This window comes from Paenibacillus terricola, from assembly GCF_014779765.1.
GTDB classification, from domain to species: domain Bacteria; phylum Bacillota; class Bacilli; order Paenibacillales; family Paenibacillaceae; genus Paenibacillus_T; species Paenibacillus_T terricola.
On sequence record NZ_JACXZA010000005.1, the window covers coordinates 486,356 to 674,469 of the forward strand.

141 protein-coding genes and 3 pseudogenes (1 of these 144 cut by a window edge) are annotated in these 188,114 nt (G+C 51.8%); 34 read left to right on the top strand and 110 right to left on the bottom strand.

The genetic code is table 11. From position 1 onward, the window contains the following. A protein-coding gene (locus tag H8B09_RS21030) for a glycoside hydrolase family 43 protein (protein ID WP_191205517.1) crosses the window boundary here: on the bottom strand, positions 1-159 show its 5' portion. Its footprint begins 816 nt before the window's first position; 159 of the gene's 975 nt are visible here — the first part of the coding sequence; it begins with the start codon at positions 157-159; its stop codon lies beyond the left edge, outside the window. A gap of 424 nt (positions 160-583) precedes the next feature. Between H8B09_RS21030 and H8B09_RS21035 the strand changes: the two genes are divergently transcribed. Further along, a complete protein-coding gene (locus tag H8B09_RS21035; RefSeq protein ID WP_191205518.1) occupies positions 584-2,809 on the top strand; it encodes an ATP-dependent helicase in 2,226 nt (741 codons plus the stop codon). A 467-nt stretch (positions 2,810-3,276) separates the two neighbouring features. Here the strand turns inward: H8B09_RS21035 and H8B09_RS21040 are convergent, their stop codons facing one another. The 5 genes from H8B09_RS21040 to gcvH form a co-directional block, all read right to left on the bottom strand. After that, complete coding sequence (locus H8B09_RS21040) at positions 3,277-4,758, bottom strand: metallophosphoesterase (protein WP_318152676.1); 1,482 nt, start codon at positions 4,756-4,758, stop codon at positions 3,277-3,279. 82 nt (positions 4,759-4,840) lie between these two features. Further along, positions 4,841-6,733 (bottom strand): ABC transporter ATP-binding protein, encoded by a 1,893-nt coding sequence (locus H8B09_RS21045; protein ID WP_397376089.1) that lies wholly within the window; start codon positions 6,731-6,733, stop codon positions 4,841-4,843. Continuing rightward, a complete protein-coding gene (locus H8B09_RS21050; protein ID WP_318152677.1) occupies positions 6,678-8,516 on the bottom strand; it encodes an ABC transporter ATP-binding protein in 1,839 nt (612 codons plus the stop codon). Before H8B09_RS21050 ends, H8B09_RS21045 begins: the two co-directional genes overlap by 56 nt. 200 nt (positions 8,517-8,716) lie before the next feature. Further along, positions 8,717-10,795, bottom strand: coding sequence for a putative bifunctional diguanylate cyclase/phosphodiesterase (locus H8B09_RS21055; protein ID WP_191205520.1), 2,079 nt, complete (start codon positions 10,793-10,795; stop codon positions 8,717-8,719). Positions 10,796-11,016: 221 nt separating this feature from the next. Further along, a complete protein-coding gene (gcvH, locus tag H8B09_RS21060; RefSeq protein ID WP_191205521.1) occupies positions 11,017-11,415 on the bottom strand; it encodes a glycine cleavage system protein GcvH in 399 nt (132 codons plus the stop codon). A gap of 154 nt (positions 11,416-11,569) precedes the next feature. Here gcvH and gcvT point away from each other — a divergent pair, with 154 nt between their 5' ends. The 5 genes from gcvT (at position 11,570) to H8B09_RS21085 (ending at position 18,419) form a co-directional block, all read left to right on the top strand. After that, positions 11,570-12,709, top strand: coding sequence for a glycine cleavage system aminomethyltransferase GcvT (gene gcvT, locus H8B09_RS21065; protein WP_191205522.1), 1,140 nt, complete (start codon positions 11,570-11,572; stop codon positions 12,707-12,709). Between the two features lie 5 nt (positions 12,710-12,714). After that, complete coding sequence (gene gcvPA, locus H8B09_RS21070) at positions 12,715-14,082, top strand: aminomethyl-transferring glycine dehydrogenase subunit GcvPA (protein WP_191205523.1); 1,368 nt, start codon at positions 12,715-12,717, stop codon at positions 14,080-14,082. Next, positions 14,079-15,560 (top strand): aminomethyl-transferring glycine dehydrogenase subunit GcvPB, encoded by a 1,482-nt coding sequence (gene gcvPB / locus H8B09_RS21075; RefSeq protein WP_191205524.1) that lies wholly within the window; start codon positions 14,079-14,081, stop codon positions 15,558-15,560. The genes gcvPA and gcvPB overlap by 4 nt, the downstream gene beginning before the upstream one ends. A 274-nt stretch (positions 15,561-15,834) precedes the next feature. Then, complete coding sequence (locus tag H8B09_RS21080) at positions 15,835-17,736, top strand: LTA synthase family protein (RefSeq protein ID WP_318152678.1); 1,902 nt, start codon at positions 15,835-15,837, stop codon at positions 17,734-17,736. 14 nt (positions 17,737-17,750) lie between these two features. After that, positions 17,751-18,419 (top strand): phosphatase PAP2 family protein, encoded by a 669-nt coding sequence (locus H8B09_RS21085; RefSeq protein WP_191205525.1) that lies wholly within the window; start codon positions 17,751-17,753, stop codon positions 18,417-18,419. A 967-nt stretch (positions 18,420-19,386) separates the two neighbouring features. On the opposite strand, the gene H8B09_RS21090 is transcribed toward H8B09_RS21085, so the two are convergent. From H8B09_RS21090 to H8B09_RS21115, 6 genes are all read right to left on the bottom strand, one after another. Then, a complete protein-coding gene (locus H8B09_RS21090; RefSeq protein WP_191205526.1) occupies positions 19,387-19,860 on the bottom strand; it encodes a cupin domain-containing protein in 474 nt (157 codons plus the stop codon). Between the two features lie 162 nt (positions 19,861-20,022). Next, the gene (locus H8B09_RS21095) at positions 20,023-21,267 is read right to left on the bottom strand and encodes an ABC transporter substrate-binding protein (protein WP_191205527.1); all 1,245 of its coding nucleotides are present in this window, start codon (positions 21,265-21,267) and stop codon (positions 20,023-20,025) included. After that, entirely contained in the window at positions 21,267-23,852 is a 2,586-nt protein-coding gene (locus tag H8B09_RS21100; protein WP_191205528.1) for a putative bifunctional diguanylate cyclase/phosphodiesterase, read from the bottom strand. Before H8B09_RS21100 ends, H8B09_RS21095 begins: the two co-directional genes overlap by 1 nt. A 275-nt stretch (positions 23,853-24,127) precedes the next feature. Beyond that, positions 24,128-26,221 carry an assimilatory nitrate reductase catalytic subunit NasC gene (gene nasC, locus H8B09_RS21105; protein ID WP_191205691.1) on the bottom strand — a complete coding sequence of 698 codons (2,094 nt, stop codon included), beginning with the start codon at positions 26,219-26,221 and terminating at the stop codon, positions 24,128-24,130. A 68-nt stretch (positions 26,222-26,289) separates the two neighbouring features. After that, the gene (nirB, locus tag H8B09_RS21110; protein WP_191205529.1) at positions 26,290-28,707 is read right to left on the bottom strand and encodes a nitrite reductase large subunit NirB; all 2,418 of its coding nucleotides are present in this window, start codon (positions 28,705-28,707) and stop codon (positions 26,290-26,292) included. A gap of 387 nt (positions 28,708-29,094) precedes the next feature. Beyond that, entirely contained in the window at positions 29,095-29,946 is an 852-nt protein-coding gene (locus H8B09_RS21115) for a hypothetical protein (protein ID WP_191205530.1), read from the bottom strand. A 297-nt stretch (positions 29,947-30,243) separates the two neighbouring features. Here H8B09_RS21115 and H8B09_RS21120 point away from each other — a divergent pair, with 297 nt between their 5' ends. The 4 genes and pseudogenes from H8B09_RS21120 to H8B09_RS31450 all read left to right on the top strand — a co-directional run. Beyond that, the gene (locus tag H8B09_RS21120) at positions 30,244-31,167 is read left to right on the top strand and encodes a prohibitin family protein (RefSeq protein WP_191205531.1); all 924 of its coding nucleotides are present in this window, start codon (positions 30,244-30,246) and stop codon (positions 31,165-31,167) included. A gap of 211 nt (positions 31,168-31,378) precedes the next feature. Then, positions 31,379-32,929, top strand: a complete 1,551-nt coding sequence (gene abnB / locus H8B09_RS21125) for an arabinan endo-1,5-alpha-L-arabinosidase AbnB (RefSeq protein ID WP_191205532.1) — start codon at positions 31,379-31,381, stop codon at positions 32,927-32,929. Between the two features lie 554 nt (positions 32,930-33,483). Further along, positions 33,484-36,309, top strand: a pseudogene (locus H8B09_RS21130) (X2-like carbohydrate binding domain-containing protein); the annotation flags it as partial. Positions 36,310-36,321: 12 nt separating this feature from the next. Beyond that, a pseudogene (locus H8B09_RS31450) lies at positions 36,322-37,329 on the top strand (X2-like carbohydrate binding domain-containing protein); the annotation flags it as partial. 104 nt (positions 37,330-37,433) lie between these two features. On the opposite strand, the gene H8B09_RS21135 reads toward H8B09_RS31450, so the two are convergent. After that, positions 37,434-37,847 (bottom strand): MerR family transcriptional regulator, encoded by a 414-nt coding sequence (locus tag H8B09_RS21135; RefSeq protein WP_191205534.1) that lies wholly within the window; start codon positions 37,845-37,847, stop codon positions 37,434-37,436. A 188-nt stretch (positions 37,848-38,035) separates the two neighbouring features. Between H8B09_RS21135 and H8B09_RS21140 the strand changes: the two genes are divergently transcribed. After that, positions 38,036-38,650, top strand: a complete 615-nt coding sequence (locus H8B09_RS21140; RefSeq protein WP_191205535.1) for a flavin reductase family protein — start codon at positions 38,036-38,038, stop codon at positions 38,648-38,650. A 68-nt stretch (positions 38,651-38,718) separates the two neighbouring features. Here the strand turns inward: H8B09_RS21140 and map are convergent, their stop codons facing one another. The 3 genes from map to H8B09_RS21155 all read right to left on the bottom strand — a co-directional run bounded on the left by map (position 38,719) and on the right by H8B09_RS21155 (position 41,130). Continuing rightward, the gene (gene map, locus H8B09_RS21145) at positions 38,719-39,465 is read right to left on the bottom strand and encodes a type I methionyl aminopeptidase (RefSeq protein WP_191205536.1); all 747 of its coding nucleotides are present in this window, start codon (positions 39,463-39,465) and stop codon (positions 38,719-38,721) included. Between the two features lie 7 nt (positions 39,466-39,472). Then, positions 39,473-40,054, bottom strand: coding sequence for a TetR/AcrR family transcriptional regulator (locus H8B09_RS21150; protein ID WP_191205537.1), 582 nt, complete (start codon positions 40,052-40,054; stop codon positions 39,473-39,475). A gap of 191 nt (positions 40,055-40,245) precedes the next feature. Then, positions 40,246-41,130, bottom strand: a complete 885-nt coding sequence (locus H8B09_RS21155; protein WP_191205538.1) for a DMT family transporter — start codon at positions 41,128-41,130, stop codon at positions 40,246-40,248. A 97-nt stretch (positions 41,131-41,227) separates the two neighbouring features. Here H8B09_RS21155 and H8B09_RS21160 point away from each other — a divergent pair, with 97 nt between their 5' ends. Then, positions 41,228-42,130 carry a LysR family transcriptional regulator gene (locus tag H8B09_RS21160; RefSeq protein WP_191205692.1) on the top strand — a complete coding sequence of 301 codons (903 nt, stop codon included), beginning with the start codon at positions 41,228-41,230 and terminating at the stop codon, positions 42,128-42,130. 198 nt (positions 42,131-42,328) lie between these two features. Here H8B09_RS21160 and H8B09_RS21165 read toward each other — a convergent pair whose 3' ends face one another. From H8B09_RS21165 to H8B09_RS21190, 6 genes are all read right to left on the bottom strand, one after another. Next, positions 42,329-43,222: a carbohydrate ABC transporter permease gene (locus tag H8B09_RS21165; RefSeq protein ID WP_191205539.1), complete on the bottom strand. Its 894-nt coding sequence runs from the start codon at positions 43,220-43,222 to the stop codon at positions 42,329-42,331. 18 nt (positions 43,223-43,240) lie between these two features. Further along, positions 43,241-44,131 carry an ABC transporter permease gene (locus H8B09_RS21170; RefSeq protein ID WP_191205540.1) on the bottom strand — a complete coding sequence of 297 codons (891 nt, stop codon included), beginning with the start codon at positions 44,129-44,131 and terminating at the stop codon, positions 43,241-43,243. A 125-nt stretch (positions 44,132-44,256) separates the two neighbouring features. Further along, positions 44,257-45,978 carry an extracellular solute-binding protein gene (locus tag H8B09_RS21175; RefSeq protein WP_191205541.1) on the bottom strand — a complete coding sequence of 574 codons (1,722 nt, stop codon included), beginning with the start codon at positions 45,976-45,978 and terminating at the stop codon, positions 44,257-44,259. 263 nt (positions 45,979-46,241) lie between these two features. Next, the gene (locus H8B09_RS21180; RefSeq protein ID WP_191205542.1) at positions 46,242-47,645 is read right to left on the bottom strand and encodes a response regulator; all 1,404 of its coding nucleotides are present in this window, start codon (positions 47,643-47,645) and stop codon (positions 46,242-46,244) included. Beyond that, positions 47,638-49,431, bottom strand: coding sequence for a cache domain-containing sensor histidine kinase (locus H8B09_RS21185; protein WP_224753826.1), 1,794 nt, complete (start codon positions 49,429-49,431; stop codon positions 47,638-47,640). Before H8B09_RS21185 ends, H8B09_RS21180 begins: the two co-directional genes overlap by 8 nt. A gap of 180 nt (positions 49,432-49,611) precedes the next feature. Next, entirely contained in the window at positions 49,612-49,758 is a 147-nt protein-coding gene (locus tag H8B09_RS21190; RefSeq protein WP_191205544.1) for a DUF4023 domain-containing protein, read from the bottom strand. A 168-nt stretch (positions 49,759-49,926) separates the two neighbouring features. On the opposite strand from H8B09_RS21190, the gene H8B09_RS21195 reads away from it, so the two are divergent. Then, the gene (locus H8B09_RS21195; RefSeq protein ID WP_191205545.1) at positions 49,927-50,700 is read left to right on the top strand and encodes a Cof-type HAD-IIB family hydrolase; all 774 of its coding nucleotides are present in this window, start codon (positions 49,927-49,929) and stop codon (positions 50,698-50,700) included. A gap of 137 nt (positions 50,701-50,837) precedes the next feature. Here the strand turns inward: H8B09_RS21195 and H8B09_RS21200 are convergent, their stop codons facing one another. Continuing rightward, positions 50,838-51,983: an RDD family protein gene (locus H8B09_RS21200; RefSeq protein ID WP_191205546.1), complete on the bottom strand. Its 1,146-nt coding sequence runs from the start codon at positions 51,981-51,983 to the stop codon at positions 50,838-50,840. A gap of 168 nt (positions 51,984-52,151) precedes the next feature. Between H8B09_RS21200 and H8B09_RS21205 the strand changes: the two genes are divergently transcribed. The 4 genes from H8B09_RS21205 (at position 52,152) to H8B09_RS21220 (ending at position 57,821) form a co-directional block, all read left to right on the top strand. Next, positions 52,152-53,222, top strand: coding sequence for a substrate-binding domain-containing protein (locus H8B09_RS21205; protein ID WP_191205547.1), 1,071 nt, complete (start codon positions 52,152-52,154; stop codon positions 53,220-53,222). Continuing rightward, the gene (locus H8B09_RS21210; protein ID WP_191205548.1) at positions 53,219-54,694 is read left to right on the top strand and encodes a sensor histidine kinase; all 1,476 of its coding nucleotides are present in this window, start codon (positions 53,219-53,221) and stop codon (positions 54,692-54,694) included. Before H8B09_RS21205 ends, H8B09_RS21210 begins: the two co-directional genes overlap by 4 nt. A gap of 94 nt (positions 54,695-54,788) precedes the next feature. Beyond that, positions 54,789-56,171, top strand: a complete 1,383-nt coding sequence (locus tag H8B09_RS21215; protein WP_191205549.1) for an AraC family transcriptional regulator — start codon at positions 54,789-54,791, stop codon at positions 56,169-56,171. Between the two features lie 234 nt (positions 56,172-56,405). Then, the gene (locus tag H8B09_RS21220; protein ID WP_191205550.1) at positions 56,406-57,821 is read left to right on the top strand and encodes a sugar porter family MFS transporter; all 1,416 of its coding nucleotides are present in this window, start codon (positions 56,406-56,408) and stop codon (positions 57,819-57,821) included. 86 nt (positions 57,822-57,907) lie between these two features. Here the strand turns inward: H8B09_RS21220 and H8B09_RS21225 are convergent, their stop codons facing one another. The 7 genes from H8B09_RS21225 to H8B09_RS21255 form a co-directional block, all read right to left on the bottom strand. Beyond that, complete coding sequence (locus tag H8B09_RS21225) at positions 57,908-58,513, bottom strand: adenylyltransferase/cytidyltransferase family protein (protein WP_191205551.1); 606 nt, start codon at positions 58,511-58,513, stop codon at positions 57,908-57,910. A 44-nt stretch (positions 58,514-58,557) separates the two neighbouring features. Then, entirely contained in the window at positions 58,558-59,967 is a 1,410-nt protein-coding gene (locus tag H8B09_RS21230; RefSeq protein ID WP_191205552.1) for a nicotinamide phosphoribosyltransferase domain-containing protein, read from the bottom strand. A gap of 80 nt (positions 59,968-60,047) precedes the next feature. Continuing rightward, positions 60,048-60,824, bottom strand: a complete 777-nt coding sequence (locus H8B09_RS21235) for an NUDIX domain-containing protein (RefSeq protein ID WP_191205553.1) — start codon at positions 60,822-60,824, stop codon at positions 60,048-60,050. A gap of 425 nt (positions 60,825-61,249) precedes the next feature. Beyond that, positions 61,250-65,404, bottom strand: a complete 4,155-nt coding sequence (locus H8B09_RS21240; RefSeq protein ID WP_191205554.1) for a choice-of-anchor I family protein — start codon at positions 65,402-65,404, stop codon at positions 61,250-61,252. 282 nt (positions 65,405-65,686) lie between these two features. After that, a complete protein-coding gene (locus H8B09_RS21245; RefSeq protein WP_191205555.1) occupies positions 65,687-66,610 on the bottom strand; it encodes an L-lactate dehydrogenase in 924 nt (307 codons plus the stop codon). Continuing rightward, a complete protein-coding gene (locus tag H8B09_RS21250; RefSeq protein ID WP_191205556.1) occupies positions 66,607-67,398 on the bottom strand; it encodes a formate/nitrite transporter family protein in 792 nt (263 codons plus the stop codon). Before H8B09_RS21250 ends, H8B09_RS21245 begins: the two co-directional genes overlap by 4 nt. Positions 67,399-67,651: 253 nt before the next feature. Continuing rightward, entirely contained in the window at positions 67,652-67,999 is a 348-nt protein-coding gene (locus H8B09_RS21255; protein ID WP_224753828.1) for a thioredoxin family protein, read from the bottom strand. Between the two features lie 149 nt (positions 68,000-68,148). On the opposite strand from H8B09_RS21255, the gene H8B09_RS21260 reads away from it, so the two are divergent. The 3 genes from H8B09_RS21260 to H8B09_RS21270 all read left to right on the top strand — a co-directional run bounded on the left by H8B09_RS21260 (position 68,149) and on the right by H8B09_RS21270 (position 69,360). Then, positions 68,149-68,625: a DUF2975 domain-containing protein gene (locus H8B09_RS21260; protein WP_191205557.1), complete on the top strand. Its 477-nt coding sequence runs from the start codon at positions 68,149-68,151 to the stop codon at positions 68,623-68,625. A gap of 11 nt (positions 68,626-68,636) precedes the next feature. Then, the gene (locus tag H8B09_RS21265; protein WP_191205558.1) at positions 68,637-68,852 is read left to right on the top strand and encodes a helix-turn-helix domain-containing protein; all 216 of its coding nucleotides are present in this window, start codon (positions 68,637-68,639) and stop codon (positions 68,850-68,852) included. A 112-nt stretch (positions 68,853-68,964) separates the two neighbouring features. After that, positions 68,965-69,360: a hypothetical protein gene (locus tag H8B09_RS21270; protein WP_191205559.1), complete on the top strand. Its 396-nt coding sequence runs from the start codon at positions 68,965-68,967 to the stop codon at positions 69,358-69,360. 87 nt (positions 69,361-69,447) lie between these two features. On the opposite strand, the gene H8B09_RS21275 is transcribed toward H8B09_RS21270, so the two are convergent. From H8B09_RS21275 to H8B09_RS21320, 10 genes are all read right to left on the bottom strand, one after another. Then, on the bottom strand, positions 69,448-70,305 hold the full coding sequence (locus H8B09_RS21275; protein ID WP_318152679.1) for a copper amine oxidase N-terminal domain-containing protein: 858 nt from the start codon (positions 70,303-70,305) through the stop codon (positions 69,448-69,450). A gap of 204 nt (positions 70,306-70,509) precedes the next feature. Next, on the bottom strand, positions 70,510-71,205 hold the full coding sequence (rnhA, locus tag H8B09_RS21280) for a ribonuclease H (RefSeq protein ID WP_191205560.1): 696 nt from the start codon (positions 71,203-71,205) through the stop codon (positions 70,510-70,512). A 387-nt stretch (positions 71,206-71,592) separates the two neighbouring features. After that, positions 71,593-72,558, bottom strand: a complete 966-nt coding sequence (locus H8B09_RS21285; RefSeq protein ID WP_191205561.1) for a C40 family peptidase — start codon at positions 72,556-72,558, stop codon at positions 71,593-71,595. Positions 72,559-72,609: 51 nt separating this feature from the next. Next, positions 72,610-73,539 (bottom strand): ArsR/SmtB family transcription factor, encoded by a 930-nt coding sequence (locus tag H8B09_RS21290; RefSeq protein ID WP_191205562.1) that lies wholly within the window; start codon positions 73,537-73,539, stop codon positions 72,610-72,612. Positions 73,540-73,674: 135 nt separating this feature from the next. Continuing rightward, a complete protein-coding gene (locus H8B09_RS21295; RefSeq protein WP_191205563.1) occupies positions 73,675-74,292 on the bottom strand; it encodes a TVP38/TMEM64 family protein in 618 nt (205 codons plus the stop codon). Positions 74,293-75,061: 769 nt separating this feature from the next. After that, positions 75,062-75,547, bottom strand: a complete 486-nt coding sequence (locus H8B09_RS21300; protein WP_191205564.1) for a cytochrome c biogenesis protein CcdC — start codon at positions 75,545-75,547, stop codon at positions 75,062-75,064. 123 nt (positions 75,548-75,670) lie between these two features. Then, positions 75,671-77,839, bottom strand: a complete 2,169-nt coding sequence (locus H8B09_RS21305; RefSeq protein WP_191205565.1) for a methyl-accepting chemotaxis protein — start codon at positions 77,837-77,839, stop codon at positions 75,671-75,673. A 264-nt stretch (positions 77,840-78,103) separates the two neighbouring features. Then, positions 78,104-78,265, bottom strand: a complete 162-nt coding sequence (locus tag H8B09_RS21310; RefSeq protein WP_191205566.1) for a hypothetical protein — start codon at positions 78,263-78,265, stop codon at positions 78,104-78,106. Positions 78,266-78,371: 106 nt separating this feature from the next. Then, a complete protein-coding gene (gene pdaA, locus H8B09_RS21315; protein WP_224753871.1) occupies positions 78,372-79,172 on the bottom strand; it encodes a delta-lactam-biosynthetic de-N-acetylase in 801 nt (266 codons plus the stop codon). Positions 79,173-79,411: 239 nt separating this feature from the next. Then, on the bottom strand, positions 79,412-82,915 hold the full coding sequence (locus tag H8B09_RS21320; RefSeq protein WP_224753829.1) for a glycosyl hydrolase: 3,504 nt from the start codon (positions 82,913-82,915) through the stop codon (positions 79,412-79,414). 297 nt (positions 82,916-83,212) lie between these two features. On the opposite strand from H8B09_RS21320, the gene H8B09_RS21325 reads away from it, so the two are divergent. Both H8B09_RS21325 and H8B09_RS21330 read left to right on the top strand, forming a co-directional pair. Next, entirely contained in the window at positions 83,213-83,566 is a 354-nt protein-coding gene (locus H8B09_RS21325) for a DUF3243 domain-containing protein (RefSeq protein WP_191205569.1), read from the top strand. A gap of 158 nt (positions 83,567-83,724) precedes the next feature. Next, a complete protein-coding gene (locus H8B09_RS21330; protein WP_191205570.1) occupies positions 83,725-84,732 on the top strand; it encodes a helix-turn-helix transcriptional regulator in 1,008 nt (335 codons plus the stop codon). 90 nt (positions 84,733-84,822) lie between these two features. Here the strand turns inward: H8B09_RS21330 and H8B09_RS21335 are convergent, their stop codons facing one another. Then, positions 84,823-85,035 carry a cold-shock protein gene (locus tag H8B09_RS21335; RefSeq protein ID WP_191205571.1) on the bottom strand — a complete coding sequence of 71 codons (213 nt, stop codon included), beginning with the start codon at positions 85,033-85,035 and terminating at the stop codon, positions 84,823-84,825. A gap of 221 nt (positions 85,036-85,256) precedes the next feature. Here H8B09_RS21335 and H8B09_RS21340 point away from each other — a divergent pair, with 221 nt between their 5' ends. After that, positions 85,257-86,174 (top strand): aldo/keto reductase, encoded by a 918-nt coding sequence (locus tag H8B09_RS21340; protein WP_191205572.1) that lies wholly within the window; start codon positions 85,257-85,259, stop codon positions 86,172-86,174. A gap of 178 nt (positions 86,175-86,352) precedes the next feature. On the opposite strand, the gene H8B09_RS21345 is transcribed toward H8B09_RS21340, so the two are convergent. The 9 genes from H8B09_RS21345 to H8B09_RS21390 all read right to left on the bottom strand — a co-directional run bounded on the left by H8B09_RS21345 (position 86,353) and on the right by H8B09_RS21390 (position 98,738). Next, on the bottom strand, positions 86,353-87,162 hold the full coding sequence (locus H8B09_RS21345; protein WP_191205573.1) for a hypothetical protein: 810 nt from the start codon (positions 87,160-87,162) through the stop codon (positions 86,353-86,355). A 16-nt stretch (positions 87,163-87,178) separates the two neighbouring features. Beyond that, positions 87,179-87,937 (bottom strand): DUF8837 domain-containing protein, encoded by a 759-nt coding sequence (locus H8B09_RS21350; RefSeq protein WP_191205574.1) that lies wholly within the window; start codon positions 87,935-87,937, stop codon positions 87,179-87,181. A 420-nt stretch (positions 87,938-88,357) separates the two neighbouring features. Then, positions 88,358-88,729 (bottom strand): sigma-70 RNA polymerase sigma factor region 4 domain-containing protein, encoded by a 372-nt coding sequence (locus H8B09_RS21360; RefSeq protein ID WP_224753830.1) that lies wholly within the window; start codon positions 88,727-88,729, stop codon positions 88,358-88,360. 979 nt (positions 88,730-89,708) lie between these two features. Continuing rightward, the gene (locus H8B09_RS21365; RefSeq protein ID WP_224753831.1) at positions 89,709-91,697 is read right to left on the bottom strand and encodes a hypothetical protein; all 1,989 of its coding nucleotides are present in this window, start codon (positions 91,695-91,697) and stop codon (positions 89,709-89,711) included. 1,247 nt (positions 91,698-92,944) lie between these two features. Then, a complete protein-coding gene (locus H8B09_RS21370; protein ID WP_318152681.1) occupies positions 92,945-93,778 on the bottom strand; it encodes a MurR/RpiR family transcriptional regulator in 834 nt (277 codons plus the stop codon). A gap of 21 nt (positions 93,779-93,799) precedes the next feature. Then, positions 93,800-94,558 (bottom strand): PHP-associated domain-containing protein, encoded by a 759-nt coding sequence (locus tag H8B09_RS21375; protein WP_191205579.1) that lies wholly within the window; start codon positions 94,556-94,558, stop codon positions 93,800-93,802. Further along, the gene (locus tag H8B09_RS21380; RefSeq protein WP_191205580.1) at positions 94,530-95,714 is read right to left on the bottom strand and encodes an ABC transporter ATP-binding protein; all 1,185 of its coding nucleotides are present in this window, start codon (positions 95,712-95,714) and stop codon (positions 94,530-94,532) included. Before H8B09_RS21380 ends, H8B09_RS21375 begins: the two co-directional genes overlap by 29 nt. Position 95,715: 1 nt before the next feature. Next, on the bottom strand, positions 95,716-97,503 hold the full coding sequence (locus H8B09_RS21385) for an ABC transporter permease (protein WP_191205581.1): 1,788 nt from the start codon (positions 97,501-97,503) through the stop codon (positions 95,716-95,718). Continuing rightward, positions 97,500-98,738 (bottom strand): ABC transporter substrate-binding protein, encoded by a 1,239-nt coding sequence (locus tag H8B09_RS21390; protein WP_224753832.1) that lies wholly within the window; start codon positions 98,736-98,738, stop codon positions 97,500-97,502. Before H8B09_RS21390 ends, H8B09_RS21385 begins: the two co-directional genes overlap by 4 nt. Positions 98,739-99,016: 278 nt before the next feature. Here H8B09_RS21390 and H8B09_RS21395 point away from each other — a divergent pair, with 278 nt between their 5' ends. Together H8B09_RS21395 and H8B09_RS21400 are read left to right on the top strand one after the other, a co-directional pair. After that, a complete protein-coding gene (locus tag H8B09_RS21395) occupies positions 99,017-100,552 on the top strand; it encodes an FAD-dependent oxidoreductase (RefSeq protein WP_224753833.1) in 1,536 nt (511 codons plus the stop codon). Between the two features lie 89 nt (positions 100,553-100,641). Beyond that, positions 100,642-101,556: an AraC family transcriptional regulator gene (locus H8B09_RS21400; RefSeq protein WP_224753834.1), complete on the top strand. Its 915-nt coding sequence runs from the start codon at positions 100,642-100,644 to the stop codon at positions 101,554-101,556. Positions 101,557-101,646: 90 nt separating this feature from the next. Here the strand turns inward: H8B09_RS21400 and H8B09_RS21405 are convergent, their stop codons facing one another. The 10 genes from H8B09_RS21405 to H8B09_RS21450 all read right to left on the bottom strand — a co-directional run bounded on the left by H8B09_RS21405 (position 101,647) and on the right by H8B09_RS21450 (position 113,252). Further along, positions 101,647-102,411 carry a GDSL-type esterase/lipase family protein gene (locus tag H8B09_RS21405; RefSeq protein ID WP_191205582.1) on the bottom strand — a complete coding sequence of 255 codons (765 nt, stop codon included), beginning with the start codon at positions 102,409-102,411 and terminating at the stop codon, positions 101,647-101,649. Between the two features lie 219 nt (positions 102,412-102,630). Further along, a complete protein-coding gene (locus H8B09_RS21410; RefSeq protein WP_191205583.1) occupies positions 102,631-103,245 on the bottom strand; it encodes a flavin reductase family protein in 615 nt (204 codons plus the stop codon). Between the two features lie 17 nt (positions 103,246-103,262). Further along, positions 103,263-103,874 carry an alpha/beta hydrolase gene (locus tag H8B09_RS21415; protein ID WP_191205584.1) on the bottom strand — a complete coding sequence of 204 codons (612 nt, stop codon included), beginning with the start codon at positions 103,872-103,874 and terminating at the stop codon, positions 103,263-103,265. Further along, on the bottom strand, positions 103,874-104,824 hold the full coding sequence (locus tag H8B09_RS21420) for a ring-cleaving dioxygenase (protein WP_191205585.1): 951 nt from the start codon (positions 104,822-104,824) through the stop codon (positions 103,874-103,876). The genes H8B09_RS21415 and H8B09_RS21420 overlap by 1 nt, the downstream gene beginning before the upstream one ends. A 168-nt stretch (positions 104,825-104,992) precedes the next feature. Next, on the bottom strand, positions 104,993-105,445 hold the full coding sequence (locus H8B09_RS21425) for a MarR family winged helix-turn-helix transcriptional regulator (protein WP_224753835.1): 453 nt from the start codon (positions 105,443-105,445) through the stop codon (positions 104,993-104,995). Between the two features lie 707 nt (positions 105,446-106,152). Next, positions 106,153-106,794, bottom strand: a complete 642-nt coding sequence (locus tag H8B09_RS21430) for a glycerol-3-phosphate acyltransferase (RefSeq protein WP_224753836.1) — start codon at positions 106,792-106,794, stop codon at positions 106,153-106,155. Beyond that, positions 106,791-107,891, bottom strand: a complete 1,101-nt coding sequence (locus tag H8B09_RS21435; protein WP_191205587.1) for a glycosyltransferase — start codon at positions 107,889-107,891, stop codon at positions 106,791-106,793. Before H8B09_RS21435 ends, H8B09_RS21430 begins: the two co-directional genes overlap by 4 nt. Positions 107,892-108,460: 569 nt before the next feature. Then, positions 108,461-110,215: a methyl-accepting chemotaxis protein gene (locus H8B09_RS21440; protein WP_191205588.1), complete on the bottom strand. Its 1,755-nt coding sequence runs from the start codon at positions 110,213-110,215 to the stop codon at positions 108,461-108,463. Between the two features lie 261 nt (positions 110,216-110,476). Continuing rightward, positions 110,477-112,429, bottom strand: a complete 1,953-nt coding sequence (locus tag H8B09_RS21445) for a cellulase family glycosylhydrolase (RefSeq protein ID WP_191205589.1) — start codon at positions 112,427-112,429, stop codon at positions 110,477-110,479. A 355-nt stretch (positions 112,430-112,784) separates the two neighbouring features. Further along, the gene (locus H8B09_RS21450) at positions 112,785-113,252 is read right to left on the bottom strand and encodes a DIP1984 family protein (RefSeq protein WP_224753837.1); all 468 of its coding nucleotides are present in this window, start codon (positions 113,250-113,252) and stop codon (positions 112,785-112,787) included. A gap of 115 nt (positions 113,253-113,367) precedes the next feature. On the opposite strand from H8B09_RS21450, the gene H8B09_RS21455 reads away from it, so the two are divergent. Both H8B09_RS21455 and H8B09_RS21460 read left to right on the top strand, forming a co-directional pair. Continuing rightward, positions 113,368-113,868 (top strand): DinB family protein, encoded by a 501-nt coding sequence (locus H8B09_RS21455; protein WP_191205590.1) that lies wholly within the window; start codon positions 113,368-113,370, stop codon positions 113,866-113,868. Between the two features lie 134 nt (positions 113,869-114,002). Then, positions 114,003-114,578 (top strand): histidine phosphatase family protein, encoded by a 576-nt coding sequence (locus H8B09_RS21460; RefSeq protein ID WP_191205591.1) that lies wholly within the window; start codon positions 114,003-114,005, stop codon positions 114,576-114,578. A gap of 65 nt (positions 114,579-114,643) precedes the next feature. On the opposite strand, the gene H8B09_RS21465 is transcribed toward H8B09_RS21460, so the two are convergent. Together H8B09_RS21465 and H8B09_RS21470 are read right to left on the bottom strand one after the other, a co-directional pair. Then, the gene (locus H8B09_RS21465; protein WP_191205592.1) at positions 114,644-115,444 is read right to left on the bottom strand and encodes a nucleotidyltransferase domain-containing protein; all 801 of its coding nucleotides are present in this window, start codon (positions 115,442-115,444) and stop codon (positions 114,644-114,646) included. Beyond that, a complete protein-coding gene (locus tag H8B09_RS21470; RefSeq protein ID WP_191205593.1) occupies positions 115,419-116,954 on the bottom strand; it encodes a TROVE domain-containing protein in 1,536 nt (511 codons plus the stop codon). The genes H8B09_RS21465 and H8B09_RS21470 overlap by 26 nt, the downstream gene beginning before the upstream one ends. 568 nt (positions 116,955-117,522) lie before the next feature. On the opposite strand from H8B09_RS21470, the gene H8B09_RS21475 reads away from it, so the two are divergent. Continuing rightward, positions 117,523-118,842, top strand: coding sequence for a helix-turn-helix transcriptional regulator (locus tag H8B09_RS21475; protein ID WP_191205594.1), 1,320 nt, complete (start codon positions 117,523-117,525; stop codon positions 118,840-118,842). After that, a complete protein-coding gene (locus tag H8B09_RS21480) occupies positions 118,817-119,656 on the top strand; it encodes a WYL domain-containing protein (protein ID WP_191205595.1) in 840 nt (279 codons plus the stop codon). The genes H8B09_RS21475 and H8B09_RS21480 overlap by 26 nt, the downstream gene beginning before the upstream one ends. 11 nt (positions 119,657-119,667) lie before the next feature. On the opposite strand, the gene H8B09_RS21485 is transcribed toward H8B09_RS21480, so the two are convergent. The 10 genes from H8B09_RS21485 to H8B09_RS21530 form a co-directional block, all read right to left on the bottom strand. Continuing rightward, the gene (locus tag H8B09_RS21485) at positions 119,668-119,868 is read right to left on the bottom strand and encodes a hypothetical protein (protein ID WP_191205596.1); all 201 of its coding nucleotides are present in this window, start codon (positions 119,866-119,868) and stop codon (positions 119,668-119,670) included. A 230-nt stretch (positions 119,869-120,098) separates the two neighbouring features. Further along, positions 120,099-121,223, bottom strand: a complete 1,125-nt coding sequence (locus H8B09_RS21490) for a TFIIB-type zinc ribbon-containing protein (protein ID WP_191205597.1) — start codon at positions 121,221-121,223, stop codon at positions 120,099-120,101. A 12-nt stretch (positions 121,224-121,235) separates the two neighbouring features. Beyond that, complete coding sequence (locus tag H8B09_RS21495; protein WP_191205598.1) at positions 121,236-122,345, bottom strand: SPFH domain-containing protein; 1,110 nt, start codon at positions 122,343-122,345, stop codon at positions 121,236-121,238. 139 nt (positions 122,346-122,484) lie between these two features. Then, on the bottom strand, positions 122,485-124,341 hold the full coding sequence (locus H8B09_RS21500) for an acyltransferase family protein (protein ID WP_191205599.1): 1,857 nt from the start codon (positions 124,339-124,341) through the stop codon (positions 122,485-122,487). 240 nt (positions 124,342-124,581) lie between these two features. Further along, the gene (locus H8B09_RS21505; RefSeq protein WP_191205600.1) at positions 124,582-125,028 is read right to left on the bottom strand and encodes an SRPBCC family protein; all 447 of its coding nucleotides are present in this window, start codon (positions 125,026-125,028) and stop codon (positions 124,582-124,584) included. A gap of 18 nt (positions 125,029-125,046) precedes the next feature. After that, a complete protein-coding gene (locus H8B09_RS21510) occupies positions 125,047-126,366 on the bottom strand; it encodes a CapA family protein (RefSeq protein ID WP_224753839.1) in 1,320 nt (439 codons plus the stop codon). Positions 126,367-126,573: 207 nt separating this feature from the next. Continuing rightward, complete coding sequence (locus H8B09_RS21515; RefSeq protein ID WP_191205602.1) at positions 126,574-128,043, bottom strand: copper amine oxidase N-terminal domain-containing protein; 1,470 nt, start codon at positions 128,041-128,043, stop codon at positions 126,574-126,576. 215 nt (positions 128,044-128,258) lie between these two features. Then, positions 128,259-129,701 carry an S-layer homology domain-containing protein gene (locus H8B09_RS21520; protein ID WP_191205603.1) on the bottom strand — a complete coding sequence of 481 codons (1,443 nt, stop codon included), beginning with the start codon at positions 129,699-129,701 and terminating at the stop codon, positions 128,259-128,261. Between the two features lie 179 nt (positions 129,702-129,880). Beyond that, positions 129,881-130,156, bottom strand: coding sequence for a hypothetical protein (locus tag H8B09_RS21525; protein WP_191205604.1), 276 nt, complete (start codon positions 130,154-130,156; stop codon positions 129,881-129,883). 86 nt (positions 130,157-130,242) lie between these two features. After that, on the bottom strand, positions 130,243-131,106 hold the full coding sequence (locus H8B09_RS21530) for a serine/threonine protein kinase (protein WP_191205605.1): 864 nt from the start codon (positions 131,104-131,106) through the stop codon (positions 130,243-130,245). Positions 131,107-131,277: 171 nt separating this feature from the next. On the opposite strand from H8B09_RS21530, the gene H8B09_RS21535 reads away from it, so the two are divergent. Next, positions 131,278-131,487, top strand: coding sequence for a hypothetical protein (locus H8B09_RS21535; RefSeq protein WP_191205606.1), 210 nt, complete (start codon positions 131,278-131,280; stop codon positions 131,485-131,487). Between the two features lie 122 nt (positions 131,488-131,609). Here H8B09_RS21535 and nagZ read toward each other — a convergent pair whose 3' ends face one another. The 7 genes from nagZ to H8B09_RS21570 form a co-directional block, all read right to left on the bottom strand. Beyond that, entirely contained in the window at positions 131,610-133,223 is a 1,614-nt protein-coding gene (nagZ, locus tag H8B09_RS21540; RefSeq protein WP_191205607.1) for a beta-N-acetylhexosaminidase, read from the bottom strand. Positions 133,224-133,225: 2 nt separating this feature from the next. Continuing rightward, a complete protein-coding gene (locus H8B09_RS21545) occupies positions 133,226-134,842 on the bottom strand; it encodes a response regulator (RefSeq protein WP_191205608.1) in 1,617 nt (538 codons plus the stop codon). After that, positions 134,817-136,652 carry a cache domain-containing sensor histidine kinase gene (locus tag H8B09_RS21550; protein WP_191205609.1) on the bottom strand — a complete coding sequence of 612 codons (1,836 nt, stop codon included), beginning with the start codon at positions 136,650-136,652 and terminating at the stop codon, positions 134,817-134,819. The genes H8B09_RS21545 and H8B09_RS21550 overlap by 26 nt, the downstream gene beginning before the upstream one ends. Before the next feature lie 66 nt (positions 136,653-136,718). Then, complete coding sequence (locus H8B09_RS21555; RefSeq protein WP_191205610.1) at positions 136,719-137,600, bottom strand: carbohydrate ABC transporter permease; 882 nt, start codon at positions 137,598-137,600, stop codon at positions 136,719-136,721. 2 nt (positions 137,601-137,602) lie between these two features. Next, a complete protein-coding gene (locus H8B09_RS21560; RefSeq protein ID WP_191205611.1) occupies positions 137,603-138,484 on the bottom strand; it encodes a carbohydrate ABC transporter permease in 882 nt (293 codons plus the stop codon). Positions 138,485-138,569: 85 nt separating this feature from the next. Continuing rightward, entirely contained in the window at positions 138,570-139,988 is a 1,419-nt protein-coding gene (locus tag H8B09_RS21565) for an extracellular solute-binding protein (protein ID WP_191205612.1), read from the bottom strand. 181 nt (positions 139,989-140,169) lie between these two features. Then, the gene (locus H8B09_RS21570) at positions 140,170-141,297 is read right to left on the bottom strand and encodes an SEC-C metal-binding domain-containing protein (protein ID WP_191205613.1); all 1,128 of its coding nucleotides are present in this window, start codon (positions 141,295-141,297) and stop codon (positions 140,170-140,172) included. 499 nt (positions 141,298-141,796) lie between these two features. Between H8B09_RS21570 and H8B09_RS21580 the strand changes: the two genes are divergently transcribed. Then, complete coding sequence (locus tag H8B09_RS21580; RefSeq protein WP_191205615.1) at positions 141,797-142,294, top strand: hypothetical protein; 498 nt, start codon at positions 141,797-141,799, stop codon at positions 142,292-142,294. 138 nt (positions 142,295-142,432) lie between these two features. Here H8B09_RS21580 and H8B09_RS21585 read toward each other — a convergent pair whose 3' ends face one another. Further along, the gene (locus tag H8B09_RS21585; RefSeq protein ID WP_502572614.1) at positions 142,433-142,714 is read right to left on the bottom strand and encodes an alpha-glucosidase C-terminal domain-containing protein; all 282 of its coding nucleotides are present in this window, start codon (positions 142,712-142,714) and stop codon (positions 142,433-142,435) included. Positions 142,715-143,067: 353 nt separating this feature from the next. Next, positions 143,068-144,396: an MFS transporter gene (locus H8B09_RS21590; RefSeq protein WP_318152684.1), complete on the bottom strand. Its 1,329-nt coding sequence runs from the start codon at positions 144,394-144,396 to the stop codon at positions 143,068-143,070. A gap of 64 nt (positions 144,397-144,460) precedes the next feature. Here H8B09_RS21590 and H8B09_RS21595 point away from each other — a divergent pair, with 64 nt between their 5' ends. After that, entirely contained in the window at positions 144,461-145,360 is a 900-nt protein-coding gene (locus H8B09_RS21595) for a LysR family transcriptional regulator (protein WP_191205618.1), read from the top strand. Positions 145,361-145,419: 59 nt separating this feature from the next. On the opposite strand, the gene H8B09_RS21600 is transcribed toward H8B09_RS21595, so the two are convergent. The 26 genes from H8B09_RS21600 to H8B09_RS21725 all read right to left on the bottom strand — a co-directional run bounded on the left by H8B09_RS21600 (position 145,420) and on the right by H8B09_RS21725 (position 179,169). Then, complete coding sequence (locus tag H8B09_RS21600; RefSeq protein ID WP_191205619.1) at positions 145,420-154,056, bottom strand: Ig-like domain-containing protein; 8,637 nt, start codon at positions 154,054-154,056, stop codon at positions 145,420-145,422. Positions 154,057-154,283: 227 nt separating this feature from the next. Beyond that, complete coding sequence (locus tag H8B09_RS21605; protein WP_191205620.1) at positions 154,284-155,528, bottom strand: hypothetical protein; 1,245 nt, start codon at positions 155,526-155,528, stop codon at positions 154,284-154,286. A gap of 43 nt (positions 155,529-155,571) precedes the next feature. Then, positions 155,572-156,492, bottom strand: coding sequence for a phosphoribosyltransferase (locus H8B09_RS21610; protein WP_191205621.1), 921 nt, complete (start codon positions 156,490-156,492; stop codon positions 155,572-155,574). Positions 156,493-156,669: 177 nt separating this feature from the next. Beyond that, the gene (locus tag H8B09_RS21615) at positions 156,670-157,956 is read right to left on the bottom strand and encodes a LysM peptidoglycan-binding domain-containing protein (protein ID WP_191205622.1); all 1,287 of its coding nucleotides are present in this window, start codon (positions 157,954-157,956) and stop codon (positions 156,670-156,672) included. A gap of 261 nt (positions 157,957-158,217) precedes the next feature. Then, complete coding sequence (locus H8B09_RS21620) at positions 158,218-159,480, bottom strand: PQQ-binding-like beta-propeller repeat protein (RefSeq protein ID WP_191205623.1); 1,263 nt, start codon at positions 159,478-159,480, stop codon at positions 158,218-158,220. 132 nt (positions 159,481-159,612) lie between these two features. Further along, positions 159,613-161,010 (bottom strand): DUF5808 domain-containing protein, encoded by a 1,398-nt coding sequence (locus tag H8B09_RS21625; RefSeq protein ID WP_318152685.1) that lies wholly within the window; start codon positions 161,008-161,010, stop codon positions 159,613-159,615. Between the two features lie 35 nt (positions 161,011-161,045). Further along, on the bottom strand, positions 161,046-161,426 hold the full coding sequence (locus tag H8B09_RS21630) for a GntR family transcriptional regulator (protein WP_191205624.1): 381 nt from the start codon (positions 161,424-161,426) through the stop codon (positions 161,046-161,048). Positions 161,427-161,582: 156 nt separating this feature from the next. Then, on the bottom strand, positions 161,583-163,688 hold the full coding sequence (locus tag H8B09_RS21635; protein ID WP_191205625.1) for an RICIN domain-containing protein: 2,106 nt from the start codon (positions 163,686-163,688) through the stop codon (positions 161,583-161,585). Between the two features lie 483 nt (positions 163,689-164,171). Next, positions 164,172-165,617 (bottom strand): methyl-accepting chemotaxis protein, encoded by a 1,446-nt coding sequence (locus H8B09_RS21640; RefSeq protein ID WP_191205626.1) that lies wholly within the window; start codon positions 165,615-165,617, stop codon positions 164,172-164,174. A gap of 245 nt (positions 165,618-165,862) precedes the next feature. After that, positions 165,863-166,129, bottom strand: coding sequence for a metal-sensitive transcriptional regulator (locus H8B09_RS21645; RefSeq protein WP_191205627.1), 267 nt, complete (start codon positions 166,127-166,129; stop codon positions 165,863-165,865). A 90-nt stretch (positions 166,130-166,219) separates the two neighbouring features. After that, a complete protein-coding gene (locus H8B09_RS21650) occupies positions 166,220-166,699 on the bottom strand; it encodes a DsrE/DsrF/DrsH-like family protein (RefSeq protein ID WP_191205628.1) in 480 nt (159 codons plus the stop codon). A 34-nt stretch (positions 166,700-166,733) separates the two neighbouring features. Continuing rightward, positions 166,734-166,961 (bottom strand): sulfurtransferase TusA family protein, encoded by a 228-nt coding sequence (locus H8B09_RS21655; RefSeq protein WP_191205629.1) that lies wholly within the window; start codon positions 166,959-166,961, stop codon positions 166,734-166,736. Positions 166,962-167,027: 66 nt separating this feature from the next. After that, the gene (locus tag H8B09_RS21660) at positions 167,028-167,612 is read right to left on the bottom strand and encodes a sulfurtransferase TusA family protein (protein ID WP_224753840.1); all 585 of its coding nucleotides are present in this window, start codon (positions 167,610-167,612) and stop codon (positions 167,028-167,030) included. Between the two features lie 37 nt (positions 167,613-167,649). Beyond that, on the bottom strand, positions 167,650-168,798 hold the full coding sequence (locus H8B09_RS21665; protein WP_191205631.1) for an MBL fold metallo-hydrolase: 1,149 nt from the start codon (positions 168,796-168,798) through the stop codon (positions 167,650-167,652). Positions 168,799-168,913: 115 nt separating this feature from the next. Then, complete coding sequence (locus H8B09_RS21670; RefSeq protein WP_191205632.1) at positions 168,914-169,228, bottom strand: rhodanese-like domain-containing protein; 315 nt, start codon at positions 169,226-169,228, stop codon at positions 168,914-168,916. Between the two features lie 113 nt (positions 169,229-169,341). After that, positions 169,342-169,728 carry a rhodanese-like domain-containing protein gene (locus tag H8B09_RS21675; protein WP_191205633.1) on the bottom strand — a complete coding sequence of 129 codons (387 nt, stop codon included), beginning with the start codon at positions 169,726-169,728 and terminating at the stop codon, positions 169,342-169,344. 158 nt (positions 169,729-169,886) lie between these two features. Next, positions 169,887-170,441 carry a TlpA family protein disulfide reductase gene (locus tag H8B09_RS21680; protein ID WP_191205634.1) on the bottom strand — a complete coding sequence of 185 codons (555 nt, stop codon included), beginning with the start codon at positions 170,439-170,441 and terminating at the stop codon, positions 169,887-169,889. Positions 170,442-170,461: 20 nt separating this feature from the next. Further along, entirely contained in the window at positions 170,462-171,193 is a 732-nt protein-coding gene (locus tag H8B09_RS21685) for a cytochrome c biogenesis CcdA family protein (RefSeq protein WP_191205635.1), read from the bottom strand. Further along, the gene (locus H8B09_RS21690) at positions 171,194-171,880 is read right to left on the bottom strand and encodes a hypothetical protein (protein ID WP_191205636.1); all 687 of its coding nucleotides are present in this window, start codon (positions 171,878-171,880) and stop codon (positions 171,194-171,196) included. It lies immediately after the preceding gene. A 160-nt stretch (positions 171,881-172,040) separates the two neighbouring features. After that, positions 172,041-172,823 (bottom strand): sulfite exporter TauE/SafE family protein, encoded by a 783-nt coding sequence (locus H8B09_RS21695; protein WP_191205637.1) that lies wholly within the window; start codon positions 172,821-172,823, stop codon positions 172,041-172,043. A gap of 356 nt (positions 172,824-173,179) precedes the next feature. Then, a complete protein-coding gene (locus H8B09_RS21700; protein ID WP_191205638.1) occupies positions 173,180-173,419 on the bottom strand; it encodes a cold-shock protein in 240 nt (79 codons plus the stop codon). 101 nt (positions 173,420-173,520) lie between these two features. Further along, positions 173,521-173,721, bottom strand: coding sequence for a cold-shock protein CspD (gene cspD, locus H8B09_RS21705; RefSeq protein WP_110044167.1), 201 nt, complete (start codon positions 173,719-173,721; stop codon positions 173,521-173,523). A gap of 237 nt (positions 173,722-173,958) precedes the next feature. Beyond that, entirely contained in the window at positions 173,959-176,307 is a 2,349-nt protein-coding gene (locus H8B09_RS21710; RefSeq protein ID WP_191205639.1) for an ABC transporter permease, read from the bottom strand. A 1-nt stretch (position 176,308) separates the two neighbouring features. Beyond that, a complete protein-coding gene (locus H8B09_RS21715; protein WP_191205640.1) occupies positions 176,309-177,070 on the bottom strand; it encodes an ABC transporter ATP-binding protein in 762 nt (253 codons plus the stop codon). 135 nt (positions 177,071-177,205) lie between these two features. Further along, on the bottom strand, positions 177,206-178,468 hold the full coding sequence (locus H8B09_RS21720) for a sensor histidine kinase (RefSeq protein ID WP_191205641.1): 1,263 nt from the start codon (positions 178,466-178,468) through the stop codon (positions 177,206-177,208). Beyond that, the gene (locus H8B09_RS21725) at positions 178,465-179,169 is read right to left on the bottom strand and encodes a response regulator transcription factor (protein ID WP_191205642.1); all 705 of its coding nucleotides are present in this window, start codon (positions 179,167-179,169) and stop codon (positions 178,465-178,467) included. Before H8B09_RS21725 ends, H8B09_RS21720 begins: the two co-directional genes overlap by 4 nt. 184 nt (positions 179,170-179,353) lie before the next feature. Between H8B09_RS21725 and H8B09_RS21730 the strand changes: the two genes are divergently transcribed. After that, positions 179,354-179,749 (top strand): VOC family protein, encoded by a 396-nt coding sequence (locus tag H8B09_RS21730; protein ID WP_191205643.1) that lies wholly within the window; start codon positions 179,354-179,356, stop codon positions 179,747-179,749. Positions 179,750-179,885: 136 nt separating this feature from the next. On the opposite strand, the gene H8B09_RS21735 is transcribed toward H8B09_RS21730, so the two are convergent. After that, positions 179,886-180,185 carry a hypothetical protein gene (locus H8B09_RS21735; protein ID WP_191205644.1) on the bottom strand — a complete coding sequence of 100 codons (300 nt, stop codon included), beginning with the start codon at positions 180,183-180,185 and terminating at the stop codon, positions 179,886-179,888. A 69-nt stretch (positions 180,186-180,254) separates the two neighbouring features. Here H8B09_RS21735 and H8B09_RS21740 point away from each other — a divergent pair, with 69 nt between their 5' ends. Then, positions 180,255-180,473 carry a hypothetical protein gene (locus tag H8B09_RS21740; RefSeq protein ID WP_224753842.1) on the top strand — a complete coding sequence of 73 codons (219 nt, stop codon included), beginning with the start codon at positions 180,255-180,257 and terminating at the stop codon, positions 180,471-180,473. A 22-nt stretch (positions 180,474-180,495) separates the two neighbouring features. On the opposite strand, the gene H8B09_RS21745 is transcribed toward H8B09_RS21740, so the two are convergent. Both H8B09_RS21745 and H8B09_RS21750 read right to left on the bottom strand, forming a co-directional pair. Next, on the bottom strand, positions 180,496-187,479 hold the full coding sequence (locus H8B09_RS21745) for an S-layer homology domain-containing protein (protein WP_191205646.1): 6,984 nt from the start codon (positions 187,477-187,479) through the stop codon (positions 180,496-180,498). Positions 187,480-187,506: 27 nt separating this feature from the next. Further along, positions 187,507-188,114, bottom strand: a pseudogene (locus H8B09_RS21750) (lamin tail domain-containing protein); the annotation flags it as partial.

Here is a 188,114-nt window from a genome sequence, read left to right on the forward strand (position 1 = left end):
GCCTTGCGCAAGACCTTGAATCGTCTGCGAGCGACGAACTTCGATGCGATCGTATTCTGGCACAGATGCTGTAAAATAGTAATAGCCGTCCGTATGTTTATACACCCATGGATCGGCTCGTTGAAGCAATACCGGATTTTGATATTCTGGAATGAACAAGCGGATCACCCTTTTATATTTATATAATAGCTATTAACATTTATATTACTATATTAACACCCTAATTACAATTAGAAGTGCAATATTTCGCGCCACAGTTGGATGCGCTTACTCCCAACAGCAGAAAGGCACGGGACTCTCTGACGGAAACTGGATTGTGTTTGGTTATATCTAACATCGTTTATATTCATGCTCATCACTAGTGAAAATCATTCGCTCCGAAACAGTTCCGATCCTTACCAGATCAGCGTTCTAAGGTCCACATGTTATACTATTAGTTAGCGAAAATTTTTGAAACGCCGAGATGAACCCACTGCCTCCTGCCACTGAGCGGAGCAGCATACCTTCTTACATGTTCATCCTTGCGACAATATATAGCCTAATAGTCCGTGTTCTTATATTGAAACGAAAGGGTTGTCACCAGATGCAGCAATACCGTCTTACGATTCCCGGGGCGCCCCGCCCTGTCGAGCCCGCTTCGATTCGCGACGCGATCGGGCAATATACCGCTCTCCCAGCAGAGGCCAATACGGAGCGCACGCGCGCAACTGCCAGCCTGGCTGAACGCGATGAACAGTTCTTCCAAGGGCTTGCACAACAACAAATCCAGCTAAACGACGATCAAGTGCAGGCTGTCCGGCATGGCGACGGTCCACTGCTTACCATCGCCGGTGCAGGCTCCGGCAAAACAACGACGCTCGCCTGCCGCGCCGCTTACCTCATGCAGGTGCGCCGCGTCTCGCCGCGCCAGCTGCTGCTGGTCACCTTCTCCCGCAAGGCAGCCGATGAGATGAAGCAGCGCCTGGCAGAGATACCTGGCGTACCGATGCGGTCCGCACAATCGGTCGAGGCGCGGACGTTCCACTCGTTCTGCCTGCAGCTGCTGCGGCGCAACGGCGTGCGGTCAGCCGTACTCGGCGATGACGGACAGCAGCGCATGACGATCAAGCGGCTGCTTCGAGAGTCGGGCACGTCATTCGATTTTGAACCGGAATCGCTGCTTGCGCTTCTCTCCTCATACAAGTGCCGCATGCTGACGGCCAACGATCTGCCGGAAGCATCGCCTGCGGAGCGCGAAATCAAGCGCGTTCTTCTCCGCTATGAGCAGTGGAAGCAGAATGGCGGCATGATCGACTTCGATGATCTGCTGCTGTTAACGTACCGTATGCTGAACACGGAGTCGGATCTACTGCCTGCGCTGCAGGAACGATTCCGTTATATTATGGTCGACGAATTTCAAGATACGAATACGGTCCAGTACGAAATTGTTCGCCAGATCGCGGGCGCTAGCCGCAATCTGATGGTCGTGGGCGATGATGATCAGACGATCTATTCCTTTAATGGGGCGAGCAGCGAGGCGATTCTGTCATTTGATCAAGTGTATCCCGATGCACAGGTGGTGGCGCTGCGTGTTAATTACCGGTCCAGTGCCGAGATCGTTGGTCTCGGCAACGCGATCATTCGCGGCAACAAGCATCGCCGGGAGAAGACGCTGACCGTGCCATCGTCAACGTCCTCAGATCGTCAGGACCAAGCGACAGAAAACAGCGAAGACACCACCATCGAAGCTGTCATTGGCGCAGAAGGCAAGCCGATGTTCGCGCGTCCTGCTACTGCAGAGGAGGAAGCGGCGCTCATTACCGCGTCCATCCGCAAGCTGATCGAGCCAGGCGGCTACTCGTACGGCGACATCGCCGTGTTGTACCGTTCGGCAGGCAGCGGTCGTGCGACGATCGAGCATTTGCTGCAGGCGGGCATTCCGATCGAGGAGCATGGCGATCTGCTTTCCTTCTACGAATCGCCGCTTATCCGGCCTGTCATGGCTCATCTGAAGCTGGCGCTTCATCATCGGGACAAGCAGGCCATCGAGACGATGCTGCCAACGCTGTATGTGAATCGGGAGTCGGCCATGAGGTGGATTCGTGAGAAGGACGCCCAGCAGGCGAAGAAATGGCCGCTTATCCACCTCACCTCATTCCCGAGTCTTCAACAGTTCCAGAAGGACGCCGTTCTGGAGCGCCTGCGGCTTATTAAGGCAGCAGCCACACAGAAGCCTGCTGTTGCAATCCGGCGCATCCGCGATGCGTTCTTCGACAAGTTTGCGGAGACGAATCGCGGCGGGACGCCGCATAAGGAATTGATGAAAGAGCTGCTGGACGAGCTGGAGTCGTCGGCGGGACGGTTTGAGACCGTCGAGTCTTTCGTTGCTTTTGCAGAGGATATGGCGAAGCGCCAAGCCGAGGCTAAAGGGGATATCAAGCCGGCAAGCAATGAAGGTTCGGATGACGCGGGCCGCGTTCAAGTGATGACCATTCACCGTTCGAAGGGTCTCGAGTTCCCTGCGGTATTCGTCATCGGCGCGTCTGAAGGTATCATGCCGCATCGCAGCGCGATTCAGCCGCAGCAGCCGAAGCAGACGTCTTCCCAGGATGAGAGCGAGCGGGAAAAAGAAGAGGCGCTCGAAGAGGAGCGCCGACTAATGTATGTTGCCGTTACGCGCGCGCGTGAACGGCTGTATGTAAGCTCGCCTGCCTTCTATCATGGCCAGAAGGCGGAGCTGTCTCGGTTTCTCGCGGAAGCGGGCGGTGTCCGACAGACGGCATCCGCCGGTGCCGGTACTTCGCGTGGTACGCGACAACGGCAGCGGTAATCCTGATCCTTGATCGCTGGATCGCGTTCTTGGTCGGCATCTCTGATTGGCATCCTTGCCTACCGCCCACCGCCTACCGCCCTACCACCTGACTTAGCGCCGCGGCCATAGGTGAGCTAGCGGTTGCGATAGAGCTTATTTGGCTCGAAAGACACCAGTTCGCTCGTTAAAGGTTGCCATTGTGCTTATTGGCCTGGTAGCAGCTTGAAATAAGCGGTTTGCACGCCGATAAGCTCTCCTGTAACCGTTAGAGCTTCGACAGTCCCATTTCTCGAAGAATAGCCACTATGACAACCGTTGCACTAAGGAGCCAGACAACTGACAACTGCAGACTAGCGAAGCGAGGTAGGACTGCCTTCTGAAGACTCTCAGTCGGGCGATTTCAACGCAAAAAACGCGCAGCCCTACACTACGGTTCAAAGCAAAGACAACGATTGGACAGCATCTATAAACGCAAACAAAGGCGGCTACATGCCGCCCTTGAACCAGCTGCGGATGGACAGGCTGAACAGCTTCGAGATATTGGAGGCTTGCAGTGGTGCAAGCTCTCCTGTACGGAAGGCGGCAGTCAGCGGTTTGTCGCTCCGGTTGCCGAACGCATCCACTGCGTATACGCGCGCAATGTATGCCGTATTCGGAGTCAGTCCTTTAAGCTCAATGGACAGCTCCTCCGGCATCGGATGTTTATAAAACTCAGAGAATGCGTGCAGCATCAGCGCATTGCGGCGGCTGCCCTCCCGCTTCACTTCGATATCATAGGCATGAACGAACAAATTGTCTGCCGCTTGGCTGAATCGAAGCTCCATCTGTGCAGCATGGACGGAGCTCGATATGACAGCGGCTTGTGCCGAAGGTTCAAAGTACGGTTTCACACGGTCGCGATCGTCCGTGTAGCGGAAACCCGCTCGCGAAGCCGGATAGGTAATGACCCAGTCCTCCCCCGTCCAATCATTGCGATGAAAGTCGCGCCGCTTCACGATGACCCGATCATCCTTCACCATCACCAGATACCCCTGCGAGATGTCATCCGGCGGATGGCTGCCCTGCACCATGCCCGGTTCAAGCTCCGGGTAGCGGATGGAGGACGTGCCAAGCGACGTAAAATCCCGCTGATGTATCGTCCGCGGATTCTCCAGCATGTAATGCGAATGGCCGGAGAACGTAATCACTTGCGGATACTTCGACAGAATCGCGTAAAGTTTTTTATGATTTTGCGTATGCCCCCAACGATCACTGCCATACACCGTACCGCTGATATGCTGATGGAACAACACGAAGATCGGCTTATCCGCACTCGCGTGATCAGCCAGCTTCCCGTTCAACCACGCCAGTTGATCGTCCGACAACTTGCCTCCAGTCGACTTATTCTCGCTCCCCATTACGATAAAATGATAGCCGTTAATCCAACGATCGTAATAAATGCCCGGCATGCCCGTCTTCTCCAGAAACAACCTCTGCCCTTTCGTTGCGCCCGATGAACCATAGTAGTCATGGTTGCCAATCGTCAGCAAACTTTGCGCAGCCGGCTGTTTGAGCCGATCATAGATCGCCATGAACGCATCGTATTGCTCAGGCTTTCCGTTATCCGTCAGATCCCCCACGCTTGCAATCGCATCATAATGCGGCGCCAGTTGATTCAACTGCGTAAGCGCACTGGCGAACTTCGCTTCCGCCTTCTCGCCGGAACCAATATGAATATCGCTGATCACTGGAAAAATAAGATTGTAGCCGTCATCCCGCTTCACTGTCGTATACCGGTCCTTCTGCACCCCGGGATGCGCGGCCATATCCGCCGCTGTTCCCAACGTATCCAGCCCTGCAACAGCAGTCGAAGCCCCCGAAGCCCCAGCCGCTGCCGCAGACGGGGCTCCCAGTCCGAAGAGTAAACTCTGCGTCGCCAACAGTCCTGCCGTCATTCGCGAAATTCCTCGCTGCAATCGGTTGATCACGTCACCAGCACCCCATTCTGAAGGCATTCCCGCAATCGGCATACCGATCGCGAACGTAGCGTTAGTATGGATCGTTACTGCCTTAAAAATCCATCTGCACGCTCAACCGGCCCTCTGCGATCGACATGGTGCCGCCGCGGCGTGAATGTGCGTGAAGCTCTGAATAATAACCCTGCTCTGCCAGCAGCGCCTCGTGCGTGCCCTGCTCTTCAATGACACCGCTGCGCATAACGATGATGCGGTCCGCATGCTGAATCGTCGACAGCCGGTGAGCGATAACGAGCGTCGTCCGCCCTTCCGACACGACTTGCAGCGCCTGTTGAATGAGACGCTCCGTGTGCGAATCGAGATTCGCTGTCGCTTCATCGAGAATAAGGATGCGGGGCCGATGCACAACAATCCGGGCAAAAGAAAGCAGCTGCCGCTCGCCGGCGGACAACCCGCTCCCCCGCTCTGACAGCCGTGTATCATAGCCGTCCTTCAGCCGCATGATCATCGGATGCGCTCCGACGAGTCGGCACGCTTCAATCGCCTGCTCGCGCGTAATCTCCTCGCGGAATAGCCGTACATTGTCGATGATCGAGCCCGAGTACAGGAATGGCTCCTGTTGAACCAGCCCCACGAGCCGGTGCAGATCGTCCTGCGGCATCTGCTTCACATCCGTGCCGTCAATCATGATATTCCCCTTGCGCACATCATAGAAGCGGGCAAGCAGGTTAACGAGCGAACTCTTGCCTGCCCCCGTTGTACCAACGATGCCAACGAATTCACCCGGCTTAATATGCAGATCGAGCTCGCGCAGCACATCGCGTCCTTCAATATAAGCAAACGATACGCCATTGAATTCAATTGCGCCGCGCACAGCCGTTGGTACAGGACGTATCGCTTGATCGGCGGCCGGCTCCTTCACCTCTGGCTCTTGACTGAAGATACGCCACAGCCGCTCAACGGATACGAAGGTCGATTGAAGCGTATTCCACTGCTGCGTCATCTGGTTGATCGGCTGGAAGAATTGGCGGATATAGTTGATGAATGCGTACAGCACGCCAAAAGCAATCGCATGATCGAGTACCGCAAGTCCGCCAAGCCAGACAACAAGAGCAACCGCGACATTGCCAAGCGTATCGTAGGTCCGGTTAAACATAACCGAAGTCCGTATTTCTCTTAAGTTCGCGCGAAGATAATTATTGTTCTTCTCGGAGAATCGCCGGCGCTGTTCCTTCTCCTGTCGGAATGCCTGCGTGAGACTCATGCCGGACAAATTCTCCGCAACGAATGCAATGACTCGGGACAGCTGCGAACGCGCCTGTTGATACGACTGCCGAAGTGCCCGCCGGAACGCAATCGCAATAACGATAATGACCGGAAACAGCAGCAGACAGAGCGCTGCCAGCCGCGCGTCAAGCGAGAACATGAAGGCAACGACAAGGATAAGCATAAGCCCATCGCGCACGAGACTGACTAACACTTGCGTGAAGAACTGGCTGATCGTCTCCGTATCGCTTGATTCGTTCGTCACGAGACTGCCGATCGGGTGACGGTCGAAGAACGACATCGATTGGCTAGTAATATGCCGGAATAGATCCTCGCGAAGCCTAGCGACAATGCTCTGCCCGATTCGCTGCACGAACACGGATTGCAGATAGCCGAATGCGAAGCTGACAACTGCCATCAGCAGGTAAACTGCGCCCAATATGAGCAGCTTGCGCATCTCATGCTCGCCAGTGAGCAGCTCGTCGTCGATGGCTATTTTGACGAGGTATGGCTGAAGCAGGTCGGCTGAGATGGCGAGCAGCGCCGAGCCGAATACAGCAGCGAACATCCAGCGGTGCGGCTTCGCATAGCTGAGCAGCGCACGGAACGCTGCCATCCGGTTTACCGGACGGTTGCCGGCTGTCGCACTGCTGTCAGAACTTTTGTTATCGCCGCTGGACGGTTTGGCGTTCATCGGCAACTGCTTCTTCTGTTCGCTCATACGCCGCACCTCCTTCCAGGCCGTCTGGCAGTGGCTGATCCATACTGTCCGTTCCTTCTTCCTGTATGGCGCGAAGCGAGGCATAATGACCGCCAAGCGCTACTAACTCCTCATGCGTCCCACGTTCTATAATTCGACCTTCCTCCAGAACGAGGATCAAGTCCGCATGTTTCACCGCACTAATCCGATGCGCAATAATTATCGTCGTCCGCTTGCTTCGCTCACGCTGCAGCTGCTCGATAATTCGCGACTCCGTCACCGCATCAACTGCACTTACGCTGTCATCCAGAATAAGAACAGGTGCAGCCTTATATAAACCGCGCGCCAGACTTGTTCGTTGACGCTGCCCACCGGACAGCGTTAGGCCGCGCTCGCCTAGCTTCGTATCGTAGCCATCCGGAAACGTCTCGATGTTGCCGCTGATAGCTGCTGATTGGGCCGCTTCATGAACGCGCTCCCTCGCCCCGCTGCGATCAGCGAATGCGATATTATCTCTTATCGTCTCGCTGAATAGGAAGCCATCCTGCGGCACATAAGCGATGCCGCCCCGCAAGCTTCCGAGCGTTGCTTCCCGAATATCGATGCCGCCGATGCGGATCGTATTCTGCGGCGGCTCGTATACGCGAAGCAGCAGCTTTGCCAACGTTGTTTTCCCACTTCCTGTCCGCCCTACAATGCCAAGCGTTTGTCCCGCCTGCAAGGTGAACGACAGCTCCTGAAGCGCTGGCCGTCGTGCTTCTGGATATGCGAACGTCAGTCCTTCAACCGTTAGGCCGGCATCTGCTGTTGCAATATCAACAGCCCCTTCCGCATCCCGTACCTCGGGCGTTTCCGTCAACAAAGAGTTAAGCCGATCGAGCGAGGCGCGCGCCTGCTGCAGACGGTTAATGACGTTGCCGAATTGTTGAAGCGGTGTCATGATAACTCGCAAGTAGAGCGTCAAAGCAACGAAGCCGCCCAGCGAGAACTTACCCTGCCCTGCAAAATAACCGCCATAAGTAATGGCAACAACGAGCGATAGCGCACCTGCAAGCGGTATGGCCGATTGGAACAGCGACGAAGTGCGCACAAGCCGAAGCTGGCGCTCCTGAACCCGACTGACCGACTCGCCGAATCGGCGCCGCGCAATCTCTTCTACAGCGAACGTCTTCGTTACCCGCACGCCGCCGAACTGCTCTTCAGCCGACGCCGTCATGCCAGCGATCGATTCCTGTACCTCATGCGAGCGCCGCCTAATGACAGGACCGAAATAAATGACGAGAAACGGAATCGTCAACAGCGGCGCAATGCACGCCAGCAGCAGCTGGAACGGGATATCGGTCGAGGCCATCATAATGACCGACGTAATGAATAGGAATGTCGCGTTCGTCAACTGATTAATGCCGCCGCAGATCGTCTCGCGTATGCTCGTCACATCGCTGAGGACATAGCTGAGCCATTTGCCAACACCATGTTTGGCGAAATACGCTTCACTTAGTCTCGTAAACTGCGTGAACAACCTTTCCCGGATTTCGGCCTCGAATCGGCGTCCGAGACGATGGTTAAGCAGCTGGCCGACGCCAAACATAACGCCATACGCTACACCGATCACTAGCAGTTGGACGCTGCAGCTGATGACAATACTCTTCGTCAGGCCGCCCTGCTTCATCGTGTCCGTGAAGTCGCCCAGCACTCTCGGATAGAACGCATAGATCATATTGCCTGCCGCCATTACCGCAACCGCCACCATGTACATCCATTTGTTCCGTTTGAAATAAGCAGCCAGAAGTGCAGTTCCTCTCACATGCGTTCCTCCGTTCTGTTGCATCCATGATGATATTGGATGGTGATAATCATCCATTCCGATATATCGTTAACTCACACAACCTCCATTATAAGGACGTCGCCCAGAAAATCCCACTCCACTCCAAGCTGAAAAAGCGTTCCCTCGTACGCTCTATCGGCGTATGAGCCGATTATGCCGTACAATGAAACGCTTCTCTCTTAAATGCTCCATTTGCCGCCTATATCGATGTCGTAATCCGCGCCAGCCGCTACTTCCAGCTCTGCGCAGCCGAGTTCCTTCAAATACGCCACAATTTGCGGAGCGCTCATCGGCCTGCCGAAATAATAGCCTTGTATAATAAAGCAGCCCGCTTCAGTGAGCAGTTCAACCTGCTCTTCCTCTTCGACGCCTTCAGCCACAATCTCTAGATTGAGCTGCTGCGCAAGCGTAATGATCGTTCGAATAATGGCGCGTCTTGCCGGGATATGACTCTGACTAATGAACAGTCTATCGATCTTAACGGTATCAATCGGGATAAGGTCCAGCGATCCGAGCGACGAATAGCCTGCTCCGAAATCGTCCATCGACGCCTTCACCCCAATCTCACGCAGCTGATTCAACTGCCGGATCACTTCGTTCATGTCATGAATGACGATCGACTCTGTAATCTCGAGCTCGAGCCGATCCGAAGGTAGCCTAGACTCCTGCAAACATTCCTTCACCATCTCGAACAAAATCTGACTGTCGAACAGCCGCACCGACGTGTTCACCGATACGGTGTACATGCCTAGTCCACTCCGTTCCCAGCCTATACAGTCGCGGCAGGCCTGCCGAAGAACGAAGCGGGACAAGCCAACGATCATGCCGGTCTCCTCCGCAATCGGGATAAATTCGGACGGCGCTACGATGCCAAGCTCCGGATGATTCCAACGCACCAGCGCCTCGAAGCCAATCGGCCTGCCTAGTCTTGTATCCCACTTGGGCTGATAATGGACAATGAATTGACCACCGTATTCCATCGCTTTGCGAAGATCGTTCTCAAGCTGCATCCGGCGCAGCAACCGCTCTTGGATATCCGGATTGAATAACTCGCTGCGATTCTTGCCCGCTGCCTTCGCCTCATACATCGCTGCATCCGCTGAACGCATCAGCGATGAACGATCGCTTCCATGCTCGGGATATAGCGCGATCCCGATACTGCACGAGACGAACAATTCATTACCTTCAATATAGAAGGGTTGATTAATGCGGGACAGAAGACGCTGCGCGAGCCGCTGTGCCTGTGTCTGGTCGGCCCCTTCCGCGATGAGCAGAAACTCGTCGCCGCCAATGCGGAACACCATTAGCTGCTTGTTCGCCAGCGCCTCGAACCGACGGCTTGCATCCAATACGAGCAAGTCGCCGATATCATGTCCAAGCGTATCGTTAATCGATTTGAATTGGTCAATGTCAATGAACAGAATCGCGCCGCGGCTTGACTGCGATAGGAATGACTCGAATCGACGGCTCAGCTCATACCGATTCGGCAGACCTGTCAACTGATCCTTATATGCCATCCGTTCCAAGAAAGCACGGTCGATAAACATGGCCCCCCACGAGACGAGTAGGAGGGTTGCTATCGATAGCGTGACGATTCCCAGCAGATAAATGTTATTGTCTTCGGCTGCATCGGCTATTGAAGGCACGCTGCACCAGAACGTAACAGATGCCATCCCCGTATAGTGCATCCCGCACACGGCAAGTCCCATGAGCACCGCCGCGACCATTTTGGATAGGAACAAGCCTTGAAGCCCGCTGCGGAACCGGTTCATGATGAAGAGCGCCGCATAGGATACCGCGATCGCAACAAGAACAGATAACGTCCAATAGAATGGGTCATAGTTCATCGTTACGCCAGGAATGCTGACAGCCGCCATTCCTATATAATGCATAGCGGATATGCCTGCGCCCATAACTAAGCCGCCGATTGCAATTCGTCCCAATCGGATCTGCTCACGCTGCGTAATATAGAACGCAATGAACGAGGCGAATATGCTGGCTAACATCGACAGGGCCGTTGGCTCCGCATCGAACGTTATAGGCAAATTCAAATGGAAGGCCAGCATACCGACAAAATGCATCGACCATATGCCGCTGCCCATTACGATAGCTCCCGATGCAATCCAGCCCCATCTTGACCGCCCGCGCGACCGCCAGACCCGTCCGATCATATTAAGTGCCGAGAAAGAAGACAATGTGGCGATGAGGAACGATAATAGTACAATTCCAATGTTGTAAGTTCCATGAAGCATGACCATAGAATGTCCTCCGATGCCGTATCCGTTACAAACATAAGTCTTATGTCTTGATTATACACGGACTATCGTCGGTGGACATCTACTTTTATCCTATAATGGTCACATATTCCCCCTATTAGAGGTTGTCAAAAAAAGTCGTCTTTTGATCGCGAAGCAACTCCAGGCGCTCATTCGACATCGAATCTTACGTTCACCTTCGAATTAGAGGTCGTGTGCACGCACTATGGAGCCGATGACAGCAGTTGCTCATATTGTTCGGCTGTAAGCAACCTCCGCAGCGCATCCAATGCGTCTCCCGACGGTGCGACTTCAACCAGCCAGCCTTCCTCGTAAGGCTGTTCATTGACGAGCTCCGGCGACGCGTGGAGCTGCCCATTAACTCGTACAATGACGCCATCCAGCGGACTGAACAAGTCCGATACCGTCTTCACCGATTCAATCGTCCCCATCGGCTGCAAAGCAGCCACGGGCGTGCCGACGGGCGGCACATCCACATAAACGATGTCGCCAAGCAAACACTGTGCATGATCAGTAATGCCGACCCGAATCGCACCATCCTTCGACAACGCTGCCCATTCGTGCTCTTCGGTATATCGAAGCCCTTGCCGAATGTCGCTCATGTTCAACAACCTCCCCGCGTATGCATATAGAACAGCTATCCCTCTGCAGCCGCTTTTACCCCTATGTCTATGTTGAGAACGAGTCGGATAGCCCTTCATAAGCTCGCCCAAACACTGTAGGTTCACCCTAACCCTTACATGATGAGGTGATTCGATGACGATGCGCAGACGAACGTCTCTCTATCCGCTCTATCAAGGGCAGCCAAGCGTGCGCTGCATCGATTTCGCGGGCTGGGAACTGCCCGTGCAGTTCGCCGGCATTGTGAAGGAACATGAAGCTGTGCGTCAGGCCGCGGGTCTGTTTGATGTGTCGCACATGGGCAGATTTGTTGTAACAGGATTATTCGCGGAAGCTTACCTCCAGCGACTAACGACGAATGACGTCGCGCAGCTGAAGGATGGCTTCGCGCAATATTCGCTTCTATGCAGCCCCTCCGGCGGCATACTCGATGATTTGCTCGTCTATCGGCTGTCAGCCGATCAGTATATGCTCGTCGTGAATGCCGCGAATACCGCCGCCGATCTCGAGTGGCTTCGCGAGCATCTGATCGGCGATGTGTCGATACAAGATCGCACCGAGTCGACCGCTCTTCTTGCCCTTCAAGGTCCTAGTGCTGAAGAAATTCTAATCGAAGCTTCGGGGCCCTATGCCAATGACCATTTACCGATTACATCGCTCGCTCCATTCCAATTCAAAGCCGACGTGACGATCGCCGGAGCTTCGGTGCTTGTCTCTCGCACTGGCTATACAGGCGAAGACGGCTTCGAGCTCTATGCGCGCGCGGAGGATGCCACTGAATTGTGGCGCGCTCTGCTGCAGGCGGGTGCAAGCGCAGGTTTGCAGCCGGCAGGACTCGGCGCGCGGGATACTTTGCGATTGGAGGCAAAGCTGCCGCTGCACGGCCATGAGCTATCCGCTTCGATCACGCCGCTGGAGGCCGGACTTCGCGCATTCGTGAAGTTTGATAAGGGCAGCTTCATCGGTCGCCGTGCGCTGCTGACGCAGCTTGCAGATGGCGGACCATTCCGGAGAGTTGTCGGCATTGAAGTGCTTGAGCGCGGCATTCCGCGCAGCGGCTGCGATGTCTATACGAGCAGCGGCGTTCGGGCCGGACATGTTACATCCGGTACCCATTCCCCTACGTTGAAACGCAATATCGGCCTTGCCCTGCTCAGCGCGGAGTATGCCGAGACCGGTACGCCGCTTCTTGTTGATATACGCGGAACCCAACATAAAGCGGCCGTAGTGCCAACACCGTTCTATCGCCGCACCCCGTTCTTGCCAGGGAGGTGACGGTTATGTCTTCTTATCGTCACCGTTACTTGCCGATGACCGACCAAGATGAAGCTGACATGCTGCAGACGGTCGGAGCAGCATCCATAGACGAATTATTCCGCGATATTCCAGACGCCGTTCGCTATCGCGGGACGCTTCCGGTCTCAGCGCAGCTCGATGAACCCGCGTTGTGGGCACATCTGCGCGAGCTGGCGGAGCGCAATACGGATGTTTCCCGCTGCATCAGCTTTCTCGGAGCGGGGTTGTACGACCACCATATTCCCGCCGTCATCGGCCATCTCATATCCCGCTCGGAATTTTATACCGCTTATACGCCCTACCAGCCGGAGATCAGCCAAGGCGAGCTGCAAGCGATATTCGAATTCCAATCCTATATATGCGAGCTCACCGCAATGCCGGTCGCCAACGCGAGTATGTACGACGGTGCGACCGCGCTCGCGGAAGCGGGCCTTCTGGCTGCTGGAGCCGTACGCCGCAAGCGCCTTGTCGTATCAAGAGGCGTTCACCCCGAAGCTCGGCAGTTGCTGGCGACTACAGCCCGAGGAATTGGCCTCGAGATCATAGAGGTCGATTACATCGCTGCCAATGGATCAACCAATCTAGAGCTGCTGGAGCAGACACTGAACGATCAGACCGCAGCGGTCATCATACAGTCGCCGAACTTCTTCGGCTGCATTGAGCGTATCGCTGATATCGCAACGCTTGCCCAAGCGCAAGGCGCACTGCTAGCTGTCAGCGTCAATCCGCTGTCACTGGGGCTGTTAGAGCCGCCTGGCCGCCTCGGCGCCGACATTGTTGTCGGCGACGCACAGCCGCTTGGCATCCCGCAGTCGTTCGGCGGGCCGACCTGCGGCTTCTTCGCCGTCGCCGAGCCGCTCATGCGCCGCATGCCCGGCCGAATTGTCGGCCAGACGGTCGACCGCAGCGGCAAACGCGGCTTCGTGCTTACGCTTCAGGCACGCGAGCAGCATATCCGTCGCGAGAAAGCGACGTCCAATATCTGCTCGAATCAGGCGCTGCTCGCCTTGTGCGCCGCCGTGTACTTGTCCGTTATGGGCAAGCAAGGCATCCAAGAGGCTGCTCTGCTCAATGCGCGCAAGGCGCATTTTGCGGCTTCTGCTGCCGCTTCGGTTCCAGGCTATTCCATGCCGATGGCCGCCCCTTTCTTCAATGAATTCGTCCTCCGTCTCCCAGACAAACTCTCTTATGCAGCACTAAGCGAACGTTTATGGAGCGACGGCATTCTGGCCGGCTATGACCTGGAACAGTCCTATCCCGAACTGGCAGGCCATATGCTCCTTGCAGTGACGGAGAAACGAACGCGCGCAGACATCGATCGTCTGCTGGCGCGATTGGAGGAATACGCATGAACGGTAACCAGCCTGTATCGGGTAGCGGCGGACAGCCGTTTATTTTCGACCGGAGCAAACCAGGCCGCATCGCCTACTCCCTGCCCGACTGCGATGTGCGCGAGCTGCCTGCCGAACAGCTTATCCCCGCCGAACTGCTACGGACAGTCCCGGCTTCGCTGCCCGAGGTGTACGAGGTCGATGTGGTCCGTCATTATACGGCGTTGTCTCGGCGTAACTTCGGCGTCGATAACGGCTTCTATCCGCTTGGCTCCTGCACGATGAAATATAACCCGAAGCTGAACGAAGATGCAGCCAAGCTGCCAGGCTTCGCAAGCATTCATCCCTATCAGCCAGCAACCACTGTGCAAGGCGCACTCGAACTGCTATTTACGCTTCAAAATGATCTCGCCGCCATTACCGGCATGGACAGCGTAACGTTACAACCCGCAGCAGGCGCACATGGCGAATGGACCGGCCTCATGATTATTCGCGCTTACCATGAGAGCCGCGGCGAGCAGCGGACGAAGGTGCTCGTTCCCGATTCGTCGCACGGCACGAACCCCGCCAGCGCAGCTGCTGCTGGCTATACAACCGTAACGATCAAATCGGACGCGCGCGGTCTGGTTGATCTCGATGCTCTTCGCGCCGCGGCGGGTCCGGATACAGCAGCGCTGATGCTGACGAATCCGAACACGCTTGGCTTGTTCGAGTCCCATATTGAAGAGATCGCAGCGATCGTCCATCGAGCCGGCGGCTTGCTCTATTACGATGGCGCGAATGCGAATGCGATCATGGGGATCGCTCGTCCCGGCGACATGGGGTTCGACGTCGTCCATCTGAATTTGCACAAAACCATGAGCACCCCGCACGGCGGCGGCGGTCCCGGCGCTGGACCCGTTGGCGTGAAACAGTTGCTGGAACCTTTTCTGCCGAAGCCTCTTATTGTCTGTCATCCAGTTGGGACTTATGGCTATGACGATAATCGCCCGCACTCGATTGGCCGGATCAAGCCGTTCCACGGCAATTTCGGCATTCTGGTGCGGGCGTACGCATATATTCGTTCTTATGGCCCGATCGGGCTTCGACGCGTGTCGGAATGCGCGGTACTGAACGCGAACTATCTATTGAGCCGGCTGAGCACTGCATATGATGTGCCGTATCCGGGTTTGTGCAAGCACGAGTTCGTCCTATCGGGCGCAAGACAGAAGGCGCTTGGCATACGCACGCTCGACATGGCGAAGCGGCTGCTCGACTTCGGCATTCATCCGCCGACGATTTATTTTCCGCTTATCGTAGAAGAAACCATGATGATTGAGCCAACGGAAACCGAGAGCAAGGAAACGCTCGATGCGTTCGTCGATGCAATGCTGCAGGTCGCATGGGAAGCGGAGCATTCCCCCGAGACGATTCTGCAAGCGCCGAGCACGACGGTCGTGAGCCGGCTGGATGAGGCTCTCGCCGCACGTCGGCCGATCCTGCACTGCGACTGCGATTAACCGGCGATCTTGTCGAATCGGACCGCTTGGTCGAATAAGAAGGCCAGTTCAAATCCTAGACCTTGATCGCATTGAACCGACGTCCAAACAGACGTATAATCAACCTATCTAATTGGAAATTACAGGTGGTTTAGCTATTACATTCTTCGATCAGCGTTGCACTGTCAGCCGCGACAAATAATTCGAGTTGTAAATGACCGTCCAAATCGCTAAACTTAGTACTTGGTTGTTACTTGATTGTTAACGTTGACGTAAGATCGGAGAGTGTCAGAAAGTGAATCGCACTTGGAAGACGTGGCTGTGGAGTCCGTTCGTAGTTTTTACCGTAATTATGACCTTGAAGTTCTATATGTCCTGGAATGTCATCTATGACATCGGATTCAGCTGGAAGCCACTGCTCACCGAGCTGCCGATCATTTGGGCCATCTTCGCTGTCATTGAACTGCTGGCGTCCAAACGCAAGCTTGGCATTTATTTATTCGTGAACTTATTGCTGACAGCAGTTTATTTTGCCGTCATTATGTACTACAAATATTTTGGCATCATCGTTACGTATCATGCGCTTGCACAAGTCGGGCAGGTAGGCGAAGTGAAGGGCAGCGTATTCCAGCTCATGCATGCATCGTTCCTGCTTATCTTTATCGACATCGTACTCATCGGACTTGCGCTGACCTTCTATCGCCGCTTCCGCGGTTGGGCCAAGCTGTCTGCTGTACGAGTGCCAATCATCGCACCGGCTGTACTGTTGGTTATCGCTATCGCCTGTTCCGTCCTTACGATCTGGAAACACGACAGCGTGCTGAATGAAGTGCGTCAGACGGAAGAGATGGGCATTATCAATTATGAGTTGTACAAAATTGTTCGAACGAGCGACGCGGAACGCACCCTTCCGGTTGCAGAAGTTACTCGTTCGGCTATTGATGAGCTGAAAGGCTGGACACCAACGACAGCCACCCCTGCCCACTGGGCGGAGGCGAAAGGCCGTAACGTTATCGTCATTCAGCTTGAAGCATTCCAGAACTTCTTGATTGGTTTGAATGTGGAAGGCCAAGAGGTAACGCCCGTGTTGAACCAATTGAAGGCGGAAGGCGTATACTTCAATCATATGTTCCAGATGGCTGGACAAGGCAATACATCCGACGCCGAGTTTATTACGAACACTTCGTTCTACGTGCCGCCTGTCGGCGCTGCGACGGATGAATATATCAATTATTCGCTTCCTTCCCTGCCGAAACGGTTCAAGGATGCGGGTTATTTGACTGCAACGTTCCATACGAACGATGTGAAGTTCTGGCATCGGGATGAAATGTATCCGGCGCTTGGCTTCGACTATTACTACGATAAGTCGTGGTACGGCGAGGACGATACGATTGCGTTCGGCTCGTCCGATAAGATTCTGTATGACAAGGCGATTGGCGAAATTGCTGACATTAATAAGTCCGGCAAGTCTGTGTATGCGAACATTATCTCGATGTCTTCGCATCATCCGTTCAACTTCCTGCCGGAATCGATGCCGAAGCTGAAGCTGCCTGAGAAGTACGAAGGCTCTTTCGCTGGCAACTACATTCAATCCGAGCATTATGCGGATGAAGCGCTGGGCGTTCTGATTAACAAGATGAAAGAGTCCGGCATTTGGGACAACAGCGTACTCGTCATCTATGGCGACCACATGGGATTGCCGGTTTACTCGCTTGATGATACCGACCGCGAGCTGCTTGATTCGGTGCTCGGCAAGCCATATAGCTATTCAAACATGCTGAATATTCCACTGCTCGTCGTTGCGCCTGGCCTGCTCGAGTCTGAGGTTCGTACGCAGACAGCTGGTCAGATCGACATTATGCCGACGATTGCCAACTTGGCGGGATTGTCGCTCAAGGATGATATTTATTTTGGCCAAGACTTGTTGAATCATACGAGTAACCTGCTGCCTGAACGTTATTACCTGCCTTCTGGCTCGCTTATTGGCGATAAGAGTATTTTCGTTCCTGGCGAACAGTACAAAGACGGTGTCGTTTATCCGCTGCCGGCTGACCCGGATGCACCTGAATATCCGACTGCCGATGAGTTCAATCGTGCGCTTCGCCTGCTGAAGATGTCTAACAGCTATATCAAGTCCCTCCCGCCTGTGGATGGACATACAGAACCAGGCGCAACGCGTACGACATCACAGAAATAAAGGAGATTTCTTATATGCACGCAATTCGAAAGTGGTTCGACCGCGATCGTCTGACGTTCCTGGCTCCGTTGCTGCTGATGCTTGTATTCCCTGTTCTCGGTTACTTGTATAAGGCTTTCAACCAGCCGACCGATCAGGTGTACAACTTGGTCACGCCGTTCGATCAGTCGACGCCTTTCCTTAAAGGATTCGCCCTGCCGTACTCGGTCTGGATCGTTTATATTTACATCTGCCTTATTTATTTCTTCTTCAAAGATCGGACATCGTATTATCGCGGTATCGTTCTCTATACGCTGTGCGCGCTGTCCTGCTATATGATTTATTCGGTGTTTCAAACGACCGTGCCGCGTCCAGTTGTGGTCGGAGACGATGTTTTCTCGCAACTCATGCGATATATCTATAAGCGGGATCAACCGTTCAACTGCTTCCCGAGCATTCACTGCTTCTCCAGCTATCTGATGATCCGCCTGCTGAGCGTTAGTCCGGCTCGGAACAAAGTAAACCGGATTCTGATCTACGGCATGTCGACGACGATCATTGCATCGACGCTGTTCGTGAAGCAGCACGTGCTGTGGGACGTTATCGGTGCTGTGACGCTGGTTGAAGTAATGTACCTGCTTGTGGTGGTGGTTCTGCCGCGCACTGTCGGAGCGAGAGCACGGCAGCGTGGTCTTGATGCTTAAGGGTGAAAGCCTGAGCTTAAACTACTGTTACAAAAGGCCTGGTTCACTCCGTGAGCGAATGTTTCTTACGATCGCTGTTGTCCTCGGATTGTTCTGATTGTATAAATTCAGAAGTGGTAACAATCCGAGTGACAAAGGCGATCTAAAAGCTTTCCGGAGGAAAGCTACATCGTAAGCATAAGCTGCGCTTCTCCAGAAATCATTCGTTCCCTGCGTTCACTTAGCCTTAATGATGAAGCCTGCAGCGGTCGTCCGCTGCAGGCTTTTTGGTGTAACTTGGCTCGCGGGATCGGTATCTGGATCCCGCGTCGCTTAGTTTATTTAGTTGGTTCGTTCGTGCGCGTCAGACTGGTTTATTTAGCCTACCTAGTGCAATGGCAAACTGTACTTTAGAGTGTGCGAGTAACCAATATTACTCATTACTCCAACTACGAGTCCGAGATATGCTAACAGTTGTGGTGGTGCTTATTCGGCTTTGGAAGAGCTGTTTTCTGCGCTAACGGTTGCCGACAGGCTTATGTGGTGATTTTGCGCCTATAGAGGGCAGTTTTCGCATCAATAAGTACTCGTGCAACCGTTAGAGTTTGAAAAGGCGTGTTTTTGGCGCAATAGCACTTTTGGCAACCGTTACAGTTACGGGCATGTCAATGATGGGTGGCACGGCAGCCACGATAAGGAGAGATGGCCAGTGAATCGGCTGCTGTGCGCTTGCAGACCGCGAGCGACATTCACGGCGATAGCGAGGCGATAGTCAGGTGGAGCGGAGACACAACGCGGGCGGAAGCCAATAGGCGTGATGGCGAATGACGCGTCAGAAAGGCATTCAGACTTGGGTGTTATAGCAATCGGATGAATGAACGATCAGATCTCGGGGAATAACAAAAAGGCAGCCAGCCAATTAAGGCGACTGCCTGATAAGCGACGCCTTCGTTATGCTGCGAAGGCGTTGTTTTTGATACATAGGGACTTACTTCTTGTCGACGAGTTTGAAGTCGTCGTAGTGGAAGCCTGGTGCGACTACGCACGAGACGAGTACAGGCTCGTTGCCGAGCGGGCGGGCTTTCTGCCATACGCGCGAAGGGACAAGCGCCTGCGGGTGCTGACCTGCTGCTACATCGCCGCCGACGATAATTTCCGTCTCTTCGCCTGGCGTGTCTCCGTCGCCGCCAAGCGTCAGCAGCAGTGGGCTGCCCGAGTGCCACAGCCATAGTTCATCCGATAGAACAGTATGCCAAGCCGATTGCTCGTCCGGATGCAGGACGAAGTAAATCGACGATGCTGAGAAACGCGGTCCGGAATAATCGCCGCCTAACGTTTCGTGCGGAATCGTGAAGGATGCTTTCCAAATCTCTTTGTACCAACCGCCCTCAACGTGCGGCTGAAGTCCAAGCTTCTCCACAAGCTCGGAACGTTCCAACGTTGCTGTTGTCGTGTTAGTCATCTCGATGCTCCTATCCAATCTAGTCTATAGTCTATTCATACAATAGCTACTAGTGTAGACGGATTGCATAGGAATGTAAATGGAGGAATGTGAGAGCCCCTCTATCGGTGCAAGTAGGAGATGAACGAACTTGTATAGCAGCAAGCCCCACATTTCCATCCCTTATCGACGAGCATTAAGCGGTGATAACAGATCTAATCGATCCGCAAGCTGTGACATCATATTGGACTCAATCGTTGATACAATCTGATCCGACGATACTTCAGTTGAAATGCGCCAGCCGATCTCCCGATCCCAAATGGCACTAGCCGCAGCATCGAGCGGCGTACGACGAACCTCATTCAATTTGTCATACCACTTCGAGATTTTCAGCGATTTCAGATAACCCTCTCTCTGATGGAGCTGGAATGTCGAGAACTTCCACGCAAGATCCTTGTTATTGCTCTGCTTCGGAATCGCGGTCACCCAGCCGGTAATAATCGCATATTGATTGAGCGGAAGCCGAGTCGTCCTCCATAGATTGTAGGTATCCGGCGCCCAGCCCTGCAAGTGTGTATCGCCCCATTCTCCATTCGTAAACATCACGAGCTCGCCATTGCGAATGGCCTCCTGCCCGGATGCCTCCCAGATCGTTGCCCCAAGCGGCAGATTGAGCTTATTCGATTCCTTCGCAATTGCAATCGCAGAGACAAACTCCGTCGTATTGCGCGTAAACGAACCATCGTTGTTGAAGAACCCGTTCGACAAGTCCAACACCTGCAGCAAATCGGTCGGCTTCTGCATGATCCGTTTACCCTTTAATGCCAACCTCTTCGCCATCGACAGCCAGCGCTCGGGACTTTCCATATATTCCCCCAACTCTTCCGGATCATCCGGATAGCCATACTCTTTCATGACGTCGGCCCGATAGTACGTGATCCCTGCGTGCAATATCTCCGGCATAAAAACGATGTGTTGACGATCCAATGATCGGAAATAGGACAACTCCAGGCCTGGAAAATAGCTGTTGATTACGGACTTTCCATCGTATGGCGCCAGATCCAAAGGCTCGAAGATATCATAGTCAATCAGTTCACGAATATGTGAATAATCGAACTCAATGAGATCTGGAGGACTCGGGCTATCAAGCGCCGCTAAAATATCTTGCACAGTGCTGTTGTTCGCTGAAGTCCATTCAATGTCAACTCCATAATTCTGCTCAAATCTATCGACATTGCCTTGATCGATTGCATTGCCTGACAAGATACGCAGAACCGGCTTGCTGTCCTGCTTCGTCTCGATATTGTCACTGATAACAGTAGGTTCCTCAACCACAGTCGACGCATTGCTGCAGCCAGCGAGAAGAAGCGCGAAGGCAGCAACAGTCGGCCATACACGGAGGCCCGCTCGCCGTAATATCCGATTCATCACACTTCCCTCCCCTTACTCTCGTGATCCCATGCGAACCAGCTCATAATCTGAGCGGCAGGAACCGCCCGCCCATAATAATAGCCCTGATGCAGCCAGCAGCCTGCTTCACCTAGCGCATCCGACTCTTCGATGGTCTCCACGCCTTCTGCGACAACCAGCCAGTTGCGCGACCGCGACAGCAGCATCATTGTCTCGATAATGGAACGCTTATCCGAATCTTCGTGAAGGTCCTTCACGAAAGTTCGGTCGATTTTGAAGCCGTCTATCGGCATTCGATTAAGCATACCCAACGAGGAATATCCGGTGCCAAAATCATCGATCCATACCTTCACGCCCCGTCGCTTCAAGCGATGAAGCTCTGCAATAACGCGTTCTGGATACTTGGCGAACACTTCCTCCGTAATCTCTACCTCGAACAGATCCGGCGGCATGCCGGTTTCCTCAAGCAACTGCTCTAGATATCCGACAATGCCATGCATCTGGATCTGCGTCGGCGACAAGTTGATCGCCACCGGTGCTGGCGTTAGCCCTTGATCCAGCCATTCTTTCATCTGGCGGCAAGCTTCTTGCGCAACCCATTCCCCAATCGGCTTCAACAGTCCACAACTCTCGGCGATCGGAATAAACTGCGCAGGTGAGACAAACCCGAATTCCGGATGCAGCCACCGCAGCAACGCCTCGATCGACACTAATCTCCCCAGTTCCTTGTTATAGATCGGCATGTAATGCAGTTGAATCTGATTGCGATCAAGCGCCTTATGCAGCTCGAACTCCAGCCGCATCTGCTGCGTGAGATCATTATCTGGCTTCTCGTAGAATCGATAACCATTGCCGCCCGCCGCCTTCGCTTCGTACATGGCAAAGTCAGCATTTTTCACAATCGTCTCTCTATCATCACCGCTGATTGCCGAAGAACTGATCCCCATGCTAGCTGTTACGAACAGCTCTTCCCCATTAATGAGGAATGGACGCTTTAACTTACTGATTAAATCCTCGGCAATCGTGCGCACTTCGCTGCGCTGCTTAGTAGAAACAAGTACGAACTCATCCCCGCCTAGGCGGGCGATGAAAGCGCGATCATTTACAGTCCGCAGAAGCTGGAACGACACTTGTTGAAGCAGCAAATCGCCTACTGCGTGACCAAGCGTATCGTTAATATGCTTGAACCGGTCCAAGTCGATGAACACGACGTGGATTTCGTCTTCCGGACCTAGTTCGTCCATCACTTTCGTCAAATGCTCATTGAAATTCCGTCGGTTAGGCAGCCCTGTCAGCATATCGAGATACGCCTGTTCACGGGACTCCATGAACATAAGGCCGAGCTTCTCTGTCACAGTCCTGAAGTTGCCAACCAGCGAGTTTATCTCCTCCAGCCGCGACTGCGGCCAACTCGGTGCAACGCCTGCTTTGACCTTATCCGGAATGCCATGCGATACGACCGCAAGCTTACGGACGCCCGTTATGAAGAAGCGATGAATAATGAGCGCGAACAGCCCGATAATCGCCGCTACATATAGACAACTCATCATCTGAGCATTGTAGACCGAATACACCTGCTCACGATACGTGTCTAGCGGAACCCGAACATACAGCTCGAACTTCCCCATTTGGACAGGGTAGATGAAGGACATCTTCTTCCAACTGGATCCTGTCGTTATCAGCTCTGCCGCGTCAGGACTCCACATTCTCCGCTCGGAGAAATAGTTCTGCCAGTCGTCCAGCTTCAGCCAATCGTAATCATAGTTTGTACCGCCAATGGTGTGGATCAGCTTCCGTCCATCCTGCCCTATTAATACAGCCTCATAAGGATCAGAAGCTAAGACGTTGTTAATCATCCGTCTCACCGTTGCCATCTCCATATAACCATTCAAGCGAATGCCTCTTTGCTCCTCGGGCGACATCGTCTTCATGCCATCTTCAAGCGCAAGCGAGGCTTGATCTGCCGAATTATTAATTTCTTTAATGATGGTGTGCTTGTAGCTGTTGCTTCCACTTATGAGGAACAGAATCGATGAACCGATCATCGCTGCCGTCATCAAATGGATAAGCGCACGAGAAATACGAAGCGGTGGATTGACCGCAACCCCGCTCATTCTGTAGAAACGAGCTGGCGTATAATATACGAAAAGCTCGGAGAGCAGCACGTTACATAACCCGCATGCAGTTACGATGTACGTGTAGAATAACATCTCTTGATTGATCGCACCTGAATTGCCGCTAAGCAGCACATACATGGGAACGCCAATCAAGGCCCAGTAGATCGCGCCCGCCCCAATATATCCAAGCTTCGGCCAGCGTATGTTTAATGCAATAATAAGGGCTGCTTCCACCAGATGACTCCATAGCAAAAAGTCGACATTCTGCGTACCGATCAGCGCCCCATAAACAAGCACAAGAAGCAGCAAGCCTGCCCGCCAGCCGAACCAAGCGACTGCGAGAAACAAGAAGCCTGCTGTAAACGATCCGCTAATGCCGAAGAGCGGAGATATCGGAATGGAGTAAGATATGTAGGCTAATAGTCCCATCAATAAATAGACGAAAACAATTTTTCGAAATAGAAATCCGCTAATCCGATTAGTCATGCTGTGCTCCTTCTAACTCGACGTTTGTAAGGTATATTGTCCGATTATTGTGGTAAATGAGCGCTTTTTGCACTCCTTTCGATGCATAAAGGTAATTCGGTTGAATAATCTTTAAGTCCTACTCACTATTAACATCGGCTGTTAACATTCTATATTTCAGTGGGAAATTAGGAAGTACAGGAAAGATTTTCGTTTCGTTAACAATTCCCTTTCGTTATGGACGGCCTAACAAATAAAAACAGCGATCCAGGAATGCTCCTGAACCGCTGTTCTTATTATATTTCATAGGGATGATTCGATATAAAAGGCCTGATGCGTACCGCACATACTTTGAATCCAGGCATCCGGCACGTCGGATCAAGCGCCTGGTTCGTCAATACATTCACGTTCTGACTGTCGCCCCAATGCATCGGCACGAATATGGTATCGTCTCGAATGGTACGCGTGATCCGGCAGCGAACGACGATCTCACCACGCCGCGATGCGACTACAGCCAACTTCCCGTCCGTTAAGCCATGCTGCTTCGCCGTCTTCGGATGCAGCTCCACGAACGATTCAAAATCCCGCGACGCAAGCGTATGGCTCCGCCGGGTTTGAACACCCGTTAAATAATGACTTAGCACACGCCCTGTTGTCAGATAGATCGGATACTCTTCGTCCGCCAGTTCCGCAGGCCAATGGTTATCGACCGCAATCAGCTCCGCGCGTCCATCCGCATGGGCGAAAGAGGCTTCGAACATGCGACCGATTCCTTCCTCTGTCGGATCCGGACATGGCCAGTAAACACCCTCCTCGCGCCGAAGTCGGTCATACGTAATGCCGTAGTAGTCTGCAATGCCGCCTCGGCTGGCGACCCGAAGCTCTTCGAAGATTTGCTCCGCATGCTCATATCGGAAATAAGTGCCGCGCCCGAGCCCATGAGCCAGCTCGCACAGAATGCGCCAGTCATTCTTCGCTTCTCCCGGAGCAGGACGATGCGCCTCCCGCAGCAGCACGCGCCCCTCCAGATTCGTCAGCGTACCTTCATTCTCCAAATAAGCCGTCACTGGCAAAATCAAATCGGCAGAGCGCGCGGTCTCCGACATGAACATGTCCGCTACGACGAGCAGATCAAGACGCTCCATCGCCGCTTGAACCAAGCTCGCGTTCGGATTCGACACAACCGGATTGGAACCCATGACGAGCAAAGCCCGTATGTCGCCCTCGTACACCTTCTCCATCATCTCGTAGGCTGATACGCCTTTGCCGGGCAGATCATTCGGGTCAACGCCCCATACGTCTGCAACATAAGCGCGATGCTCCGGATTCTCGATTGAACGATACCCCGGCAGTTGATCAGCCTTCTGCCCGTGCTCGCGTCCGCCTTGCCCATTGCCTTGGCCGGTAATCGCGCCGTAACCGCAGCCAGGCTTGCCGATTTTGCCAGTCAACAGTACTAGGTTAATCAGGTTGCGTACCGCCATATAACCGTCTGTCTGCTGCTCTACGCCACGCGCGGTAAACACCATGCCCGTATCCGCCTTGCCGAATGCCGATGCCGCTCTGCGAATCGAGTCCACGGGCACGCCGGTCATCACCGCGATCTCCTCGACCGACTGCTCCAGCAGATGCGCCTTCAGTTCATCATATCCACGCGTACGAGCCCTTACGAACGCTTCATCGACGAGCCCTTCGTCCAGCAGCGATCGCAGCATTCCATTGGCAAGCGAAGCGTCCATCCCTGGCCGTACCTTCAGATGCAGGTCAGCCAGCTTCGACGTCCCCGTCTCTCGCGGGTCGATCACAATAATGAACGTTCCATTCTCCTTCGCTCTCGTAAAATACGGCATTAGCGTCGGCTGGCACTCCGCGATGTTCGTGCCGGCAAGCACAATGCACTTTGCCAGCGGAATATCCGACAATGGATTCGTCAGACCGCGGTCGAGACCTAATGCCTTGCTGCCGGCCGACGCCGCAGCGGACATGCAGAACCTTCCGTTATAGTCGATATGCTTCGAACGAAGCGCGACTCGCGTGAACTTCCCAAGCAGATATGCCGTCTCATTCGTCAACGACCCGCCGCCATATACACCGATCGCATCAGCGCCGGACTCCTGTTCAATCTGCTTAAAGCGGTTAACGATTAACGCGATTGCACCCTCCCAGGAGATGCGTTCGAATCCACCCTCCCGCTTCACCAGCGGATATAGGATCCGATCCTCGCTGACCGCATGCTGATAGGCGTTCATCCCCTTTACGCATAAGCGGCCTTCCGAAGCGCGATTCGGCTTCGCTTCAACGGCGTACTGCGCTTCTCCTCCAGCGCCGCTACCCGATTCGGTAAGCCTCATCTTGCATTGTACGCTGCAGAACGGGCATTGCGTCTCCATGACGAGCTCCGTAACTACCGCTCCGCCGCCATCCGCAGCGATGTGTTCACGTGGATATAGCGTCCTCTTCATGAGCATTCACCTCGTATAGCCATTGACTGTCCAGCTTCGTTCTGGGCTCGCAACAGCAGTGCTCTGCGGCTGCGCGGATCAAGCGCCCGCTCTCGCAATGCAACAACGCCAATCCGCTCCAGCCACTGCCAGACCGGCTCACCATACAACGCTTCCTCCGCATAGAGCTGGAGAACGGCGGTTGCTATATCCACGACAGCTCGTTCTTCCGGCTCTGTCAGCAGCAGCTTCGCTTCCTTCACCTCAATGCCAGCAGAGCCGCCGATGTACAACTCCCAGCCGCTTGGCACGCCAACGATGCCTATATCACGCACGAGCGAACCAGCGCGATGCAGCGGGCTTGCCGAGACCGCCGCGCTTACCGTCGTCGGCAGTTGCAACTGCTCCAGCCGTCGTTCCAGCGCGGCCCCCACAGCTATAGAGTCGCGCACAGCGCCTCGCTCGTAGGCAATACCGCCGCAAGTCACAACTGAAGCGACGGGTCGGCCGTACATATGAGCGGCAACCGGCCCGCCAATGGTCTGCGATACACCCGCCGCTTCAGCCGCCGACAGACCAAGCAGCTCCAACCGCCCGTCCCCGTTCAACTTCGCAAGCGGCACCTGATATCGCTCGATCGCATCCGCAATACGCCGCAGCTGGTCTGCCGTTGCCACGCCGCCATACAATCGCGGTTGAACCGCATAAGTGCCGTTTGCAAGCGCAGCATAGGCGCCGCCTTCAGCCAACGTGTCCGCCGCTTCCGTGTCGGCTGCCGCTGTCAGTGCGGCAGTCGAGACTTGATCCCGGCCATTCGCGCTTAATCGTCCCAGCACGCCGATATAATACCGAATCGCCGGACGGCAGAACATGCAGCCATCCGCCGTCTTCCATCCGAGCGCCGTCACCGCCTCACGGAAACTCGAAGTGCGACTTGCGGCAATCGCATCTTTCAACTGCTCGCGACTGAGCGTTGTGCAACCACATAACGGCGTCACCTGCACTGCGTCCTCGTCACCGCTTTCGAGCACGCACTGAAGCAGCGCCGATACTAGCGGCTTGCAGCCACCGCAGGAGCTTGCCGCCCGGGTGCATTCACGCACCTGCTCGAACGTTTCGAGCCCCTGCTCCCGGATAACAGCCGTTATCGTCCCTTTGCTGACGCCGTTGCAGGAGCAGATCGTTTCACTATCCGACAGCCCGCTCACATACTCGGTCGTGCCGCCTCCCGTTCCACCGCTGGAAGTGGGCGCCTCCTGCTGCAGAACGGAAATATCCGCTCCCTGCTTCACATAACCCAGCAGTTTATTGCTGTCTCCGCTGTCTCCGAACAAGACCGCGCCGACAATCCGGTTGTCACGAATGCCGATTTTGCGATAAGTACGGCGAATGCCGTCATAGGCCATCTGCATCGTCGACAATTGCGAATCTTCAATGTCGCCGACCGAGAATACATCCACGCCGGACACCTTCAGCTGTGAATAGAGCACTGAGCCATGATAACCTTCGGTATCTTGCTCGCAGATTGCTTGCGCCAGCACCTTGCCTTGTTCATATAACGGAGCGACTAGTCCATATACCATGCCCCGATGCTCCGCGCACTCTCCCACGGCATAGACATTCGGAGCACTTGTCTCCATGCGGTCGTTGACGACAATCGCGCGGTTTACCTCAATGCCGCTCTCCGCGGCAAGCCGTACATTCGGCTTAATACCAACTGCGATTACAACAAGATCGACGTTAAGCCTTGTGCCGTCTGTGAACTGGAGCGCCTCGACCCTTTTGCGGCCGATGATGCGATCTGTATTTTTCTCCAGCCAAATCTTCATGCCTTGCTGCTCCAGCTCTTGCCTTAGCATATTTGCCGCTTGAGGGTCCAACTGCCGATTCATCAAGTAGCGGCTGTTATGGATGACATGAACGTCCTCCATCCCGAGATTAAGCAGTCCTCGCGCAGCCTCCAGACCAAGCAGACCTCCGCCGATGACAGCAGCACGTTTGTAATTAGCCGCGGTCTCCACCATCAACTCACAATCCTTCATGTTACGAAAAGCGGTAACGCCCGGCTTATCGATGCCAGGCAGCGGCAGCATGAAAGGAAGCGATCCCGTCGCGATAATAAGCTTGTCATAAGCGGTCGTTCTTCTGCGATCCGTGTGTACGACCTGGTTCGCCGTATCTATATAGGTAACCGTCTCGCCCGTATAGAGGGTAATGCCTCGCTCTTCGTACCAGGCGTACTCATTGATCGTAATGGCCGACATGGGCGTATCGCCTTGCAGCACCTTGGATAGCATGATTCGGTTATAGTTCGGATGTGGCTCCGCGCCAACAATCGTAATGTCGAACGCATCGGGACGCAGCTTCAATATCTCCTCGATGCAGCGGACGCCTGCCATCCCGTTTCCGATGAGAACTAGCTTCTGCCTCGTCATCGCTTCCCCTCCAGGTTTCTTCTCCGGACCCTATCCCATTTGATCTCTATATATTATGTAAAGATAGTTTACATTCCGCTTCATTCCACAATGACTTGTCATTTTATTTGATATGTATGTTAGAATATATAACATTAATCTCAATGTACCCCACTGTGAGGGAATAATCAATAGCGATTTAGCATCGTACAGCCGCGATCTTGGTGCTGAACAACGTCCGTTGTGTCAGTATACGTAACACAAAATTCAATTTCGCTTTACAAACGTTTCGGTATCCGTCAATTCATCGAGCCAATCCGATTATTTCCTCGGAAATAGACAAAATAACGCAAAAAGCAGCCCCCGCCGTCGGTTCACGGCAAAGACTGCTGATTGGCGAGCTTTATCTTATTTTTGAACCAGTTTATCCCCGGACGCGTAGACAAACTCAGCAGGCTTGTCGTTAAAAGGAATGTACGCTTTGAACGTATTCGTTTCATTATTGTAAAGAATACCACCCTTCGCTTGCAGCAGCTCGCCCAAATTGACAGCCTCTAGCTGATCATCCTTCGGACGAACCAGAATGGCGTTAACCGGTATGCTGGTGTCGGAATAAACGAGTTCTTTGATGCCATCGTGATTCCAATCGCCGATCCACGTGTGATAGTTGAAGTACAGATTTTGCACCGGAATCCCATTCTCCAACCGTACGTATCGATCGATTGCACAATCTGCGCCACAAATACCCATTAGTCGACTATAGGTTGTGCCGAACAGATCAGCCTGATCGATCACAATATCCTTCTCGTATACATCACCGCCGATGGTACCCAACTCATAAATGCTATCACCCGCTAATAATCCAATGAAGCGTTCTGTCGGATCACGGTCTGGCTTCGTATAAACCCAATAGGTTTGATCTTCGAAATCAATGGTTCGAGTACGCTCACGCTCTGGAATACTGGAACTAGGCACTTTCTGAATAGAGGTTACTGCTTCCTCCAGTGGTCGGAAGGTTAGCTGCAACTCCTGAGGGAAGGTCATCTCTTCCTCTGGCTGTTCAGGGATCGTTGATTGATCAGGGGCCGCCACCTGTTCATTATTCGACTCTAACTCCGGATAATAGACTTTATTATTCGCATGCCCATCCGCAATAGCTGGCTGTTCCTGCCGCTGTTGTACAATTGTAACCGCGACAACCACGATCAGTGCCAGCGTAATAGCTCCCCCTGCCCATCCAAGCCAAACATCCTTCCTCACCGTGCGTTCCTCATTCCGTTATCATTTTATATAGATAGACTCAACATGCTTGAAGAAGGTTGCAGGCGAGCAGCCCCTCAGCTGCAGGTTATTCGCCTGCTAGCGGCTTCAAATATCCCGCATAGTTCTGGATTCGCCACATACGATTACACGAAGCAGCGATGCCGAACTTCGGGCCCGGGATTGAGAAGAAACTAAAATTTCGTTAAAGTACCATTTCTTCTGCAACCATCGGATGGTGTAGGCGTATTTCCTAATACAACCAACATTTTACATACACAGGAGGTAAGCTTAACTATGAGTACAGTAACAGATTTCAACCCGAACGCACCTCGACGCGGTTCGCATCCAGGCCGAATTATCGGCTGGAGCATCGGTGCTCTGCTTGTCATTCTAGTTGCTTTCAACAGCTATACGACCGTCGAATATGGTCATGTCGGCTTGTACAAAACGTTCGGCAAGCTGAACGACAGCGTGCTGGAGCCAGGCATTCATTTGAAAATTCCTTTCTTCCAGTCCGTCATTGAGGTGAACACGCAAGTTACGAAGGCGGAGACCGACTCGACTGCTTCCTCGAAGGATTTGCAGCCAGTGTCGACGCATGTTGCCGTTAACTACTCGGTTAACAAAGCGGCAGCATTTAATCTGATGAATAACGTCGGCTCCACCTACGACAACGTCATTATTAACCCTGCTGTGCAAGAGATCGTGAAAGAAGTGACGGCCCGCTATCCCGCCGAAGATTTGATTGCGAAACGTGACATTGTGGCAGGCGAAATCAGCGATCTGCTGACCAAGCGGCTGGCGAAGTATGATCTCCTCGTGAGAGAAATTAACATCGTAAACTTCAAATTCAGCGATGCATTCAACCAATCGATCGAAGCGAAGCAGGTTGCACAGCAGCAGGCGTTGAAAGCGGAGAATGACCTGAAACGCGTGCAGATCGAAGCAAAGCAGCTCGTCGCGCAAGCTGAGGCCGAAGCTCAATCGCTCAAGCTGAAGAAACAGGAAGTAACGCCAGAACTCGTACAGCTGAAGCAGATCGAGGTACAGGAGAAAGCGCTGGAGAAATGGGACGGCCGATTGCCAAGCGTTACCGGCGGCGCCACACCATTCATCGACTTCTCATCGGTGCTCAATTCCAGCGGAAGCGCAAGCTCCAGTCAGGCGCCTGTTAAACAGCAGTCGACCGAGACGGACACGACGCAAACGCAGCCTTAACTATTAAGTCGGTTAACGCCTATGGCTTCTCAGCCATAGGCGTTTTCATGTTTGAACGGCCATCCCACCCGTTAGAGATAATTTCCCACCTCTAATTTTCTCACGACCGCAATATGGTATTTGTATATTTATAAATAGGTTTATAATATTGTTAATTTGTGCTCGACAGTGTACACTAGGCTTTAGACACATAAGGGAGGTTGCTCGCCATATGAAGAAATCGATTAAACTTGCTGCTGCGGCTGTTCTTACGGTTGCAATGTTAAGCGCTTGCAGTGACAGCAGCACCAACAAGGACACCACCAACAACACGAATACACAAACCGAGAACCAAGCTGATAATACGAACGAAACAACAAGCCAGACAAGCGACGTCCCGGCTGCAGAAGCACCTGTTTTTGAAAACGTATCCGTACATGATCCTTCGGTCATCAAGGTGGACGACACGTTCTATATTTTCGGCTCCCACCTTGCTGCTGCGAAGTCGACCGACCTGATGAAATGGACGCTCATCGATTCCGGCGTAGCCGATGGCAATGTGCTCATTCCGAACGTTACGGAAGAGCTGAAAGAAACACTCGACTGGGCAGAGTCCGATACGCTGTGGGCGCCAGATGTCATCCAGCTCGCTGACGGCAAATTCTATATGTACTACAACGCATGCAAAGGCGACTCCCCTCGCTCCGCGCTTGGCGTTGCCGTTGCAGACAAGCCAGAAGGCCCGTACAAAGATCTCGGCATTATTCTAAAATCCGGCCAATGGGGCGAGATTAGCCCAGACGGCACCGTATATGATGCAACCGTTCATCCGAACGTTGTAGACCCTGACGTATTCTTCGACAAAGACGGCAAGCTCTGGATGGTATACGGCTCCTATTCCGGCGGTATCTTCATCATGCAGATGGATCCGAAAACCGGTATGCCGCTCCCTGACCAAGGTTACGGCAAGAAGCTGCTCGGCGGCAATCACAGCCGCATCGAAGGCCCGTACATGCTGTACAGCCCGCAAACGGACTACTATTATCTGTTCCTGTCTTACGGCGGACTTGACGCCAACGGCGGATATAACATCCGTGCAGCACGTTCGAAGAATCCGGACGGTCCATTCGTTGATTCTGAAGGCCAAGATATGATTGATGCAATGGGTACGCCGGGCACACTGTTCGATGATCCTTCATACGCACCGTACGGCGTAAAGTTGATGGGCAACTTCACATTCGATTCGGTAGATGGCGAACCTACAGGCAACCCATATGCGATCGACTACGGTTATGTTTCGCCAGGCCATAACTCGGCTTATTATGATGAGAAGACCGGCCAATATTATCTCATCTTCCATACTCGTTTCCCAAGCCGCGGCGAAGCGCATGAGGTACGTGTCCATCAGATGTTCATGAATGCAGATGGCTGGCCAGTCGTTGCACCCCACCGTTACGGTGGCGAGACAATCGGTAAATATGCAACGTCCGATATCGTTGGCGACTATAAGTACGTGAACCATGGTCACGACATTACGGCTGATATTGTTCGTTCGTCCGTTATTACCCTGTCTGAGGATGGCAAAGTAAGCGGCGCAGCAACAGGCACATGGAAGCTGGATGGCGACCATAACGCTGTAATATCGATTGATGGCGTCGACTACAAAGGCGTATTCCTTCGTGAATACGACGAGAGTATGGAAACGCAAGTTATGACGTTCTCTGCTTTGTCTGATAAAGGCGTTACCATCTGGGGCAGCCACGTTGCGCTCGAGAAGAAGTAACCTAATCGCCTCATTCATCTGACTATTTGTTCCTATTCCGATGTCCTGTGGTTTGCGCTTCGCAACATTACAGGACATTCGGACTACACATCGATATGCTGCCAAAGTCAAACAAGCCGGCCCGCTGCCGGCTTGTTTGTTATATATCTTCAGACCCCGATGCATCTCCGCTATATCCAAGTACCCCTTCTCGAATAACTAGCCGCAGTCGAATCCCCTTCTATTTACTCGAACGATGACAAAATGTTCATTTACTCACGCGCGTTCAAAAATCTCCCAATCGACTTATAGAAATTTTTACCTAATATGCTAAAATGAAACCGCATACATGTTAAGGTGACCGATAACGCAGATCGCACAGGAGGTGGTTCATTCGGCGCTGCTCGGCCGAGAACATGCCACACGGGGTTGTCCAGCTTTCGAAAGTTTCCGGCAGCCATTTTTTCGAAAACGTTTTCAGAATATTCAAAATCCATCCCTACTATTATTTGATCGGAGGTTTTATTGTGATTCGTACAAGGCTTACCCGATGGTGCAGCCTGCTGCTGGCAACCATGCTCATTGGCACCTCCCTCTCCATCGTTGCACCTGTCGCGAATGCGGCGGCAAGCGTGCCATACACGTGGAAGAACGTCGTTACGGGCGCGGGAGGCGGATTCGTGCCTGGCATTATTTTTAACCAAACCGAGAAAGACCTGATCTACGCAAGAACGGATATCGGCGGCTTGTACCGCTGGAATGCGTCAGACAGCAGCTGGATTCCTCTGCTCGATAACGTTGGCTGGACGGATTGGGGCAAGCTGGGCGTCGATGCGCTCGCGACGGATGCTGTCGATCCGAACCGCGTCTACATCGCAGCCGGCATGTATACGAATGGCTGGGACCCGAACCACGGCTACATCATGCGATCCACGGACAAAGGCAACACGTGGCAAAGCACACAGCTTCCATTCTATGTCGGCGGCAACATGCCTGGCCGTTCGATGGGCGAACGTCTCGCGATTGACCCGAACAAGAACAGCATTCTTTATTTTGGCGCACGCAGCGGCAACGGTCTGTGGAAGAGTACGGATTATGGCGTAACGTGGAACAAAGTAACAAGCTTCACGAACGTCGGCACTTATGTGCAGGATCCTGCTTACCCGTACACTGCCGATATTCAAGGCATCGCATGGATCACGTTCGACAAGTCGACCAGCACATCCGGCAATGCAACGCAAACGATCTATGTTGGCGTAGCGGACAAAGGCAACAGCGTATTCCGTTCGACGGACGGCGGCGCTACGTGGACAGCCGTGCCAGGCCAGCCAACCGGCTTCCTGCCTCACCATGGCGAGATCTCGAACGGCAACCTGTTCATTACTTACAACGATAGCAGCGGCCCTTATGACGGGGTAAAAGGCGACGTCTACCGCTACAATATCGCAACTGGCGTATGGACGAACATTAGCCCGATCCCAAGCACGAGCGGAGACGACTACTTCGGCTACGGCGGCTTGGCTGTCGACCGTACGAATCCGAACACGATCATGGTCTCGACGCTCAACGCTTGGTGGCCGGACGCGAACATCTACCGCTCCACGGACGCAGGCGCAACATGGACGAGCATCTGGTCGTGGAATGGCTATCCGAGCCGCAACCTGTTGTATACGCAAGATATTTCGGCAGCGCCATGGCTGGACTTCGGCTCCAACCCGCAGCCGCCGGAGCCTGCATTGAAGCTCGGTTGGATGATTGGCGACCTTGAGATCGATCCGCTCAATCCGAACCGGATGATGTACGGCACAGGCGCAACGATTTATGGCACGAACAACTTGCTTGATTGGGGCACCAGCAAGAAGGTCAATATTACGGTCATGGCCAAAAATCTCGAGGAAATGGCCGTCCTTGACCTGATCAGCCCGCCTAGCGGCGCACCGCTGCTAAGCGCTATCGGCGACGTCTCCGGCTTCCGCCACGATAGTCTGACGACTTCCCCTGCCAAAATGTTCGTTGGACCAAATGTAACCAATAGCATCGACTTCGCCGAGCTTAACCCAGGCTTCATGGCTCGCGTTGGTGCAGTTGATGATGCCAACACAGCTTCGATCGCCTTCTCGTATGACGGCGGCGGCAACTGGTATAACCCGAACCGTCCCTCCGGTACCAAAGGCGGCGGCGACATCGCTGTATCCGCCGATGGCAGCACGCTCGTCTGGAGTACATCCGACCAAGGCGTCTACTATTCCGCTGGCGGCAACTCCTGGACAGCGATTTCGAACCTCCCGCAAGGCTCGAAAGTAACGGCTGATCGTGCGAATAAGAACAAGTTCTACGCTTTCGGCAACGGCAAAGTATACGTCTCCACGAACGGCGGCGCATCCTTCACGCAATCCGCAGCAACAGGACTGCCAACGACCGGCGACCTGAAGACGGTGTTCGGCAAGGAAGGCGAAGTATGGATCGCAGGCGGCAGCGACACGACCGTATACGGCCTGTGGCATTCGTCCGACAGCGGCGCAACGTTCACGAAGCTGTCCAACGTGCAAGAAGCTGACGTTGTAGGTTTCGGTAAAGCAGCAACCGGCCAGACGTACCCGGCCATCTACACGTCTGCCAAGATCGATGGCGTACGCGGCTTCTTCCGCTCCGACGATGCTGGCGCATCGTGGGTACGCATCAACGATGACGCTCACCAATATGGCGTTACGAACAGCGTTATTACAGGCGATCCTCGCGTCTATGGCCGCGTTTACATCGGTACGAACGGCCGCGGTATCATCTATGGCGACCCGAACGGCTCAACGCCAATCAACAACTCGTCGATTACGCCGACGTCCGCAACATTTGATAAGAAAACGGCTAATCAAGCTGATATTTCCGTTGCATTGACGCTGAACGGCAACACGCTGTCGAGTATCAAGAACGGCTCCGCTTCCCTCATATCCGGTACGGACTACACGGTATCGGGCACGACGGTTACGATTAAGAAAAGCTATCTCGCTGCACAAGCGGTTGGCACGACGAACCTGACGTTTAACTTCAGCGCAGGCTCGGCCGTTACACTTGCGGTCTCAGTTATGGATACGACGTCGACGGTTACGAACTCGACGATTACGCCTACAACGGCATCGTTCGATAAGAAAACAGCGAACCAAGCAAACATCGCTGTTACCATGACGTTGAACGGCAATACGTTGTCCAGCATTAAGAATGGCTCCGCTACCCTCGTGTCCGGTACGGATTACACGGTGTCCGGCTCATCAGTCACGATCAACAAATCGTACCTTGCTGCACAAACAGTTGGCACGACGACGCTGACGTTCAACTTCAGCGCGGGCGCTGCTGCAACGCTTGCGGTTACGGTTGTCGATACGACGTCGACGGTCACAAACTCGACGATTACGCCAACGTCCGCATCGTTCGATAAGAACACAGCGAACCAAGCAAACATCGCTGTTACCATGACGTTGAACGGCAATACGCTGTCCAACATTAAGAACGGTTCCGCTGCGCTTGTATTGGGTACGGACTACACGGTGTCAGGCTCGTCGGTCACGATCAACAAATCGTACCTTGCCGCACAAGCAGTCGGCACAACGACGCTGACGTTCAACTTCAACGCGGGCGCTGCTGCAACGCTTGCGGTTACGGTTGTCGATACGACGTCTACGGTCACAAACTCGACGATTACGCCAACGTCCGCATCATTCGATAAGAACACAGCGAACCAAGCGAATATCGGTGTCACGATGACGCTGAACGGCAACACGCTGTCCAACATTAAGAATGGCTCCGCTACCCTCGTATCCGGTACGGATTATACAGTGTCTGGCTCGTCGGTAACGATCAACAAATCGTACCTTGCCGCACAAGCGGTCGGCACAACGACGCTGACGTTCAACTTCAACGCCGGCGCAGCTGCTACCTTGACGGTGACGGTTGTTGATACAACGGCTGTGACGACGGGCAGCTTCAAGCTCCAGCTATTCAACAGCCAGACGACAGGTACGACCAACACGCTTAGCCCTCGCATTAAGCTCGTGAATACAGGCACGACGGCACTTAATCTAGCAAACGTCAAGATCCGTTACTACTACACGGCTGACGGCAACCAAACGCAAGTATACTGGTGCGACTGGTCGCAAGTCGGCAGCGCGAATGTGACAGGCACATTCGTCACGATGCCAACGGCGAAGACAGGCGCGGATACGTATCTGGAGCTTGGCTTCACGAGCGCGGCAGGCACACTGGCTGCCGGCCAATCGATCGACCTGCAGATCCGCATCAACCGCTCCGACTGGTCGAACTATACGCAGACAGGCGACTACTCCTTCAACCCAAGCAGCACGAACTATGTGGATTGGAACAAAGTAACGGGTTACCTGTCCGGCGCGCTGCAATGGGGTATTGAGCCATAATCTAGAGGCTCTCAGCATAAACAAGAAGGCATAATGAAAGGGACCATCCGGCGGATGGTCCCTCTTGTCGTTGAAGCAGATAAACTACTGCCATAACCATAAACTTACTTCAATTCTTCGCATCTTTCCTTGGAAAGCTCCAAATAACCGTTGAGCTTCTCTTGTGCAAGTGAAATCATATGATCCAGCTCCTGACGCTTAGCTTCCAGGTCCAACAAATATTTCGAAAGGATTTCGGTTCGCTTATTTAATGTTGGAGTAAAGTGGTCAGGGTCTTCCCCCTGCTGTATTCTGTCCATCACACAACCGTCACGGGTAAACTCTGTGATTTCCTCGAGTGATAAACCTAATTTTTTGAGAGTAACTAAGCATTGAATATATGAAACATCGCTTTCGGTATAAGAGCGTGCCCCTCCCGCTCTGCGACTCGGTCCCTTCAGAACACCAATTTTCTCATAATAACGCAATGTATAAGGGGTTAGCCCTGTTCGTTCCGTTACTTGGCTAATGGTTAGCACGGGATGCCCTCCTTTGTCTTGTATGTTTGATAGGATCGTACTCCTTAGAGCTAGATCGAAGTCAAGCGTCCAAAATAAGGCATGCAATCAATCTTCACATCCTCCCTTGACTTCGAGTTAGCTCTAACTCGTATACTGCAGCCATATCGGAGTTGCCACGAGCAACAATAAGAAAGGATGAAACTGCAATGGAAATTATGACCGAGAACCTTACGTGGAAAGACAGCTACAAATTATACACAGGCTCCATTTTGCCTAGACCGATTGCTTTGGTATCCACCATCTCTAAAGGAGGGGTTCCTAATCTTGCGCCTTTCAGTAATTTTTGCGGCGTATGTCCTCAACCTTTTACCGTAGCGTTCGCCCCTCTCATTCGTCCCGAAGACGGAACCAAGAAAGATACGACACGCAACATTGAAGAAACAGGACAATTCGTTATTAATATCGTAACAGAGGATATTGTTTCACAAGTGAGTAGGACATCCATCGAATTCGCTTCTGATATAGACGAGTTTCGAGAGACTGGTTTGACGCCCATTTCCAGCTCGAGCGTAATGCCTTATCGAGTCAAAGAAAGCCCCATACAAATGGAATGCGTATTGGAGAACATACTGACCATCGGGGAAGGAGCCGGATCATCGAACCTCATTATTGGTCGTGTCGTTCAAATACACATCGAAGATGCATTGTACAAAGATGGGAAAATAGATTTGGCCGGTCTGAAACCGGTAGGTCGTCTCTCCGGGGAGTATTATGCGAGAATGTCGGATTTATTTACATTGAACCGCCCTGAACTTATCTAGAAACGAACGCGAAGGCATAATGCAAGGGACCCTCCATCGGATGGTCCCTCTTGTCGTTGAAGCAGACGTTAATGCGCGGTCAAAATTTGCGGACCTTCAGCCGTAATGGCAATCGTATGCTCGTATTGGCAGGCAAGCTTGTTGTCCATCGTCCGCGCGGTCCATCCATCCGCATCGATTGTCATAAGGTGGGTTCCCTCTGTGATCATCGGCTCAATCGTGAACACCATCCCCTCCTTGATGCGGAGGCCCTTGCCTGGCTTGCCGACATGCATATATGTCGGCTGCTCGTGCAGGTCGCGGCCGATGCCATGGGCAAGAAGGTCGCGAACGACGCCGAACCCGTGCGATTCCGCATGCCGCTGAATCGTGCTCGTCACGTCGCCGAGTCGATTGCCAGGCTGAGCCTGCTCGATGCCAAGGTCAAGACATTCCTTCGTGACGCGCATCAACTTCTCGGCCGTCGGCGAGATCTGCCCGACCGCATAACTCCATGCCGAATCGCCGAGCCAGCCATCAAGCTCTGCGACCGTATCGATCGTTACGATATCGCCTTCCACAAGCGGCTTATTGCTAGGGAAGCCATGGGCAATCACATCGTTGGTGGAGGCACAGGTCGCGTATTGATAGCCCTTATAGCCTTTCTGATATGGCTTGGCCCCATGCTTCAACATAATTTCCTCGAATATGCGCTCAATCTCGTTAGTAGTAATGCCCGGCTTGATAAGCGGCGCGATCGTGCGATGGCATTCAGCCACCACTTGGCAGGCCTTGCGGATAGCCTCAATTTCATATTTGCTCTTCAGAATGACCATGTTCGTGTCAGGACTCCTTCGTAATAGCTTGCATGGCGAGTCGGGCGATTCGATCGACGTCCAAGTCGGAATTGCCAGCATAGTAGTGCAGCCCACAGCAACCGACAAGCACGGCAAGCATATGGTCGAGGTTGTCGTCTTCGCATAGGGTGATCGATTGAAGCGGAACGTATAACCGTTCCCTAAATTCGTTTTTGGCATGATGGCGATCCTTGTCAGGCAGGCCTGCATAATGTTCCGCCGCCATCTTGTAGACGAGATAGGCGCGGGCGTCCGACTGCCATAGTCGAAGCAACGCTTTACAGTACGTCGCCAACTGCGAGCCATCCGGGGGGCCGCCGCTACTCGCCCATTGCGCAATCACCTGCTCGCATCGCTCGAAGCCGCTCTCTAACACATCTTCTATCAATAAATGGCGGTTGGGATAGTAATGGTATACGGTCCCGTAACCAAGCCCTGCCTCGCGGGCGACGTCGCGAATATCAAAGCTGCCGCCCGTGCGAAAGTAAGAGCGTGCGGCGACATCCAGAATCTGTTCTTTACGCCGCAAGCGTATGAGCTCATTTTGTTCTTTGGAACGGGGGCACATAACCTGTGGGCCTCCTTATATTGACCTGCAAATTTGTCGATATAAAAATAGTAATACACAGGGTGCAGAAATGCAAATGCTTGTTGGAGTTCAATTAACAGAGCCACACGCGGAACGTTAGCTGAATCAAACAGCGGCAGCCTCGGACTTTATGGTTCAGTCCGAAGCTGCCGTTGTTTGTCATTGAACAGTTATACTTGTCTCGGCCTCAAGTTAACGAGCAGGATACTGGCAACGATAAGCGCCATGCCCGCAACTAAGTTGATAGTCAAATGCTCGTTCAAGAACAAAATGCTGCAGATAATGGAGACGACCGGAATGAGGAACGTGAACGAACCGACCTTCGATGCCTCGCCTGAACCGATCAGCTTGAAATAAACAAGCCAGCCGAGCGCAATGACGAATACGGAGATGAACAACGTGTCATAAACAAAGGCCGCAGTCCAACGTACCTCCGACCAGTTCTCGACGGTCGAACCGTATGACGTCATGACGATGCCGCCGATCGTGACCTGCATGGCGGTCATCCACAGCGAGTCAACCTTGGCAGCCTGCCGTTTGATGTACACCGTTCCGAGCGCCCAGCTAAGAGCGGATGCCAAGGCAAGCACAATGCCGATAACCGAGATGCCTCCCTCCAATCCGCCGATGCTCATCGCTGCGACTCCGCCGAAACCGACCAGCAAGCCGACCATTTTGCGAGCATACATCTTCTCCCCCAGCCACATCCATGCGAACAATCCAAGCAGTACCGGCTGCAGGAACACGATCGCAGAGAATAATCCCGCTGGCATGTATTGTAGTCCGACTGTCTGGAAGCCGTAATAGAATACGATGCTTAGAAAGGCGGATAGCACATAATACAGCCACGTCTCGCGAAGCCGAAGCTGCTTCCAGCGCGGCAGCGCAATGATAATAAGCAGCGCACCGCCAATCCATGTGCGAAGCCCCGCGAACAGAAGCGGCGGCGTGAATTCGAGCGCATATTTGGACAAAGGCCAGTTAATCCCCCACATCAGAATGAGGAAAGCCAAATAAAATAACGTTTGTTTGCGCGATAACGATGAGTCTGACATAACATTCACTCCTTGTTCCAAGGTTAATCCGAATGATACACTAATTTGCAGCATGAGGAAAATGAATGTTATTTATAGGAGGTATAACCCAAACGTTATGACCTATACACAGATCAAGCTCTTCGTGAAGATCGCAGAAACGGGCAGCTTTACGAAAGCCGGCCTTGAGCTTAATATGACTCAGCCCGCTGTCAGCCGCGCCATCTCCTCGCTGGAGTCGGAGCTGGATATTTTGCTGCTGCTTCGCGACCGTCGAAGCGGCGTGCAATTGACGGATGCAGGCAAGCAGATCGTCGTGTTATTCCGAGAGATTCTTGGCACGTACGCCAAGGTCGATCAAGTCGTCGCCGAAGAGAAGGGACTTCAAGTCGGTACGATCCGCGTCGGAGCCTTTCCTGTCGCAGCAGCCCACTTCCTGCCTTCTATCATTAGCGCTATTGCCAAGCAACATCCGGGTATTGCGTTCGAGCTGTATGAAGGCAGCATCGACGAGCTGAGAAGCTTGCTGGAGACGAGAATGATCGACGTCGCGTTCCTTATGCCGCCAGATGGCGAATGGGATACGATACATATCTATCGGGAGAAAATGTTCGCGGTTCTGCGAGAGGATCATCCGCTCAGCAGCATGTCCGTCGTTCCCGTCAAGCAGCTTTCGGCAGAGCCGTTCATTACGTGCAAAGCCGGTTACGAGCCGCCGATCATGGACTTGTTCGAACGGGCGAAGGCTCATCTGCAAACCAAATATATCGTGCAAAGCGTCAATATGGCTCTGCGTATGGCAGAGGAGGGTCTAGGATTCCCTATTCTGTCCGAGCTGGCACTCAAGACGCTCCCGCCCGGCCTTGTGAAGCGCGAACTGGAGCCGAATGCCTATCGCGACATCCGGCTTGTCGTCCCGTCCGCGGAGGAAGCGTCCCATGCGGTCAAGCTGTTCATTCGAACGACGCTTGCATTATTTCCGCCACAAGGCATACCGGACTCGGAGCAAGCTGCCCAATGAAACGCAGCAAGCGATCATTCAAGTGCAGGAATGGAATTCTTAACAATGCGAATCGAGCTATTTATAAGCCAATACCATCTCTGTAGTTCGTTGCAACAAATGACATGGCGCTGCTGGCTAAAGAAAAAGTTGCGGCAAATAAAAAGCCCCGACCCACGTAACGACGTGAGTCGGGGCTTTCGATTTCAACACACTCCCCTACTCCTTCACCGACCCGAGCGTAATGCCGTGGATGAAGAAGCGCTGGAGGAACGGATAGATGACGAGGATCGGAATCATCGAGACGATGATCTTCGCTGCGCCGAACGTACGGTTGGAGACAGCCATCGCTTCGGCAAGCTGTTCAGGCGTCATGGCGGTCATCGCCTGCGCGCTCAGTTGGGCGACGAGCGTCTGGATGTAAGTTTGCAGCGGGTAATGCTCCTGATGGTTCATCAGGATGAGCCCGTCGAAGAACGAGTTCCAGTGGAACACGATGCTGAAGAGCGTTACCGTTGCGATTGCCGGCAGCGACAGCGGCACGTACAGGCGGATCATCGTATACCACGGCCCAGCTCCGTCGATCTCCGCCGCTTCGGACAGTTCCTTCGGCAGGTTGCGGAAGAAGTTCATGAGCAGGATGACGTTGAACGTCTGCACCGCATGCGGCAGCACGAGCGCCCACATGGAGTCGAGCAGACCGTACGATTTGACCGTCATGAACCATGGCACGATACCGCCGCTGAACATCATCGTGAAGACGAGGAACCACATGTAGACGTTACGCAGCGGGAACTGCTTCGAATCCTTCGATAGCGCGTAGGCCATCATGATCGTAATGACGAAGTTCAGCAATCCGCCGAGCACAACCCGCTTGATCGAGATGTAGAACGATGTGAAGAACTGCGAGTCGTCAAGCACCTTCGAATAACTTGCAAGCGTCGGCTTGATCGGCGTCAACAGCACCCTGCCCGCGTCCGCCGCCGATTTATCACTGAACGACACCGCCACCGTATGCAGCAGCGGGATGAGACACGCCAGCGTAATGACGACGAGCACCACGAGGATCGATTGGTCGATGATCCGATTCTGAACATTATTTCTTCCTACCATGGAGGTCACCTCATCGCCTTAGAAAATCCGATAGTTCGCGAACCGCGAAGCCAATACGTACGACACCGTCACGAGGACGAAGCTGACGACGGACTTGAGCAGTCCAACCGCGGTAGCCAAGCTGTACTGCAGATCGTTTAAGCCGACGCGATACACATATGTATCGATAATGTCGGTCGATTGGTAGACGAGCGGGTTATACATGTTGAAGATCTGGTCGAAGTTCGCATTCATCACATTGCCAAGCGCAAGCGTCGCCAGCAGGATGACCGTCGTCTTCACGCCAGGAATCGTAACGTGAATCAACTGCCGGAACCGTGAAGCGCCATCGATTTCCGCCGCTTCGTACAGCACCGGATTAATACCGGTCAGCGCTGCCAGATAAACGATGGCGCCGAACCCGAACTCCTTCCAGACATCCGTACCAATGATGATCGCCGGGAACCATTTGTTGCTCTGGTAGAACAAGATCGGATCAACACCGAATAAGCTGATCAATTTATTCATGATGCCGTCCAGCGAGAACACATCGAAGAAGACCGTAGCCAGCAGCACCCATGACAGGAAGTGCGGCAGATAGACGATCGTCTGGATCCATCTCCGCATGAACCGTACCCTCACCTCGTTAAGCAGCAGCGCGAATACGAGCGGTACGATCAGGTTGGCAATGATTTTCATAACCGCGAGAAATATCGTATTGAAGAAAATCGTCCGACTGTCAGGCAGCTGGAACAAATATTGAAAATTGTCGAACCCGACCCACTCCGAGCCGGTAATGCCGCGTCGAGGCCGAAAATCCTGAAATGCCATCATCGCATAGAACATCGGAACGAGGCTGAACAAAATCAGGAACACGATGCCCGGCCATACCATCAGATGATAATGAAACGAACGTTTTCTCCACAACATCGGTTCTCACCGCTTTTCTGTGTAATGGAATCCACTAACCATACTTGTCACAAATGAGACGCCTTCGGGGACCCGGCGAACGCCGAAGCCCCCTTCTGGCGAATCTCCTGAACGCAGCTTACTCCTTATCCGGCTACAAGATCGGAAACTTCCTTCGTAATCTGGTCGCCGCCAAGCTTCTTCCAGTCGCTGACGAACGTATCGAATGCATCGACCGGCAAGTCGCCTACGATAATTTTCAAGAACGTCTCATTCTCCAGCTTCTGCAGCGACGTCCATTTCGTCTCCATCGTCTTCGTTGTGCCGTAGAACAAACTGTAGATTTTCTCCATGTCCGTCGTGGCAAGTACGCCGCCGCCGAGCTCATACGCCTTGGCTGGTTTCCACGCATCCATGTTCTTCTTCGGATTCTCCTTCTCGATAACCGAGTAGTCGTATACTTGCTTCGTATCCGGATCGAACGTTGCTGGATCGAGCTCGCCCTTAAGCGCAGCCTGCACGTCTTTGTAACGCTTCACAACCGCGTCGGAGTAATCGAGCAGCAGGTCAAACGGATAGTAGTTACGGTTCTGCACCGTGTTCGCCGTCGCGTAGTCGTCGAGCTTCTTCATCTCATCCTTGTTCGGATCGGAGCGGCGTTCGATGCGCGTGAAAGCATTCAGCAGCTTCACTGCTGCCTCTGGATTTTTGTAGCCTTTACGAACAACGAGGTAGCGGTCCGTCACCGGCGCCATATGCGTCACGAACTTGCCGTCCTTATCGAGCGGAGTCGCATACGCCTTCCACTCCGCCTTCGTATCGTTCGCCACCGCATCGGCAAGCGGCCAATACGGCATCCACCAAGGACCGAAGAACATGCCTGTCTTGTTCGCGACGATCGGCTCCTGCGTCTCCTTGTAGAGCGCGAACTGCGGGTCGATCAGACCGGCTTTGTACATCTCCGCCAGCTTCGCCAATGCGTCCTTATTCTCCGGCGTAATCGAACCGTAAACGACGTTGCCGTCCTTGTCCTTAATCCAGTTCTTAGGGAAAGCATGGTATGAGCTGAAAATCGAGTCGAAGCCGTTCGGATTCGGCTTTTGTCCATATACAACTTGCTTATCGCCCGTGAGTCCAAGCGTGTCCTTCTTGCCATTGCCGTCCGGGTCCTGCTCGATGAATGCCTTCGCTATCGCTGCAAGCTCATCAACCGTCTTCGGCGCTTGCAGATTCAGCTTGTCGAGCCAGTCTTGGCGAATCCAGAGCAGCGAAGGTGCATCCGCCTCGATTGCAACGTTCGGCATGCCGTATATTCTGCCATCGACCGTGGCATCCGCGAGCGCAAGACCTTTGGTCGAATCGTACATCGCTCTCACAAGTTCAGATCCATACTTCGCATAGACATCCGTCAAATCTTCAACCATATCGTTGTCGATCAGCTTACGCAGTTGGTTACGGTCGACCACCATCGCATCAGGCAGGTCGTTACTTGCGATTGCAAGGTTAACCTTCTGTTTGAAGGCGTCATCCCCTTTTGCTTCCCAAGCGTGCGTCACCTTGATGTTTAGCAGGCCTTCCAAGTAGCGCGATACAGGGTTGTTGTCGTTGGTGTCGCCTGCGCCCAGCTTGTCGTCCGGAATTTTGAAGCCGACGCTGATCGATACAGGCTCGCTGTACTTCTCATAGGCAAGTGCATCGCCTTTGGCATCCGATGGAGTTGTCGTCGTGCCTTTGTCTCCAGCATCCGATGACGTCGAGCTCTTGCCACCGTCTCCAGCATCACTGCCCCCGCCGCTTCCGCAGGCACTAAGCAATACTGCCAGAGCAATTGACGCCGCCATCCATTTGGACGTTCTGTAGTTTGCCATCACCATTTATCCCCCTTGCGTTTCGTTGTGAATGATCACGCTTTCATTGTAGCGAATAAGCAGGAACGGGCGGGATTGAAAGCTGCCCTTCAATCGCGCAAGCCCGTTTGAGGTTTGTGAACCAAATTCCTACCTCACCTAACCGTTTTCTTACTAGGTATCTTATTGGCGGGTCATTCGCTTATCGAAAACGTTACCGTATATTGCCATGCCAACTCATCATGCAGACCCTCATTGGCGCAGTCTACAACAATATCTCCTCCTTAGCGGTTAGCCGCACGGTACTCCGATGGCAGCAGCCCTGCGTACTCGCGGAATACGCGGCTGAAATACTTGTCATCCTCGAAACCTGCCCGTTCCGCAATCTCATAAACGGGTGCATCCGTCTCTCGCAGCAGCCGCTTGGCAAGATCAATCCGCATCGTTCGAAGCGTATCGCCGAACGATGCGCCTGCAAGCTTCGCGAAGCATTGGCTGAAGTAGCTGCGGCTCATCGAGACATGCGATGCAACGTCAGACTGATTGATTTTGTCCCCTGCGTGCTGCCGCATGTAGATGACTGCGCCAATCAAGCAGCCCATTACCTCGCGAGACATCGCCAATTCATCCATTCGGCTGCGAATAAGCGATGCCGCACGGCCCAGCCAATCCCGCCAGTCCCGCCATGTCCGGCAGCGTTCGCGTTCCTCAAGCAGACGGTGGCTCTCGGCCGTTGCGAACAGCAGGCCGGACCAATCCATACCTAATCGGCCAGTGAATGCATGCCAGGCTTCAGGCTCTACAGTCAGCCGCTCTGCTTCTGCAAGCATCGTCTTCCATTCGTCTGTATGCAGGGCCCAACGGAGCGTGTACCAATGCTCAGGCACAATGCCGCCATGGTCCAAGCGGCTCCGCTGCTTAAGCTCGCTAACTGCGAACGTCAATGTACCCGTCTGTTCAGGGGCATAGAACAGACAGTTCAGCAGCGTTGAGCCTTCGACGAGCCGGCCAATCTCCTCAACCGATCCTGCCCCCTCAAGGCCGGTCACCATAATCGGCCGCCATATAGCAAGCAGACGGTCGCCTAGTTCTCGGTCGATCTCGGCCGCTGTATTGGATGTGGTCGGCTGGGTCAGCCATATGCCAGTTGATGCAAGCCGAATAAGCCGGCTGCCCTTGGCCAGCGGAAGGCGGAACAATTCCCCGCTGTCTTCACCTCGCTCGCGCGGGACGAAGACAATCGCCTGTCCAGCTGAAGGCGATGCCTGCCGGGAAGCCGTCTCGGCGGAGCTGGTTATTTTGCCCCGTTCCCAATGGCAGCGTTCCACGATCCGACGAATAACCGTATCGCTGCTGTCCACCTCGAGCAGCGTCTTCACGATGTAATCGATAGCGCCAAGGCGCATCGCTTCCTGCACGTAGTCGAATTCATGATGACAGGTCAGCACGACCGACTGCACCTGCGGAAACTGCTGGCGAACTTGGCGGATCAGCTCGAAGCCGTCCATTCGCGGCATCGTAATGTCTGTGAACAACAGATCGATCTCACTGCTCTTCATCCATTCGAGCGCAGCGGCGCCATCGCCAGCCTCGCCGACGATCACAATGCCAAGCGAAGCCCAATCGATGATCGAGATAAACCCTTTGCGTACAAGCTTCTCGTCGTCTACGACCAGTGCTCTAAGCATGGAACTCCTCCTCCGTCCTTCTCGGGATCGTAATGGCAATCACTGTGCCTTGGCCCGGCTTGCTGCCGATATGCATTGTCGCAAGCTCTCCATAGAATCGCTTCAGCATCCGATTCACGTATGACAAGCCGATGCCGAGCCCTTGTTTCCGACCTTCCGGATCTTCCTCCAGCAGCTTCCTAGCCTTCTCTTCGCTGATGCCCTCGCCATTGTCCTCAACGACGAGCATCAGTCGATTGCCTGTCTCCTCCCGAACGGCAACGGTCACGCAGCCATTCGATTCGCTTGCCCCGTGGTAAATGGCATTCTCGACCAACGGCTGCAGCAAGAAGCGAGGCACTGCCGCCCCCATGGCCGCCTCGTCCAGCTCCAGACGAAACTCGAATTCGTAATCGTAGCGGATACGCTGCAGTTCCATGTAATTTTGTACCGCTTCGATTTCTTCGCGCATCGTCACGATCAGGCTTTGCTTGCCAAGGTTGTACTGGAGCACCTTCACGAGCAGCGTAACGAGTCGGTCAATCTCCTTCTGACCGTTCATCCGCGCCAGCCACTGCACCGTATTAAGCGTATTGTGCAGAAAATGAGGATTGATCTGGCTCAGCAGCTTCTCGATCTCGATTCGGCTCTTTTCCTTCTCCTTGTGCTCCACCTCATCGATCAGATCGTTAATGCGCGTCTTCATCTCCTTGAAGCTCGTCAGCAGCAGGTCGAACTCTTCTACATTCGTAAAAGATACCGGCGTCGTCCGATTGTCCGACATGCGAACGATCTGCTGATTAACCTTGTTCAGCGGCCGATAAATCCACCGCCAGATGAGCAGCGCCAGCAACACGGCAAAGCCAAGCGTCGCGAACCCGAGCAGCGCCAATTGGACGAACCATGCATTGATCTCGCTGTTGAACGCCGACTTCTTCACAAGCGTCACAAGCTGCCATCCTTGTTGGCTTGTATAACGAAAATCGCGATAGCCCTTGTAGGCATCCGCAAGCGGCTGACCGCTTTTCCACTTGGCGTTAAGGCCGATCTCCGGCTTGTCATTCAGATCGATATAGGTCGCTTCTCCATCGCCATTGATGAGCAAGTGCGACACTTTGATGCCGTACGACTCGGTATTTAATATTTTGCGAAACTGATTGTAGTTCGTCTCCAGGTAGACGTACACTTCGCTGTCATCATCCATGCGCACCTTGCGGACGACCGAGAACACCGTGTTATCGCTGGCGCTGTAAAGCGTTCGATGGGGTCCATAGTAAGCGCCTCCGTTGTACGTCGTGAATGGCGGCAGTTTATCGAAGCTAACGTCGCTATACAGATTCAAGTTCGAGAATAAGACCGGATCCGACGCCTTCGGCATAATGTAAGCGGTTACACCAAGGTACGGATTCGTGAAGTTCACGAGGTTAATCTTCTCATTGATGCGGGTCATGATTTGCAGCTTCTTGTACACTTCAGGCTCCTGCAGGAAAGCAGAAACTTCATCCACCACTCCGCCATCAAGCGCGAATTGCTTCGAAGCGAAGTCAAGATTGTTGATCGTATTCTCCAGGCTTGCCGCCTCTTGCTTCAGCGTGGCCTCTATACCGGTCTGGACTTTGTTCGTCATGACATTATAGATGAGGCTGTACGTCATCACGCTCAGCAGCGCCAGCGGCAGCAAGCTTCCAAGCAGCACATAGACGACGACGGTCCGCCGCAGCGACCTTTTGTCCGGCTGATGTGTACCGAGATTGCCTGTCCGAAACGGAGATAACTGCTGTCCAAGCCTGCCAAGCTTTATCATCATCACGCTCGCACCTTTCCAACTGCCAATGTCACCTGTCGTATTATAGTTATAGCACACCCAACCTATCACGTGAATGCAGGTATCAAGACCCACACGCAAAAAAGCCTCCCGGCTTCGCAACTGCTGCGCGCTCAGGATGGCTATGGAGTGATTCTTATTTAGCGACGTGAATGTTTCACGTTATGGATTGTTCGTGTGCTGCTTCGTTTGCAGCTTCTGGCTTGGCGCGCCTTTGCCGAAACGCTCTTTGTTCTTCCGCTGCCTGTACTGCTGCTCGTTAATCGAGTTAACGAATTGGCTAGTGTCGCCGCTGTGGATGTTGCACATGGTTTTCGCCTCCTTTTCCAACCCTTAGGTTATCCGCAGTCCAAGCCGCTTATGCTTCCAATATCGCCCTCATGTCTCGACGCAAGGCGTATTTCCATAGTATGATAGGCCGTATAAAAGTTCGGAGTCTTGATAAATAGAGATAATAGAATAGGAGACGGAGACAACATGAGCTATAAAATCGTTTTTTTCGATATTGACGGCACGCTTGTAAACGAAGAGAAGCAAATCCCGCAGGACACGATTGACGCGATCCGCGAGCTGAAGCAGACGGACGTTATTCCCGTTATCGCGACGGGCCGCGCCCCTTACTTCTTCAAGCCTATTGCCGAGCAGCTTGGCATTGATTCGTATGTGAGCCTGAACGGCGCATACGTGGTGCACGACGGCCGCGTTCTGTTCGAGCGTCCGATAGCGCGCGAATGCCTCGAGGCACTCGTTGAGCATGCTGGCAAGAACAATCATCCGCTCGTGTTCGAGGGCGGAGAATCTTATTATGCGAATACGCCTGATAATACGAACATGATGACATCGGTTAACTCGCTGCGCATCACACCACCGGGACATGATCCCGACTTCTGGCAAAAAGAGAGCATCTATCAAGCATTCCTCCACTGCGAAGCGCATGAGGAAGAATTGTACGCAGACGCTCTGCCGGGCCTTCGCCTTGTTCGCTGGCACAAGAACGCAATGGATGTCCTTCCCGAGGACGGCTCCAAGGCGCTTGGCATTGATGCGATGCTGCAGCATCTCGGCATCTCCGTTGAAGAAGCGGTTGCCTTCGGCGACGGCTTGAACGATAAAGAAATGCTCGAAGCGGTTGGCCTCGGCGTTGCAATGGGCAACTCGCATCCCGAGCTCATTCCGCATGCCGACTACGTGACTGCACACGTGAATGAAGGCGGCATTCGCCAAGGCCTTAAGCACGCTGGACTTCTGTAAGTTGTACATGGATTGGAATGCCCTAACCCGCAACGGGTTAGGGCATTTTTAATATGCGCGCTATTCGGTTAACTAATAAAGCCCTCAACCGCAATACATTGCGATTGAGGACTCCTCTTGACCAACCTATAAACAACCTATAAACTTACTACGCCTCGCACCGACTTGAAGGTTCCGACGATCTCATCGAGGTGATCCAGCTTGCCCTGCCAACGCGTCCGAAAATCACCGATCGACCCATTCGTTTGGTCTGTCTTCGATATCCACGAAACAATGAAATAGTATTTGTTCTGATCACCGGTTACCGTCACATTATAAGCTTGCCGCTCGCCATCTCCATAGCCATTCATCGTGAATCGGTAGGCAGGCAATCCGTTTAAGCTAATCTTCTCGGACGCTGTCCCGTCCAGTTCAACCTCTAGTGCGTTAGGAAGCCAATCCGCTATGATGTCATTGTACTCCTCAAGCGTCACCCAGCCATCGAGCGTATATTCATCATCGGATCCGATGAGCACGAGCTCATCGCTCAACAGATTGCTAATGAACAACTCGCCTTCATAATCATCCGCAGCAGCGCTCCAGGTCATAGGCGCCTGCAGCTCGTATTGCCCATCAGCCGTCTTATAATGACTGGGCTCCTTCACGATCGTACCAATGCAAATGACCAACATGATAACGGCAGCAGCTGTAATGGCGACAAATGAAATGTAAGTCATAACAAGACGACCTCTGCTTGGCTGCCTTGCATCCTTTACTTTAAGCACGAACGTACCTGCTGCCATATCGCCAAGCCGTTGTTTCTTCCTCGTCACGAGTATGAGAATCGTAGACACGATGCCGCACAACATGAAGAGGCTCAACTCTAGCAGCTTGATTAGGTTTCGGAGCAATGTCTTGCCAACACCCGGAACGGAGCGGTCCTGCCTCACGACACGAATACGCAGCACCCATTTGCCGATCGTAAATCCGCCAATCGATTCCAATATGGCAAAGTAACCAAATAATATGGCAAAAGAAACACCCATGATCGGCAAAGGATTAGGTGCCCAATCGTCCTGCATAGCCTCCGGCAGAATCATCGGAAACATCGCACCGGCCAATAACATGCCAACAATCAAATAATCAATCAGATAGGCCCCAAGCCTTCTCAGATAAACGGACTCGCTGTATCGCGAAACGATGCTTTCCGCATCAGGATCCTCGCCTGCCGCTTTCCACCGCTCCGTGAATTCAACAGGCGTGAATGCAAACTCCTTCTCTGAACGTTCTGGTATATGCTCCACGTCCCATGTCCTCTCTCCTATATGTCCAATAGATTGATCGTAGCACAAAAACCAAAAAGTGGATACACTTGCAGCCTCCTAACGACATAATGACGCATGTGCATTTGTGTAATTGTTTCCTGTCCATTGATGCAAACTAGATGAAGCCCTCTTCCGAAGGAGTTCCTGATGTATAAACGATGGACAACGCTCGTTTCCTTGCTTTTGCTTGCGGCATTCGCCGCTCTGCTGACCTTATTCTTCATCTCTGCTTTCCATATCCGGCAGCTTGCGCAATCGCTTGTCAGCATGCCATCCGTCGAGCAATCGCAGCAGCCTCGCGTCGTGCTCATTGCACAAGAGGCCGACAATCCGTTCTGGCGCGAAATCGAGCAAGGCGCCAGGGCCGCAGCGGAAACATTCGCACTATCGCTCTCGTATATCGGGCCCAGCAGGATCAACCCCGAAGAACAGATACGTCTGTTGTCCAAAATCATTACGTCGAAGCCTTACGCCATCGTCGTGCAAGGACTTAATAATCCAACCTATCGTGCTCTAATCGACGAAGCGTACAGCCTCGGCATCGTCATCGTTACGATTGACGCCGACGAACAAGACAGCAAACGCCTCGCTTATGTAGGCAGCGACAACCGCAAGGCCGGACAGCAGCTCGGCGAGCAGGTCGTCTCAGCCACTGGCGGCAGCGGGCAGATCGGCGTGCTCATGGGCAGCAGCGCGATTAACCAGAAGCTGCGGCTGCAAGGCTTCAAGGATGCGATCGCGCCCTATCCGCTGCTGCGCATCGTCGATATTCGCACGACTAGCAACTCGCGGCTGCGAGCCGCCGAGCAGACAGCCGAGCTGCTTCAGGAGCATCCCGCTGTACGTGCAGTCGTTGGTCTTAGCGCACTCGATGGCCCTGGCATGGCAGAGGCGGTACGCCGACTCGAAGGCCGCTCAGCATCTGATTCGGACTCGCTGGGCTTAAACAACAGCAGGACGCTTCAAAAAGCGGCCGATTCCGCGTCCACCTTGAATCGGCCTGCTCTATACGCTTTCGACCTTTTGCCGGGCACGCGTGACGCCATCTCGCAATGCGATATCGCTGCAACAATCTTGCAGAAGCCCTATGAGATTGGCTATGAAGCCGTTAAGCTGCTTCAAGGACTGGCGCCTGCGGGACAAAAGCCTGCGAGTATCTTCACCGAGACGACCGTGATGACGAGACAGAAGCTCGGACTGCAGGGGAGCTGCCCATGACGATCCGCATGAAGCTGCTGCTGTTCATCCCGCTGCTTGTGCTGCTCGTCGGATCGATCTCCCTCCTGTTGTTCCGCAGCACGAACGTCGTACAGCGCAGCTACGATCAGATGATGGGACGCATGCTGCTGTACAAACAGGCGTCCCAAACATCCAGCCAGCTGATGCAGACGTTGTACAGCAATCGCGATAACCCGACCGATGCGACTGGCGCCTTGCTGCAGCAGCTGGAACAAGACCTGCGCGCGCTGCAAGCGCAGCTGCTTGGTGGAGGCTCAACGGTTTCAACCGCATCCGCCTCCATCGGTTATGCTTCGATGATCGAAACCTTGCTCGATCAAGAACAGGCGGCACTGGCATCTGCCACGCCTGCCGAAGCGCTTAATCTGTATGAGAAGGCGGATGCCACCGCCGCATTCATCTTCGAGGAGGGCAGCCAGCTGGTCGATGCCGAGCTGGCCGCCGATCAGCCCGTCTTCCGCCGCATTCAGCGCGAGAATGTGCGGCTGTTAAAGCTTGGCGCCGCTGTACTCGTCGCGGAGACGGTGCTCGCGGCCCTGCTCGCCCTCTGGATCTCGCGCAGCATTACGCGCCCGATCGGCATGCTCGTACAATCAGCCGGACGCATCGCGCGCGGCGATCTCGCTGCCGAACCGCCGCAGCTTGGCAGCCGCGATGAGCTTGGCATGATGGCCGAAGCGTTCGGCGGCATGCTCAGCGGGCTGCGCGAGACCGCGCGGCTCGAGCGCGAACGCGGCGAGCAGCAGCGGCTGCTCGGCGAGCTGGAGCTTCGCTCGCTGCAGAGCCAGATTCGCCCGCATTTTCTGTTCAACTCGCTTAATGCGCTGGCCAAGCTTGCTCTAATCGAAGGCGCAGAACGGACAAGCGACTTGATCGTGTCGATGTCCTCCCTGCTTCGCTACAATCTGCAAAGCCTCGACCGTCCTGTCACGCTGCGCGAAGAACTGGCACATGTTGATGCCTATATGACCATTCAACAGGCAAGATTCCGCGACCGGATCACATTCGAACGACACATTGATGAGCGGGCGCTCACTGCCATGCTGCCTCCGCTCACTCTGCAGCCGATCGTCGAGAATGCCTTCGTTCATGGCGTAGAAGAAATGGAGCGTGGAGCCATCATCTCACTGTCGATCGAGTCTCACGAAGACGACCATTCGGTTGTCATTACGGTTGCAGACAATGGCAAAGGCATGACCGAGCAGGTGCGGCAGCGTCTGCTTCATGCCGATTCTGACGCTTCTCGAGCCACTGCAACGACAGGCGACTACTTAGCATCGGACCGCAAGCCTTCACAGTCCGCAGGGCTAGGCATGCGCAACGTATTCCGCAGGCTGGAGCTTTTCTTCGGGCAACGGGATTTGATTACAATCGAGAGCGCCCCCGGACAAGGCACACGCCTCACCATTACGCTGCCGGAATCAAGTAAACGGGATTCATTATCGACATAAACCATGAAGCTGCCGCTTGCATCCGGGCATCCATTTGATGCTTAATGAGGTTTATGACTTATGCGGCTAACGCAAGAAAGGAGGAATCACCGTTATGTACCGACTGCTAATTGCCGATGACGAAGCCCTTGAACGGGAAGGGCTCGAGTGGATCGTCCGCCGCGCGATGCCGGATACGTTCCAGATGATATTCGCCGAGAATGGCCGCAGGGCACTAGAACTCGCCGACGAACACCGTCCCCATATCATCTTCATGGACATCCACATGCCTGGCATCCAAGGCCTTGAGGCGCTTCGGCGAATTCGGGACCGGATGCCCGATGCGAAGCTTGTGCTCGTCACCGCTTACGATTATTTCGCCTATGCGCAAGAGGCCGTCGCCATTGGCGTCAAAGAATACATCGTGAAGCCAGCCAGCCGCGAACAGATCACTTCGCTGCTGCAGCGGCTTGTTCAAGAGCTGGATCGCGAGAAGCAGACGCGCAATGAGCGGCTGCAGCTGATCGACCGCCTCTCGGAGCTGGAGCCCATTATGGAGAACGAGCTCGCGCTCATGTTCATGGTCGATCAGATCATCGGCGCTGAAGCCGAGCAGCTTGCCGAGTGGATCCGCTTTCCGCTTGATGGCGGCTTCGCTGTTGTCGCTGCATGGGCGGAGCTTCCGTCCGATTCGAAACAACGGCGCACCTTGTTCGAGGAAGTACGGGCATTCGCCAAATCGCTCGGCGGATGTTTAGTCAGTTCCATCATCGATCGGCATATGGCGTTGTTCTTCCCGACGCCTAAGCAAGGAGCAGCGTCACCGCCAACTGCGAACACAATTGGTCAGCGGCTCGCCCAATGGACAGCCGAACGACTCGAGCAGCCCGCATCTATCGGCGTCGGAGTGCAGCACTCAGGCATTGAGGGGCTCCGCCGATCCTACGTCGAAGCGGTATTCGCCTCCTCGTGCTGCGGCAGCGGCGGCGGACTGTGCCTATTCGCCGAGCTTCAGCGCAGCGGCCCGAGCGCCAGCACAACCGCCGCAGCGGCTGGCAGTGCTGCTGGACCGGCGGATCAATCAGCCGCCAGCGCAGATGAGGCGACGAACGCCTATGTGCTGTCCGCCTTGAGGCGAAGCCGCGAAATGCGCGAGCATCAGACGATATCGGCGCTGGATCGCGCCAGACGCTATATTGAATCGCGCTTCACCGAGGAGCTGTCGCTCGAAGAGGTGGCGGATCACGTGCACTTGAACTCTTTTTATCTAAGCAAGGTATTCAAGCAATATGTTGGCGAGACGTTCATCGACTATCTCACCTCTCTGCGCATCAAGCGGGCGAAGCAGCTCATCGAGGAGGATTCGCTCAGCCTGAAGGAAATTTGCTATGAGGTCGGATACAAAGATCCGAATTACTTCAGCCGCGTGTTCAAGAAAGTAACCGGGGTCACCCCGTCGGACTATCGGACGAGCAGCTTGAAGGGGAGCGATTCCTAGTCGGCGGACACGTGGGAAGAGGACATTTTTGTGCTGAATGAACAAAATAGTGATAGCGCTCGGAATCGCTGGCCAATAATCAATCGAGCGGTACGAAATGTGCGGCAATCCCGCAATATAGTGCTGTTCATCGTCCCCTGCGCTCCATCATCCCGATGCTATAATGAGTGACGCCGCCACCTTGTCTCATACACGGGCGGTTCATTCATCTTCGAGAAAAAGGAGCAAAGATCTATGGCTGCCCCTATAACTGCAACGCAATCGCAGCACAACCCTATCGCTGAAGATAGCGGAATCAATATGAAGTTCGTCATGCTCGCATCCATTATCGCCGCCCTAGGCGGGTTGTTGTTCGGCTTCGATACGGCTGTCGTCTCCGGCGCTGTCGGCTTTATGCAGGACCGATTCGACCTTAGCGAGGTACAGGTCGGTTGGGCCGTGTCCAGCCTGATTGTCGGCTGTATCGTCGGCGCAGGCGCATCCGGCATTATAAGCGACCGTTACGGCCGCAAAAAAGTGCTGATCGCCGCCGCGCTGCTGTTCATCATCGGCTCGATCGGCTCGGCGCTGCCGAGTACGTTTACGGGTTATATTATTTTCCGCATGATCGGCGGTCTTGGCATCGGGATTACATCCACGCTATGCCCGCTGTACAATGCAGAGATCGCGCCAACGCGTTACCGCGGTCGACTCGTTGCATTCAACCAGCTTGCGACGGTAACCGGCATCTTCCTGACCTACTTCGTCAACAACGCATTCGCCTCGATGGGCGATGATGCGTGGGACATCTCAACCGCTTGGCGCTGGATGCTCGGCGTTGGCGCAGTCCCTGGCGCATTGTTCATGGTGCTCCTATTTCTCGTGCCGGAAAGCCCACGTTGGCTTATTAAGCAGGGTCGTGCGGAGCAAGCGCTTGATATTCTTGTGAAAATCCACGGCGAGAACGGCGCTCGTCAAGAAGTGCTCGACATCAAAGAATCGTTCAAGCAGGAACACCGCGGCTCGCTGCGCCAGCTGTTCAAGCCAGGCCTTCGCACTGCGCTCATCGTTGGTGTCGTCATCGCTGTGCTTCAGCAAGTAACGGGTATTAACGCGGTGCTGTACTATGCGCCGGAGATTCTCAAACAAACAGGCGCAGGCACAAACGCCGCGCTCGTCCAGACGATTCTTGTCGGTCTGATCAACGTCGTATTCACGATTATTGCCATTCGGCTCATCGACCGTGTCGGTCGTAAAGCACTGCTGCTGATCGGTTCCGCGCTCATGACGCTGTGCTTGCTGTTCATCGGTCTGGCGTTCCATACGGGCCATACATCCGGCATTCTCGTACTCATCCTATTGCTCGTCTATGTTGCGGCTTTCGCAATTTCGCTTGGACCCGTCGTCTGGGTGCTGCTTGCAGAGATTTTCCCGAACCATATTCGCGGACGCGCAACAGCCATTGCATCGATGGCGCTGTGGGCGGCCGACTATGTCGTCTCGCAGACGTTCCCGCCGATGCTGAAATCGGCAGGGGCCGCTTCGACGTTCTGGATCTATGCGGTAATGGGTCTCATCACGGTGGTCTTCACATGGCGCATGATTCCGGAAACGAAAGGCAAATCGCTCGAGGAAATCGAGACGATGTGGAAATCTGGCGTTAAGCACTAACTGTTCCTATATATAAAAAGCGGTCTGCCTCTTCCCTTATGGGATCGGGTTGACCGCTTTTTTGGCACGTACACCTGTATCATTCATCATGGCTCCAGACTAGCCGCTTCCGCCTCCGCCTCAGCCCGCTCCCGATAATAGTCGATTTCCAGCAGCGCCAAGCGTATCGTCTCGAACTCGTCATGTATGGCCGGATTCGTGTACACCTGCCAATACCCTTCATCACCGGCGATAACGGCCTCTCGCAGCAGCGTAGCGCTGATCGGAATATCCGCTCGCGGAACCGCCAGCTGATGAATACCCGCCACGGCATCATCCGGGAACCACTGTCCCCGTTCCTCATCGTCGCCCGCGATCATCAGGTCTAGCGGAGGGAAACCTCTGTCTATCCCGTATTGCTTCGCAGCATGGAGCAAATACATCCCCCACGCATGGCTGTGGTCGCCTTCATGCGAGTAGTCTGTAAGTGGTGCCACCTCGATCCGATTGCCATACACTTTGCGCAGCAGACGAACGCGCGTCTCGATATCAAATGGATTGCGCACCGTCCTCCTCAGCTGCGCAGAGCCAACGAGCACCAGCACTTTGTCGCATACATCCAGTGCTGTATCAATCATTCGTTCATGGCCGATATGCAGCGGCTGAAACCGTCCTAGAATAAAACCATATCGATAAGGCTTGATTGTCGACATCGTCAGCGCCTCCTTGTGTACATATGAGCTTTATAGCTTCTAGCTTACAGATACTTTTCCGCAAGCGCAGCGATTTTCCTCTCAATGGCAGCCGATAATTTGATCGCTTGCTGCTGTGGATTTTGCACCCGAATCCGATCGCGTACTTCATTCCAGAAAGCTGCCCCAGCATTCATCATATGCGGAACGCCCACTCCTTCGTGCATGTAGATCGTTTCGTACACATTGTCGCCTACCGTTTCGGTTTCCGTTTCCTCGTATGCTACGGCAGTCAATTCGCCATTCAGGCGCACTAGCCTCACGCGGCCCGGAATGCTCCGTTTCAGCGCAACCATCGCGAACTTCATCCGATCTTTGCCGTTGCTGTATGCGGTCTTCATCGCCCATCCATGCGTATCGCGGTCGATATGGTTGTAGAAGCCCGATCCGACGCCGTACGCAACGAACGCCAGCGGCACGCCTTCCGCCTCAAGTCTTGCATCGTAACGTTTCACCTGCTCGAAGTTCATGCCCTCGCCGATAATAACGCCAACTGCATCCAGCAGATCATTCGCTTGAGCAACGCGGTAAATCGCAATCGCCTGCTCCAGCACATCGCCGCTGTCAGGACGCATGACAATCCTTATGCCCCGCTGACGTGCATGACGGCCAAGCTCCGGCAAATACTGTTCAATCACACGGTTCGCATCATACGTATCGATAACGAGAGCAACGATCTTCTCGCCAGCATCCGCCGTCGAATCAATCGCGTGCATGAAGCATGCCATTTCGTCGTCATACTGCTGCGTTACTTTATGCGCCAATGCCGCGATGCTGCCAATCATGGCGTGTGGCGTGTGATGCGTTGTGTGAAAATCGTCCGTTCCTTGCAGCGACAGATTCCAAGCCGTTCCCGCCCAATACGCATCCTCCAAGCTCCGGTGTCCACGGAATCCGAAGCTGTGAATGCGCCAGAGGAAGCCATCGTCGCAGCCATGCTCCATCTGTTTCTCCTCCAAGTAGCGGCGCATATGGAACGCCTCCGTCGCGCATCCGCTTGGGAAATACGCATGCATGAACATGCCCTCCCACCATGTCACCAGTTCACCGAATCCTTCAACCGTATTGTACACTTGGGCAAAAGGCGTACCCGCCGGGCACCATGTACCTTCCGGTACCGACTCCACCGCGATCGGCGCATAACCGTTGCACTCATTCACCACCCGAAGGAACAGCTCGGTCGGGAAGATGAGGCCCTGCATCGCCGCGCAGCGCTCGGCTTCTTTCACATGCGCCTCCGTAATCTGAATCGATATCAGCTCCGTAACCATCTCGCGAAGACCGTACAGGATCATGCCTTCCTTGCGGTTGTACAGGTGGCTGACTTCCCAGTCCATATTGCATTTCAGTCGAGCATGCGACAGGTTATAGCTGTCCGTCAGAAGCAGCGGGTTATTGCGAAGTGTATTTAACATTTGGATGACCTCCAGAGTGTTTGGATTTGTATTATTTATAGTCAATTAGACTATATAGTTGGCTTAAAATATATCCGAGCTTAGAAAAGCCCGGAGTTATAGATCGAGATGCGCGGCTCGTAGTCGGTGTAAACATACAACTGTGCGGGGCGGTTCGAATTCCGATCGGTCGTCTTCGGCTGACCGTCTGCGGTTACCGCTTCGCGGATCAGTCCTTGTCTTGCCTTCGTCGTCATCAGGTTCCGCTTGAAGTTCGCGATGTCTTCCTCGAAGGAAGGAACGACGGTCTGAATCACTTGGTACAGCTCGCGGATCGTGAATTCCTCCGGCAGAAACTGCTTCGCAATCGTCGTCGTCATCATCTTCGTCTGCACATAATTAAGCGCATCTTGCAGCAGTTCGTTATGATCGAAAGCAAGCTTCATCTTCAGCGCTTCATCGAGCGGGAACAATCGCACCTCGTCAGCATCCGTGTCAGCGGCAAGCTTGAGCAGATAAGCTTCCTTCACCAGCGTGCAGTAGAGGACGGAAGGCATCCATCCGCGTGGATCGCGGCCAGGATAGTACACCGTCTTGATCTGCTCGATCGTAACGTCGCGGTCGACGTTCGTCTCTTCCTTCAGCTCGCGGTAGGCGGCTTCGAGCAGCGTCTCCCCTTCCTTCGAGAACCCGCCCGGCAGCGCCCAGCAGCCTGGGAACGCTTCGGAGGATGCGCTGCGCCGAACGAGCAATACGTCGAGCCTGCGATCGGCGAGCATTCGGTAATTGCCCAGCTTCGCGTGCGATGTTATCGTGAATATAGCGATGTCGACCGGCAGTCCGTCCGGTGACCGGTATTGTTGGGGTTGGTGTGTCATTCGAGCACCTCCTTGATGTTTCCAGTATACGACAACGGATTCTATATTGTCAATACGACTTTATAAAAATAATGCCCAATATTTTAGTCTTAATGAGATGTACACGCGATAAGATTGACCAATGGTAAACCTATGAATGCCTCCCTGACGAAAGTTATCCGAGTAATACGCTTATGGTTTGGATCCCTACAGGTTGTCACCATGCCTATTTCCTTCAAAGCGCGACTCTTTCAGACTAACGGATGTGACAGTGCTTATCCTCTCTGTTTACTTAATAAATCGGTACATTGTAACGTACTAGCTTCACTGACAACCGTCGAATGCCTCTTTGTTCAAAATAGAAAGGCGCAGGTCATAAGAGATTTCTCTCCCATGTTCTACGCCTTTCATTAACTCTCTGCCTATCTATTCCATTGATCTCGCTCTTATTGATCCGTCAGACTGAGCATCAGCAGAGCAAGCAGCTTCGCTGTCTCTGCACGTGTTGCCGAAGCATTCGGAGCGAAGGCAACGCCTTCGCCGCCAGCAACTGGGCGGCCTGTAATAAAGCCTGCTTGCTGAGCAGCATTAACTGCGTCAGCTGCGTAGCCAGCAATCGCTTCTGCGTCGACGAATTGGATTGGCGCCACAACTGGCTGCAGCTCATAACCCAAAGTACCCAAGAAACGGACAAGCATCGTTACAAGTTGTTGACGCGTTACTGGTGCGTTCGGCTGGAATGCACCGCCGCCTGTACCAGATACGATACCAAGATCCGCTGCCCACTCTACTGCCTGTGCATAGTACGCATCGGCATCAACGTCGCTGAAGCTTGTGCTCGTATATGCACCAGGCTGTACACCCGCAATGCGCGACAGCATCAGGACGAGATCAGCGCGCGTCAGATTTGCTGCCGGTGCGAATCTGTCGTTGCCTACACCGCCTATAATGCCGCGTGCCGCGAGATACGTGATCGCTTCGGATGCGAAGTTGTTCTTCGTGTCCGAGAACGATTTCTCGTTATAGCCAACTGCATAACCATTCCGAAGTGTATCGGCACTGAACAGAACCTGACCGGATTCCGTATCATAGATGCCTAGAATGATTGGAGTTGCCGATCCATTCGCTGCTACCGTGTACGGAACAACAGCAAGCGGATTATTGCCTTGCGCCAGCTTATACGGCAGACCAATATATACACTGCCTTGCGGTGTATTCAACTCTTTGCCATCCGCGAGCAGATGGAAGCGAATGACTTGTTGACCCGCAAGCGAACCCGCACCCTCTTCGCTTGTCTGCCCAATCGAGATGCTGCCTTTGCCGCTCGACGAGAGAAGGCTCTTCCAAGCGTCTGCATCCAACGCGATCATTCCCAGATTCGTCTCCAGCACGACCGTCTCGATGCCCGTCACACCTGCAAGAAGCGCAACAGCATCCGCATTCAACACGAGCGTACCGCCGTCAGTTATATCAGCATGAATGACTAGCTCTTTCTTATCTGTACCCGCTTCATTCAGCGCCTTCAGTGCTTGGTTCACAAGACCAGCCGACAACACAGCTTGCGGACTTCCTTCATGATCCGCCGATGGCAAATCGAAAGTCGCTGTTGTCGTGCCTTCGCTTGTACTCGTTTTAACCGTTCCTACGCCTACTGTAGCTTCGCCGCTATTGCCGTTGCCGTTATTGGTTCCTGTGTTGCCAGCGTCAGGATTAACAGGCGTAGTCGACGTTGAGGAATTGACCGTTACGACAGCAGAAGCCAATGCGTATTGATCAGCGCTGACTGCCTTGATAACAGCAGTTCCTGCTATGATTGGCGTTACTTTACCTGTGTTGTCAACCGTTGCCACGGATGGGTCGGACGACGTCCAAGCAACTGACGAAGAGCTGCCCGCAGCCGGTACAACCGAAGCCGTCAATTGACCTGCCGTACTGCCAGCTGTCAAAGTAAGTGTCGTTTTATCCAACGACAGCTTCGATACGTTCAATTGGAACACAGCCACCGTACCGCTCACTTCATAAGCGACGAGCAGCAATGGCAGCCCCGTTGGGCTAATAGCTGCCGGAATAAACTCGAGACCTTCAGGGCCGGTATCGGTGTTCAGGTTATTGGTCGGCGTAAAGACCCTGGAGTTCGTGTAGTTCAAGAAAGTTGCTTGCTTAGGGTCCGTCACATCATACATCATAACGCCGCCGATCCGCTCCAAGCCTACGAATGCAACAGACCGTTCGCCAACCTGTCCGATCTTCACATCCTCTGGTTCAGGCCCTTTCTTGCTGCTGCGGTTATCCTTCGCCGTCTTGTCATGCCCGGAGTTGAAGAAATCCGGAATCCGCTCTGCCGTAATTTTCTCAAAATCGTTGCCGCTGTCATACGTCTGCTCCATCGTGTTCGCGTCCCAGATCGAGAACGAGCGACCGCCGAACATATAGATGCTGTCCGTTCCCATATCCGTCATGACTTCGACGCCGTCATAGGCCGTTGTACTGTTCACCAGCTTGGCCGCAGCCGAATTAGGATCAAGACTGCTCTTCACGCTAGAGATTTTGCCCACGTTCGTGCGACCTGGCCAATCCGTGGCATCACCTTCGTTCGCGCTGATGACATAGTTCTGACCATCGACCGTGTAGGAGGCAATGCCGTCCGGCATATAAACGCCGAAGAACGGTACGTTCTCAAGCTTGATTACGCCATCATTCACTAAGTCCAGACTGTTGCGCGGGTTGCTTAGATCCTTCAGACCAAGCCCCTTCACCGAAGTGAATTTCTTGCTAGCCAGATCCAGTGTTGCGATCGCATTATTCTCTTGCAGCGAAACATACGCCATCAAAGCGTCGCCCGATAGCGCGATGTATTCTGGTTCAAGATCATACAGTGCATCTGCCTTCGAACCGCTGCCTGTAATAAGCCCCGTCTTAGGGTCGGATGCGCCACGGATATGCACCTTGTCGTCAATAATGGACGGGTCGTCAAACTCTACGTTAGTTGCCGTGCCTGCAACCGTATCAAGGATCGTAACACTGCCCTTCGGATCAACACCCGCGCGTGGCTCTCCTTCATTAGCCGTCAGCACGTACTTGCCATCAGGCGTCGATTTGATCATATCCGGCTGTGCACCTGCTGCATAAGAAGCAATCAAATTGCCGTCATAATCAAGTGCCAGGATGAGGCCATTCTTCGTAGGATCCTTCTCTTGCACGGACAAGTAGATCCGTTTATTGGTATAGTTAATATCAATGCTCGTCAGATCGCCGTAATCGAAACCTTCGGTTCTCTCCGCCATCTCCTTGATGTTCTTCGTGTCATCCTTCTGCATTTGGTTCGTACCGCTGCCATCTCCTACTGTCAAGCTGACGATATCCAGACTTGCCGGGTCAGAGGAGCCGTTCACGAGATAAAATCTGCCGTTATCCTTGTTAAATTTCACGATCTCCGCTACGCCGCCGGCAGGGTTGGTTACACCAACGGAGTAACCGCCGATCTTGCTAACCGTGAACTTATCCGTATACGCACTTGCTGCTGCGTTGAGCGTGTACGTATGCGAATCCGTCAATGCTGGCGTGGATGCATCTGTTACGGTAATCGTAACAGATGCCGCATCGACCGGGCTGCTTACCGTTCCAGAGATAACCCCTGTCGTCGGATTGATGCTAAGTCCTTGCGGCAGACCTTCTGCCGAGAACGTATAAGGCGCAACACCGCCAGAAGCGGCTACCGTTGCAGCGTATGGAATACCAACCGTTGCGACAGGCAGCGATTGCGTCGTAATGCTAGGCGGAGTTACCGTTACGCCCCATGGACCATATGCGCTGTTGCGGGGCCCCTTATCGGCAATAACTGCTGGAGTTGCTGCTTCGTAATCAATTTGCTGGAAGTCAGCCTTGTTGACATCCGTATCCGCGAGGTCGATGCGGCGAATCGACTTTTTCTTCGAGGTGCCTTCCGACGATCCTGTTGGATAATCGGTCTCATACCCGTCAATTGTGCTGCCCCCGTCGTTACTGCCCGTCCCGACCATGTCGACATAACCCGCTGCTTTGGTGCCCTTGCCGTCGATATCGAATGGATTCACGGCTGCCAGCTTGTCCGTTCCGTAGACGAGCGCAACCTTCATGCCCTTATTATTAATATAGCGATCCCAAACAAGATCGCCCTTATTGGTCAGATCAATCTTCGCGTTCGCAACCGCTGTCCCCGTTGCTTTGCCTACGATAAGGAAGCTCGAATGCGCCTTTACAACACCGCTCAGGTCCAGCTTCTCCCAATCATTCGTCGGCCCTGTTGTGTCGCTCGTTCCGCGGTCCGCATACTGCAGCGACCAACCTGAAAGATCAATATCCGCACCGGTCGGATTGTACAGCTCGATAAAGCCATGCGTAGCATAGGCATCCGTAACAGACTTCAAGCCTGCGCCATATAGCTGATTAATGATAATATGCGGTACCGTGCGATCATAGCTGCCATCAGCCTTGTAAGGTATACCAATCACAGGGGCCTCGGCAGCGAATGCGGCCGGAGCGCTGAATGCCGAAGTCGTGCTGAGAATAACTGCCGATAACGCGATAGCCGTACCGAATTTCCGAGTATAACGCGTGAACATGAATTCAAAACCTCCCATGGTTTCTCCTTATTCCGAGCAAGAATAGCATGGGCTTGTAAACGGGACATGTTCATTTTCTAAAAGGTTTGTAAAGATAGGGTCAAATTTCAATAACAAATTAACAACTTATAGCAATAGTTTCTGAACAACCAAAATAGGCTGACACCCTCATGCCACCCCCGAAAGGTAGCACAGTCCCCATCAGCCCATAAAACCTGCGCACAACAAAAAGGCCAGCACTATTCGTGCCAGCCTTCTTCATGCTATCTAATCAAACAATCCTTAGTTCACGGTAGCCTCAATCGACTGAATAAGCGACTTCAGCTTATCCGCCGATTTGTGAAGCAGCGTTGTTTCTTCGTCCGTCAGGACGATGTCGAGCACTTCGCGGACGCCTTGGCGATCAACAACGCACGGTACGCCTAGGTACACATCCGATACGCCATGATATTCCGTCAACAGCGTCGATACGTTCAGAACAGCGGCTTCGTTGTGCAGGATCGCCGTTACAATCCGATCCAGCGCCAGCGCGATCGCATAATAAGTCGCGCCTTTCGCTTCAATAATTTGATAAGCGGCATCGCGTGTATTCGTGTAGATGCGAGTCTTCGCTTCTTCATCCAGCTTCAACTGCGAGCCGGCTACATTGGCAAGGCTCCATACCGGCAGCTCCGAGTCGCCATGCTCCCCGATAATGTGCGCGTGAACGCTGCGCGGATCGAGCTCCAGCTCTTCGCCGATCAGATAGCGGAATCGAGCGCTGTCAAGCAGCGTACCCGAACCGATAACACGGTTCGTTGGCCATCCCGATTTGCGTAAGCAGAAGTAGCTCATCACATCAACCGGATTCGTCGCGATTAACAGAATGCCGTCTTCGTTATATTTCAATACTTCCGATACGATGCTGTCATAGATCGCAATATTGCGTTTCAACAGATCAACGCGCGGTTCGCCTGGTTTCTGCGCAGCGCCTGCTGTAATGATAATAATGTCCGCACCTGCACAATCCTCATAGGTGCCTGCCCATACCTTCGTCTGGCCGACGAATGGCATGCCATGATTCATATCCAGTGCGTCGCCGACCGCCTTCGCTTGATTCGCGTCAATAAGCACTAATTCATCTGCGCGTTCCCGCAGCAGCAATGTATATGCAGTAGTCGAACCAACTGCGCCTACCCCGATTACAACGACTCTTGTTTTCTTCATGGATGATTCCCCTCTTCTTCGAATGGTTTGTTAACCGTGTGATACATGAAGCCCATCAAGATCGCGCCGCCGACCATATTACCGAGCGTCACTGGAATGAGATTATGAATAATACCGCCAAACGTAACCTGCCCTGGCTCACCAACGACCAAGCCGATTGCGAACGTACACATATTAGCGACGCTATGCTCGTACCCGGATATGAAGAAACAGAAGACGAACAACATCATCGTGAACAGCTTCGGCCCGTCACCTCGCAGTGACATCGGGATAAAGAAAGCTAGACACACAAGCCAGTTACAAAGTATCGCGCGGAAGAACAGTTCGAATGTATCAGCGTGCAGCTTCTTATCAACGACACTTAACAGAAACCCGTTCACTGAAGCCTCGCGGAACAAACCGGTCGACCAGATAAGAAACGCAAATGCGAATGCCCCTAGCACGTTGCCGATATAGCACAACAACCACATGCGGGCAACGGTTCGCCATGCCAGCTTCTTACGAAGTGCCGCGAGCGTGAAATAAAACGTGTTGCCGGTAAACAGGTCTCCGCCGCCATACGAGATTAGAATGATGGCCGACCCGAACGTCAACGCCGCCATTGGATACGCCAGCGGGCTGTGTTCGTTAAAGAAAGCGCCGCCCGACTTGAACGCTACAATAACGCCGAAGCCGATGAACATACTGGCTAGCATTGCGCGGAGCAGAGAGGTCAGCTTGCTTACCTCATAAATATGATGCTTCTTAAGTGCAAGCTTCACGACCCGTTGCAAAGGAATTTGCTCCATATTACCGCCTCCTGCCGCCGTATAGGATAGCCTTCATTATAGAGCCGGCCTATACGTTCCGCTGTGATGTTTGTAACAATTTACCTACCTTTAGCAGCAAAAGCCACATAGTATAATTTTAACAAAAATAAGAAGTCGATCCATAAGCCGAAAGTACTAGGCAAGCGATAAAGCACAAAGGGCCGCTCCTATACCCACCGTGATGGCAGACATAGGAACGGCCCCTCATTAAATTACAAGGCTGGTGCTCTTGTTATTGCAGCATACGGTACAAATGATCCACCGATCCCATCGCATATTCCATGCGGATCGGCTCACCATCCTCCAGCAGCACGAGGCACGGTACGCTCGCCACACGCCAACGCTCGCGCAGGATCGGCGCGTAGTTAATATTGATTCGATGAATGCCGATCGGGACGCCCGTCGCCTCGACAATTTCCAGCATTCGCTCCGCCACCTTGCACGTTCCGCACATCGCCGTGTAGAACAGCACCGCCTCGCGGCCTTCTTTCTTCTCTACCTGTCCAAGTAATTCCTTCTCCGTCCACTCGGCAATCGCCATATTGTCCACTCTCTCTTCCACGTCTGCTGGTCCCTTCAATGTAGCGATTTCCTCAACAAGATTCAATAGCTCAAACACTGATTAATTCCAGACAGTGAGACCATAGCTATAATCAACAAAGATTTATTGTAAAACGATATACCCTATGTTAAGTTCTTAAAGGAACATAACGAAACGAGGTGCATGACATGGAACGTGGAACGACCCTTTTTCTCAAATTGACGCTCATTGTAATTGCCCTCCCGGCGCTTGCATTATGCGTATATGGACTGCCCGTTATCGCAACGGACTCAAGCGACAATTACCCTGCTTATTGGGCGTATCTCCTAATCGCACTTAGGTACGCAACGGCCATCCCGTATTTCATTGCATTGTATCAATCCTACAAGCTTCTGAGCTACATTGACAAGAACGTCGCTTTCTCCGAGCTGTCCGTGAAAGCTTTGAACAACATCAAATACTGCGCATTCACATTCAGCTTCTTGTATATAATCGCTTTGCCGCTCTTCTATTATATAGCTGAGAACGACGATGCCCCGGGCGTAATTATAATCGGATTGGCCTTTGCCTTCGCCGCATTCGTCGTTGCCGTGTTCGCCGCCGTTCTTCAGAGGCTGTTAAAGAACGCCATCGATATTAAATCTGAGAACGATTTGACAGTCTGAGGTGACCGAACTTGACCATTATTATTAATATCGACGTCATGCTGGCGAAACGGAAAATGAGCGTAACGGAGCTGTCCGAGCGAGTTGGCATCACGATGGCTAACCTTTCAATCCTAAAGAATGGCAAAGCAAAGGCGATCCGGATCTCGACGTTAGAGGCGATCTGCAAAGCATTGGACTGCCAGCCCGGGGATGTACTCGAATATCGAACGGATGAGGAATCTTAAAATGGACTTCAATCCCGCTGCTTGGCAGGAAATGAGGTCCATTTGCAGTATAAGTAGAAATTACGAAATCGCGCAGTTGCTCATTCGAATCCGAGGAGGTACTCCCCCACTCATGCTTCCGATTCCTGCAGCAAGAAGCAATAGCTGGTATAAGTTTATCATTCCAGCAACATCTATCCTTGCAATCATCCTCATCCTATTCACCCGCTTCGTGTTGTTCGATCAGCCGTTCACGCTCGTCATTGCGCTGCGCTTCACATTGCTCGCCATCGTACCGTGCATCATCGCCGGAGCAGCAGGTTGGTTGGGCGCTCGAATCATGTGGCTGATTATGACGCTAAGCGTTCTAATCGGTCTTATCTGGATGGCTTACTTATCAACGGGCCATACAGGCTGGGAAGATCTCTCGAGTCTGCTGGTCTTCTTCTTGTCCATCCTGCTTGGCGTGATCATCGGCTTGATCGCCGAGCTCGCTGCTTTCTTGTATAGGAGACTCGCAAGACGGTAATCCGTCCTATCCTCTATTCTTTCATCCATTCATAGAGACGAATGGACCTCACCTCTGCAGCTAAGCCGAGAATGAGGTCCATTTGTTTTAAGCAACCGTATCACTGATGATTTTCACTAGACCACTCACCCAAGCCCTGTCTACTTGGTCGTTAATAGAACGAATCGGGATATCGCTAAACAAATACCACTGATCCTCAGTCGCATCATGAAGAAGCACAGCCGGATACCCATCTAATACATCTGAAGGAAAGGCATTTACTAATGTATAAATATCATACCGCTGCAAGCTTTTCTCTTTACCGTCCAGGAAGTCATATTGCCCGACCTTGGCATAGGACCCCGGCACATCTATGTTAGCCCTCCACGAGTAACTGGCAGGAGCGTCGACCTTCTCTCCTTTGTTGTTCTCAAATAGATTATAGATCGTTTTGTTCGTCGTATTGCCGCTAATCTGCTGGACGACTCCGCCCATCGTCATGTGGTATTCCTGCTGCAATGCTTTCACCTGTACACCATCAATAACTAATGGCGCGGTGCTGACAGTCACCGTGGAGTTGCTGTAGCTTACTTCACAGTCGAAAGTCTCAGCAATAAAGCGAAGAGGGACGACAACACGACTGTTCTTCACATAAGGAGCGGCATCCAATGTTACCGTCTTGCCGTTTACCACTGCGGTCTTGGTGTTCAGCTTCAATATTACCTTCAATCCGTCCTTCGTAATCGTCGCTTCCGAGTTCGACCAGTTAACCTTTGCACCCAGATTCTCGCTGATGACACGTAACGGGACCATCGTTCGGTTGTTCTTCACTTCCGGTCGTACATCCGACCCAATAGCGACACCGTCAATTTTAATAACAGGATTGTCCGCAGCGTATGCAGGCATTGATGCAAAAGCCAACATCAAGCCAAGAGCGATACCAGGGATCATCTTCTTCATTTTCATTGTTATCAATCCTTCTTTGTCGAGAAATGGGCCGAGTGATGCATGCCATTGCATGGATTCATCCCCACGAATGTTATTCCAGCCAATCTATAGACGATGGGTATGCAGCGAATGTTCATGAAAAAGTTCTCATGGATCTCAGAATCAACTATGAAAAAGGATAGAGCAGCTAGAATAGCCGCTCCATCCCGATATCGTAAAACCTTATTTGCGTCCATAGTCCGCTTTAATTTCGCCCCACAGCTTCGTCTGCCATTTGAGCACCTTGTTGTCGTACCGGTTCGTCCGCAGCCAGGCCTCTGCTTCATCAACAAGTCGCCAAATCTCTGCAGTCGAGGCGTTGCGCACCAGCGTTGTCGCGACTTTCTTCTCACGCAGCCATTTCATCGCATTCATGGAATCGCTGTAGATGGTACTTGTGCTTCCCCGTTCCTGCGTATACCTAAGCGCATGCACAATCGCTAGAAACTCGCCAAGGTTATTCGTCCCCATCGGAATTGGACCAACCGAGAACAACACCTCGCCCGTACGGGTATCAACACCTTTGTATTCAACCGGACCCGGATTCCCTCTCGTGCCAACGTCGACGGAGATGCTGTCATAATCAATTTCTCCTACCTCTTGTGTTGCAGCCGAGCTTGTCCGCCCTGCCGAACGGAAGCGATTCGATGCCGAGGCTCCTGCACCTGCACCCGATCCAGCCGCCTTGCTGCCGCCAGACGATTTGCCCCAATGCTTCTCCCAACCGTCGCGGAACGCACTATCTGCCGCCGCTTTCGACTCAAACGATTTGAACTTTGCCCCTTCGAATCCATTCGTCTGCTTCTGGCATTCTGCCCAAACCGAATAGACTCCTGGCTTACGGCCAACCCATACCACATAATGCTTACTGCCCGCCATTAGCTGCATCCCTCCAATGCTACTAGATTACCGCATTAGGCGACCGTTCGCCAACTGGCTTCCGAACGACATTGCACATCCGCCATAGCATACACGCCAGGCAGATGTGGTATACTCAATCGCATAGATGTCCCGCTAGGAGGCAAGCTTTCATGAATTTCGTTGTCTATATGGCGATCATTCAAGTCATTCTGTTCGTCGCCGTCGGCACGTTCGTCTTCCGAATGATTCAGCGCGCCAGGAAGAGAGAGAAAGATAACTAAAACACGCAGCAAACAACAAAACCGTCCAATCTAATTACCCCAGGTGCAAACACGGGATAGACTGGACGGTTTTTTCATCTTTCGTGGTTTCAATCCCACTAACTCAACCTTGCCTGCAATTCGGCTATCTCCCCATCCGTTTGCCGAACAGGAATCGCCCCTTCCAATACCCGTTCAGATCGGTTATAACAACGCCCGGATCCCCATAGGTTTGAATAAATTTGCCCATTCCCAAATACATGCCGACATGTCCGACAACCTTGTTGCTGTCATATCGGCCAGGCGTATAGAAGAACATCAAATCCGCTGGCTGCAGATCGCCAAGCTCCACCCTCGTTCCCATTGCCGATTGCGCGCGTGACGAGCGCGGCAGATCGACGCCGAATCGACTGTACACATATTTCGTAAATGATGAACAGTCAAACCGATGCGACTTGTTATAAAAATCAGCATCGAACTCATATGGCGTTCCTAAGAATGTCTTCGCATATCGAACCACATCCTGCGGATCAATGTCCACCTGCACAAACGGCTTGAAGCCTCCTCCCGGCCCGCTTGCAAGTTCCGACTCTCGAATCAGCATTTGTTTGGTATGATAGCTGTCGTCCAGCATCCGAATATGCAGATCGGACGTCTGGTTGTCCCATTTCACTTCAGTCTGCAGCAGCGAGGCCAGCGCACGCGGCGTCAAATACAGTTCACCATTGATCTTCCTGGGCGCATCAGGCAATGTGATCTTCGTATCGCCGGACATCGCCTCCTTGCTGCTCGCACGAACCGAATATGCCGCATCGGAATCCCCCACCGCGACGCGGTCCTTCGTTTCATGCAGACGCAGTCCCATAGGTGCAACTGCTTCATCCAGCGGGATCCAGACGCGGCCGTTCAGCTTTTCCTCCAGAATCGGTATGCGGCGCGAGGGAATGGCCGAGTCTGCCGCCATAATACGTGCCGAGCGCTTCGCTAATGCAACTGGCGATGTACGTGAACGTTCTGCATCCGCTGCGCCGCAGCCACTGACGAACAGCAGCGCGCCGCAGGCTGCTGCAAGGAGAACATAAGATTGTGCTGAGAACGGAATTGTCGGCATAAAGAAAGACCCCTTTCTACAATAGAAATAGGGTCCTCCATCTTTCCAAAATTATTCAGCAATAAAGTGAACGCGCATCTGAATGTCCTGGTCATAATCGCCGAATTGTCGGCCGAATAGATTAACGCCGCCTTTATAATTCGCATCCTCTCGAACGCCGATGCGGAGGCGAATCCCTGTGGCGCTCGATAGCTCAAGCTGAGCCAGCGTTACATCCGAGACAGCATGCATATCGACCATGCTTCGCTCTGCGTCGACCCGCCATATTTTGCGCAGCCCGTATTGCGTCGCATGATCTCCCCACCAAGCCGGATTCAGCCGCCCCCTCCGATCGCCAAAATCTCCGGGGCTCGTCCATGTGCCAATATCAATGCCATTGACCCACACCGTAATGTCCGAAGGCCAGTTGTTATCGTAGTTCGGCGCTTCCGAACACAACTCCATCGTAAACTCCAGCGCCGTAATCCGGCTGTTCGCCGGAATCTCCAGCGGGAAACGGTACTCCAAATATCCTCGACGGAACCAGATTAACTGAGCGTTGACATGCCTCGGATGATAGAAGCTCGCCGGCTCATCTTCTGGGATGAGCAAGCCGTTCCCGTCCGCCATCCCGCAGGTTGGCGACACCTCGCAGTCCGTATAATGACCGACCGGCATGTCGATCTCATAGACCTGCTCGTCCCCTTTGTTCCCCAAGAAGCTCGTGTTCAGCTGCATATGCACATCGTGATAAGTACGCGTACATACCTTCATCGCTCCGCGAACGGCCGGCATCAGCTCCGTCTGAATAAGATGAGCCCCCTCCAGCACACGCACATGGTTCGCCACCGAAGATACGGGCAGCCGAAGCGCATCCGCAATCTCAACAATATTCAAACTTTTCTGGTTGAGCAGCTTCAATATATCGACCCTCGCACGCGTCGACAACGCATGCGCAACAGTTACCAGCTTGTCCGGTTCGTTAATGTCCAATTCCAGCACAATTGTACCCCCAAGCAGACCTATCCTCGTTTTGTTTATTGCTATTGTACGTTATCTGCCGGTTGGTGACAAAAGGAAATTGTGTGATATTTTCAGCTCAATCGCTTCGTCAAATAGGCGTCAAAATTCACAATATTATGTCTGCCGCCGTTCCCATCTCCGATAGATGATAAGCAGCAGGATGATGAATGCCGCGTAGACGAGCGCCGTTCCGAGCGCTGTACGCCAATCATGAAGCAGTTCGTGTCCGAGGAAGGCGAACGTGAGCATGGCAGGGATTTTGCCGATGGCCGTTGCTAAGATGAACGTAGAGAAACGAATCGAGAGCAATGCCGCGTAGACATTGACGAGCAGGCTCGGGAATACAGCAAGAAGTCGCACCAGCGCGATTGATAGGAATGGCTTGCGTTCCATTAACCGAGATAATCGATCCGTATGCCGATTGCGTGCGAGATACGCTCTCCCCTGCCGTTGGCCGAAGGATCGGACAAGCCCGAATATGACGACCGAAGCAATCGTTGTAGCTGCCCAGCTCATCGCCGCTCCTGTCAATGGGCCATACAGAATCCCCAACGTACCGATGACTAGCTTATAGGGCACCACAGGCACGAATGCCAGAACAACCGCCACGACGAACAACCATCCAATCGGCGCTTCTCCCCGCTCCAACCAATCCATTATGGCACTCCGCTGAGTTAGCAGCACACCCACCAGCAGCGCATACCCCAACACCACCCACCATCGTCGCTTCATCCCGCCTCGTCCCCCATCCACGCTCATCAAGCCCATATGTATTCGTCTATTATAGCGAATTCGAGGACGAGATGGTTAACGTCGATGTCGAGCAATCAAGGACATGCGCATCCATATCTCATACAAGGCGTGCCAACGAACTGAGGACACCTTATTCGCCACACCCAGACCAAACGCCGCGCTAACGAACCCAGATGGTCTTAACTGCACATTTGATGCGCCAACTACCACTAATCAACCCAAATAGCGCCTGCTGAGTTCATTACATCTAGGAAGGAGCAAAATCGGGGCGATAGCGTTAATGAGGTTCGTTACAACTGAGGGTACTTGTTCGAATACAAGATGGGTGCAAGTGTTGCAAACACGATTCATGTGTACTATCTGCGAGGAGAATCATCAAAGAATCAGTTTGAAATAGTTTAATGAGGAAAGGTGTACGCCAGGAAGCACAACTGAAGTCAATAAACCGAAGCAAGAAGCGAGGAATAACGCGGAGTGAAATATCGCCCCCACCCAAAAAGGAGGGCGAGTTGCGGTCTTTCACAGGCTGCAAGAACGAAGCAGATGAATGATTTCCGGAGAAGCGGAGCTTATGCTTACGATGCAGCTTTCCTCCGGAAAGCTTTTAGTTCGCCTTTGTCACTCGGATTGTTACCTCTTCTGAATTAATAAAATCAGAACAATCCGAGGACAACAGCGATCGTAGGAAACATTCATCTGCGAAGCGGTACCATCAGCCTTAATTTTATCTGCAATTCACTAAACAAGTCTAAGCAGCAAAACCCTTCCCAGCCCGCCCCGTTTTCACCTTACGGAACTTAATAAACGAAACAACGCGCCAAGGAATAACGTAACAGAAAGCTACCGTCACGAACAACGCACTGAGCGTCTGCGAATCAATGTCTTGTATGCTCGTACGCAGCACGAAACGCACCGCAAGAATCGCAAGGAACGAAATAATAAACCACAAATTCCGCTTCGCATAAATTTGGTTATCCGAACGCACCTCATACTGCGTTGTCCAAATAAGCGGAATAGACAGAACGATTCCAATTGCAGCAGCAGCGAGCCACTCATTCGACGTCGCATGCGCTTCCGGATTCATAATGACATACGTTGCCGGAAGCATGTACACAAGGGGCACCAGCAAACGTGCGCCATTCCCTCGGATCGGCCGATAGAAATTACGTGTTGACCGATAAAGCACAAGTGCAGCGATAATTAAAACGATCGTGTACAGCTCAGTTGCAGTCACAAATCCACCTCACAAGTATGGTTAATTTTGGAGATCCATTCATCATTGTCGCTTAATCAAGCAACTTCTGTCAATTAGGCTATCAAAAAGAGGGAGCCGACTCCGGCTCCCCCTTAGCGCTTCCTATTCCTGTTCCGATTCAACCGTTACAAACTCAGACAAAATGTTACGCAGCTCGTTCGACAACTCGCTCAACTTCTCGGACGTTTGCACCAGTTCCGCGCTGACACCCAGCTGCTCGTTCGCCGACGATGCAACCTCTTCCGAGATCGCCGTCGATTCCTCTGCCGTCGCGCTCACTTGCAGAATCATCTCGGACAACGTGCTTTGGGACGCTTGCAGGTTGCTGATCGACGCCGACGTTTGTGCGATTTTCTCAACGAAGCCGTTCATCCGGTTATCCACCTGACGGAAAATCTGATCGACGTTCTTCGCAACATTAACCTGCTCTTGGTGAATCGGATAGTTCTCCTTCAGCGCTTTAACCGTCAATTCGACCTCTTCGACGATCGTACCGATAATTTCGTTAACGACGCCGATCGAACCGCTGGACTGCTCCGCCAGCTTACGAACTTCAGAAGCAACCACTGCAAATCCCTTGCCATGCTCGCCAGCGCGGGCTGCTTCAATTGCTGCATTCAACGACAACAAGTTCGTACGTTTCGCTACCTCATCCATCAGCTGCAAGATCTGACCGATCTGCGTTGTGCTGTCCTTCAGCTTCTGAGCGCGATCGAGCGTCTCTCTCGTCAGCTTCTCGCTCTCATTTGTTTTGCCAAGCAGCACGTCCATCTGTACGATACCGCTCTGGCTCTCGCCCTTCACATCCTCCGCTTGTTCCTGCATCTCTTGGTTGTTGCGGATAAACGTGCGCATTTCCTCCTGCATCGAGAACGCCTGCGTGCTCCCATCTTCCGATTGCTGCGACAGATCGGATGCTCCGCGTGCAATTTCTTCTGTTGCAAGGGATACTTCCTTCGCGGAATCACCCATTTTGCGGGAAACGTCCTGCAGTTGAACCGAAGTATTCACGACATAATCGAGCGTCTCGTTCGTACGCTGAATCAGCTTGCCGACGTTGCTTGCCATTTGGTTGAAGCTATGACCGAGCTTGCCGATCTCATCCTTGCGATTCACGTTCATGCGTACCGTCAGATCGCCCTGTTCAACCTTCTCCATTAAATCGCGAACCTGGTTGATCGGCTTGCCAACCGTACGAACGATCAGGAATCCGATCAACAGCGAGATGATGATTGCCACCCCAATAAGAATGATCGTAATGACGAAGATCCGATTAATATCTTTGGTCAACTCCGACACTGGAACCGAGCCCGTTACATGCCATTTGTTAACCTGTGAAGCACTATACAGCACCAGATCGTCACCATTGTTGAACGATCCGGATACATCTTCTTTGTTCTTCGATTCAGGCAGCGTCAACCCAAGCGGCTTACGGATCGCCTTCGGATCAAAGCTGAAGATGACATTGCCATCTTCACCGCTAATCGTCAGTTGATGCTCATTGCCAAGCTTGACGTTCTCGAGCGCGCTCATGAGCACTTCATCTTTAAACTCGATGAACAGGAAGTAGGTGCCCGAGCCGGCTTTGAGCATTTTGCCAAGTATAATGTAGTTCGTCTTCGTATCCGTCGTAATTTGCTTCTCAACATTTCCTAACCAGATTACGCGGCCCGCCGATTTCTCCAGCGTCTCGAAGTACTTCGTATAATCGGCATACAAGGAGGACCCGTTCGCCGTCGAATAGAAGGCTGCATCCGATACTTCCTTGGAGTCCGGCTTAACGAATGGCTCTTTATCGAATAGTTGAAGTCCGATGTCATTCGTTGATGCGATATCCGCCAACGCATTGCGAATCTTCAAGTCAACTTCGAAACGGTCCGTCGAGGCAAAATCCTCGTCGATCAGATTCACCCGATATTCCAAATCACCCATCAACGTACGATCTACTGCGATTTGAGTTGCGATGTTCTCATAGAAGTTGTATAGGAAATCGAGCTTCTCCGTTGTTTGTTCAACCGTCTGCTCCGATGCCTCTGCCACTTTACTCTTTAACGTATCACGGGACACACTATAGGACAATGTGCCTACAATCGCTACGAACAATACGATGCTAATAAAGAAGTACAGAAACAACTTGGTGCTAATCGAATGCAAGTTGAATCCTCTGCTCTTGCTTCGTTGAATCGGTGCCGCACCACCCTCGTCAGTCTGCTCAGGACGTTCTGATCTCTTGAATGGCTTCTTGATGTAATCGGTTACATTTACTTTCATGTGTTTATGCCCCCTTCTCAATCTTGACCCAGTTGACAAATGTCGTAAATAGTTAACCTATTGATTAATTTATTATCTATAACATATATTACTTCGGTATTGTCCGTAAAGAACTTTAGCACTATAGCACCTAAAAAGTCGAAAATATGCAGAAAAAGAGATTTGAAATCGTTTTGGATTTAACATATTTATAAACTACATAAAAAACGCCACTCCTTGGAGTGGCGTTTCGCATCCCTTTTGTCCATACGCGGATATGTCGTTTTACTGCAGATTTTTGTCCGTCACCTTGTTCTGGAACGCTTTAGCTGCTTCAGCTGCAGGTTCCGCAGATGCAAACTCTGAATCGGCTTCATTGCTGATCGGCAGCTGATTCAGCTTAGTAGATTGGACAGCCGCTTTGTTCGCCTCGTTCTGTTTAGCCATTGTTGACACCTCCTCATCCGCTCCGAGTTACATGCCTTAAGTATCATCTGCAGGCAGCAATCCTCTTATGCGCATTAAGGACTTTTGACCCACACCAACACCGCCGTTAGCTTGCTTGTTGTCCTTGTTCAGACGGGGCAGGTGTGCGATTGCTCATTTGGTCCAGGCTTTTGAATTGATACCCCTTCGCCTTCGCAGCATCGATAATGCGGCCAAGCGCTTGGGCGTTATCGCGCGACACGCTGTGCAGCAGAATGACGGCGCCTGGATGCAGCTGCGCCATCACTTTCTCGAATGCATACTGCGCGCCTCGCTGATCATTCGTGTCCCAATCCTTATACGCAATGGACCAGAACACATTCGTATACCCAAGCTGCTGGCTGACGGCAAGAGAGCGTTCATTGAATATCCCACGCGGCGCGCGCAAATATTTCATTTCCTGCTGTCCGGTCAGCACGGCCACCTCTGATTTGACCTGATCGAGCTCTTGTTTGATCCGTTCAGCTGTCAAAGTGCTCATATCGGGATGGCTCCACGAATGATTGCCGATGAGATGGCCCTCAGTGGCCATTCGCTTCAGCAGCTCTGGCTGTGTCTTGATGTAGTGGCCCGTTACGAAGAAAATTGCAGGAACTTGTTTCTCCTTCAGGACATCCAGAATTCCGGCGGTCAGACCATTCTCATAACCGTTATCGAAGGTTAAGTACAGCTCAGGTGCAGACATATCCCCCGTAAACACAGCGCCATAACGAGCAAGCAGCCCTTTGAAACCTTCCTCATCGATCGAAGGCGGCTGGCCGTTCACACTTTTTTTGAAGCCGAAATGGTAAACGCCTCCGTCAGCAGAGACGGTGGACGCCTGCATGGCGGAGAGCAGAATTACGATCGCTGCCAAGACTCGTAGCATCTTCATATATGCATGCTCCTCATAGTAGAATAGACGGGCTCTGCCGGCATCATGCTTGCGCAGACCGTTTGTATTGTCTGCCAAGAGGAGAACAATTATGCGAAGTTGTGACGTTTATTGAAAACGAAACCGCCGACGGCATGCTGTACAAGGTGCAGTATTGCACTCTCGTACGCAGAGCCATCGACGGCGGCTAGTTACTCGCTACCCACAATCTACCTTACACCCTTCGTCACTAGTTACTTCGACACAACGACCGTAATCGTCTGGCTCGTCGTAACGCCGGCTTCGTTCAACAGCTCGGCATAATAGGTATAGCTTCCTGGCGCCCTGCCACTTATTGCGGTTGCTGTAGTCTGGCCGTTCGGCGTGGATGCGGATACCGATTGCGTATCGATCAGTTGACCGTTCTCGTACAGCTTATAGCTCGTTGCATTCGTACCATAGTACAGATGCATCGTCACCTCATAACTGCCGTCGCCATCCCAGTTGTTATGCGACAACACCGGAGTTCCAGGGTTAGCTGCATCTACCGTCACTGTAATCGGAGCACATGCGGTTGTACCGAATACGTTCGAGAGCTCGCACGTATACGTGTACGTACCGTTCGTTCGGCCCGATACATCAATCGCAACCTTCTGGCTGGATGGCGAAGCATCCGTCAGACGGCGCTCGCCGATCAGCGCACCATTCTCATATAACTTGTACGTCGTACCATTGTTGCCGTAGTACAGATTCATCGTTACGGTATAGCTGCCATCCTGCAGACCATTGTCATAGCCGTTATTATGGGACAGCTTTGCCACACCCGGCTTACCCGTGGCATAGATAGGCGCCACATTAAACGATGCGCTGCCCTGAGCCGTATTGCCCGCGGCATCTGTTACGACATAAGCGACCGTATGCGCCCCTGCACTCAATACAGCGGAGTTCACAGCTTCACCCAACGCTATTTCACTCCCATCAAGCAGCAGCTTCTGCGATGCAACGCCCGAGCTCGCATCACTGCTCTCCAGTGTGAATGAGAGCGGATCGCCTGGCGTCACATCCGCAACATCATGACCTGCTTGCACAATCTTCACCGTCGGCGCCACACGGTCGATCTTGATCGTCAGCGTATGCGACTTCTCTAGATTACCGCTGGAGTCGACCGACGCATAACGAACCGTCGTCACGCCTTCCGCACTTATCGTGAACGGCTCCGTATAAACAACAGACTCCCCGCCATTCATCGAGTATGTTGTCGTCACCGAGTCGCTTGCCGATTGCGCGGCGCCGCTCAGCGTAACCGTCACATCCCCTTTGTACCAGCCGTTCACGCTTGTTGTATCAGACAGCGACGCAGTCGTTGTTGGCTGACCGTACGTGAACAGATTGCTTGGCAGCTCATCGAGCGTCGTCACATAGTCACTGTTGAACACTTTGTTCAGATGCTCTGGCGTATTAATAATGCCGTCACGGATAAAATCATCATTCCAAGTGCTGAACCAACTCCAGTCGGCATTGTAGATTTTGAGCAGATCCGGATCTGGAATCGGTCCGTTCTCCGGCAGCGTTACGAGCTTCTTATCGCCAACAAGCGCCTTCAACGCTTCATATTGGTTGCTGTTCGGGCTGTAATCGCCCGCTGCATTATAGATATCCTGACTGATAACATCCACTACATCATCGCCTGGATACCAATCTGCCGAAGGCGAGTTCCATACCCAGATCAGGTTATTCAGGCCATGGTAATTGACCATCCGATCGTACATGAGACGGTACAGCTGTTTTGCAGCTTCAGGACCTTTCGCTCCCCACCAGAACCAGCCGCCTTCTGCCTCATGAAGCGGACGCCACAGAATTGGAATGCCCTGCTCCGCCAGCGGCTTCAGATGCTCGGAGATGACATCGATGTCGCTGACGAGCATCTGATAGTCTTCCGACTCCGGATGGCTCAGCGCATACTGCACATCAAACGTCGTGAACTCCGTATAGAAGCCTCTCCACCACTCTTTGCCTGGCTCGTTATAGTAGCCTTTCGGCGAGTTCCAATGCCAAGCCAACGAGATAATGCCGCCGCGGCTAGCCCATTCCTGCATATCCTCGATTTCATGCGAGGTGGAGCCGAACAGTACGCGGGACGGTGAATATTCGATCATATCGAACGAAACAATCGCTGGATACTTGCCCGTCTGATCATGGATAAATTCCGCATTGGACAAGCTCTGCTGGCCCGAAATAATCGAATGCCCATATTGATCAACCAGATAGCTGAACAACGACTTCGCCTCTGGCGACGCGTTCGGATTCGTAAGCGTCTTCGGCACTTCGTGCGTCTTCGCAGGTGCGGATGGCGTCAGCGTAATGTAGTCGATATGGTACCACCCCCAGAACGGTTCGAAGCTAATCGTGTTCTCCCCTTCATGGAGCAACAATTTACCTGCCGATATCTCGGTAAAATCGGCCGTCTCCGGCAGCTTGACTGCCGAGCTTGGCTGGCCGTTAAGCAGCATGTTCGTTTCTTTGTAGCCATAAGGCGCACGGTAGCCGACCGCTAGATCGTACAAGCCGGCGCTCGCCGCATTGTACATCAGCGTAATCGAACCGCTGCCCATCATGAAGGCATAACCTGTTCCAGAATAACCGGTGCCGTCAGTACCCTTGGTTACTCCGCCTTCCAACAAGCCATCCTCTGCTTCAATGCGGTCGCCAACAGGTTTATCGGATACGAGTTTAATGTACTCGATGCCGTAATAACCCCAGTTGCGTCCGAAGCCGATCGTATTCGCGCCTGCATGCAGCAGCACTTTGCCAAGCGATTGCTCGCCGACAACCGCTCCATCTGCCAGGGCAGGAAGCGCACCGTTGCCATTCGGCTGTCCGTTCACGTTCAGCGTTGTTTCTTTGTAGCCGTAAGGGCCATAGTAGCCAACATAAAGGGTATATAGCCCTTCATCCGGCGCGTTCACATTAAACGTCGCTGTACCTAGGTTCGCATCATCCTGCTCGTAGAAGAAGGAGACATACCCTGCGCCAGCATATGTTTCATCGCCCCATACCGGCCCCGTCTGGAATACCGGACCGCTGCCCGCAAGCACCGCATCCTTGGCCAGATACGTCACGGATTGCCCCGGTGTGCCGGGATTGCCCGCCCCGTCGCGCGCCCTCAGCACTACATTATCGATGTAGATAGGTCCGTTGTAGACCAAATCCATGTTCTTCTGAAGCTGAATGACCAGCTGTGGCTGCGCTGCGTTCGAAGGCAGCTTTACGCTTTTATGAATCGGAATATAGGAAGTGCCGTTAATCGTCTGAGCGGAAGCAGACAAGGAAGGAATATCATGATTGCTATAGTTAAGCTCATTCCAATCGTTATTGATGGCTGTACTCAGGGCGAGCACGCCAGGGAACGACGCCGGGACGTAGACGTCATAATCGACCTTCTCATAGTTGGCAATATCGAGGCCATGGCTCACGAGGACCGCTGCATTCTGCCAGACGGCATCGTTGTTGTAGTTGGTATTGACCTTCAGTGCATAATGATTGTCAGCCGAATCCAGATCCGCACTTGCTTCGACCGATACGAGCGCATCGCCCCAGCCGCCTGCCCATCCCATCGTCGTACCATCTTCAAAATCATACACCTTGTTCTCAACTGCAGCCGCCTGCGCCACCCCCGACGACCCTAACGGAGATAACAAATAAACTAACATCGAAAAACATAAAATCTTCGCCACCCATCCAGCTTTTCTCGCGTGCAACTTCCATCACTCCCATCGAATAGTTGGTCATGATGACTGATACGAAGGTACCTTCATCATAACTTAAAGCGCTTACAATAGATAGGCTGATCCCGCACCTTTTTAGTTGTATTTTTGTGATATTCACCTAACAAAAATAACAAATAATCACACTAATCAAACAATCTCCACCTTAGAAATAACACAAATACCGCAGAACAACCCCAGCATTCATTTCCCCCTCTGAATACAGTTGAATTGAACTTGGAAACAATGGTAACGAATCGCTATTCCATTGTTATGACCAAGGAGGTCCCTATGTCCGAGCACAATCATGTCGTTCATAAAGACGGCGACATCAATCCAGAGCAAGTAGAACGTGCAATTGAGAGCATTGACGAAGATGAGCGGCAGCGGATTTTGCATAGCTTCGAGACGTTCAAGGGCTATCTTGGCCGGCGCATCAAGCTGGCGCAGAGCATTGGTCTGAGCGAGGAGCAGATTGCCGTAATCGCACAAGAGGTAGCAGACTATTTGGCCGATCATGAGGATGCCCGCAACAGCGAGGAGAAGCTTCTGAAGGAGCTGTGGAAATGCGGCTCCGAGGAGGAGCAGCACCATCTTGCCCATATGCTCGTCAAGCTGGCAAGACCGAATGGCTATGTTCATTAATTAACTCCCCGGCCCTGCACGCATTGTGCGGGGCCGATTTTCTTGTATATCGGTAGTGTCTCAATTGACTCAGCCCGCGGTGACGCCTCATTTTCACAAAATATGCTACAATACATACGAGTTGTTGATAACGGTTCCACTCGGGAGGCTCACCTTCGATGTCACAAGACATGTCCTATACAGCAGACGAAATCGCCAAGCTGCTCAAAATATCAAAGCTGACCGTCTATGACCTGATCAAGAAAGGCGAATTGCCCTCCTACCGCGTAGGCAAACAGATGCGCGTTGATGCGACGGATCTAGAAACTTATAAGCAGCGCAGCAAAAATAGCACCGCGGCAGCAGCAGCCGCGCCATATAAATCACATGAGCAGACGCATACAGCGCCTGTTGCCGAGCCTTCGCTTAGCAAGGGCACAATGCCGCCAGCGGCCATTCTGTCTCCCGGTCAGGGCGTTCGCCCGATCGTCATTACAGGACAAGACATGAGTCTCGATATATTGGCCAAACATCTGGAGAGCCAGTCCACCGGCGTACGCCCGCTTCGTTCCTATGCCGGTAGCTTGGACAGCCTCATCAGTATGTACAAAGGCGAATCGGATATCGTCAGCACGCATCTGCTTGATGGCGATACCGGCGAGTATAATGTGCCGTACATCCGCAAGCTGCTCGTCGGCCAACCCTACAAAGTCATCAACCTGCTCTCGCGCCCGGCCGGTCTATACGTGGCTAAGGGGAATCCACTCGGTATCCAAGGATGGTCCGATCTCAGTCGCCCTGGCCTCCGCCTGGCGAATCGGGAACAAGGCGCTGGCGCACGTGTGCTGCTTGACGAGCAGCTTCGCCTCCACGGCATTAAGCCCGGGCAAATTAGCGGCTATTATGATCAAATCCAAAGCAGCCATCTGTCGGTTGCTGCGAAGGTCGCAGCAGGCGAAGCGGACATTGGCGTTGGAACAGAGAAAGCAGCAAGCATCGTCGGATTCGTTGATTTCATTCCGCTTATTACGGAGCGTTATGACCTTGTTGTGCTAAATACAGCGGCCAACCAACCGTTGATTGACGCTCTGCTGTCTATCCTGCGTTCAGAGCCATTCCTTCAAGAACTGCGTGCAATTGCCGGCTATGACTTGTCCCTTACAGGGCAAGTGTTGGCCGAGAACTAGACGAGCACGATGAATAGATGCTCGCTGTCAAACAAGCAGCCCCTGCCGCATGTGCGGAGGGGCCGTTGTTGCATCCTATGAGCGCAGTTATCAGGTTCTCATCGCAATCGGGCTTGTGTTAACAACGGCCGCGAGCATCCGCTCGCCCTTCACCATAGGGGATTGGCACAACACGCATACAGGAGCCGCTTGGAACGTGAAGTTGTCTCGCATCCATCCCTTGCAATCCTCTGATGAGCAGGACCAGATCGAGGTCAATTCGTCAGGCACTTCTTCAATAGGCTTCTTCCGAGAATAGTACATGCGAGAGCCCCCCTCTTCGTTATCGGATTCGGACCGACATTCATCTGCATGACAGCATGATGCCGGCCGGACCCTTATACTATTTTCAATCCTTGTTTATTTTATGCAGCAGATATACGCTTACAGACATGCTTTCCGTTGATTTGTCAGCTTGATTCTTAGGACCCGCGTATGTCACAATCATCAGAGGACAAGATCCACGAGCAGGAGGGATATCGCTAATGAGAAAGATACAACTGGGAACCAGCAATCTGGAAGTACCTGTCGTTGCCGTCGGATGCATGCGCATCAATTCACTCAATAAACCGGAAGCCGAACGTTTCGTTCAAACAGCTTTGGAGCAAGGCGCTAACTTCTTCGACCATGCCGATATTTATGGCGGCGGAGCATGTGAGGAAATTTTCGCAGACGCTATACATATGACCCCGGCAGTCCGGGAACAAATCATTCTTCAATCCAAATGCGGTATCCGCAATGGCATGTTTGATTTCTCTAAAGAACATATACTGTCATCCGTTGATGGGATTCTGAAGCGCCTCAACACCGAGTACCTGGACGTCCTGCTGCTGCACCGTCCGGATGCACTGGTAGAGCCGGAAGAAGTAGCAGAAGCGTTCGATCAACTGGAAAGCTCGGGCAAGGTGCGTCACTTCGGCGTATCCAACCAGAACCCTATGCAGATTGAGCTGCTTAAACGTTACGTGAAGCAGCCGCTTGTAGCGAACCAGCTGCAGCTCAGCATCACGAATGCTAACATGATCTCCAATGGCATTAACGTCAACATGGAGAACAACGCAGCGATCAACCGCGACGGCAGCATTCTCGACTACAGCCGCCTGCACGATATGACGATTCAGCCTTGGTCCCCGTTCCAATACGGCTTCTTCGAAGGCGTGTTCCTTGGCAGCGACAAGTTCCCTGAACTGAACCAAGCCATTGATTCGGTCGCAGCGAAGTACGGCGTGTCCAATACGACGATCGCGATCGCATGGCTGCTTCGCCACCCAGCGAAGATGCAGCCAGTTATTGGCTCGATGAACATCGACCGCCTGAAAGACTGCTGCCAAGCAAGCGAAATTACGCTGACGCGCGAAGAATGGTACGCCATCTACCGTGCAGCGGGCAATAAGCTGCCGTAAGGCGTTAACAACAAAACGGTTGAAGCAGATGCAGGGCATCTGTTTCAACCGTTTTTTCCGTGTCTCCTTTACCTTTACACAAAACAAACTTACCATGCGTCTACTCATGAGCAGTAATGCACGGTAAGTTCCATTTTCATGAAAATAGCTTCCTTTTTCTCATTTTATTATGCCGTCATTAGTGTTTAAGCTCAATATTCTTCCACATGGTATTCCCATCTTTGTCGTAGCCTGTCATCTCGGTAGCGCTCACAACCTCGCCTGTCTGGGCATCAAAGAAAATGCTCATTCTCAAACTTTCATTCTCACGATTAGGAGAATTCGGCGAGATCCCCATAACTCTTAGCAGCAGACGTGTTTTGGAGGAGTTAGGATCAGTATTATACCCACCGATAGTAAAATGATACCCCTTGATCCAGTCATCTGATATAGCAGGATTTCCTGGTTTCATACCCATCTCAACAGCTTGTTTAACTGCATCGGAAGAATCGATTTGAATATCAGATATCGCATAATGGCCTTTCTCAAGTAAATTCTTATCGTGCTTTTTCACATCAGTCGTAATGGCCACTCCATTATCGATCTTGATATAAATAAGAACATTCCCTTTCTTGCTGCCAAATTCGAGATTCCAAGCATCTCTTGTTCCATCCGCACCATCGCTTCGTTCCTGTGGAATAGAAGTGTCGTCCGTGCTTGTTATGCTAATAAGTAATGGCTCTTCCTCCGTCTGCTTCTTCGCCTCTGAGTACCCAAGGCGCAGTGCCTCCATCGCGGTTACGCTCTTCTTATCATTGTTTTTCTCATTGGTTGTTGTGGCAGTCTGTTCCTCTGTCTCATTAATCGTCTCAGTGGTTACTGTGGCAGCCTGTTCCTCTGATTGGTTAGAAGAATCGTCGAAAGGAGCATTTTTCATACTGAAGAATAGAACGACCATAATCACAATCAATGCAATTGAGGATATGCCAACATACTTCTTCTTGCGCAAGGCTGCTTCTCCTTAGTTAATAAGTATAAGAAACTGTGGTTACGCCATAATTAATTGCTGAAGTAGTATCCGTACCAAAATAGACATCTATCCAATAACTTGTTCTGTTCGGACCTGAACCTGTATCATCTACAGTGAATATATCCCTGTAGCCAGAGTTAGGCAAGTAAATGTCTACGTTAGTAATATTTAATACAGTACCGAAGGGAATAACTGGAGAGTTGCTAGTGCTGCCACTGGTGATATCCTTTACTCGATGGACTGCAACGATCCCCAACTTAGGCGGATTACCATTTGCTGTATTGTTGCCTGTCGCGTTATATGCGGTAGAGTCCTGATTTGACTTGGTAGTAGTTGTAGCCGCAAGAGCACCTATCGTGGTAGACGCAAACTGAGAACTTGTAATAGACGTTTCAGCAGGCTGAATCAGAGATTCTCCCGTGGAAGAGAGCTTTTGCTTACTATTTTCAACTAGCTGTGCTTCTGAAATTCCATTATCCAGGCGAGGAAGCTTTGAAAATGGTGAAAATTTTCCGTCTGCATCCGGCCCTGCTTCAATCGCTTCCCTTAAAGAATTAGGATCGACATTGTTTACTTGCGCTAGTCTTTCAATTTGTGAACCAGAGAAGTAGGTGGTCTGTCCATTCAATGTTACAGAAGCCCCCTGCGTTCCTGTACTCACCTGGCTCAATGGTTGAGCAAACGCGCCTGAAGCAAAGGTCAACAACATTACAGAGGATAGCGTGACTCCTGTTACAGCTTTGAATAGTTTCATTTTTTCATTCCTCCATTATTAATATCGTTTTGGCTTACAAATATTTAAAAGACAAATAAGCAACAAAAGGTAACCCCAAAAATGGCTCTTCACAAAAAAAAAAAAAAAAAGGCTAACCAGAAATTTCTGGATAACCTAATGATATGAAGGACTTATTGCTAGAGAAAAGCAATCTGAATTATCTCGCACTGTCTCCTCTATTCCTCGTTGTAATTGGCTTAAAATGCTTTGCGGCTAAAAATAACTCGATCATCAACTCTTCTTTAATATCCTCATGATACTGAAAATCGAATTCCTTAACCAATTTTAGTATAAGTGGCTCAAATCTATTTAATAATTTCTCGAAATCCTCGTGTGCTCCCTGCCCCACACGTAAGAGTAATTCAGCTATACCATCGACGTTCCAAGTTACTTTTTCAGTCATAGATATATACGACGACGAAGCTTTTCAAGAGCATTTCGTTTTGTTTTCAAAATTGTATTTTTAGAAACGTTTAGTTCGTTACATAAATCAATGACTTTCTTACTGTTCCAGTACAATTCTGTTATTACTCGTTTTTCATTTGAGGTTAATCCAATTATTCCTTGCTCAATGATTACCTTATCTGCAACAAGATCATCAAATGATTCCTGATTAGTTGTCACGCCTAATGTTTCAAACGAAATGGTATCATGTGTAAGATTCTCTCTATTAGAAATTAAAGACCATCTTTTCTTCAATCTACTTGCTCGTCCTTTTAAACAAAGTTTAACGTACGCTATGGCGGAAGCCTCAACTTCTGTATCCATCATTTCTCTCCTCTCATGAATAAATATAGCATCTCTTTACTTTTGCTCTCGCGATATGTCGCAAATATTATCTTATATACAAGTTCCCTCCTCGATGTATTAAAGAGATAAATATCAAAATGATCGTCTTGTCCACACAATGATGATTGAAATTTCAATTTTCAACACACCAAAATTATACAATAATGTCGGTTTAAGTGCAAATGATGTCATTTATCTGAACCGGACATGCCTTATGCAGTTCACGAGATTAACTGGTAATTGTGAGAATCTATGCTTGAATAAAATGGCCACCAAGACATAGCAAGTTCAGGTGACCAGAATTCGGAAATAAGAGTTGCCAAAACGGCGAACCTCTGTGTCAAAATCAATATAGATTCACTTAGATCCCTTGTGGTTTCTGAAACGAACCTGGCAACGAGTGTGAAAGAAGCCGTTAACCATTTCGCCGTGGGGGCAGCTTTCATTACTCGTTTTTTCTTTGTTTACGAACCATAACGCATAAGAAAGTAAGGTTTCAGCAGCAAAAACCATTTCAAGATGAGCAATTTGGTACGCCTCTGAAGTAGAATGACACGCTAGTTGATTTTTCGTTGAATCAATCTCCCACAACTTCTACTTGTTACTTCAAGTTGAGGCCGAGTTTGCAATAAAGCTATGGTGGGGTATCCAGCCCTTTCTCTGTTAGCAAAACGTATTATGAAGGCTATGAGTGAACGTTCAGTTTGACCCGCATTGTAAGTACTTTCAGGAACTGTGTGTTGACTCCATGTTAACTCCGAACAATAAAAAAACATCGCCAGGGCGCATAGGCCACTTAGCGATGCTTTCAATTATTAAATACTGCTATTCATCTTCTCAGCTCTCTTCGTCTCCAACCGCCACCGGATTCTCCTCATAACTAATCCAATCGCTCCAACTAAATTTTTAATGTACCCTGTGTATTAATACCCTTGGCGCTTTAAAGTTTTATCTATAATTTTTATGCTTTCCTCGTATCCTTTTCTTTTTTATATTGTATATCTTTGTATCTTGATGTTTTACTTTCTCGATTGAATGTATTAATAAATTTACGTATCTCTTCTCGATTTTTTTTCACATCAATAAGGCATTGTGCCCTAAGTAATAGAGACTCTAAATAAAATGAAAAAATCGTATTATTAATAGCTGGGATTTTATCCAGCTCCGATGAAACTTGGTATGCACGCAGAGGGTTCCCCTCTCGATAATATCTAGCTAAATACATAAAATATGCTGCTTTTGACTCATCACGAATAAATTTACTTCCAATTAAACTATTACACTTTAATATATATCTCTCGCACTTACTTCTATCTCTACCAGCCCACATACCTACTTGCTTAGAGTACAGTTCAAAACAAGATCTTGACATTTGCTCTTCAAAAGTTTGGACATAATTTTCTGTTATATCTAATTGATTAATCGAAATAAGGAAGTCAACTACTTTCCGTCTTAATAGAATACTCCTGGCACCTGTTTTTACTACCGATACTCGATTTTGAACTTGTTGAAAGAACTCATACAAATCAGATTGACGTATATTCCCAACATTTGCTCGTTCACCGCGTTTAATTAAATGATTAATCTCAGACATGCAGTATATTAACCTAAGCACAATCCTTTCTTGAACCTGTTGCTCTTTATTTTGAATTAATAATGATTTTACTTTTTCTATTAATACAAAATTACTAATTACTTCAATGGGTTTTGCTTTTTCAAAATAATACAGCAAATTAGATAATGTAGGTTCACAAAAGAATGCTCTCATTAGAAAGCTATTATTGTTTGTTTGGTCAAACCGTCCTTTATATAAATTTGATAGTGTTTGTGAAACCAAAAGATCCTCTTCATATTGAAAATCAATTATACTTGCAATCATATGTTTTAGGGGTGCAAACCATTCTGAACTCTTTAATTTAAATACGGTATAAACATCGCTACGATTTGAATAGTTACCATTAATATAATTAACAAAAAGCTCGTTTACGTTATATTTATTTGATCCATTTATTGGCCTCAAGAATCCGATATTCACAAATATCTGTGCCTTCATATTGTGGATCCCAAGCTTAATAAATCCGATCTCTTCCACTAGAAAACCAAGAAGCTCCTCACTAACCTCTTTTAGACTTGCCTCCATAAATGAATAGCTTAAAGCTGCCATGAACGTCTGTGATTCTGTATTAAGTGTCTCTGTAGTATTTGCAAAGCAAAGCTCTAGAAACACGTCTTGATCGTCATACAATTTTCTAGCGTCTAATGAATACTTAGTTTGAAACTCAACTCGAAGGTCCATTATAGTTTTGTTACTGTTTCTTAAGGAGTCACAAAAAGAAAGAATTAATCCGGGGTTACCAGAAGTATATTCTTGAACCCACTCCCAATCTGTTTCTTCTGCTCTCTTTAATACTTCTTGTTTATCAGGCAAATTAATACTGACCAATTCCTTTGTTCTTGTTATATCAAATTCTAATACCGGGTATTTTTTCTCACTATCACCCAAACCTAATCTGCTTGTAATAATTAATCTTAATTGGTTGGTATAATTTGATATAAACATATCAGCGATTTTTGTAAATTCAGATAGATTACTTTGCACGATTTCAGTCTCTAAATTATCCAGAACTAATAACGTCTTCTGGGTAAAGATATTCTTCCATACTTCCTCTTCTATATCATTAATCGACTTGTCACCTGTCTGTATTTCCATATAGAATGCTAATCTTGTTACTAGATCAGTATGGTTGCTAATTACTTTATCAAGCTTCCGAACAACACCGTTTTCAAAAACTGAATTTTTAAAGCTCATAAAAAATATTCTGTCAAATGGCCTTTGAGGCGAATACAACAAATCTTCGATTATCTGAAGAACAATTGCAGTTTTCCCTAAACCACCATGTCGAATAATCGATATAGGGATCGGCATTCTTAATAGCCTTTTAATATCCATTAATTCCTGCCCTCGACCTACTAACTTATCGAATTTTTTTCCCAATGGATATTCAACAAATATTTATGGGATAGAATAAGATTCTATATCCTCAGTAATAAACTTATTCCACTTATTTTTTGATTTCTCATCCCTTAAGCTGATTACTACTTTTTCACAAGCTTCAACATATTTGATATGATTGCCCTCTTGACTGATGCATAACGGCGTAGACGTATCAAATGACTACGATGGTATAAAAGCTATCGAAATTATGTTGACATTCTTACACTGTGATCGTTGACTTTGCGCTGAATCGGTTTCTTATTCCATTAAATCGTTGACTTCGGCAAGAACAACTACAACTATGGTGGACTAACCTAGCCTCTGTCTATATAAGCAGGCGTTCAGGAGGCGGGTATAAACACGCATTCTGTTTGACCCTGTAAGTACTTTCAAGGCTTTCTTGTTGACTACCTGTTGACTTCGACATGTAAAAAAAAAAAAAAAAAACAGAGCAACGGCATCCCCTTCACCGCGCTCTGTATTGGTCTTCATATACTAATATGTGCCTTATCGCCCTTACTCCTCGCCCGTAGCCACCGAATTCTCCTCATAACTAATCCAATCGCTCCAATCAACAGCGTACTTGTTTAACGGTTGTCTTAGCTGCTATTACGGCAATACTGAGGCATTTATAAAGCTAACGGTTACCAGCGAAGCTATTGGAGGTAAACCAACATATTGGGGCTGCTTCGTACATCCATAAGTTCCACCGCAACCGTTAGAATATGAACCTGCTCCTTTTGAGCCGCATAGGTTCTCCAGCAACCGTAAACATTGTCTTAAACAAATGTATGTTTCATAAAAGAACAGCACCTGGGGGTAATGAACAACCGTCCCGCCATTATGGTAATAGGCCTAACAACTCCTCCTCCGAGGTCAAGTCTAGCGGTTGCCACAGTGGTTATTTCGGTTATATGACACCATTTGAAGCTGTAACGGTTGCTATTGAAGCTATAGACGGCAAAATAACGATTTTTGTTGATTAACTCGCAAATAAGCCCCTAATGCAACCGTTAGAATTTGAAAAAGCTCTCTCTGGGCCGAATAAGCACCGTGACGACCGTTGTGGCGAGCCCTAGGCACGGTATGCGGTGTGCGGGACCCATGCAGTAGTGCCATTAAATACAAACGGCTGAGACAGATTGATCATCTGCTCAGCCGTTTCAATTCAATGGCTATGCTGCTCACCGTCATTGCTACCGCTACACCTTCTTCGGCAGCCACTTCTGATACTGCCGGCGCAGCCGGTGCAGCTCTTCGCTGTTCGCGAGCGCCTGCTGCTCCCGCTGTTTGCCGACCGCGACGATGAGCGCCTCCATTACAGCGATCGGAGCCACCATGGAGTGGAACTCCCATTGCTGTCCGCGCGCCGTATAAAGGACAATGTCCGCTTTCTCCAGCATCGGGCTGACTGCAAGGTCCGTTACAAGCAGCGTCTTGCAGCCGCGCTGCTTCGCGGCATCAAGCAGCACAACCATCTCCGGCGACTCCGCCACGAAGCCGAACAGCGCGATCACATCCCCCGGATGCATATGCACGATATCCTCGAACAGTTCATGCCCGCCACGAGCAATCCGCTTCACATAAACTCCAAACCGCGTTAAGCGGAAGTCGAGCAGTGCCGTCAAACATTCCGCTGAACCGGGGCCATAGATATGGACCATACCGGCTTCCGCGAGCAGATCTGCCGCCGCTTGGAACGAGGTTTGGTCCAGCCGATCGGCTGACTGACGCAGGTACTCAGTTGGCGCCATGACGCTTGCTGCTGCCGCGCCCTTTTGCTCTTCCATTTTGCTAAAAGCCGACTGCAGCTTACGGGACGGGGACATGATAACTTCGTCCTTCAGCTTCTGTTTGAACTCCTTCATGTTCTTCGAGCCGACCTCGATCCAGAAGCGCGATACCGTCGATACGCTCACTTGGCAGGCAGCAGCCAGATCCTCTTCGACCATAAACGGAATATCATCGAGATTCTTGCTTATATAATCCGCGATGAGCCGATGGCCTCGCGTCAGCTTGTAGCTCCCGAACAGCACCCGAGCCCCTCCCGTCATCGGTTAGACCACTTCCGTCTTCTTCTTCAGCAGCTTCTTCACTAGATTCGCGGCCCGCACTTGAAGATGGAGCGATGGCGACAGCACGCGTTTATAGGCTCCAGCGCGAACCGCTTCCTTCAATTCGGCAATCGTCTCGAAGTTACCCACGAACGTGTTATGCACACAGCCCACCTGGAACATCTGATGCGCGTCGCTGCCTGCAACAACCGGCACGCCTAGCTCTTCGCCCAGCGTCAGCACCTTCGCGATGTTTTCTTGAATGCCGATCTCATGCAGGTCCTTGCCGTTCAGGTCGAACGCATCGAACCGCTTCAGCAGCTCGCGATCGACATGGTAGAGATGATTCGATTCGCGGAACGGGTGTCCGCCAATGACCATCATGCCCCGCGGCTCGCACAGCTCGAACAGACGCTCCAAGCCGATGAAATGGTCCAGCGACGTGTGATCTTCCAGAATCGCGCGAATCTCCAGCAGCTTATCCTTCGGACCGCTGACGAGGATATGGCCGCCTTCGGCTACATCGACTTCCATACCGGTGAAGATCTTGAAGCCGTCGCGATCATAGTAATGGTTGTTGCACGTGAACATGCGGTCCAGCGTACCGTACACATCCTCGAAGCGGTGCGTATTGAAATGCTCCGTTAACGTTATCGCATCAAGTCCGTTCGCCACTGCCTCATCAAGAATGCTGTTGAAGTGGTCGATATCGAAATTGGTTTTCTTCGAAAGCTTAACGTGAATATGAAAGTCGATTTTCATTGTGGTCGTTCTCCTTCGCTCGTTCGTCTTGTTGGCGGGCATGCCGATGTTCGATCCGCACACCCGTCTGTTTGTCGTACAGGTTGATTTGATCCGTGTCTACATGCATGAACAGCAGGTTGCCGGATTCACAATCCGGCTCACCCATGACGCGCGCCATCATCGAGGCGCCCCCGGCTTGCAATTGAATATGCGTATCCGCACCCGATGGGAAAATCGCTTCCACCGTCGCAGCCGTGCTTCCCGGTATCCGATTCACGAGCAGCTTAATATCCTCTGGCCTTACGGTCATAACAACTTCCCGTCCGACGTGAACAGATGACGCATGCTCGAGCGGCACGACTGCAAGCGGCGTCTGCAGACGGTAACCACTGCTGCTGTCGCCCATAATTCTGCCGTCCACCGCATTCATATGAAGGCCGGTATTGCCGATGAACTGCGCCACCTGCAGCGTGCGCGGATGCTTATACAGCTCGCGGGGCCGATCCAGCTGCACGATTCGTCCGCCGAAGAAGACGGCGACCTTCGTTGACAGCGTCATCGCCTCATGCTGATCATGCGTCACGTAGATGATCGTCGTGTTCAGCTCCTGATGAATTCGCTTCAGCTCGGCGCGCATCTCGACGCGCAGCTTCGCATCCAGATTGGACAGCGGCTCATCGAGCAGCAGGATGTCCGGCTCCGTCACGATCGCTCGCGCAATCGCTACGCGCTGCTGCTGACCGCCCGACAGCTCGCTCGGATAACGGTCGGCGAGCTCTGGAATTCGCATTTTGGCCAAAGCGGCATGTACGTTCTTCTGAATATCCAGCTTCGGCATTTTGCGAACCTGCAGGCCGAACGCCACATTGTCATAAACCGTCATATGCGGCCAGAGCGCGTAGCTCTGGAAGACGAGGCTTAATCTTCGTTTCGACGGTTCCATATGGAAGTCGGTCGCACCATTGGCAACCTCTCTTCCGCTGATCACAATCGTCCCTTGCTCCGCCTTCTGCAGCCCTGCGATCGTGCGGAGCAGCGTTGTTTTGCCGCAGCCGGACGGCCCGAGGAACGTCATGAAGTCGCCCCGCTCGATCGTGAGATTAATGTCTTGCAGAATCGGCTTTCGATCCAGCGAGACTTGGATGTTCCGCAGCTCGATAGCAGTCGGTCCCATTCTATTGCCCTCCAATTCCTTGCGTCAGATCCGCCTTGCCGAAACGAACCGCGAAGATATATACAACAATGACAATCGCGATGATTATCATGAGGATGACGTTGGTCAACTGCTCATAACCTTTCTCCGCATAGTAGAACGTGAGGGTTGTCAGCGTCTCCGTACGCGGCGTAACGAGCAGAATAATGAGCTCCATCTCCTTCATCGCACTGATGAAGACGAGCAGGAAAGCCGATACGAGACTCTTCCGATTGAGCGGCAGCAGGATGCGTCTGAAGCGCGTGAACCAACTCGCTCCGCCGATCTGCGCTGCTTCCTCCAGCTCTCGACCGATCTGCATCATCGAGGCGCTGCCTGCTTTCACCGTGAATGGCAGCTCCTTCACAATCGTTATCACGATGAGCAGCGTGATCGTGCCGTACAGCGCCGGGATGAACAACGTCGGTTTCGCGAACATCGAGATGTAAATGGCAGCAAGCGAGATGCCTGGCATCAAATAAGGCAGGAACGATACTTGATCGACCGCCCGTCCAAGCCAAGACTGCTTGCTCCGTGTTACGACATAGCCGAGCACCAAGCCGATAACCGCAGCCAGCACAGCCGCGACACCTGCAATGTAAAGCGAGTTGCGAAGCGCCAGCTTGAAGATCGGATTGTGAAGCACGCCCTTCTCTCCGGTATTAATGCCGGGGTCGGAACCTCCGGTCCAATAATGCATCGTCAGATTGCTAAGACTGTAGTTGCCTTCCTTGAGCATAAAAGATTGCAGCAGCAAGATAAGCAGCGGGACTAGAGCCGTCAGCGTCATAGCGACAACCGTCACAATCGCCACAGGATGTTTCCATCGACCAAGCGGCGTCAACGTCTTCGCGCTATCTTTGCCGGTTACAGTAACGAAGCTGCGCCTGCGTCCGATCACCCGCTGATTCATATAGATCGTCAGCATGGAGATGAGCATCAGCGTCAGACTGAGCACATTCGCCTCCGTCGTCAGCCGCGATCGCATACTCGAATAAAGCATCGTCGAAATCATATGGAAGTTGACGGGCGCGCCGAGTAATGCAGGTACACCATAAGAGCTTATCGCTTTGGTGAAGATCAGAATGAATCCAGACAGAATCGAAGGCATCACAAGCGGAAACACGATCCGTCGCAAAATCGTCAGCCGCGGCGCTCCCGTCACGCTCGCCGCCTCCTCCAGCTGGCTGTTCATCGAGCTGAGCGCAGCGCCGACAAGCAGGAAGAAGAAGACGCTGTCGTGGATCGACATCGTGATAACAATCGGGACGAAGCCGTACGAGATCGAGTCTGGCAGCGATATATGGAACAAAGATTGCATAATGCCTGGCGTTCCGCCGATTTTGCCATTTTTGAAAAAGGTTAGCCATGCCTGGGACAGAATCCACGACGGCAATAAATACGGAATGACAGCCAAGAACGTAATCGTCTTCTTGAGCGGCATATTCGTCCGTACGACGAGCCATGCAAGCCCGCAGCCGAGCACCATAGACAATGCCGAGACGGCGAACCCTACGCTGAGCGAATGCATAATCGGCTTATAAAATAGCGAGTAGCTCATGTCGCTCGCCAGAACCCGCTCCCAGTGGTACAGCGTGAAGTGACCTGGGTCAGCTTCTGCGGTCAATCGCGTATCCTGCTGCCGCCAGAAGAACGTCGTCGATACGATTCGCATCACGGGCCAGATGATCGTATAGGACAGCAAGAAAAGCGCGGCAATCCCGATCAAATGAACGGGATTGCGCAACCAATTGTACATGCGGTTCGTCATGAATTGTGCTTGATCCAGAAGTCGCGTACTTGCGGCGCAGTGTTGTACAGCTTCTCGCCGTCGAACAGCCACAGGTTCAGCGATTCGAACGCAACGTCATTTTTCGTTTTCACGTCTGAACGAGGCACCCAAGAACCGAGCTTGTTGAATGGCTCCATACCTGCACCCGTGCCATCCTTCTCGCCCATCATCCAGCGGATGAACAGCTTCGCTGCTGCTTCATGCGGCGCTTTGTTCGCGATGAACAGGTAACCCGAGTCCGGTACGGACGTCTTCGGCTGAATGTCCAGAATCGGCGCAATCGTCCAGCCGTTCTCTTCGTTCTTCGATACGTCGCCCGATACTGCAAGACCTACTGCTTCGCTGCTCGCTTTGCCGATGGCATCAAGAACGTCGTCGCTTCCTTTGAGCACGATCAGACCGTTATCGAACAGCTGCTTAATGAACTCATAGCCAGCATTGTCCGTGCCATGCAGCTCGATATCTGTGCCGAATTTCGCTTTGTAAGCAGCCGCCATATCATCGCTGTTAATGACCATCGTCGTGAACAGATCCATGAACGCTGGCGAGCTGAGCGGATCAGCCGTGTATACTTTGCCTTTGAACGCCGGTGTCGTCAGGTCCCACCAGTTCGTTACTGGCGCTTGCGAATAAGTCGATGTGTTATAGAAAATCGTACGGAACTCTACATAGTTCGCATAAGCTTCAGCTTGCGTACGGTAAGGCTCGTCCACCACCTCGGCGAACTCCTCCGGCAAATATTTGATATAGCGGCCTTGCTTGACCATCTCTTCATAGACCGCACCGCTAACTTCTTTGGTCAGAATGACGTCCGGGTTGAACTGTCCTGCGTCCTGCTCCTTCGTCACCTTGTCCATCATCTCGTCCGATTTCACTTTGCTGACTTCAACCTCGATGCCCGGATACTGCTTCATGAATGTCTCTGCTGCATCATTGGCGCGTCCCGATGTCGAGTAGACGATCAACTTGCCGCCTTCCTTCGCCTTCGCGTACAGATCCTCTACCGTCTCGGCTGCTGGAGTTGCAGCGCTCGTATCGCTGCCGTTGCTTGCATTGTCTGCAGCTGGTGTTGTTGTCGTGTCAGTGGATGCGTTAGACTCCGTTGATGCTGGCTCGTCTTTACTCGTCGTGCCGCATGCCGTCATGAGCATAATCGCGCAGATTAGCATGATCATAGCTAGCAGTGACTTGTTCTTGTGAAGCCGGGTTTGCATGAAACTGTTCCTCCTAGCGACGGACGTTCATCGTCTCGTCTCTTAAGTTTTGTACCGCTTGCCTATGACTATAGAGACGGTTTGTAAAACGAATGTCATGGTTATTTGGAGATTTAGTAAAAAACTATCACTTCGTCAGAAATGAAAGTTTTCTATCATCACTCACGCATCAGCTGCACCAAGTCGAGAAAATGATGAATGCTGTAGGTATTTCGAACTTTTCGTCGAATTTTTTTCATGTATATCCCATTTATTACAAAAGGAGGGCTTGCACCATTATGCGATCACTACCCATGCTTACGCGCACCCGAACGACAGACGTACATTTGGATGGCCAGCAGCAACAAAGCACAGGTGACTGGTATAGACCGATTCGTATGATCGTCTTATCCCTGCTTGCTGTTGCCTTGCTATTGAGCAGCAGTGTGACATTTTCTCCGAGATCCGAGGCGGCCGCGGCCGCGACTTCTTGTACAACACCCTGCCAACACTATGATGTCGTCGTCATCGGAAGCGAGCTAGAGGGGATACTTCTGGCTCAGGCCGCACACAAGCTAGGAAAAAGCGTGCTCATTCTCGATCCGCGTCCCAAGCCTGGCGGTCAGCTCATTCAAGGTCAAATGTTAGTTCTTGACGAACCGCATGATGCCAAAGCGCGTAGTCTCGTACAAGGTGAGATGAAGCGACTTTTTGACGGCTATAACAACAAGTCCATTCGGACCTTCGCTGAATTCAATCAATATTATAACGGTCTGATTAAGTCCATCCCGCTTGAGAGCGGCATTACGATCCAATCGATTCATTCGGTTCAGACCACTCCCAAAGGCAGTTCGCGTTCGATCCAATCCATCACATACAAGTCCCGCGATGCCAAGACGCATACGGTCGCCGCTTCATACTGGGTTGAGAACACAGACTTCGCGGCTATTGCTGGCAGGCTCGGGCTCACCCGTATACCGGGTACCGAATCCTTGTTCAAGGGTGGCGGCCCCGCCCCGGAATATATGGCGGCAACCTACATGCTTCGATTCAAAAATGTGAATTGGAACGAGCTGCATGAAGCGACGCTGCGTGACTATCCATTGACCAAGCTTGCGGCCAAATACGGTCCCGGCACGTATGTCGACTGGAACTTCGGCACTGGCTTCAGCAATCTGACCGCTAAGTTCAAACCGAAGGACACCCAGCTTAAGCTGCGCGGCATCAATTCAACCTATCAGCGGGACGGACGAGTCATTATTAACGCTCTGCTTATCTATGACGTGAATCCGTCGGACGACAAATCCGTGCAAGCTGCGATTAAGAAAGCCCAAGATGAAGCGCCTCGTATTCTTGAGTTCCTGCGGAAGAACATTCCGGGCTACAGTAAAGCGCAGCTCGACACTTTGCCCGACTACTTGTATATTCGGGAGCATGACCGATACGTATCGGAGTATGTTCTTAAGCGGGACGATCTGATGAACAGCCGCATGTTCTGGGATAACGTAAGCATTGGCGGTTACCCGATCGATGTGCAGGGCACGCGCAGGTTTCCCTATGGACAAGGCCTTGGCAAGCCGGATCGTTATGGACTGCCGCTTCGTTCATTCGAGATCAAAGGGATCGACAATCTGCTGACCGCGGGTAAAAATGTTGGTGCGGAAGCTGCTGCTTACGGCAGCGTGCGCATTCAACCGAATACCGGTCTTGCCGCACAGGTGATCGGCATCATCATCGGACGCGAGAAGAAACCGCTGCGCGAGCTGGACGCCGCTGATTTCAAGCGGATCCATCAATATTTGAAGAAGGATTACAAGATTCAGGTTCAGGCTTAGAAAAGCAATTATCGTCAAGAAACGAACATACGATCCGTGTACAATAGGTTTCAGCAGCGGCACGGCAGCTAGGAGGTTAGGTAGATCGCATGAATCGCGTTAGAGTGGATTACCCAAGAATGGTTCAGATGACAATTGATTATGCGGAGGAGCATCTGGATGAAGAACTATCTTTATCGCGGCTTGCGCAGGTCGCAGGGTTCTCCGACTTCCACTTCCACCGCGTCTTCCAGACCATGGCGGGAGAAACGGTAATGGATTATGTGCGCCAGCGGCGTCTGGCCGTATCCGCCTATCGGGTCGCTTACTCGGATGAGCGGTTGCTCGACATCGCACTCCAATGCGGCTTTCAGAATCATGAGACGTTCACGCGCGCATTCAAGCGAATGTACGGCAGAACGCCAGGCGAGTATCGCAAGCTGGGCATCAAACCTCCGCCCTATACCAAGCTGAATGTGCTGCAGCAGTACAACAATCCTTTTGTAGGAGGAATTCAATTGGAACATCGGATCATTAACAAACCAGCATTCAAGGTTATCGGGTATGAAACAACGACCACGTCGTGCAACGGGGACAACTTGAGAGAAGTTCCTGCTTTCTGGCAGGATTACATTAATCGGGGGCTGTCGCAGCAAATCCCGAATCGCATTTCGACTCAGATGGCGGAGCTTGGCATCTGCTATAACTTCAATTATGAGACGAGTCAATTCAATTACCTGATTGGCATGGAAGTCGACACATTCGATGGGATGCTGGAGGGTCAAGTCGCACGCGAGTTCGACGAGACCGAGTACGCGGTCTTCACGACGCCGCTTGTAGAGCGCGCGCTATTCGTGCACTCCGTTCAGAGCACGTGGCAGCGGATCTACACCGAATGGTTCCCGCAATCCGGCTATGAGCATGCCGGCAAAGCCGAGTTCGAGCTGTACGATGAGCGCTGCAACCCAGCTTTGCCTGAAGCGCAGATTGATATTTATATCCCGATTAAACGTAAGCAAGGTTAATAAGCTGCATCAAGAAAGCCGAGACCCGCAATTGGGCCTCGGCTTTCTTGATGCAGCTTATTGTCGATTACGCTAGTTGTCGTTCAAACGTTACTTCTTCATTCCCAGTGCCACTTCACCAATCTCTGCAAGCAGCTTCTGTCCTTCGATCGTTGGGTGAATATCGTTCTGACGAACATAGAGCAGCTGGTTCTCGCCGAACGCTGTATATGCATCAGCCAACACAAGCGTATTGCACTTATCCGCTGCCGCCAGCGATTGAACGAGTGCGCCAAGGTTGTTGTTTACGAGCTGCGTCAACAGTTGATTCGTCAAGGTGTGCATCAGCTGATTCGATACTTGGTACGGGTTATAGATGTTATACACGACAATCGGCGCATCCGTCAGCGAACGAATCTCCGCAATCGTATTCTTCACATTGCCCAGGATGCCTGGCAATACCGTCGTCACAAGGCTAGCTTGCAGCTGTGCGACATCCAGTGTACCGTTCACCGTTGCACCAGACACTGCCGCAAGCAGATCATTGTTGCCGATGCTCAGCGTAACGTAGTCCGCATGCTTCAGATCTTGACGGTAGCCCTTATCGTTCTTCACCAGGTCCAGCAGCTGTGACGAGGTTAGCTTCGGAACCGCTAAGTTCGTCACTTTAAGCTTAGCCACTTGCGCCATCAAGAATGGAAAAGCGTATTGGGACGGTTCAGAATTGTCCTTGCCCAGATTGTAGCCGTATGTAATCGAATCCCCCAGTGCAACTAAACTTCGTCTAGCATTATCACTCTTCGCAAACGCACTCGTCGCGAACATGGACGCCGCCAGAATGGTAACCATCATAACCGATAACAACTTCTTCAACACGAATTAACACTCTCCCTATCAATTAGTGTATTTCGCACCTATTATATATGATGGCGATGTAAAGACGTGTTGACGGTTTACATTTTTTAGGTTTTCTTTAGGTTGTAATTATCGAGAGACTCGAAAACTTATTCATTCTTATGTGGTAAAAAAGCATCGCCCCGATCAACGAATCGAGGCAATGCTTGTCGTATATACGTGCTTTAATATGCTTCGATATCAGCGCGGACGCTCGATGACGAATACGTCGCCAAGCTTGGCATAGAAGTCGCCCGCTAAGCGGCTGATCGGCTGCAATGCGACTGGGTCGATGTGACCTTTGCCATCATACACCGATTCCGAGACGTGATACTGCACGATTCGGCCAATCAGCAGATCCGCTGCCGGCGCCCCTTCAGAACCCCCGACCGGGATCGCCTGCTCGAGTACGCATTCCATGCGGATATTCGCCTCAGCAATGCCCGGAACGGCGATCCGCTCGCTTGGAACAGGCGTGAGCCCGGTAAGCGTTACTTCGCTTTCTTCCGGTGGCAGATTGGCCGCTGTCCGATTGACCTGCTCCAGATAGGAACTGTCCGTGATGTGGACGACCATCTCGCCTTTCGCAATTGCGTTGCGGGAAGTATCCTTGCGCTCTCCGGCTTTACGCTGAACGGACACTGCAATCATCGGCGGGTTCGCCGTTAAGATCGTAAAGTAGCTGAATGGCGCGGCGTTCAGCACGCCGTCTTCGGACAATGTGGTGACGAAGGCAATCGGCCTCGGGATGATGCTGCCGATCAGCAGCTTGTAATTATCCCGTTCGGTTATCGCAGTCGGATCAATCGCTATCATCGGACTTCCTCCTCTGTCTATTTCGCAAAATTATTATTAAACCACTGTGCTGCCGCTTCTGCCTCCGTCTGCGTCAGGCGGTGCCCCGCACGCTCCCAATGAACATCGATTGCCGCACCCGCATCACCAAGCAGTCGTTGCAGCTCTTCCGTCTCTTGCGGCGAGCAGATCGGATCGTTCTCCCCTGCGCCGATGAAGATCGGCACACCGGACAGGTCCGGCAGCTTCACGCCGCGGCGCGGTACCATTGGATGGTGGAGAATCGCGCCACGCAATGAACCTCCGTAATGGAACAACAGACTTCCTGCAATGTTGGCGCCGTTCGAGTAGCCAACGGCAACAAAGTTGCTGCGATCCAGCTTGTAGTCAGCTGCCGCCTGCTCAAGGAAATCGTTAAGCTCCGTCGTGCGGAATACGAGATCCTCCTCGTCGAAGACGCCTTCCGCTATGCGGCGGAAAAACCGCGGCATGCCATTCTCGAGTACATTGCCTCTTATGCTCAGTACAGATGATGTTGGCGAAATCAGCTCAGCGAGTCCGAGCAGATCCTGCTCGGTACCGCCCGTACCGTGGAACATAACCAGTACGGACGCTTGCGGATTCGAGCCTTGCTTGAAGATATGCTTCATTATTCGTCACCTTCCAGTACACGAACTTCAATTGGCGGCAGAAGCGACTCAATAGCCGCACGTTTTGGCTCAAACCATTCAGGCAGTTTCAGCTCTTCGCCAAGTGCATCCGGCTCTTCGTCACGTGCGAATCCTGGTGGGTCCGTCGCAATCTCGAACAGTATGCCGCCGGCTTCACGGAAGTACAGCGCATTGAAATATTGACGATCGACGATCGGCGTTGGGTGGTAGCCGCTTTCTTCGATATGCGTTCTCCAGCGTGCATGCTCAGCATCGTCAATTGCGCGCCATGCGATGTGGTGAACCGTACCTGCTCCGCCTACGCCTGGCTCCACTGCTTGCACGGGTACATCAATGATGTTACCGATGTCAGCAGTCGATGCATAGCGTGCAAACAGTCCCTCTTGGCCAACTTTACGCAAGCCCATGACATGCTCGAGCAGATGCTGCGTACGGTCTGGCGCTGTGCTATACAGGATCGCGCCGCCGAAACCTTTGATTGCTTTGTCGACCGATACACCGCCGAACTCCCATTCGCTCGGTTTGCCCGCAGCACGTTCAACAAGCTCTAATTTCAGGCCGTCGCGGTCTTCGAATTGCAGGAACGTTTCGCCGAAGCGTACCGTTTGTTCGAATGCGACATTGAATTTGTTCAAGCGCTCTTTCCAGAACGAGAAGCTGTTTGGCGGTACGACATACGTAGTGACGCCGACTTGCCCGCCGCCAACACGGCCTTTGCGCGAGTTAGCCCAAGGGAAGAACGTGATGATTGTGCCTGGGCTGCCCTGCTGGTCACCGAAATACAGGTGGTAAACTTCTGGTGTGTCGAAGTTGATTGTTTTCTTCACGAGGCGAAGACCAAGTACTCCTGCGTAGAAATCGACGTTGTCCTGTGCGCTGCGAACGAAAGCTGTAATGTGGTGAATACCTTGCGTTTGATAAGTTGTCATATAGATCCATCTCCTTAGATTGGTTTACGATTAATTTCGTTTAAGATTTGGTTCGTTAGTCTTCTGTAAATTGAGAATCTTTAATTTAAGATATAAAGTGTAAGTTTGCAGCATCCGGCTGCTTAAGCTAAGCGATTCGAACGTGGTCGCCTGTTCTAACCGCTATTGCTAGTAGCCCTGCTGCGCGTGTTTGCCAAGTTTCTTCAGCAACCCACTTGCTGCTGTTCGTTCCTCTTGCGTCAATCCGGCCAATGCCTGGTTGATTACCTCCGCATGTTTCGGGAAAACGCGTTCGATGAACTGCTTGCCCTCTTCCGTAATCTCTGCGTAGATGAGGCGGCGATCTTCCGTCGATGTTCTTCGTGTGACGAACTGTTTCTTCTCCAGCTTATCGACAACGTAAGTGATGTTGCCGCTGCTCATAAGCACCTTGCTGCCAATCTGTTGAATCGGCTGCGGGCCCTTGTGATACAGCAGCTCGAGAACGCCGAATTCAGTTCGGTTGAGCCCATGCCGGCGAATGTCGCGATCCGCATGTGCGTTCACCCATTGGCTAGCTCTCGATAATGCGATGTACAAGTTCAGTGCATCTTCCTTCTCGCTCATCGTGCGGTCTGGCATTGTGATCACCCTCTGCTGTTAGCATTGTTCTTGAGCCCCTTTACTATGCATCGCCCAAGTCTTTTGTTTCGCTGATGTATGTTGATGCTCTCGGTTCGCTTGATGCGTTTGTGTACGATTAGTGTTGATGAATTTCATTAAAGCTAATTGATGAAGCCATTTGCGATTCATGCCCGCCACACTAGTTAGGATCGACTTTGTTGTCGCTGTGTTTGTGTGTCGTTCATTTATCTTGATTTAAAGATAATACAATTTGAGATACATGTCAAGCGGTTGTTTGCTTAGAAAATGAAAAAGTTTCGAGCGGGGTTTTCTAACGAACTGAGTACACGCTATCGGCACCTCAAAACCACCCCTCGCCATTTTAGGAACTCGGATACGACTATTTGCTGGTTGTCCTCGAGCTCAACACCATTGTCGTCATAATAACGAAGGTGGAGTTCGTTACAACTAATAATGCGTGTTATTTAGGTACTTAGCGTCAGTATGGTTCGTTAGCGTGTCTGGCGTTAGTGCGGCGTTAGTGCGGCGTTAGTGCGGCGTTGGTGGGCATTGGTGTAACATGGGTGTAGTGTTGGTGCGGCGATAAGTTGCTAATCCATTCAATGTGCTGACTACTGAGCATACTGATATGACTCCATGTTCCGATGCGTGCATACTGGGACAAAAGAAAAAGCGGCACCTGACAGGAGCCGCTTCCCACCTTATCATAACGGCGGTGTACGATGATGCACGAACCGTGCGTAGAAGCGCCGCCACTCTCGATGATGCGAGCAGCCGAGCAGCAGCACACTAATCAGCCAGAACCATCGAATCGCGGCAGAATAATCCGCCACAACGAGATAGATGCCGAGCAGCACCATACCAAGCACCACTTGTACGCCATCCGTCTCAGAGGAATGAAAGCCCGGCCTGCTTCGATCGATCAAACGGACGATCACGAGCAGCAGCGCAAGAATGATCGCATAAGCAAGCGAAGCAGTGAACGTGGTCAACGCACTCCAGACGCCGAACGTTACGGCAATTCCTTTGCCCCCTTTCCCTCGCAGGAAAGGAGTGAACATATGGCCGAGTATCGCTGCAGCTGACGGCAGGAGGAGGCGACCGCTATCTGACGCGATTGCATCTGTCTGCAAGAGCAGCAGGATTGGCACGTATCCTTTGGCAAAATCAAGTATAATCCCAGACAGTCCATACCAGTATCCCGCCGACTTCCACAGATTCATCGCACCAGGGTTGCCGTCACCTTGCTGCTTCAGATCATATCGAGCAATTCGCCCGAGCCAATAGGAGAACATAAGCGAACCGGATAGAAACGACAGCAGCGCCCATAGGAGCAGAAGCATCATCGCCTGCCCCTCCCTCCAACCTTGACCTGCCTCCCCTTCCAAGCAACCTGCCCATGAAAGACAATCTGGTAAACGGAGTACAGCATAATGTATAGGAAGAAGACGCTGCTAAGGACGTGAACAAAAGGCAGCCAATAACCAAATCGCCCGGTATAGTGAAGGAAGCTGTACAGCTGAATCGTATACGCCAAGTATCCGGCCGCAATCGGCAGTGCCCACGACATACCGAGTACAAAAGGGGCAGCTTCCGCGGCCAGCAAGCCCACAAGCCACACTGCAACGAGCGACGTCGTCCAGCCGCTTAGCTTGCTCGTACTGAGCACGGCACCTTTGCTAAAACCTTCGATCTCGCTTCGAATACCGCCCGGGTACATCCGAAACGAAACCATGCCATAACCGATATAGTTGGTCACTGGAATGCCCGCCCGCATAAATTGCGCACCTAGATTAAGATCATCAAGCAGCTCGCCTTTAATGCTCTCGTGACCGCGCGCCAGCTCGTAGTCCACTCTTGTCGTCACGATACAAGAGCCGTACAACCCTTTGTTCGGATTCGACCGCTCGAATGGAGAGGTGAATGCGTACAAGCCCAACAGATTCGGAATAAAAGCCAGACGTTCATAGAAACGGACTGCCTCATGATAAGGTACAACTGAGATGACGCCGCCCGTCTGTTCCCTTGCCGCCAGCAGCGATTTCAGCGCATGAGGATAGAGCCGTACATCCGCATCGAGAAAAGCAATCAGATCACCCGTGGCTTCCTGGTAGCCGTTCCACACCGCCCAGTTCTTGCCTGTCCATCCTTCCGGCGGCTCCGTATTCGTAATGACCCGTACACCAAATTTCTCGGCAATTTCCCGCGTTCGATCTTCTGAACAGTCGTCGACAACAATAATCTCAATAGGCGTATAGGTTTGCAGCTCCAATGAATGAAGCAGATGCTTAAGATTCCGTTCCTCATTCCTTGCTGGAATGATGATAGACAGCTTGCTGGGCTCAATCGGTCCCAGTCGACAGACTGGCACCGTATTGCGGCGGAACAGAACGAAGCCCGCGGCACATGCGCACAGCATCAGCACGAAGATTACCGTCTCCATTCGCATGACCCCCTCCGCTTATTACTGTCAATATATTGCCGGGTCAACGTTTATATGAGTAATGAAATAGACTTCAGCGGTAATAGGTTCAGAGCAGCCCTGTTTCTCGAACGATAATAAACCCTTGGCCGCGCCTCCTCACCGTAGGTGCATTTCTGCACCTACAACCACTCCGACAGCTGCGTCGCCTCATCGTAGGTGCATTTCTACACCTACATCTGCTCACTCGGCTACGTTGCCTCACCGTAGGTGCATTTCTGCACCTACATCCGTCCACTCGGCGCGCCGCCTCCCCGTAGGTGCATTTCTGCACCTACATCTACTCACTCGGCTGCGCTGCCTCACCGTAGGTGCATTTCTGCACCTACATCTGCTCACTCGGCTGCGCTGCCTCACCGTAGGTGCATTTCTGCACCTACATCTGCTCACTCGGCTGGCGCTGCCCCACCGTAGGTGCATTTCTGCACCTACATCCGCTCACTCGGCTGCGCTGCCTCCCCGTAGGTGCATTTCTGCACCTAATAAAAAAAAGAGCCAGCAACCGTCTCATGGTCGCTGACTCCCTGTTCTTATAGCTTAAACTTCTCAACCGCCGCTTCCAGCCCGTCGCTCTTCTGCTGAAGCTGCTCCGTCGTATCGGCGATACGTTTCGCCGCTTCCAGCTGTCGAGCTGACATCCGCTGGATCGCAGCCGTATTGTCTGCCGCCGTGCTGGAGATTTGCGAGATCTGCTCCACAGATGCCGCAACCTCTTCAGAGCCAGCCAGCACCTGCTCAGCTGCTGCCGATATCTCTTGAATCTGGCCGTTCACGTGAATGAACCGCTCCACGGTCTGATTGAACAACATCTCTACTTCACCCGACAGCGTCGTGCCTCTCGTCATCTCTTCACCGCTCGCCTGCATTCTGGCGCCGATATTCGCTGACTCCTGACCGATCTGCTGCAGCAGCGATGTAATGTGCATCGCTGATACCGTTGAAGCTTCGGCAAGCTTCCGCACCTCGCCGGCTACTATCGCAAAGCCCGCGCCATGCTCCCCTGCTCTTGCGGCCTCAATCGAAGCATTAAGCGCAAGCAGCTTCGTCTGATCGGCAATGCTCGTAATCGATTGAAGAACAGGCGCGATCTCTTCCATATGCGCGTTCAGCAGTTCGACGGACTTCGTCGTCTGCTCCGCCACATCTGCAATGGTGACAACCTGCTCGCGAAGCCATTGAATCGACTGACGACCTTGCTCCGCCGTCTCAATCGCCTCGCCTGATGATACCGATACATTCGTTGATGCTTCGGATACACGCCCGATGGCAAGCGTTATCTCTTCCATCGCTTTCGCACTGTCCTCCGCCCCTACGCGTTGATGCCGTGCGCCGTCTGCAAGCTGAATCATCGACTGTTCCAGCTCCTCATTCAAGGCTACCATCTGGTCCGCCTCCGAACGGAATTCGGTCGTTGATACGACGAGCTGCTGCGTTGTTACTTTCACATCTCGAACGACATCGCCCAACGTAACGCCAAGCCGCTCGATCATCTGGTTCATCGCGGCGTATGCATGTCCGATTTCATCCTTCGAACGAACTTGTTTGGATTCCAGCTGCACCTTCGCCTCGGCAAGATCACCGCGTGCCAGCGCCTCCGCACTGTTCACTACAATGGCGAGCGGACGAAGCGATCGCGCCATCAGCAACGCAATCACAACTGCTGCGAGCAAGGTAAGCGCGCCAACCAGAATAAGCAGCGGCATGCTGTCCTTCACAACTTTATGATAAATCGCCGAGGATACCGATACGTCCGTATCGATACCAAGTACCCCGATCACTTTGCCTTCAGCATCATGAATCGGCGCATAGGCCGATATATAATCGCCGTATTCCGGATTCTTGATGATATCGGACTTCGCCGAATGTCCTTGCAGGACAGCCGTAATGGCTTCGGTCGGCATATCCGTCACTTCACCGATTGGGGAAGCCGAGTCGGAACCCTTCGGCTGACCGTCGATCAACAAAATCGGCTGCTTCTTATCATCAATTTGCACCGTGTACACATACATGGCGCCAATCCGCTCGCGGAATTGGTTCATTTGTTCCCGAATCGTCCAATACAGCTCGCTCTCCTGCTGATCCTGCAGAAAAGCGCCATACGACTTCACATCAAACTGCCCCGCATACGCCTCCGCAGTATGGATTCCGAAGCTGCCGATCGCCTCTTCGCTCGCGTGCTTGCTGCTCTGGACCTCAATGTAGATGAAGAAGGAAGACAAGGCGATTAATATCGCAACAATCGTAATGGAAAGCTTCAATACCAAGCGGCTTCGAAACAAAAACATGGGGAATGCGCTCCTTTGGCAGTTGATCTCACTGATGTCAATCGACATTTTTTACTATTTTTTAAGTCTTTTCGACATGAATATCGGCATTTCCTGCTCAAATTTGATTAGATTTATGCAAAAAATAAACATTATAATATTTTCCAAACGGGTTTCTCCTTATGTTATAAAAACGGATGCCGCACCAAAAAAAGCTGCAACCCGTGCACGAATCCATGCACATTGGCCACAGCTCTCTTCATAATCCTCACTGCAAATTGATTAGGAACGGAACATCCCTCTCCGATGGAGCAATAACGCTACACCAAGAACTGCAACAACAAGAACAATTCCGCCCGCACTGAACCACAGCGCTTCGGCCTGGCCCGTCGAGTCTCGCTCATCGGAGTCAGATGAAGCTGCAATCGGTTGTTCCGACACGGATGCCGCTTCCGACTTGTCTGCAGCAGCGGTCTCCGCTTGTGCTGCAGGCGCTGTTTCAGTAGGCGCCACCTCTCCGTTCGGAGCTACACCCGATACTTTCTGACCATCAACAATGAGCTTATAATCGATGACCGCCCCGCTCCAGAAGTGAAGTTTGAGCAGCACTTCGCCGTCCTTCACCTGATCGAAAAATACCTTGTTCAGCGTAATGTAATTGTACGCTTCGTCGGGTTCAAACGATTTGCCGAATTCCTTGTACTGCGTCCAATCATCAGGTCCTGCTATTCCACCTGCGGCATAAACGGACTCCATCGTTGCCAAGCTGTCGCCGTTGAAGGTCGTTGGAATAATGAACATCGCGCGAGTGGCATCGACGCTTCGCACCTGCGGCGTATCATACTGAATCACATGGAAGCTCCACTCGGCCCCAGCCGAGAACGTACATGTCAGCACGGCGTTCACGCCAAGCTGTCCTGCAGTCAGCAGCGACTGCAGGAGCCCAGATGTCAGCGTCAATTGATCACCGTTAAGCGTATAATCGGTCCCTGCAGTTAGCATACGATCACCAATTCGAATCGCGGTAAGCGTGTTGCCGTTTAAGTTCATCGGAATGGTGACATCCTTCACCGGCTCGCCCTGCTTTAAGTACACACGATCGGAAGCCGCATTGGACGAACGATTCACGAGGCCTTCATGCATCACTTGATAGAAGTCGGGATTTTTCCACGTAAAGTTGTTACGGTCCAAATGCTGCCCGTTATCCCACAACATCAGCGTTAGCTGCCGCTGCCTCGCGTAATACGTCAGGTACTCCAAGTACTTCAGTATTTCGCCATGCTCAATCGTTTCAACCGATTTATCAAAGCCAAGCAATCCGAATTCGCCAACGACAACCGGGATCCCCTTCTCAACGAACGTATGGTACGCCCGGTCGAACGACTGCTCCACATCGGTTCGTGCTGTCTCATCGAAGGTCGTTGAACCGCCCATGTTCACACTGAACGGATAAAAGCCGTAATAATGAATCGTCGCGATCAGATTCGAATCATTCATCTTCGTCATCGTCTTATACAGTTCGTCCAGCCTAGGTTGCGAGTGATTAGCCGTAATCGAAGGGATGACCAGCGGCCGTTCCTTGTTGTTCCCGCCAGACTTGCGCACGATGTTGAAGAAAGACATATTAAGCTCATCCAACAACGCAAAATATTCCGGCGTGTCCTTGTTCCAATCGTCCGAGAACCTCGGTTCATTGATGCTCTCGAACATCAGCTTGTCGGGATAGTCGCGGAAATAGGCAGAGATTTGCTTCCATACCGCATTGTAACGGTTCAACACCCCGTCATGGTCCGTTGTCATATTGAATACCCAGTTGGAGTCGTGGTGGAGGTTGATCATGACATATAGACCCGCATCGAGCGACCAGTCGATGACCTCTTGAATTCGCTTCATGAAATCTTCGTCCAGCTTATAGTCCGGCTCGCTGCCGATCCGACCTTCCCACGTGATCGGAATGCGAATGCTCTTATAGCCCTGCGCAACAAGCGCATCAATTAGCTCCTTCGTTACGAAGGGATTGCCCCAGGCGGTCTCTGAACCCGGCGCATCGAATGTGTTTGCCAAGTTCCAGCCAGGCTGCATGGCCGCAACGTACTGCTGCATTTTGCTGCCGGCGCCGCTATCAGCTGGGGCTGCATCGGCCTTAACCGACATCGATAACGTAAACAGACTGACAAGAAGGCTAACCATCAATGTAACCGCTGCCATTTTTCTCGATACGTTCTTCAATGCCATTCCTCTACTCCTCCATAACCTTCATCGCTTGGCAATGTCTATCACCCATATTTTATATGAATTATCGCCAATAAGGAAATGAAGTTTAATAGCGTATGGCCCGAATTCGGTGTAAAATCTTCTATTTACATCCATAGACCTAGTCGTTGCCCCTTACCCACCCTCACCCATCTCAGTCGATCAGCACTTGGTCGTCACATTAAGCGATACACCATACATCTGTGCTAAGCGCACTCTTGTTACAATACTGGGCTAATTCGTCATTGGTATAGACATGGCCCTGCATCTATTACGGAGTCCAACTTACCCGTTGGAGGGTTGTGCTCGCTTCTACTGAAATGGGCTACCATCGCGACTAGTCTTCGATCAAATCCGTTTTCCAGTTCATCTCTTGTATACGAAAATCAAGCTCACGATACGACTTGGACAACTCGTCAATCTTCTTCTGAATAGCAGCTACATCAATGGTCCGTTCATACCTTACTTCTGAACGACTGAATCTGTCCTGACGAATAGACGCCTCTTCCAAAATATCGCTAAGCAGCTTGCGCTGCTGCATCAGACGATCACGCTCCGCCAGTGCGTCGGCGATCGACATATCGGTCGTGAACGGTGTAACGGCATTCGTTTTATTGATTAACCGAATCCAGTTCGTCTGCTCGAGCAGGGTGTTCTCCAGCTCCGCGATAAGAACCTGTGGATCCTCCGCTGGCGTCTCGCCTTCTTGAACCTTGACGACACGCTCCAGCCGCTGTTTGAGCTGTGCAATTTTCTTGTAACTGTCTGCGCGAAATACGAGCGCTTCTGCTAGTTTCATATTCATCACCTTTTTCTCTTAATAGTCTGGTTGAAACCGTTATATGGATTGGATTAGAAGGTTAATAAGAATCGAAATCAAATAAGTAATAATATTACAAATCGATAAGGAGGACTCTCCAATGATCGAGACCCTGCAGCAGCAATACGAATGGATCCGATCGGCAAGGCATAATCTATTCGCTTTTCTGGAGGAAATCCCGCCGCCCCTCCTGCACCAGAAACTTGCCACTTTCGGAAGAGGCTCGATACTGCGCACGCATATCCACGCAGCGGATAGCTATCGGCTCTGGCTTGGATCCTTTGCGTTAAGGCGCCCTCCACTTGAATACCGCGACACGCCCAATGAAGTGATTGAGCATGCGAATGTTCAAACAGTCCGTAAGCTGTATGCTGAAGTAGACGATACGGTTCAGCGGTTCTTGGACAACTGCAGCGATCATTGGCTTGAACCTATCGTGCACCCCGTCGCTTGGCAGGACGAGCCGCATACGGCCTCGCCTCTGCTTCTATTCACCCATACGATCACGCATGAATTTCATCACAAAGGGCAAATCCTCTCCATGGCCCGCCAGCTCGGTTATCCGCCGCCAGCCGACGATCGTCTGGGAGGGCTTTTCTAGCGATCAAGAACACGGCTTTGCCAAATATGCGAGGCAGTTTTATGAACAGTGCAGCTTCCAGGAAGAAGATTGTTACACCTTCATGTTCAATCGGCCTTGAAAGAATGCTGTATGTATCCACCTAGGAGGACAGGATGAAAACGTATATTTACATGGTAAGGCATGGCCAATCCCCGCTGACGGAAGGAACAGAGCGGACTAGAGGTCTTACGGATAAAGGAATACTGGATGCCTCCCGTATCACAGCGTTGCTCCAGCCTGAAGGTATTGAAGTATTCGTATCGAGTCCCTATCAGCGTGCCATTCTGACGATACAGGAGCTTGCTCATTCTGCGGACCAAGAGATGATCGTCTATGAAAATCTAAAGGAGCAGCATTTCTCCTCGGCAGAGATTCGAATGCCCAATAACGAACTGCTCCCGCTGCTGCGGCAATGTTATGCCGATCGATTATTTGCTCGGTCGGACGGTGAATCCAATGCGGATTGTCAGCGCCGCGCTATCGCGGTTCTGCAGGAGCTATTAACGACCCACCAGGGGCGCAAAATCGCGATCGGAACACACGGCGCGGTCATGGCTTTAATGATGGGCTACTACGATCCTCGATATGACTTGGATTTCATGCTGAATACGTCGAAGCCAGATGTTTATCGCATGGAATTTAAGGGACATCAATTATTAAGCGTAGAAAGATTATGGGATGTTAAATAATAAGGCCCGAAGGCGTGAACACTTGCCATTGCTGGTGATCACGCCTATTTATTTGTGTCCAACGATTAAGGCAGGACAAGCCCCCACACTTCCTGTAATGCCTCTATAAACACACGATCCAGCTGTTCATCGATCGGCGTGTCTGCTGCCTTTAATGAATGCGCACGTTCCTCCAGCGATGGCAGCTGTTCGTCGATGTAAGCATGGATAGCTTCCTGGCGCAGCTCGTAGTCGAGCTCCTCGCCTGACTTCTTCCTCTCAAGCAACTGCCGAACCTCGTGCCACAGCTCGCCATCTCTTGGCAGTAGACGCTCAACCAACTCGTTGAACCCCATCGGCGGCATCTCGCCGAACTGCGAGATCCATTCGCATGCGAGAATAGGACGCAGAACATAGAAATACTTCTTAATCTTCACCTGCTCGCCTTGCAAATACGTCCGGAAGTTGCCGCGTGCCATATGCAAATAGTGAAACATGGACGCCTTCGGCGAGAAGGCTTGCGCCGACAGCGCACGAAGCCGGTCCGCGGTACGATACGGTTCCGCATAGCGAATAGGCGATTGCAGCCATTCGAGCAGTGGCGGGTTCGACTTGCGATACAAGCCAAGAGCCTTACGCAAATCCCAGCCGCTGATGTCGAGCTGGTCGCTGATCGGACGCTCGATGACGTCCCTTCCTTCTCGAATCGACAGATACCACTCCGGCCGCCGAACATATATGAACCGCACATCGTAGTCGCTATCTTGCGACGGGAACCCCCACGCTCGACTGCCTGATTCACATGCATATAGAATCCGGACCTGCTCTTCCTGCTCAATCCGTCTCAGTTGTTCCGTTATCTCATTCCTTATCGCTTCCGCTGTCATTGTGCTGTCCCCCTGCCTCTAGCTCGATCGCCTCTATGCGTTCCACCATCGATCCGTAACCTTTGGTCGCCTGCGTAATATAGCCCAGCACGGTTTCGCTCCAGCCATAGATGTAGAACGTATTCGCGTCAAGCGGCGGCACCATACTGCTGCGATAGGGTGAAATATCGATGATGAACGCTTTCACATCGCGATTCACCTTCGATCGGTACTTCGCCAGCTCCACATAGAACGGACTTCCATAGTTCTGCTGCTCATCGGTGATGATAATGATCTGATCCACATGCTCCCGCTCTGTGCGAAGCTTCCGTACAGGTGCTCCTGTGTCGGTGCCGCCGCGAGCGCGAATTCGATCCGCCTGCGTCAAAATGCTATCTACCCGCGATGGCTTCGCGTCCTCAACGGTCGTATCAAACAGCCAGAACAACGAGCTGCCTTGTGTTTTCTTATATAAAGCAAGCGCGAATACAGAACCAGTCTGCAAATATTGCCCTTCCATCGAGCCCGAGATATCAAGAAAAATCGCCGTCCGGCCCTCCAAGTCAGGCAGGTTCGAGAACGTATACTCGACTGCAACTCGAAGCGCGTCGCGGATAGCTTCCTGCTTAACCTGCCGATAGGCAGTCGCGAAACGGAAAGGCAGAATCCGTGACTTCGCAAGCGCACGAGGGTCTGTCAGTCGATTAACAACGCGATCGAGGCAGTAACGGTCCTGCAATACGCCCGCACGGTCCAACGCATTCAGGTTGCGAAGCAGCGCGAAAGTCGGCATCTGCTCCATTAGTTGCTCCCATACCAGCTTCGTCGGCTTGATGACGCCCGTAACGACCTCATGCGGCAGTCTTCCTGCTTCGATCCAATACACCTGTTCCACTTCTGTCTTGGCGCGCTTCAAATATTCCAAACCCTCTACTTGCGGGATAAGCGATAAATTCGCCTCTTGGCCGCGCAAGTAACGGAACAGTGCTTGCTGCTTCAGATCGGCCGGCTTCGGATGCGCCGTCGCAATCGCATCGCCAAGGCTGTAGCCTCTACCGCGTCCATTGTACTTGATCGCCCAATATTCGGTTACGTTCGCGAGGAATCGATTGACCTGACGCTTAACCGCACGACCGCCCTGTCCGCGTCCCATGCCGCTCAAGATCGTCAGGAAGTCTGACAGATCCGAAGGGATACGCACCACCTGGAGAAAAATCTTGCTGAACAAGTCTGGACGATATACCGACAGCACCGCCAAGCCAAACAACGGCTGCAACCGCATATAGCCCTCATTGCGAGCGAATACGAGCGCCTTGGCCATGAACTGCGGATTGCTCTCCGCCATCTCGCAGTGCAGCGCCTCTGCTTCCTGCAGCAGCTCCTGCTGGTCTGCATAGAACGTATTGCCTACTGTATTCGTCACGAGCGTCTGCACATACTGTTCCTCTGCAGAACGTATGTAGGCTGGGAAACCCTCGCGGTTGGTCGTTGTCGGTTTCATAGCGGCGAACAATTTTTTAGCGATGCTCATCGGTATTACCCCCTTTATATAAGGAACATTCTTTGTTTTGGGAAAAGAAAGAGCGAGGAAAGATGCGAGAAAGCGATGCGGAGCATTCGTCCGCAATAACAGTTGGATAGAAGTAGCCCTCTCTAGCGCCTCGCTCTAATGTCATATATGTAACAATCGTTGAGGAAAAAGGCGGAAAGGAACATGCTGCTCTACCAACTGAGCTACTCTGCCTTGCGGCAAAGGTTGGACTCGAACCAACGACAAGCCGATTAGAAGTCGAAGTAACCCTTCCTAACGCCTCAACGATTCATGTCGTCTCCGCCTTGCGGCCTCGACTTCACAACCTGATTGTCTCCGAATTCCACCTTCGCGAACAGGGCGTAAGTATGGCGAGACAAGGTGAAATTTCTGCCGCCTACCTTTAAACGGTGCAGTAAATTTCATTCCGGAGAAATCCAAGCCTAGTATTAGGTGAAACATATACTTTCTTGGATTCAATAAAAACTTTCCATTTCCCCCAGTTGACGGGCTTGTTACAATGGAGCCATTACACTTAAAGCCCGGACAGAACGAGGAGGAGTGGACAGTGGCTAGAGAAAGCTTTGACAAAGAGGTGCAGCTGCTTCGACTGCTGGCGCTCGCAGGCGGCGCCTATAACCGCCAGCAATTCGCAGCGCGGCTCGGTATCTCCGTACATACTTACGACAAGACGATGCGCTATCTGAAAGAAATGTTAAGCTCGCTCAAGCAGCCACTGTCTCCCGAGCAGGAGACGGAGTTATCCGAAGGGCTTCGCTACAATTACTATGAATCGGCTGACCCGCTGCTGCTGTTCCTCTTCCGCGCCAAGTCGCTGAAGGAATCGGAGAGCGTGCGACTCGCCGTTATATTGACCGCCTTGCAGGAGCAATCCCTAACCGCGAAAGAACTGCTCGACTGCTGCAGCGAGACGATGCCGACCGACTATGCAAGCCCTGACGAGAAAACGATCCGCGGCGATCTCAAATACCTAGAGGAAGTCGGCGTCATCGTCCGCGCTTCAGAGAGTCGTCCCTACCGCTACACGGCGGCGAACGGATTGATCAACGAGCTGTCGGATGACGAACTGCTTGATCTATATGATTTCGTCGACGTGATGGCGAATACGCAGGTGCCTTCCGTACAGGGTTATCTGCTTCGCGATACGCTGAAGAAGGCATTACGGAAGCGCGGCTTCGATTCAGCGGTAGCTGAGACGCATCTATATAAGTACCACTACCACTCGCGTATTCTCGATGAAGCGCATCTGCACACGATACACCGCGCGATCCGCGAGCGGCGCTGGGTGCATTTTATATACCATGCCCCTCGCAAAGGGAAAAACTACTCGGCTAAGAACACGAATCCGCTGTTCGAGCGTGAAGAGCAGAACGAACCACAACCCCTCCTACCGATTCGCGTTATCTATGACCACCAATACGGGCGTTGGTACCTGATCGGACATACGAAGCGGAATGCAATTGCGAAATATCGCATGGAAGGCATTACGCAGATCGAGGAAGGCGAGGCCGCTTCCGAAGAAGAGTTTGAGCGGCATTTGAGCACAGTCGAGCGGCAGATGGCGCACAGCTGGGTCGTGGATACGCTGCGGCCGATTAAGGTTGTGGCGAGATTTTTTAATCCGCCTGGTCCTAACTTCATTCGGGATCGTGTCGAAGCGCAGGGCCAATGGGGGACGATTACAGAGGAATCCGACGAATCGTTCCTCTACGAGATTATGGTCAACGGTATTTATGAGATTAAACCGTGGCTTAGAAGTTTCGGTTCCAGCTGCGAGGTGCTTCAGCCGGCATGGCTGCGTAAGGAGTTTATTGCGGAGTGGAAGGAGATTCAGGCCCATTATGAACCCGTTCGAGAAAATATTTAATTACCAGATGCTCTCGCGGCTCGATGAGTCGAACGCCTTCGCGCTGACCGCACAAGAGCGCACTTGGCTGAAGACACTGCTTGCTGATCCGTCAGCGGTCAATGCCTTCACCTCGGATACACTCGGTAAACTGCACGGACTGCTCGCGGAAGAAGCCTCGACCGATATTCGCGGCATCATTATCGAGAAAGCCAAAAGCCGGGAGAAACATGTGTACCACCCGCTGCTGCGCCCCTTAAGGCGTATCATTGCGCAAGGTCACGGCTGCCATATCTCGTACCGGCTCAAAAACGGCGACAAGCGGCATCAGTTCGGCCTTCCGCTCAAGCTCGAATACAGCATGGTGAAACGGGAATGGTACTTGCTCTGGTACAGCACACGCGGCCGCATGCTGATGGCGACCAAACTGGTCAATTTGATCTCGGCTGATGCGGTTGAACTGACCGCTGAACGAACAGCATCACTCCACAGCCGCGCCGCCGAATTGCTCGATAAACGCAAGCAGCATGCCGTCATCGAGGTGATTCGCATGTACAACGAGGAGCTGTCCCGCATCCTCTATGCGTTCTCATGCTTCGACAAGACGGTCAGTTATGACGAGCAGGCTGATCGGTATCATATTCACGTTACGTATCCCGCTGATGAAGGCGAGTATTTGCTATCTAAGATCCGTTTTCTAGGTCTTCGCATTCGTGTCACGGAAGACGATTACTTGAAGCGGCGTATGCTAGAGTCTTCATCCAAGGCGCTTGCGCGGTATGGAATTGGAGCCGAGAGAGACGATGGCGATACCTCGTCCTCAATGGGGAAATAAGCGTGGCTGAACTAACTCAGCCGCGCTTTATTTTTGACTGTATGACTTCTTCTTATTTTTATAATCCGAATAATCATTACAATCACTAACAGCAGCAATAGTCCTAGGTACAGATAGAACTTCGCGTCATTATCTCCCCAGCGGCTCACGACTTGGATGAGATTCGAAGCAATTAGAATAAAGCCGAAAAAGAACATGCCGTAGTTATTCATCCTCTACCCCCTATAAATTGCAGTGAAATTCTAACGAACGGTAGGAAGATTATAAACGAGACTCGCATATCTGTAAAATTAACCCATGAGTTAGAATCTGTTACACTCATGTCGACCGAACTTAACCAACTTGCAAATATGAAAAATGGCCCTCTAAACTTCGTTGTGTGCAAATATGCAAAAAGCCTCATCCACATCATGGATGAAGGCTCTATTTTGTCGAATATGCGCTACGTTTGGCTCTGTGCGTACAGATAAGCGACAACCCCTGCGACAGCGAGGCAGGCTAGCACAAAGAATGTAATTTTCCAAGGACTGCGCGGTACGCGTCCCGATACACTGCCGGTCTCGCCGTTCACCATGTAGCGGTATGTCTTATTGTTATAGCGATAGTTCGCATTCCACACCGGCAGCAGGATGTGCTTATAGGTCTGATCATAGTAGGTCGTGTCGATGCTTAGATGACGAATCTCGTCGCCGCCGATTCGATGACGAATCTCACCGTTCAATTCCCCATCGATTCGTGATTTCGCTTCGCGCCAGCCATCCTTGAGCGAGACGGAATACCGTTCCGCGATAAATCCGCTTAAGTACTCCGGCTTATAAGGCGCAAGCTGCTCCAGTCGATAATCATTCAATTTGCGAAGCAGCGCGCCGTCGTACTGCCCGGAGGCGGGAATCAGCACATCGTTGAAGAAATGCTCATGCGTGCCGCTCGTCCAATGCCATACCGTATAACGGACCTGCACCGTGTAAGTCTCTGTCTTGCCGTTAACGACACGCGTCCGCGTCTCCGTCCGGTAATGGTATACGCCAACCTCGGCTGAATAGGAGGACGTCGTCTCGCTGTCGAACGTCCAGAACGGCACGTAGATGCCATTCAGATTGGAACTGACCGACTGCTTCTTGAACGCATTCGGAATGAACCAGCGTTTCTTCCGCCAAGCATTGAACGATGCCGTCGCCTGCTCCTTCGAAATATGGAACGGAATGACCGATTCGGGCCGGATACTGCCCGGATTGCCCTGCGGCAGCACCTTGGGCGAACCGCAGAAGCCGCATACCGCAGCCGTCTGACCTGCGGGAAGCAGCATCTCGCCGCCGCAGTTGCCGCACTTGATCACCTGCTGCTCCGTCCCCCAATCCTTCAGCGCATCATTGTCTTCATCGGTAAAATCAAGCTCGTACTCCGTCGGCTCATCGCCCCCTGTTCGGCCCTCGATCGGTTTCTCGCTGCCGCAATAACGGCATTTGAGCGTTTGGCTCGCCGTATCGAACTGCATCTGGCCGCCGCAGCTCGGGCACGGAAAAGTCGCTATCGGCTCCTTCGCCGTTGCCGGCTCATGTTCTCCCATGTCGAGCCACCTCTACACTTTCGTGCCGCAGCCGGAGCAGAACTTCGCTCCCGGTTGAAGCTCGCCGCCGCATTCGGAGCAGAACTTGCGAACCGGACGAGCCGCACCGCACTCTGGGCAAAATTTATCGTTCGCGCTGAGCGTATGGCTGCAGCTGCCGCATTTTTCGCCGCTTCCACTCTGCGTGGGCTGCGATTGCTGCGACTGTTGCTGCTGCCCTGCCTGCGATCCCGCCGCGCCATTAGCCGGTTGCTGCTGCTGTGCAGCGCCATTCATCATCTGATTGATCATCTGCCCCATTGCCATGCCAGCGCCTAGTCCTGCACCAGTACCTGCAAGGCCGCCGCTCGGATTGTTCGCCGCATCGCGGATCGACTCCGCCGTCTGGAACTTCATATATTGGTCGAGATTGCCGACGATGTTCATCGAAGAACGCTTGTCGATCATCTTCTCCACTTCATCCGGCAGCGAGATATTCTCGATGACGAAGCCCATCAGCGCCAGTCCGATCGCATCGAACTGAGGCGCCAGCTTTTGAGCCGTCTGCTTGCTTAATTCATCATAATGCATGGCCAGGTCAATGACCGGAATAGCCGATTCCGCTATCAGGTCGCTGACTGCCGACACGATCATCGTTTTGAAGAAACCGCCGATCTGATCTGCGTTGAAGCTTGTATGTGAACCAAGCATGCCCTTCATGAATGCTGCAGGATCATATACTTTGAACGAGTAGTTACCGAAGCCGCGCGCTCGGACGATACCGAACTCTTGGTCACGCATAATAACCGGATTCGTCGTGCCCCACTTCTGGTCCGTAATCATTGTCGTCTTCACGAAATAAATATCTGCCTTGAACGGCGAGTTGAATCCATGCTTCCAGGAGCGAAGCGCCGTTAGAATCGGCATGTTCTGCGTGCTCAGCTCATAACGGCCCGGTGCGAATACGTCAGCGATCGTACCCTCGTTGAGAAAAATCGCCGCCTGTCCTTCGCGAACTGTCAGCTGCGCGCCCATCTTGATGGCATTATCATAAGCAGGAAAACGATACACGAGCGATTCGGTATCCTCCACCCATTCGATTACTTCAACAAACTGGCCTCTAAGAAATGAAAACAGTCCCATCGATAAGCCTCCTTCACGTGCTTCCAATATCTTTTAATTATGAGATAACCTCCACCGAAGTTCAATAGGGTATGATTGTCCATGTTCAAACAAGAAGAGGCAGTCCTACGGGACAGCCTCTTCTGTATGTATGCATTAACTACTGAATGGCTTCTGCGATAAGTTCCGCGTAGAACTTGGCACCCTCCTGATTAAGATGAACGCCGTCTTTTCTGAAGTAATGATCTTTCCCTTGACTTGATGAATACCAGTCTACAAGAACAGCATTCGAATAATCAGCAGTGACTTTCTTAAGCGTCGAATTAACGGTATCTTGCCACTTCCTTGGAACACGAGTATTTACCAGTATGATTTGTTGAGCTTCACCTAGCGAGGAAAGCAATTTCCGCAGCTCTTTGGAGTTAAATGCCCCGTTCGTACCCAGTTCAATGATGACATGACTGCCGAGCCTTCCGCTTGCCTTAAGCTGGTCGACAACCTCTTGCGCTTGCGACATTTGTCTTCCTACTTTCCCGTTTACTCGAATGCCAGGAAGATTCCCTTCTAAATATGGCGCGGCATCAAGGATAACGGAATCACCAATAGCCGTAATCCCTTTACCGGTTTGTTCCTTGTTAACAGAGGCATCCTTGATCAGATCGTCAGGACTAGGTGTTGTTGGCGGTTCACTATGTGTTGAAATGTCGGACTGGTCCTTCATAGTTGGAGCAGCAGTTTCGGAGTTCGGTTGAACTGAAACTGTTGAATCCGCAATACTCCCGCATGCTATAGACAACAGTACAAGTGAGCCTATCGTGATCATCATCAGGAGACGACGGTAATTCAGCTTCAGATTCATGTTGAAAATCCCCTTTAGTTTTCCTAATGCACCATTGCGTATTGGATGTTCGATATATCTCCATGATAAAGCCGCAAGAAGAAGACTAGCCCCTAATTGGATAATAAAAAGATAAACATTCGGCGAATTCGTATCCATCGTCGGACTGGTTAGAATGATAACCGGATAATGCCAAATATAAAGACTATAGGATCGCACGCCGATCCAGCGCAAGGGACCACAGCCCATGAGTCTTGCAAGGCGACTCGCTGGATGGGCAAGTACGGCGATTACAACGGCAGAGATGATAGATAACAATACGAGTCCGCCATGATAAAGATAGTCGCCATATTCATTTGTTCGCCACATCATAAAAATGATGATTGATAACCCGATCCCTCCGAACACATCCATAACCGTTCGAGATTTCCGCGATATATTTGCAGCCAAGCTCTGACTTGGCCAAATTACTGCGAGAGCGGCTCCGATTAGCAGCGCAAATGCTCTGGTGTCAGTCCCGTAGTAGACTCGACTTGGATCCATTCCAGGCATGTAGATCATCGCCATCGTTAATGCCGAAACAGCTGCACCTGCGAGTATGATGAAATATACTTTGCTTCTGTGGGGAACCAAGCGCAAAAGAAGAATGACCACTAATGGCCATATAAGGTAGAACTGCTCTTCAACTGCCAAAGACCAGAGATGTCCGATAGGAGACGGTGGGCCGAAGCTTTCGAAATACGATACGTTATGAAATATTAGCCACCAGTTGTTGAAATAAAGGGCTGATGAAAGAAAATCGCCTTTTAATGCGATTAATCGGTTAATGTCGAAAAAGGCTAACCACAGTGCAACAAATACTAGCATTGTGATCATAGCCGGCAGCAAGCGTCGGGCTCGTCTTATCCAAAAATCTTTAAGATCGAGCCGTTTGCTTCGTTTCCACTGAGAGATTAGCTGATCCATGATCAGGTAACCGGACAAAACAAAAAAAACACCAACGCCCAGCAGGCCTCCGGAAGCCCATTTGAAGTTGAAATGATACGCGATGACCGCCATTACAGAAACCGCTCTGAGTCCATCCAATCCTGGCATGTAACGCTTATTGCCGGATAGTGGCTCATTCAAGCGTTGACTTCTATTGTTGTTGTGATGAAATGCTTTCAAGATGTCTTTCATTGTCCCAGTCCTCGCCTTAATTTATGTTGCATGGGCAAGACGAACAAGAAGTCCAAAAAGTTTGCAGGTACATTAATCCATGTACGGATCAAAACCCCGGCTCGGAAACTGTCATAGCCAGGGCGTTCAACTTGAAAACGACAACAAACCCAGTACCGGCGCGGTACTAGGTCATTTTTACACAGATACTGTACAGGGCTCCCTTCTCATGGAGAGCCCATATAAGAAACTCAGCTCATCTTACAAATTCGCCAGCTTCAGATCCAACTGCTCGAGTACGAACGGCCATGCCTGTTCGTGACCGCTGCGGGACTCCTCGTCAGGGAAGCCCGCGTGCGTCAGACGCAGATTCGTGCCTGCATCGGTACGTTCGAGCTCGATCCTCACAATCGTCTCGGCACCCTTGGTTCCGCCTGCTCCCGTCACCCATGTCAGCTCAATGAGATGGTCAGGTTCGAGTCGCAGAAAACGTCCATAATGCGGATGGCGATTCGTCTCATGCACCGTTTCGAAGAAAAATGCCGTATCTACTTCTCCCTGCATAATGAGCGTTCCTTTCTCAGCGAACCAGCAGTCAAACCGCTTCGTCCACGCGAGATAGATTCGCTCTGGCGATGCCTCCATATGACGTTCAACAGTCAGTTGAAATGGCCTAGCCGATAAATCGGGTATCGTAACTGGCTCCATCGGTTGCTATCCCCTTCCTTATGATGCGATTGGATGAATAAGCGATAATTCCGGCATGCTGCTCTTCATATGCTTCATCGTTGCTTTGAACTGCTTGTTTGCCTGAGCAAGCTCGCTGTTCTTCGTCTGCTCCAGCGGCGTAATCCGATAATCTTTCCAATTGCTGAAATAGACGTACGTTGGCATAAAACCGGGATTCGTTAATTCAATAGTGGACTGTCCGCCTACTGTTGTTTTAACCACATCGATGTACCCGATACCACCAATTTGCTTCTTCGTTCCTTCTTGGGATGAAATATAGTTGCCCAGCGAGAACCATACGAACGTCTTATGACCGTCTTGACCCTCTACCCATTGCGGCGGCTGCAGCACATGCGGATGGTTGCCAATTACGAGATCGACGCCAAGATCGGCGAGCTGCTGAGCCAATTGCTGCTGCTGCTTGTTCGGGAAATCTTGATACTCCGTTCCCCAGTGCATAGCCACTACAACGACATCCGATATTTGCTTCGCCTGCTTCACGTCAGCTTCAATCTTCTGCATGTCGATCAGATTGACCAGGTAGTCCTTTCCCTTAGGAATAGGAATACCATTCGTTCCATACGTGTAGGCGAGCACAGAGAATGTGATGTCATTCCGGGTTATGGTCCGAATATGGGATTGATCCTCTTCATTCTTGTAGGCGCCTGTATAAGGCATGTCTAGTTCATCCCAATGCTTCAGCGCATTCTGGATCGCTTTCTCCCCGCGGTCCAATGTATGGTTATTCGCAACAGTGACGAAGTCCACGCCTACATCCTTCAATGTATCGCCTACTTCAAAAGGACTGTTGAAGGACGGATAGGTCGATAATCCAATCTTCTTCCCGCCAATCATCGACTCTTGATTCGCGATGAGCAAGTCGGGCTGCAGCATCGTGTTCTTCACCAGCTTGAAAACAGAGCTGAAGTCATAGGTCCCATCCTTCTGCTCGGCTTCCCGATATATCGGACGATGAATAAGCACATCACCGATCGCGGCAATCGTAACGCTTGTTACGACAGAATCCGGCTCAATCGGCGTTACCGCTTCCGTGTCATTGTCGGTTCCTGATGTCGGCTCCTTGCCGGAGTCGACCGCCGTCTGCCCAGTATCAGACGTACTGGTATCAGGCTTATTGGTCTCATCAGGCGTTGTTTCATTCACTGCTGTATCATCTGCTGCTGAAGCATCCATTTTTGAAGCGCCTTGTCCCGCTCCACTCAGCGGTTCCGTTACGACAACAGGCGGCGCAGCGGTTTGCATTTGCGGCTTTAATAGGCCTACCTGCATCGAGCAGCCGGTAAGAATTAGAACCAATAGCAATATTGGTGCAGGATAACGATAACGATAACGAACAGCATTCTCTCTATGAATTGCAATAACCCCCTATCATCTCCTCTATAATTCTAGCTGAAGCGACATTATCCTTTCTTTGTGCGTTCTAGCAACAAAAAACCACAATCTGGTCGATTGTGGTTCAAGGGCCCTTCCTATGCGGCTATATTCAGATATTAATACTATCTCTTATGAAAGATAGAAAACAAGATCCGGTGAAACGTCCAGCTTACCGTTCGTTACTGTAACGCTTGTATTCAGCGAGACAGAGAAGTAATCGCCCAGAACTTGCTCGTAAGTTACGCGATAAGTGCCATCTGGAATAAAGAGATCGTATTTGCCTTGCTCGACCCAAGCGGAATACGACGACGTGGAATTCCTGAAGTAAATATAACCGCCAGAGACAGGATCGCCCTCATTCGTGCTTGCTGAGCCATGAATATTCACAGCAGGCTTCGAGATTTGCAGGATCGTCTCGGGTTTTCCATTCGCTACAGTAAAAATCTTATTCACTTTAAAATTTTGCCGGGTCGACGAATCGTAATAGCCTTCCCATTGATATTGGCCATCAGGCAAATAGATCGCATATTTTCCGCCTGGTGCTCCCTCTACATAACATTCTTTGCTCTGTCCGTTCTCGTCCAACAAACAAATTCCCAGGTTTCCGTATGTCAACTCGCTTTCACCCTCTACTTGTCCCTTGAAGTTAGGAGGGTATGCCACGATATTAAGCGATGTGACATTGCCGTTCTCATCAATCGAGAAATGATGGAGAATGTCCAGATCTACTTTGCCGCCGTTGCTCAAGGTCAAATAATTAAAGTTATACTCGCCCGGCTCGTAAAAGTCGAGGTAGCCTACGCCATTGCGAATACTGACAGAAACAGTACCATGCGAGGTGTAAAAGGATACGGTGGCCGCAGCAATCGGCGCCCCGGTCCAATCGAGCAAGGTGACTTTGTAGCCTGCTTGAGATGGAGACAACTTGAAGAAAGATGTCTGGCCTGCGGTAACCGTGAACGGTTCGCGAGGATCGACCTTCTGAATGTCTTCCGATTGCATGTCGCGATAGCCTACGAATTGATAGGTTTGCGGGTTGACGCTGATTCGATAAAACCCGCTGCGAATCGGCGCTTCATAGGTACCGTCAGTCGTCGCATCCTTGAGGATCACGACGCCTTGAGCGATTGCCTGCCCGTCAATATCGTCGACAAATCCGTAGATGACAGCCTGGGTGCCCGGCGATCGAAGATCGACCCTGTGTTCCGAAGGCCCATAAACGACGTCATAGCCCAGCGCGTTGCCGAACAACCGGATAGGCAGATACGAACTCTGTTTGACAATGACTGGTGGTGTTGCAGTGGACATGGATATGTCATTGATGGTGAAGTCCGTCTTATTGGGCTCCAAGACAATCTTAGTATCGGCGCGGGTGATCACAATCTGTTTGCCAGTAAACATAACCTTGGCACCGACAGACTCCATGGCTGCCCGAAGCGGGATATAGACGGAACCTTGTATGACTAGAGGAGCCGTTTCTATTCTTGTGTCGTCGATATACAAAGAAAGCTTCACATCCGTGCTAGACTTGCTGCTTGCGGCGGATACCGGGACTGCTAATGTTAGAAATAAGCAGATGCTGATAAGAAGCCATTTCATTCCTCACATTCTCCTTTATTGAGCTCGAATCTATTGCTAATTCATCTCTTAATCTGTACCCAGATGAATTATATACCAACATAAAAAGGAAAAATAGGGAGATTATCAGAATTAATAGCATCACACAAGGTAGGGTAGGTTTCGCTGGCCCATAATCTTTGTTATAAAAAATAGAAATGACGATTCAAGGAAGACCATCCCTGAACCGTCATTTCTTAACCCCGATACTGCAGCGTCACGGTGTACACTGTGCCATTATAGCTATAACTATAACGAGAGATGTTGCCTCCCCCGAAGACGACTTCCCGCATATCCTCCTGCACGTCGCCTTCATAATCGACACGGAAGGTAACGGATTCCGAACGAGAGGCAATAGCGGCATTCAGACGCGCTTTCATTTCATCTGCGCTTCTCACAACAAGCCCCTTCGAGTCATAATAGTTAGCCGCTGTTGCTGTAGCAGATGGGAAATCCCCCATCTCCCATTTGTGATTCTTGGCCAGCTGCTCATCCGTTACGTTGAAATAGGCGTACACCGTACGGCCTTCAACGTTAGGCACCGGATCATCCCAAGTGACATCTAAGTTATAGTAGTCGCCGTCAATTTCCACTTTGTTCCACGCATGGCCGCCGCCGTTCGCTGTCCCTGTTACGATCTGCGAATCAATGCCCGCAAGCTCAAGCATGAGATGTGCTGCGTAAGCATAACCTTGGCATACCGCCGTTCCTTTGAAGAAGACGCCATAAGCACTGTAAGAATCGGCTGGGATCGTATCCTTCAAATAATTATCGTAGTCATATGCGGTATGCAGCACGATGTAATCGTGAATGGCGAGTTCCTTATCGAATTCGGACATCTCCGGCTTAATAATCTCTTTATTGATGCGCAATGCTTCATCATAGATTTTCTTCGTACGGCTATCCTGGATGATGAGTTGCTTGCTGCGCTGCTCCACCGCATCCAGCAGTTCATACTCGTTATTGATATAAGATGGCCCCTGTTCCTTCACAATACGGTTAGCCAGGACGAAAATCTGCTCGCGCGTCACGTTTGCTTTCGGCTGAAATTGCAGCCCGCTCTTCGTATCCGCTCCTTGCATAATGCCCGCTCCTGCGAGTTTACTGACAGCCTCGACAGCCCAGCTTGCAATGGAGCCTGCGTCGACGAATGAAGCCGCCTTATCCCCGCTGATCCCGTCTTGCAGCCCCGCCTTAACGAGGGTATTGTACAGCATGACCGCTAACTGCTCTCTTGTCACTGCTGCATCCGGCGAGAACTTACCCGCACCTGTTCCTCCGATAATGCCAAGTGCTGAGGCTTTCAGCACATCGGCATCTTTGGTGTCCTTGAACGGATTCGATGCTGCCGCAGGCACCTTGCTGTTCGTTAATCTCTCGTACAGTCGAACGATGACACCGCTCAACTCCGCGCGGGTAATCTTGTTCTGGAAGTTGCCCCATAGCATGTTCGGGATAAGCCCGATTTGCTGCGCCTCGTAGGTATCATCCATCGCCCACCCGCTTGGGCTATAAGATGCTGCCGATACGACAGCAGGCGCCTGAAGCAGCGCAGCCGCACACATCATGGCCGCTGTAGCGCCAGCAAGCTTACGTCTAATGGAGCGCGAAGGGACTCCTGTATTGGCATTACGACTCAACGGATTCATCCTTCTCGAGCTATGTTGTTGTGAATGAGTATTAATAATTCGCAAGACCTAATCTCCTTTAATTTGGAATACCTTTCCTCATATATCGGAAGAACCACTCCGAATCTAAAGCTGCAGCACAAATAACCCCTCGACCTCATGCGGTCCAGGGGTATAGAATAACATCTCTATTACGAAGTATATCCAAGCACGCCGATTACGCCGAAGACAATGGCCGCCATCGCCAGCAGGATCATAACGTATTGGGTAGTGATGAACATGGAGCGGTATTCGTTCTGAAAAGCTTGCAGATCCTCCTCAGACTCGCTGTTGCCATTATTGTAGTATTGCGATTCCTGGGCAATAAAGCTGCCTACACGCTTTCTCGTTCGGACATAAACAATTAGATAAGCGAATCCGCTTAAGGCAGAGATCATTAACGCGAGCTTGGACATACTGTATGTCACGGGTTAGCCTCCACGAATCAAATTTGCTCCCATGTACTTATTTTCCCATCTGGAAAACATTAGTATACTAACGCATCCAAATTGGTCTACCCATCGTCTTCTTCATCTTGCAACAAATGACTAAGCGCCTGCTCGCATGCCATCGCTGTCTGCCATCGCCCATCCAGAAGTCCGCGAATGAATGACTTCACATTCGTATCCAGCGTCAGTTCTTGTTCCCAGCTCAGCTCCTCCCGCCCTTCATCGGGCTCATAGCCGGCATACATCAGGAACAAGAACAGATGCCCTAGTCCATGCAGATCACTAGTCGTCTCCGGTGCACGCATCCGCTGCTTCACCGCTTCCCAACCATCGGCGAAGCCGATCGGCTCCTGCTCCTTCGATATCCCAGTCGCCCCTTCTGCCTGCGGCTCTTCTCCGATCCGACAGGCTAGACCGTAATCGATCAGATAGATGCGTTCGCCGCATACCACCACGTTCGGTATACGAACATCCCGGTGAACGAAACCGGCAGCATGCAGATGCCCAATCGGCTGCAGCAGCTCGCGCACAATCCGAAGCGCCTGCCATTGCGTATAAGTCCTGCCCTGCTCGGTCATCGAACGTTCTAGATCTTCTCCCTCGATGAACGCCATAACAAGCGCAGACTCCCGGCGATGCACAACCTCGCCAAGCCAGCTTGGTATTTGCGGATGACGAAGCGCCTGCATCACATCGCTCTCGCGTCGCAGCAGTCTCTGCCCGACCTCTCGCTTGCTCGGTTTGCTCCGCTTTAACAGTACCGTACTTCCCGTCTGTTGATCCGTACAACGATAAGCCTGACCATAGCTGCCCTCGCCAATATATTGTTCAATCCGATATCGGCCAGCCCACACCATTCCTTGGCGGAGCGGATAGTCCATCCAATAAAGCTGTCTCTGCTTCCACCACGCCCAGAGTCGTGCCACCATCCGATCGCCTCCTTGGTCTCACATACGATGCGCAGGGTGTGTCGGTTTCTCTTCCATCTCGTGCTGATGCACACATTAGGCGCATAGAGCCGAAACCTCATGAGGGGTCGAACGTATGAAAGGGTACATTCAGATTCACAGCTTTCTCGAATCGATTAGGAGGTCTCTCACATGTTAAGACATTTGGTGAATCGGCTTCTCGGATCATTAACGGGCCACAAACATGGCAAACACGGTCACTACGGACAGCAAGGTCACTACGGTTATCCTCATCATAGTCACAGCAGCAGCGACTATAAGAAGGGCAATTACTACCCGCCTCAGAATAAGAACTACGGCCATGGCATCTATAAAAAGAAACACGGCAGCTATAGCAGCTAATCGTAAAATAAAGCCTTGAATGAAACCGCGCACGCCGCGCTTCATTCAAGGCTTTATTGTTAAACACGCTCTACACCTCTTAGCTGAGCCGGCAGCAGCGAGGCTGCCAAGTCTTCAATACATTAAGCTAATCCGTGGCCATACGCGTACTGCTCCGTTATCGTAACGGGAAGCTTGCCTAACGGCCTAGCTTCTCCAGCAAGAACTTTCGCCAGCGCCTCCATCATAATCGGCCGGTTCTCGTAGCAGGCCAGATAGCCATGTACTTTCGGGAACTGGTTCAGATCGTACGGATTGCGCAGTGCTGCGACAACGACCTTCACGCCGTCTCTAGCAAGCAGTCCGTTCACAAGCGCGGTCTGACCGGTGGAGAAGGACGCGTTATACGTGCCGACCACCACCTGTGCATATCCGGCACTTGCTTGCAGCGCCTGCTCAATTTCCTCTTGTGTCGGCTCCGTTCCGATGACATGTTCCACAACTGTGCCATTATAGGCACGAAGCGCGCTGCCGATCGTCACATTCTGAGCAATGATCTCGTCGACCTCCGTATTCGTCCGTACTTCCGGCCAAATGACGAACGTCGGTACACCCTTCTGCAGCGGCACGGCCTGGTTCTCGTTGCGCACCAGCGTTACACTGTGCTCCGCCGCTTCACGCGCCACCGCGAGATGCGTCTCGGATCCAATAGCGGCGTCGTCTCCGATCACGCTGCTGCCGGCCTGCCCGCGGCGGAGCTTCAACTCGACAATTCGGCGCACCGATTGATCGATCCGTTCCTCGGTAAGCTCGCCGCTAGCGACGGCCGCATGAATCGCTTCGAATGCCTCAAGCTGCCGATCCAACCGATGGCTGACTAATACAAGATCAACACCCGCTTGAAGTGACATGACAGCGCCCTTGCCAATGCCGACCGTCTCCGAGATCGCCTTCATCTCTAAGCAGTCTGTAACGATAACGCCGTTATAACCAAGCTCTTCCCGAAGCAATCCGGTAATAATATTGTTCGACAGCGTAGATGGGACGCCTGAATTCTCATAGGCCGGGAACATCACATGCGCCGTCATGATCGCATCGACACCCGCTTCAATGGCTCTACGGAACGGGACAAGCTCTACTGCATGCAGTCTGTCATGGTCATGCCTTACGACGGGAAGCTCGTGATGAGAATCCGCCGATGTATCGCCATGACCCGGAAAATGCTTCGCGCAAGCCGACACGCCCGACTCTTGATAGCCCTCAATCGCCGCCGCGCCCAGCTCAGCTACCTTCTCTGGGTTCTCTCCGAAGGACCTGACACCGATAACAGGGTTCGCCGGATTGTTGTTCACATCCAGACAAGGTGCGAAGTTCATATTGATGCCCATCTGCAGCAGCTCGTCGGCCGATACTCTTGCCGTACGATAGGCATATTCCAACCTGCCCGTCGCCCCAATAGCCATATTGCCTGGCATCAGCGCAACGTCCTGATCAATTCGCGACACCATGCCGCCCTCTTGGTCGATTGCGATCCAGAGCGGAACGTCCGTCACTTTGCTCGACAACGCTTGAAGCTCAGCCGACAACCTTGCAACCTCGCTGCTTGGGCCAACATTGCGTCGGAAATAAATAATGCCGCCAAGCTTATAATCTTGAATCAGCTGCTTAATGCCTTCCGTTGGCGTTGTACCGTCGAATCCACACATGACGATCTGGCCGATTTTGTCCCGCAAGCTCCACGTCGATAAGTCCACCATGCTTATTCCCCCCAAGTTTCCTTGTTCTTGCCGGCTCGCTTCTCCCGATATTCAGAAGGGATTTCTCCCGTAATCTTATGGAACACTTTCGTAAAATAACGCCGCTCCGCATAGCCGACCGACCGTCCGATATCGGTAATGCTCCGGTCTGTCATTAGCAGCAGCGACTTCGCAAGCGCAATGCGTTCCGCCGTCACATACTCGACGAACGTACAGCCAACATGCTGCTTGAACAGCTGACTGAAGTAGCTCGCGCTAATGCCGAGATTGCCTGCCACCTCGTCGATGCCGAGGTCGCGCGACAGATGAGCGCCGATGTAATCCTTCGCTGTATGCATAAGCACATCGCCCGATTTACGACTCATCGACGACTCCAGACTCGCATTCATGATGCGCCGCACAACGGCCAGCATATCCTTCACACGAGTTGCCTGCTCCATAACGGTCCAGATTTCTTTCTCCTCCGCGGCGGACAGCACATTCAGATCGCGCATCTCCCGCATCAGATGCATCGCGGCAAAATGGACCAGCTTCTCCGCATGCGCCAGCGATCTTCCCGGCACCGCTTGAACGCGTGCCGTCAACTGCTGCAGCACCGTCTCTACTCCCTCACGGTCGTTGCGCTTAAGTGCGGACACCAGCTCCTCCAGGGTCACCCACAGCGTCTCTTCCCCGTCCGTTGCTGCATCCCCTTCGCTCGATAGCAGAATCGAGCGATCCTTGACGGATGCCAGATGCACCTTCTTCTGCAGCGAACGATACGTTGCAGACAGCTCCTCGAGCGGAATTTCATGCGGATGCGCGCCTATCGACAGCTTAACGCCAACATGGCTCTCAACCGCCGATTGCAGCAATCCGGCCCAACACCGCACATTCACCTCAGTGACCGCGGCCTCTGCCTCGTCCTTCTCGTGCAGAATACACCATTCGCCCTCGCGCATTTGCAGCACGGCATATCGCAGCCCTTCGCTTTGCAGCGCATCCTGCAGCACGTTGCGAACAGCGAAATTGCGAAGCTTCCGATCTTGCTCGGACGTGAAACGATACTTGTGCGTATAGTCGTCAATATCAGCAAGCATTAGAATATATCGGAACCGACTTGCATCGACCTCTACATCATCGAACATGAACTGTGTCTGCACAGACGAATAGTCCATCAGAATATCGTAGAGCATCTTCTCGTGCACGAGATGAACCGCTTGGCCAAGCTGCGCCTGCGCTGCATGCCGCTCCCGTCTGCGTTCGCGAATCGTATCCGCGAGCCGTCCGATAATATTCGTCAGCTCCTCATAGTCAATCGGCTTAAGCACATAATCGCGCACGCCGAACTTCATGACCGAACGGGCATATTCGAAGTCCTGATAACCGGTCAGCATGACGACCTCGGCTTCTTCACCGAGCTCGCGCAGCCGTCCAAGGAAGGCGATGCCATCCATGACCGGCATGCGGATGTCGCATAGAATAATGTCTGGGTGATGCTCCGCCACAAGCTCGAGCGCCTGCACCCCATTTCGAGCCAGACCAACGACCTCCACCTCTAGCTCATCCCATGGCAGGACAATCTGCAGGTTCTTCAGAATATGCACTTCATCATCAATCAGCAGCGCCTTCAGTCTCATGTGCATCACTCCCAATGTCCTTCTTCGGAATGGTGAACTTCATCGTTGTCCCTCTGCCCTGCTCACTGCATATAAACAGGCCATATCTGCTGCCATATTGAATGCGGATGCGGTCCGCAACATTGTAAACGCCGAGTCCACGCGCCTCTCCCGTCTGCGGTGAATCCTCATGCCGGCTGTCCTTCATCTGGCGGTCGTAGTTGAACGTTTGAAGCCGCTCTGGAGGAATGCCAATCCCATTATCCTCTATATAGAAGGCAAGCGAATCGCCTTCCTCACGAGCGGATACTCGAATATGGCCCATGTAATCGATACCCTCAAAACCGTGCTGGATACAGTTCTCAACGAGCGGCTGCAGCGTCAACTTCAGCATTTCATAACGCATCAGCTCTGGCGGAATATCGATCTCGAAGTCAAACAGCTCCTCGAATCGGAATTTCTGGATGCCCAAGTAGCTGAGCAGATGATCAAGCTCCTGCTCGACAGTGATCTGCTCCCGCTGCGTAATGCTGATCCGAAGCAGGCTGCCTAGCCGCGTTACCATCTGGCTGACCTTCTTGCCTTGGTTCTGCACAGCGAGCACGTTGATCGATTCCAGCGCATTGAACAGAAAATGCGGCTTGATCTGCGCCTGAAGCGCCTGCAGTTCGGCATGACGCTTCCGCTCCTGCTCGCTCTTAACCTCAGTCAGCAGCTCCGAGACCTGCGATACGAGACTGTTGAAACCTCTTGCCAGAAGCGCCGTCTCATCGTTCCCTTTGATCGGCAGTCGAGCGTTCAGATCGCCTCTCTCCACGCGGCGCATGAACTTCACCGTCTGAAGAATCGACTTCGCGATACGGTTCGCGAAGAACATAATGAAGTAACACGCGGACAACACGCAGAACAGGAGGATGCCGACAACCCAGCGGGAGTATAGGCCAACTTCGCTCGATAGCGACTTCCAAGACGTAATCGAGACGAGATGCCAGTCTTCCTTCTCAATGCCGGCTCCGATGCTGGAGATGACGCTATCCTGCCCGTCGAACTTGCCCCTGCCACTTCGATAAGTGGTGTCCAGGACAAGCGGCTTTTTCACATATTGATTAATGAACTTGCCGTTCAGTTTCTCGCTGCTGTCGTACATAATGAGTCCTTTGCCGTTCACAATGAGAAACTCCGTCGTGCTCTGCTTCTGCTTGTAGCGGAAATAACGGAAGACCGACTCGATGCCGGAGTTCTTAATCTGAACGAGCAGAATCCCTTTATCATTGAGCGTAGCAATATCTTTGACGACCCGAATCTGTGTGAACACCGGATCGACGCCCGTCAGCTCCGGATACTCGTAAGGCCCAACCCAGACTGGCTGTCCCTTGCGATCGAGCACCTGCTGGTAGATCTCCTGCTTCTTGAACTGAGCGAACGGCATCGCCTGGAAGTGTTCTTTGGTGAAGATACGATTGATTCGCTCGTTGTTGAGCGTGTACATAAAGGCGTAGCTGACAGACGGATGGTTGATGAGCAAATCGCGGAAATTACGCTGGACCTTGTTCAGGTCCAAGTAATCGATTTCTTTCAAGTCCGTCTCATAGCCGTTATTGAGCATCTCTTGAATCGCATCGCTGGCAATGGTGCTGTCCGTCACCTTGTTCATCTCGCCGAATACGAAACCGACACTCTGCGTAAGTGCACGAAGCGTTAGTTCGGCTTGTCCGGAATATTTCTCTTCGATCATATTCGTAACAAGAATATAGAGCGCGAAGCCAAGCGCGATGAGCGGAACGATAATGAACGTCATAAAGGCGCCAAACAGTTTATATGGAAGTGACATAATGGCTGCACGGCTCCTTCTCGATGATTGGTTACGCCATTCCTATCGTTTCGCTCTCTTGGGTGGTTATCCCTTCACGCTGCCCGCCGTAATGCCTTCAATGATTTTCTCCTGCAAGAAAGCATAGAGGACCAGCACTGGCGTTACGCTAAACACGATGCCGGTACAGATAAGCGCGTAATTCGTCTGGAACGAATCGCGGAAGCCGACCATACCTGTCGGCAGCGTTCGGAGCGCATCCTTGCTAATAAAGAAATTCGCGAGCAAATATTCGTTCCAGACGCCGAGGAAGTTCACGATGAATACCGTTACAAGCGCCGGCATCGTGAGCGGCAGAATAAGCACAAGGAACATACGGATCGCACCCATGCCGTCTACGACAGCCGCTTCCTCTAGATCCGTTGGAATATTGCGCATGAATGCAGCGATCAACAAGACGCTCAATGGCAGTGCGCCCGCGGTATACGGCAGAAACAGCGCCCAGTGCGTATTCAGAATGCCCATCTTCATGACGAGCATATATTGCGCGATGAAAAGTACGTTACCAGGAATAAGCATCCCGATCAGTACGAACTGATAGATGACCTTGCTCGTGCGGAGAAGCTTCATCCGCGTGAGCGCGAAGGCAGTTGCAGCTGCTAGCAGCACACCAACTGCCGATGAGGATAATGATAAGTATAAACTGTTCCAGAAGTATACACCTATTTTGGCCTTCACCCAAGCTTCAACATAGTTGTGAAAATATAGCTTCGTCGGGAAACCGAACGGGTGCGCAGCGATCTCCAGATTGCTCTGCTTCAAGGAAGAGAAAACAACGAATATGAACGGAAACAGAATGATCGCCACGTAAACCATCAACACAACATGCGGGAGAACCCGCTTAACTGGCTTCGGGACGGCGACTCGGTTGCGAATGGCAGGCTGGGTGCGCTTAAGCAAAGTTTGCATGATCAATCATTCCCTCCCTGGTTTCTTCCGAGCGTCAACTGGTACAGTGCGGTCAGTACGAGTGCAAAGGCGAAAATAATAAGCGAAATCGCGGTGCCGAACCCATAGTTCGGATCGACGCCCATCGCCTCATTAACGAGATACGAAGCCATTACTTCTGTCGAGCCGACCGGGCCGCCCTTCGTCATGACGAGAATGATATCAACGACGCGCATTGCGCCTGCGATCGACAGCATAATAACGACGGAAATAATCGGACGAATGAGCGGTACTGTAATGAGAAGCGCGCGTTGTCTGCCGCTTGCGCCGTCGATTTCGGCTGCTTCATTGACTTCTCTCGGAATCGCCAGAATCGCAGCTAATACAAGTACGATGTAGAAGCCCATCCACTGCCATGCATTAGTTGCAAGGACTGCGAACATCGCCCATTTGGTATCCGCCAGCCAGTAGATCGGATCAATGCCGAATACGGACAGCAGCTTGTTCAGCGGCCCGATCTCCGGTTCATAGATGAAGCCCCACAGAATGCCGATTACGGAAGTGGACAGAATCGAAGGAATGAATACGGTTGTTTTGTAGAAACCCTGGAATCGCTTGACATGACCAACGAGAATTGCAAAGAAAATAATAAGCGGCACTTGGATAAAGACGGAGAACAAAATGAAATACATATTGTTAACGATCGCATTGCGGAAATCCGGATCGTTGAATGCGGTAGTAAAGTTGTCGAATCCAATGAACTTATAGTCTTCGAGTCCGTTCCAATCGGTGAACGCGTAGAACGAAGAAGATGCCATCGGATAAATGAAGAACAAGCAGTACAGCAGCAAGGTTGGAAGAACGAACATCGCGTATACATAGGGATTTTTCAGCGTGCTTTTCATGATTTGCCCCCTCATAAGGATAGAAAGGCGCCGCCCGCGTGTCGGGCGGGCGACGCCTCTATCAAGCATTGGCCGATGGTGTCAATTATTTCGCAGCGGCGAGTGCTTTCTCTTGTACCTTCTGCATTGCATCTGCTACTTCTTGCGCCGACGACTTGCCAGCGATCAGCTTCTGAATTTGCGATTCCGATTCTTTGTATACATCAGAAGCTACTGTCGAGTCGAAGTGCGAGAATGCGCCGCCGGAGTTGCCGAGAATTTGCATCACTTGCTTAACAATTGGATCTTCAACCTTCGCGATCGATTCGTCGGACAGCTTCATCGACGGCAGCAAGCCGTCTTCGAGCAGACCGCGCAGCTGCATTTCTTCGCTGTACATATTTTTAATGAAAGCCTTAACAGCCGTCAGCTCTTCCGGTTTCAGATCAGCGGAGAAGCCATAACCGTTACTGTAGTTACCGTTAACCGCCAATTGGTTGCCTTTGCCGTTCGGTACGCCCGGCATTGTGAAGAAACCAACTTGGTTCGTCAAATCGCCAGCTTGCGCTTGATCCTTGAATACGGACGAACGCCAGCTGCCGTCGAACATCATGCCTGCTTTGCCAGTAACGAACTGGTTGAGCATGTCAGCATACTCCAGGCCAAGCTCGCCTTTCGTGAAGTAGCCCTTCTTCTCCCACTCTTGATACTTCGAGAATGCCGCTACAACCTCTGGCGAGTTCCATGCCTGCGATCCGGCTGGGAAGCCGTCGATCGCTTCTGGTCCTGCATAACGTCCGATGAGCGTATTGACGAGCATGTTTGGTACCCATGCACCTTTGGAGCCCATTGCGAATGGCGTAATTTTATTTTTGCTCAGCGTATCCGCTGCTGCTTCGAGTTCGTCCCAAGTGGTCGGCTCTTTGATGCCATATTTCTCGAACAGCGGCTTGCTATAGAAGAAACCTTCCGTGCTGCCGCCGATTGGCAAGCCGTACACTTTACCGTCCAATGTGAACTGGTTCAGGTTCAGGAATTTGTCACCGATGCCGAGCTCCGCAATGATTGGAGTCAGATCGAGCAAACGTCCCGCTTTCGCATATTTGAGCGCGTCACCCGCGCCGCCGAACAAGTCGAAGATCTTAGGCGGGTTGCCTGCAGCCATCTCTGCCGGAAGCTTCGTGAACCGGTTAACTTGGTCCTCTACGCCGTCAAGCTCGATCGTTAAGCCCGGCACATCCGCTTCTGTTTTCTTCACGACATCGTCCAGAATCGCTTTGCGGAATTTCTGTGCATCCGATACTTGAATGTGACGCAGCGAAACGGTGAATGGCTCTGCTTCTTCCTTCTTCGGCGTGTCTTCCGTCTTCGCAGGCGTATCCGTTTTCTCTGTTGTATCGGTTGTCGTTGCCGTCTGCGTTTTGTCTGTCTCTGTGGAGGATTTGTCGCTCTTGTCGCCGCAGGCGCTCAGGACCGTGGAAGCTGCAAGGATAAGCGTAATGCCTAGATAAATCGACTTCTTCATTCGATGACCCCCTGATCGATAATGTGAAATCTTCTTTACAATTCGATTATAGTCCCCGCCTCTGCGATGCATAAGATTCACATTTCCACGATCGAGGGGTAAAATTCTCTACTCTTAATTTGGCCCCTTATAGGGCGTGTGCAAAAAAGTCCAGCCAAGAAGGTGGACTTTTTGAACTACCTTACATGCAGCATTTCTTGTACTTCTTGCCGCTGCCGCACGGGCAAGGGTCGTTGCGACCCGCTTTAGAGGTTGGAGCAGCTGTTGGCTTTTGTTCGCTAAAGAGCTGACTAAACTCATTAGGCGTATAGCCGTGATTCACCCAAAGTCTCGTATTGTTCTTCACGTCAATTACAAGCTTGATGAAGCGTTCAAACTGGGCTTCCGTATTAAATTCCAGCTCTCTTCGTTCGAGCTCATAGATGACCTCGTCCAACGGTTCGTCCATTGAACATACGAGTTGAATGTCGTCCACCAGATCCTCGACCATCGATGCATGCTTCGGAAAGCTTTTTAACAAATAGGATTTCAAGCTCTCCAGCTGCAGCGTCCAATCATAGTAAAGGTTGTCCGCATATTTCAAGAACCGTTCCTTATCAGGAATGTAATAGGGCTTACTCTCAATGCCTTGCAGGAGCAGCTCCAGCTCCTCCTCGCCGTCTATCCCTTCGCTAATAAATTTCCCGTCTTCATAGACCCATGTCTGCCGATCGCTCATTAACAGCTTGGCTGACTGCGCAAACTCCTCGGGCGTCATCGTTTCAGCACTCGTGTGCTGCCCGAGATAAATTTCATATACTGTACCGATGGAACAAACGCCATATAAATTAACGCATGCATCGACATACTGACTAACTAACTGACAACGATCACGCGATTCCATGAATTCGCTGAACGGAAGCTGACGGTAGGCCTCTTGGATCTCGGACGGAATAAGGTAGGTAAGCTTCTCATCCGAATAGAAGGAGAACAACATGCCGCGATTCATAAGCGACACATATTGTCCCGGTACGATTCCGTCATCATGCAGATAGGGTACTTGGAGCAGTCGCTGAGCAAGCTCCCAATCTCTCGGTCTGGCAACCTGAAACGCAATACTGACCTCGTTCCCATCTGCAATTCGTTCCATTAATGCATCAGCCAGCGCCGACTTATTCATTTTGGATCGTCCCGGTACATTATAGCTTGAAGCGAGATCGCTCAGCCGCTCCTTGGTCAGCTTAAGCAGAATGTCCTTTAATTCCGTTGTTACCTCGCCTTTAATCGCATGTTGAATATTTAACTTTTCAAGCTCTTTTGCCAAATTCATAACCTTTAGTCCCCCATATTCCGTATTTATTTGTTATTAGTTTAATTGATTTAGCGCTTATCCACACGTGTTATCCTCAGAAAACTCGGAGGAGGGGAATATGTATGCCGAGTCGGATGCAGGTGGCGGGGACGCAACGGTTGCTATTGAACACAGCGCGATCGGCGAATCAATCGTCAGTTGTGATCAGGCGGCGGGATTGCAACGGTTGCTATATTGGCTATTGCGGCGAAATGACGGCATTTGGAACTCTAACGGTTGAATGCGAGGCTAATGGAGTAATCTCGGGGTCTTTCAGCCGCATTCTGGAGTAATAAGCACTGTGACAACCGTAAGTTAGTGAAAAAGCCCGCTCGACGCACAATAAGCACTCTCACAACCGTTGCACATACCGCCCCCGACTAACTTGCTTACCTATATCCCTTCCTACTGTATAGCCACCTAAATAGTGGTATATTAGTATACACAACACCAGTTTACTGTTCTTAGAGGAGGACCAATGTTCAAGAAAGCCATAGTCATTGGCGCAACTGTCGCAGCCGGTTTACTACTCCTATCCGTTGGATTTGCAGCGTCGACCAATAGTAGAAATACTCAACAAGTAGATACTGCGGTCGTAAATACGGCCCCAAGCAATATTCAACAACACATCACAACATTCACGGGTCCAATCAACGAATCGTTTCATACAGCAATGATTTCACAAGTCACACACAATGGTGCTAGTGCTTACTATAACGAGTTCTCGACCGCTCCCGAGAATGGCCGTAACCTTAACATCTATGTTTCGAATAATGGCACTGGAATGGTGAAATTTGATGTAAAGCGCAACGGCGTAAAACTCGAAACAGTCGATATTGCCGCGGGTACGGGTAAGCTGAGATCATTTACAGAACTCGCGGACTCAGCAATTGGACTTTCCGGTGACTGGGAAGTGTATGTTTATACAACGGATGGGGCTAAGATGAACCTTAACGTTAACGCTCCCCAATACTAAGATTGAGGAAGTAGTCCGCCTCCGACTGAAACGGCCCGTGCCATTCCTTCAACCCACTCTCCATATGTCAAAAAGGGACCGTCCCCCGTTCATTGTTCACACAATGACCTCGGTACAGCCCCTTAAGATTAGCACTATCTACTGCTTCACATAAATCTCGTACGCCCAAGGCGCGAGATCGACCATCTGCTCCGCCTTCAGCTCCGCGGCCTCGCCGCTCTGCGACGTATACGCGCCCGCCAGCGCTTGATCGAGCTTAACGCTCGTCTCCACTTGCTCCGCGGACAAATTCATCATCACGACTACCGTGTTGTCGTTCTTCGTCCGCTCGAACGCGAGCACATGGTTATCGCCCGCCTCAAGCGAATGATACACGCCCCCTGCATTGCCATTCCACAGCGCCTCGTTGTTATGTTTCAAATCAATGAGCCCCTTATAGAACGTCTGCATGGTGAGATCATACCAGCCGATCTCATCCTTCTCGAACAGCGGTTGCGGACCGCAGCGGCGCTACTCGGCTCGAAATTGGCTAGTTTCGGATCTAACGGACTCGAGGAGCACTATCGAGTGGAAAACGAGTTGGTTAGTTGGCAAACATAGAGAATAAGGTCTCCTGAGTCCCTAATGATGGCGGACTACCTTACCTGGTGCGAATAGTGTTATCTCAGTCCGTTACAACTCAGCTCTCTCCAACGTTGAGGAAATTTCGCCACTACGTCACAGACGAGGAAACAAACAATCCCCAGAAACGCATAAGCGTTCGAGGGATTCCTTTATGCTACACCTGCCTGGCGGGGAAGCGTGGAACGCTTCGCTTGGCGGCGGTGATGGAGGATATAGTAGCCGACGGCTGATAACAGTGCAACTACACCTGCGCCTTCGTACATGACGCGGTAGTCGGTGAACGATGCGATCATGCCCATGAAATATGAGCCGAAGCCATAGCCTAAGTCGAACAGCAAGAAGAATGTGCCGGTTGCGCTTCCTCTTCGATGTGCGGGCGACAACTTGATCGCTAGTGTCTGGAAGCATGGCAGCAGCGCCCCGTATCCGACGCCGAGCACCATAGCCGACAGCAGCACCATGAATGCGGAATGAGCCGCGCTTAATACGAGCATCCCAACAATGAATAACGCAATGCCCGGATAGTACAAGTAGTGCTCCCTATAATTATCGAACACTTTGCCTACAATAGGCCGTGACACCACAATCATAACCGCGAATACGACGAAAAATAACGCCGTGATATTCGATTGGTGAATCTCCTCGGCAAACGAAGCGAAGAAACCGGACAGCGAGCTGTATGCGAAGCTGAGAATAAATCCGACGAGCGAGATCGGCACAGCTTTCGGCTCGAGGAATTTTCCCCAGCCCCGCTTCTTGTTATTCTGGGACTCCTGCTCCTGCTGCTGTACTGTCGAAACATCCGCCAGCTGCTCTGGCTTAGTCGGCTGATTGTTCTGCTCCTTCGGCAGCCGAATGCCAAGCGTGAATATAAGAGATGCAGCTGCGATCACACTTACACCGGTCAGCAGCACATTTATATTATGGTCTTTCCATAGAAGCAACCCGAGCGCGGGTCCGATCGCCATCGCGATGCTCATGAACATGCTGAAATAACCGATGCCCTCGCCCTGCCGCGAAGTTGGAATAATAACAGTAGCAGCCGTGCTCGTCGCAGTCGATGCAACAGCGTAGCTAATTCCGTGCAGGAGACGAACGATGAGGAACAGCACCATGCCCTTCGCCCCGAAGTAGCTGACACAGGCGAGTAGGAAGATGACCATCCCGATGACCGCCATCTTTTTCTTCCCGAACCGATCCACCCATAATCCCGAGAACGGCCGTCCCAGCACACCGCCAACTACATAAACCGTAATCGCCAGTCCCATCTGCTGCTGATCGCCATGCAGACTGTCCCGTACATAAAGCGGAAATGCCGTCGCCAGAATATAAAACGTCATGAACATGAAAAAACTGCTCAAACAGACAACAATGAAATCTCTAGTCCAGATTCTCTCCCTTATCACGACAATGCGCTCTCCATTCTCCAAATAAAGCTTTCTATATGTTAGATCATTATAAAAGTGGAGACTCATCATGTATAATACTAATTCAGTGATAGATTCATCACATTAAAGTGATATGGAGAGCGAGTGAATCGCTGTGGAATTTCTTCAGTTAAAATATTTTCAGGCCGTCGCACGGCTGGAGCATATAACGAAGGCGGCCAAAGAATTGAATGTGTCGCAGCCTTCGCTCAGCAACTCGATTCAGCGTCTCGAGAAGAAGCTGGGGGTCCCTTTATTCGAACGACAAGGACGACAGGTAAAGTTGAATGCGTACGGCCGAACTTATCTCCGTCGCGTGGAACGGGCTTTTCTTGAACTCGAGGAAGGTGAACGAGAGCTGACTGACATGGCGGGCCTTGAGCGAGGCGTCGTCTCTGTCTCGGTGACGCTCCCTTATGTGCTGCCAACGCTGCTCAAAGATTTTCTAACCGCGCATCCGCATGTCCGCATTATTCAGCGGCAGCTTGGTTCCGTGCTTGAGATGAAGGCGGAGCTTGAGCGTGCCGACATCGACTTCTGCATCTGTACGACACCGATTACCGGTCCGGATATCGAGTGGATGACGCTGGCGGTGGAAGAGCTGTGTCTGACGGTGCCAAAGGGGCATCGATTCGCCTCGCGAGATAGCATTGCGCTGATCGAAGCGGCAGACGAGCCTTTCATTACGCTGTCCTCGGTATCGAATTTCAGAGAGATAACCGATGGATTTTGCCGGAGAGCGGGGTTCGAGCCTCATATTGCCTTCGAGCTGGAGGAGGTCAGTTCCATCCAGACGCTCGTTGAGATGGGCCTTGGCATTACGTTCACCCTGCCGTTGTCATTGGGTAAGCGAGCCTCGCATCCCGATACTGTTCAGGTCGCAATATCCGATCCCGTCTGCCAGCGAACGTTCGGCATCGCTTGGAACAAGAAGCATTACCTGTCCGCAGCCGCCGTGCATTTCCGCGAGTTCGTTACCGATTTCTTCAGCAAGCCAGCCCCTGCGAATGATTGATAAAAAATGCAAAAGCCGCCTCCCTTAAGGGAAGCGGCTCTTTGTATAATCGAAAACAATTAGATAAGATCGGATTTCTGCAGCAGCCGCTGAATAATTGCAGCCACTTCGGCTCTCGTGATGTTATCCTTCGGCGCTAGCTCTGAACCGTTTCGGCCTGTTACGATACCCGCCTGAACACTGTCGGCAATTCCATCTAGTGCCCAAGCCGACGCCTTCAAGGCATCCTCGAATGACTCAAGCGATATGTCTACCGACTGAGAAGGCAGCTTCGCCTTGAGCCCCGTCAATTTCATTGCTTTCGCAATCATGACCATCGCCTGCTCGCGCGTAATGAGATCGCTAGGACGGAATGTTCCATCCTCAAAGCCGTTAATCAGTTCATACTTGTAAGCTGTATTGATTACATCGTTATACCATGCTGTATTCGTCACATCGCTGAACGGCGCTTTGCCGCTTTCCAGCTCTAGTCCCAATGCACGAACGATAATAGCCGCGAATTCCGCACGGGTAATGTCTCGGTTCGGCTGGAACAGGTCATTCCCTACGCCCTCAATAATGAGGCGTGATCCCATATCATTGACCGCATCCTTGGACCAATGATTGTTCACATCGCTGAATGTAACAGGATGCCATACGAGCGAATACGTACTGTTCGTTAAGCTGTTGATCGCTGCGTAATGTTTGCCGTTAATTTCAAGCACCTGTGTAGGTACATGACGGAATGTTCCATCTGGTTCCACGACGATGCCTGTTGTAATTTTGCTCGGGTCAACACCGTCCGGAATCAAGAGGAGCCGTTCAACATACACATCGAACTTCGAAATCTCAACTGTGCTGTTTCCATAGATACCTTGGATGGAGAAATCAAGCGGTGGCGCAACGACCGTAAACTTTCCTCTGCCCGCTGCATTTTTCACGACGCTCTTCATCGCATCCAATGGCTCGCTGATTTTGACTTGAATTTGGATGTCCTTCAGATCGATTGCATTGCCGAGTTGATCTGATATCGCTCCGATGTTGATTTGGTCCGCAGGAATCGTGTAGGTTGCACGATCTGTCTGAATGACTACAACCGCATTCTTGTCATTCAATTTGCTAACCATTTCACCATTGAGCACGACGACGAGCGAATCGGTCATAACTGGAACAGGAATGGTAACTACAGCCCCTTGGCCTTCGGATGCCAGTCTGTTTTCGAGCTTATCCGTGTCAACGGTAACCGTCGTTTCCTTACGGCCGTTCTCTTCTTTCGTCGTTACTTTGCCTGCGCTCTCCGGCTTGCCGTTTACAAGCACCTCAAATCCATCATCTGGCGCTGTAGTCGTGCCTGTGCCGGGAGAAGGATCAGGATTACTTACCGTCACGATGCTCGTTGCCGTGAATCTGCCATCGACCGTCGTTACCGTGATTGTTGCTGTTCCCGTACCTACTGGCGTAACAACGCCGTTTACGACTGTCGCTACGCTCGTGTTGCTGGAGCTCCACGTAACGTTTTTGTTTGTCGCGTTGCCTGGTGTCACCGTTGCATTCAGCGTCGCGGCTGCTCCACCCACCGTCAGGCTGAGCGTTTTATGGTTCAACGAAACGCCTTTTACGCTCGTTACTGGATTCGTTGGATCCGTTACCGTCACGATGCTTGTTGCCGTGAAGCTGCCATCGACCGTCGTTACCGTGATTGTTGCTGTTCCCGCGCCTACTGGCGTAACAACGCCGTTAACGACTGTCGCTACGCTCGTATTGCTGGAGCTCCACGTTACCGTTTTGTTCGTTGCATTCGATGGATTTACCGTCGCGGTCAACGTTGCTGCCGTGCCGCTTGTCGTCAGGCTCAGCGTCGACTGATCCAATGTTACGCTTGTTACGCTTGTTGGCGGTACAACAGGGTCCGTTACCGTCACGATGCTTGTTGCCGTGAAGCTGCCATCGACCGTCGTTGCCGTGATTGTTGCTGTTCCCGCGCCTACTGGCGTAACAACGCCGTTAACGACTGTCGCTACGCTCGTATTGCTGGAGCTCCACGTTACCGTTTTGTTCGTTGCATTCGATGGATTTACCGTCGCGGTCAACGTTGCTGCCGTGCCGCTTGTCGTCAGGCTCAGCGTCGACTGATCCAATGTTACGCTTGTTACGCTTGTTGGCGGTACAACAGGGTCCGTTACCGTCACGATGCTTGTTGCCGTGAAGCTGCCATCGACCGTCGTTGCCGTGATCGTCACTGTTCCCGCGCCTACTGGCGTAACTACGCCGTTAACGACTGTCGCTACGTTCGTATTGCTGGAGCTCCACGTTACCGTTTTGTTCGTTGCATTCGACGGATTCACCGTCGCGATCAGCGTTGCTGCCGTGCCGCCTGTCGTCAGGCTCAGCGTCGGTTGATCCAGCGTTACGTTTGTTACAGATGTCACTGGTCCAACTGGGTCCGTCACGGTTACCGTGCTCGTTGCAGTGAAGCTGCCGTCGACCGTCGTTACCGTGATCGTCGCCGTTCCTGCACCTACTGGCGTAACTACGCCGTTAACGACTGTCGCTACGCTCGTATTGCTGGAGCTCCACGTTACCGTTTTGTTCGTTGCATTCGACGGATTCACCGTCGCGATCAGCGTTGCTGCCGTGCCGCCTGTCGTCAGGCTAAGCGTCGGTTGATCCAGCGTTACGTTTGTTACAGATGTCACTGGTCCAACTGGGTCCGTCACGGTTACCGTGCTCGTTGCAGTGAAGCTGCCGTCGACCGTCGTTACCGTGATCGCAGCTGTTCCTGCACCTACTGGCGTAACTACGCCGTTAACGACTGTCGCTACGCTCGTGTTGCTGGAGCTCCACGTTACCGTTTTGTTCGTTGCATTCGACGGATTCACCGTCGCGGTCAGCGTTGCTGCCGTGCCGCCTGTCGTCAGGCTAAGCGTCGGTTGATCCAGCGTTACGTTTGTTACGGATGTCACTGGTCCAACTGGGTCCGTCACGGTTACCGTGCTCGTTGCAGTGAAGCTGCCGTCGACCGTCGTTACCGTGATCGTCGCTGTTCCCGCACTTACTGGCGTAACAACGCCGTTAACGACTGTCGCTACGCTCGTGTTGCTGGAGTTCCACGTTACCGCTTTGTTCGATGCATCCGACGGATTCACCGCCGCGCTCAGTGTTGCTGCCGTGCCACCAGTCGTTAGGCTCAGTGTCGACTGATCCAGCGTTACGCCCAGTACTGGCGTCGTTACCGTTACTGTGCTTGTTGCGGTATAACCGCCATCCGCCGTTGTTACGGTAATTGTCGCTGTACCATTTCCTATCGGCGTTACGACTCCATTCACTACCGTTGCTACATTCGTATCATCCGAGCTCCATGTGACAGAAATATCCGTCGCATCCGATGGGTCAACTGTCGCTTTTAATGTTTCAGTTGCTCCGCCTTTGATGAGATTCAATGTCGATTTGTCCAACGTCACACCCGTTACCGACTTCGTAACCGTTACTGTGCTTGTTGCAGTGTATCCACCATCTGTCGTCGTAACCGTAATAGTTGCCGTGCCTATACCTACTGGCGTGACGATACCATTGGCTACTGTTGCTACACTTGTATTGTCCGAGTTCCATGTCACAGATTTATCCGTTGCATCAGCCGGATTCACCGTTGCAATCAGCGCCCCATCCGCTCCGCCAACATACAGGTCCAGCGTGGACTTATCCACTGTCACGCCTGTTACTGGCGTCGTGACAGTAACAATACTAGTTGCGGTATAGCCGCCATCCACCGTTGTTGCGGTAATTGTCGCTGTACCATTTCCTACTGGTGTTACGACACCATTCACAACCGTTGCTACATTCGTATCATCCGAGTTCCATATGACAGAAGTATTCGTCGCATCCAAAGGAACGACTGTCGCTGCCAGCGTTCCCGCTGCTCCGCCTTTAATCAGACTTAACGTCGGCTGATCCAACGCAACGCCAGTTACTTGTTTGGTAACTGTGACTGTGCTTGTTGCGGTATAGCCGCCGTCCGCTGTCGTGACCGTGATCGTCGCTGTGCCTACGCCAACTGGCGTAACAACGCCATTCGCTACGGTCGCTACATTCGCATCATCCGAACTCCATGTAACGGACGAATCTGTCGCATCCAATGGATTAACCGTTGCAACCAGCGTTTCATCCGCTCCGCCTACGAACAGGTTTAGCGTTGATTGGTCTAACGTTACGCCGGTTACCGGCGTCGTGACCGTTACGGTACTTGTTGCCGTATAGCCGCCGTCCACTGTCTCGACCGTAATATGTGCAGTGCCGTCGCCCACTGCCGTGACGACGCCATTCACTACCGTCGCTACATTGGTATCGTCCGAGCTCCAAGTTACGCTTTTATCCGTCGCATCCAACGGATTGACCGTTGCCGTCAGCGTGCCCGTTGCTCCGCCTTTATACAGGTGCATTGTCGGTTGGTCCAACGCCACGCCTGTTGCCAGCTTCGTCACAGTAACAACGCTCGTTGCAGTAAATCCGCCATCCGTTGTCGTGACCGTAATATTCGCTGTGCCTACGCCAACCGGCGTAACAACGCCATTCACTACCGTCGCTACATTCACGTCATCCGAACTCCATGTAACGGACGAATCTGTCGCATCCAATGGATTAACCGTTGCAACCAGCGTTTCATCCGCTCCGCCTACGAACAAGTTCAACGTTGATTGATCCAGCGTTACGTCCATTACAGGCGTCGTTACGGTTACGCTACTAGTTGCCGTATAACCGCCGTCCACTGTCGTGGCCGTAATATGTGCAGTACCGTCGCCCACTGCCGTAACAACGCCATTCACTACCGTCGCTACACTGGTATCGTCCGAGCTCCAATTTACACTCTTATCCGTCGCATCCAAAGGAACAACTGTCGCTGCCAGCGTGCCCGTTGCTCCGCCTTTATACAGGTGCATTGTCGGTTGATCCAACGTCACGCCTGTTACCGGCTTCGTCACAGTAACAACGCTCGTTGCAGTCAATCCTCCATCCACTGTCGTGACTGTAATATTCGCTGTGCCTACGCCTACCGGCGTGACAACGCCATTCACTACGGTCGCTACATTCGCATCGTCAGAACTCCATGTAACGGAAGGATCTGTCGCATCCAATGGATTCACCGTTGCAACCAACGTCTCATCCGCTCCGCCTACGAACAGGTTCAGCGTTGTTTGGTCCAGCGTTACGCCCGTTACAGGCGTCGTTACGGTTACGGTACTTGTTGCCGTATAGCCGCCGTCCACTGTCGTGACTGTAATATGTGCGGTACCGTCGCCCACTGCCGTAACGACGCCATTGACTACCGTCGCTACATTCGTATCGTCCGAGCTCCAAGTTACACTCTTATCCGTCGCATCCAACGGATTGACCGTTGCCGTCAGCGTGCCCGTTGCTCCGCCTTTATACAGATGCATTGTCGGTTGGTCCAACGCCACGCCTGTTGCCAGCTTCGTGACAGTAACAACGCTCGTTGCAGCAAATCCACCATCCACTGTCGTGACTGTAATCGTCGCCGTGCCTACGCCAACCGGCGTGACAACGCCATTCACTACGGTCGCTACATTCGCATCATCCGAACTCCATGTAACGGACGAATCTGTCGCATCCAATGGATTAACAGTTGCAACCAGCGTTTCATCCGCTCCGCCTACAAACAAGTTCAACGTTGATTGGTCCAACGTTACACCCGTTACAGGCGTCGTTACGGTTACGGTACTAGTCGCCGTATAGCCGCCGTCCACTGTCGTGACTGTAATATGTGCGGTTCCGTCGCCCACTGCCGTAACGACGCCATTGACTACCGTCGCTACGTTCGTATTGTCCGAGCTCCAAGTTACGCTTTTATCCGTCGCATCCGATGGATTCACCGTCTCGATCAATGTGCCTGGCGCTCCGCCTTTATACAGGTGCATTGTCGGTTGGTCCAGCGTCACGCTTGTTACCGGCGTCGTGACAGTAACAACGCTCGTTGCAGCAAATCCGCCATCCGCTGTCGTGACTGTAATATTCGCTGTGCCTACGCCAATCGGCGTAACAACGCCGTTCACTACTGTTGCTACATTCGTATCATCCGAGCTCCATGTTACAGCCTTATTGCTCGCATCTGACGGATTGATGGTCGCCACCAGCGTTTCATCTGCTCCGCCTGTAAACAAATGCAGTGTCGAATGATCCAGCGTTACGCCCGTTACCGGCGTCGTGACCGTTACTTCACTAGTCGCCGCATAGCCACCGTCCACTGTCGTGACCGTAATATGCGCAGTACCGTCGCCCACTGCCGTAACGACGCCATTGACTACCGTCGCTACGTTCGTATCATCCGAACTCCACGTTAAATTCTGATCTGTGGCATCTAACGGATTGACCGTTGCCGTCAGCGTGCCCGTCGCTCCGCCCTTGTACAATTGCAGCTTCGACTGATCCAGCATTACGCCGGTTACCGCCGTTTTCACTGTTACCGTGCTCATTGCAGTAAAGCCGCCATCATTGGTTGTAACAGTAATGATCGTTGTGCCTGCTCCGACCGGCGTTACAACACCATTCGTGACCGTCGCGACGCTTGGGTTGGCCGAAACCCATGTTACGCCCTTATTCGAGGCAGTCGAAGGGTTGACTGTTTCCGTCAACGTACTTGCAGCCCCGCCTTTAATCAGATTCAATGTCGACTTGTCCAACGTCACGCCCGTTACAGGCGTCGTTACGTTTACAGTGCTTATTGCCGTAAAGCCGCCATCCACTGTCGTGGCCGTAATATGTGCGGTTCCGTTACTTATTGCGGTAACAACACCGTTGGCGACAGTTGCGACACCGGTATTATCCGAGCTCCAAGTTATACCTTTATTCGTTGCGCTTGCCGGGCTGACTGCAGGCGTAATCGTGCCCGTAGGACCTCCAACCTTGAGATCCAATGTCGTAGGCGAAACCGTTACGCCCGTAACTCGCGTTACAACCGTTACGGTACATGCTGCAGTCTTCCCGCCATCAGCTGTTGTTACAGTGATCGTTGCCGTTCCTGGTCCTACAGGAGTTACGATACCGTTCATAACTGTCGCAACGCCCGCATTGCTGGACGCCCACGTCACGCTTTTGTTCGTGGCATTCGCAGGATTCACCGTAGCTATCAAGGTAACCGTCGCTCCGCCTGTTTCCAGGTTCAATGACGTACGATCCAACGTTACGCTTGCTACCGGGGTCGTAACCGTTACAGTAGCCGTAGCCGTCCTCGAGCCGTCAACCGTCGTAACCGTAATGTGAGCCGTTCCTGCGCTCACTGGCGTGACAACTCCGTTCGCAACCGTGGCGACGCTCGTATTATCCGAGCTCCATGTCACATTCTTGTTGGTCGCGTTAGACGGTGCAACTGCAGCCGTCAAAGTACTCGTCGTTCCACCTGTTGTTAAATTCAGAGTGGAGTTATTAAGGGTTACTCCCGTTACCGGAACATTAGTATCCATCCCGAAAGTATATAGTTTGGAATCGTCCCAGTTCAGGAAGCCGAATCCTTTATCATAGCCGCTGAAAGCCCATCCGTAAGTATGAACGCTTCCTTCGACACCCGTCGGGATCCAGTTGCTGTTATTGTTATACAAAGTACCGTCATTGTTGTACTGTTTCACATACAGCTGTCCCGGATAATCGGGAGCAATGTCTTGGTACACATTGTCAACGACAAGAAATCCGCCGTCGCCCAGTCCCAATACTCCAGGACCCTCTACTATAGATCCATTGTTCGTCGTGTATTTCAGTCCGCTCGTAATGGATGCCCCGACGGTATTGCCGTTGCTATCAAAGACTTGGAGCTGATAACCAGACAATGTGTTGATCAGCAACGCGTAATTGCCATTGGATAAAGAGGCAAGCGATTTTTCTCCATTTCCATACGTATCTTCCATTGCAAAATCGAATGCCTTTATTCTCGTGCCATCATTCTGATAAACGGCGACATGATATTGGGTGGCTTGATAAGAATGGTACACAATCATAAACGTGCCGTTGGAGCTTGCTGCGAGAACATGTGTATAAGTTGAATCCGTTGCGCCTGCTCCTTCAATCGATACCGGATTCGACAGGAACGCTTTCGTCGTCGGATTAAAGATCCGGTAATAATACTCTGCACCCGTAACCTGATATACAAATGCAATGTTGCCATTCGATAATTGCTGAGAACTTATATAACAATTGTAATCTGCGGTTGCGGTACTAATATCAGTGGCCGATTGTACCACATTACCCTGTCCGTCCACGATAATGAATTGAACGGGATAACCCTTTTTTTGATCGCAGCCGGTCGGTTGCCCCGACCACATGATAACCGTATTGCCATTCGCCATTGGGCTTGCGAATATTTCTTGATAATTATTCGCCCTCGCGCCCATAATGGCATTCGTATTAAGCGGCAGCGAGAACACTTTATTCCCGTTGCTATCAAGGACAGAATAACTGTGACCAACAGCCGTCCCCCCTAATATACCGACCTTTCCACCCGGCAAGCCAATAAACTGGCCATAAGTTAAATTGGTCATATCGTAGTCCAGTCCTTTGGTCGAAAGGTCAATCTTCTTCGCCACGTTGTAATCGACATTAACCGCTGCCTGGGCAACGTTAACATTAATAAAACCGCCGAATATAACCTGACCGATCAGCATCGTAACGAATGTCAGCATGATGGTCACTCTTCTGATTCTTGCCCACGTCCTCATCTTCTTCCTCCTTTATATTGTTGTGCCTCGATCCGTTCATTCAGACCAAAAGCCTAGTAAAAGATACCTATTAAACTCGACAATTCCTACCAGATTATAATAGAGTTCGACATATAAATATATATTTTTTTTCAATCAGAAGCTTGTTGACTCTATTCCTAACAAAAAACAGCTCCCGCCCTGTAAAATCAAGGGAAGAGCTGTCTCGATATTCGGTATAATAGGTCCTATCTCGGTACCACTTTCTCGAACAATTGACTCTCAACCGCCAGCTTCGGACCGATGCCGATCGGGTGGATCCAATCTTGATTCAGAACCGTAATCTCAGCTTCGACTCCGTCCTCGCCCGTAACCTTACCCGCAGCGTGCTCGAAACGAACATACACCGTTCCCTGCTTCGATTGAAGCTCGAACTGATACTTCACCTTCGAATATAACGTCACATCGAACTCCGGCAGGACCAAGTATTGCAGCCGATGCGCTCGATCATGATCGATATGCGCAAGCTTCAGCGACTCCTTATTCGGATCGGTCTCGAATGGCCCGCCAATCAACTGCACCTCTTCCCCGTTCTCTCGCAGCGTGCCGACGATCCACGGACAGATCTGCAAGTTGCGGAACGGGAAAGCGAACCGGATAACGAGCGGATTCGTCGGAATGACCCGCATCGTAATCGCTGCGAACAGAATGCTGGACAATCCGGTCTTCGTTGCATTCGTATCGATCAGATTGTGCAGACTCGGCAGGCTGGCAATGAGCGAAATACGAGAGAGCGATAGAATAAGCAGCCCGAATGCCAGCATCATAACGACGCCAAGTCGAACCGTGTGCTTAATGAAAGCTGCCTCATTCATATTGGTAAAATAAGCCGAGCCCATCCCCGTCACCGTTGCCGTAATCATCGAGGATACGATAATAATGATAACGAAAGCGAACATGACGATGACGTAGTTGAACGTCCGTCCGCTGTACAGCACTTCCTTGTACGCCAGAAACCGCTGGCGAATTCCCTGCTCCAGCGTAAACTTGTACTCGAACTTCCCGCGGTCGTTCCAACACTGATACGGAAGCTCCATCAGCTCCCACAGAATTTCCCGGCACCGCTGAATGCGATGCTGCCCGTTAATGGAGACGAAGATCGTCACCAGACCAACAAGCGTCAGTGTCGAAGAGCTTATATTAAACACGATGGATAGAATATCATCGCCGCGTTCCAACGTCTTGCCCTTCAGCATCTTCGTATCCATCAGCCAATAGGTCAGCAGCCAGATTAATACGCCGAAGCCAGCGATGAGTGCGCCTACGGCTGCTTGGCGCAGCCAATGCTTCCAGCGCCTGCTCCGATTCGAAGCAGCCGTGTCCTCCTCCACGAACTTCGAGCGCGGGTCGGGCTGCGCACTAACCAAGATGCCGCATTTGGAGCAGTGGTCCGCTGGAAGCTGGATGAATCCACCGCAATGTTTGCAATACATGAGCCGCTCACGTCCTTTTATGACTGATCAGAGATATTATCGTTTAAAGTTGTGGTGCACGAAGCGTCGTACGCGAAGCTTGAATGAGCATCGGCCTGCCGCTGTTCCACCAGATCACCCGCAGCTGCGGGTATAGAGCCGCAATGAACACCGCCTGCTCCGCATCGCTCTCTACGTAATGCGTACAGCCGAGCTCAAGCGCCTTCTTCGCTTTCCACTCCCCGGTCGTCTGCGATGTTGGCTTCTCCACCAGGTCGTCTCGAAGGTGCAGCTCCAGCTCATAACGGTGATGTTGCTGCAGCCAACGACGCGTTCGCTCCTCATCCTGCGTTGGTCTGCCTGTAATAATAATGTCCTCTTGAATCATCTCTGGGGCGTAAGGCGCCGGCAGCAGCTTGTCCCGCATCTGCAGCGCATTCTCAAGATCAGCCACATAATGCTCGCTGGCAACATCATCTAAGAACACGCCGTCCATGTCCCAGCCAACCTTCTCATACTCCAAATCCTTGTGCCCAAGTCCAAGGTCCACCGCATGATTAACTCGATACCGCTCCCAAGGGAGAATAATTCGTGCATCCTCCCCTTGCAGCCAGAAACACGAATAATCCGGCACCGATGCCGACAGCCTGTCCACACAGACCACGCAGGTCGCCGTCTTATAGCCCGCATCTTCAAGAAACTGTTTGCAGTTAATGAGCGTTTTCCCGCTGCCCGCGAAGTCTTCGCACAACAGAACGTTCGTCTGTTCAGGCGCTGACCCTACCCAACTTACTTGCTGAAGCGTTCGATCATATCGGAGAAAATAAATCGGCAGCCCCGTCAGAAACGCCAGATGCACGCCGCTGAAGGAACCGCCGCGGAGAATGATGACCAGCGCCTCGTGCCTGGCTTGCTTAATCTGTTCTGCCATCGCATCCAATCGCAATGCAATCGCATTATAGTCCAAATAAATATGCCGTCTCATGATGCTCCCCTTCCTAGCCCTTCTATTAGTAGAACTATCCAATCGACCTATAATTCTACAAGATTGTAACACACAATCCGCTGGCCGATGACAGCAAAAATCCACAACTCGACGCGGTTGTGGATTCATAGAATCACAGTGACATCTAGCGGTCGCTGCCCTTCAAGGAGGGCCCCTCTACTTCTTCGTCACTTGGAAGTTATCTTCGATTAACAGCCAGTTCTGCGGGAAGCTCAGACCCAGCTTCCAATAGCTGATGCCGCGCAGCCCCAATTCCTTCAGCAAATCGAACTTCGCCTGGATCGAACGAGCATCCTCGAACCAGACAATGTGCTCCTTGCCGTTATTGTCCCAATAGTTGAAATGCGGCGCCTGCGCCTCATAATCATATTGAATCGCAGCGTTATGTTGACGAGCGATATTAATTGCCTGCTGCGGACTGACTGCCTTGGCGTACGCCCCTCCCTGTACAAAAGGAAGCGTCCAATCGTAACCGTACAAATTTTGCCCCATCATAATCTTCGAGGCCGGCATCTCGGTCAGCGCATACTCGAGCACCCGCCGCACAGGACCAATCGGAGATACCGGCATTGGCGGACCGCCGCTGTAGCCCCATTCGTACGTCATAATGACGACGAAGTCGACGATTTGCCCGTGCGTATGATAATCATGCGCCGTGTACCATTCCCCAGCCTGCGTCGCACTCGTCTTCGGAGCTAGCGCAGTCGAGATGAGCAGCCCTTCATTATGAATCCGCGTCGCCGCCTTGCGAAGAAAACGATTGTACGCCTCGCGGTCTTGCGGCCGAAGATGCTCGAGGTCGAAGTGAATGTCACGGAATCCTTGCGCCTTCGCCGTCTGAATGACATTGTCCAACAGCCGGTTCTGCACCTGCTCGTTGTTAAGAATGACATTACCGAGGTCCGCGCTGAATTGGCCATTCTCCAGATTCGTAACGACCATCATTAACACCGCACCGTTCTGGCGTGCAATCTCTCTTAAACCGCCGAGCGGTGGCGGCTTCAACGTCCCGTCGCGATTGATCTGGAAGCTGAACGGAGCCAGGTACGTGAGATGCGGCGCCGCCTCGCGGGACGCATTGAGCAGTGCAGGCGCGACATGATTGCCGCGCGGCTCAACGTAAGCATTAATCTCCGCCGCACGCCGCGGTCTTGGCGGAATGTACAGCCGTGTCCCTGGCGTTAAGCTGCCGTTGATCGAGATCTGATTCACTTCCGCCAGTCGCGCCGCCGTTGTACCATGGGTTCGCGCAATGCTAGTCAGCGTGTCGCCAGGCCGCACCCAATAATAGGACCCGACGATCGGAATGACTAATGTTTGTCCGACGACCAGTGTCTCGGACGGCGATATTTCATTCGCTTCCGCGATCGTTGCAACAGGTATTCCATATGTTTGCGATAGCTGATAGAGCGATTGTCCGGACTGTATGACATGAATTTGCATAACAGCCTCCTCACCTTATGGTTACGACATCCAACTGGCATCAATTAATGCGTATTCCATAGTAGAGGCGTTAGACCATCATGGACGAAGACCCGTCTGTCCTTTTTTAGCTTGTAAAAATAAACAATCCCCAACCTGCATGAGGCCAAGGATTATTCAACACGTCGAAGGTATCCGAGTCAGAAGAGCCCAAAGCTCCTATTTTGGTATAATAAAGAGAGGGGCTGTTCCTTAAAGGACAGCCCCCCCCTCTTATTGCGATTACTTTCTCATAATAGCTGCAATCCTATACATTCCTACATCTCCATTCGAAGATACGGCAACCCCTTCTGGACTAACATAAAGCGGGAGGTACGTTCCCCTCGTCTCCTTTTCATCCTTCGACAGTACAATGAAACGCTCGTTACCATTCGGATCAACGGAGTAGAGATGCCCGCCGTTATCAAGAAAATAAGCATTGCCCTGTGCATCACTCATCAACTCGCGAATAGATGAGTATCCACTGAAGCGAATTTTATAGTGCCAGATGACCTGGCCCTTCTCATTGAACTTAACGATTCCATTGCCCGAGGCCACTCCATTCTTGTCGATTTTCTCCGGGGCATAGAATCCTCCTTTCCTATCATTCGGAAGCATTGATCGATCCAAGGCAGCATAATCAAGATTCGGACTAGCAACTGGTTTACCTGTTGCCGCATCATAATACTGATGCTTCATATGCTGATAGCTTATAAGGTAACGGTCATCCCCGACCAGTCCGAGTATATCGGACCCTAGCTGTGCCCGCCAGACCAGCTGCTGCTTCGCATCTCGTTTCTCTACCCAGCCTTCCTCATCCTGCATGAACAAACTTCCATTACCGTCCACTAGAATATCCCATGTCTTTGTCTGCAACAAATTGAGGCTATTCGTATACGTCGGCACCTGCATCTCCCACACTAACTTCCCGTTCTGTATGCACACTATGGAGTTGTTCGTAACAGTATAGAAGGAGCTCTGCGGCCCTAACGCCCATACAGGAACAAACATTTGCTGTGGTTCCTCGAATACATATTTCCATTTCAATTGTCCTTTCAAGTCGAACGCATACAGCAAATTCGGCTCCTTGGCTTGTAAGTTAATAGAAGGCAGTACATATACATATAAAATGTTATCGGGGCCGATTATCAATTGTCGGTATCCGTCTCCCGGAACAGATACTTTCCACATCTGTTTTCCCTTAGTATCAAAGGCAGCCAGCACTTGCTCTTTAACATGTTTGAACACATTGAAATTGTCGAGTGCATATGTCCATTTGGTCGTGGGTGAATAGTACATATCCTTTGGTGTATTCGCCTGCGATAGACTCGTGAATTGGTAGGATCCAACCCCTCTGAACTGGCCATGTGATTCGTTTCCGAGCTTTACAGTAGTAAACTGACTGGGTGGAATTTGCGTTAAGCTGCCCCCTGCCAGAGCGGAACTGGTCGTCATAAGCAGTCCCGCACATAGAACAATGAAGCCCCACACCATTAACTTCCTCATTCGCTGCACCTCATTAAGTATTTAGACTACTAGAATCTCAAACCACTAATGCTAAGTGACTAATTCGTTGCATTCATTAAAAATCCTTGTAAATAAAAGGATATGATATAATGACAACAAAAAAACCGCTCCCTATTCGGATGCAGGCAGTTGTTGACGAATCTCTTCATACAGCCGTTCCGTTACCATTGGATCTTTATCGTTGTAGATGATATAGCCATCCGCCAGCTTAATCTGAATGTAAGGCGGATTGTTTTTGAATATGTACAGTCTCGTCTTCCCTAATTCCTTCAAGCTGAAATGTCCGCGCGCATACTTATTAGTCGCTTCCCCTTCTGTCTTCATGCCTGAAGGAACTCGCTCAATAAGCGTCATCTGCTTGATATCGTCTGCATTGAAAGAATAGGAATACATCGGATAATCGATCTTCACTCGATGCTCCGCCGTCACCACAAGACTAGGAGCGGTAAACTCCGCTCGGACAACAATGAAGCATGCACCTGCAATAACTGCAAAGATAAGGCCAAACATGCCCCACATCATGATTTTTCCGGCCGTCGTACCTGTGTTGATCGTCATCCCTATCCCAACTCGCTTCTCGACCATCACGCTGCGGTCCATCGGATTATGATAAGTGAAGCCGTTCGCCCAGTATTCATCATCGTCCGTGTAGATCGGTTTGTCGTCCAACGCTAATAATTCACGCTCTCGCTCGCTGATCGTACGATACACCTGCCAAATCCATAGTATCGGAATGGCTGCCAATAGAATCGACATCGTGAGCCACACACCGAACGAAGCTGAGTCATCGGCATGAACTAACATTGCTAGCACTAGGAAGTGAACATTCTCGATCACCGCTACCGTCAGCCATAGATAAGATAAGCTTCTGCGGTTCGCCTGGTTCAAGCTCACATTCACTTCGCTGTTGGCACTATACACCTTCGACTTCACTCGTCGTGCTTGAATGGAGATGAACCACAGCAGGGCCGTTATGAAGAGCCCCGACAATGTAACGGATAGCATCGAAGCATCCATACGCATGCCCCACAACATTAGTCCAATCGATAGGGCGAATGGAATCGCGAACAGCCATGCGGGAGCCATATGCTTATTCTTCAAATAAGCTGCACGCAAATCGGTTGTAATCACTCTCTTCTTCCCGACGAACCATTCCTTCTCTCGCTTCAATGCCAGCGTCTCGCGGAAAGCACGGCGGAACGGGACTGCCATGACAATGAAGAATGCGGTAAGCCAAGCGAAGTAATAAAGGGTCTGGTACGCGATCCAGTTGTACGACACGATAAATGGAATGAGCAGCAATGTCATCCATAGGCTGACCTGTACGAAACGCTTTTTGAACCGGAGCTGAATACTTTGAATGTTCGAGTCATCCATCACATGTTCCGGAAGCGTAATCGCGAACAGCATTCCTTTCGCATATCGTGCTTGCGGCCAATAGACAGCAAGCATGACGATGTAGCACAATATGATTGTTCCTAACAAGATCGCCGTATAAATAACCGTCACCTCATCGCAGCTAGTAGTAGAATGTTGCCGTCTCGTTAGGTCTGGTAAGCCATCTTGGCGAAAATCTGTCCGCATAACGTCTGGAAACGCGACTGGTCCACACCTTGAATCGCCGCCTGCGCGATAATAAGCTGAAGCTGATGGGTCAACTGCTCGGTAGGCTCCTGCCCGACCGCTGCTCGTGGAGCAACCTTCGCACCATGCCGCCGATCAATGACGATATACCCTTCCTGCTTCAGCAAGGCATACGTCTTATTCACGGTCATGGTGTTAATGCCCAGATCCTCGGCAAGCTGCCGCACAGATGGCAGCCTCTCCTGCTCTGCCAACGTTCCCATGGCAATTCCTATCACAATCTGATTGCGCAGCTGCTCATACAGCGGCGTCTCGCTGTCTAATTCCAATGAAATGATCATGCTTCATTACCTCAAAGTCTTCATCAATTTTATTTTATGTATTATATATACTAATACAAATAATACTTAATGTCTATAGATCCTGGGAAAGCAAAAGCCAAGCAGCTGTCTAATTAGACAACTGCTTGGCTCTCATGTATTAGGATGAACAGAAACTTACTTCGATCCCCAAATCGCCGTGTTGTTCGAACCGATCAACGAGAACGTCATCACTTCGGTATGGGCTGACAACTCGTTTCTTTGCTTGAAGAAGATGCCTTTGTACGTGACGCCGCCGATTACCATCGTGCAGTAGTAGGAGCCCGACGTGCTCGACCACGTACCGGTGACGCTGCCCGAGATCGTGCCGTTCGAATTAAGTGTTACGCTCTGAGTCGTCAGCATGCCAACGCCGGAAGTCGCCGCATCCAGACCCATGTTGACGAACTGATACGTGCCTTGCATGTCGCTAGCACTGTAGCCAGTGGATGAAATACTGCTGCCCAAGAACTCATAAACTGCCGTTACCGGCCACTTATCAACGTTTAGGAACTGCTGGTGCACACGAACCTCATGCCCTTCCGTTCCATTATTGAACCGTGTGTGGTACACGAGATAGCGCAGGCCATCCGTATCAATCAATGCCGAGTTGTGACCGCCGGACTTATAGCCAAGCGTCAGACCGGACAAGTTGTAGTTGCCGAACAGCTTAATGCCGTAGTTGCCCTGCGTAATGGATGCGGAAGAGTACACAGCCGAGTTGCCTGCCGCGTCCGTATATGTTCCGTTGATTGACGTCGAACGGTACACGCGAATGTGATAGCCGCCTGCATTAGCCAAGCCGCCGTAAGTTACGTACAAATAGTAGTAGCCAGCGCTTGCATCATATACGATGAATGGGCCTTCGCCGGATTTGCCGTAGCCCCCGGCGATACGCTTGCCGAAGTAACGGTCCGTGTCGCCGCTGTCAGCGCCCGGGTAGATCGGCTGGCCAGTCGACTTGTTGATCTGGAGAATGTAGATGCCGCCGGACCATGAGCCATAACTCATCCACAGGTTACCGCTGCTGTCATACGTCAGCGCAGGGTCGATCGCATTCGGGAACAACGTATTGTTGAACCCGCCGCTGCTATTGAACCAACCGCTTCGCGTACCCGACAACGTACCTTTATCGATCAGGTCTTGGATGTTCGTATTTTTGTACCAAATATCAACGGTCTTCGTACCCAGCGACGACGTCGTCGTGATCGGGCTGCTTGCGCTCGTAAATCCGGAATAGACGATCGTATCGACATATTCGAATGGTCCCGTTACGGACTTCGATACGCCATAACCGATTGCGGAACGCATATAAGTCGACGACGTGCAGTAGTACATCATGTATGCGCCAGTCGAACCGTCCGCCCATACATACGAGGAGTTATAGATAATAGCCGGCGCCCATACGGATGTGCCGCCCGAGCTGTCTTGATCGTTATATCCTGCATATGCGAATGAACGAGCCAACGCTGAAGTGAGCGCTGCGCTTGCAGCACGCGAGGAGTTGCCCGTACCGCCAGCTTTGATCAGCTTCCACTTCTGCATGTCGCCGCCCCAATAAGGCCACTGCTCCACATTACCGCCTGCCGTTGTACTGCCGTTCAATACATCAAGTGCTGAAGCGTAACCAGACGATTTCGTCAGGAATGCGACGGTGCCGTCGTCATTCTGCTGAATTTTGAACAGCTGCATCGTGCCGCCCCAATACGTCCATTGATCAATGTTCGTACCGTTGGCAGACGAGCCGTTATACACATCAACACTGCTCTTATACGCAGAAGCGCCCGTCAGCAAATAATAGTCACCGCTACCGTAATAAACAATGCGGAACTTCTGAGCGTCCGCCCCGTTATACGACCACTGGCGAATGTTCGCGCCATCCGCGGCCGATCCGTTCTCAACATCCAGATAGAGTCCGCTGTTCTTGTTCTTAATATAGTAATAGCCTTCATACGTCTGTGCGCCGTATAGACTCGTATTCGTATAGCCCTGCGTGCCAATATACGACCAGTTTCTTAGATCGGTGCTCGATGCTTGTGCAACATGCGAGCCATAGATATAATATTTGCCTGTCGTCGAATCGTAATAAACATTCGGATCGTGCACCGATACCCTCGTAGTCGACGACGTGGTATTCGATATAGCCGCACCGAACGCGCTGCTGCTCACACTGACAATGAACAACACGCAGATGACGGTCATAATCAGGAGCTTATTAGTCCAAATTCGCTGTGTACGCTGCATTTCGTTAAACAATCCCCTCTCATGTGCAAAGTTTAGGAAAACGCTTATGGATTGGAGAGCCTCACCTGTCATCACCGGATGATTGAATGCCGGTTAAGCGCTTACAAAACAATAAACGATTTAAGAGTTGACCCCCTCCTCTCACGTCCCGCACACGAAGAGCCCCACTACAGCCGATCGTCTGAAAGACGATGACACAGTTGAATTGTTACGTTTTTGTTAACTGGTTAACGAAACCATTATAACCAAACTCAATTCAGTTGGCTATTCTAAAATTTTCAGATCATTCAGAATGCTTCTAACGTTCCATTACCTAGGCCACTTAGAGGGAATCCCCCCCTGCTATAAGAAATGGTTCACAAGATCGAATCCCCACATCCGATTAACAAATATATGAATCACAATCCAACCTCCCGCTGTCTGCAAAAAAAAAACCACATCCGCTCGGATGTGGTTTCTTAACCTGCTAAACCTTTAACCTGCCTATCGTTTAACGGTCTGATCCAGCTTCGTCATCAGCTCCTGCAGCTGCGAAATCGACGACACGATATCTTCCACATAACGCTGCTGCTCGATCGAGCTCGCCAACACCTCTTCAACGGACGCCGCCGACTGCTCTGTGAAGGACGCCACTGTCGCAATCTCCTGAACGACCGTGTGGGATGCAGCGTTCAAGCCTTCGTTAAGCTCGCGAATATGGCCGGCCTGATCCTGCGCTTCAACTGCATTCGTCTGAATGCCGCTGAACAACTGCGCCGCGCTCGCCGCTGAATCCTTGCCCGCTCCTACAATGACCTGCCCATGCTGCACCAGCCCTGTAGCTTGTCCGATCTTGGATTGGATCGAAGCGAGAATGCTTGCAATGTCAGTGGACGCATCCTGCGCGTGCTGCGCCAGCTTGCGAATCTCGGAAGCGACGACAGAGAAGCCTTTGCCCTGATCCCCGGCCCTTGCAGCTTCGATCGATGCGTTCAATGAAAGCAAGTTCGTCTGGTTAGCGATCTCTTGGATCGTCGTTACGATACTGCTGATTTTCTCATTCTGTTCATTGACCTCGTTCATTACGACGGATGTACTGCCTACCAACTGGTCAATCTCGTTCATATTGTGCGTTAGCTCTTCCATCTTGGAATGTCCAAGCAGCGTCAGCTCTGCCGTTTCCTTTGACTTCTCGCTCATGGAGACGGAGGCTTCCATCGTCGTGCTAATGCTTTCGCTCACTTGTAGGATAGCGTTCGAGATATCCGTAACACTAGTCGCTTGCGTCTCGATGCCGCTCGCGATTTCTTGGAATGCAATGACGACCTGCGAGGAGATCTCGCCGGTGTGACCCGCATTTTGCTGCAAGCTATGTATGGAATCGCCCAACACATTGACCGAACGCTTCACCTCGCCAAGTACGTCCTCCGTACGCGTTCTCGCTTCGGCCGACTCCTCTGCGCTAACTTCTGCTTTCTTAACGACCTTCGCTCCAAGTATGCTCTGCGCAATCAACGCCGCCAGCGTCACAACCTGGTAAGCGACCAGATCAACCGTCGGAACCGATGCGAAGATTTCCTTCGTCTCTCCAAAATAAACCGTCATCCCAATCGACAGTACGCCGCTCAGCACAATCGGACGATAGTCGTGATAAATCGAAATAATCGCCATTGCAAAATAGAGGAGATACAAGCTGTCAAACGTAGTGCCCTCTCGAATAAAGAAGAAGCTGATAACACCTAGCCCCACGGATACCAAATAGCGAATATGAGGAACGGCAATCCTTCTCCATGTCAATCCGACACACAATAGGCAGAACGGAATTCCGACTATCGCCAGTGTCTTCTGGATTGCCTCATCCGAGATCGCGATCCCTAATAGAAGCGTTCCGATCAGCAGCCATACCATTAATTTGTTCTTCTTGTGCAGTTCCAGCAAGCTCGCGGACATGCTAACCCTTCTCTCCCCTTAAGTATGTACAATTGCTGCTCTCTAATGTTCTCATCCAAACAAACCATACATCATTGTTATCGGCTGCGGGATGTTGTTGGTTAAGAAGAGACAAAAAAACTCAGCGGATCGCTGAGTCCATAATCGGCTTAAATCTCCTGGCCCAATGCCGGCACCTGCTTGCCGAAGAAAAGCCTACGCAGCAAATACTGCCGCGTAGGCCTTCATTCGTCCTAACGAATACCTTATCTGCTCTTCACCAGAAGCTCCACCGCTTGCTTAACGAGCTTGCTTGTGTCCCCGCCTGTCGTCTGCTCTTCCAGGATGCATTGCTGAAGATTCTCGGCAACGATCTGCGCGATCGCCCGGTCAGAAGCATTGCGAACCGCCGACAGCTGGCTTACGACATCCTTGCACGGTTTTCCTTCGTCCATGAGGCGCAATACGCCGCGAACTTGTCCTTCGATTCGTTTGAGGCGCGCTTTGATCTCATCCGAGTAGTTATAATCCATATCTTCTTCATCCTTTCTGAACGCACACTTACAAGTATGGGTATATTATAAAGCATAAAGGTACGCGCTCATACTCTTTATCCGAATTTTCTAGATAAACAAGTTTACGTTGCCTTCGGAAGCGTCCCCGAGATAAGCCGCTACGCCGCCGAGCTCGACGCCCTCGATCATCTCTTCCTTCTGGATGCCGAGCAAATCCATCGTCATCGTGCAGCCCACGATCTTGACACCCATCTCCTGCGCCAGCTCGATCAGCTGCGGCAGCGTCATTGCATTGTGCTTCTTGATAACATGCTTGATCATTTTCGGTCCCATGCCGAGCATTTGCATTCTGGACAAGCCCAGCTTGTTCGCGCCGCGCGGCATCATCCAGCCGAACATTTTCTCCAGCATACCTTTATTCGTTTGAACCGCCTCATCCTTGCGAAGCGTATTCAATCCCCAGAAGGTTGCAAAGATCGTAACGTCATGATCGTAAGCCGCTGCGCCATTGGCAATGATAAAGGCTGCCATCGCTTTGTCATAGTCGCCGCTGAACAATACGATTGTCGTTTTCTTCTTTTGCTCCATAACGATTATCCGTTCTCCTCTCGATGATTAAGATTTATGCCTTGCGGACGTAGAACTTGTAGACGCCTTGCTCTTCTTCGTGCTTCACGAGCTCGTGGTTCGTCTGTTTCACCCATGCTTGGAAGTCATTGACCGAGCCTTTATCCGTCGAGAGCACTTCCATGACTTGACCGGACTGCAAGCCGTCCAGCGCTTTCTTCGCCTTTACGATCGGCATTGGGCATGCCAGGCCTTTCGTATCAACAACCAGATCTTTATTCATTTGTGTTATCCTCCTCAAAATGTATCGGTCCGTGACCGTATCCTTAGTTTGTTAATTCGATCGTTATTAGTTCAATTTAGACGTTGGGCCGTTCCAGCCGGTCATGCCCGGCAATACGTTCGAGATATTCGTGAAGCCTTTGTCCTGCAGCAGCTGGCAAGCCAGGTCGCTGCGAGTGCCGGTGCGGCAAATAACTGCGATAGCGGCATCGCTCTTCAATTCTCCGATGCGGCCTTCCAGTTCACCCATTGGGATGTTAATAGCGGATGCTACATGTTGGAATGCATATTCCGCAGGCTCGCGAACGTCCAGCACTGTAATTGCGTCGCCGCCGGAGAGCTTCGCTTGAAGCTCCTCCGTCGTCATCGTTACCGCAAACTTCGTTTCCGGCTTTACTTCATCCGCATTCGACTTGCGGATGTAATGCTTCAGAACGCCGTCTTCTTCAATCGTTCCCAGGTATTGATGACCTGTATTTTTGCACCAGCCTTGGATATCGGCGAGCGAGCCTCTATCTGTTGCCTGAAGTTCGACGACCTGACCCGCTTGAACCGTCTCGATGGCTTTCTTCGTCTTCACGATCGGCATCGGGCAGGCAAGCCCTTTGCAATCAAGCGTAAGGTCTACTTGAATTTGTGCTTGGTTAGTCAATGGTATGATCCCCTTTCGATTCTTTACGATCAACAGCTTACTTGTCGTGAATAGCGCAGCGGTTCGGTCCGATTTCCATTTCGCGCTGCTCATCGGACGTAGGTGCGATTTTACCCATGTTCGTCTGACGGATCTGTTGGTAAGAGTTTGGATGCTGCGGCAGATTTTCCGTTACTGCACGGCGGAATTCCGCCTCGTCATGGATATTGAGTCCTGGATTGTTCTGGTACAGATCGCCCAGACGAGCGGATACTTTGCCGCCTTCGCCAAGCTCTGTAATTTTGCCAAAGTGTGCAGGAAGCACGACCAGTTCTTCAGACAGCTCTTTGTAACGGTTGTACAGCGTGTTGCGCAGATCTCCAACCCAGTCTTCTGCAAGGCCTGCAAGGTCAGGACGTCCGATCGATTCTACGAACAGGATGTCGCCTGACAGCAGGTAACGGTCGTCTACAACAAAGGACGTACTGCCGATTGTGTGGCCTGGCGAGTATATCGCCTGGATTTTGATTTGCGTGTCGCCAACCGTAATTTCTTCGGCGTCATTAAGTGCTGCATATTCAAACGTCACTTCGCCTGCATCCTTCGGAGGCAGCCAGTACGTAGCGCCAAGCTTCTCAGCCAGCTGGCGTCCACCGGAAATGTGGTCCGCATGAAGGTGCGTATCGATGGTATGCTTGATCGTTGCGCCTTTCTCTGCAGCGAATTGCTCGAATACGTCCGTCATGCGCAGCGTATCGATCGTAGCCGCTTCGCCGTTGGAGATAACCATATACGACAGGCAGCCTTTGCCGATGCGTACGAATTGGTACAGTTCGCCGCCGTCCTTCAGGTCAGCCACCTTCACAGGCTCCAAATATTCGCTCCATGCTTTCATGCCGCCCTGGAGGTAGAACACTTCTGCACGGCCAGTCTCAGCCAACTGCTCTGCTACGAACATGGACGAGCCTTCCTTCGCGCATACTACGAGCACTTTGCCTTCGGCAGGAATGCGGTCCATAATGCCCTCTACACCTTCGAGCAGTTCGAAATAAGGTACGTTGATCGATTCAATCGTTTCGCCTTCGATTCGCCAGTCGTTATAGTCGCCTTCGTTGCGAACATCGAGAATGAATAGCGGTTGTTTGTCCAGAACATATCGAGTAACTTCTTTAGCCGTCATTGGTTGGTACGTTGCAGTTGTTGTCATTTGTATTCGCTCCTTTTATGGGTGTACCCCTATGGGTATATAAATGGTTAAAATTTTTTGCCCGTTTCGGCAATGGCTTACTCTGATTGTCGTTTATTTCGTTCCGTCACAAGCTTTAAAATTCGACGTTTCCGTTCCAGTTCATCATGCCGCCCGTCATGTTGACGACATCGTAACCGAGCGATTCCAACATCTCGCATGCCAGACCGCTGCGATTGCCGCTGCGGCAGACGACAATGGTTTCTTGCTTCGAATCGATCTCTGAACGTCTCTGCCCTAGCGTGCCCAGCGGAATATGTTTCGCACCTGGAATATGGCCGGATTGCCATTCGTCCAACTCGCGAACATCCACAATATGAAGCTTTTTTCCATGTTTGATTAAAGCCGCCACTTCGTCGGTCGTGATTTCTTTAGAGAACTTACCAGCCAATTCAATCTCTCCTTAATAATATTATAGTTTGTTATATGCTTGATAACGACTAATTAACGTATACCCCTATGGGTATTATCATAAGTCTTCGGCTCGCTCTTGTCAACTTCCTCTTATTTCTTCAACTGACCTTTCCAGGCCATGATGCCGCCTTGCAGATGCGCCAGATTCTGATATCCTCTCTTGGAGAGAACCTTAGCTGCTTGCTTGCTTCTCATTCCGCTTCGGCAATACAGGTAAACGCTGCGGTCGGAAGGGATTTCGCTTACGCGCTGCTGCAATCGGGACAAAGGAATATTGATGGCGCCCGGAATATAACCTTGCTTCACTTCGCCTGGCTCGCGCACGTCGATCAGCATATGGTTTCGGTTCAATTTGAGCTCATTCTGCAATTGATCGGCATTGACGTTACGAAGTCCCTTTACACCTTTGAAACGAGAAGCAAGGAACCACACGATGCCGGCGCCAATCGCGATGTTGATAATAAGATTCGTATCCATGAACTCACCTCCTTGTATTGATACCCGTCAGGGTATAGATTGATTTAAAAAAAATTAGTGTGTCGCCTAACTTGTTTTCATTATATACCCCATGGGGTATGTTTGCAATAGCAATTTCAAAGTTAATTTTTTGATAAATCAGGACGAATGATCGAACACTATTCCAACTGCCGAATCGCCTTTGTCATAATCTCATCATTGATCGCACCGGCATACTTGTTTCTTATAATACCGTTCTTATCGATTACGTATGTGGTCGGATAAGCAGTAACCTTGTATTGCCTCTTTATAATCCCCGCTTCGTCTAGGACGACAGGGAAGGTCAGTCCATATTCGCTGACGAAGTCATCGACATCTGAAGCCTTCGCCTCGGTCGTCGTTAAATTCACCGACAGAATCACGACATCTCGAGCAGCGTAATCTTTGTAAACCCGTTCCATATGCGGCATCTCTGCCTTGCAGGGCGGACACCAGGTAGCCCAGAAATTAATGAAGACCGTTCGTCCACGATAATCGGACAACCGGACCGCGTTGCCGCCCAAATCCTTCAACTCAAAATCCGGGGCCTGCTCGCCCTTCCGCGTGCCGGTATCCGTCTGCTGAAGCAACTGCGCATCGGTAGACGAGTTGCCAGAGCCGGCCGTTTTATTTTGGTACAAACCGTAAGCAACCAGTGCAAGCAAGACGAATACGCCTATTATGCTCTTCTTCATCGTTCCACTCCTTCGTCCCATTATGCGTTCCATACGATAAATCCGGAAAGCCAAGCGCTGATGCGCTGGAACTGTCCGGTAAACAACAGCAGGCCCATCGCAATGAATAAGACGCCGTTCGCAACGGACAACATCGGCAGAAACCGATGAATGCGCCGAAGAACGCCAAGCGATCGAGTAACGATAAGCGAAAGAAGAAGAAACGGCATTCCCATGCCAAGCGAATAAACCGCAAGCAAGAACGCTCCGTGCCACACTGTATCCGCTGTGCCTGCCAGCAGAAGAATGCTGGACAATGCCATGCCTACGCACGGCGTCCAACCCGTTCCGAACGCCACGCCGATCATGAACGACCGGAACTTCCCGCGGCTGACGCCTTTGTTGAACCTTTTGCTGAAGCCCGCGCCTAGGCGCAGGAAAGCCGGCAGCCGAATATGAAGCAGACCTGCCATCTGCAGCCCGAACGCGACAATCAGAAGTCCGCTTATTTGCTCGATCCACTGCCGCTGCTCCGCCCATATTCGCCCTATCAGACCAACTGATGTCCCCATTAATACAAATACAGCGCTGAATCCGAGAATGAAGCTGATCGAGCGCCGGAAGAGAAGCCTTCGGTCCGCAACCACCCGATTGTCTTGAATGGCGGACTCCGTCAAATGGGAGACGTATACGGGCACAAGCGGAAAAACGCACGGCGATAGGAACGATAGCAGTCCTGCAGCGAAAGCAGCAAACAAAGTCACCTGTTCCATTTAGTCCTCCCTTTGCGCTTTGCCGCGCAATCGAATGGCTCGCTCCGATTGAATAATGAGAAGCAGCACCCCGCTCGAGAAGAGAAGCCAGACTAATTGCTCGGCGCCGAAGCCGTAGAGCACTGACCGTTCGTCCGGTTCCATGAAGGAGACAGCGGCCCTGCCGAGCCCGTACCACAGCCAAATCGTCTTGAGAGAAATCTCGGCCGTTCTCGCGACTATGAGAATGACGAATAGAAGAAATGTTCCGCTTGCAAGCAATGAATGCGGCATAATGGACTCGTCCAACAGCATCGCCTGCACGGCATAATAAACGGAGGTCCAGCCAAATATCATGACGGTGAGGAGCATTCCGGATCTTCTTGCTCCCAGCCCAGCCTGCGTTAAGCGTATCATCATATAAGAAGCTGACAGCGTCGACGCAAGCCAAGCGCCCTTCTCGCCTCCGCTATAATAAATCAATGACCACAAATTGGAGAGAACTTCAGATGGACTGAACAACAGCAGACTGCCTTTCCAAACGAGCAGCCAGATCAACACGGCATTCATCGCAAAGCCCGCTATCTTTGACTTGTCCTCGTGCTGTCTCATACTGATTCGCATGCCGAGCATACCGAGCATGCCCGCAATCAGATAGATGGCGATTTCCAAATTCAACACGAATGGACCTGCTTGTACGGTATACATGGATCTACTCCTTTGCTGATAAACCTAACAAACTAAATCCATCGCACATGTGCAGATAGAACAAAGAGCGAGCGCCTCTTGTTTCATGCGTCCGCTCTTTGTTCATTATACATATACACCATGGGGTATTGAAGTGGCCAAAAAAAGACCACGATTATTTTTAAGACAGTATGCCCCACCAAATCTTTACAACCGTTGCTGCAATCAACACCGCGAGCACCATTTGAAGCACCTTCACGTTCAGCTTCTGACCGATCTTCGCCCCAATCGGCGAGCCGATGATGCTTGCAACTACCATAATGATCGACGGAACGAGCAGCATATGTCCGCCCATCACTTTGCCGGCGGTCGAGCCGATCGATGAGATGAACGTAATGGCGAGCGAAGAAGCGATCGCGACGCGCGTCGGTATTTTGAGAACGACGAGCATAATGGGAACGGTAATGAATGCGCCGGCGGCGCCAACGACGCCTGACAGAATGCCGACGACCGCAGCGGATAGACCGGCAATCATTTTGTTGAATTGAAGCTTGGCAGAATCGCCTTCTTGGCCTTTCTTCGGAAGGAACATCATAATAGCCGCAACAAGCGCCAGCACCGCATAGGTCAGGTTGATGGCCGAGTCGGGCAGAAACTTGGAGCCATACCCGCCGACAAAGCTGCCGATTACGATCGGTATGCCCATGTAGAGCACCAGCTGTTTGTTGATCAAACCGCTCTTGCGATAAGCGAATACGCCTGCAATGGTTGCGAAGAATACTTGTACAGCACTAACCGCCGATACTTCTTGTGCGGTGAATGCGACAAAACCCAACGCCGGCGGTATATAGAGCAGCATCGGATATTTGATGATCGAACCGCCGATGCCTACCATGCCGGAAATGAATGAACCGATAAACCCGATTGCGAACAATGTGAGCAGCCAGCCAAAATCTAAATCCATTTTATAACACTCCCCATTCTTTGTTGTCATTTGAGTATGATGCGTTATACATATACCCCCATGGGTATTATAATACGTGCTGATTGCCCCCTTGTCAATTGAGCCCAGCCTATTATTATCTGTACAAAAAATGGTTGCGAGCTCGTTATTTGATAAAGCCCTGCAACTAACCGCCTATTCATCGATCCGGCTTCAGTTAACTGCCATAGGGAGCCTCCGTACAAGAACAAGACAAAAAGCCGTATCCTCTGCGGATACGGCTTTGCTGATTGAACGATTCGGAAATCGACAAAGCCACATCCTCATGCGGATGTGGCTCTTCATGATGCAGGCAAAGAAACATACCGTCCAATGGCCTAGCTTTTATTAACGATCTGCTTACCCTTAAAGTTGGACTTCTGAATCTCTCTTGTGTTAACGAGTACAGGAAGCTCTCTCATCCCACTAACCATCGGCGTGTGACAGAAATGACAAGTCGGCGCCTCTTCAAATGAAAAATTATCTCTCATCCATCCGTTACACCCATCCTGTGCGCAGTACCAGACTGCCGTCATCTCAAGGGGGACTTCCGCTTCCTTTTTCTTTGAATAGTACACTGCCTCCTGACCTCCTCCCAATTGCTTAACCAATTATTCAAAAAAGAACAATGCCCCAAACATGATGTTCGAGGCATTGTTACTTACGACTTACAAGGATACTACAGTTTTACAACATTCTCAGCTTGCGGTCCGCGGTTGCCTTGAACAACATTGAACTCTACGCGTTGACCTTCGTCGAGCGATTTGTAGCCATCACCAACGATTGCGCTGAAATGTACGAATACGTCGTTACCACCTTCAACCTCGATAAAGCCGAAGCCTTTCTCTGCGTTGAACCATTTCACTGTACCAGTTTGCATGTAGGAGCACCTCCTTCTTGTTTAAATATGTGCTTTTATTTCTTGAAAAATAAATTCACATATTGTACAAGCTTATTGTATTAAAACAATAACCTTCTACAACGTGTGAATTAAAGGTCAGCATTCCAATCAACCCATTATAACTCACTTTTCTCATAATTGCAATATCCCTAGCCATAAAACAAACTAGGGATTTGCTGGGCCTGTTCGCAAGCCTGTTAAGCAGCATTCTATTCGCTACTCCGTAATCAATCCATGCGGTGTAATATGCTTCATTCGGTAAGCTGCGGTCATCGATACGGCATATGCCAGCAGTACCAATCCAGCACACAATCCTGCAATAACAGGTGGCTTAATAACAAACTGTACATTATGAATGCCTGCGCCAGTGAGCAGCACCGTCAGAATGCTATTCGTCAACAGCGCGCCAAGCAGTCCGCCGATAATTACACCCGCAAGCATGATCGGAATGTAGCTGAATGCCAGCTGATTCATCAACTGTGGCGTCGTATAACCCGTCGCCTTCATAATGCCGAAATCACGTCTGCGCTTGAGCAGCGTCGTACGTACGACCATGAACAGAATCAGCACGACGACAATAATCGTAATGACCAGCACAATCGCCATGATTGCAGCTACGGCAGACGAATAGATGGAGCTCTGGCTGTCGATCGTCGCATCGATGTCCGTCACCTCAGTAATCATATCGCCATATTGCGCCTTCACTTCATTCATAAACTGCGTATTCGTTACCCCGTCCAAATAAACCTGAATGAGCTGCCCCGTATAACTTGGAATTAGATGCTGTGCGCCTGATAGCGTCAGGTACGCCGCTTGCCCCATGTTGCTGATCGATTGACTTAGCCCCGTCACTAAATAGGTGTAAGTTGCGCCGCCCGTTTCTACCGTAACGGTATCCCCGACGCTTTTGTTGATGAGCTTCGACACTGCCCAAGAAATTGCAATTTCATTATCGAATTTCGGGAATCGGCCATCGTAAACCATCTGATTGTTGAGCTTGCTATAGTCATCCGATACGCTGGTCAGAATGCTTTGCCCGTCCACCGTCGTCGTTATGTTGTCAAGTATGACCGACTTCTTCACACCTGCCATCCGATCAATCGCGGCCTTAAGCTCCCCGCTGTTCGCCTCGGAGCTTGATTGAATTGCAACGTTTGACGTTTCTGCGCCGACGAGATGAATGAATGCAGTCTTATCTCTTGCGATGTTATCATACAGCGCAATCGAGAATACGGATGCGAAAGTAACGGCAATCATAATAGCAGTGATCATCAGATTCTGTCTGCTGTTGATCATGATCGATTTGCAGGCATGCAGCAGCTGCAATCCGCCTCTCGCTTTCTCCAGGGAGAAATAATTGCGCTTGAAGTTATGCGTCTTCACGCCGCCGCGAAGCGCCATAACAGGATGCAGCTTGCGGATACGCATCGACGTGAATAAAGCGACGAGCGTAACGGACCCAACGACGAGCAGCATACTCACCAGAATAAGAGTTCCTTGTGCCTGCTGCTCCCATATAAGCCCCGTTAGTGTAGCCAAGATACCTCCAAACACTGGGAACAGCGCATAGGATAAGGCTACACCTATCGCACCTGCTATGAACGAAATGAGCGAGAACTGTCCTACATGCGAGGATGTAATTTGCCGACTGGTATAGCCAAGCGCCTTCAACACCCCGATATTCACGACACTGTCTTTAATGATATTAGATACTCGGAACCGAATAACGAGCAGCGCCGCGAGTACAATAACAATGGAGAACGCGACAAGAATGGCTGCAATCATGTTGACCGTGAGGCCGCTAACCTGCTTCATCACTTCGATATCGGCCATGTAGTGAAACTTCGCGTTTACGCCCTCCGTGGCAAGCGGATAGACCTTATGATAATCATCGAGAATTCTCGTCGATTGCGACATATCTTGCATGGTTGCCGATATCAGAATGCCGCTCGCATCCTCGCCCAGCTCAGCGGCCAGCTTCTGGTAGGCAGCGTCCGACAGGAACATTTTGATAAGACCCATATTGTTCGTAGCAAGCATCGTCGATTCGAAGAATCCTGCCGTTTGATAACGGTACGACTTATTCTGGAACGCAATCGATATTGTATCGCCGAGCCGGTAGCCGCCGCTCTTATAGTAGCTGTATGGCAAGTAGATCGCATCAGCTGCGGGTACTGTGCCCAGTCGGTCGATCAACTGCAACGGTCCTAAGCTCCGATTCGAATCCGCATTAAGCAGGGAGAGTGCCGTGTTCATATCACTGTCGCCGAAACGCATCGTAGCTGAAGGCATAACGATAACAGGCTCAATCTCGGTCGCGGTCACGCCCTTATAGTTTCTGAAGAAATCGCCATTCTCATCCTTGTAATCGGACTTCTTCATCATCATAACGACATACGGATCGCTAAGCTCCTCCACCTTATGTTCATAGAAGGAGGACATGCTCGAAATAATCGTAAGACCCACATTCAGCAGCAAAGATGCTGCCGCGATCAGCAGAATGAGGGAAACGACGGTGCCCTTCCCTTTGCGCAAATTCGCTTTGATCAGATTCATGATGCTCATCTTACCACCTCATGTCGGCCAGGAAATCTTGCAGCTGCTCCTGCCGTTCAACGCTGTGGCCTTTCTCGTAAGCACCTAATGACATATCCCCGCGAATGACGCCATCTCGCAGAAAAAGAATCCGATTGCCGCGCATCGCCGTCTTAATATCATGCGTAACCATGACGATACTCTGCCCGCTCTTATTCATCGCTGTCAGCACATCAAGCACGCTGTCGCTAGCCGCGGAATTAAGCGCGCCAGTTGGCTCATCGGCGAACAGAATTGCCGGCTTATTAATGAGCGCTCTCACAATGCCTGCCCGCTGCGCCTCGCCGCCCGACAGCTGGGAAGGGAACTTCCTCCATGCTTCTTCGCCCAGTCCAACTTCAAGCAGCATCTGCTTCGCTCGTGCTGCCGTCTCCTTCTTGTTGCGGCTAATGAGCAGCCCACTTGCCAACACGTTATCGAGCACGCTCATGTTGTCGAGCAGATGGATTTGCTGGAACACGAAACCACAGTTGTTTCTGCGGAAGATCGCCAGCTTATCGTTGTTCAGCTTCGAAATTTCATTGTCCCCGAAGTGAATCGTTCCAAGCGTTGGTTTATCCATGCCGCTCAGTGCGTAGAGCAGCGTCGATTTGCCGGAGCCTGAGCTTCCCATGATGACCGTGAAATCACCTTTCATCAGACTAATGTCTAAGTTCTTCAATACATGCTGCTGGAGTCCGCCGCTGGAGAACGTTTTGCACAGCTTCTCCGTTCTAAGTAATACATTTTGCATACAATCACCCTCATCGATTTAAGATTATCGCTTCTCTTCTGCGTCGCAACAGGCCGTCATTCATGCTACACCCTTACTATACCGAACCAATTCTTAGTAGAGCTTTGCGCATTTCTTAACGGATTCTTAAATCGGTCAGGAAGCCAGCTTCAATCGAAGGATGACGGTAAAGCCGTCACTGCGGTTGAAGCATTCCGCTTCACCTTGCATGTTCTGCATGAGGTAATTGGAGATGAATAATCCGAGGCCAGATCCGCTCAATCCCTCCGCATTAGCACCCCGATAAAATTTGTTAAACAACAGCGGCAGCTCATCTGGATCCACTCCATTCCCATAATCCAGAATACTGAGTTCCAAGTGGTCATTCCTGATACATGAGCGCACCGTCACATCCGTCTTCGCGTATTTGTACGCGTTGCTGATGACATTATCGATCACCTGCTGAAGACGAGACGTATCCATAAGCACAAGGCATGGCGGGAGCGGCTCGCAATGAACGCGTTCATCATAATCCGCCTTGGCGAACATCTCCTGCACAATGCTGCTCGACTGCTCGCTAACCGTTACGTGAAGCTGCGTCATCTCTTCAAGCGTGGCATGGAACATGTCCGTAATAAGCAAATGAATCTGCTCCGCCTTTGCGTAAATGTTGCCGAGCTGTCGGGTTGTCTTCTCGTCTTGCGCGCTGACAAGCATTAACTCCACGACCGCCTTGATAGAAGCTACCGGTGTCTTAATATCATGGCTTAAACTCGCGACAAGTTCCTTCTTGCTTCGGTTCGCTTCATATTCGCTTTGCCTTGCAGCGGCAAGCTGCTCGCGCATGAGATCGAAGCTTTCCGTGAAAGCGCCGAAAGGGTTGTGGCGGCTCATCGGCAGCGGAACATCCAGATTGCCGGTCGCAATCTGGGAGGCGAAGCTCTGCAGTCGCATGAACGGCTTAAATACGGTGCGATTCAACCAGATCGCATAACCGCCGCACAATAAAGCGAGCAGAGCGAATGCGATGATGACGCTCAACGCAAGTCGATGCTTAATGTCGTGAAACGTCTGCTTGTAGTCGTTGAGCACGATGATTTTGCCAAGCTGCTGCCCGTCTTTCGTGATGTCCATGATCGTACCGTTATGTTTAACGGCATTATTAAAGGTCGTGAACAAACCGGTCGACGTCTCGTAGATAGGCGCGCCGTTATTGTCGAGCACGACGAACGGGAGCGTGACGGCTTGATAATCTTCGGGGGCCAGGTCCGGCCAGTGGCTCTCCACTGTTTTCACGATTTCATTGACAGCGACGACGTCGACATCGGTGTTGATCGCTATTCGGTTAATGAGGATAAAGAATAGAAGGCCGGCTGCGCATATAGCTGCGGCGATGACGAGCAGTCCCTTGGACTTCATAAGCTGCCGTCCTCCAGGATGTACCCTTTGCCCCACACAGTCTTAATGTATTGCGGCTCATTAGGTTTCACTTCAAGCTTCTCTCTGAGATGGCGGATATGTACGTTCAACGTGCCGTCGCCGACGAAGGAGTCTCCCCACACTTGGCGGAACAACTCTTCCTTCGGAATGATCCGATTCTTGTTGCTGGCCAGATAGGTGAGCAGCTTGAATTCCATTGCCTTGAGCTTGACCTCTACGCCCTGGACGCGGACGCGTTCCATCTGTTCGTCGATCGTGACAGGGCCGTAATCGAGCGATGGTGTCACGGTTGTAGTGCTGGCGTTGATGGTTGTGCTGTTGTAGCGCTTGAGCACGGCCTTCACCTTCGCATGCAGAACGCTGAGCGTGTACGGCTTCTGGATATAATCGTCCCCGCCGATGTTGAGCGCGATGAGAATGTCGTCATTACTCGTACGCGCGCTAATAAACAGAATCGGGATCTGCGTCGTTTGTCTAAGCTTTCGACACAGCTCAAATCCCGACGTTGCTCCCAGATTAATATCTAATAGAATGAGCGACACCTCATGTTGCTGCAGAAACGCAAGGCACGCCTCCGAGCTCGTCACATAAGCCGACTGAACGTCGAACATATTGAAATACTCGCTTGTCGTCTCCGCCAGCACTTCCTCGTCATCTACAATTAAACAGTCGTATTTCATTGGGATTCTCCTTAGGATAAAGAGTTTGTATGGAATAGGGGATATTTTCTAGCAATCATATAAACATATTAGGGGGAATGGGGATGTTGTACAACGCTTTACTTGTTTTAACCCGTCTCATTCTGGGCAGGATTGGCAATCCTTTTAACGAATAAGTACGCAGGTCATATCCTAGGAGGGACTTATGGGCAGAGTTGTGCATTTCGAGATTCATGTCGATGATATGGAGCGTGCGAAGAAGTTTTACGGCGAGATTTTTGGATGGACGTTCGAGGATTGGAGCGCATATGCGGGGATGCCGTATTTCGGAGCGACAACGGGAGATGCCGATCAGATGGGGATTAACGGGGCATTGATGCAGCGTCGCGGCCCTGCTCCGCAACCCGGTCAGCCGATGAATGGCTTCGCCTGCACTATTGGCGTGGAAGACTATGACTCCACTGAAGCGAAGATTTTGGAATACGGCGGTCAAATCGCTTTGCCCAAATACGCTCTGCCAGGGATGGCATGGCAGGGGTATTGCATCGATACGGAAGGCAATGTAATCGGTATTCATCAGCCGGATCCGAATGCGAAATAAGTTGATGCTTTAATCGAACCACGCGAGCATCGCTAGCTCTTGTTCAGTTCAGATGCCGCACGGCATACGAAGCATCCCTAACAACAAAATGGTTGAGCAGATTTCCTTCTGCTCAACCATTTTGACTTTCTTAGACTTATTCCGCAGATTGCTTCTGCTTCTGCTCGGCCAAGCGTGCCTGCTTCTCAGCTAACTGCTTAGCCGAGTGAGCGAGCGTGCCATCGATCTCATCAATGGCTTTCTTAAGCTTAACTTCCCGTGAGATTTTGCTGCTCAAATCGTTCATCGATTGACTCAATTTCTGGTCACGCTGAAGCTGTTTGATTTGGGACGACAAATGATCACGTTTCTTCTTATGTTCACGAACGAACTTCTGAAGGTCAGCAATCTCTTTCTCTAGTCGAGCGATGATAGAACGGATGAAGCTAATTGCCATTCGTGCACCTCTTTATTCCATAGTTCTGCATAGACACCATTTTACTATAGTTGGCACGATAAGCAAAAAATGAACCATCGGTCGATGAATGCGCAGCCGAACGACAGTCAGGTGCGAATTCCACGTGATATCATCATCCGTTACGTCGTCTCCGCGCATCTTGGCATTAGCAGCATTCGCGAAAACAGGGAAAACCTCGAGCGAGTCATTCCGATGATCAGCGACTTACAGCATAATGCAGCAACAAAAAAGCACCTCTTCGCATTGCAAGAGGTGCCCTTCGTTTGAAGTGCGCTAAACCATTGTCGGCTTACGACGTATGACCAGCAATGTACTGGAGCGTTCCGACCGGGTATGACGTCCACTCGCCATACAATTGGAAGCTCGTATTCCCTGCACGGATGCCGGACTTGCGGATGATGGTGCCGCCATTGGGCATAAACGCAGTGGTCGCGTTTGGATCGCCCAGCACATCGATGATTACGCCGTTCTTTTTCAAGACAAAGCCCGTCGTAAGCGTCGTTCCACCATTAAATAGCGCTAATTCTTCATTGTAATATGTTGCGTTCGTGATATCGAAAAAGTCATAAAAAACCTGGTCGATGAATAAGTACGGCATGCCTTTCCACAACGGTAATAACGCCTTTGAATAGGAAGACTTCTGTCCGGTATTCTTATTATACTGGTAGACCTCAAGCGTGTACCCCGATACCGTCTGAGAAGTGTCTCCTACTGGATTAAAGTAGAGCTGGAGCGCCGTACGCCCATTGCCCGCGTCCATATATTGCGAGAAATACAGCTCCTCCGCTCCCTGTGGATCGACCGCCACACTTAGGACTGCTGCAGTGCCATCTGCTCCAATGATCCAAGTATTAAGCGGCATGCCATCCCAAGTCCACTTCGTTCCATTCAAAGTGGTTGGACCGGTAAACGTGGAATCCGGCGTACCCGTATAGACCTTGAATTGGGTTTGGTTTGGAAAAACAGCTGCTAAATCATACAAGATACTCTCCTTGACGCCTTGCTTGGTCCGTATATTCACTAGTCCATTAGCTGCAAGCGGCGCATTGCGTACTGTCAAACTATACGTGGCCGTGCCGCCTTTGCCATCGTCTGCTGTAATTAGAACCGTCGTGCTGCCTGCTGTCGCGCTAGGCGTCAATGTAATCATGCCGCCGTTGATCGCTGCCTGGACAATGCCCGCTGCCGCTGGAACAGCCGTAAAGGTTAGCGCATCTCCGTCTGGGTCCTCGAACAATTGCGTCAAATCGTAACTCCGTGCGTTCGTCACACCTGCCGTCAGCACCTGTTCATAAATGGAGGCTGTAACATTTGGCGCTTGGTTCTGCGATGCTGCAGCCTGAACCGTAACCGTCAGCTGCGCCGTCGCCTGACCGCCGCGTCCATCCGATACCGTAACCGCGATCGTCGTCGAGCCTGTCGCAACAGGCGTCAACGTCAACTGCTTGCCGGTGACAGACACTGTTACGACACTTGTGTCGTTCGAAGTCGCCGTTACCGTCAGCGCATCATTCTCCGGATCGCTCAGGTAGGAGCTGAGATTGATGTTTGTCGGCGCGTCGCCCATCTGAAGTCCCTGTGCAGGAAGCGTTGCAATTACTGGCGGTTCATTGACCGTCACCTGGAACTGCGTCGTCGCCTCGCCGCCCTTGCCATCCTGGGCTTTCAGCTGGATCGTTGCCGCTCCGGTAGCGACTGCATGCACCTTCGCTTGCGTTCCCGTCAACGTCACCGTCGCAATGCCCGTATTCGACGACGACACCTCGTACGTCAGGGCATCCGCGTCCGGATCGCTGAACAGCGGCGACAGATCCAGCATATAATCCGCTTGGCCGACCGTTAACGTCTGATCGCTTGGCGTCTGCTGCACAACCGGATTCTGGTTCGGCGGCGGCGATACCGTAACCGTCAACTGCGCCGTCGCCTGACCGCCGCGTCCATCCGATACCGTAACCGCGATCGTCGTCGAGCCTGTCGCAACAGGCGTCAACGTCAACTGCTTGCCGGTGACAGACACTGTTACGACACTTGTGTCGTTCGAAGTCGCCGTTACCGTCAGCGCATCATTCTCCGGATCGCTCAGGTAGGAGCTGAGATTGATGTTTGTCGGCGCGTCGCCCATCTGAAGTCCCTGTGCAGGAAGCGTTGCAATTACTGGCGGTTCATTGACCGTCACCTGGAACTGCGTCGTCGCCTCGCCGCCCTTGCCATCCTGGGCTTTCAGCTGGATCGTTGCCGCTCCGGTAGCGACTGCATGCACCTTCGCTTGCGTTCCCGTCAACGTCACCGTCGCAATGCCCGTATTCGACGACGACACCTCGTACGTCAGGGCATCCGCGTCCGGATCGCTGAACAGCGGCGACAGATCCAGCATATAATCCGCTTGGCCGACCGTTAACGTCTGATCGCTCGGCGTCTGCTGCACAACCGGATTCTGGTTCGGCGGCGGCGATACCGTAACCGTCAGCTGCGCCGTCGTTTGACCGCCGCGTCCATCCGATACCGTAACCGCGATCGTCGTCGAGCCTGTCGCAACAGGCGTCAATGTCAACTGCTTGCCGGTGACAGACACTGTTACGACGCTTGTGTCGTTCGAAGTCGCCGTTACCGTCAGCGCATCATTCTCCGGATCGCTCAGGTTGGAGCTGAGATTGATGTTTGTCGGCGCGTCGCCCATCTGAAGCCCCTGTGCAGGAAGCGTTGCAATTACTGGCGGTTCATTGACCGTCACTTGGAGCTGCGTCGTTACCTCGCCGCCCTTGCCATCCTGGGCTTTCAGCTGGATCGCTGCCGCTCCGGTAGCGACTGCATGCACCTTCGCTTGCGTTCCCGTCAGCGCCACCGTCGCAATGCCCGTATTCGACGACGACACCTCGTACGTCAGGGCATCCGCGTCTGGATCGCTGAACAGCGGCGACAGATCCAGGATATAATCCGCTTGGCCGACCGTTAACGTCTGATCGCTCGGCGTCTGCTGCACAACCGGATTCTGGTTCGGCGGCGGCGATACCGTAACCGTCAGCTGCGCCGTCGCCTGTCCGCCGCGTCCATCCGATACCGTAACCGCGATCGTCGTCGAGCCTGTCGCAACAGGCGTCAACGTCAACTGCTTGCCAGTGACAGACACTGTTACGACGCTTGTGTCGTTCGAAGTCGCCGTTACCGTCAGCGCATCATTCTCCGGATCGCTCAGGTAGGAGCTGAGATTGATGTTTGTCGGCGCGTCGCCCATCTGAAGCCCCTGTGCAGGAAGCGTTGCAATCGTTGGCGGTTCATTGACCGTCACCTGGAACTGAGTCGTAGTCTCGCCGCCTTTGCCATCCTTGGCTTTCAGCTGGATCGCTGCCGCTCCGGTAGCGACGGCATGCACCTTCGCTTGCGTTCCCGTCAGCGCCACCGTCGCAATGCCCGTATTCGACGACGACACCTCGTACGTCAGGGCATCCGCGCCCGGATCGCTGAACAGCGGCGACAGATCCAGGATATAATCCGCTTGGCCGACCGTTAACGTCTGATCGCTCGGCGTCTGCTGCACAACCGGATTCTGGTTCGGCGGCGGCGATACCGTAACCGTCAGCTGCGCCGTCGCCTGACCGCCGCGTCCATCCGATACCGTAACCGCGATCGTCGTCGAGCCTGTCGCAACAGGCGTCAGTGTCAGTTGCTTACCCGTGACAGATACCTTTACGACACCTGTTTGGTTCGAGGTCGCCGTTACCGTCAGCGTATCGTTCTCCTTATCGCTGAGATAGGAGCTGAGATTGACAATGGATGGGGCGCTGCCCATCTGAAGCGACTGAGCAGGTAGCGCCGCAATCGTTGGCGGCTCATTGACCGTCACTTGGAACTGCGTCGTAGCCTCGCCGCCCTTGCCATCCTTGGCTTTCAGCTGGATCGTTGCCGCTCCGGTAGCGACGGCATGCACCTTCGCTTGCGTTCCCGTCAGCGTCACCGTCGCAATGCCCGTATTCGACGACGACACCTCGTACGTCAGGGCATCCGCGTCCGGATCGCTGAACAACGGCGATAGATCCAGCATATAATCCGCTTTGCCTACCGTTAACGTCTGGCCGCTTGGCGTCTGCTGCACAACCGGTTTCTGATTCGGCGGCGGCGATACCGTAACCGCCAGCTGCGCCGTCGTCTGACCGCCGCGTCCATCCGATACCGTAACCGCGATCGTCGTCGAGCCTGTCGCAACAGGCGTCAGTGTCAGTTGCTTACCCGTGACAGATACCTTTACGACGCCTGTTTGGTTCGAGGTCGCCGATACCGTCAGCGTATCGTTCTCCTTATCGCTAAGATAGGAGCTGAGATTGACAATGGATGGCGCGCTGCCCATCTGAAGCGACTGAGCAGGTAGCGCTGCAATCGTTGGCGGCTCATTGACCGTCACTTGGAACTGCGTCGTCGCCTCGCCGCCCTTGCCATCCTTGGCTTTCAGCTGGATCGTCGCCGCTCCGGTAGCGACGGCATGCACTTTCGCTTGCGTTCCCGTCAGCGTCACCGTCGCAATGCCCGTATTCGACGACGACACCTCGTACGTCAGGGCATCCGCGTCCGGATCGCTGAACAATGGCGATAGATCCAGCGTATAATCCGCTTTGCCTACCGTTAACGTCTGGCCGCTTGGCGTCTGCTGCACAACCGGTTTCTGATTCGGCGGCGGCGATACCGTAACCGCCAGCTGCGCCGTCGTCTGACCGCCGCGTCCATCCGATACCGTAACCGCGATCGTCGTCGAGCCTGTCGCAACAGGCGTCAGTGTCAGTTGCTTACCCGTGACAGATACCTTTACGACACCTGTTTGGTTCGAGGTCGCCGATACCGTCAGCGTATCGTTCTCCTTATCGCTAAGATAGGAGCTGAGATTGACAATGGATGGCGCGCTGCCCATCTGAAGTGACTGAGCAGGTAGCGCTGCAATCGTTGGCGGTTCATTGACCGTCACTTGGAACTGCGTCGTCGCCTCGCCGCCCTTGCCATCCTTGGCTTTCAGCTGGATCGTCGCCGCTCCGGTAGCGACGGCATGCACTTTCGCTTGCGTTCCCGTCAGCGTCACCGTCGCAATGCCCGTATTCGACGATGACACCTCGTACGTCAGGGCATCCGCGTCCGGATCGCTGAACAGCGGCGACAGATCCAGCATATAATCAGATTTGCCTACCGTTAACGTCTGGCCGCTTGGGGTCTGCTGCACAACCGGATTCTGGTTCGGCGGCGGCGATACCGTAAGCTGGAATATGTCGGTCAAGCTGCCTCCGCGTCCATCGGACGCTTTGATCGTAACCGTCGTTACGCCAACCTTTACCGGCATCAACACAAGCTGGTCACCATTAAGCGCGTATTTCGCGACCAATGTATCCGCAACAGAAGCCTCGTACACGATCATGTCCTGATCAGCATCCTTAAAATAATCGTTTAACGCTACGGTTACATTGCCCGTTCCGATCGACTTGGTCTGACTCGGAATCCCACTGCTCTTCGGCGGCTCGTTAACCGTTACCGTGAAGGTCGTGTTGGCCTTCTTGCCCGCCTGATCATCGGCTACTACGGCTATATTCACGGTGCCTCGAGCAACCGGCGTCAGCACGATCGAATCTCCAACCAGCACCGCTTTGCATATTTTATTGTTTAAGGAGGTAACGGCATATTTCAACACCGTTTGTTCATCGTCGATGAAATGACCTGTCAGGCCAATGGTTAAGTCGCTATCGCCCACAGTCGTCAATTGGCTGGCGAACGGAACCACAACTCTAGGCGCCGTATTTACAGCAGGGGTCGAGGCACTGGCCAGCTTCACTGTAGATGTGGGTACGCCCGCATCATAGGAAATACCCTGCACTTGTACGGTCGAATCGACCTGCACGTTGGCCGCTGGATTAGTGACCTGCATCGTGGAGATCGTGCCTCCCCCGTTCAAATTCAACGGCTCCGACGTATTAATAGTCATGCTCCCGACCGTTCCATTCACTGAAAGCGTCGAAGCCTGCTGCGTGTTCACCGCCACATTCTGGACGGATCCTTGCAGAGTGACCTGTTCGGCGCCTCCCGCTACCGTTACTTGCTGTAAGGCTGAAGAGGTATGATTGCTCAAAGTAGCATTTGACAGCACGGTCGCCGCTTGAACCGAGGTGCTCTCAAGCAACTCCACATGAACGTTCTCTTTGTTGATCTCGACGTTCTTCAGTTGAGATTCAGAGAATACAACGGTGTTGTCATCTCCGCCATAAATCAAAGTGTTGCCTTCGACCTCAAGGTTGCGTGCGTAGAAATCATTCTCTAACTCAGGCGTAATCTGCAAGTCCTTCTTCACCTTCAGGTTGCGCACGGTAATATAATTGCCCGCCACCACAAGGTCCCCGTCCACTGCGGCGCCATTGCCGTCAAGCACCAGGTTTCCGCTGAACTCCGGAGCTTGCTCAGCCGGCTCTATGCCGCTCGCATGGATAACAAGCTTCGTTATCGATTGCAGCACATGTCCGTTTGAGACAAATTGGATTTCTGCCCCTTCCAACGCCTCTCGGTTCGCCTGCCGCAGCAACCCTTGCATAGCAGCAGGAATGCGATAGGCAACCCCGTTAATCGTAACCTTCCCGTTCTCCAGTTGCTGCAGCAGTGCAAGCTTAGACTGGGGGAGGAACGTATTTAATAAGCTCTGCGCAATCTCCTTCCGCAGCACTGACGCCTTCGGCTGGAAGTTTCCGCCCGATGTTGGGAACACGCCATAATTTATTGCTGCATTCACATAAGACTGTGCCCACGGGCTGACGTGGCTCCAATCGAAAAGGTTAGCGGCTTGTCCGGCCGCCTCTATCGGAAGCTGGGCAGCACGCATAAGCAATACTGCCAGCTGCTCCCGCGTCACGGGAGCGGTTGGACGAAACGTAGCATCGGAATATCCAAGCATCAATCCTGCTTGCTGTACCGCCTGAATGCTGCCGCTTGCCCAATGGGATGGCGAAACATCCGAGAATGCAACAGACTTTTCACCCGTCGGAAGCTGCAGCGCTCTAGTCAACAGCACGGCCATCTCTTGGCGCGTCAGTACGTCATTCGGCCGAAATTTATGCGAGGAATCGCCTTGGAGAAGACCCGCTTTCACAGCGTTGGCGATTTGTGACACTTGCTCCTTCGACAGGCCTTGCAAGTCCGAGAATATATCCACGGAGGTATTTGCAGTCGACCCGGCGTATGCAGGCGATGCGGCAACAGGCGATAGAGCCAAGGTCACTGCAAGGGCCGCGGTTGCCCATTGACGAGAATGCTTCATTCGCATGGCCTCCTTTCTAAACATTCGTTATGGTTGTATTGAATATGTGTTGAGGTTATCCGTGTAGTTCGTTCCTTCATCTATCCATTCCGAGCTGTCATAACCCTGTACGTTTCCACGTTTCATTCCCGATTGACGTGCCATAGACTTGCCAGGCGTAAACACCGCGATGTCAACCAATACGTCATCATAGTACAGGCTAAGCGTTACAGACTGACTCGTGTCGTTAAAGAATCCCATGTAATTGTAGTAATCAAAGGACAAGCCACCGGTGTAAAAAGATTCTCCGATCGTGAATGTGCTTCCTTGGGCAATGATATCCCCGGTAAGCGCAATTGAATCGCCGCCATCACTGCGCTCGATTCGAATGTTGGATATGTCAATGTCCATATCTGTCGGATTGTATAGCTCAATGCCTTGCAGGAACATGTCATTATCATCGCCCCAGATGAGCTCGGAGAAGAACACCGTTTTCTTCTGCTCTACTGTCACTGTGAAGGTCGTCGTTTCGGTGCCGCCGTTGCCATCGTTCGCCGTTACCGTCACCGTTGTCGTGCCCGCAGCCACTGGCGTAATGCTCACATTCGTTCCGCTTACGGATACCGTCGCCACGTTCGAATCCGACGATACCGCCG

Coding starts and splice junctions, on each gene's coding strand:
- H8B09_RS21695 (WP_191205637.1), bottom strand. CDS start 172,823: ATGGATTTAGATTTTGGCTGGCTGCTCACATTGTTCGCAATCGGGTTT.
- H8B09_RS21240 (WP_191205554.1), bottom strand. CDS start 65,404: ATGTTCACGCGTTATACTCGGAAATTCGGTACGGCTATCGCGTTATCG.
- H8B09_RS21485 (WP_191205596.1), bottom strand. CDS start 119,868: ATGAATAACTACGGCATGTTCTTTTTCGGCTTTATTCTAATTGCTTCG.
- H8B09_RS21165 (WP_191205539.1), bottom strand. CDS start 43,222: ATGGTAGGAAGAAATAATGTTCAGAATCGGATCATCGACCAATCGATC.
- abnB (WP_191205532.1), top strand. CDS start 31,379: ATGAAGAAATCGATTAAACTTGCTGCTGCGGCTGTTCTTACGGTTGCA.
- H8B09_RS21615 (WP_191205622.1), bottom strand. CDS start 157,956: ATGCAAATTCATGTCATACAGTCCGGACAATCGCTCTATCAGCTATCG.
- H8B09_RS21140 (WP_191205535.1), top strand. CDS start 38,036: ATGGAAATTATGACCGAGAACCTTACGTGGAAAGACAGCTACAAATTA.
- H8B09_RS21665 (WP_191205631.1), bottom strand. CDS start 168,798: ATGACAACAACTGCAACGTACCAACCAATGACGGCTAAAGAAGTTACT.
- H8B09_RS21600 (WP_191205619.1), bottom strand. CDS start 154,056: ATGAGGACGTGGGCAAGAATCAGAAGAGTGACCATCATGCTGACATTC.
- H8B09_RS21170 (WP_191205540.1), bottom strand. CDS start 44,131: ATGTTGTGGAGAAAACGTTCGTTTCATTATCATCTGATGGTATGGCCG.
- gcvPB (WP_191205524.1), top strand. CDS start 14,079: ATGAACGGTAACCAGCCTGTATCGGGTAGCGGCGGACAGCCGTTTATT.
- H8B09_RS21725 (WP_191205642.1), bottom strand. CDS start 179,169: ATGAAATACGACTGTTTAATTGTAGATGACGAGGAAGTGCTGGCGGAG.
- H8B09_RS21565 (WP_191205612.1), bottom strand. CDS start 139,988: ATGAAGAAGTCGATTTATCTAGGCATTACGCTTATCCTTGCAGCTTCC.
- H8B09_RS21605 (WP_191205620.1), bottom strand. CDS start 155,528: ATGTATTGCAAACATTGCGGTGGATTCATCCAGCTTCCAGCGGACCAC.
- H8B09_RS21550 (WP_191205609.1), bottom strand. CDS start 136,652: ATGTCACTTCCATATAAACTGTTTGGCGCCTTTATGACGTTCATTATC.
- H8B09_RS21100 (WP_191205528.1), bottom strand. CDS start 23,852: ATGACTAATCGGATTAGCGGATTTCTATTTCGAAAAATTGTTTTCGTC.
- H8B09_RS21680 (WP_191205634.1), bottom strand. CDS start 170,441: ATGAAGAAGAGCATAATAGGCGTATTCGTCTTGCTTGCACTGGTTGCT.
- gcvPA (WP_191205523.1), top strand. CDS start 12,715: ATGTCTTCTTATCGTCACCGTTACTTGCCGATGACCGACCAAGATGAA.
- H8B09_RS21260 (WP_191205557.1), top strand. CDS start 68,149: ATGGAACGTGGAACGACCCTTTTTCTCAAATTGACGCTCATTGTAATT.
- H8B09_RS21310 (WP_191205566.1), bottom strand. CDS start 78,265: ATGGCTAAACAGAACGAGGCGAACAAAGCGGCTGTCCAATCTACTAAG.
- H8B09_RS21535 (WP_191205606.1), top strand. CDS start 131,278: ATGTTAAGACATTTGGTGAATCGGCTTCTCGGATCATTAACGGGCCAC.
- H8B09_RS21740 (WP_224753842.1), top strand. CDS start 180,255: ATGAACCATCGGTCGATGAATGCGCAGCCGAACGACAGTCAGGTGCGA.
- H8B09_RS21470 (WP_191205593.1), bottom strand. CDS start 116,954: ATGAGCATCGCTAAAAAATTGTTCGCCGCTATGAAACCGACAACGACC.
- H8B09_RS21175 (WP_191205541.1), bottom strand. CDS start 45,978: ATGGCAAACTACAGAACGTCCAAATGGATGGCGGCGTCAATTGCTCTG.
- H8B09_RS21190 (WP_191205544.1), bottom strand. CDS start 49,758: ATGTGCAACATCCACAGCGGCGACACTAGCCAATTCGTTAACTCGATT.
- H8B09_RS21555 (WP_191205610.1), bottom strand. CDS start 137,600: ATGCAAACTTTGCTTAAGCGCACCCAGCCTGCCATTCGCAACCGAGTC.
- H8B09_RS21095 (WP_191205527.1), bottom strand. CDS start 21,267: ATGAATCGGATATTACGGCGAGCGGGCCTCCGTGTATGGCCGACTGTT.
- H8B09_RS21655 (WP_191205629.1), bottom strand. CDS start 166,961: ATGAATAAAGATCTGGTTGTTGATACGAAAGGCCTGGCATGCCCAATG.
- H8B09_RS21340 (WP_191205572.1), top strand. CDS start 85,257: ATGAGAAAGATACAACTGGGAACCAGCAATCTGGAAGTACCTGTCGTT.
- pdaA (WP_224753871.1), bottom strand. CDS start 79,172: ATGCTACGAGTCTTGGCAGCGATCGTAATTCTGCTCTCCGCCATGCAG.
- H8B09_RS21385 (WP_191205581.1), bottom strand. CDS start 97,503: ATGACGAACCGCATGTACAATTGGTTGCGCAATCCCGTTCATTTGATC.
- H8B09_RS21235 (WP_191205553.1), bottom strand. CDS start 60,824: ATGACACACCAACCCCAACAATACCGGTCACCGGACGGACTGCCGGTC.
- H8B09_RS21295 (WP_191205563.1), bottom strand. CDS start 74,292: ATGAAGCGACGATGGTGGGTGGTGTTGGGGTATGCGCTGCTGGTGGGT.
- H8B09_RS21375 (WP_191205579.1), bottom strand. CDS start 94,558: ATGAAAATCGACTTTCATATTCACGTTAAGCTTTCGAAGAAAACCAAT.
- H8B09_RS21570 (WP_191205613.1), bottom strand. CDS start 141,297: ATGAATTTGGCAAAAGAGCTTGAAAAGTTAAATATTCAACATGCGATT.
- H8B09_RS21735 (WP_191205644.1), bottom strand. CDS start 180,185: ATGGCAATTAGCTTCATCCGTTCTATCATCGCTCGACTAGAGAAAGAG.
- H8B09_RS21630 (WP_191205624.1), bottom strand. CDS start 161,426: ATGATCATTTCATTGGAATTAGACAGCGAGACGCCGCTGTATGAGCAG.
- gcvT (WP_191205522.1), top strand. CDS start 11,570: ATGACGATGCGCAGACGAACGTCTCTCTATCCGCTCTATCAAGGGCAG.
- cspD (WP_110044167.1), bottom strand. CDS start 173,721: ATGCAAACTGGTACAGTGAAATGGTTCAACGCAGAGAAAGGCTTCGGC.
- H8B09_RS21210 (WP_191205548.1), top strand. CDS start 53,219: ATGACGATCCGCATGAAGCTGCTGCTGTTCATCCCGCTGCTTGTGCTG.
- H8B09_RS21360 (WP_224753830.1), bottom strand. CDS start 88,729: ATGATGGATACAGAAGTTGAGGCTTCCGCCATAGCGTACGTTAAACTT.
- H8B09_RS21730 (WP_191205643.1), top strand. CDS start 179,354: ATGGGCAGAGTTGTGCATTTCGAGATTCATGTCGATGATATGGAGCGT.
- H8B09_RS21580 (WP_191205615.1), top strand. CDS start 141,797: ATGTTCAAGAAAGCCATAGTCATTGGCGCAACTGTCGCAGCCGGTTTA.
- H8B09_RS21395 (WP_224753833.1), top strand. CDS start 99,017: ATGCGATCACTACCCATGCTTACGCGCACCCGAACGACAGACGTACAT.
- H8B09_RS21675 (WP_191205633.1), bottom strand. CDS start 169,728: ATGGATACGAATCTTATTATCAACATCGCGATTGGCGCCGGCATCGTG.
- H8B09_RS21335 (WP_191205571.1), bottom strand. CDS start 85,035: ATGTACTATTCTCGGAAGAAGCCTATTGAAGAAGTGCCTGACGAATTG.
- H8B09_RS21515 (WP_191205602.1), bottom strand. CDS start 128,043: ATGAAATGGCTTCTTATCAGCATCTGCTTATTTCTAACATTAGCAGTC.
- H8B09_RS21085 (WP_191205525.1), top strand. CDS start 17,751: ATGCACGCAATTCGAAAGTGGTTCGACCGCGATCGTCTGACGTTCCTG.
- H8B09_RS21215 (WP_191205549.1), top strand. CDS start 54,789: ATGTACCGACTGCTAATTGCCGATGACGAAGCCCTTGAACGGGAAGGG.
- H8B09_RS21480 (WP_191205595.1), top strand. CDS start 118,817: ATGAACCCGTTCGAGAAAATATTTAATTACCAGATGCTCTCGCGGCTC.
- H8B09_RS21460 (WP_191205591.1), top strand. CDS start 114,003: ATGAAAACGTATATTTACATGGTAAGGCATGGCCAATCCCCGCTGACG.
- H8B09_RS21250 (WP_191205556.1), bottom strand. CDS start 67,398: ATGGAGCAAATTCCTTTGCAACGGGTCGTGAAGCTTGCACTTAAGAAG.
- H8B09_RS21400 (WP_224753834.1), top strand. CDS start 100,642: ATGAATCGCGTTAGAGTGGATTACCCAAGAATGGTTCAGATGACAATT.
- H8B09_RS21410 (WP_191205583.1), bottom strand. CDS start 103,245: ATGATAGCGATTGATCCGACTGCGATAACCGAACGGGATAATTACAAG.
- H8B09_RS21450 (WP_224753837.1), bottom strand. CDS start 113,252: ATGAATATGAAACTAGCAGAAGCGCTCGTATTTCGCGCAGACAGTTAC.
- H8B09_RS21620 (WP_191205623.1), bottom strand. CDS start 159,480: ATGAGGAAGTTAATGGTGTGGGGCTTCATTGTTCTATGTGCGGGACTG.
- H8B09_RS21415 (WP_191205584.1), bottom strand. CDS start 103,874: ATGAAGCATATCTTCAAGCAAGGCTCGAATCCGCAAGCGTCCGTACTG.
- H8B09_RS21610 (WP_191205621.1), bottom strand. CDS start 156,492: ATGAGACGGCATATTTATTTGGACTATAATGCGATTGCATTGCGATTG.
- H8B09_RS21715 (WP_191205640.1), bottom strand. CDS start 177,070: ATGCAAAATGTATTACTTAGAACGGAGAAGCTGTGCAAAACGTTCTCC.
- H8B09_RS21180 (WP_191205542.1), bottom strand. CDS start 47,645: ATGCTTAGAGCACTGGTCGTAGACGACGAGAAGCTTGTACGCAAAGGG.
- H8B09_RS21225 (WP_191205551.1), bottom strand. CDS start 58,513: ATGTCGACAATCAAGCCTTATCGATATGGTTTTATTCTAGGACGGTTT.
- H8B09_RS21150 (WP_191205537.1), bottom strand. CDS start 40,054: ATGTGCCCCCGTTCCAAAGAACAAAATGAGCTCATACGCTTGCGGCGT.
- H8B09_RS21640 (WP_191205626.1), bottom strand. CDS start 165,617: ATGTCCGCGAGCTTGCTGGAACTGCACAAGAAGAACAAATTAATGGTA.
- H8B09_RS21380 (WP_191205580.1), bottom strand. CDS start 95,714: ATGGGACCGACTGCTATCGAGCTGCGGAACATCCAAGTCTCGCTGGAT.
- nagZ (WP_191205607.1), bottom strand. CDS start 133,223: ATGGTGGACTTATCGACGTGGAGCTTGCGGGACAAAATCGGCCAGATC.
- H8B09_RS21745 (WP_191205646.1), bottom strand. CDS start 187,479: ATGAAGCATTCTCGTCAATGGGCAACCGCGGCCCTTGCAGTGACCTTG.
- H8B09_RS21270 (WP_191205559.1), top strand. CDS start 68,965: ATGCTTCCGATTCCTGCAGCAAGAAGCAATAGCTGGTATAAGTTTATC.
- H8B09_RS21590 (WP_318152684.1), bottom strand. CDS start 144,396: ATGATGAGTCTCCACTTTTATAATGATCTAACATATAGAAAGCTTTAT.
- H8B09_RS21645 (WP_191205627.1), bottom strand. CDS start 166,129: ATGGATTATAACTACTCGGATGAGATCAAAGCGCGCCTCAAACGAATC.
- H8B09_RS21435 (WP_191205587.1), bottom strand. CDS start 107,891: ATGGAGACGGTAATCTTCGTGCTGATGCTGTGCGCATGTGCCGCGGGC.
- H8B09_RS21430 (WP_224753836.1), bottom strand. CDS start 106,794: ATGATGCTTCTGCTCCTATGGGCGCTGCTGTCGTTTCTATCCGGTTCG.
- H8B09_RS21330 (WP_191205570.1), top strand. CDS start 83,725: ATGTCACAAGACATGTCCTATACAGCAGACGAAATCGCCAAGCTGCTC.
- H8B09_RS21205 (WP_191205547.1), top strand. CDS start 52,152: ATGTATAAACGATGGACAACGCTCGTTTCCTTGCTTTTGCTTGCGGCA.
- H8B09_RS21650 (WP_191205628.1), bottom strand. CDS start 166,699: ATGGAGCAAAAGAAGAAAACGACAATCGTATTGTTCAGCGGCGACTAT.
- H8B09_RS21440 (WP_191205588.1), bottom strand. CDS start 110,215: ATGTTTTTGTTTCGAAGCCGCTTGGTATTGAAGCTTTCCATTACGATT.
- H8B09_RS21350 (WP_191205574.1), bottom strand. CDS start 87,937: ATGAAACTATTCAAAGCTGTAACAGGAGTCACGCTATCCTCTGTAATG.
- H8B09_RS21045 (WP_397376089.1), bottom strand. CDS start 6,733: ATGAGCGAACAGAAGAAGCAGTTGCCGATGAACGCCAAACCGTCCAGC.
- H8B09_RS21445 (WP_191205589.1), bottom strand. CDS start 112,429: ATGGCATTGAAGAACGTATCGAGAAAAATGGCAGCGGTTACATTGATG.
- rnhA (WP_191205560.1), bottom strand. CDS start 71,205: ATGGCGGGCAGTAAGCATTATGTGGTATGGGTTGGCCGTAAGCCAGGA.
- H8B09_RS21220 (WP_191205550.1), top strand. CDS start 56,406: ATGGCTGCCCCTATAACTGCAACGCAATCGCAGCACAACCCTATCGCT.
- H8B09_RS21720 (WP_191205641.1), bottom strand. CDS start 178,468: ATGAAGTCCAAGGGACTGCTCGTCATCGCCGCAGCTATATGCGCAGCC.
- H8B09_RS21245 (WP_191205555.1), bottom strand. CDS start 66,610: ATGAAGAAAACAAGAGTCGTTGTAATCGGGGTAGGCGCAGTTGGTTCG.
- H8B09_RS21500 (WP_191205599.1), bottom strand. CDS start 124,341: ATGAAAGACATCTTGAAAGCATTTCATCACAACAACAATAGAAGTCAA.
- H8B09_RS21275 (WP_318152679.1), bottom strand. CDS start 70,305: ATGAAAATGAAGAAGATGATCCCTGGTATCGCTCTTGGCTTGATGTTG.
- H8B09_RS21090 (WP_191205526.1), bottom strand. CDS start 19,860: ATGACTAACACGACAACAGCAACGTTGGAACGTTCCGAGCTTGTGGAG.
- H8B09_RS21495 (WP_191205598.1), bottom strand. CDS start 122,345: ATGGGACTGTTTTCATTTCTTAGAGGCCAGTTTGTTGAAGTAATCGAA.
- H8B09_RS21160 (WP_191205692.1), top strand. CDS start 41,228: ATGACCTATACACAGATCAAGCTCTTCGTGAAGATCGCAGAAACGGGC.
- H8B09_RS21120 (WP_191205531.1), top strand. CDS start 30,244: ATGAGTACAGTAACAGATTTCAACCCGAACGCACCTCGACGCGGTTCG.
- H8B09_RS21305 (WP_191205565.1), bottom strand. CDS start 77,839: ATGAAAGTAAATGTAACCGATTACATCAAGAAGCCATTCAAGAGATCA.
- H8B09_RS21365 (WP_224753831.1), bottom strand. CDS start 91,697: ATGGATATTAAAAGGCTATTAAGAATGCCGATCCCTATATCGATTATT.
- map (WP_191205536.1), bottom strand. CDS start 39,465: ATGGTCATTCTGAAGAGCAAATATGAAATTGAGGCTATCCGCAAGGCC.
- H8B09_RS21055 (WP_191205520.1), bottom strand. CDS start 10,795: ATGGTCATGCTTCATGGAACTTACAACATTGGAATTGTACTATTATCG.
- H8B09_RS21545 (WP_191205608.1), bottom strand. CDS start 134,842: ATGAGACTGAAGGCGCTGCTGATTGATGATGAAGTGCATATTCTGAAG.
- H8B09_RS21560 (WP_191205611.1), bottom strand. CDS start 138,484: ATGAAAAGCACGCTGAAAAATCCCTATGTATACGCGATGTTCGTTCTT.
- H8B09_RS21685 (WP_191205635.1), bottom strand. CDS start 171,193: ATGGAACAGGTGACTTTGTTTGCTGCTTTCGCTGCAGGACTGCTATCG.
- H8B09_RS21465 (WP_191205592.1), bottom strand. CDS start 115,444: ATGACAGCGGAAGCGATAAGGAATGAGATAACGGAACAACTGAGACGG.
- gcvH (WP_191205521.1), bottom strand. CDS start 11,415: ATGAGCGACATTCGGCAAGGGCTTCGATATACCGAAGAGCACGAATGG.
- H8B09_RS21635 (WP_191205625.1), bottom strand. CDS start 163,688: ATGCAGCGTACACAGCGAATTTGGACTAATAAGCTCCTGATTATGACC.
- H8B09_RS21530 (WP_191205605.1), bottom strand. CDS start 131,106: ATGGTGGCACGACTCTGGGCGTGGTGGAAGCAGAGACAGCTTTATTGG.
- H8B09_RS21490 (WP_191205597.1), bottom strand. CDS start 121,223: ATGGGAGAACATGAGCCGGCAACGGCGAAGGAGCCGATAGCGACTTTT.
- H8B09_RS21325 (WP_191205569.1), top strand. CDS start 83,213: ATGTCCGAGCACAATCATGTCGTTCATAAAGACGGCGACATCAATCCA.
- H8B09_RS21455 (WP_191205590.1), top strand. CDS start 113,368: ATGATCGAGACCCTGCAGCAGCAATACGAATGGATCCGATCGGCAAGG.
- H8B09_RS21690 (WP_191205636.1), bottom strand. CDS start 171,880: ATGTATACCGTACAAGCAGGTCCATTCGTGTTGAATTTGGAAATCGCC.
- H8B09_RS21155 (WP_191205538.1), bottom strand. CDS start 41,130: ATGTCAGACTCATCGTTATCGCGCAAACAAACGTTATTTTATTTGGCT.
- H8B09_RS21420 (WP_191205585.1), bottom strand. CDS start 104,824: ATGACAACTTATCAAACGCAAGGTATTCACCACATTACAGCTTTCGTT.
- H8B09_RS21285 (WP_191205561.1), bottom strand. CDS start 72,558: ATGCCGACAATTCCGTTCTCAGCACAATCTTATGTTCTCCTTGCAGCA.
- nirB (WP_191205529.1), bottom strand. CDS start 28,707: ATGACGAGGCAGAAGCTAGTTCTCATCGGAAACGGGATGGCAGGCGTC.
- H8B09_RS21425 (WP_224753835.1), bottom strand. CDS start 105,445: ATGCCAGACCGCACGATGAGCGAGAAGGAAGATGCACTGAACTTGTAC.
- H8B09_RS21035 (WP_191205518.1), top strand. CDS start 584: ATGCAGCAATACCGTCTTACGATTCCCGGGGCGCCCCGCCCTGTCGAG.
- H8B09_RS21390 (WP_224753832.1), bottom strand. CDS start 98,738: ATGCAAACCCGGCTTCACAAGAACAAGTCACTGCTAGCTATGATCATG.
- H8B09_RS21230 (WP_191205552.1), bottom strand. CDS start 59,967: ATGTTAAATACACTTCGCAATAACCCGCTGCTTCTGACGGACAGCTAT.
- H8B09_RS21505 (WP_191205600.1), bottom strand. CDS start 125,028: ATGGAGCCAGTTACGATACCCGATTTATCGGCTAGGCCATTTCAACTG.
- H8B09_RS21185 (WP_224753826.1), bottom strand. CDS start 49,431: ATGATGATAAAGCTTGGCAGGCTTGGACAGCAGTTATCTCCGTTTCGG.
- nasC (WP_191205691.1), bottom strand. CDS start 26,221: ATGGAGACGCAATGCCCGTTCTGCAGCGTACAATGCAAGATGAGGCTT.
- H8B09_RS21195 (WP_191205545.1), top strand. CDS start 49,927: ATGAGCTATAAAATCGTTTTTTTCGATATTGACGGCACGCTTGTAAAC.
- H8B09_RS21710 (WP_191205639.1), bottom strand. CDS start 176,307: ATGAGCATCATGAATCTGATCAAAGCGAATTTGCGCAAAGGGAAGGGC.